Origin of the sequence: Achromobacter sp. Marseille-Q4962 (assembly GCF_943737005.1) — a bacterium.
Lineage (GTDB): Bacteria > Pseudomonadota > Gammaproteobacteria > Burkholderiales > Burkholderiaceae_B > Achromobacter.
The window spans coordinates 1-227,894 of record NZ_CALSFU010000004.1; the positions used below are offsets into that span (position 1 = coordinate 1).

Sequence of the window (227,894 nt, forward strand, 5' to 3'; positions counted from 1 at the left end):
GGCCCGCCCCGTCCGGCCCCGTCCAGCCCGCACCCGCGGCGCGCGCGCCCGAGCCCGCCCGCGCCGCCGACAAACCCGTCACTTCCTCCGGAACGCCAACGTGACCGACGCCTCCCAAGACGACGGCCAGCAAGAGAGCTTCATCTCGCATCTGGTCGAGCTGCGCTCCCGCCTGCTGCGCGCCGCCTCGGCGGTGCTGATCATATTCGTCGCGCTCTTCATCTATCCGGGCGCGTCCGCCATCTACGACGTGCTGGCGCAGCCCATGCTGGCTTCGCTGCCCCAAGGCACCCGCATGATCGCCACCGGCGTCATCACGCCGTTCATGGTGCCGGTCAAGGTCACCATGATGGCGGCGTTCATCATCGCGCTGCCCGTGGTGCTCTACCAGGCCTGGGCCTTCGTGGCGCCGGGCCTGTACAAGCACGAAAAACGCCTCGCGCTGCCGCTCATCGTCTCCAGCACGCTGCTCTTCCTGGCGGGCATGGCGTTCTGCTATTTCGTGGTGTTCCGCACGGTCTTCCACTTCATCGCGACCTTCGCGCCGCAATCCATCACGCCGGCGCCCGACATCGAGGCTTACCTCAGCTTCGTCATGACCATGTTCCTGGCCTTCGGCATCACCTTCGAGGTGCCGGTGGCCGTGGTGCTGCTGGTGAAAATGGGCGTGGTCGAGCTCTCCAAGCTCAAGAGCGCGCGCGGCTACGTGGTGGTGGGCGCGTTCATCATCGCCGCCGTGGTCACCCCGCCCGACGTGGTGAGCCAGTTCATGCTGGCCCTGCCGCTGTGCCTGCTCTACGAACTCGGGCTCGTCTGCGCCCGCATGGTCACCCCCAAGCCGGACCCGGAAGAAGCCGGCTCAGGCACGCTGACCGAACGCCGCTGAGGCCCCGGCGCCCCCAAAAACCAGACCCATTCCAACTTGTCGGCGGCAGGCTGCAAACCTACATTGCAGCCATGTCACTTGCCCAACGACTGCGCGCCCAGATGCGATGGCGCGGCATCAAGAGCCAGAGCCAGCTTGCGCGCATTTCGGGCGTGTCGCAGTCCTGCATCCACCACATCCTCACGCGCCAGGACGGCTACTGGCCCTCGCGCCGCACCCTGCTGCGCCTTGCCCGCGCCTTGGGCACCACGGCGCCCTGGCTCACCGACGGCGTGGCCGCCGCCCCCGCCGAGCCTCCGCCCGAACGGACCGGCGCCTCGGAGCCCGGCGGCTACTGCGCCGAGATCTGCGCGCTGGTGAGCCGGCAGCCCCACTCCGCGCAGCGCCAGATCCTCGCCGCGGTGCGGCTCATGACGCGGCCCTAGCGGGTTCCGGCGCAACGCGCCCTAGCGCGGCCGCACGGGCCGCGTGCCCGCCACCACCTCGATCTGCCGGCTGGCGCCGGCGCGCAGCACCTCCAGGGTGGCGCGCGCGCCTGGCTCCAGTTGCGCGATGCCGGCGAGCAGGCCCACCGTGTCGCGCACTTTTTCGCCGTTCAGCGTGCGCACGATGTCGCCCACGCGCAAGCCGGCGCGCGCGGCCGGCCCGTCGCGCAGCACGCCCGCGATGATGACGCCCGAGGCGTCGCGGCCCAGCCGGAACGCGCGCGCCAGCTCGGGCGTGATGTCCTGCGGCTCGATGCCCAGCCAGCCGCGGCGGACGCTGCCGGTCTTGACGATGTCGTCCATGACCTTGCGCGCGATCTCGATGGGCGTGGCGAAACCGATACCCATGGAGCCGCCCGATTCCGAATAGATGGCCGTGTTGATGCCCACCAGGTTGCCTTGCGCGTCCACGAGCGCGCCGCCGGAATTGCCCGGATTGATCGCCGCATCGGTCTGGATGAAGTTCTCGTAGGTGTTCAGGCCCAGCCCGTTGCGGCCCAGCGCCGAGACGATGCCCTGTGTGGTGGTCTGCCCCACCCCGAACGGGTTGCCGATGGCCAGCACCACGTCGCCCACGCGCAGGCCCCGGTCGGCCGCCAGCGTGGCGGTGGGCAGGTCGCGCAGCCTGGCCAGCTTGAGCACCGCGAGATCGGTGTCCGGGTCCGCCCCCACCACCTTGGCGTTGTCCTTGCGGCCGTCGGCCAGCGCCACCTCGATGGCGTCGGCCGCCTGCACTACGTGATAATTGGTCAGCACGAAGCCGTCCTGGCTCACCAGCACGCCGGAGCCCAGGCTGGTGGACGCCTCGCGCCGGCTGATGCCCGGCATCTGCCCGAAGAACTGGCGCAGCACCGGATCGTCGGGCAGCGGAATGAGCGGCACGTTGACGTGCTTGGTGGTGTATACGTTGACCACCGCGGGCGCGGCCCGCGCCACGGCCGCGGCATAGGACAGCGGCGCGCGGACCGCCGCCGCGGCCGCCGGGGCCGGCGCGCCGGCGGTGCCCGCCAGGCGCAGCAGGTCCGGGCGCAGGGTGGTGACGGCGAATAGAATACCCAGGCAGACCGTGACGGCCTGAGCGAAGATCAGCCAATATCGGCGCATGTTTTCGATAGGACTCGCAATGAACAAAGTGGACTCCCGCGTCCTGGCCGCCTGGCTGGACGATCTGCTGCAAGCCGCCCGCTTCAAGGACTACTGTCCCAACGGCATGCAAGTGGAAGGCCGATCCGAAATCGCCCACATTATCACCGGAGTGACCGCCAGCGAGGCGCTGCTGCGCACCGCCGTCGAGCGTGGCGCGGACGCGGTGCTCGTGCACCATGGCTGGATGTGGCGCAACGAAGACCGCCGGGTCATCGGCACCCGCCGCGCCCGCATGGCGCTGGCGCTCAAGAACGATCTCAATCTCTATGCCTACCACCTGCCGCTGGACGCGCACCCCATCCTGGGCAACAACGCGCAGCTCGCGCGCGTGCTGGGCCTGGAGCCGCTGCGCGGCCAGGATGGCGCCCCGGCCACCTGCGGCCCCGACAACCTGGTCTGGCTGGGAAGCCCGGGCGAGGCCGGCACCCTGGGCGCGCTGGCGCGCCGCGTGCGCGAGCGCCTGGGACGCGAACCGCTGGTGGTGGGCGACGAGGACATGCCCCTGGCCCGTGTGGCCTGGTGCACCGGCGGCGCCCAGGGCATGCTGGCCGACGCGGCCGACGCGGGCGCGCAAGCCTACATCACCGGCGAGGTGTCCGAATCCACCGTGCACCTGGCGCGCGAATCGGGCGTGGGCTTCATCGCGGCGGGCCACCACGCCACCGAACGCTACGGCGTGCAGGCGCTGGGCAATGCCGTGGCCGAGCACTTCGGGGTGCGCGTGGAATTCGTGGACATCGACAACCCCGCCTGAGCCGGCGGGGCGGGAACGGCCATGAAAAAAACGCCCCGAAGGGCGTTCTGGTTCATGGCTTCTTGAGCAGGTCGCGGATTTCGCGCAACAGCGCCACGTCTTCGGGCGGCGCGGCGGGAGCGGCCGCTTCCTCGGGCTTGGAGCGCGCCTTGTAGATCGCCTTCACCATCCAGAAAATCACGAACGCCAGCAGGATGAAGTTGATGATGATGGTGACGAAGTTGCCCCACGCGAACACGTTGGCGCCGGCCTTGGTGAGATCCGCGTAGGTCATGGGCCCGTTGTAGCCTTCGGGCATGGAAAGCACGAGGAACTTGTTGGAGAAGTCGACCGATCCGCCCAATATGAAGTTCACCAGCGGCATCACGATGTCTTTCACGAGCGAATCCACGATCTTGCCGAACGCCGCGCCGATGATGACGCCGACCGCCAGATCGATCGCATTTCCCTTGACCGCGAAATCGCGGAATTCCTTGATGAAACCACTTGCTTTGCTCATAAAACCACTCCCATCGTGATAGGCCCCTCAGGAGGCTGGCGCTATAATACGCGGTTGCTATGTTGTTACATTTTTCCGCTAAACCGATGCGGCAGCACTGATGCTACATGCAGAGCCGTCGCATCAACAAGGATAGGAAGATGAGTCAGGATACGCTGGTACACGATGATGACGGTGCGGTTGATCCAAATCTCCCGCCGGATCCTTCCCGACGTTTCTGGGTGACCACCGCCTGTGCCGTGGGCGGCGTAGCAGGTGTAGCAACGGCAGTGCCGTTCGTAAGCACGTTTTCTCCTTCGGACCGCGCCCGCGCCGCCGGCGCCCCGGTCGAAGTCGATATCTCCGACATTCCCGTCGGCGCCATGAAAACGGTGGAATGGCGGGGCAAGCCCGTCTGGATCATCCACCGCTCCCCGGAGCAGATCGCCGGCCTCAAGACGCAAGACCCCTACCTGGCCGATCCCGAATCCCAACGCCCCGGCTTCACTCCCAAATACGCCGAAAACGAAGGCCGGTCGCGCAAGCCCGACATCTTCGTCTGCGTGGGCATCTGTACCCACCTGGGCTGTTCGCCCACCCCGCACTTCGAAACCGGCGGCGCCAGCGGCATGGGCCCCAACTGGCAGGGCGGCTTCCTCTGTCCCTGCCACGGGTCCACGTTCGACCTGGCCGGCCGCGTCTACAAGAACAAGCCCGCTCCCGACAATCTCGAAGTTCCGCCGTACCAGTATCTGAGCGATACCCGCATCATCGTGGGCGTCGACGAAGAGAACAAGGCCTGACGCTCGCGTCGCGCTTGCTTTTTTCCCGAATTACGTAAGTACAACAAATACGCCACGTATTAGAGAGAAGGAGCCGTTACATGGCTGGCGAGAAAACCGTCGAGACAACAGGCCTGCTGGGCTGGCTGGACCGGCGCTTCCCGGTGACCTCCACCTGGAAAGCCCATCTGTCCGAATACTACGCGCCCAAGAATTTCAACTTCTGGTATTTCTTCGGCTCGCTGGCGCTGCTGGTGCTCGTGCTGCAGATCGTGACCGGCATCTTCCTGGTCATGCACTACAAGCCCGATGCCGAGCGCGCGTTCCAGTCGGTGGAATACATCATGCGCGAAGTGCCCTGGGGCTGGCTGGTGCGCTACATGCACTCCACCGGCGCGTCCATGTTCTTCGTGGTCGTGTACCTGCACATGCTGCGCGGGCTGCTCTACGGCTCGTACCGCAAGCCGCGCGAGCTGGTCTGGATCTTCGGCGTGGCCATCTTCCTCTGTCTGATGGCGGAAGCCTTCTTCGGCTACCTGCTGCCCTGGGGCCAGATGTCGTACTGGGGCGCGCAGGTCATCGTGAACCTGTTCTCGGCCATTCCGTTCATCGGGCCGGAGCTGTCCATCTGGATCCGCGGCGACTACGTCGTGTCCGACGCCACCCTCAACCGCTTCTTCGCCTTTCACGTCATCGCCATCCCGCTGGTGCTGGTGGGCCTGGTCGCGGCGCATATCGTGGCGCTGCATGAAGTCGGCTCCAACAACCCCGATGGCATCGAAATCAAGCAAGGCCCCAAGGACAAATACGGACGGCCGGTGGACGGCATCCCGTTCCATCCTTTCTACTCCGTGCACGACCTGATGGGCGTGGCCGGTTTCCTGCTGGTGTTCGCCTTCATCGTGTTCTTCGCGCCGGAGATGGGCGGGTACTTCCTGGAGTACAACAACTTCATCCCGGCCGACTCGCTCAAGACGCCGCCCCACATCGCGCCGGTGTGGTATTTCACCCCGTTCTACTCGATGCTGCGCGCCACCACCGACGAGTTCACGTGGGTGCTGGCGGGCGCCGCGGTGCTGGGCGCCATCGCGCTGCTGGTCAAGAGCCGGTTGAAAGGCTTCCTGCGCGTGGCCGTGCCCGGCATCCTCATCGTCGTGGCGGTGCTGCTGCGCGTGATCGACGCCAAGTTCTGGGGCGTGGTGGCCATGGGCGGCACCGTGGTCATCCTGTTCTTCCTGCCCTGGCTGGACCACTCGCCGGTCAAGTCCATCCGCTACCGTCCCACCTGGCACAAGTGGATCTACGGCATCTTCATGGTGAACTTCCTGGTGCTCGGCTACATCGGCACGCAGCCGCCGAGCCCGCCGCTGAACGTCACCTCGCAAGTCGGCACGCTGCTCTACCTGGCATTTTTCTTCCTGATGCCGGTCTGGAGCCGCCTGGGCACGTTCAAGCCCGTGCCCGACCGCGTCACGTTCCGCGCCCACTGAGCCCACCAGAGATAACGGACTACCCATGATCAAGAAGCTGATTGGCGCCGCGGCCCTGATGCTCGCGTGCGCCGCCACTTTCGCCGCCGAAGGCGGTTTCCCCCTCGAAAAGGCCCCCTACCGGGTCAACGACCTGGCCGCCCTGCAAAACGGGGCCAAGCTGTTCGTCAACTACTGTCTGAACTGCCACAGCGCCGGCTCGATGCGCTACAACAAGCTGCGCGACATCGGCCTGACCGACGAGCAGATCAAGCAGAACCTGCTCTTCACTGGCGAAAAGGTCGGCGACATGATGACCGTCGCCATGTCTTCCAAAGACGCCAAGCGCTGGTTCGGGACCACGCCGCCCGATCTCTCCGTGATCGCGCGGGCCAAATCCCAGAACGCCGGACCCTCGGGCGCCGACTACATCTATACTTACCTGCGCACGTTCTACCGCGACGCGTCCCGCCCCACCGGCTGGAACAACCTGGTCTTCCCCTCCGTGGGCATGCCGCACGCCCTCTGGGAACGCCAGGGCCCGCGCGAGCTCACCAAGGTGGCCATGCACGAGGTCGAGGGCAAGGATGGCGCTCCCGCTTCCTGGGAGCGCGTGACCACGGTGTACGATGCGCAGGGCTTCGCCACGGTCAAGACCGAACCCGTCGCCGGCTATCATGGTCATGCCACCGTCGAAACCCGATTTAAAGCCGCCAACCCGGCACAAACCGCAACATACGACAACGACGTCGCGGACCTGACCGCGTTCATGGCCTGGATGGCCGAACCCGTCCAGACCTTCCGCGTCCGGCTCGGCGTCGGCGTCATGTTGTTCCTGCTCTTGTTCTTCCTCGTCACGTGGCGCCTGAACGCCGCGTACTGGAAACACGTGCGCTAACCGCAAGCCCCGCCAGGCTCTGATCCGCCCCCGATTCTTTACCCGGGGAGGAATGGCGGACAGGGCTGTATGCCTGCCCCCGCCTGGCAATTGGGGCCAGCGCCTGCTAGATTAAGGCGCTGGCCTTTCGTTTTTCATACAAGGACTTACCGCCATGATGGTGCTCTACTCCGGAACCACGTGTCCGTTTTCGCAACGCTGCCGTTTCGTGTTGTTTGAAAAGGGCATGGATTTCGAGATCCGCGACATCGACCTGTACAACAAGCCCGAAGACATCTCGGTCATGAACCCGTACGGTCAGGTGCCGATTCTGGTCGAGCGCGACCTGGTTCTGTACGAGTCGAACATCATCAACGAGTACATCGACGAGCGCTTCCCGCATCCGCAGCTCATGCCCGCCGACCCGGTCATGCGCGCGCGCACCCGCCTGTTCCTCTACAACTTCGAGAAGGAACTCTTCGTCCACGTCTCCACGCTCGAAGACCGCAGCGCCAAGCCCGACGAGAAGAAGCTCGCCAACGCCCGCCAGAACATCCGCGACCGCCTGGCCCAGCTCGCCCCCATGCTGCTGAAAAACAAGTACATGCTGGGCGAGGAGTTCTCCATGCTGGACGTGGCCGTGGCCCCGCTGCTCTGGCGCCTGGACCACTATGGCATCGAACTGCCGAAGAACGCGGCGCCCCTGCAAAAATACGCCGAACGCATCTTCTCGCGCCCGGCCTACATCGAAGCGCTGACGCCTTCGGAAAAAGTGATGCGTCGCTAAGGTTTGCAGCGTCATGGGTGAAACCTCTACCAAGCCGTACCTGATCCGCGCCCTGCACGAGTGGTGCACCGACAACGGCTACACGCCATACATCACCGTGCAGGTCGACGAGCACACCGTCGTGCCGGCCGCGCACGTGCGCGATGGCCAGATCACGCTCAACGTCGGCGCGCTGGCCACCAACCGCCTGGTGCTGGGCAACGAATTCATCGAATTCCAGGCCCGCTTCAGCGGCGTGACCGAAAACGTGTACGTGCCCGTCGGCGCGGTCAGCGCCATCTACGCCCGCGAAACCGGCGCCGGAATGGGCTTTGAAGTCCAGCCCTACGAGCCGCCCGAAACCGGCTCGCCCTCCGCCCCGGACGCCTCCGCGGACGACAACCCCGACGACGATCCCACGCCCGGCGGCGACGGCGGCGGAGACGAACCCAAGCGCCCGCGCCTGACCATCGTCAAATAGCGGTAGCGCGCCCCGCCCCGCGCAACGCCGTCCTTCCGGGACGGCGTTGTCGCATGCGGAGGCGGATTCCCGTCGCCCGCCGGAAGGAAAGCGCCGCCGTTTTTCATTACAATGCAGTCCCTTGCGCGCACGCCCGCCGCGCAATGCCGGTGTAGCTCAGTTGGTAGAGCAGCTCACTTGTAATGAGAAGGTCGAGGGTTCGATTCCTTTCACCGGCACCAACTCCCGTTCTTGATTTCTCACTCATCGCGAGCAAGGACAGCACAGGTTTCCGTCCGGGCTCTGGTGAAATTATTCCATGTTGCAGTGGTTCCGCCGCAAGCTGTCCGCCTGGTCTCCCGAGCACAAACGCATGCTCGCCAGCTTTCCCAACCGGGCGGCGCTTGCCCGCCAGCCGGCCGTCGAACCGGGCTCGACCGGAACGATCGTGGCCTTTTTCACGCGGGACTCCATATACGAGACCGAGAAAAACCGGCTGCAGCGCTCGGCCGAGCTGCTGAATCTTCCCCTTGACGCCCAGGCCGTCGATACCACGGGCTCGTGGGTGCGCAACGCCGCCATGAAGCCGGGGGTGCTGGCCGGCATGCGGAACAAGCATCGCGGCCCGCTGCTGTACGTCGACGTGGACGCGGTGTTCCATCGCAATCCCTGGCCGGGACTGATGGCGCTGGAGTGCGATATCGCGGCCTATTACGAGCCGGAAGGGCATTTGCTGAGCGGCACGCTGTTCATCAACGACACGCCCGCCGCCGCCGAACTGCTGGAGACCTGGGCCCGCGCCTGCGCCGACAATCCCGACGAATGGGACCAGCTCGTGCTCGAGCGCATCATTGCCGAGGACGCGGTCCGCGACGCCCCGCGCTACAGGCTGGAAAAGCTGCCGGTGTCCTATTGCTGGATCTTCGACAAGACCAACAACGAGTCTTGCGATGCGGTGTTCATCGAACACCTCCAGGCCAGCCGCGAAGCCAGGCAGCGCAGGCGCAGGTTCGGCAGGCCCGGGCGCAGCGTGAGGCGCCGACGCGACCGGGTGCTGGCCATCGAGTCGATCCTGTTCGGCATGGGCAAGGCCCAATAGCGCCGCCCGGCGCCGGCCGCCCGTTTTGCATTCCCCCGATTTTTTGTGCATAATTCGGCCCCTCTACCTGTTCCCCGATAGCTCAGTCGGTAGAGCGACGGACTGTTAATCCGCAGGTCGCTGGTTCGAGCCCAGCTCGGGGAGCCAAGAAATCCTGAAAGGCCCGCGCTTCGGCGCGGGCCTTTCGCATTTCCGGGCGGCGCGGCTTTGCCGGTCCGGATCGGGGCGGCGCTGCACATCGGGCAGCGCGCATGGCGTAGGATTACGCGCATCCGGCCCTCTCCCGCCCGCTGCCATGCCCGACCCGAAATCCCTGCCGCCCCTCGCTTCGCTGCGCGCCTTCGAGGCGGCCGCGCGCCGGCTGAGTTTCAGCCTGGCGGCGCAGGAACTGTTCGTCACCCAGAGCGCGGTCAGCCACCAGATCCAGCGGCTGGAAGCGGCGCTAGGCACGGCGCTGTTCGAGCGGCGCACGCGGGAGATCGCGCTGACCCAGGCGGGCCGCGCGTACTACGCGCGGGTGAGCGCGGCCTTCGCGCTGCTGCGCGAAGGCACCGAGACAGTGCGCGCCGCCGCCTCGCCGCGCAAGGCGCTGCGCGTGGGGCTGCTGTCGTCTTTCGCGATGCGCTGGCTGGCGCCGCGCCTGCCTGACTTCGCGGCGCGCCATGGGGACATCGAACTGCAGCTGCGCCCGGACATCGCGCTGGCGGACGTGGCGGGCGGCGAAGTGGACGTGGCGGTCCGCTACGGACGCGGCGCATGGACGGGCGTGCGCTCGCGCCTCATCATGCGCGAACGGCTGTCGGTCGTCTGCGCGCCTGCCCTGCTTGCGGGCCGGCGGCTGCGCGAACCCGCGGCGCTGCGCCGCTATACGCTGCTGAAATCGCACAACCGCCACCCTTTCGAATGGGAGGCGTGGGCGCGCGCCATGAACTGCGATCTTTCCGGGGCGCGCAGCGTCAACCTGCACGACTACAACATCGTGGTGGAAGCCGCGCTGGCCGGCCAGGGCATGGCCATGGGCCGGCACCGGCTCCTCGCGCCGCAACTGGCCAGCGGGGCGCTGGTGGAGGCGCTGCCGGGCGCGGCGCTGGACGATCCCCGCATCGGCTGGTGGTTCGTTGCTCCGCCGGGGCCGCTGTCCGGCCCCGCGCAATGCCTGCTCGACTGGCTGCTGGAGGCGGCCCGCGCCGACGCTGGCCGCACCTGAACCGGCCGCACCTGAACCGGCCGCGCCTGGGCCGGCCGCCCTCCACGCATGAATCGAATTCATGCGTACATGCCCAGAATTGATTGGTCAGGAAACGGCGCGGCCGATAGCATGGGGCTTTCGCCTGCTTCAGAGAGAATCGCCATGACATCTTCGATTTCCGCCCGCGTGGCCGAGCTGGGCCTCGCCCTGGAACCAGCCGCCGGGCCCGCCGCCAACTACGTACCCTACGTCCAGCAAGGCGAGCTGCTGACGATCGCCGGCCAGATCTCCCGCAAAGGCGGCAAGGCCGCCTTCGTGGGCCGGGTCGGCGACACGCTGACCGAGCAGGAAGGGGTGGAAGCCGCCCGCCTGGCCGGCCTGAGCGTGCTGTCGCAGATCGCCGCCGCCGCCGGAGACCGGCTCGACCGCGTGGCGCGCATCGTCCGGCTGGGCGTTTTCGTGGCCTGCACGCCGGATTTCACGCGGCAGAGCAGCGTGGCCAACGGCGCTTCGGACCTGATGGTCGACGTGTTCGGCGACGCCGGCCGGCATGCGCGCGCCGCCGTGGGCGTGGCTTCGCTGCCGCAAGGCGTGGCGGTGGAAGTGGAAGCCGTGGTCGCTCTGCGGCCCTGAGCGCTCCGCGCAGATCCGGAGAAACCAATGGCCCGCCCGCTTGCCGATAGCGACATTACAGAACTGCGCGCCCGCACGCCCGGCGCGCAGGCCGCCACCGTGCATTTCAATCATGCCGGCGCGTCCCTGCCCTCCGCCGCCACGCTGCAGGCGATTGCCGACCACTTGCGGCGCGAAGCCGGCGGGCCCATGGAGGCCGGCGCGGCATGCGCGGCGACCGAAGAAGCGCGCGCGCTGGCCGCCCGCCTGCTGAATGCGCAACCCGGAGAAATCGCGCTGACCACGGGCAATTCGCCAGGCTGGAGCGCGGCGCTGGCCGCCCTGCCGCCGTGGCGGACCGGCGACCGCATTCTCGTCGGCCGCCACGAATGGGGCGGCAACCTGGCGGCGATGAAGCTGCGCGCCGCGCGCGAGGGCGCGGCGGTGGAAGCGATCCCGTCGGACGAAAGCGGCTGTGTCGATCCGCAGGCCCTCGAGGCCATGCTGGACGAACGCGTACGGCTCGTTGCGCTGACCTGGCTGCCGGCCAACGGCGGCCTCATCAATCCAGCCGCCGCCATCGGCGACGTGGCGCGCCGTCATGGCATTCCTTATTTCATCGACGCGGCCCAGGCCGTGGGCCAATTGCCCATCGACGTGCGCGCGCTCGGCTGCGACGTGCTGGCCGGCGCCGGGCGCAAGGCCCTGCGCGGTCCGCGCGGCACCGGGCTGCTGTATGTACGCCAGGACTTCCTGCCCTGCCTGACGCCGCCCTCGGTGGACACGCAGTCCGCGCCGCTGGGCGCGGACGATGCGCCCCGGCTGCGCGGCGACGCCGCCCGCCTGGAGTCGTCGGAAGCCGCCGTGGCATTGCATTGCGGGCTGGCAAACGCCCTGCGCGAGGCGCTGGACATCGGGCTGGACGCCATCCGCGCGCGCATCGACGCCAATGCGCAGGCGCTGCGCGCGGCGCTGGCCGGGATTCCGGGGCTCGAGCTCCTGGACCAGGGCCGCGAGCGCTCCGGCCTGGTCTCGTTCTCGCTGCGGGGGTGGGAGCCCGCGGCGCTGCGGCAGGCGCTGGCCGGGCAGGGTATCCACATCGGCAGCAACGGCGTGCCGTACACGCCGCTGGACATGCGGGCGCGCGGCCTGTCGCAGATCGCGCGCGCCTCGGTGAGCTATCTCACCACGTCCGTCGAAATGGACCGGCTGGCGCAGGCGCTGCGCGCGGCGGCGCGGCGCTGAATCAGGCCGCCGCCCGGCGGCGGAACGGCGACCAGCGCGTGAAGACCAGCACATTGCCTGCCATTACCAACGCCAGCCCCGCCAGCGCCGCGGGCGTCCACCGATAGCCCTCGGCGAACGCGGACACGCTCAGGGCCACCACGGGAAACAGCACCGTGCAATAGGCGGCGCGCGCCGGCCCCATCCGGCCCACCAGGGTGAGATAGGCGGTAAAGCCGACGATGGAGCCGAACACCGCCAGATAGAGCAGCGCCCCCACATAGGCCGGCGCGGGGTCGAAGCCGAAGGGCACGCCCGCGGCCAGGCAGCCCGCCAGCAGGATGGCCGAGCCGTACAGCATGCTGTAGGCGTTGCCCGTGAGCGGACGGATGCCGGCGCGCTGCTGCAGCGACGACAGCATGTTGCCCGTGGAGAAACAGAAGGTTCCCAGCAGCGCGAACCCCAGCCCCGGCAACGTCTCGCGGCTGGCCTGCTGGCCGGCCAGCTCGGGCCAGAACAGCAGCAGCAGGCCGCACAGGCCCAGCCCGCCCGCCACCATGACGCGCGGCGCGATACGGGTGCCGAACCACAGCCGCGCATTCACCGCGTTCCATAGCGTGGCGGCCGAAAACACCACCGACACCAGGCCGCTCGGAATCCATTGCGTGGCCGTGTAGAAGCACAGGAAATTCAGGCAGAACAGGCACAGCCCCTGCCCCGCGCAGAGCAGATGGCCGCGCCGGTCCAGCCGCTGCAGCTTGCGCAGGCAAAGCAGCCCCGCGTAGAGCAGCACGCCCGCAAGCGCGAAACGGTAGAAAATCGACACAGGAATGGCCACCACTCCGAGCTGGAGCTTGATGGCGATCCAGGTAGTGCCCCAGATGAGCACGGTCAGCAGATACAGCGCAAGATTCACGGCGGACTCGACGGAGAAAACCCGGAAAAACCGCCTCCGGGACGGCGTTGCGTGCAGAAGTTTGCGCCGCCGCGGTCCGGCGCGATTGCCGTTTCTTGCGGTTTTTTCGGCCGGGCCCATGCCACGCGCGCGCGGGCGCGGTAGCATGGATTCCTGATGAGCACCGTCACGACCCTGTCCGATTTTTCCGTCTTCCGCACGCTGTCGCGCTCGACGGCCAGCCTGCTGCGCGCCGCGCCGCTGGGCGAGGGCCTGGCCATCTCGCAATGGTCCCGCGACGGCCACGAGAACCTGGGCTACGACGAGCCCGGCCACCATACCCTGTCGCTGTACCTGCGCGGCGGCGAGCGGTCGTTCCGCATCGGGCGCGACGGGCTGCGCGGCGGCGCGGGCAAGTTCTGCGTGCTGCCCTCCGAGCACCAATCGCGCTGGAGCATGAACGGGCCCGTGCACTTCCTGCACCTGTACATCGCGCCGCAGCGGCTGGCGCGCGAAGCCGTCATGCGCCTGGACTGCGAGCCGCGCGTGCTGGAGCTGCGCGACCGCACCTACATCCACGACGACTCCCTGGCCGACGTGTGCCGCACCCTGCTGGGCACCGACTGGGACGATCCCTCCCAGCGCCTGGCCGCCAGCAGCGCGGCCGAAACCGTGCTGCACCACCTGCTCGTCCAGGGCGTGGCGCGCAAGGCGGCCCCGCCCGCGCGGGGCGGCCTGGCGCCCGCGGTGCGCCGCAGGCTGGTGGACTACGTCGACGCCCATCTCTCCGAGCCGCTCGCGCTGGATACGCTGGCGGCGGTGGCGGCGCTCTCCACCTATCACTTCGCCCGCATGTTCCACGCCTCTTTCGGCGAGCCGCCCCATGCCTGGGTGCGCGCGCGGCGGCTGGCGCGGGCCAAGGCGCTGCTGGCTTCGGGCGCGGGCGACCTGGCGCGCATCGCGCACGCCTGCGGCTTCGGCAATGCCAGTCATCTGGCCCGGGCCTTCCGCCAGGCCACGGGCGCCACTTGCGGACAATACCGGGCCGCCCACGGCCGCTGAGCCGCGCGCGCCAGCGTCTACAATGGCGCATTCCCCGCGCGGCGCCGCGCTTCGCGCCCCAGGGCCCCTCAACGCCGATGCGCCCCTTCCCGACGCGATGCCGCAAGACTCCATCACGCCGACGACCCCGGACTCCGCCGCCCGCCATCCGCCGGGCCGGCTGCAGGCGCACTGGATGGCCGAACTCGTCCGCCTGCGCGAAACGCATTGGGGGCCGCTCGAAGACGCCCAGGCCACGCGCCAGGCGCGCCTGGGAGCGGCCGACCTGCGCGGACGGATCCTACTGCGCGCACTGCTGCTGGCGCGGCGCGAGAACCTCGCCGCCCTGGTGCAGGGCTGGCGCCGCAGCGCCCTGGCCATCCTGGCCGCGCTGGGTCTGGCCGCCGTCCTCTCGGGCATCGGCATCGCGCTGGGCGCGCTGGGCAACGGGTCGCGGCCCGTCAACGCGCTGTGGGCGGCCGGCGCGCTGCTCGGCCTGCACGGCCTCACCTTTCTGCTCTGGATCGCCAGCTTCCTGCTGCGGCCGGCCGCGGCCACCGGCCTGGGCCGCTTCTGGCTGTGGGCGACCCGCAAGCTGGCGCGCGGCCCCGACCACGCACTGGTGCCGCAGGCCTTCCTGAATCTGCTGGCCCGCGCCGGCGCGCTGCGCTGGGTGCTGGGCGCGGTCAGCCACGGGCTGTGGCTGTGCGGCCTGACGGCGGCGCTGTGCACCCTGCTGGTCGTGCTCTCCACCGCCAGCTACCGTTTCATCTGGGCCACCACCCTGCTGTCGCCCGACAGCTTCGTCCGGATCACGCGGACTATCGGCTGGCTGCCCGCCCAGCTGGGCTTTCCCCTTCCGTCGGCCGAGGTCGTGCGCGCCAGCGACGGCCTGCAGGCGCTGCCGCCCGAAGCCCAGGTGCAATGGTCCATCTGGCTGATCGGCGCACTGGCGGTATACGGCATCGCGCCGCGCCTGCTGGCTTTCCTGGGCTGCGCCGTCGCCGCCGCGCGCGCCCTGCGCCGCCTGGAAATCGACCCCGCCCTGCCGGGCTTTTCCACGCTGCGCGACCGGCTGGACCCGGCCGTGCAGTCCACCGGCATCGACCGGCCGGCCGATCCGCTGCACGAACCCCGTCTGAGGCCGCTCGCGCGCGCGGACCTGGCGGGCGGGCCGGTGCTCGCCGGACTGGAGCTGCCGCCCGACCTGGACTGGCCGCCGGCCGCCCTGCCCGCCGGCGTAACGCTGGCCGGCCGCCTGGACACGCGCGAAGAGCGCAACGCGCTGCTGGACGCCCTGGCGGCCACTCCGCCGGCGCGCCTGCTGCTGGCCTGCGACGCCCGGCAGACTCCCGACCGCGGCGCCCTGGCCCTGGTCGCCGACCTGGCCGCGCACGCGGGCCAGACCGGCATATGGCTGCTGCCGGGAGACGATGCGGACGCCGGCGGGGACACCCGGGCGCCGCTATGGCGCGAGCGCCTGGCCGCGCTGGGCCTGGCGCCCGAAGCCGTCTTCGGCGCCGGCGCGCCCGCGCTGCGCTGGCTGGAGCGCGGCCATGGCTGAAGACCTGATCCGCATCGCGGTGGTGGGGCACACCAACACCGGCAAGACCTCGCTGCTGCGCACGCTCACGCGCGATACCCGCTTCGGCGAAGTCGCCGACAGCCCCGGCACCACGCGGCACGTGGAAGGCGCGCGCCTGCGCCTGGAAGGCCGCCCCGTGCTGGAGTGGTTCGATACGCCGGGCATGGAAGACAGCATCGCGCTGCTGGAATACCTGGAAAAACTGGACGCGCCCGGCGAGCGGCTGGACGGCCCCGCCCGCATCGCCCGCTTCCTGGACACGCCCGAAGCCCATGGCCGCTACGAACAGGAAGCGCGCGTGCTGCGCAAGATGCTCGAATGCGACGCGGGCCTGTACGTGGTGGACGCGCGCGATCCCGTGCTGGGCAAGCACCGCGACGAGCTCGCCATTCTCGCCGCCTGCGGCCGCCCCCTGCTGCCCGTGCTCAACTTCGTCAACGCGCCCTCGCATCGCGCCGCGCAGTGGCGGGACGCGCTGGGCCGCCTCGGGCTGCATGCCGTGGTGGAGTTCGATACCGTGGCGCCCCCGCTCGACGGCGAGCAGCAGCTCTATGCGCGGCTGGCCGTGCTGCTGGACCGGCACGCGGCCACGCTGGCGGCGCTGGCCGGCCATCTTGCGCGCCAGCGCCGCGAACGCCGCGATGCGGCTTACGAATTGCTGGCGGACATGCTCATCGACGTAGCGGCCCTGCGTCTTTCCAGCCCGAGCGACGAAGCGGCGCTCGCGCGCGCATCGCAGACGCTGCGCAACCAGGTGCGGCAGCGCGAACAGGGCTGCGTCGATGCCTTGCTGGCGCTCTACAACTTCCGCCCATCCGATTTTCATGCCGACACGCTGCCGCTTGCCGGCGAGCGCTGGAGCATGGACCTGTTCCATCCCCAGGCGCTCAAGGACATGGGCGTGCAGGTGGGCGTGGGCGCGGCCGCCGGCGCCATGGCCGGCGCGGCGGTCGACCTGCTGAGCGCGGGCCTGAGCCTGGGCACCGGCATGCTGATCGGCGCGGCTGCGGGCGGCCTGTGGCAGGGCGTGGAAAAACTGGGCAGGCGCGTGGCGGGCAAGCTGCGCGGCTGGCGCGAAATCAGCGTGGACGATCCGGTGCTGCGCCTGCTGGCGCTGCGCCAGCGCCATCTCATCGAAGCGCTGGAACGCCGCGGCCACGCGGCGCGCGAGCCGCTGGAACCGGCGCATCCCGACGACGACGCCTGGCGCGCCGGACCGCTGCCCGATGCACTCAAGGAGGCGCGCAGCCGGCCGGAATGGTCGGCGCTGGGCGGCCATTACGAAGACAGCGAGCGGCGCAAGCAGGTGGCCGCCGAGCTGGCGCGCGCGCTCGCGGCCGACGCGCCGCACGCCGCCTGAATCCGCGCACATGCGCATCGCGGGCCGCGTCCGCACCCGCTTCGGCCGGCATCTCCCCCCGTACTAACCCCAATCCAAACCAATTGACGCTTAAACGAATGGCTCTATAAGATTCGTTCTGCGCTGGCGGGCATTGCCCGCCATGCTCGTCAAAAGGGGTTGGGTCTATCGTGAAGTCGAAGTCCTGCGAAGCCGTTTTTTGTATCGCCGCGCGCATGCCGCGCCGTGCCCCTGTCCGCTTTTCGTCGTAAGCAGCAATGCCATGCCCCGGCTCCAAACAGGGGCCCGGGCCCTATCCACTTCTGTCGCGCGCATCCGCGCATCATGGAGCACAGGGCTATGCGTACTACCCGATTCTTCAAACAAGCGGCGCTGGCGGCAACGCTGGCCGCCTCGCTGGCATTCAGCGGCGCGGCGGCGGCCAAGACCTTTCACTGGTCCTATCAGGGCGATGCCACGTCCATGGACCCCATGGCCCTGAACGAAACCTTCACGCTGGGTTTCCAGGGCAACATCTACGAAACGCTCGCCGGCTACGACGGCAACCTCAAGCTGGTGCCGCTGCTGGCCGAAAGCTGGGAAAACCCCGAGCCCACGAAATGGGTCTTCAAGCTGCGCAAGGGCGTGAAGTTCCACGACGGCTCCCCCTTCACCGCGGACGACGTCATCTTCTCCTGGAAGCGCAGCCTCACGCCCGGCTCCGACATGAAGGGCTACGGCGCCAAGGCCTCGGACATCAAGAAGATCGACGACTACACCATCGAGGTCACCACCCCCACGCCCAACCCCATCCTGCCGCGCGAATGGGTGTTTCTCTACATCATGAGCAAATCGTGGTCCGAGAAGCACAACACCACCGAGGCCACCAACGTCAAGGGCGACAACCAGGGCAACTACGCCAACCTGCACGCCAACGGCACGGGCCCGTTCATGCTGGTGGAGCGCCAGCCCGACGTAAAGACGGTGCTCAAGCGCTTCGACGGCTACTGGGACAAGAACATCAAGACCAACATCGATGAGGTGATCTTCCAGCCCATCACGCAGGAAGCCACCCGCGTGGCCGCGCTGATCTCCGGCGAAATGGATGTGGTGCAGCCCGTGCCCGTGCAGGATTGGAAGCGGCTGGAAGACGCCAAGGGCGTCAAGCCCCTGACCGCGCCCGAGGCGCGCGCCATCTTCATCGGCATGGACCAGAGCCGCGACGAACTGCTGTTCTCGGACGTCAAGGGCAAGAATCCCTTCAAGGACCCCAAGGTGCGCGAGGCGGTGGTGCTGGCGGTGGACACCAAGGCCATCAACGAGAAGATCATGCGCGGCGCGGCCAAGCCGCTGGGCTCGCTGATCGCCACGTCCATCAACGGCTATGATCCGTCCTTCGGCGAGCCCTACAAGCCCGATCCCGCCCGCGCCAAGAAGCTTCTTGCCGAGGCCGGCTATCCGAAGGGCTTCTCCGTCACCATGGACTGCCCCAACGACCGCTACGTCAACGACGAGAAGGTCTGCCAGGCCGTGGCCGGCATGCTGGCCCGCGTGGGCATCAAGATCAACCTGCTCGCGCAGACCAAGTCCAAGTACTTCGGCAAGATCCTGCTGCAGGCGGGCAACCAGACCAGCATGTACATGCTGGGATGGACGCCGAGCTCCACCGACGCGCACAACTCGCTCCTGAACCTCGCCGCCTGCCGCGACGCCAAGACCGCGGCCGGGCAGTTCAACCTGGGCGGCTATTGCAACAAGAAGGTCGACGAGCTCACCGCCAAGATCGGCGTGGAAACCGACCAGGCCAAGCGCAACGAGATGATCAAGGAAGCCTTCGGCATCGTGCGCGCGGACTACGGCTACCTGCCGCTGCACCAGCAGCCCATGTCCTGGGGCGTGAAGGAAGGCATCCAGGTCATCCAGCGCGCCGACGACGTGCTCGACCTGCGCAACGTCGTCATGCCCTAGCGGCATGCCTCGCCCGGCGCGGGCCCGCCGCCCGCGCCGGTTTTCCGCCGGCCCCCGTCCGGCCTGGGAACGGCGCCCCCGACGCGGCGCCGGTCGCGCCTCCCGCGGGAGGCAAGAAAACTTGGGGCGTCCCGGTGTTTTCTTGAGAGGGCACCCGCATATGCTTTCCTTCATTGCCAACCGGCTGTTCCAGGCGCTGCTCGTCATGCTGACCGTGGCGCTCATTGCCTTTTCCATGTTCCGCTACGTGGGCGACCCCGTCGCGAGCATGGTGGGCCAGGACACCACGCCCGAGCAGCGCGAACAATTGCGCGAGCAGCTCGGCTTGAACGACCCGTTCGTGGTGCAGTACGCGCATTTCGTGGCGAACGCCGCGCGCGGCGATTTCGGCATTTCGTACCGCCATCGCCGTCCCGTGAGCGAGCTCATCGAAGAACGCCTGCCCGCCACGCTGGAGCTTTCCATCGTCTCGGCCGTGATGGCGCTGGCGCTGGGCATTCCCATGGGCATCTACACCGCGCTCAGGCGGCGCGGCGTGCTGTCCAAGGCCTTCATGGCGCTGTCGCTGGCCGGGATTTCGCTGCCGACCTTTCTCATCGGCATCCTGCTCATCCTCTTTTTCGGCGTGCAGCTGCGCTGGCTGCCCAGCTTCGGGCGCGGCGACGTGGTCAGCCTGGGCTGGTGGACCACCGGGCTGCTCACCAAGTCGGGGCTGCTCGCGCTCATCATGCCGGCCATCACGCTGGCGCTTTTCCAGATGACGCTCATCATGCGGCTGGTGCGCGCCGAAATGCTGGAAGTGCTGCGGGCGGATTTCATCAAGTTCGCGCGCGCGCGGGGCCTGCCCGAGCGGCTCATCAATTTCCGCCATGCGCTCAAGAACACCATGGTGCCGGTCATCACCATCACGGGGCTGCAGCTCGGCTCCATCATCGCCTTCGCCATCATCACCGAAACCGTATTCCAGTGGCCCGGCATGGGGCTGCTCTTCATCCAGGCGGTGAGCATGGTGGACATTCCCGTAATGGCGGCCTACCTGGTGCTCATCGCGTTCATGTTCGTGGTCATCAACCTGATCGTGGACCTCCTGTACTTCGCCGTCGATCCGCGGCTGCGCGTGCAGAGCAAATAGGCCGGACGGCAAAGGACTCCCCATGAACACCCGCATCGCCCCGTTTTTCGCGCGCGCCGCCGACAGCGACCTGTGGCACAGCTTCAAGCGCACGCCCGGCGCCGTCATCGCCGCCATCGTCACGCTGGCCATCGTCCTGGGCGCGGTGTTCGCGCCCGTGGTCGCGCCGCACAACCCCTTCGACCTGGCCTCCCTGAACATCATGGACGCCAATACGCCGCCCTCGTGGGAAGAAGGCGGCAGCCCGGACTTCCTGCTCGGCACCGACGACCAGGGACGCGACATTCTTTCCGCGGTGCTGTATGGCTCGCGCGTGTCGCTGCTGGTGGGCTTCGCGTCGGTGCTCTTCTCCATGGTGCTGGGAGTGTCGCTGGGCCTCGTCAGCGGCTATGCGGGCGGCCGCCTGGACAGCTTCATCATGCGCGTGGCGGACGTGCAGCTTTCGTTCCCGGCCATTCTCGTGGCCCTGCTGATCGACGGCGTGGCGCGCGGCATCCTGCCGCGCGACATGCATGACGAGCTGGCCCTCTACGTGCTCATTTTCGCCATCGGCATTTCCGGCTGGGTGCAGTACGCGCGCACGGTGCGCGGCTCCACGCTGGTGGAGCGCAACAAGGAATACGTGCAGGCGGCCCGGCTCATCGGCATCGGCCCCTTCACCATCCTGCGCCGCCACATTTTGCCCAACGTCATGGGGCCGGTGCTGGTCATCGCCACCATCCACCTGGCCGTCGCCATCATCACCGAGGCCACGCTGTCCTTCCTCGGCGTGGGCGTGCCGCCCACCGCGCCGTCGCTGGGCACGCTGATCCGCATCGGCAACAGCTATCTGTTCTCGGGTATGTGGTGGATCTCGATCTTTCCCGGCATCGCGCTGGTGGCGCTGGTGCTGTCGGTGAACCTGCTGGGCGACTGGCTGCGCGACGCGCTCAACCCCAAGCTGCGCTGAGGAAGCCATGGCCCTGCTCAACATAGACGACATCCGCATCGAGTTCCCCAGCCGGCGCGGCACGCTGGTGGCGGTGGACGGCGTGTCCCTGGCCCTGGAAAAAGGCGAGATCCTGGGTGTGGTGGGCGAGTCCGGCGCCGGCAAGTCCACCATCGGCAATGCCGTGATCGGGCTGCTGGAGTCTCCCGGCCGGCTGGCGGGCGGCCAGGTAAGGCTGGACGGCGAGCGCATCGACGCGCTGGACGACGCGCAGAAGCGCAAAGTGCGCGGACGCCGCATCGGCATGATCTTCCAGGATCCGCTCACCTCGCTCGATCCGCTGCAGACGGTGGAAAGCCAGCTCGTCGAGACCATGCAGGCGCACCTGCGCCTTTCCCCGGCCGAGGCCCGCAAGCGCGCCGTGCAATTGCTGACGCAGGTCGGCATCGACAACCCGGAGCTGCGCGTCAAGCAGTATCCGCACCAGTTCTCCGGCGGCATGCGCCAGCGGGTCGTGATCGCGCTGGCGCTGTGCTGCGAGCCCGAGGTCATCATCGCCGACGAGCCCACCACGGCGCTGGACGTCTCCATCCAGGCGCAGATCCTCGACCTGCTGCGCCGCCTGTGCCGCGAAGAACAGGTGGGCATGATCATCATCACGCACGACATGGGCGTGATCGCCGACGTGACCGACCGCGTCGCCGTGCTCTACCGCGGCAAGCTGGTGGAGCAGGGCCCCACCGCCAAGATCCTGGGCAACCCCGACCATCCCTACACCCGCAGCCTGATCTCGGCAGTGCCGCGCCCCGACATCAAGCTCAAGCGGTTTCCGCTGGTGACCTACATCGAGGACGCCCGCGAGCCCGCACGCACGCTGGACATCTCCACCCACTGGCTGGGCCGGCGGCGCGACTTCGGCGCCTCCAGCGGCGGGCCGCTGCTGCAGGTGCGCGACCTGAGCATGCGCTTCGTGCTCAAGAGCGCGTTCTTCAAGCGCAACGAGCGCGCGCTGGACGCGGTCAAGCGCGTCAGCTTCGACATCGGCGAGGGCGAGGTGTTCGGCCTGGTGGGCGAATCCGGTTCGGGCAAGTCCACCGTGGCCCGCCTGATCTCCGGCCTGTACACGCCGACCGGCGGCAGCGTGTCGTTCGGCGCAGCCGAGCTCACGGCGCTCAAGGGCGAGAAGCAGCTCAACCCCTTCCGCCGGCAGATCCAGATGATCTTCCAGGATCCGTTCTCGTCGCTGAATCCGCGCATGCGCGTGCTGGACATCGTGGCCGAACCGATCCGTTTCCACCGGCTGTGCGCCACCGACGCCGAGACGCGGCAGGTGGTCGCCGACCTGCTGGACGTCGTGGGCCTGGGCGGGCGCGCCGCCGAACGCTATCCGCACGAATTCTCGGGCGGGCAGCGCCAGCGCATCTGCATTGCGCGCGCGCTGGCCACGCGGCCGCGCTTCCTCATCTGCGACGAGCCCACCTCGGCGCTGGACGTCTCCATCCAGGCGCAGATCCTGAACCTGCTGAAAGACCTGCAGGAGCAACTCGGCCTGACCATGCTTTTCATCAGCCATGACCTGCCCGTGATACGGCAGATGTGCGACAGGGTGGGCGTGATGCGCCATGGCGAGCTGCTGGAGGTCGCCGCCACCGAAGACCTGTTCGAGCGGCCCCAGCACGCCTACAGCCGGCACCTGCTCGGCCTGATGCCGCGGCTGCAGGCCATGTCCCGCGAGGGACTGGAAGTGGAACACACTGAAAGGAGCGGAACATGAAGCGCGAGCAACGGATTCTCTTCGTGGGCGGCAAGGTATTCGACGGACTGGGCCGCACCCTGCCGGGCCATGGGGTGCTGGTGGACGGCGGGCGCATCGCGCGTGTGGCGCCGGCCGCGGAATTCTCCGGCTACGCAGGCCGCAAGGTCGACACGGCCGGCATGACGCTCATGCCCAGCCTGGGCGACTGCCACGTGCACCTGGTCTACACCGGCGCGGCCGACCCGCACGCGCAGATGAACAAGCAGGGCCCGGCGCAGATCACGCTCACCGCGCTGGAGAACGCGCAGGCGGCGCTGCGCGGCGGCATTACCGCGGTGCGCGACTGCGGCGGCAAGGACTACCTGGAATTCGGCGTGCGCGACGCCATCGCGCGCGGCGTCTTTCCCGGCCCCACCATCCGCGCCTCCGGCCGCATCATCTGCATGACGGGCGGCCACGGCAACCGCATCGGCCGTGTGGCCGACGGCTGCGACGACGTGGTGAAGGCCGTGCGCGAACAGGTGCACGCCGGCTGCGATCTGGTGAAGATCATGGCCACGGGCGGGGTCATGACGCCGGGCGTGAACCCCATGGACGCCCATTACAGCTTCGAGGAAATGAAGGCCGGCGTGCACGAAGCCAAGCGCTTTCGCAAGAGCACGGCCAGCCATGCGCAGGGCACCGAGGGTATCCTCAACGCGGTGCGCGCCGGCATCGATTCCATCGAGCACGGCATCTTCATGGACGACGCCTGTCTGCGCGAGATGCTGGAAAGCCAGACCTACCTGGTGCCCACCATCGCGGCGGTGCGCAACATCATCGCCAACGCCGACAACGGCATCCCGGCCTACGCGGTGGAAAAGGCGCGCGCGGTGGAACAGCGCCACCGCGAGTCCTTCCAGATGTACTACCGGGCGGGCGGCCGCATCGCGCTGGGCACCGACGCGGGCACGCCGTTCAACCTGCACGGCGAGAACGCCATGGAGCTGGCGTACATGGTGGAGTTCGGCATGACGCCGGTGGATGCCCTCATCGCGGGAACCTCGCGTGCGCACGACCTGATGGGACTGGACGGACACGGGTCGGTGGCCGAAGGCAACCACGCCGACCTGCTGCTGGTGCAGGGCGACCCCGCCGAAGACATCATGAAAGCGGCCGACAAGCGCTTTCACGTGGCGGTGCTGCGCGGCGGCGAACTGGCCGCCGGCGAGCTGCCGGCCTGAACGGGCCGGCCCGGCGTGGAGCGCCCTGGCATGGGGGCCGCCCCCGCCGCCTTCCTCAGCGGCCGCCGGCCGCGGCGCCGCTCAACGCCATCATGAGGAACTGCTCCACCGGCATTTTCTTGCCGTTGAAGTCCACCTGGCCGTCGGCGTAGCTGAGCGTGGATACGATGTTGTCGTTTTCGAGCTTGGCCACGCCCATGGCGCCGGCCATGGTGCCCAGCATCTCGGCCTGGCCCTTGGCGGTGCTGAGCGCGCGCTCGGCCGGCACGCCCTGCAGCTGGGCCTGCGTGGACAGCAGGTCGGCCATATTGGCCTTGGACAGCACCAGCTTCGCGTCCAGCTTGTGGATGACCTGCATCAGCACGTCCGGCAGCGGATCGTCCAGGTTCGGGGCCGCGCCGAGCTGGGTGTCCACGGCGAAGGTGGACGTGCCGTTGGCGGTGCGCAGTTCCAGCGGCGAAAGCGACAGCGTGGGGTTGCCGGCCAGCAGCTGCGCCAGCGCGGCCTTCATGGCGGCGCTTTCCTCGGGCGTGAAGTCCGGCGCTTCGTGGAGGTCGGCGCCCTGGGCCAGCGCGCGGCGCGAGGCCTGCTCATAGGTGCTGTTGAGCGACTTGAGCGCCTTGGGGTCGAGGTTCCTGGACGCCAGCGCCAGGCGCATGCCGGCCACGTCCTTGTCCTGCACGCGGATCATGCCGAAATCCACCGACACGTCGCCGGCCAGGCCCTTGTCGCTCTCGGCCATGTCGACGCCGATCACCGTGTCCTTGAAACGCATCGGCGGCTGGCCGGCGGACGACAGGGTCCAGTCCTGGAGCGTCAGCTTCTGCTTGCCCAGGAACAGGTCTTGCGCGCCGGGCGTGACGTCGCTGTCCAGCGTGAGGCCCTTCATGTCCATGGTGACCACGCCGCCGTCCTCGGGCGAAGGCGAGGCCATCGACAGGCTGTCGCTCTGCAGCTTGAGCACGGTGTGCTTGGTGGCCATGGTGTGGCTCACCTGGCCCTTCAGGCCGGAGAACGCCACCGAGTTCTGGTCTTTCGAGTACGACGCCGGGGCGATGGCGAAATCGCCCTCCACCTGGCGGCCGTAGCTCACGGTGTAGTTGCCCGCCACGGGCGCGTCGCCCTTGCTGGCGGCGAACCACGCCTTGACGAAGGGAGTTTCCTCGAGCTGGAAGCGGCTGGCCACCAAGACCGGCGCCAGATTGCCCGACTTCAGGCTGGAGAGCGGGAAGGGGCCGTGATCCAGGTGTTCGACGAACTGCAGCGCTTCTTCGCGGGCCGGCTTGCCGTCTCCGGCGGGCAGGGAGAACGTCACCTGGTAGCGTTCCGTGGAGGAAAACACGCCGCGCTCGAACGAAAGCAGCTCGATGACCGGCTGCACGCCCCACCCCTCGCTGGCCTTCTGCAGCTGGACGTTGCCGTCGGCGATAGCCTGTCGGACGAATTCCTCGGCCTTCTTGCCGGTGTACCAGGCCGTGCCGGTCCAGACCGCCCCGAGCACCACGATTACGCCCGCTATTGCCGCCTTTTTCATAACCCACCTATAGAACAGAAATGTTTCAGATCCCGGAGCGCGGGATTATAGGTAGCGATTCTCCGGGAAAACTCTGATTTCGTTGAGAGATACAGCAATCTGCTACATATTTATACGGTCCGTCGGATTTTTCTGAATGACGCCATCCCACATCAGCTACAATCCCGCCGTGTGCTTCGCCAATCTGCACACGTCCGCAGGCCTTTCGCCGCCTAGCCACGCCCGTACGGGCGCTTCCCTTTTCTCCTTGTTCGTATGCCTGGATTGGAGTCACTCAACTTGAGCGACGGGCTGCCGCTGGAGTTGTTTTGACTACGTCTATTTCTTTCGCCGACCTCGGGCTGGCTGATTCCCTGTTGCGCGCCATTGCCGAAACCGGCTACACCGCTCCCACCCCCATCCAGGCCCAGGCCATCCCGCTGGTGCTCAAGGGCGGCGACCTGCTTGCCGCCGCCCAGACCGGCACCGGCAAGACCGCGGGCTTCACCCTGCCCATCCTGCACCTGCTGCAGGCCCGCAAGCCGGCCGCCCGCAAGCCCGGGGCGCCGCGCTGCCTGATCCTCACCCCCACCCGCGAGCTCACCGCCCAGGTGGCCGAATCGGTGCAGACCTACGGCAAGCACACCCGCCTGAGCTCCATGGTGATGTTCGGCGGGGTCAACATCAATCCGCAGATCGCGGCGCTGAAAAAGCCGGTGGACATCCTGGTGGCCACGCCCGGCCGCCTGCTGGATCACTGCGGCCAGAAGACGGTGGACCTGTCGGCCGTGGAAATCCTGGTGCTGGACGAAGCCGACCGCATGCTCGACATGGGCTTCATCCGCGACATCCGCAAGATTCTGGCGCTGCTACCCAAGCAGCGCCAGAACCTGCTGTTTTCCGCCACTTTCTCCGACGAGATCCGTGCCCTGGCGCATGGCGTGCTCAACAACCCGGGCGAAGTCTCGGTGACGCCGCGCAACACCGCCACCGAACTGGTGACGCAGACCGTGCACCTGGTCGAACAACACCACAAGCGCGACCTCATCAGCCACATCATCCGCGAAAGCGGCTGGCACCAGGTGCTGGTGTTCACCCGCACCAAGCACGGCGCCAACCGCCTGGCCGAGAAGCTGGTCAAGGACGGCCTGACCGCCGCCGCCATCCACGGCAACAAGAGCCAGTCGGCGCGCACGCGCGCCCTGTCCGGCTTCAAAGACGGCTCGGTCACCGTGCTCGTGGCCACCGACATCGCCGCGCGCGGCCTGGACATCGACCAGCTGCCCCAGGTGGTGAACTTCGAACTGCCCAACGTGCCCGAAGACTATGTGCACCGCATCGGCCGCACCGGCCGCGCGGGCGCCACGGGCGCCGCGGTGTCGCTGGTCGACAGCAGCGAAATCAAGCTGCTGCGCGACATCGAGCGTCTCATCAAGAAGACCATCGAACGCAAGCCGGTCGAGGGCTGGACGCCGCCCGCCACCAGCGCCGCCGCGTTCGAGCGCCAGGAACGCGACGAAGACAACCGCCAACCGCGCGGCCACCGCAATGGCCGGAGCGGCGAACGCCGCGCCCGTCCGGCTGCGCCCCCGGCGCGCGCCGCGGCCGGCCCCAAGCCGGGCCTGGCCCGGCCGGCCGGCGAAGCCCGCCACGGCGTGCGCGAAGGCGAGCGCCCCGCCTCCGGCGAACGGCCGGCCCGCGCCGAGTCGCCGCGCCAGGCTCCCCGCCGCGCCGAAAGCGGCCAACGCCGGGGAGCCCCGCGCGCGGCATTGCTGAGCAAGTAGATTCCCCGTATCCCGAACGCGGAGTTCCACCATGCCTCTCTCCACCTGGTTGACCTTTTTCGTGGCCTCCTGGGCGATTTCGTTCTCGCCCGGCGCAGGCGCCATCTCGGCCATGTCCTCCGGCCTGAAATACGGTTTCGCGCGAGGCTACTGGAACACGGCGGGCCTCATCATGGGCATCCTGTTCCAGTTCCTGGTGGTGGCGGTGGGGCTGGGGGCCGTGCTGGCCACCTCGGAAATCGCCTTCAACGTGGTGAAGTACCTGGGCGTGGCCTACCTCATCTACCTGGGCGTGCGCCAGATCCGCACCGACGCCGCCCCGGTGGCGGTGGACGCGGGAGATCCCAGGCAGGCGTCCATCCGCGAGCTGGTGGTGCGCGGCTTTCTCATCAACACCATGAACCCCAAGGGCACGGTCTTCCTGCTGGCGGTGGTGCCGCAGTTCGTGGACACCTCATTGCCCCTGGTGCCGCAATACGCGGCCCTGGCGGGCACGCTGGCCTTCACCGACCTGGTGGCCATGGGCGTCTACACCCTGCTGGCCGCGCGCGTGCTGAGGCTGCTGCGCAGCGCCCGGCACATCCGCTGGATGAACCGCACCTTCGGCTCGCTGTTCATCCTGGCCGGCGTCTTCCTGGCCACCTTCCGCCGCCACGCCTGACCGGGCGCCGCCGCGCCGGGGCGCAAACCGGCGTCTGTAAAATCCTCGACCATGAATATTCCTCAAGAAGTAGCGCGGCGCCGGACGTTCGCCATCATTTCCCACCCCGACGCCGGCAAGACCACGCTGACCGAAAAGCTGCTGCTGTTCGCGGGCGCCATCCAGATCGCCGGCAGCGTGAAAGCCCGCAAGGCCTCGCGCCACGCCTCCTCCGACTGGATGGAAATCGAAAAGCAGCGCGGCATTTCCGTGGCCTCCTCGGTCATGCAGATGGAATATCGCGACTGCGTCATCAACCTGCTCGACACCCCGGGCCACCAGGACTTCTCGGAAGACACCTACCGCGTCCTGACGGCGGTGGACGCCGCCCTCATGGTGATCGACGCCGCCAACGGCGTGGAACCCCAGACCATCCGCCTGCTGCAGGTCTGCCGCGCGCGCAACACGCCCATCATCACGTTCATCAACAAGATGGACCGCGAAGTACGCGAGCCGCTCGACCTGCTGTCCGAGATCGAGGGCCACCTCGGCATGGACGCGGTGCCCTTCTCCTGGCCGGTGGGCATGGGCAAGGCCTTCGGCGGCGTGTTCGACATCCGCCGCGACCGCATGCGCGTGTTCCGCCCCGGGCAGGAGCGCCGCAGCGACAACGACGAATTCATCGAAGGGCTGGGCAATCCCGAGATCGGGCGGCGCTTCGGCGCGGCCTTCGACCAGGCCAGCAGCGAGATCGAGCTCATCAACGAAGCCGCCCCCGCCTTCGACCGCGAGCAATTCCTCGCCGGCAGGCAGACGCCGGTCTTCTTCGGCTCGGCCATCAACAACTTCGGCGTGCAGGAAGTCCTGGACGCGCTGGTCGAGCAGGCCCCGCCGCCCGGCCCGCGCACCGCCCTGCAGCGCGTGGTGCAGCCCGAAGAGCCGAAATTCACCGGCGTGGTGTTCAAGGTGCAGGCCAACATGGACCCCGCCCACCGCGACCGCGTGGCCTTCGTGCGCGTCAGCTCCGGCCGCTTCGAGCGCGGCATGCGGCTCAAGGTGGCGCGCACCAACAAGGAAATCCGGCCCAACAACGTGGTGTCGTTCCTGTCGCAGCGGCGCGAACTGCTCGACGAGGCCTATGCCGGCGACGTGATCGGCATTCCCAACCACGGCATCCTGCAACTGGGCGACGTGCTCACCGAAGGCGAGAACCTGCAATTCACGGGCCTGCCCTTCTTCGCGCCCGAACTCTTCCAGGCCGTGGAAGTCAAAGATCCGTTGCGCACCAAGCAACTGCGCACCGGCCTCACCCAGTTGGGCGAGGAAGGGGCCATCCAGGTGTTCCGCCCGGAAGCCGCCGGCGGCTCGCTGCTGCTGGGCGCGGTCGGCCAGCTCCAGTTCGAAGTGGTGGCGCACCGGCTGAAAACCGAGTACGGCGTGGACGCGCGCATGATGCCTTCGCGCTACACAATGGCACGTTGGATTACTTCCGATAACCCCAAGGCCCTGCGCAAGTTCATGGATGCCAATGCCGCCCATATCGCCTATGATGTGGTGGATGCGGCGGCGTTTTTGATCGGTTCCCCCGCGCAGTTGCGCGTAGCCGAGGAACTGTATCCCGAAGTGAAGTTCCACGCCATGCGCGAGCATGGCGGCAAGGTATTCGGAGACAAAGCGTAGACCCGTAGGGGTTCCGCACGGCAGAAGAGGGTAGCAATGTCTTGGCGTTTATTGTTCGCAACGCTCCTGGTCGCGCTCGGCGCGTCGGCCTGGGGCGGGATTCAACTGGGAGACTGGCTGGTGGCGCACGCGCCCGTGGCGGCTCCCGCTCCCGGCCAGGATGCGGCCGCCTCGCAACAACCGGTGCTCGACGCCAACGGCCGGCCCTACGTGGCCCAGCCTCCCCAGCCCCGCGTCGACGGCACGCTGGGCGTGCCCGACCGTCCGGCCGACCGCGAATGGACGATCAACACCGTCTCGCTGTTCGACACCGTGAGCGACCCTTCCGTGCAGATCTCGCGCGAGCGCATCACCATGGACCAGGCCCGCGAAATCGCCTCCAGCTCGCAGGTGCCGCTGCCCTCGGGCCCTTCCGACGTCTCCACGCTGGACCTCCAAGCCCCGGGCACCTCGGCCGCCGTCAACGGCGGCGCCATGCCGCCGCCGCAAACGCAGGCCGGCGGCTATGGCAACCAGGCCGTGCAAGCCGTGCCGCCCCCCAACTCCTCGCCCGCGCCCGGCGCGCCCGGCTGGCAGGACGCCCTGCGCCAGGAACTGGCCCGCTGCGCCAACCAGGGCTTCTTTGAACGCCCGAGCTGCTCCTGGAATGCCCGCAACAAGTACTGTGCCCCCAACCGGGCCTGGGGCACCATGCCGGAGTGTCCGGCGCGGCCGTAAGAAAACCGATCAACGCGTTGCCCAATCGCCCCACGGGGCGCTTTTTCTATATCGCAGACTCGTTGCCAAACGCTTTCTGTTCGCGCCGAGACCTTGGCCAGGCACAAAAAAACCCGCCGTCAGGCGGGTTGCGGCCGGCGCGCGGGGCGCGCTTATTCGGACGTGGACATCTGGCTTTGCAGGTAGTTCTGCAGGCCGACCTTGTCGATGAGGTCGATCTGGGTTTCCAGGTAGTCGATGTGCTCTTCGGTGTCGTCAAGGATGTCCTGGAACAGATCGCGCGAGACGTAATCTCGGACCGATTCACAGTACGCCATGGCTTCCTTCACCGTGGCTTGCGCGGCCTGTTCGAGCTTCAGGTCACAGGCAAGCAGTTCGGGCACGTCTTCGCCGATGAGCAGCTTGTGCAGATCCTGCAGGTTGGGCAGGCCATCCAGCATGAAGATGCGCTGGATGAGGCGGTCGGCGTGCTTCATTTCGCCGATGGATTCCTCGTATTCGTGCTTGCCCAGCTTGTCGAAGCCCCAGTGGTTCAGCATGCGCGCATGCAGAAAGTACTGGTTGATCGCCGTCAACTCGTTGGTCAGTTGTTTGTTGAGATACTGGATGACGGTTTTATCGCCTTTCATGATGAACTCCTTGCAGTCTGGCGCGACGCGAACCGCATCGCGGCAGGAGCGCACGATGCCGCGCGTACGCAACGAACGCAGACTAACATCAGCCGACGGCCGGCGACTAGCCTCGGCCTGCATTTCGTAAATGTCTTTGCAAGCGCAATAAGTAAGCGACAAACGAATGAGAATGAGTATGCGTGCGTGATGGCTTGCATGGGCGGCGCCGGCGCGTCGCGGCCTGCGCGGATGCCGCCTGCCCGAAACGCGGCTGCAAACGCGTTCGGCCGGGCCTCTTTTACGGGCGCCGGCGCGGCGAATTGGCGGAAATTCCGCGCGGATGCGCGCGTTGCATATCCACAACCCCGAAGATCACGGCGCGGCGCGGGTCGCGAGCCAGATGCCCATCGCGATCGGCACAATGCCCAGCATGTCGAGCAGCGACACGGGCTCGCCCAGCACGGCCCACCCGAACAGCAGGCCGAGCGGCGGCATCAGGAAGTGCAATGCGCTTGCTGACGTGGCGCTCACGCGGCCGAGGATCATGAACCACAGGTAGTACCCGCCCATGGATACCGCCACGATCATGTAGGCCATGCTCCAGAACAGGCTGGCGGTGAAGCGCGCGTCGCCCAGGCTTTCGGAGGCCAGCGCGAACGGCAGCAGCGCGGCCGCGCCCGCGAGCGACTGGATGCCGGTGGCGGTCCAAAGGCCGGCGGCGGGCTTCAGCCGTTTGTAGAGCAGGGTTCCCGCCACCAGCGCGACCAGCCCACCCGCGACGAGCAGGGTGCCATGCAGGTCTTCTTGCATGGCACCCAGGCGCGAGCGCAGCACCATGGCCACGCCGGCCAGGCCCAGGCAGAGTCCCGCCAGCTTGCGCCAGCCCAGCCGTTCGCCCAGCACGGGCCCGGCCAGCATGCCGATGAGCAGCGGGTTGGTGCTGATGAGCACGGCCGTGAAGGCCGACGAAACGCGGGTCATGCCCGACCAGCTCAGGCCCAGGTAGAGCGCGTTGTTGAGCACGCCGAGCAGGACGAGGGCGGCGGTTTCGCGCAGGGGCGGCGGCCGCCATTTGCCGTGCGCCGCGGCCAGCGCCAGCATGATGAGGCCGGCAACGAGAAAACGGATGGTCAGCAGCGTCAGCGGCGGACAGTCGCGCACCGCGATCTTCGCGGCGGCGAAGGCCGAGCTCCAGAGCACGCAGAAGGCGGCGATGGGAGCCCAGGCCACGGCGGCGGGGGCAGAAGACGGGACGGCCGGCCTCTGCAGGGTCGAGGCGAGTTTCATGGACGGATCCTTGATGCGGCAATGAATGGGCCCATTCTGCGGGCGCCGCCATCCATTGACAAACTCTTTATTCGGATCAAAAGTATTTGAAATTCCAATGGATAGACCGCCATGCTCGATCTCGACCTTCTGCACAGCTTTGTTTCGGTGGTGGATGCCGGCGGCTTTACGCGGGCCGGCGAGCGGGTGCACCGCAGCCAGTCCACGGTGAGCCAGCAGATCCGCAAGCTGGAAGAAGCGCTGGAATGCACGCTCTTCGTCCGCGAAGGCCGGCAAATCCGCCTGACCGAAGACGGCGAACGGCTGCTGGGCTATGCGCGCCGCATGCTGGCGCTGTCCACGGAAGCAAGCGAAGCCATCGGGGGACGCGAACGCGTGGAGGTGATCCGCCTGGGCATACCCGATGATTTCGCGCCCGAAACCCTGACCGCCATTGTTTCCGGCTACGCCCGCAGCCACCCCGGCGTGCGCTTGTCGGTGCGCTGCGACCTCAGCACCGCGCTCGCGCGCAGCCTGGAGCGCGGCGACCTGGACGTGGCGCTGCTCAAGCGCGAACCGGGCGCGGCGGTCGGCGGGCAGGCGCTGGCGTCATGGCCGGAGCGCCTGCACTGGATCGGCGCCAAAACGGGCCGCCCCGGGCCGGCCGACCCCGTGCCGCTGGTGGCGTTTCCGCAGGGCTGCGTGTACCGCAACCGCGCCATCCATGCCCTGGAACGGGCGGGGCGCCGGTGGCGCATCGCCTACGAAAGCCCCAACCTCATCGGCCTGCAGGCGGCGCTGGCGGGCGGGCTGGGCGTGGCCCTGCTGGAGCGCCGCTGCCTGCTGCCGGCGCACGAGGTGCTGGACGGCCTGCTGCCGCCGGTGCCGCCCACGGAACTCGCCCTGTGCCTGGCCCCGGGCGGGCGTGAACCGGCACGCCAGCTTGCCGCCTGCATCGGCGAGTTCTGCGACACCGAAATGAAGACGCGCGCCGATGGCCCGTTGGCAGGCGGCGCGGCAGAACATGTGGGAAAAGAAGCGCTGGAGGCCGGCTGACCCGGACCGGGAGACGGCCCGACCGATCGGCGGAACGCCGCAGGCGATGCGCCGCGCGTCACGGCCTGGCGTGAACGGGCCGGCAAGAAGAACGTCCGGCGGGACGGGACGACGCCAAACAGGAAGAGCGGCTCGGAGAATAAGAAGAACGCAAGAAGAACGGCGCGGAGAAACCGCGAAACCGAACGGCCTGCGGTGCGAAGCGGCGAGCTTCGGACAGCGGGCTCTCGAGAGCCGTACGCCGGATTTCAGCCTTAGGCGACGGCCACCAGCGGCACAGGAAAAGTGTTGGCCGCGGGTACGTCCGGATCCGCGACAGCGGCCGGCGTGTTGACCGGAACGGCAATGGAGCGCACGTCGCACACGCTGGAGCAGCGGCCGCCCGGCAGATATTCGGCGGCCGTGGCCGCGCAGCAGCCGCAGCACGTGGCTACGCCCAGCTCGAATTGCAGGTCGGAAAGCGTCGACGCGCCCGCGTCCACGCTGGCGCGGACTTGGCGTTCGGTGACGGCATTACATACGCAAATGTACATGAGAACAATTATCGAAAATAATTCTGGCGCTGACAAGACCCGCGCAACGCCGCAAATGCCGGAACAAGGTAACCGGACGCGACAATAAAAACGGGACGGGTTTCATTGTTCCAGGCATGCACCAGTGCCGCCGGAAGCCAGCGAAAATCCGTGAAATCGCCGCTCCCGGCGCAGCCGAAAAACGCCAGGCGTCTCCCGCAAGTTACGCAGGCTGCGCCAACCGCGGTATCGGCCTTACGGAGCAGGCGGCGAAGGCCCCGCCCCCGACACGCGCCATGCTCAATAGACGTCGCGGACGTAGCGCCGGTCTTTCACCAGCCGGGCCACGTACTCGTCCGCCTGCCCGGCGGACATCCCGCCGTGCTCCGCCACGATGGCGCGCAAGGCGGCATCGACGTCCCGGGCCATGCGGCCGGCGTCGCCGCAGACATAGAAATGCGCGCCTTCCTCCAGCCATGCCCAGAGCCGCGCGCCGCGTTGGCGCATGCGGTGCTGCACATAGACCTTGTCCGGCTGGTCGCGCGAGAACGCCAGGTCCAGCTCGCTAAGCAGGCCGTCGGCGCGCATGGCCAACAGCTCTTCCTGGTAGTAGAAGTCGGTATGCCGGTGCCGCTCGCCGAAGAACAGCCAGTTCCGGCCTTGCGCGCCCCGCGCCCGCCGTTCGTGCAAAAACCCCCGGAACGGCGCGACGCCCGTACCCGGGCCGACCATGATGATCGGGGTATCGCCGCCGGCGGGCAGGCGGAAATGGGCGGAACGCTGCACGAACACCGGCACGGGCGCCTCGTCCGCCCGGTCGGCGAGAAAGGTCGAGGCCACGCCTTTGCGCTCGCGCCGACCGTTGTGATAGCGCAACGCCGAGACGGTCAGATGGACTTCGCCGGCGTGCGCGGCCGGGCTGGAAGCGATCGAATATAGGCGCGGCTGCATGCGCTTGAGCATGGCCGCCAGCTCCTGGGCCGACAGCGGCACCGGGCATTCGTGCAGCACGTCGGCCAGTTGGCGTCCCCACAGCCAGCGCTTCAGGTCGGCCTTGCGGTCCTCGGCCAGGAGCGCCGCAAGCGTCCCGCCGCGGTCGCGCGACGCGATGAAGGCGAGGGTGTCGGCATGCGGCCGCGCGATGTCCAGGTGCCGCGCCAGGGCATCGGCCAGGCGCAGTTCGCCCAGTCCGCCCAGCGTCACCGGCGCGTCGGCATCGAGCCCGGTGAGCCGCAGCACCTCGCCGACCAGCTCGGGGCAATTGCTGGGCCAGACGCCCAGCGCGTCGCCGCACTCGTACTCAAGGCCCGCGGCCTGGGCGGACAGCGACACGAAACGCGTGTCCTTACCGGCGCCCGGCGGATTCAGGCGCCGGTTCTGCAGCAGCCGCGCGGGCGCGGGCCGGGCGCGCGTGGCGATGGCGCCGGCCGGCGCGGTGCCATCGGCCGGCACGGCGTACCGGGCGGCGTCGGCCTGCTTGATGAGCGCGGTCATGCGTTCCAGCCAGCGGTCCGCGTCGGGCTGGTACTCGACGTCGCAGTCGACGCGCTCGGCCAGGCGCACAGCGCCCAGTTCGGCCAGCCGGGCATCCAGCCTGCGCCCGTGGCCGCAGAACTGGTCGTAGCTGCGGTCGCCGAACGCCAGCACGGCGTAGCGCATGCCTTCCAGCCGGGCGGCTTCGTCCGCATTCAGCGCCGCCCAGAAGTCGCGGCCGTTGTCGGGCGGGTCGCCGTCGCCGAACGTGCTCGTCATGAACAGCGCGTATTGGGCCTGCGGCAGGTCGGCGGGCCGGCAGTCGGCCATGCCGGCGACCCGGATTTCGAAGCCGGACTGCATCAGTTGCGTGGCGTAGGCCTCCACCAGCGATTCGACATTGCCGGTCTGCGACGCCCACAGCAGCAGCACTTTGGGACGGGCCCGCAGCACGCGCGGTTCCGCCGCCGCGGGCCTGGGGGCCGCGCCCTCGCCCGCTTCGCGTGGGGCGCCGGCGCGGCTGTACAGGCCGGCGAGCAAGCCGTTCAGCCAGAGCCGCGCGGCGCCGGAAAACGGTGCGTCGCCGGGCAGGGCGGGCACGTGACCGCCCGGGTCGGGGGGATTCATGCGCAGGCCGCCAAAGAAACCGGACAGGTAGGCGCGCTCCGCGTCGGTTAACTGCGGTTCGGCAACCGCGCCGAACCGGCTGGCAAGAATGTCGAGTGGGGGCATGGCGGTTTGCTCGGCCGGCTTGCCGGCTGCGGAGGGTTCGGGCAGGCTGCCGCGGATTTGCGGCGCGCCGGCGACGCGGCGCAGCGCGACGGCGCAGAATTTGAGTTCGGGCTGCAGCGATACGGCGTCGACCGCATCGCTGGTGACGGCGTTGATGCAGAGCTCGTCGCCGAAGGCGTCGTTCCAGTGCATGGGCGCGAAGCAGCAGCCCGGCCGGACGCGGTCGGTAATGCTGGCCGGCAATACGGCGCGGCCACGGCGCGAGCGGATCTCGACGCCGTCGCCCGCCGCGATGCCCAGCGCGGCCGCATCCTCGGGATGGATCTCGACGAAAGGCGCGGGATTCAGCTTGTTCAGGGTCGGCACCTTGCCGGTCTTGGTCATGGTGTGCCACTGATGCTGCAGCCGTCCCGTGTTGAGCGCCATGGGATATTCCGACGTCGGCAGCTCGGCGGGCTCCGCATGCGGACGGGCGTGGAACACGGCCCGTCCGCTGGGCGTGGGGAATACCGGGCCCGTCCTGGCAGAGGTGGCCCCGGGCCGGCTGGCGGCGTCGCCGACGTAGCGGACCGGGCTGCGCGCGCCCGGCTGGGCGCCGGGCGGACAGGGCCACTGCATGGGCGCCTGTTCCAGCGCGCGATAGCTGGCGCCGCGCAGGTCATAGCCGGTCTGCGGATTCCAGAACCGCCTGATCTCCTCGAACACATCCTGCGCGCCGGCATAATCGAACGCGTCGCCGAAGCCCATTTCGCGCGCCACTTCCGCAATGATGCGCCAGTCGGGCATGGCTTCGCCGGGCGGTTCGACGGCCTGCCTTATGAGCGTGAGGTTGCGCTCGGAGTTGATCATTACGCCCTGTGCCTCGGCCCACAGCGCGCCCGGCAGCAGGATGTCGGCATGGCGGGCGGTTTCGGTGTCGAGAAAGGCGTCCTGCACGATCACCAGCTCGGCCGCGGCCAGCCCGGCCGCCGCCCGCGCGCGGTTGGGCAGCGTCGCCACGGGGTTGGTGCAGATGATCCAGCAGGCCTTGATTTCGCCGTCCGCCATGCGCGAGAACATGTCGATGGCGCCTTGCCCGCCCGAGGTCCGCAGGGCGCCTTCGGGCAGGCGCCAGACCGCCTCCACGAAGCGGCGGTCGGCCTCCGACAGCGCGCTGCGCTGGCCGGGCAGCCCGGGCCCCATGTAGCCCATCTCGCGCCCGCCCATGGCATTGGGCTGCCCCGTCAGCGAGAACGGCCCGCTGCCGGGCCGGCAGATGCTGCCCGTGGCCAAGTGCAGGTTGCACAGGGCATTGGTGTTCCACGTGCCGTGCGTGCTCTGGTTCAACCCCATGGTCCAGCAGCTCATCCAGTTCGGCGTCTCGCCGATCCAGCGCGCCGCCAGGCGGATGTCCGACTCGGACAGCCCCGTGATCTGCGCCACGCGCGGCGGCGCATAGTCCGCCAGGAAGGCGGGCATCTGCTCCCAGCCTTCGGTGTGGGCCGCGATGAACGCCTCGTCCAGCTTGCCGTTCTCGCCCAGCAGGTAGAGCAGGCCGTTGAGCAGCGCGAGATCCGTGCCGGGACGGATCTGCAGGAAAAGATGCGCTTTTTCCGCCGTGGCGGTGCGGCGCGGATCCACCACGATGAGCCGGGCGCCGGCCTTGATCCGGTCCAGCATGCGCAGGAACAGGATCGGATGGCAGTCCGCCATGTTCGCGCCCGACACGAAGAACAGGTCGGCCCGGTCGAAATCCTCGTACGAGCCGGGCGGACCGTCCGCCCCCAGGGACAGCTTGTAGCCGCTGCCGGCGCTGGCCATGCACAGCCGCGAGTTGGATTCGATGTGGGGCGTGCGGATGTAGCCTTTCGCGAGCTTGTTGGCGAGATACTGGGCCTCCAGCGACATCTGGCCGGACACGTAGAACGACACCGCCTCGGGCCCGTGCTCGTCCATCACGGCGCGCAGGCCGCGCGCGGTCCGCGCGATGGCCTCGGCCATGGGCAGGGGCACGGGATCGCGCCCGCGCGCCTGGCGCGCGCAGGCGCGGTCCAGCCGGCCCGGACCGCGCAGCGGCACGTGCGCGGACAGCCCCTTGGTGCACAGGCGGCCCGCGTTCACGGGGTGCTCCGCGTCGCCGGACACCTTGACGACCTTGCCATCCTCGACGTGCAGCACCATGCCGCAGCCCACGCCGCAGTATGGGCAGGCGGTCCTGACCTTGCCGTCCGTCATGGGCGCCCGCCCGCGGCCAGCGCGCGCTCGCGCAGCAGGGCCTCGCCGGCCTGGTGCTCGGCGCTGAAGCGCACGGCGATGGCGCACAGCGCCGATGCGGTCACGAACAGGCCCAGCAGGGTCACCGTCTGCTGCACGTCGCCCATGCCCTTCATGAGAAAGCCGGCCGCCACCGCGCCCACGTTGCCGCCCGCGCCGACGATGCCGGCCACGCCTCCCAGCGCCTTGCGGTCGACGAAGGGCACCAGCGCATAGGTCGCGCCGCAGGCCATGTGGGTGAACAGGCCGAAGACGACCATCGCCACGATGGCGACGGCAGCCGTGCCGGCGTGCGCGAACCACAGCAGGCCCAGTCCCTCGCCCAGGATCAGGACGAACAGCAGCGTGGACCGCACGCCGAGCCCCCGGCGGCTTGCCGCGCGATCCGACAGCCAGCCTCCCAGCGCGCGGGCAAAGAGCGCCAGCAGCCCGAAGACGCCGGCCGCCATGCCGGCTTCCCGCAGCGAGAGCTTGAAATGGTCGACGTAGTACAGCGCCGCGATGTTGTGAATGAACAGCTCCACGCCGAAGCACGCGCCGTAGGTGACGAACAGCATCCACACGCGGTAGTTGGAGCAGGCGGCGGCAAAGCTCGACCAGCCGCCCTTCTTGCCGCCCTCCACCTCGACGCCCCGCCGGCGCAGGTCCAGGAAATCGCCCTGGGGGCAGTCCTGGGTGTAGCGCCAGTACAGGACGGCCATGGCCAGCATCGCAATGGCCGGCACGACCAGCGCGGCGCGCCATGCGGACGATTCGCCCAGGCCCAGCGCCATGGCGGCCGCGAACAGCAGCGGCACCAGGGCCTGCGCCGCGCCGGCGCCCGCGTTGCCCCAGCCCGCGCTGGCAGCGTTGGCGGTGCCCACTACGTTGGGCGCGAACATGACCGAGGTGTGGTATTGCGTGATGACGAAGCTCGCTCCCACCGCGCCGATGCCCAGCCGGCACAGCAGCAGCGTGAGGTAGTCGTGCGAGAACGCCAGCGCCAGCACCGGAATCGCGCCCAGCGCCATCAGCCCCGCGTAGACGCGGCGCGGGCCGTAGCGGTCGCACAGGGGCCCGACGATCAGGCGTATGACGATGGTGGCCGCGACCGATGCGATGTTGATGTCGGCGACCTGCCCCGCGCTGAGCCCGAACTCGCGCGCGATGACCGGCATCAGCGGCGCGCAGGCGAACCAGGCGAAGAAACAGACGAAGAAGGCCATCCAGGTCAGGTGGAAGGCGCGCATCGGCGCGGAGCGCAGGCTGAAGAGATCGATGCGTATCGCTTTGGCGTTGTCGGACATTTTCTTTGCACCAAACAAAAATGGCGTCCCGCGACTCCCGCCGGATGACGGGATGCGTAGGACGCCATTGCCCAGGGAGCCCGTTGCCGGGCCGCTCAGAAATCGGTTGCTGCCGGCGGATCGCCATTGAGCCGCCGCTTCCTCCTCATGCAAAAGCCGTGCCAGCCCGCGGCGGCGCATGGGCGGGGGCGTTTTCTCCGGAGGATGGGCGCGCGGGCGGCCCGGCGGACCCGGCGCGCCCTGGTGCAGAGAGCACGGATATGGTGCGGCGCCGCACTGCCGCGGTGCCGCGATCCGGGCGGCTGCCCGGCGCGGTTCAGCGGACCAAAGCCTGGGCCTTGCGCACGGCGGCGGGCGCGATCCTCAGCGCCTCGCGGTACTTCGCCACGGTGCGGCGCGCGATGACGATGCCCTGGTCGGCCAGCTTCTGGGTGATCTGGCTGTCGGACAGCGGCTTGGCCCGGTTCTCCTCGGCCACCATCTGGCGGATGAAGGTCTGCACGGCGGTGGCGGAAGTGGCGTCGCCGCCGTCGGTGGCCACGCCCGTGCCGAAGAAGCGCTTGAGCTCCAGGGTGCCGAACGGAGTGAGCATGTACTTCTGTGTCGTGGCCCGCGAAATCGTGGATTCGTGCAGGCCGAGCTCGCCGGCAATGTCCTTGAGGATGAGCGGCCGCATGGCGGCGGGCCCCTGGCTGAAGAACGCGGCCTGGCGGTCGACGATGGCCTGCGCCACGCGCAGGATGGTGTCGAAGCGCTGCTCCACGTTGCGGATCATCCATTTGGCCTGCTGCAGCTGGGCCTGCAGCCCGGCGTGCGCGGAAGCCTTCTGGTTGCCCAGCAGCTGTGCGTACAGGCCGTTGATCTGCAGCCGCGGCACGGCCGCGCTGTTCAGCGTGGCCTGCCAGCCGCTGCGGGTCTTGCGCACGATGACGTCGGGCACGGCGTAATCGGCCGCGGGCACCGTCCAGGCGCGCCCGGGCCGCGGCTCCAGCCGCAGGATCAGCGCGTGGGCGGCGCGCGCGGTGGCTTCGTCGCAGCCGGCGGCCGCGCCCAGCCTGGACAGGTTGCCGGTGGCGAGCAGCGCCAGGTGGCCGGCGCAGATGCGGCGCGCGCAGGCCAGCACGGCGGGGTCGGCCGCTTCGGGCAGGCGCTCGGGATCGGGCTGGCGCAACTGCAGCAGCAGGCACTCGGCCATGTCGCGCGCGCCGATGCCGGGCGGGTCGAACGACTGCAGCAGCGACAGCGCGGCGCGCAGTTCGTCGAGATCGGTCCCCAGTTCGGCCGGCAGCCAGCCGAGGATTTCTTCCAGCGGCGAGCCGAGATAGCCGTTTTCGTCCAGCTCGTCGATGAGCAGGGCCGCCAGGGCCGCGTCCCGCTCGGAAGCCCGGGTCAGGCCCAGTTGCTCGAGCAGGTGCTCGCGCAGCGTGTCGGGCCGGGCCGTTTCGGGCGGGCCGGCGTCTTCGTCGGGGTAGACGCCGCCGGAACCCGGCATTTCATCCACCGGCGTTTCGCGCTCGGCGGCCGGCTCGTCGTCGGAGACGGAGGATTCGCGTTCCGAGGCGGCCTCGGCCTCGCGCCCGGGGTCTTCCTCCCGCTCCAGCAGGGGATTCTCGGCCAGCGCCTGGGAGATCTCGGCCTCCAGCTCGAGCGAGGACAACTGCAGCAACCGGATGGATTGCTGCAGCTGCGGGGTCAGCGTCAGGTGCTGGCCGGGTCGAAGTTCTAAAATCGGGCGGGTCATAGGTACAATATTTTGCATGATGAATCTGACTTCGCCCGCAAGCGTGCGCCAGGATTGCCGCCTGATCGGCCAGACACTCCTGAAACTGGCGCTTCCCCGTCTGATCGTGCGTGCGATCGTCATCGTCGCCGCCCTCATCGTCTGGTATCTGGCGGCCCGGGCCATCCTGGATTTCGGCCGCGGCATGAAATACGAATTCCTCCATACGCTGGGCGAGCCCACCATGGAAATGGTGCAGAAGATCAACCCCTATCTCTGGTGGGTGGCCACGGGCATCTGGACCCTCATCGTGTTCTTCTCCGTGCGCGCCTGGCTGGCCGCCAGCCTGGCCAACGGCCGCGCCACCCCGGTGCCGACCGACGTGCTGGCCGGCCTCGCGCCGCAGTTGGGCGAGGAATCGCTGGGCGTGCTGCGCTGGTCGTGGGGCGAGCGCGACGAACCGTTCACCGTGGGCGACCTGCGCCGCGCGCTCACCGAGCTGCGTCACGGCCGCGTCGGCAAGATCGCCATGGTGGCGGAACAGTCGCAGATTCTCGACGGCGCGTCCGATGCGCGCGGCCCGCGCGACGGCGGCCCCGCCGCCGCGCCGCGCCGCGAACCGCGCGCCGGCCGCTACATCGAGCCGCGCATCGGCCCGGCGGACTGACCTCCCGCCCCGCCCGCGTACGGCCGCCGTCCTGGCGGCCGTTTTCGTTTCAGTCACGCGCCAGCGTGGCGGCTCTATACTGGCGGGCCAGGCTCGCGCAACCGCGGGCGGCGCAGGATTCCAATAACCCCCACCGGCCCGAGACAGGCCGGCTGCGCGCCCGGCTCCTGGAGTCTCTTCATATGTTCCGCACCCCCATCCGGTATGCCGCCGGGCTGCTGCTGGCCTGCTCGGCCGCGCTTTCCTCCGCCCCGGCCAGCGCCGCCTGGCCCGACAAACCCATTACCTTCGTCGCGCCCTTCAGCGCGGGCGGCGCCAACGACCTGGTCGCGCGCATCATCGCCAAGGCGGTGGGCGGCGTCCTGAACCAGTCCGTCATCGTCGAGAACCGCCCCGGCGCGGGCGGCGTGGTGGGCGCCGCCCATGTGGCGCACAGCGCCCCCGACGGCTACACCTATCTGGTGGGCAGCAACGGCACCGTGACCAACAGCCTCATCCGCTCGGACCAGCCCTACAAAGACGAGGCGCTGACGCCCGTGGCGCTGCTGTCCATCACGCCCTCGGTGATCGTCGCCAACCCCGCCAACCCCGCCAAGGACCTGAAGGATTTCGTCGCCCGCGCCCAGAAGGCCAAAACCGACCGCATCACCTTCTCGACCGCCGGCAACGGCAGCACGCCGCACTTCGTGGCCGTGATGATGAAAGACGCCACCGGCCTGCCCGTGGAGCCCATCGCCTACAAAAGCGGCTCCGAAGGCGTGACCGCCGTGATCGGCAACCAGGTGGACGCCACCTCCGAAGCCAGCATCGTGACGCTGCCCCTCATCCAGAGCGGCAAGCTGAAAGCCCTGGCCACCACCTGGGACAAGCGCATGGCCAGCGCGCCCGACATCCCCACGACAGCCGAGGAAGGCTATCCGGGCATCCGCATCGGCCATTGGGCCGGCCTGTACGCCCCGTCCGGCACGCCGGCCGACGTCCTCGACAAAATGAACGAGGCGGTGCAGAAGGCCCTGCAAAGCCAGGAAGTGCTGGACGCGCTGAAGAAGAGCAGCATCGAGCCGGGCGGCGGCTCGCGCGCGAGTTTCCAGGCGTTCGCCGCAAATGAGCGCAAGCGCCTGGGAGAAGTCGTCAAGAAGGGCAATATGCACATGCAGTGAGCGCCGCGCCGCGCGGCGGGAGAGGGCCGTCGGGCCGGCCCTCTCCCGCCCTTTTCATTTGCATGTTTGCAGGAAATGTGTTTGACTTACGTCCTATGGCCGCCCAACGCACCTTCCCCGCGATTGCCTCCGGACGCTTCAGCGCCCCGGTCGCCGGCCTGCGCGCGGCTTTCTGCGCCGCCTCTTCCCTCGCGCTATCGCTATACCTACCGATCGGTTGCCGGGCCTAGCGCCCCGTGGTAGCTCGGCAGCCGCACGCTCGCCACACGCGTTTTCTCCCTTTTTTCCTGAATCCTGCCGGTCTTTGACCAGACCCAGGCAAAAAACATGGCCTGCGGCCGCCATCGGGCCGCCTGCCGCGCCGGGATTCAAAAGATACCGACCGAGGTGTAGTGATGATGCTTGCCAACCCCGCCACCAAATACGTTCCCTTCGCGCCGTTCGCCCGTGATTTCTCCGAGCGCACCTGGCCGAGCCGCCGCATCACCAAGGCGCCGATCTGGATGAGCACCGACCTGCGCGACGGCAACCAGGCCCTGATCGAGCCCATGAGCGTCGAGCGCAAGCTCCGCTTCTTCGAGCAGCTCGTGAAGATCGGCTTCAAGGAAATCGAGGTGGGCTTTCCCTCCGCCTCCCAGACCGATTACGACTTCGTCCGCAAGCTCGTCGACGAAAAGCGCATCCCCGACGACGTCACCATCATCGTGCTGACGCAGTCGCGCGAAGACCTGATCGCCCGCACGGTCGAATCCGCCGCCGGCGCCAAGCAGGCCATCGTCCACTTGTACAACGCCTGCGCCCCGGCGTTCCGCAAGATCGTGTTCAACATGAGCAAGGACGAAATCAAGAACATCGCCGTCACCGGCACGCGCCTGGTCAAGCAGCACATGGCCAAGCATCCCGAGACGCAATGGCGCTACCAGTACTCCCCGGAAGTGTTCAGCACCACCGAGCCGGAATTCGCGCTGGAGGTTTCCAACGCCGTGGCCGACGAATGGCAGCCCACGCCGGACTGCAAGATGGTGCTGAACCTGCCGGCCACCATCGAAGCCACCACGCCCAACCTCTACGCCGACCAGATCGAGTGGATGCACAAGAACCTGGCGCGCCGCGACAGCATCGTGCTGAGCGTGCATCCCCACAATGACCGCGGCACCGCCGTGGCGGCGGCCGAGTTCGCCGTGATGGCCGGCGCCGACCGCATCGAGGGCTGCCTGTTCGGCAGCGGCGAGCGCACCGGCAACGTGGACCTGGTCACGCTGGCGCTCAACCTCTACACGCAGGGCGTGCACCCGGGCCTGGACTTCTCCGACATCGACGAAGTGCGCCGCTGCGCCGAGTACTGCAACCAGTTGCCCGTGCACCCGCGCCACCCCTACGCCGGCGATCTGGTCTTCACGGCCTTCTCGGGTTCGCACCAGGACGCCATCAAGAAGGGTTTCGCGCAGCAGAAACCCGACGGCGTCTGGGAAGTGCCTTACCTGCCCATCGACCCCGCCGACCTGGGCCGCAGCTACGACGCCGTGATCCGCGTGAACAGCCAGTCGGGCAAGGGCGGGGTGTCGTACCTGCTCGAACAGGAACACGGCCTGGTGCTGCCGCGCCGCCTGCAGATCGAATTCAGCCGCGCCATCCAGCGCGTCACCGACGAAACCGGCCGCGAAGTCACGGCCGACGACGTGCACACGATCTTCAGCCGCGAATACCTCGAACAGAAGGCGCCCTGGAAACTCATCCGCCATCGCATCGACGGCAATCCGGCCGGCGGCGAAGGCCAGCTTTTCAGCATCGAGGCCGAGCTGGAATTCAACGGCGAGCGCCGCGTGGTGCGCGGCAAGGGCGACGGCGCCATTTCCGCCTTCGTGGCGGCGCTGGACGTGCCCGTGCGCATCATGGACTACCACGAGCACGCCATCGGCACCGGCACCGGCACGCGCGCCGCCTCCTACGTCGAACTGCGCGTGGGCGATTCGGGCACCGGCTTCGGCGTGGGCATCGACCGCGACATCGTCACCGCGTCGTTCCAGGCCGTGCTGAGCGCCGTCAACCGCCACCTGAATACGGGCGTGGACATCGGCGAAACGCAGGCCGCGGAAGCCGCCTGACGCCCGGGCGTCCCGCGCCGGCCCGCCGCCCGCGCGGCGGCCCCAAGAACAAGGCCCGCCTCGGCGGGCCTTTTCTTTGCTGCGCGGCGTTCAGCCGCGGGGCCACACGTGCGAGCCGCCGATATCGGGCCCGCCCGCCGCCTCCAGCAGCTTCTGGTGCGCCCAGGCGCCGATGGCGAGCAGGCGATGGTCGTCGTGGCGCCGGCCGACCATCTGCAGGCCCACGGGCAGCCCCTGCGGCCCCGTGGCGAAGGGCAGGTGCAGGCAGGGCAGGCCGAACAGCGTCCAGGCCCGGCAGAACTGCGGGTCGCCCGTGCCCAGGTCGGCGAAAGGCGCTTCGCCGCTGGCGCTGGGAGCGAGCAGCACGTCGTGGCTTTCGAACCAGTTGTCCACGCGGGCCCGCGCCTGCGCCGCCCGCTCCAGGTTGCGGATGTGTTCTTCCGCCGTGATGCGCGCACCGGCCTCCAGCATGGCCAGCAGCTTGGGACTGATCTGGCCGCCGTGGGCCAGGCGTTCGTAGGCCAGCGCCTGCGAGGCCTCGTAGGCCATGACGTCGGCGTGCAGCTGCACCAGCGCGGCATGCTCGGACGGCAGCGCCACCTCTTCGACGCGGGCGCCCATGCGCGACAGCGTGGCCGCGGCCTGCGCGTACGCCTCCTTGGTTTCGGACTGCGCGTGGCGCCATTGCAGGCTGCGGTACATGCCGATGCGGGGCTTGGCGTCGTAGGCCAGGTCGCGCATGCGCGCATCGCGCATCAGCACCGAGGCGAAGAGCGCCACGTCGGGCACCGAGCGCGCGAAGCCGCCGACCGTGTCCAGCGACTCGGCCAGCGGCTTGACCCCCGCGCGCGTGATGGCGCCGAACGTGGGCTTGAAGCCCACGATGCCGCAATAGGCGGCGGGCCGGATGATGGAGCCGGCGGTCTGCGTGCCCAGCGCGAAAGGCACCATGCTGTCGGCCACCGCCGCGGCCGACCCGCTGGAAGATCCGCCGGGCGTGTAGGCCTCGTTGCGCGGGTTGCGCGTGGGGCCCGGCACGTAGGACGCGAATTCCGTGGTGACGGTCTTGCCCAGCACAATGGCGCCTTCGGCGCGGCAGATGGCCACCGAGGCCGCATCGGCCGCGCTGCGGTGGCGCTCGTAGATGGGCGAACCGTAGCAGGTGGGCAGGTCGACGGTGTCGAACAGGTCCTTGACGCCGATGGGCAGGCCGTGCAGCAGGCCGCTCACCGCCCCGCGGTCCAGCTCCTGGGCCCGTTCCAGCGCCGCGTCTTTTTGCAGCGCCGTCCAGGCGTGGATGGTGCCCTCGCGCTGTTCGATGCGCGCGAAGCATGCGCGCACGAGCTGCTCCGCGGTCAGTTCGCGCCGCTGCAGCTTGTGCGCGGCTTCGAGCGCGCCAAGTCTGTTCAAGGCAATGGCCATTTAGTCCTATTCCTCTTTGCCGGAGCCGCGCGCCATGCGCGGCCAGTGCCACACGCTATCCGGTCCCCTCGACCGCAGGCCGCGCGGATTGGCTGCTCCGCGTCTTGCCCTGCCCCGCGCGCGCCGAGTCAATTGGGAAAAATACCGAATCATGCGATTTCCCCTGGAGAAACTGCGCGCCCAAGCCTTGTTTTGTTGCGTGCGCACCAGCATAGCGCAAACGCGCGCAACACAAAGTTCATATTTGCCCTATATGATGAAATCGTTTTCATCTAACGGGCTCATTCCGGGCATGGCTACGCGTACCTCGCCCCGTTTTTCCATTATCGAAGTGGCGCGCAAGGCCGGCGTATCGCCGGCCACGGTGTCGCGCGCGTTCAACCAGCCCGAAATCGTCCATCCCGACACCCTGGCCCACATCCGCAGCGTGGCCAAGCGCGCGGGTTTCCGCCCCAACCGCGTGGGCCGCAGCCTGCGCTCGGGCAGCACGCGCACCATAGGGCTGATCCTGCCCACGCTGTCCAACCCCGTATTCGCGGAATGCTTCGAAGGCGCCGAACGGCGCGCCCGGCAGTCGGGCTACAGCGTCATGCTGACGGCCACCGGCTACGACCCGGCGGTGGAATCCGCGGCCGCGCAGGGGCTGATGGATCACCAGGTGGACGGCCTGATCCTCACCGTGGCCGACGCGGCGCGCAGCGCCACGCTGGACGATCTGCGGCTGGCGGGCGTTCCCTATGTGCTGGTCTACAACGAGTCGACCTCCCATCCGTACTCCTCGGTCGACAATCGCGCAGCGGCCAGCGACATGGTGGCCCACCTGGCCGCGCTGGGGCACCGGCGCATCGCACTGGTCACGGGTCCGCTCACCGCTTCCGACCGCGCGCGGCGCCGCCTCATGGGCGCGCGCGCCTGCGCCAAGCGGCTGGGGCTGGAAACCGTGGAGCATATCGCCATGAAGTCCCACACGGGCAGCGACGCCGAGGCGCTCAAGCGGGCCCTGCGGGGCAAGCGCGCGCCCACGGCCCTGTTCTGCTCCAACGACCTGCTGGCCACCGCCGTAATTGCCGACCTGGTGGCCCTGGGCCTGTCGGTGCCCGCGGACATCTCGGTCTGCGGCTTCGACGGCATGCGGTTCGGCGCGCTGCTCACGCCGCCGCTGACCACGGTGGCCCAGCCCAGCGACGGCATCGGCGAGGCCGCCTGCGCCAACCTGCTGGCGCAGATCCAGGGCCAGAAACCGCAGTCCAGCCGGCTGCCCCACTGCATCGTCGTGGGCGGCACCGCCGCTCCCGCGCGCAAATAACCCTCCAACACGATACACAGCAGTTATCCACAGAAGCGCCATGCTCATCGCACAAATCACCGACCTGCACATGCGCTCGCCCGGAGACAAGGCCTACGGCGTCATCGACCCGGCCGCCTTCCTCGACCAGGCGGTGCGCACCCTCAATGCGCTCGCGCCGCGCCCCGACTGCGCGCTCATTACGGGCGACCTGGCCGACCTCGGCCGGCCCGAACAATACGCCGCGCTGCGCCAGGCGCTGCAAGCGCTGGAGATTCCCTATTTCCTGCTGCCTGGCAACCATGACGACCGGGAGGAACTGCGCGCCGCGTTTCCCGATCATGGCTACCTGCAGGGCACGGGCGCCTTCGTGCAGTACGCCGTGGACTGTTACCCGCTGCGCATGCTGGCGCTGGACACCGTGGTGCCCGGCAAGAGCCACGGCGAGCTCTGCCGCGAGCGGCTGCAATGGCTGGACGACCGCCTGGCCGAACAGCCCGGCCGGCCCACGCTGGTGCTGATGCACCATCCGCCCTTCCAGACGGGTATCGAGCACATGGACGACATCGGCCTGCTCGAAGGCGCGCGGGAGCTGGAGGCCATCGTATCGCGCTACCCCAACGTGGAACGCGTGCTGTGCGGCCATCTGCACCGCACGATCTTCCAGCGCTTCGGCGGCACCATCGCGTCCACGTGCCCGGGCACGGCGCACCAGCTCGCGCTGGAACTGGGTCCGCGCCCCGCGCTGCGCTACATCATGGAGCCGCCCGGCTATCAGCTGCACTGGTGGAGCGACGGCCGCCTCGTCACCCACCATGCTGTCATTGGGGATTACCCCGGCCCGTATCCTTTCGAATGACGCGGGGCTTTAGACTACGCGCTATTGGCCCTTTGCCACATATCCGTCATGTTTGCGCTGCACAATGAAAAGGTTTTCATCGCACGCAGGCCACGGATCTGATAACGAGATCTACGAGACAGCATGTCATCCATTGTTCTGGACAAGCTCACCAAGCAATACGCCGGCGCCGCCGCCATTCAGGATGTGAGTTTCACGGTGCCCGCCGGCAGCTTCACGGTGCTTCTCGGCCCTTCCGGCTGCGGAAAATCCACCACGCTGCGCATGATCGCCGGGCTCGACACGCCCACTTCGGGCACGATACGCATCGGCGACCGCGACGTGACCAACCTGCCTCCGGCGCAGCGGCGCATTTCCATGGTGTTCCAGTCGTACGCGCTGTTCCCGCACCTGTCGGTGCGCGAGAACATCCTGTTCGGCCTGAAAGTGCGCAAGGAGCCGGCGCGCGACTACGACCGCCGCCTGCAGCGCGTGGCGACGCTGCTGGGCCTGACGCACCTGCTGGACCGCAAGCCCGCGCAGCTTTCGGGCGGCCAGCAGCAGCGCGTGGCGCTGGGCCGGGCCGTGATTTCCGAGGCGCCGGTATGCCTGATGGACGAGCCGCTCTCCAACCTGGACGCCCAGCTTCGCCACGAGATGCGGCGCGAGATCCGCGCCCTGCAGCAGAGCCTGGGCATCACCATGGTGTATGTCACGCACGACCAGACCGAGGCCATGAGCATGGCCGACCAGGTCGTGCTCCTGCGCGGCGGGCGCATCGAACAGCTCGACACGCCCGACGGCCTGTATGCGCGTCCGGCCAGCGAATTCGCGGCGCGCTTCATCGGCACGCCGCCCATGAACCTCATCAGCCTCGCGCCCAAGGACGGCGCGATGGCGGTGGCCGGGGCGCCCGGCGCCGTGATCGACGGCGCGCCGGCGCAGGCGTCCAAGCTGGGCGTGCGGCCGGAGCACATCCGCATCGACGGTTCCGGCATCGCCGCCACGGTGGAGAGCGTGGAGTATTTCGGCGCGGATTCCATCGTGGTGTGCCGCGTGGGCGATTCGGCCGGCGTGGCCGTGCGCGTGGGCGGCCACCTGCGCGCCCAGCCGGGCGAGAACCTGCGGCTGGCATGGCCGGCCGGGCAGCAGCATTTCTTTGCCGCCGATTCGGCGGTCATCGACACCAACGGGCGCTGAAGACGCCTCATCCACAGGAAAGGAAACACGACATGCGACGCACCGTACTGAAGACCCTGGCCGCCAGCCTGGCCGCCGCCTGCCTGTCGCTGCCCGTCCAGGCGCAGAACAAGCCGGTCGAGGTGGAGTTCTACTACCCCGTTGCCGTGGGCGGCCCGATCACCAAGATCGTCGACGACATGGTGGCGGATTTCGAGAAAGAAAACCCCGGCATCAAGATCAAGCCCATCTATGCCGGCTCGTACCAGGACTCGATCGCCAAGGCGCTGACGGCGCTCAAGGGCGGCACGCCGCCGCAGCTCGCGGTGCTGTTGTCGACCGACATGTTCACGCTGATCGACGAGGACGCCATCGTTCCCATCGACAGCCTGGCCAAGAGCGAGGAAGACAAGAAATGGCTGGGCGGCTTCTACGACGCCTTCATGCAGAACAGCCGCACGGGCGGGCACACCTGGGGCGTGCCGTTCCAGCGCTCGACCATCGTCATGTACTACAACAAGGACCTGTTCAAGGCCGCCGGACTGGACCCCGAGCGCGCCCCCGCGACCTGGGACGAACTGGTGGAGTACGGCAAGAAGCTCACCAAGCGCGACGCCTCGGGCAACACCACGCAGTGGGGCATCGAGATCCCGTCGGGCGGCGCGTTCGCGTACTGGCTGTTCCAGGCGCTCACGACGCCCAACGGCGCGATCCTGATGAACGAGGAAGGCAACAAGACCTTCCTGGACAAGCCCGAAGTCATCGAAGCCGCCGAGTTCTGGCACGACCTCTCGGCCAAGCACAAGATCATGCCCCCGGGCACGATCGACTGGGGCACCACGCCCAAGGACTTCCTCGAGAAGAAAACCGCCATCATGTGGACCACCACGGGCAACCTGACCAACGTGCGCAAGAACGCCGATTTTCCGTTCGGCGTGGCGATGATGCCCAAGAAGAAGCGCGGCGGCAGCCCCACCGGCGGCGGCAATTTCTATATCTTCAAGAGCGGCACGGCCGAGCAGCAGCAGGCCGCGCTGAAGTTCGCCAAATGGGCCACCAGCCCGCAACGCGCGGCCGACTGGAGCATCGCCACCGGCTACGTGGCCGTGACGCCGGCCGCCTGGGAAACCGACAAGATGAAGAAATACGCACAGGAAGTGCCGGCCGCCACGGTGGCGCGCGACCAGCTCGACGTCAGCGTGGCCGAGTTCTCCACGCATGAGAACCAGCGCGTGACCAAAGTGCTGAACGACGCCCTGCAGGCCGCGCTGACCGGCTCCAAGACGCCCAAGCAGGCGCTGACCGACGCGCAGCGCGAGTCCGACCGCATCCTGCGTTCCTACAAGTAGACCCCAAGCACGATGAGCCGCTCTTTGAATGCGCTTTATGGCTGGCTGCTCCTGCTGCCGGCCATCGTGCTGCTCGCCGCGTTCACGCACTATCCGGCGCTGGCGACGCTGTGGCACAGCTTTTTCTCCACGCCCAAGGGCGCGCGCCCCGCGCGCTTCGTCGGGCTGGAGAACTACGCGGTCATGCGCGACGACCCCGTGTTCTGGCAGTCGCTGTGGAACAACCTCTGGTTCGCCCTGGGCACCATCCCGACCTCGATCGGCATTGCCCTCATCATGGCGCTCTGGGTCAACCGCAACCTGCGCGGGCGCGGTTTCCTGCGCATGGCCTACTTCACGCCCACCGTGCTGCCCATGGTGGCGGTGGCCAACATCTGGCTGTTCTTCTACACGCCGCAGTACGGCCTGATCGCGCAGGTGATGCAGATGTTCGGCATGCACGGCCAGAACTGGCTGGGCAGCCGCGACACGGCGCTGCCGGCGCTCATGGTGGTGACCATCTGGAAGGAATCGGGCTTCTTCATGATCTTCTACCTGGCCGCGCTGCAGACGGTGTCGCCGTCGCTGCGCGAAGCGGCCATGCTGGAAGGCGCCTCGCGCTGGCAGTACTTCCGGCGGGTGCTGTGGCCGCTGCTCATGCCGACTACGCTGTTCGTGCTCATCAACGCGCTCATCAACGCCTTCCGGCTGGTGGACCACGTGGTGGTCATGACGCGCGGCGGGCCCGACAACGCCAGCACGCTGTTGCTGTATTACATCTACCAGGTCGGCTTCAGTTTCTGGGACACCGCCTATGCGGCCACGCTGACCGTGGTGCTGCTGGTGGTGCTGGCGCTGACGGCGCTCGTCAAGTTCCGCTGGCTGGACCGCAGGACGCACTACCAATGAGAGACAAGCTCGATACCCTGGGCGCCTGGGCGCTGGGCCTGCTGTGGATACTGCCGCTGGCCTATGCGGTCTGGGCAGCCTTCCACCCGCCCGCGTACGCCACGCGCTTCGAACCGTTCGCCCCGCTCACGCTGGACAACTTCCGGCAGGCCTGGCACGCGGCGCCGTTCCCGCGCTATTTCCTCAACACCTTCTTCCTGGTGACGATGGTGCTGACGGCGCAGCTGGTGCTTTCCACGCTGGCGGGCTACGCCTTCGCGCGCTTCGAGTTCCGCGGCCGCGATTTCGTCTTCATGCTGGTGCTGCTGCAGCTGATGATCATGCCCGACGTGCTGCTGGTGGAAAACTACCGCTCCATGAGCCAACTGGGCATACGCGACACGGTGTTCGCCATCGGGCTGCCGTATTTCGCGTCGGCCTTCGGCATCTTCCTGCTGCGCCAGACCTTCAAGACCGTGCCGCGCGAGCTCGAGGAGGCCGCCCGCATGGAAGGCGCCAATGCGCTGCAGGTGCTGATGAAGGTGTACGTGCCGCTGGCCAAGCCCATTTACGTGGCGTATGGGCTGGTGTCGGTGAGTCACCACTGGAACAACTTCCTGTGGCCGCTCATCATCACCAACTCGGTGGAATCGCGCCCGCTGACCGTCGGCCTGCAGGTGTTCTCCTCGACCGACCAGGGCATAGACTGGTCGGTCATCACGGCGGCGACGCTGATGTCGGCCGCGCCGCTGCTGATCGCGTTCCTGCTGTTCCAGCGCCAGTTCGTGCAGTCGTTCATGCGCGCGGGCATCCGCTGACGGAGCCGCCTCGCGCCGGCATGCGCGGCGCGGGACCGGCCTGCCCGGCTCCTGCGCCGCCGTCTCCCTGCCCGCGGCCGGCCGTCAGTAGCCTACCGTCAGGCCGGGCAGGTCCACCGTGATGCGCGGGCGCTCCAGCGCCAGGGCCAGGTGCTCGGCGAATTCCCGGCTTTCTTTTTCGTCCGACAAAAGCGTGTCATAGCCCAGCGCGTCGGCCACGCCCAGCACCTTGTCGAGCAGCAGCACCTTGCCGCTGGGACGCAGCGGCTCGCAGCCCAGGGTTTCCCAGGCGCTGTCGAACCAGTCGCGCGCGTCGCTCTGGCGCTGGGGGGAGGGTTCCACGTAAGCGACCAGATCTACCGATCGCCGGGCGTCGAAAACAATGGTGATGTCGCTGCGCATGCGTTGGGCTCCTTGGAAGCGCGTCGAGGCGGAAAGCGTAGGCAAAAACGGCCGAACGGAATGTCCGTCCGGCGACATTGCGCTACCAGCCCCGCGAAACCTCCCAGGTGACCTCCACGCCCGCCTCCTGCGACTGGCGCATCATGTCGAGCAACGGAAAAGCGCGCTCTTTCAGGCCCACGACGCGCGCCATGGGCGGAACCGGCGCCTTGTCGTCGTCTTCCTCGTGCTCATCCTCGTGGGCATGCTGGTAGGCCTCGATCGCGCGCTCTATTCCGCGAATGGCCGGCCCCAGTTGCTCCACGGTGAAGACACCGCGCTCGGGGATCTTGTCTCCGAAGGACTTGCCTGCCGCCTGCAACAGGGCGACGGCATGGTCGGTGATCATGAGGACTTCCGCCACGACCTTGGAGTGAAAGGTAATCAGCATATTCGCGTCTCCTGCTGCAAAGGATGAGTATTTCAATACACTACCGCAACGCCCAGGGGATGCCAACCGGACCCGTTACGGGGGGGTTCCCGGCCGATTCAAGCTATGATTCGGGAGATTCCCGCGGCGGACGGCCCTGCGGCGGGCGCTCACGCGGCGGGCGGCCCGCCCGCGCCCCGGCGCCTTGTCCCGCGCTCCGCAGCCCCGCCGCTTCTTCAGAACTTCTCCAGACGCCCATGCTCCCCGAGCAACAGAAACAACTTATTTCCCTGATCCAGTCCGCCGTGGCCCAGGCCGTCCCCGACGCCCGGGCCGAGGTGCAGCTCGAGCGCCCCAAGGTCGCCGCCCACGGCGACGCCGCCACCAACGTGGCCATGCAGCTCGCCAAGCCTGCCCGCCGCAACCCGCGCGAGCTGGCCCAGTCCATCGTGGACGCCCTGATGGCCGACGCCCAGGCGCGCGCGCTGGTCGAAAGCGCCGAGGTCGCCGGCCCCGGATTCATCAACCTGCGCCTGACCGCGGCCGCCCGCCAGGCCGTGATCGCCGCCGTCGCCGGACAGGGCGAGGCTTTCGGCCGCGCGCCCCGCAACGGCGAGAAGATCCTGGTGGAATTCGTGTCGGCCAACCCCACCGGCCCGCTGCACGTGGGCCATGCCCGCCAGGCCGCCCTGGGCGACGCGATCTGCCGCCTGTACGACGCCAGCGGCTGGGACGTGACGCGCGAGTTCTACTACAACGACGCCGGCAACCAGATCAACAACCTGGCCATCAGCGTGCAGGCGCGCGCCCGGGGCCTGTCCACCGATTCCCCCGAATGGCCGGCCGACGGCTACAAGGGCGACTACATCGTCGACATCGCACGCGACTTCCAGGCCGGCAAGACCATCCAGGCCAGCGACGGCGAGCCCGTGACGGCCTCCGGCGACATCGACAACCTGGACGACATCCGCCGCTTCGCGGTGGCCTACCTGCGCCGCGAGCAGGATCTCGACCTCCAGGCGTTCGGGCTGGCTTTCGACAATTACTATCTGGAAAGCTCGCTCTACACTTCGGGCCGGGTGGAAGCCACGGTGCAGGCCCTGATCGCCGGCGGCCACACCTATGAAGAGGGCGGCGCGCTCTGGCTGCGCACCACCGAGCTGGGCACGGGCGACGACAAAGACCGCGTCATGCGCAAAAGCGAGGGCGGCTACACCTATTTCGTGCCGGACGTGGCCTACCACAAGGCCAAATGGGAACGCGGCTTCCACAAGGCCGTGAACATCCAGGGCAGCGACCACCACGGCACCGTGGCGCGCGTGCGCGCCGGCCTGCAGGCCCTGAACGAAGGCATACCCAAGGACTACCCGGCCTACGTGCTGCACAAAATGGTCAAGGTGATGCGCGGCGGCGAAGAGGTGAAGATCTCCAAGCGCGCCGGCAGCTACGTCACCATGCGCGACCTGATCGACTGGGTGGGCCGCGACGCGGTGCGCTACTTCCTGATCCAGCGCCGCGCCGACACCGAATTCGTGTTCGACGTGGACCTGGCCCTGTCCAAGAGCGACGAAAACCCCGTCTACTACATCCAGTACGCCCACGCCCGCATCTGCTCGGTGGTGAACAATGCCGGCGTGCCGGCGGCCGGCATCGCCGCCGCCGACCCCTCCCTGCTGACCGCGCCCACCGAATTCGCCCTCATGCAGCGCCTGGCGGAATTCCCCGGCATGGTGGCCCTGGCCGCCCAGGAGCTCTCGCCGCACCACGTCGCCTTCTGGCTGCGCGACTGCGCCTCGGATTTCCATGCCTGGTACAACGCCGAGCGCGTGCTGGTCGACGATCCGGCGCTGAAACTGGCGCGCCTGCGCCTGGCCGCCACCACGCGCCAGGTCCTGGCCAACGGGCTGCAGCTGCTGGGCGTGTCCGCGCCCGAGCGGATGTAACATCGGGACATGGCAACCAAGCAAAAAACCTCCCGGCGCTCCGGCGGCCGACGCTCCGGCGAGAGCGGCAGCACCCTGTACGGAGCGCTCGCCGGCCTGCTGCTCGGGCTCATCGTGGCGGCGGTGGTGGCGTTCTATGTCACCAAGGCCCCCGTTCCCTTCGTGGACCGCGCCAGCCGCCAGGATTCGGGCGGCAAGCTGCCCGACCCGCGCCAGGCGCCCGACCCCAACGCCGGACTGTACGGCCGCGACGGCGCGGCGGGCCCGCCGCCCAGCGGCCCCACGGCCACGGCGCCGGCCCCGCTGCCCGGAACCGGGCCTGCGGCCAACGGCGGCGACGCGCCGGCCGGCAAGACCGACGATCTCGGCGCCCTGATCGCCACGCTGCCCAGCGCTGGCGCGGCCGCCGGGGCGCCGGCCGCCAACGTGCCGCCCACGCCCATTTCCAAGGCGGCGCCGGCGCCCGCCGTCCCCGCCAAGCCCGCCGCCGCGGCCCCGGCGGCCACGGGCACGTATTACCTGCAGGCCGGCGCTTTCCGCGGCCAGGAAGAGGCGGAATCGCTCAAGGCCCGCATCATCCTGCTGGGGCTGCCGGTGGCCGTGCAGCGCGCCACCGTGGACGGCAAGCCGCTGAACCGCGTGCGCGTCGGCCCCTTCGCCCGCCTGGACGACATGAACCGGGCACGCGGCAGGCTGGGCGAAAACAAGATCGAAACCGCCGTGGTGCGCCAATGACGCAGTGCGCCGGCGGGCAGTGAACCAAACCGGCCCGTCCGTGGTCTGTAACGCTTTCATCCAGGAAACCCGCAACATGCTGTCGACCAAGCTTCTTCGCCTCCTTGCCGCCGCCGCCCTGACCGCCACGGCGTTCTTCAGCGCCGCCAGCCATGCGCAGGGCGCGCAACAATATGTCGCCATCAATCCGCCGCTGCCCTCCGACACCCCGGGCAAGATCGAGGTGCTGGAATTCTTCGCCTACACCTGCCCGCACTGCGCCGCGATGGAGCCGCTGGTCGAAGACTGGGAAAAGACGGCGCCCCAGGACGTGGTGCTCAAGCGCGTGCCCATCGCCTTCAATGCCGGCATGAAGCCGCTGCAGCAGCTCTACTACACGCTGCAGGCCCTGGAGCGCCCCGACCTGCACGCCAAGGTTTTCACCGCCATCCACGGCGAACACAAGCGCCTGTTCGACAAGAAGGCCATGGGCGAGTGGATCGCCACGCAGGGCGTGGATCGCGCCAAGTTCGATTCCGTGTTCGATTCGTTCAGCGTGCAGACCCAGGTCGAGCGCGCCAACCAGCTCGCCAACGCCTACCGCATCGAGGGCACGCCGTCGTTCGCCGTCGGCGGCAAGTTCATGACCTCGCCCGTGATGGCCGGCAACAGCTACGAAGGCGCCCTGAAGGAAGTGAACCGCCTCATCCCCATGGCCCGCCAGTAGCAAGGCCGACAGCAAGCGCCGGCCGCCGCCGCGAAAGCCCCGCAAGGGGCTTAATGAGATGGTCAGCCCGATCCCCACGAAGCGGTACGCTGAGTGGGGATTGTTCTTTCTGGGAGACCTCTCATGAACACCGTCACGCTGATTGGTATCGATCTGGGCAAGCATAGCTTCCATCTGCACGGGCAGGATGAGGGTCACCAGGCCAAGCTGATCTCGCCCCAGTTTGTGCGCCCCTTTGTGCAGGGCAACAAGAACGACTTCGCCGATGCGCAGGCGATCTGCGAAGCCGCCTCGCGTCCAAGCATGCGGTTCGTGAGCGTTCGCAACGAGGCCCAGCAGACCGTCTCGGCGCTGCACCGTGTACGGGAGTCGCTGGTACGCGAGCGCATGGGCGTGATCAACCAGCTTCACGCCTTTTTGCTGGAGTTCGGCATCAGCCTACCCCGTGGCCAGGCAATCATCCGGCGCCTGCCGGCGGTGCTGGCCGAGCATGAGCTGCCGCCCCGGTTGGTGGCACTGCTTGAACGGCTGCAAACCCATTTCAAGTATCTGGACGAGCAAATCGCCCAGATCGAGCGCGAGTTGTGCCAGCAACTGCGCGAGGATGAACGCAGCCAGCGGCTGCTGGAGATCCCCGGCATCGGGCCGATCACGGCGAGCGTGCTGATGACAGAACTAGGCGATGCGCAGCAATTCGGTTCGGCACGCCAGTTCGCCGCCTCGGCAGGCCTGGTGCCACGGCAGTACAGCACGGGCGGCAAGCCCACGCTGCTGGGCATTAGCAAACGCGGCGACAAAAACCTCAGGCGGCTGCTGGTGCAGGGTGCACGAGCGATCATGCAACGCGTCGAGCAGCGCACGGACCGGCTGGGCATCTGGGTGCGCGAGCTGCTGGCAAGGCGCCACTCGAACGTGGTGGCCTGTGCGCTGGCCAATAAATTGGCGAGGATAGCCTGGGCCATCCTCGCCAACGGAACGAACTACCGAAGTCAGCAGGCTGTAGCAGCAGCCTGAGCTTCATCACCGTTTTACGCTGTCACTTCCTGGTTTTGCGACGCGAGTACGTGAAGACATAAACGGCTCAACGGCCTGGCAAAAAACCTGGCAAAGAATCCAGCACCTAGATGCTGAGGGCTTTTTTGAGGTTTGCCGGGCGCGACTCTCATCATGGAGCGGGGGACCTGTCCCCAACCGACTCCGAATAGATTTGAGCAAGCCCAATTTACGCCAACACGAACTTGCTTGCAAAAATCGGGCTGACCATAGATTCTTTGGGCCGGCGCTACACTGCCTGCACAACAAGACCCGCCGTCTTCCGGCGGCGCACAGAGGGTGGAGACCATGAAGACACACATGCTGCGCAGCCGCGCGGCGCTGGGCCTGTGCCTGGCGCTGGCCGCATTTTCCGCGTCCGCCAACGACGCCGACGGCGTCAAGATCGGCGTGCTGACCGACATGGCGGGCGTCACGGCCGACGCCACGGGCAAGGGCTCGGTGGAGGCCGCCCGGCTCGCCATCGAGGAAATGGGCGGCTCGGCGCTGGGCAAGCCCATCACCCTGATCTCGGGCGACCACCAGCACCGCCCCGACATCGGCAGCGGCATGGCACGCAAATGGTACGACGCCGACGGGGTGGACGTGATCGTGGACGTGCCCAACTCCGCGGTCGCACTGGCCGTGCAGGGCGTGGCCCGCGAAAAGAAGAAGCTGCTGCTGGTATCCAGCGCGGGCACCACCGCGCTCTCGCAGGCCCAGTGCTCGCCCTACGGCATCCAGTGGACGTACACCACGTATGCGCTGTCCCGCGGCACCGCGACGGCCGTGGTCAACGAGGGCGGCAAGCGCTGGTTCATCCTCGCGTCCGACTACGCCTTCGGCAAGCAGCTCGCCGCCGATACGCAGGCGGTGGTGCAGGCGCACGGCGGCGAAGTGGCGGGCACGGTGTACCACCCGCTCAATGCCTCCGATTTCGCGTCCTTCCTATTGCAGGCGCAGGCTTCCAAGGCGCAGATCATCGCCATCGCGAACGCGGGCGGCGACACGATCTCGGCCATCAAGCAGGCAGCGGAGTTCGGCATCGCGGCCGGCGGCCAGAAGCTCGCCGCCATGCTGCTCCTGCTGACCGACGTGCACAGCCTGGGCCTGGCCGTCGCCCAGCACACCTACCTGACCGTGCCGTCGTACTGGGACATGAACGACGGCACGCGCGCCTTCACCCGCAAGTTCCAGCAGCGCGTGGGGCATCCGCCCACTTTCCTGCAGGCCGGGGTGTACGGCTCGGTGCGGCACTACCTGCGCGCCGTGCAGGCCGCCGGCACCACGGACGCCGACGCGGTCATGGCGAAAATGAAGTCCCTGCCCATCAACGACCCGTTCAGCCTGCATGCGCACATCCGCGCGGACGGCCTGGTGGTGCGCGACATGCTGCTCGCCCAGGTGAAGACGCCCGCGCAGTCCACGCAGCCTTGGGATTATTACCAGGTCGTGCGCACCATTCCCGGCGACGACCTCGCCTGGCCGCTGTCGCAGAGCGAATGCCCGCTGGTCAGGCAGGGAGGCAGGCCGTGAGCGGGTCTGCCCCGACGGACGAGCCCATCGCCCTGGCCGACGTAGGCAGCTTCTATGCGGGTGGCCGGGCGGTGCGCATCGAAGGCGAGCCCGTGCGCGAGATCGCCTTCACGCGCGCCGCCTCGCTGTCCTACGACCCCAACGGCCTGTACCGCTTCGAGCAGGCCTACGTGCAATATTTCGTTCCGGCCCGCCTGGCCCAGCCGCTGCCGCTGGTGCTGCTGCACGACGGCGGCATGACGGGCGCGATGTGGGAGCACACGCCGGACGGCCGCCCCGGCTGGCTGCGGCATTTCCTGCGCCAGGGCCATGCCGTGTACGTGGTGGACAACGTGGAGCGCGGCCGTGCCGGCTGGGCGCCGTTCACGCAGGTATGGCCGGACGCGCCCATCATGCGCACCGCCGAGGAAAGCTGGTCGCTGTTCCGCTTCGGCCGCGCCGAAGACTTCGCCAGCCGCCGCGCCTTCGACGGCCAGCGCTTTCCGGTGGCGGCGTTCGATGCCTTCCTGCCGCAGGCGGTGCCGCGCTGGCTGGGCAACAACGACGCGGCGCTGCGCGGGTTCTGCGCGGCGCTGGACCGCATCGGACCCTGCCTGGTGCTGGCGCACAGCCACGGCGGCGAAGTGGCGTTCCGCGCCCTGCACGAAAGGCCGGCGCTGGTGCGCGGCCTGATCGGCATCGAGCCCTCGGGCTTTTCCGAAGCCGTGCAGGCGGCCGCCGTAACGGACAAGCCCTTCCTGTTCGTGTACGGAGACTACCTGGACGCCACGCCGCTATGGACGCGCCTGGCCGCTTCCGGCGAAGCCTATGCCGCCGCCCTGGCGGCGCAAGGCGCGCGGGTCGAGATGTGGAAACTCGCCGACATGGGCATCGCCGGCAACTCGCACATGCTGATGATGGACGACAACAGCGAGGAACTGGCCGCCCGGGTGGGCGGATGGATCATGCGGGCGCGGGCCGCCTGAAGCCCGCGCCGCCGGTCAGCGCTGCGCTTCGTCCAGCGCGCGGCCCAGATCCTCGATGAGGTCGTCGGGCGACTCCAGGCCGATGTGCAGCCGCACCAGCGCATTGTCGCCCTCGCCCCAGTAGCGGTGCTTGGCCAGGTCCTTGGGCGAGACGAGCTGCACCAGGCTTTCGTAGCCGCCCCAGGAAAAGCCGATGCCGAACAGGGTGAGGCCGTCGACGAAGCGGCGCGCCTGCTCCGGGCTCAGCCGCAATTCCACCGACAGCATGCCGTTGGACCCCAGGCAGTCGCGCTGCCACAGCGCGTGGCCGGGATCCGCGGGCCAGGCCGGATGGAAGATGCGCACGGTTTCCGGCCGCGATTGCAGGAACTTGCAGACCTCGAGCGCATGACGCGCGTGCTGCGCCATGCGGATGGGCATGGTGCGCACGCCGCGCAGCGCCAGCCAGGCATCGTCGGCGCTGATGGCGTAACCCATGGCGTACTGCGTGCGGTTGAGTTTCCTGGCGATGGCCGCGTCGTTGGTGACCACCGCGCCCAGCATCAGGTCGGAATGCCCGCCCACGTATTTGGTGCCGGCAATGACGGACACCTGCGCGCCCAGCGACAGCGGCCGGTAGATGTAGCCCGAACCCCAGGTGTTGTCGGTGGCCAGCGCCAGCCCGTGGCTTTGCGCGAAAGCGGCCATGGCGCCCATGTCCAGCATCTCGAAGAGCAGCGAACCGGGCGATTCCACATAGAGCAGGCGCGTGTCGGGGCGCACCAGCGCCTCCAGGTCGTCGTCCGCGGAAAAGTAGCTGATCTCGATGTTCATGCGCTTGAGCACCGCGTCGTCGAGCTCGCGCATGGGGCCGTAGACGCAGTCGGAGATCAGCGCGTGGTCGCCGGCCGAGCACAGGGCCAGCATTACCATCGTCATGGCCGACAGGCCGGAGGGCGCCAGATAGCAGTGGGTGCCGCCCTCGAGCTGCTTGAACACGTCTTCGAGCGCGGCATGCGTGTCCATGCCCATGCGGCCGTAGGTGATGGCGCGCTCGCCGGCGGCCTTGCGGCGCTGCGCGGCCTCGAGCGAGGCCAGGTCGCGGAACCGCACGGTGCTCGCGCGCATGGAGGGCAGAGGCACGGGCGCGGCGCCGTTTTCGGGGTCGAACGGGGCCGTGCCCGCATGCTGAAGAACCGTATCGATATGCTTGTTGTGCATCGTCAGGAAGTGCTCTCGGGTGAATGTTCCGGCGCCGCGCACGCCCTGCCGCGCGGCATGCGCCGCCGCCAGGCGTCGGGAAATCGTCGGGAGACTATACCGCGCCCGGGCCCGCGCGCTCCAGGACATGTTCCCCCTGACCGGCGAACCATCTCACCGCTTCGTCCAGGCCCGCGCGGCGGGTGCGGTAGCGGTTGGCGGGATGCGCGGCGTCGGCATAGCCGAACGAAATGCCGCACACGACGCGGCGGTCCGCGCCGATGCCCAGCACCTCGCGCAGCGTTTCCGGGTACATGGCCAGCGAGGCCTGCGCCACGGTGGCCACGCCGTTGGCCTGGGCCGCCAGCATGAAGTTGGCGACGTAGCCGCCGCAGTCGATGGCGCCGTATTCGCCCAGCGCCTCGTCGCTGGTGACGATGGCCGTGTGCGGCGCGTCGAAGAGCGCGAAATTGCGCAGCTCCTGGCGCCGGTATGCCGCGCGGTCGCCGCGTGCCACGCCCACGGCGTCATAGAGCTGGAACCCGGATTCGCGCCGCCGCGCCAGGCTGGCGCCGCGGTACTCGCGCGGAAACGGGATGTCGGGCGTGAAGCCCGGCATCGCGGCGCGGCGCAGCAGCGCCTCGCGCAGCCGGCCGGTGCCCTCGCCCTCGGTGACGACGACCTGCCAGGGCTGGCAGTTGCACCACGACGCGGTGCGCTGCGCCAGCTCCAGAATGCGTTCGATGACCGCGCGCGGCACGGGCCGCGGCAGAAAGGCGCGGCAGCTGTGACGCTCGCGCAGCCAGGTTTCCAGCTGGGCGTCGGGGCGCGATTGAGAATCCTGCATGGTCCGTCTCTCCGGGTCGGCGGCGCAAGGCCGGGGAAATTTCACCGTATCATGCCATCTCGGCCCGGCATGCGCGGGCGGCGACATTCCATTCCAGGCGACATCCATGCTACCCATCGACACCCTCATCGCGTTTTTCGGCATCGCCGCGCTGCTGGCGCTCGCGCCGGGGCCGGACAATCTCTTCGTCCTGATGCAGTCGGCCGTGTGGGGCCGCAAGGCCGGCATGTTCGTGGTGCTCGGGCTGTGCACCGGGCTCTTGGGCCACACGGCCGCGGTGGCGCTGGGGCTGGCGGCCGTGTTCGCGGCCTCGCCAATGGCTTTCACGGCGCTCAAGCTGCTGGGCGCGGCCTACCTGGCCTATCTGGCCTGGCAGATCCTGCGCGCGCCGGTGCGGGCCGACGACGGCGAGCGGCCCGCGCCGCTGGCCACGGGCGCGCTGTACCGCCGCGGCATCATCATGAACCTCACCAATCCCAAGGTGCTGCTGTTTTTCTTCGCGTTCCTGCCGCAGTTCACCTCGCCCGCGCGCGGCGCCGTGGGCTGGCAGACCGTGCAGCTCGGCGCGGTGTTCATGCTGGCCACGCTGCTGGTGTTCGGCGCCATCGCGTTTTTCTCGGGCGCGTTCGGCGAACTGCTGCAGCGCTCGGTCACGGCCAAGCGCTGGCTCAACCGCGTGGCGGCCCTGGTATTCGTGGGCCTGGCGGTGCGCCTGGCCACGGCGGCGCGCTGAAGCGCCCCCGGCTGCGCGGCCTCAGGCCGCAGCGAAACGCATGATGCCGTCGTCGCCCAGGCGGCGCGTGAGCCTGCCCTCGAAATAAAGCGCATGCAGGTGCGCCAGCGCCTCGCCCATGGCGAAGGTGAGCTGGTGCAGGTCCAGCTTGCGCTTGAACAGCACCGGCACGATGTCCGACGTGGATTGCGGCTGCGCGCGACAGGCATCCAGCACGTCCTGCAGGCGGTCGCGGTGGTGCGCCTGCTGCTGCGCGATGCGTTCGTGCAGGCCCTTGAACGGACGCCCGTGCGAAGGCAGCACCAGCGTGTCGCCGGGCAGGTCGGCATAGCGCTCGAGCGAACGAAGATAGAGAGGCAGGGGATTGGCGTCGGGTTCGTAGTCGAACACGCTGACGTTGGTGGAAATGCGCGGCAGCACCATGTCGCCGGAAATCAGCACGCCCAGGTCGGGCGAATGGAACGACGCATGTTCGGGCGCATGGCCGTAGCCCACGATGACGCGCCAGGGCCGCCCGCCGATGCGCAGCTGGTCGCCGTGCATGATGCGGGCGTAGTGCCCGGGCATGGCGGGCACCAGGTTGGGATAGTAGTTGGCGCGCTCGCGGATCTGCGCCTGCGCGGCGGGGTCCACCAGCCCGTGGCGCGCGAAATGATCCACTGCCGACTGCCCGCCCGGGCCGCCGCCGTCCGTGCGCGACGACCAGAGCGACGCCACCATGAAATCGGTCATGGTCATCCAGAGCGGCGCGTTCCAGCGCTGGCACAGCCAGTGAGCCAGGCCCACGTGGTCGGGGTGCATGTGCGTGACGATGACGCGCAGCACCGGCAGGCCGCCGAGCTCGCGCTCGAACACCTGCTCCCACAGCGTTTTCACCTCGTCGCGCGAAATGCCGCAGTCGACGATGGTCCAGCCCTGGCGGCCGTCGATCTCGTCCCTGAGCAGCCAGAGGTTGATATGATCCAGCGCGAACGGAAGCGGCATGCGGATCCATTTGACGCCCTCCGCCACCTCGAGGGCGCGGCCGGGCCCGGGCTGGGTGTCCGCGAAAGGGTACTGAAGCTGGTGCTCGTTGGGATTCATGTCTCTCTCGTTTCACGCTTGACGATCGCGTCAAGTCATCATAATTTACGTTTACGTAAACTGCCACACGCCGCATGCCCCCGTCAACCTGGACCATCTCCGAGCTCGCGCGCGAATTCGGCGTCACGCCCCGCACGATCCGCTTCTACGAAGACCAGGGCATCGTGAGCCCGTCACGCGAGGGCCGCAACCGCATTTTCGGTCCGCGCGACCGCACGCGGCTCAAGCTCGCCCTGCGCGGCAAGCGGCTGGGGCTGCAGCTGTCGGAAATCCGCACGCTCATCGACATGTACGACGGGCCCGGAGATACCGAGGTGCAGCTGCGCCAGTACCTGGCCGTGCTGGAGCAGCACCGGCTCACCCTGGAACAGCAGCGCCGCGACATCGACGATACCCTGCGCGAGATCGCCGAGCAGGAGCGGCAATGCCGCGAACTGCTGGCAAGCAAGCCCTGACGGCATGGCGGCGCTCCAGACCCTGTTTCTTTTCGTCCTGACGGCGCTGGCCGAAATCGTCGGCTGCTACCTGCCGTACCTGTGGCTGCGCAAGGGATATTCCGCCTGGGTGCTGGCGCCGGCTGCGGCCAGCCTGGCGCTCTTCGCCTGGCTGCTGACGCTGCATCCCACGGCGTCGGGCCGCGTCTACGCCGCCTATGGCGGCGTCTACATCGGCATGGCGCTGATGTGGCTGTGGGCCGTGGACGGCGTGCGGCCCCTGGTCAGCGACTGGATCGGCGTGGCCCTGAGCCTGGCCGGCATGCTGGTGATCATGTCCGGATCCCGGGCCGGCTGAGGGCCCGGCCCGCTCAGGGCGCGAGGTAGCGCTGGGCCAGCCGCACCCAGTACGTGGCGCCGGGCGCGATGAGCGCGTCGTTGAAGTCGTAGCTGGCGTTGTGCAGCATGCAGGGGCCCAGCCCGTGGCCGGCCATGCGGTGCTCGCCATGGCCGTTGCCCAGGAAGATGTAGCAGCCGGGCCGGGCCTGCAGCAGGAATGCGAAATCTTCCGACGCCATGGCGGGCTCGATCACCCGCGCGCGGCCCTCGCCGGCCACTTCGCGCGCCACGTCCAGGCAGAACGCGGTTTCGGCCTCGGTATTGACCAGCGCCGGGTAGCGGCGCTCGAAGAACACCTCGGCCTCGCAGCCGTGGGCCGCGGCGATGCTGCCGGCGATCTCGCGCATGCGGCGCTCGATCAGGCCGACCACCTCGTCGCTGTAAGCGCGCACCGAGCCGCCCATCCAGGCGCTGTCGGGAATCACGTTGATCACGCTGCCGCCGGCCTGGACCTGGGTAATCGACAGCACGGCCGCGTCCAGCGGGCGCTTGCTGCGCGTGAGAATGGTCTGCAGCGACTGGCCGATGGCGAACAGCGCGGGCACGGGGTCGTTGCAATCCTGCGGCGCGGCGGCATGGCCGCCCTTGCCGCGCACGGTGATGCGAAAGCCGTTGGCCGCCGCCATCATGGGGCCGGCGCACACGCCGAAGGAGCCGGCGGGCAGGCCCGGCCAGTTGTGCATGCCGAACACGGCCTCGCAGGGAAAACGCTCGAACAGGCCATCCTGGATCATCGCGCGGCCGCCGGCCCCGCCTTCCTCGGCGGGCTGGAAGCACAGATACACCGTGCCGTCGAAACCGCCGTGCCGCTGCAGGTGGCGCGCCGCGGCCAGCAGCATGGCGGTGTGGCCGTCGTGGCCGCAACCGTGCATCTTGCCGTCGTGGCGCGAGCGGTGCTCGAACTGGTTCTCTTCCTGCATGGGCAGGGCGTCCATGTCGGCCCGCAGCATGATGGCGCGATCCGACGACCCGTGGCGGACGACGCCGACCACCCCGGTCTTGGCGATGCCGGTATGCGTCTCGATGCCCCAGCCGCGCAGCGCGTCGGCCACCACCTTGGCGGTGCGGTGCTCCTCGTAACAGAGTTCCGGATGGGCGTGCAGATCGCGCCTCAGCGCCATGATGTCTTCCAGGTCCGATAGTCCGGGCACGGCTTGCTCCCTTGCAGTGTTTCGTTGTCCAGCGGCCGGCAGGCATATTACCCATGCGGCGGCCCGGCGATCCCGCCCGCTGGCTAGGGAAAACCCGGATCAAATTTACGTTTACGTAAACGTAATATTTGCGGTGCATCATTGCGCGGCGCCCGCCGGACGGCGCATCATGGGCCCGCAGAGGCCATCGCAGCGCGCTTGCCTGCGGCCATACAGAGGTAAGTACCCACTATCACGGAGACAGCGATGAACCTTCCCGGCCTCAATTTCGACCTGGGCGAAGACCTGGACATGCTGCGCGAGGCGGTGCGCAATTTCGCCCTCGCCGAAATCGCCCCCCGGGCGGCCGAAGTCGACCGCAGCGACCAGTTCCCCATGGACCTCTGGCGCAAATTCGGCGAGCTGGGCGTGCTGGGCATGACGGCCAGCGAGGAATACGGCGGCACCGACATGGGCTACCTGGCGCACATGATCGTCATGGAAGAGATTTCCCGCGCCAGCGCCTCCATCGGCCTGTCCTACGGCGCGCACTCCAATCTCTGCGTGAACCAGATCCACCGCAACGGCACGCCCGCCCAGAAAGCCAGATACCTGCCCAAGCTGATCTCGGGCGAGCACGTGGGCGCGCTGGCCATGAGCGAGCCGGGCGCCGGCTCGGACGTGGTCAGCATGCGGCTGCGCGCCGAGAAGAAGGGCGACCGCTACGTGCTGAACGGCACCAAGATGTGGATCACCAACGGGCCGGATGCCGATACCCTGGTGGTCTATGCCAAGACCGATCCCGAGGCGCACCAGCGCGGCATCACGGCCTTCCTGGTGGAAAAGGGCTTCAAGGGATTCTCGGTGGCTCAGAAGCTGGACAAGCTCGGCATGCGCGGCAGCCACACCGGCGAACTGGTGTTCGAGGACTGCGAGGTGCCGGAAGAAAACGTCCTGGGCCAGGTCAACGGCGGCGTGAAGGTGCTGATGAGCGGGCTGGACTATGAGCGCGCCGTGCTGTCGGGCGGCCCGGTGGGCATCATGCAGGCCGTGATGGACGTGGTGGTGCCCTACATCCACGACCGCAAGCAGTTCGGCCAGCCCATCGGCGAATTCCAGCTCATCCAGGGCAAGGTGGCCGACCTTTACACCACGCTGCAGGCCAGCCGCGCCTTCTGCTACCAGGTGGGCAAGAACCTGGACCGCCTGGGCAGCGGGCACGTGCGCCAGGTGCGCAAGGACTGCGCCGCCCTCATTCTGTACACCGCCGAGAAAGCCACGTGGATGGCCGGCGAAGGCGTGCAGATCCTGGGCGGCAACGGCTACATCAACGAATATCCCGTGGGCCGCCTGTGGCGCGACGCCAAGCTGTACGAGATCGGCGCGGGCACCAGCGAGATCCGCCGCATGCTGATCGGCCGCGAGCTGTTCAACGAAACCGCCTGACGCCTTCGCCATGATCCGCACGTCCGACATCCAGCACATCGAGCAGGCGCCCGTGCCGGGCCCCTCGCCGCTGGAGGTCGCGCGCCTCATCCTGGCGGGCTTCGACCGCCACTACGCGCTGTTCCGCTACAGCGCGCAGCGCGCCAAGGCGCTCTTCGAATCGGGCGACTGGCACGGCATCCAGCATCTCTCGCGCGAGCGCATCGAGTACTACGACATGCGCGTGCGCGAGTGCGCGGGGCAGCTCGAAGGCTTTCTGCGCCGCGGTCCGGAAAGCCGCTCGGCCAACGGCTCCGACGCCCTGTCGCCGGCCCAGACCGCCTTCTGGCAGGACGTGAAGCAGGAATACGTGGGCCTGCTGGCCGAGCACCGCCAGCCGGAGTGCGCGGAAACGTTCTTCAATTCGGTGTCGTGCCGCATCCTGCACCGGGACTACTTCCACAACGATTTTCTCTTCGTGCGGCCGGCCGTGGCCACCGACTACCTGGACAGCCGCATCCCCTCGTACCGCGTGTACTACCCCGTGACGGAGGGCTTGCAGAAAAGCCTGGTCCGCATGGTGGCGGACTTCGGGCTGGCGCTGCCGTTCGAGGACCTGCCGCGCGACGCGCGGCTGCTCGCGCGCGCCGCCGTGCGCCAGTTGCGCGCGCAGCTTCCGCGCCACGTCGGGCGCCGCATCGCCAGCGACTGCCAGGTCCACGCGCTGGGCTCGCTGTTCTTCCGCAACAAGGGCGCCTATATCGTGGGGCGGCTCATCAACCAGGGTACGGTGTACCCCTTTGCCGTGGCCCTCACGCGCAATCCGGCCGGCCAGGTGCGCCTGGACGCCCTGCTGCTGGGCGCGGACGACCTGAGCACGCTGTTCAGCTTCACGCGCGCCTATTTCCTGGTGGACATGGAAACCCCCGCCGCGGTGGTGAATTTCCTGTCCAGCCTGCTGCCGCGCAAGCCCAAGGCCGAGCTCTACACCATGATCGGCCTGCAGAAACAGGGCAAGACGCTCTTCTACCGAGATTTCCTGCACCACCTGGCGCATTCGCGCGACGCCTTCGACGTCGCGCCGGGGATCAAGGGCATGGTGATGTGCGTGTTCACGCTGCCGTCCTATCCCTACGTGTTCAAGCTCATCAAGGACCGCATCGACAAAGACGGCATGGACCACGCCACGGTGCGCCGCAAGTACCAGATGGTGAAGCTGCACGACCGCGTGGGCCGCATGGCCGACACCTGGGAGTATTCCCAAGTGGCGCTGCCGCGCGCCCGCTTCGCGCCCGGACTGCTCGACGAGCTGCGGCGGCTGGTGCCCAGCCTGATCGAGGAGACGGCCGACACCGTGGTCCTGCGCCACGTCTACATCGAACGTCGGATGACGCCGCTCAACCTCTATCTGCGGCAGGCCCCGGACGCGCTGCTGGAGCCGGCCGTGCGCGAATACGGGGACGCCATCCGCCAGCTGGCGGCGGCCAACATCTTCCCCGGCGACATGCTGTACAAGAATTTCGGGGTCACGCGCCTGGGACGCGTCGTGTTTTATGACTACGACGAAATACAGCGCATGACCGAAATGAACTTCCGGCGCATTCCGCCCGCGCCCAACGAAGAAGCGGAGCTGGCCTCCGAACCCTGGTACGCCATCGGCCCGAACGATGTGTTTCCCGAGGAGTTCGGGCGCTTCCTGCTGGGCGACGCGCGGGTGCGCGACGCCTTCATGCGTCACCATGCCGATCTGCTGGAACCCGAATGGTGGCAAGCCTGCCGCGAGCGCGTGGCGCAAGGGCGGATCGAGGAATTTTTCCCTTACGATACAGACAGGCGCCTGCGCCCCGAGCCTCTCGCGGGCGCGGCTTCTTCTTAACCGGCGCTGTCCCGATCCTCACAGGAGCAAGAGTCATGTCAGATCCCATCGTTATCGTTTCCGTCGCCCGCACGCCCATGGGCGGCATGCTGGGCAGCCTTTCCGGCCTGGCCGCGCACGAGCTGGGCTCGGTGGCCATCAAGGCCGCGGTCGAGCGCGCGGGCATCAAGCCCGAGCAGGTCGAAGAAGTCATCATGGGCAACGTGCTGCAGGCCGGACAGGGCCAGGCGCCCGCCCGCCAGGCCGCGCTGGGCGCGGGACTGCCCCTGGGCGTGTCTTGCACCACCATCCACAAGGTGTGCGGCTCGGGCCTGAAAGCCGCCATGTTCGGCCACGACCTGCTGGCCGCGGGCAGCGCCAGCGTGGTGGTGGCCGGCGGCCAGGAAAGCATGAGCAACGCGCCGTACCTGCTGCTCAAGGGCCGCCAGGGCTACCGCTACGGCCACAGCACCGTGTACGACCACATGGCCCTCGACGGCCTGGAAGACGCCTACGACCGCGGCAAGGCCATGGGCGTGTTCGCCGAAGACTGCGCGAGCAAGTATGCCTTCACCCGCGAGCAGCAGGACGCCTTCTCGCTCGAATCGCTGCGCCGCGCCCGCGCCGCCACCGAAGACGGCAGCTTCAAATGGGAAATCGCCCCCGTCACCGTGGCCGGCCGCAAGGGCGACACCGTGGTCGACACCGACGAGGCCCCCGCCAAGGCCATGCCGGAGAAGATCCCCACCCTGAAGCCGGCGTTCAAGAAAGACGGCACGGTCACCGCCGCCAACTCGTCTTCCATTTCCGACGGCGCGGCCGCCATGGTGCTGATGCGCGCCTCCACCGCCGAGAAGCTCGGCGTCAAGCCGCTGGCCCGCATCGTGGCCCACAGCCAGCACTCGCAGGAACCGGCGTGGTTCACCACCGCTCCGGTGGGCGCGCTCAAGAACCTGTTCGCCAAGACCGGCTGGAAAGCCGGGGACGTGGACCTCTATGAAATCAACGAGGCCTTCGCCGTGGTGACCATGGCCGCCATGAAAGACTTCAACCTGCCGCACGAGAAGGTCAACATCCACGGCGGCGCCACCGCGCTGGGCCATCCCATCGGCGCTTCGGGCGCGCGCCTCATGGCCACCCTGGTCGGCGCGCTGCGCAAGACCGGCGGCAAGCGTGGCGTGGCCACGCTGTGCATCGGCGGCGGCGAAGCCGTGGCCATGGCCATCGAAATGCTGTAAGCCCCGCGGCGCGCGGCTGCAAGGAGACAGTCGCCGCGCGCCGTTTTCCCCTCCCACCGCAGCCCGGGCGCGCCGCGCCCGGACCGCTCCCATTATTCAAAAACAGCAGGACGGGTGGAACCCCATGCCCATCATCGATTCCCGCATCAATCCGCGGTCGCAGGATTTTTCCGATAACGCGCGCGCCATGCAGGCGCAACTCGACGATCTGAGCCGGCAACTGGCGCAGGCCGCGCAGGGCGGCAGCGAATCCGCGCGCGCCAAGCACGTGGCGCGAGGCAAGCTGCTGCCGCGCGAGCGCGTGGAGCGGCTGATCGATCCGGGCAGCCCGTTCCTGGAGCTGTCGCCCCTGGCCGCGCACGGCATGTACAACGACGAAGCGCCCGGAGCGGGCATCATCACCGGCATCGGCCGCATCGCCGGCACGGAATGCGTCATCGTGTGCAACGATGCCACGGTCAAGGGCGGCACCTACTACCCCATGACCGTCAAGAAGCACCTGCGTGCGCAGGAGATCGCGGCGCAGAACCGCCTGCCCTGCGTGTACCTGGTGGATTCGGGCGGCGCCAACCTGCCCCGCCAGGACGAGGTGTTTCCCGACCGCGACCATTTCGGCCGCATCTTCTACAACCAGGCGCAGATGTCGTCGCAAGGCATCGCGCAGATCGCGGTGGTCATGGGCTCCTGCACCGCCGGCGGCGCCTACGTGCCCGCGATGAGCGACGAGTCCATCATCGTGCGCAACCAGGGCACCATCTTCCTGGGCGGTCCGCCCCTGGTGAAAGCCGCCACGGGCGAGGAAGTCAGCGCCGAAGACCTGGGCGGCGGCGACGTGCACACCCGCCTGTCCGGCGTGGCCGACCACCTGGCCGCCAACGACATGCACGCGCTGCAACTGGCGCGCAACGCGGTGGCGCGGCTCAACCTCAAGAAGCCCCAGCCCCTCGCGCTCAAGCCGGCGCGCGAGCCGCGCTACGATCCGGCCGAACTCGACGGCATCATTCCCGCCGACACCCGCAAGCCCTACGACGTGCGCGAAGTCATCGCGCGCATCGTCGACGGCTCCGAGTTCGACGAATTCAAGGCGCGATTCGGGCCCACCCTGGTCACCGGATTCGCGCACATCCACGGCATGCCCGTGGGCATCGTGGCCAACAACGGCATTCTGTTCTCCGAGTCCGCGCAGAAAGGCGCGCACTTCATCGAACTGTGCGCCCAGCGCAAGATCCCGCTGGTGTTCCTGCAGAACATCACCGGGTTCATGGTGGGGCGCAAATACGAAAACGAAGGCATCGCGCGCCACGGCGCGAAGATGGTCACCGCCGTGGCCACCGCCGCCGTGCCCAAGTTCACCGTCCTCATCGGCGGCTCCTTCGGCGCGGGCAATTACGGCATGTGCGGCCGCGCCTATTCGCCGCGCATGCTGTTCATGTGGCCCAATGCCCGCATCTCGGTCATGGGCGGCGAACAGGCCGCCAGCGTGCTGGCCACCGTCAAGCGCGATGGCATCGAAGCCCGCGGCGGCCAGTGGCCGGCCGAAGAAGAGGAAGCGTTCAAGGCCCCCATCCGCGCGCAGTACGAGCGCGAAGGCCACCCCTACTACGCCACCGCCCGCCTCTGGGACGACGGCATCATCGCCCCCGCCGACACGCGCCGCGTGCTCGGCCTGGCGCTGTCGGCGGCGCTCAATGCTCCGATCGAGGACACGCGGTTCGGGGTATTCCGCATGTAGAGGAAGACCCACTCCCTGTGCGCTGCGCGCCCCCCTCAAGCGGGCGACGCCGGCGGACCGGCAAAGCCGGGTCCGCGGCGTCCCGGATGGACCGGCGCAAGAGGGGCGATGGGGCTGTTTGGAAGAGTGTTTGGAACGAGTTTCTGCCTGGATGACGCCATGTTCGATACCCTGCTGATTGCCAACCGCGGCGAAATCGCCTGCCGCGTCGCCGCTACCGCCCGCCGCCTCGGCATCCGCACCGTCGCCGTGTATTCCGACGCCGACGCCGACGCCCGGCACGTCGCCGCCTGCGACGAAGCCGTGCACATCGGCGGCGCCGAGCCGCGCGCGAGCTACCTGCGCGCCGACGCCATCCTGCAAGCCGCGCGCGACACCGGCGCGCAAGCCATCCACCCCGGCTACGGCTTCCTGTCGGAAAACGAGGCCTTCGCCCAGGCCGCCGCCGAAGCCGGCATCGTCTTCGTGGGCCCGCCGGCCTCGGCCATTGCCGCCATGGGCAGCAAATCGGCCGCCAAGGCCCTCATGGAAAAAGCCGGCGTGCCGCTGGTGCCCGGCTACCACGGCGACAACCAGGACCCGCAATTCCTCAAGTCGCAGGCCGACGCCATCGGCTACCCCGTACTCATCAAGGCCAGCGCGGGCGGCGGCGGCAAGGGCATGCGCGTGGTGGAAACCCCCGCCGCTTTCCTCGACGCGCTCGCCTCCTGCCAGCGCGAGGCCGCCTCCAGCTTCGGCGACGACCGCGTGCTCATCGAGCGCTACCTGCAGAAGCCGCGCCACATCGAAATCCAGGTGTTCGCGGACACGCACGGCAACTGCGTGTACCTGTTCGAGCGCGACTGCTCCGTACAGCGCCGCCACCAGAAGGTCATCGAGGAAGCGCCCGCCCCCGGCATGACCGAAGAACGCCGCCGCGCCATGGGCGAAGCCGCCGTGGCCGCCGCGCGCGCGGTCGGCTATGTGGGCGCGGGCACGGTGGAGTTCATCGCCGAGCCCGACGGCCGCTTCTACTTCATGGAAATGAACACGCGGCTGCAGGTGGAGCACCCGGTAACGGAAATGATCACCGGGCTGGACCTGGTGGAATGGCAGTTGCGCGTGGCCGCCGGCGAGCCCCTGCCGGCGCGCCAGCAGGATCTGCGCATCCATGGCCACGCCATCGAGGCCCGCCTCTACGCCGAGAACCCCGAAAAGGGTTTCCTGCCTTCCATCGGCACGCTGGCGCACCTGCGCCTGCCCCCGCACACCGCCTTCACCAACGGCGACATCCGGGTGGACGGCGGCGTGCGCGCGGGCGACACCATCACGCCGTACTACGACCCCATGATCGCCAAGCTCATCGTGTGGGGCGCGGACCGCGGCCAGGCCCGCGCCCGCATGGTGCAGGCGCTGGCCGACACGCAGGTCGTGGGCGTGCAGACCAACGTGGCCTTTCTTTCCCGCCTCATGCGCGACGAAGCCTTCGCCACGGCCGACCTGGACACCGGCCTCATCGAGCGGCGGCGCGCCACGCTGCTGCCCGAGCCCCGGCCGGCCGGCGCCCTGGAACTGGCGCTGGCCTCGGCCGCGGTGCTGGCCGCCGAAGGCCTGCCGCAGCCGCAGACGCGGCACGCCGGCGACCCCTGGGACGCGCGCGACGGCTGGCGCCTGGTCGGGCGCTACACGCGCCGCCTGCAATGGGTGGACAACGGCGCCAGCCGCGACGTGCAAATCGCCCGCGACGGCGCGCAATGGACGATCGACGCCGGCGACGGGCCGCGGGCCTTCCACTGGCAGGCGCACGACGGCGCGCTGCGCATCACGCTGGACGGACGCGAAGCCGGCGGCAACGTCGCGCTGCACGCCGGCCGCGCCTACGTCTTCGGCGCAGACGGCGCCCACACGCTCGAGCTCTACGACCCGCTGCAGCATTCCGAAGACGCCCAGGCCGACCACGGCGGCGGCCTGACCGCGCCCATGCCGGGCAAGATCATCTCCATCTCCGTCAAGGCGGGCGACGCCGTGGAGAAAGGCCAGCCGCTGCTGGTGATGGAAGCCATGAAGATGGAGCACACCATCTCCGCCCCCGCCGACGGCAAGGTCGCCGAGATCTTCTACGCCGTGGGCGACCAGGTGGCCGAAGGCGCGGAACTGGTGGCCATCGAATAGCGCCGCGCGGCGCACCGGCGGCCCAGGAAAAGGGCCGCCGACGCCGCTTTAGCTGGGCGTCAGCCCCCTCGCCTAGAATCCGGGTTCGCCCTCCGGCCCGCGCGACCATGCCCAGCCCCGATTCGACCAACCCGCTCGCCCGCCCCGCGTTCCTGCACTTCCTGACCGCCCGGGTGGGCGCGTCCCTGGCGTTCCAGATCGTGTCCGTGGCCGTGGGCTGGCAGGTCTATGCGCTGTCCGGCGAGGCGCTGGACCTCGGCCTGATCGGCCTGGCGCAGTTCCTGCCCATGGCGGCGCTCACCCTTATCGTCGGCCACGTGGCCGACCGCTACGACCGCCGCCGCATCGTTGCCCTCTGCATGGCCGTCGAAACCCTGGCCACCCTGCTGCTGGCGCTGGCGGCCTTCGAAGGCTTCGGCGGCAAGCCGCTGATCTACGCCACCCTCATCGCCATGAGCTCGGCCCGCGCGTTCGAATCGCCCACCCTGTCCACGCTGATTCCCGCCGTCGTGCCGCGCGCCTGGCTGCCGCGGGCCACGGCGCTGTCTTCCTCGGGCGGCCAGATCGCCCAGATCGCCGGCCCCGCTCTCGGCGGCCTGGGCTATGGCCTCGGGCCTGTGTGGGTGTACGGCCTGGCTTCGCTGCTGTACCTGGCGTCCTGCGTCTGCATCGCCTCGCTGCGCATCGAACGCGCCCCGCCGCGCAAGGAACCCACCACCGCGCGCACCCTGCTGGCCGGCATTACCTTCATCTTCCAGCGCCGGCTGCTGCTGGGCACGCTGTCGCTGGACCTCTTCGCCGTGCTGCTGGGCGGCGCCACCGCGCTGCTGCCCATCTTCGCCAAGGACATCCTGCACGCCGGCCCCTGGGCCCTGGGCGCGCTGCGCGCCGCGCCCGCCTGCGGCGCGGCCCTTATGTCCCTCACCCTGGCCCGGCTCAGCCTGGGCATGCAGGTCGGCCGCCTGCTGTTCGGCGCCCTCGCCGTCTTCGGCATGGCCACCATCGTCTTCGGCCTGTCGCGCTCCATTCCCCTGTCCGTCGCCGCGCTGGCCGTGCTGGGCGCGGCCGACGCCATCAGCGTGGTGGTGCGCTCCTCGCTGGTGCAGCTCAACACCCCGGACCACATGCTGGGCCGGGTAAGCGCCGTCAACACCCTGTTCATCGGCGCCTCGAACCAGCTGGGCGAATTCGAGTCCGGCCTCACCGCCGCGCTCTTCGGCGCCGTGCCCGCCGTGGTCATCGGCGGGCTGGGCACTCTTGCCGTGGCGGGGCTGTGGATGTGGTGGTTTCCGGAGCTGCGCAAGCTGCGCAGCCTGCAGGGGTAGACCCGCCGGGCGCGTCAGCGTTCCAGCCCCGCCTTCTTCGCCTGGCTGGCGATGGCGATCATGACGCCGATGCGGCGCAGCGGATCGGGCGGCAGCCAGTTGGGCTTCTCGAACGCCTCCAGGTCGTCCAGCATGGGACTGCGCCGGCCCGCGATCTGCTCGGCCAGCAGCTTGCCGTGGATCGTGCCCTTGATGACGCCCGCGCCGTTGCAACCCACGGCGGCATAGAGCCCGGGCCGGACGCGGCCGACGAAAGACGCGCCGTTGCCGGTGAGCGCCGTGGAACCGCTCCACACATACTCGAAATCGTGCGCGGCCAGTTCCGGATAGCGGCGCCGGAAGGAATCGCGCAGCAGCTGCGCCATGCGCTCCAGCGGCTGCTCGGCCTCGTAGGAATAGGCGCTGCGCACCATGAAGCGGCCGCCGCGGATGCGCCGCAGCGTGGTGCCCAGGCGGTTGGCGGGGATCACGCCCCACTGGTCGCGCTGCCCGAGCAGGGCCTGTTGCGCCGCGTCCAGCACCGGCGTGACGCCGGCATAGGTGTAGATGGTGACGAGTCGGCTGCGCAGAAAGCCCAGCTTGCGCGCGAATGCGTTATTGGCCAGGATCAGGTTGTCGGCGGTGAACTCGCCGCTGGCGCTGCGCACGGTGTAGGGGCCCGAGCCGCCGACGGCCAGCACCGGGTTGTTCTCCATCAGCCACACGTTCTGCGGCAGCGTGTCGGCCAGTCCGCGGATGAGGGCCGCGGGCTGCACGAACACATTGTTCATGGAGTGATAGCCGAATTGGTAATAGCGCGTGCCCAACCGCTCGTGCATGGCCTCGCGGTCGAGCTCCGTGTAAGCCACGCCCCACTCCCGGTACTGCGCCAGCGACGCGCGCAGGTTGCGGCAGCCCGGCTCGGTGGCGGCGGCATGGTACTTGCCCGCCACATCCCAGCCGCAATCGAACCCGCCCCGTTCGGCCAGCTCGGCCAGCCAGTCCAGCCCGGCCTGGTACATGGCGATCTGCTTGCGCGCGATCTGCAGCGGGCTGTGATGCCCGCCCATGCGGGTATTGTGCGGCAGGTTGATGAGAAAACCGGAGTTGCGGCCGGCGGAGCCCTCGCCCGCGGAGGCGGCGTCCAGCACCAGGATGGGCTCCCGCGGCTGCAGCTCCGCCAGCCTGCGCGCGGCCGCCAGGCCGGTGTAGCCGGCGCCGATCACCACGTGCCTGAAGCGCGTGTGCGGCGGCGGCGCGGTGCGCGGCGCGCGCGCGGGCAGCATGGCGTTCCAGCCGGAGCCGCTTTGATAGAGAGGATAAGTCCGCGATTGCCCTGGAGGGTGAGACATGATGATGGTTCAGTGTTGCGGTTGGCGAATCATTGGTCCGCGCGCGCCTGCAGGCTGCGCATGACTTCGTTCTGCACGATGCTCCAGATCTGCGACTTGAGCTCGATGTAGCGCGGCGAAAGCTGCACGTCGGCATTGCGCGGAAACGGCAGGTCGTTGGGAATGTCGCAAGCCACGCGGCCCGGCCGCGCGCTCATGATGACCATGCGGTTGGACAGCAGCAGCGCCTCGTCGATGGAGTGCGTGATGAAGACAATGGTCTTGCCCGCGCGCTCGTAGATGCGCGTCAGCTCTTCCTGCAGCACCTGCCGCGTCATGGCGTCCAGCGCCGCGAACGGCTCGTCGAGCAGGATGACGTCCGGATCGTTGGCCAGCACACGCGCAATGGACACGCGCTGGCGCATGCCGCCGGACAGCGCCTTGGGATAGGCGTCCTCGAAGCCCTTCAGGCCCACCATCTCGATGAACTTCTGCGCCGTCGCGCGCCGCTCGGCGGCAGAAACGCCCTTGAGCTTCAGCCCGAAGGCCACGTTCTCGGCCACCGTCAGCCAGGGAAACAGCGCGTATTGCTGAAACACCATGCCGCAATGCGGGTCCACGTCGCGCACCTCGCGGCCGTTGACCACGATGCGGCCCGCGCTGGGACGCTCGAATCCCGTGATCAGGTTCAGCAGCGTGGACTTGCCGCAGCCCGACGCGCCCAACACCACCAGGAACTCGCCGCGCTTCACTTGCAGGTCCACGCCCTGCAAGGCATGGAAAGACCCGAAGGACTTGGAAATGCCTTCGATGGAGATCATCGTGTCGTTTGCAGCCTTGCTGCCCGCACCGTTTACCGCGACCATGCCAGCACCCTGTTTTCAATGATTCGGAACACCACGTCGGTTATCAGCACCGTGATGCTGATCAGCGCCATGCCCAGCACCACCGTGTCGGTCTGGAAGAACTCCTTGCCGTTCATGATGAGAAAGCCCAGGCCCTCCTTGGCGGCCACGAGTTCCGCGGAGATCACGCAGGTCCACGACAGCCCCAGGATCACCTTGAAGCCGCTGAAGATCTGCGGCAGGCTGGCCGGCAGGATGACCATGCGCATCACCTGCGCGCCGCTCGCGCCCAGGTTGCGCGCCGCGCGGATCAGCAGCGGGTCGATGTTGCGCGTGGCCTCGATCACATACAGCAGCGCCGGCGCGAAGGTGCCCATGAACACGATGCTGTACTTCTGCGTCTCGGTAATGCCGAACCACAGCAGCGACAGCGGAATCCAGCTCATCGACGGCAGCGGACGCAGGAACGACAAAATGGGGTCGAAGGCCGCGCGGGCGCGCGGCGACGTCCCCAGGAAAATCCCCAGCGGAATCGCCAGCGCCGTGGCGGCGGCGAAACCCACCATGACCCGGCGCGCGGACGCCAGGATGTGATCCATCAACGAGCCCTGCTCCCACATGCCCGTCATGCGGGCGAACACGGAAGAGGGCGGAGGCAGAAACAGCGGATCCACCCATTGCAGGCGGCACGCGGCCTCCCAGAATAGCAGCAGCGCGATCACGGACACGCTGCTGATCAGCATCAGGTCCGGGCGGCGCTGGCGAGTCGGCGCATTCATCATTCAATCGATCCAGGCGTAAGCGGGGCGGACGCGCGGCGTCCGCCGCCGTGCCGGCAGGGCCGGCGGCATTTCGTAAACGGGGAAAGCGGAAAAACGCGGTGGAAGCGGCGGCTGCAGGCTACAGATAGGCCGGATCGACCCACTCGCGCACCGGCGGCGCCTTGTCGATCTGCCCGTAGCGCACCATCATCTCGGCCAACTTCTGCAGGCCGTCGATGTACTTGCCGCCCGGGTCCAACAGCGAACGCTGCTCCGCCGCGCCGTACCAGTCCGCGCCCTTCACCATCTCCAGCTGGTCCGCCGGCGCCAGCTTGGTCAGCGCCACCAGCGGCGTCACCGCGCTGTCGGGCTGCGAGCGCAACTGCTCGTTGGCGCGAAAATACGCCTTCAGAAAACCCTTGACCGCCTCGGGATGCTTGTCCAGGAACGCCCGGCGCGCCACCAGCACATCCGGCCCCGGCGTCACGCCGTACTCCTTGTAGAGCGAGAACTGCGTATCATCGGCCAGCACCCGCGCGCCCGGCATGCCGCGCACCGCGTTGAACTGCGGCGTCCATGCCGCCGCCGCGTCGATCTGGCCCGACTGGAACGCGGCCGGAATCTCCGGCGCCGGCACATTCAGCACCGTCACGTCCTTGTCCGCCTTCAGCCCCGACTGCTCCAGCAGGTTCAGCACCAGCAGGTGCGCGCTGGACGCGAAGGTCACGCCGACCTTCTTGCCCTTCAGGTCCTGCAGGCTGTTGGCTCCTTCGCGCACGATCAGCCCTTCCACGCGCCCGAAATTCTCCGGCACCCCGACGATGGCGAAATGCCGCGAACCGCGCGCCATCACCGCCAGCGCCGCCGGCGCGGCCGTGACCGCCATGTCGATATTGCCCGACAGCAGCGCGCTCACCCGCGCCGACGTCGTGCCGAACGATTCCCAGCCCACCTCCAGGCCCTCGCCCTTGAAATAGCCCGCCTGCATCGCCAGCCACGCCGGATAATGCCCCAGCCACGCCGACCCGCCGTAGCGCACCGATTGCGCGCCCGCGGCCCACACGCGGCCGGCCAGCGGCAGCGCCAGCGCGGCAGCGCCCAGCGCCGCGCCCTTGATGAAACCTCGTCTCGTCTCCCGCACGTCTCTCTCCTTTTTTGCCGTCTGGCCGCCCCGACAAGGACGCGGCTCCTGGGAATGGCTCTTCAACACAAGCGCATCTGCCGCCCCAGCCACGGCAGGTGCGCACTCATCTGCGGAAAAATCTCCATCGCCAGCGCCTGGCGGCTGAACTGCCAGAACATCTCCGCCATCTCCTGGAACTCGCCCTGCCGCGACACCTGGTGCAGCGTGCGCGCCAGGCCGGGCCCCGGCAGCGGCAGCACCGCCACCTGGTCCAGCCACGAGCGCCCCTGCAGCAGGCACAGCGGCGTCGTCAGCGCCCAGCCCAGATTCGCCGCGATCATCGCCATCACCACGTCGCTGGTATCGATCTCCAGGAACGGCGGCGCGGTCACGCTCGCGCGGCGCAGATGGCGCTCGATCATCGCCCCGAAATGCGACCGCCGGCTGAAGCGGATGAACGGCGCCGCCTGCGCCAGCTGGCGCAGATCCATGCGCGCGAACTCGTCCACGCGCGCCGTGGGCACCGCCAGCACGAACGGCTCCGTCAGGATTGCGCGGCGCTCCAGCCCGTCCACATCCTCCAGCGCGTCCGTGGTCACAATGATGTCCACCTGCCGGTTCAGCAGCGCCTGCGCCTGCCCGTACGCCAGCCCCGACCACACCAGCACCTGGCTCGCGCTCTGCGTCAGCCGCTTCACGATCGCCGGCCCCGTCGTCGCCGCGAACGAATCGATCATCCCGATCCGGATCGCCGGCCGGTTCATCAGGTCCGCCTCGCGCACCTGTGCGATCAGCCGGTCCACATCGTCCACGATCTGCCGCGACTGCCGCTGCAGCGTCACTCCCGCCGGCGTCAGCCGGTACGGCCGCCGCGAGCGGTCCAGCACCTTCATGCCCAGCGTGGCCTCGATCTGCGACATCGTCTGCGACACCGCCGACTGCGTAATCCCCAGCGCCTGCGCCGCCGCCGACAGGCTGTCGGCCGACGCCACCGCCGCGAAAATGCGCAGCATGCGGATATCCAGGTCCGAATCGTTCTTCAGCGCACCCATGCTGTCTCCTATGAGAAATGCTAAGAATGCCGGGATTTATCGTCAAAAAATCCTGGATGTTTAAGCAAATCTAATAGTGAGCATTAGCGCGGATGAAATCGGGCCGGGATTCCGCCCCTCGGGCGCCCCGATCGCCGCAGGACGCCCGTGATAGAGTCGAACGTCCCGCTCATCGCGTCTCCATCATGTCGACACGCATCGAAACCGGATCGCCCCGCCCGGAAAGCCCGCAGCCCGGCCCGGACGCCCCCGCCGCGCAGCCGGCACACCCCCCGGCCATCGACCCGGCGCGCACCGCCCTGCTGGTCATGCATTACCAGACCGACATCATGGCCCTGTTCCCGTCGGCGGCGCCCACCCTGCTCGCCAACACGCGCAAGCTGTGCGACGCCGCGCGGCGCAAAGGCGTCGGCGTTTACTTCGTCAAAATCCACTTCAGCCCCGGGTACCCCGAAGTCAGCCCGCTCAACCGCAACGGGCTGGGCATCAAGCGAATGGGGCTTTTCGTCCACGACCAGCTCTCCCCCGAACTCGGCCGGCGCCCCGGCGAACCCCTCATCCTCGCCCACCGCGCCAGCGTCTTCTTCGGCACCGGCCTGGAGCTGCGCCTCTCCGCCCAAGGCATCGACACCCTGCTCATGGCCGGCATCGCCTCCACCGGCGTCGTGCTGTCGTCGGTGGCGTATGCGAGCGACGCGGATTACCGGCTGTTCACGGTCAAGGATTGCTGCTATGACCCGGATCCGGTCGTGCATGAGCGTCTGTTCTCGACGGCGTTCGAGTCCCGGACGGTGGTGGTGTCGTTGGAGGAGGCGTTGGAGTTGCTTGGGTAAGAAGGCGCGGCGGAAATCGCGAGCAGACCGCATCCGGTGCGCAAGGGATAGCCGCATTGGATTGATGCCACTGCCAGCCAGACGGCAGACTCGCAGCGCACAATGCGTTGCCAGCTCAGTTTCATATGCGGATTGGCTGCCAGCCAGAACGGCTCAATGCCAAAAACGCCCATTATTCGGCTCTGCAACGTCCCCTTTCACCCCGCCACCTCCCGATACCAATCCAAAAAACTGCAAAGCGCCACATCCCCGCGGCCGTTCCGCGCTAGGATGAATGCGTGTCCTTTCAAGGAATACGATCATGGCTCCCATCTCGCAAAAACCGCTTGCCCTCAAGTCGGTTCGCCCCAATGTCATGGAGGTCGAGTACGGCGCATTTCGTGGTTATGTGGACGTTATCGACCACACTCAGCAAACGACCGTGTGCAGAACGCATTTCTGCCGCACGATCTGGCCATCGCGGGAGATGGCGGAACAGCAGGCGATGGAACTTGCCCGCGGGTTCCAGGACGCGCGCGGGTCCGGCGCGTCGAGGGCCGCGTTGCTGACGGCGGGGCTGAGCGACGCGGCGGCTGGCCGCAAGCCGCTGGAGTTCGTGCCGATCAGCCTGGTCAAGCGGCCCACGGCGCCGGTGGGCAAGCGGCATCTGCGTCTGGTTGCTTGAGCGTCCCGCCCGCCCAAGGCATTGCGGCGGAGACGCCGCACGCGGCGGGCTGAAGCGTTGCAGTGGCCGGCCATGGGCGACATGCGCCCGTGGCCGACGGCTAGCGCAGCGTGCCGACGCGGACCTGCCGCGCGCCGCAGGCCCGCACCAGCTCCGCATCGTGGCTGGCGAATAACACGACGCGGTCCTGCGCCCAGGTCTTGAACAGTCCGGCCAGCACGGCGCGGCTTTGCGCGTCGAATCCGTTGCTGGGTCCGTCCGCGACGACCACGGCCGGGCTGCCCAGGGCCGCGGCGGTCAGGTAGACCTTGCGGCGCGTGCCGGTGGACATCTGCTCGAAGCGCTTGTCCAGGTGCGGTTCCAGGCCCAGAGCGCGGGCCAGGTCCAGCACGGCGTCGTCCAGGGCGGCGTGCTTTTCCGCGGCGACCTGTTCCAACAGCCCGCGCCCGGTCTGGGAGGGGAAGGCGAGGCAATTGTCGGGCACGTAGGCCAGGCGGGCCTTGGCCTGCTGCGGCGCGTGGATGAGGGAATGTCCGTCGATCCAGACGTCTCCGCTGTCCGGGGCGAGCGCGCCCGCGATGATGGCGAGCAGGCTGGATTTGCCGGTGCTGTCTTCTTCGCACAGCGCCATGCATCCGGGCTGGAAGGTATGCGTCAGTCCCTGGAAGACGAGATGGTCGCCGTAGCGTTTGCCGAGATTGTCGATGCGTAGCATGCCGCGAGTGTACGCATGAACGCGATGGGCGGCCAGATGCCATTGCGCTTCCGGCGGGCCGCCTGAACCCCGCCGCCTCGCCGGCGCCCGACTTTCGCCAGGCAAAATTTTGCTGCGGCGCAACTTTACCCGCCTGGCGGGGCTTTCTATCTTGTTCCCGTGTTCGGCTTTCCAGGCAACCCCTCGCCATGTCGTTGCAGGACTCACCCGCCATTTCCGCTACGAAGAAGGCTTGCCGCGTACTGGCGAGCCTGTCGGACCGGCGCATCCACAGACTGACGGACATTGCGCAGCATGCCGGCCTGGACATATCGACGGCGCTGCGGATTCTGAAGGACATGGAGGTAGAGGGTTTCGTGGAGCGAGACCCGGTGAGCAAGCACTATATGCTCGGGCCGCAGGTGTATGCGATGCATCATGCCATGGTGAACGGCCTCGATCTGCGCGGGCTGGCCCGGCCGGCGCTGATACGGTTGGCGCGGCGCTTCGGGGATACGGTGATCCTGTCCGTGCCCATCGGCTGGGAGTCGGTGTGCGTGGATCTGTGCTTCGGCGACTATCCCATCCGTGCGAACTATCTGGAGGTGGGCAGCCGCCGCCCGCTGGGCGTGGGCGCGGGCAGCCTGGCGCTGCTTTCGGCGCTGGAAGAGGAAGAGGCCGAGGCGCTGCTGCCGCTGGTGCGCGAGCGGCTGGCGGCCCGCTATCCGCGTTTTCCGGCGGGCGCGCTGGACGCGGCGGCACGGCGCGCCCGGGCGCTGGGCCACGCCATGCTGCTGGACGTGGTGGTGGAGAAGATGGGCGGGCTGGGCGTGGCGGTGCGCGGGCCGAGCGGGCGCGCGATTGCCGCGCTGAGCGTGGCCGCGCTCAACGAGCGCATCGAGTCCCGCGAGCAGGAGCTGGCGCAGGCGCTGGCCGAAGAGGCGCGCGTCATCGAACATGCGTGGATGCCCCATGCCTGACCGCGCGCGCACCCACGCTTACCTCCTCGGCGCGGCGGCGACGCGCTTCGGCCGCCATGAAGGCCGGAGCGCGCTGGACCTGATGGCCGAAGCGGCCGAGGCCGCGCTGGAACGGACCGGGCTGGCGCGCGCCAGTATCGACGGAGTGCTGTGCGGCTACGCCACCACGTATCCCCACCTCATGCTCGCCACCCTGCTGAGCGAAAAGCTGGGGCTGGACCCGCACTATGCGCACGGCATGCAGATGGGCGGCGCGACGGGCGCGGGCATGGTGATGCTGGCGCGCGAACTGGTGCGCACCGGCACTTGCCGCCGCGTGCTGGCGGTGGCCGGAGAAAACCGGCTCACCGGGCAAGCGGTGGACGCTTCGATCCAGACGCTGGCCCAGGTGGGCGAGGCGGATGCCGAAGTGCCCAACGGCGCGTCAGTGCCGGCCTATTACGCGCTGCTGGCCTCGGCGTACCTGCACCGCACCGGCACGCGGCGGGAAGACCTGGCGGAGCTGGCGGTGCTGATGCGCCGCCATGCCGGCGGACATCCGCAGGCGCACCTGCGCGATCCCATTACGGTGGAACAGGTGCTGGCTTCCAAGCCCATCGCCACGCCGCTGCACTTGCTGGACTGCTGCCCCATCTCCGACGGTGCGGTGGCGCTGGTGGTGGGCGCGCAGGAGGGGCCGGTGCGCATCGCCGGGGCGGGCCAGGCGCACCGCCATCAGCATCTGTCCGCCCTGCGCGACGTGATGGACACGGGCGCGGCGCGCGCGGCCGGCCGGGCGCTGGCGCAGGCCGGTGTGGACACGGGGCAGATCGATTATCTGGCGATCTACGATTCCTTCACGATCACGCTTGCGATGCTGCTGGAAGAGCTGGGCTTTGCGCCGCGCGGCGCGGCGGCGGACCGCGTGCGGCGCGGGGATTTCGACGCCGCCGCGCCGCTGCCGCTGAATACGCATGGCGGGCTGTTGTCATTCGGGCACTCGGGCGCGGCGGGCGGGCTGGCGCACGTGGCGGAGGCCTGGGCCCAGCTCGCGGGACTGGCGGGCGAGCGCCAGATTGCGCCGCGCAAGCGCGCGCTGGTGCATGCGGATGGCGGCGTGCTGTCGGCGCATGTAAGCCTGGTGCTGCAGGCGGAGGACAAGGCATGAGCGCGGCGGGGAGGACAGCGCGATGAATGAGCGGCATCCCCTGGATTTGCGGCGCTGCGAGGATTGCGGCGCATGGTGGGCCTTGCGTCCGTATGCCTGCGCAGCCTGCGGCGGAACGAATCTGCAATGGGCCCGCGCGGGCGGCGAGGGCGAAGTGATTGCGCACAGCACGGTGCACCGCGCGCCCGATGCCGACTGGCGCGCCCGGGCGCCGTATGAACTGGTGCTGGTGCGGCTGCGCGAAGGCGCGGTGCTGATGGGCCATGCCGCGCCCGGCGTGGCCATCGGCCACGACGTGCAGGCCCGCGAGTTCACGCACGGCGGCCGCACCCTGCTTTGTTTCGAGGCGCGCCGGCCGCCCTGACGCGCCGCCGGCAAGCGCAGCCCCTTTTTCCTATCCCCCTATCCCATCGAAACGGCCCGGCGAGGACGGAGGAGACACTCATGCCTGCAATTTCCGCATGGCGCGCGGCGCTGGCCGCGTTCACGCTGGCGGCCGGCGCCGCTTCGGCGGGCCCGGCCTGGCCGGAGAAACCCCTTACCCTGGTGGTTCCCTATCCGCCCGGCGGGCCCACGGACATCGTGGCGCGTGTGGTGGCGCAGGGCCTGGGCGATGCGCTCGGCCAGACGGTAATCGTGGACAACCGTTCGGGCGCGGGCGGCAATATCGGCGCCGACATGGTGGCCAAGAGCGCGCCGGACGGCTACACGCTGCTGATGGCGACCACGGCGCACGCGATCAATATGTCGCTGTTCAGGAACCTGGGCTACGACACGCAACGGAGCTTCGCGCCGGTGTCACTGCTGACCAAGGGGCCGCTGGTCATCGTGACGCGGCCCGATCTCCCCGCCCACAGCGTGAGCGAACTCATCGCCCTGGCGAAGAAGCGCGCCGGGGAACTCACCTTCGCGTCGTCCGGCAACGGGCAGTCAACCCACCTTTCGGCGGAGCTGTTCAACGCCATGGCCGGCACGCGCATGGTGCACGTGCCCTATCGCGGCAGCGCGCCCGCGCTCACCGACGTCATGGGCGGGCAGGCCGACGTCATGTTCGACACCATGCTGTCTTCCATGCCGTATGTGAAGGCGGGCAAGCTGCAGGCGCTGGCGGTAACGGGCAAGCAGCGTTCGCCGGCCGCGCCGGACCTGCCCACGGTGGCCGAGTCCGGCCTGCGGAACTACGAAGCCACGGCATGGAACGGCCTGCTGGCGCCCGCGGGCACGCCGCCGGCGGTAGTGCAGCAACTGAACGCGGCCTTGCGCCAGGTGCTCACCCGCCCGGACGTGCAGCAGAAGTTCGCCGCGCAGGGCTTTGCCGCCGACTGGACGACGCCGGACGACGCGCGCCGCTTCGTGGCCGACGAGGTGCGGAAATGGGCCGAGGTGGTGCGCGCCTCCGGAGCCACCGTCAACTGAGGACGCGGGCCACCGGGGCCCGCCGGACACAAGAGGAGCATTCATGGTTTCCGACAACCGCAACGCGCAGGCGCTGGGCCGGCTGCTGGCACCGGCATCGATTGCCATCGTGGGCGCCTCCGACAACCCCGACAAGATCGGCGGGCGCCCCATCCACTACATGCGGCGCCATGGCTACGGCGGCAAGCTGTATCCCATCAATCCGCAGCGCGGCCAGGTGCAGGGCGAACGCGCCTGGCCGGACCTGGAGGCGCTGCCGGAAGCGCCCGATCTTGCCATCGTCGCGGTGGCGGGCGAGCAGGCCGTGCGGGCAGTGGACCGCTGCGCCGGGCTGGGCGTGCCGGCCGCCATCGTGATCTCGGCCGGGTTCTCGGAAACCGGCGAGGCCGGGCGCGCGCGGCAGGACACCATGACGGCCCGCGCCAGGGCCGCCGGCATGCGCATCGTGGGCCCCAATTCGCAGGGGCTGGCCAATTTCGGCAACGGCGCCATCGCCAGCTTTTCCACCATGTTCCTGGAAATCGAGCCCATGGACGGACCCGTCGCGGTCATCAGCCAGAGCGGCGGCATGAGCGCCATGGTGTACGGGCTGCTGCGCCAGCGCGGCGTGGGCGTGCGGCACGTGCATGCCACGGGCAACGAGGCGGACATCACCGTGGCCGAGCTGGCCTGCGCCGTGCTGGGCGACCCCGGGGTGCGCATCGTGCTGCTGTACCTGGAGTCGCTGCGCGACGCCGGCGCGCTGGCCGAGGCCGCGGCGCTGGCCCGCGCGCGCAATGTGCCGCTGATCGCGGTGAAGGCGGGCCGCTCCGAAGCGGGCGCGCGCGCGGCGGCCTCGCACACCGGCGCGCTGGCCAGCGAAGACCGCACCGTCGATGCCTTCTTCGAGCATCACGCCATTCTGCGGGCGCGCGACCCGCAGGAGCTGGTGCGCTATGCCGAGCTGGCGCTGCGCGGCCCGCTGCCGCGCGGCCCGCGCATGGTGGTGGTGAGCAATTCGGGCGCGAGCTGCGTGCTGGCCGCCGACGCCGCGGCCGAGCGCGGCCTGCAGATCGCGCCCCTGGGCAGGCATACGCAGGAGGAACTGGGCCGGCGCCTGCCCGGCTTCGCCACCACCGGCAACCCGGTGGACATCACGGCGGCGCTGCTCTCGAACAACGGTCTTTTCGGCGAGGTGCTGCCCGCCATCGCGGACGACCCGGCGGCCGATATGTTTCTCATCGACATTCCGGTGGCGGGGCGCGGCTATGACGTCGGACGCTTTGCCGAAGACACCGCGCGCTTTGCCGCCGCCGCGGGCAAGCCGGTGGCCGTGGTGGCGTGGCAGGACAACGTCGCCGCGGCCTTCCGGGCGCGCGGCGTGGCGGTGTACGGCGATGAGCGGCAAGCCGCCGACGCCATGGCGGCCCTGCGGCGGCTGGACACCCTGCTCGGCCGTGCCCCCGCCGCGTGGAAAACGTCGCCGGCGGCCGCGCCCGCCGGCGCGCACGCCGGTTTGCTCTCCGAAGCCGCCAGCCTGGCGCTGCTCGCCCGGCACGGCCTGGCGGTCGCAGACCATGCGGTGTGCGCCGATGCCGACGCGGCCGTCGCGGCCTGGCGGCGCATCGGCGCGCCGGTGGCGCTGAAGGCCTGCTCCACGCGCCTGCCGCACAAATCGGAACACGGGCTGGTCGCATTGGGCCTGGACGACGAAGGCGCGCTGCGCGAGGCCATGGCGCGCCAGGCGGAAACCCTGGCGCATCTGGGCGTGGACGACGCGGAATGGATCGTGGCGCGCATGCGGCGCGGCCTGCACGAGCTGGCGCTGGGCGTGCGCAACGACCCGGTATTCGGGCCGGTGGTCATGATCGGGGCGGGCGGCAGGTATGTGGAGGCGCTGGGCGACGTGGCGCTGCTGGTGCCGCCCTTTACCGCCGAAGCGGCGCTGGAAGCGCTGCGCGGCCTGCGCATCGGCCGGCTGCTGGCCGGCGTGCGCGGCGAACCTCCGGCCGACATGGCGGCCGTGGCGGAACAGGCCGTGCGCCTGGGCCGCTACGCGCTGTCGGCGGCCGGGCACGTGGCCTCGATCGACATCAACCCCCTGCTGGCGGGCGCGCGGGGCGAGGGCGCGGTGGCGCTGGACGCGCTGGTGGAGCTGTCCGACGCCGCGGATGCGGCGGCGCGCCGCGCCGCCTGAATGGCCGCGCCGGAAAGCAATCTCAAAGGAGCAACCTCATGTACCGGATCCTCATGCTGGGCGTAGCGCTGGCCCTGTCCGCCGCGGCGCAGGCCGCGCCTGCCTGGCCCGCGCGCCCCATCACGCTGGTGGTGCCCTTTCCGCCCGGCGGCACGACGGACCTGCTGGCCAGGCTGGTCGCGCGCGAAGCCGGCGCGCGGCTGGGCCAGACCGTGGTGGTGGAAAACCGGCCCGGCGCGGGCGGGGGCATCGGCGCGGCCGCGGTGGCGCGCGCCCGGCCCGACGGCTACACGCTGCTCATGGGAACCCTGGGCACGCAGGCCACGAACCCGCTCATCTACGCGCAGGTGCCATACGACGCGGCGCGGGATTTCGCGCCCGTGACGCTGGTGGCCAACTCGCCCAACGTGCTGCTGGTCAACCCCAAGCTGGGCATCGCTTCCGTGGCGCAGCTCATCGCGCAGGCGCGGCGCGCGCCGGGCTCGCTGAACTTCGCCTCCACCAGCCTGGGCGGCTCGCCGCACCTGTCGGGCGAACTGTTCAACCACCTGGCCAAGGTGGACATCCGCCACGTGCCATACAAGGGCTCCGCGCCCGCCATGACCGACCTGCTGGGCGGGCAGGTGCAGCTTATGTACGACAACCTGCCTTCGGCCATGGGCCAGATCAAGGCCGGCGCGGTCCAGCCGCTGGCCGTCACGACCGCGCGCCGCGTGCCCATGCTGCCGGACGTGCCCACGGTGGCCGAGGCGGGCCTGCCGGGGTACGAAGTGAATTCCTGGTTCGGCCTGCTCGCCCCGGCCGGCACGCCGCCCGCAATTATCGGCAAGGTGCGCGACGCGGTGGCCGCGGCGCTGGCCGAGCCCGGCACGCGCCGCCAGGTCGAGGAGCTGGGCGCCATCCCGGCCGCCGGCACGCCGGAAGAGTATGCCGCCACCATCCGCGCCGACACCGACAAGTGGCGCCAGGTCATCCGGGACGCCGGCATCCGGCCGCAATAAGGCCGCGGCGTGCGGGAATCGCAACAAGGAGACAGACATGAACCGCAAGACAGGCAGGCTGCGCATCGGATCCGGCGCCGGCTGGTGGGGCGACCGCATCGACCCGGCGCGCTGGAACGCCGAGCGCGGCGCGCTGGACTTCCTCTGCTTCGAAACCATGGCCGAGGCCACGGTTTCGGCGGCCCAGGTCCGCAAGCGCCGCGACCCGGGCTTCGCGGGCTACGACACCTGGCTGGACGACCGCATGCGCGCGGTGCTGCCGCACTGCAAGGCGCACGGCACGCGCATCGTGTCCAACCAGGGCTGGATCAATCCGCGCGGGACGGCGCGGCGCGTGGCCGAACTGTGCGCCGAGGCGGGCTGGCCCGAGGCCCGCGTCGCGGCCGTGACGGCCACCGACCTGAGCGCCGGCATCGCGGACAGCGGGCTAGACATCATGGAAACCGGCGCCCCGGTTTCCTCGTTGCGCGACACGCTGATCTCGGCCGAACCCTATGCCGGCGCCTCGGCCATCGTGCAGGCGCTGGACCAGGGCGCCGACATCGTCATCACCGGGCGCGTGGCGGACCCCTCGTTGTTCCTCGCGCCCATGATGCACCACTACGGCTGGCGCGAAGACGACTGGGCCCGGCTCGGCCAGGGCAGCGGCATCGGCCACCTGCTCGAATGCGGCGCGCAGGTCACCGGCGGCTATTTCGGCGACCCCGGCTACAAGGACGTGCCCGAGCCGTGGAATCTGGCTTTCCCGTATGCCGACGTGGACGCCGACGGCACGGCGGAAATCGGCAAGGTGGACGGCACCGGCGGTTGCATCGACCTGCGCACCGTGAAGGAGCAGATGTTCTACGAAGTGCACGACCCGGCGCGCTACATCACCCCGGACGTGGTGGTGGATTTCACCACCGCCCGCCTGGAGCAGGTGGGCGAAAACCGGGTGCGCGTCGGCGGCATCGCCGGCCGCCCCCGCACCTCCACGCTGAAGGTTTCCATCGGCTGCACCGAGGGCTATATCGGCGAGGACATGTTCTTTTTCGCCGGGCCGGGCTGCCTGGAAAAAGCCAGGCTGGCGGAAAAGATCCTGCGCGAGCGGCTACGCATGGCCGGCCTGCAGGCCGACGAACTGCGCATCGACTTCATCGGCGCCAACGCCGTGCTGGGCGCGGCATCGGCGCCGCTGCGGGAAGAGCCGGCCGAGATCGCGGTGCGCATCGCCGCCCGCTGCGCCAGCCGCGCCCAGGCCGAGAAGATCGGCCGGGAAGTGGACGGCATGGCGGTCTGCGGGCTGGCGTCCACCGGCAAGCGCGTTCCGCACCAGGACCGGGTGCGCGAAGTGATCGGCCTGTGGTCCGCCCTCGTGCCGCGCGAAAGCGTGGCGTGCCGTGTCGAATTCATCTAGGGAGCATACGATGCGAGTTGCATTGCGACGCGTGGCGCATACGCGCTGCGGCGACAAGGGCAATACCTCGAACATCGCGGTCATCGCCTACGAGCCCCGGTTCTATCCGTGCATCAAGCGTGCCGTCACGGTAGAGGCCATGCGGACGATCTACGGCGGCCAGGCTGTGCGCGGCCCCATCACGCGCTACGAGGTCGACGCCCTGGGCGTGCTGAACTTCGTGCTCGAAGGCGCGCTGGGCGGCGGCGTGTCGCGCAGCCTGGCCATCGATAATTACGGCAAGGCGCTGGCCAGCGCTGTGCTACGGTTGGAACTCGAGGTGCCCGACGACCTGGCGCCTCTGCTGCGAGGCCCCCACATCAAGCAGGGAGAGTAGCGGATGTTCGAAGACCTGAAATCCAAGACCGTCCTCGTCACCGGCGCGTACAGCGGGCTGGGCCGGCATTTCGCCTTGGTGCTCGCGGGCGCGGGCGCGCGCGTGGCCCTGTGCGGGCGGCGCAAGGCGCTCGGCGAGGAAGTGGCGGCGCAGATCCGCGCGTCGGGCGGCCAGGCCCGCGTGATCGGCATGGACGTGACGCAGCCCGCCGGCGTGCAGGCGGCCTTCGACCAGGCGGCCAAAGCGCTCGGGCCGGTCGGCATCGTCATCAACAATGCCGGCATCGCCCTGACGCAGCCGGCGCTGGACGTTTCCGAGGCGGACTGGACCGGCGTCATCGACGTCAACCTGAATGGCGCATGGCGCGTGGCCCAGGCGGCGGCGCGCCATTTCATCGCGCACGGCCGGCCCGGCTCCATCGTCAACATCGCGTCCATCCTGGGGCAGCGCGTGGCCTCGCACGTCGCGCCGTATGCCGCCGCCAAGGCGGGCCTGCTGCATCTCACCCGTGCGCTGGCGCTGGAATGGGCGCGTCACGGCATACGGGTCAACGCCATCGCGCCCGGCTACATCGCCACGGACCTGAACCGCGACTTCTTCGCCTCGCCGGCGGGCGAGGCGCTGATCAAGCGCGTGCCGCAGCGCCGGCTGGGCCAGCCGGGCGACCTGGACGGCCCGCTGCTGCTGCTGGCCTCGGACGCCTCCGCCTTCATGACCGGATCGGTCATCGACGTGGACGGCGGGCATCTGGCGAGTTCGCTTTGAATCCGCATGCGCGGCCGGCGCGGCGCCGGCCCGCGCCCAACAAGGAGACTCACGATGGATTTCTCTCTGTCCCCCGATCTCGAGGACTACCGACGGCGCGTGCGCGAATTCGTCGACCGCGAGCTGATTCCGCTCGAAGCCGACCGCGCCAACTATGACGCGCACGAAAACATCGCCGACGCGACGCTGGCCCGTGTCCGGGCGCGCGTGCGCGACGCCGGCCTGTGGGCGCTGCAGATGCCGCGCCGCCTCGGCGGCCAGGGACTGCCCATGGTGGGACTGGCCGCCTGCTACGAGGAGATGAACCGCTCCATCTTCGGCCCGGTGGCGTTCAACGCGGCCGCCCCCGACGACGGCAACATGCGCGTGCTGGCGCAGGTGGCCCGCCCGGACCAGCAGGAGCGCTGGCTGCGGCCCATTGTGGACGGCGAGGTGCGGTCCTCTTTCGCCATGACCGAACCCCACCCCGGCAGCGGCTCCGATCCCTCCATGATGCGCACCACCGCCACGCTCAAGAACGGCAAGTGGGTCGTCAACGGGCGCAAATGGTTCATCACCGGCGCCGGCGTGGCGCAGCATTTCATCCTCATCGCCCGCACCTCGGACGACGCGCGCAAGGGGCTGAGCGCCTTCCTTTTCGACGCCGCGCAGCCGGGCTGGCGCATCGAGCGCCGCATCCCCATCATGGGGCCGGAAGAACATGGCGGGCACTGCGAACTCGTCTTCGAGGGATTGGAGATTCCCGACCAGAACCGCCTCATGGAAGTGGGCGACGGGCTCAAGCTCACGCAGATCCGGCTGGGCCCGGCGCGCCTGACGCACTGCATGCGCTGGCTGGGGCTGGCGCGCCGCGCCATGGCCGTGGCGGTGGACTATGTGGGCCAGCGCAGCAGCTTTGGGCAGAAGCTGGCCGAGCGCGAGGGCGTGCAGTGGCTGCTGGGCGAAGCCGCGATGCAGATCGAGATCGGCCGGCTGCTGACCATGCGCGCGGCCGCGCGGCTGGACCAGGGCGACTACGCCCGCAAGGAAATCTCCATGGCGAAGATCGTGGTTTCCGAAACCCTGCAGAAGGTCGTGGACACCGCGCTGCAGCTCAACGGCGCACGCGGCTATTCCAAGGACACGCCGCTGGAGTGGATCTACCGCTACGCCCGGCAGGCGCGCCTGGTGGACGGCGCTTCCGAGGTGCACAAGATGGTGCTGGCGCGCCACCTGATGGACGAGGGCGACGCCTACTGGCGCTGGGACGACGCGGACGCGCCGCGCAAGGCGCTGGTCGTATGAACGCGCCCGCCACGAACGCCGCCCGCGCCGCCGCGCCGCAGTGGCTGCCCGCGCTCGCGGCCTATCTTTCCGCCCGCGGCCTGGCCGACCCGGCCACGCTGTCGCTGCGCCCCCTGTCCGGCGGGCAGTCCAACCCCACCTATCTGCTGGAGGACGCCACGGGCCGCCGCGTGCTGCGCAAGCAGCCGCCCGGCGAACTGCTGCCCTCGGCCCACGCCGTGGACCGCGAGTACCGCGTCATGTCCGCCCTGGCGGACACCGACGTGCCCGTGCCGCGCATGCTGCATTATTGCGAAGACCGCAACGTCGTCGGCACGCCCTTCTACCTCATGAGCTACGCCGAAGGGCGCGTCTTCATGGACCCCGCGCTGCCCGGGCTGGCGCCCGCCGAGCGCGCCGCCGTCTATGCCGAGGCCGGCCGCGTGCTGGCCGCGCTGCACGCCGTCGATCCAGCCGCCGTGGGACTGGCCGGCTACGGCCGCCCGGGGGATTACTTCGCGCGCCAGGTGGCGCGCTGGACGCGCCAGTACCGCGACACGGAAACCGCCCGCATCGCCGCCATGGACGCCCTCATCGACTGGCTGCCCCGCCATCTGCCGCGGGACGGCCAGACCCGGCTGGTGCACGGCGACTACCGCATCGACAACCTGGTGTTCCACCCCGCCGAGCCGCGCGCCATCGCGCTGCTGGACTGGGAACTGTCCACGCTGGGCGATCCGCTGGCGGACCTCGCCTACCACTGCATGTGCTGGCGCATTCCGCCCGCGCTCTGGCGCGGCATTGCCGGGCTGGACCTGCGGGCCCTGGGCATCCCCGATGAGAACGCATTCGTCGCGGCCTATTGCCGCGAGCGCGGCATGGCTCCGCCGCCGAATTGGGACTTCTACCTCGCCTACAGCTTTTTCCGCATCGCCGCCATTCTGCAGGGCGTATATGCCCGCGCGCTCGCGGGCAATGCGGCGGGCGCCGACGCGCAGGAAATGGGCGCACGCGTCGCGCCCCTGGCCGCGCTCGGCTGGGAGGCCGCCCAGCGCGAGCAGCGCCGTCAACCCGCGAGCCGGGAGAAACCGCAATGATTGCCGACGCCGACGAACTGCCGCGCAACGCGGCCAATCACGTGGCCCTGACGCCGCTGGGCTTTCTGCAATGGGCCGCCAGCGTGTTCCCCGATCGCATCGCCCTGGTGCATGGCCGGCATTACCGGCAGACCTGGGCCGCCACGCAGGACCGATGCCAGCGCATGGCCTCCGCCTTGCGGTCCTGGGACGTAGGGCGCGGCGACGTCGTCGCCGTGCTGGCGCCCAACATCCCTGCGCTGTACGAGGCGCACTTCGGCGTGCCCATGGCCGGCGCGGTACTCAATGCCCTCAACACGCGGCTGGACGCCGCCACGCTCGCATTCATTCTTTCGCACGGCGGCGCGTCCGTCCTGCTCTTCGACAGCGAATACGCCGACCTGGTGCGCGACGTGCTCGCGCGCCTGGACCGGCCGCCCCGCACCGTGCGTATCGAAGACGGCGAATTCGCGGGCGAGCACGGCGTCCTCGGCGATGCCGAATACGAAGCCTGGCTCGCCGCCCAACCCGCCGCCGCCGACTGGACCTGGCCCGAAGACGAATGGCAGAGCATCTGCCTGAACTACACCTCCGGCACCACCGGCAATCCCAAAGGCGTGCTGTATCACCATCGCGGCGCGTATCTCAACGCGGTCGGCAATGTGCTTTCCTGCGGCATGCCGCCGCATTCCGTCTACTTGTGGACGCTGCCGATGTTCCACTGCAACGGCTGGTGTTTCCCGTGGACGCTGGCCGCGCTCGCCGGCACCAGCGTATGCCTGCGCCGGGTGGAGCCCGCGGCCATCTTCGACGCCATCGCGCAGCATCGGGTCGGCTTCTTCTGCGCCGCGCCGGTAGTGCTCAATATGCTCGTCAACGCCCCCGCCGCCGCACGCAAGCGGGCCGGGCATCCCGTACAAGCCATGACGGGCGGCGCGGCGCCGCCCGCCGCCATCATCGAGGCCATGGACGGGCTGGGCATCGGCGTCACGCACCTGTACGGGCTCACCGAAACCTACGGCCCCTCCGTCAGTTGCGCCTGGCACGAAGAATGGGACACGCTGCCGCTGGCGCAGCGCGCCGCGCGCAAAGCCCGCATCGGCGTGCGCAAACTGAACGTGGAAGCCGTGCAAGTCGTGGACGACCGGCTCCAGCCCGTGCCCGCCGACGGCGCCACCCTGGGGGAAATCGTGCTGCGGGGCAACACGATCATGAAAGGCTATCTGCGCGACCCCGGCGCCACGGCCGGGGCCTTCGCCGGCGGCTGGTTCCATTCGGGCGACCTGGGCGTGGTCCACCCCGACGGCTACGTCGAAATCAAAGACCGCGCCAAGGACATCATCATCTCGGGCGGCGAGAACATCTCCACCGTCGAGATCGAAAGCGTGCTGTACCGGCACCCGGACGTGCTCGAAGCCGCGGTCGTGGCCAGGCCCGACGCGACCTGGGGCGAGACGCCGTGCGCCTTCGTTGCGCTGAAAGACGGCGCGCAGGCCAGCGCCGACGACATTCTCGCGCACTGCCGCCGGCACCTGGCGCGCTTCAAGATCCCGCGCACCGTCGTATTCGGCCCGCTGCCGAAGACGGCCACCGGCAAGATACAGAAATTCGTGCTGCGCGAGCAGGCTTCGGCGCTGCGGGACGAGCCCGGCAAACAATAAGGCCGCGCCCGGGCCTGCAGGGCCCGCGGCGCGGCCTCGATCGAACCAGGCGCGATCAGGCCTTGCGCACGGTTTCGATCAACCCGTCGAGCTGCGTCAACATCGTATCCATTTCCTGCGCCGTCACGTTCAGCGCCGGCATGAAGCGCAGCAGGTGGGGACGCGGGGCGTTGAGGAGCAGGCCGTTGGGGGCGAGGTTGCGGGCGGCCTCGACGATGGCGGGGCCGTCGTCGCGGTCCATGACCAGGGCGCGCAGCAGGCCCATGCCGCGCTCGCCCTTCATGCCGTACTTGGCCGAGAGGGCGTTGAGGCCATCGGAGAGCTGCCGGGCGCGGGCGTTGACGGCTTCCATGAAACCCGGGGCGACGAGGGCGTCGAACACGGCGACGCCGACGGCGGCCATGAGGGGGTTGCCGTTGTAGGTGCCGCCCTGGTCGCCGTGGGCGAAAACGCAGACTTCCTGGCGCGCGAGCAGCGCGGCCAGCGGCACGCCGCCGCCGATGCCCTTGGCCAGCGTCATGATGTCGGGCGTGACTTCGAACTGCTGGTAGGCGAACAGGGTGCCGGTGCGGCCCATGCCGGTCTGCACTTCGTCGACGATGAGCAGCAGCTTGTGCGCGTCGGCCAGCTTGCGCAGGCCCTGCATGAATTCGCGGGTGGCGGGAATGACGCCGCCCTCTCCCTGCACGGGCTCGAGCATGATGGCGACGGTCTGGTCGTCGATGAGGGCGCGCACCGAGTCGAGGTTGTTCAGCTCGGCCTTGGGGAAGCCTTCGACCTGCGGGGCGAACATCTTGTCCCAGCCCGGCTTGCCGGAAGCCGACATGGTGGCCAGGGTGCGGCCATGGAAGCCGTGGTCCATGGTGATGATCTTGTAGGCGCCCTGCTTGTGGACCTGGCCCCATTTGCGCGCGAGCTTGATGGCGCCTTCGTTGGCTTCGCCGCCGCTGTTGGCGAAGAACACGCGGTCGAAGCAGGAAGCCTGGGTGAGGCGCGTGGCCAGTTCGATGGACGGCAGGTTGTAGAACGCCGGCGAGGGGTTCATCAGCAGCTTGGACTGCTCCGCCAGCGCGCGCTGCATTTCGGGCGCGCAGTGGCCCAGGGTGTTCACCGCCCAGCCCTGGACGAAGTCCAGGTATCGCTTGCCCGCGTGGTCCTCCAGCCAGGAACCCTGGCCTCGCACGAACACGAGGTCCGGGCGGGAGGTGATCTCCATGAGGGCATTGACGTTGAACTGGCTGAATTCCATGGCGGTTCCTGCGTAAGAAAGAAACAGGGGGTTGAGGGGGAACGCAAAGAAGCAAATTTAGCACCCCGCGGGCAGTGCTATCGTGACGCATCCGTCCCTGGACGGCGGCCCGCGCCCCAAAAAGGCGCCGGGCGCCATCCGGACGCCCAGGCGCTACCCCCGCGCGCGGCTTTTTCCACGCTTTTTCGCTGAGACATCATGAAACGTTTTCTTCCCGGCCTGACGGCCGGAATCCTGCTGGCGGCGGCCAGCGCCGGGGCGCACGCCGGGTTTCCCGACCGCCCCATCCGCCTGATCGTGCCCTTCCCGCCCGGGCAGGCAACGGACATCTTCGCGCGCGCCCTGGCCGAGAAGCTGGGCGCGGCGGTCAAGCAGCCCGTGGTGGTGGAAAACCGCGCCGGCGCGGGCAGCAACATCGGTATGGAGCAGGCCGCCCGCGCGACGCCGGACGGCTATACCCTGGTGATCGCGGGCAGCGCGGCGGCCGTCAATCAGACGCTGTACAAGACCATCAATTACAGCCTGACCCGGGATTTCGCGCCGGTGTCGGGAGTGTTCTCGGTGCCGCTGATGTTCCTGGCCACGCCGGCGTCGGGCATCACCTCGCTCAAGCAGCTGGTGGACGAGGCCAAGGCGCATCCGGGCGAACTCGCCTACGCCAGCGCCGGCATCGGCGGCACGCAGCACCTGTCGGCGGAGATGTTCAAGGCGGCCGCCCAGCTCGACATCCGCCACATCCCGTACAAGGGCAGCGGCCCGGCCCAGGCGGATTTCCTGGGCCACCAGGTGCCGCTGATGGTGGACTCGGTGACGGCGGGCCTGCCGCACGTGCAGAGCAAGAAGGCCGTGGCGCTGGCCGTCACGACGGCCAAGCGCCTGCCGCAGCTGCCGGACGTGCCCACCGTGGCCGAAAGCGGCTATCCGGGCTTCGAAGCCATAGGCTGGGCCGCCGTGCTGGCGCCGCGCGGCACGCCCGCGCCGGTCACCGCGGCCCTGTCGCAACGGATCGGCGAGGTGCTGAACTCGCCCGAGATGCAGAAGTTCTTCCGCGACCGCGGCGCCGACCCCATGCCGATGACGCCCGAAGCCACGGGCAAGTTCATCGCCGGCGAAGTGCAGAAATGGGGACAGGCAGTGCGCCAATCGGGCGCCAGCGTCGACTGACCGGCCGCCCGTGCCGGCGCGCCCCCGTCGCGGTGCGGGGCGCGCGCCGGCACGGGGCATGACGCACCATTGCGGGGCGGCGGGCGCCGCGGCGCGCCCCGCCCACCCTGCGGCGGCACGATGGCATGGAACTTGCGTCGATCCATTTTGTATACCGATATGGTGTGCAAATTGCCCCGCCAGCCGCTTGCTGGCGGGCCGGATCGTTCCGCCTGGAGAGTTTCCATGAATCGCAGATCCCTGTTGCTGTCCCTTTGCGCCGCCGCCACGCTGCTGGCCGCCTCCCCCGGCCATGCCGACACGCTGGACGATATAAAGAAGGCCGGCGTCATCAGGATTGCCGTGCCGCAGGACTTCCCGCCCTTCGGCTCGGTCGGGGCCGACATGAAGCCGCTGGGCTACGACATCGACACGGCCCGCCTGATCGCCGGACAGATGGGGGTGAAGCTGGAGCTGGTGCCCGTCACCAGCGCGAACCGCGTCCCGTACCTGCAGACGCGCAAGGTGGACCTGGTGATTTCCAGCCTGGGCAAGAACCCCGAACGCGAGCGGGCCATCGACTTCTCCGACGCGTATGCGCCATTCTTCAATGGCGTGTTCGGTCCGGCGGACATCAAGGTGAGCGCGGCCGCCGACCTGGCGGGCAAGACCATCGGCGTCACGCGCGGCGCGGTGGAAGACATCGAGCTTTCCAAGATCGCGCCGGCCAGCGCCACCATCAAGCGCTATGAAGACAACAACGGCACCATTACCGCGTTCCTGTCGGGACAGGTGCCGCTGATCGCCACCGGCAACGTGGTGGCCGCCGCCATCCTGGCGCGCAACCCGCCCAAGAAGCCGGAAACCAAGTTTCTGATCAAGAATTCGCCCTGCTACATCGGGCTGAACAAGAACGAGCCCGGGCTGCGCGCCAAGGTGAACGAGATTCTTGCCGCGGCCAAGCGCGACGGCGCGCTGGCCGCGATCTCGCAGAAGTGGCTGGGCGCCGGCCTGCCCGCCGATCTGTAGGCGCGGACGGCCGCGTCATGGCTTACCAGTTCGACTTTTCTCCGATATGGGCCTATGCGCCCGTGCTGGCCAGGGGCGCGGCCGTCACGCTGGAGCTGATCGCCTTTGGCGCGGCGGCGGGGGCGGCCCTGGGCATCGGCTGCGCCTGGGCCCGCACGCAGGGGCCGCGCTGGCTGCGCCCGACCGTGGCGGCCTATGTGGAGCTGTTCCGCAACACGCCGTTCCTGATCCAGCTTTTCTTCATTTTCTTCGGCCTGCCGGCGCTGGGCGTGCAGCTCGGCGAGATGCAGGCGGCCTGCCTGGCCATGGCGCTCAACCTGGGCGCCTACAGCGCGGAAATTATCCGCGCGGGCATCGAGGCCACGCCGCGCGGCCAGTACGAGGCGGGCGCGAGCCTGGCGCTGTCACCCGGGCAGGTGTTCCGCCACATCGTGCTCAAGCCGGCGCTGATGCGGATCTGGCCCGCGCTGTCTTCGCAGATCGTGATCGTCATGCTGGGCTCGGCGGTGTGCTCGCAGATCGCCGCCGAGGACCTGACTTTCGCGGCCAACTTCATCCAGTCGCGCAGTTTCCGCGCCTTCGAGGTGTATTTCGCCGCCACGGGCATTTACCTGGCGCTGGCGGTGCTGCTGCGCATGGCGCTGCGCCTGGCGGGCCGGCGGCTTTTCGGCAGGCCGGCGCCATGATCGAGTTCTCGCTGTGGGACATCGTGCGCAATCTGCTGCTGGCGGCGCGCTGGACGGTGGCGCTGTCGCTGGTGGCGTTCGCCGGCGGCGCGGTCGCGGGGCTGCTGGTGCTGATGCTGCGCACCTCGCGCGCGCGGCCGCTGGCGCGGCTGGCATGGTGCTATATCGAACTGTTCCAGGGCACGCCGCTGCTCATGCAGTTGTTCCTGGCGTTTTTCGGGCTGTCGCTGGCGGGCGTGGAGGTGCCGCCGTGGCTTGCCGCCAGCGCGGCGCTCACGCTGTGGTCGGGCGCGTACCTGGCCGAGATCTGGCGCGGCTGCGTGGAGGCCGTGCCCAGGGGGCAATGGGAAGCCTCGGCCAGCCTGGCCCTGGGATACCTGCAGCAAATGCGCTACGTGGTGCTGCCGCAGGCGCTGCGCATCGCCGTGGCGCCGACGGTGGGCTTTGCGGTGCAGATCGTCAAGAGCACCGCGCTGGCCTCGATCATCGGCTTTACCGAGTTGTCCAAGGCCAGCACCATCGTCACCAACGCCACGTTCCGCCCGTTTACCGTCTATGCCTGCGCCGCGCTGATCTATTTCGCGCTGTGCTGGCCCCTCTCACGCCTCAGCCTGCGGCTGGAAAGGAAGTTGCATGCCCCTCATCGCTCTTGAAGACGTCCGCAAACGCTACGGCGACAACGAAGTGCTCAAGGGTGTGACCCTGCGCGTGGAGCGCGGCGAAGTCATCGCCATCATCGGCAAGAGCGGGTCGGGCAAGAGCACGCTGCTGCGCTGTATCAACGGCCTGGAGCAGATCGACGGCGGCGCCATCATGGTGGCCGACGCGCAGCTCGGCGACGACGAGCTGCGCCTGCGGGCGCTGCGGCTGAAAGTGGGCATGATCTTCCAGCAGTTCAACCTGTTCCCGCATCTCACGGTGGGGCGCAACGTGATGCTCTCGCCCATGGTGGCCAAGCGCATGCCGCAGGCCGAGGCCGAAGCCCTGGCGCGCGCCATGCTGGAGCGCGTGGGACTGGCGCACAAGTTCGACGCCTGGCCCGACCAGCTCTCGGGCGGCCAGCAGCAGCGCGTGGCCATCGCCCGCGCGCTGGCCATGCAGCCGCTGGCGCTGCTGTGCGACGAGATCACTTCCGCGCTTGACCCGGAGCTGGTCAACGAAGTGCTGGCCGTGGTGCGCGAACTCGCCGCCGACGGCATGACGCTGCTCATGGTCACGCATGAAATGCGCTTCGCGCGCGAGGTGTGCGACCGCGTCGTCTTCATGCACCTGGGCCGCGTGCACGAAATGGGGCCGCCCGGCGAGCTGTTCTCCGCGCCGCAAACGGAAGAGCTCCGGCAGTTCCTGGGCATCAGCGGCTGAAGCCGCGCGCGGCGATCTCCCACACGTCCGCCACCACGCCGTCCTTCACCACCACCAGGCCGTCGTGCAGGTTGAAGGTGGGGTCGACGTGCGACGGCACCAGCTTCAGCACGCTGCCCAGCGCGGGCGCGGCGGCGCCCGGTTCGACGCGCACGACGCTGTGCTCGTCGTTGACGGCCACGCACGTCAGGCCCGGCGCGCCGAACACGGCGGGCGGGCCGCATTCGGCGCTGGCGGACTTCAGCCCCGCGTCCAGGATCACGCGGTCCGGCGCCGGCGTGCTCATCACGGTGGCCAGCAGGAACAGGCTGTTCCGGAACGCCAGCGGCCCGCCCCACTCGTTGGCGCCGTAATCGACGTCCATGAAGGCATAGGAGCCGGCCTGCAATTCGGTGTAGACGCCGCTGGCCGCATCGAACTCCGCGCTGCCCGTGCCGCCGCCGGTGACGGTGTCGCAGGCGATGCCGCTTTCCCGCAGCAGTTGCTGGTACGAAGCCGCGGCGCGCGCGGCCTGGCGGCAGACGCTGGCGCGCTCGGCGCGGCTGCGCAGGTGCTGCACCGAGCCGTGGTAGGCCTGCAGCCCGGCGAAATCGACGCCCGGCAGCGCGCGCGCCTGGTGCGCCAGCGCCAGCACGGCCTGCTCGTCGGCCACGCCGCAGCGGCCCTGGCCCACGTCGACTTCCACCAGCACGTCGACTGCCACGCCCGCCTGCGCCATGGCCTGCGACAGCGCGGCCAGCGCGTCCGCGTTGTCCACGCAGACGCTCACGCGCGCGGCGCGCGCCAGCTGCGCCAGCAGCCTCAATTTGGATTCGCCCACCACTTCGTTGCTGATGTGGATGTCGGCGATGCCCGCCGCCACGAAAGGCAGCGCCTCGCTGACCTTCTGGCAGCAGATGCCGCGCGCGCCCAGCGCCAGTTGGCGGCGCGCGATCTCCGGGCATTTGTGCGCCTTGGCGTGCGGGCGCAGCGCCACCTGGTGGCGGTCGGCCCAGGCCTGCATGGCGCGCAGATTGGCCTCGAAAGCCGTCAGATCCAGCACCAGGCTGGGCGTATCGACGCGATCCAGCGCGTCGCCCGGCTGCGCGGGCGGCGGCAGGGCGATGCCGCGTATGACTTCCTGGGACATGAGGGACTCCATCGTGTGTCGCGCCCGAAACCATAACCAAAGTTGGGCTTCCCATAACCAAACCGCGGGTTTACCCCCAGGTAAACGATAAGCGCCGGGCCATTGGCTTCACGCAGGCCGCATGCAAGAATTTCGCTACAACAAAACGTTACTCCATCCCAATCCGGAGAAGCTCGCATGAAACTCAAGAACTGGATCACCACCCTGACGCTGGCCGCCGCCGCCATCGGCCTGTCCGGCGCGGCGCAGGCGCAGCAATTCTTCCGCATCGGCACCGGCGGCACGGCGGGCACGTACTATCCGGTGGGCGGCATCATCGCCAACGCCATTTCGCAGCCGGGCAAGCTCATCGCCACCGCGGTGGCGTCCAATGGCTCGGTCGCCAATATCAACGGCATCCTGGGCGGCTCGTTCGAGGCGGGCTTCACGCAATCCGACGTGGCCTACTGGGCCTATTCCGGCACGGGCATCTTCGACGGCAAGCCCAAGGCCCAGGACCTGCGCCTGATCGCCACGCTGTACCCCGAAAGCATCCACCTGGTGGCGCGCAAGGGCGCCGGCATCAAGAGCGTGGCCGACCTGAAGGGCAAGCGCGTCTCCATGGACGAACCCGGCTCGGGCACGCTGGTCGACGTGCGCATGATCCTCGGCGCCTACGGCATGACCGACAAGGACATCAAGGCCGAATACCTCAAGCCCAACCAGGCGGGCGACAAACTCAAGGACGGCGGCCTGGACGCCTTCTTCTTCGTGGGCGGCGCGCCCGCGGGCGCCATCGCCGAACTGGCCTCCAGCGGCGCCGGCATCGAACTCGTGCCGCTGGTCGGCCCCGAGATCGACAAGCTGCGCAAGGAACAGCAGTTCTTCACGCCCGACGTCATCGCGGCCAACACCTACCAGAACGTGGGCGAAACCAAGACCATCTCGGTCAACGCGCAGCTCGTGACCTCGGCCAAGCAGTCCGAGCAGACCGTCTACGACATCGTCAAGGCGCTCTACAGCGACAGCACCCGCAAGACGCTGGACAACGGCCACGCCAAGGGCAAGCTGATCACCAAGGAAAACGCCGTCAAGGGCGCCGGCATCCCGTTCCACCCGGGTGCCGAGAAGTTCTACAAGGAAGCGGGCCTGCTGAAGTAAGCCGGCTTCGAGCTCCTCGCGGAGCATGCGGCGCGCCGCCGGCGCGCCCCCATCTGACACAGGGCCGCCGAGCGCGGCCCTGTTCGCGGTATTACCCTGAGATTGACGGCTATGGAAATAGACCACGACAAGACCCAGCAGCTCGCGGAAAAGTACGACTCGGAAATCCGCTTCCGCCCGCTGGACAAGACCGCCACGATCATCGTTTCCGCGCTGCTGGTGGCGCTCTCCCTCTTCCACTACTACACCGCGGGCTTCGGCCTGCTGCGCGAGGCCACGCACCGCGGCGTGCACCTGGCTTTCGTGCTGAGCCTGATCTTCCTGGTGTTCGGCTTTTCCAAGGCCCACTACCAGCGCGAACCCAAATCCACCTGGTACGCGCCGGGCGGGGTGCCGCTGTACGACTGGATCATGGCCATCACGCTGGCCCTGTCCGTTCTGTACATCCCCTATATCTTCGACGACCTGGCCTTCCGCGTGGGCAATCCGCTGCCCATGGACGTGTTCATGGGCACGGTCCTGCTGGTGGGGCTGCTGGAAGCCACGCGCCGCGCCATGGGCTGGCCGCTGCCCATCATCGCGCTGGTGTTCATCGCCTACGCCATGCTCGGCCCGTACTTCCCGGGCCTGCTCAAACACGCGGGCAACACCTGGCCGCAGGTCGTGAACCACATGTATCTCACCAGCCAGGGCGTGTACGGCGTGGCGGTGGGCGTGGTGGCGACCTACGTGTTCCACTTCGTGCTGTTCGGCGTGCTGGCCACCCGCATCGGGCTGGGCCAGCTTTTCCTCGACGTGGCTTCCACCGTGGCGGGCCGCTACGCCGGCGGCCCGGCCAAGGTTTCGGTGTTCGGCTCGGCCATGTTCGGCATGCTGTCGGGCTCCTCGGTGGCCAACGCCGTGACGGTGGGCTCGCTCACCATTCCGGCCATGATCCGCATCGGCTATCCGCGGCATTTCGCGGCGGGCGTGGAAGCGGCCAGCAGCACCGGCGGCCAGATCACCCCGCCCATCATGGGCGCGGCCGCCTTCCTGATGATCGAGTTCCTGAACATTCCGTACCAGCAGATCGCCATCGCGGGCATTTTCCCGGCCTTCCTGTATTTCTTCGGCATGTTCATGCAGGTGCACTTCGAAGCCAAGCGCGAAGGGCTGCGCGGCCTCACGTCCGATGAAATGCCCAAGCTCGGGCAATCGTTCAAGAAGCGCTGGCCCACGCTGATACCGCTCGTGCTGCTGATCGGCGTGCTGGCCAGCGGCCGCACGCCTTACCTGGCGGCCTTCGCGGGCATCACGGGCTGCATCGTGGTGGGGCTGCTCAACCCGTTCCAGCGCCTGAAGCTGCGCGATCTCTACGAGGCGTTCGAAACGGGCGCCAAATATGCGCTGGCGGTGGGCGCGGCCGCGGGCACCGTGGGCATCGTGATCGGCGTGGTGACGCTGACGGGCGTGGGCTTCAAGATTTCGTACATCGTCATCTCCGCTTCGCAGGCCCTGGCCGGCCACGTCGCCACGATCATGCCGGACGCCATCGCCAACATCCAGACGCTCACGCTGGTCGCCGCGCTGCTCATGACCGGAATCGTGTGCGTGCTGATGGGCTGCGGCGTACCCACCACGGCCAACTATCTCATCATGGTGGCGGTGGCGGCGCCCACGCTGGTGCAACTGGGCGTGCAGCCGATCGCCGCCCATTTCTTCGTGTTCTATTTCGGCATCCTGGCCGACATCACGCCGCCGGTGGCGCTGGCGGCCTACGCGGCGGCCGGCATGGCGGGCAGCGATCCGTTCAAGACCAGCATTACGGCCTTCCGGCTCGGCATCACCAAGCTCATCGTGCCTTTCGTCTTCGTGTTCTCGCCCTCGCTGCTCATCTCGGTACAGGGATTCACGTGGTACGACTTCTTCGTGACGCTGGGGGGCTGCATGGTGGGCCTGGTACTGCTGTCGGCGGCATTCTCGCGCTACTTCCTGGCTCCCATGAAGCGCTGGGAGCGCTGGCTGTGCACCATCGGCGCGCTGCTGACCATCATGCCCGGCATCGCCAGCGGGCTGGTCGGGCTGGCCATCTGCATTCCGGTGTTCGTGCGCCAGATCGCGCAATTCAAGCTGGAGAGCCGCCCGGCCCGCGCGGCCTGACGGCGGAAGCGCCATCGGTGCGCAGGGGCGGGCCGCGAGGGTCCGCCCCTTTTTTCATGGCGATGCGGGCGACGGCGCAGCAAACCAGGCATTGTGACGGTTTTTTTCCCTCGAAAAACCGAAGATGGGCGCATGCAACACCAGGGCCTTCCGGCGGTTGCCCGGCCAAATAAATCGGCGTACAGTAAAATTCATGTTTGCTGGTTTGCCGATATGCGGGCCGACTGTGCAAACAGGCACAACACTGCGCCATATGTTCGATATCCTGGTTTATCTGTTCGAGAATTACTACACGCCGCAAGCCTGTCCGGCAGCGGACGTGCTGGCGAAGCGTCTCGCCGCGGCCGGCTTCGAGCACGAAGACATCGACGACGCCCTGGGCTGGCTTTACGGGCTGGCCGAAACCACGGAGCGCTGCGTCGATCTTGCCCAGGCTCCCGCCACGGGCACGCGCATCTACACCGACCTCGAATACCAGCAGCTCGGCACCGAATCCATCGGCTTCATCGCCTTCCTGGAATCGGCCGGCGTGCTGCCCGCGCCCCTGCGCGAAATCGTGATCGACCGCGGCCTCGCCTCGCCCGAAACCCCGGTGCCGCTCTCCAAGATCAAGATCATCGCTCTCATGGTTCTCTGGAGCCAGGAAGCCGAGATCGACAATCTGGTCCTGGAAGAGCTGCTGGACGACGAGGGCGCGCGGCGCCTGCACTGAACGCCGCAGGTTCCGCCCGGTTTTCCGTTTCGACCCGCGGCCGCGCCGCGGGCGTCTGTTCATACTTCACCCCGCTTGACTGACTACGTAGGCCGATTCGCTCCCAGCCCCAGCGGGCCGCTGCATGCGGGCTCGCTGGCGGCGGCGCTCGCAAGCTGGCTGGATGCGCGCGCGCAGCGCGGCCGCTGGCTGCTGCGCATCGAGGACGTGGACACTCCGCGCACCGTTCCCGGCGCGGCCGAGCGCATCATGATGCAACTGCGCGAGCTGGGCCTGCACTGGGACGGCGAGGTCGTGTGGCAATCGCGGCGCGGCGCCGCCTACCAGCAGGCTTTCGATGCGCTGGCGGCCCAGGGGCGGGTGTACGGCTGCGGCTGCACGCGCCGCGAGATCGCCGATTCCGCCCTGCGCGGCCCCGCCGCGCCGGGCGCCGACGGCGAGCGCCCCTATCCCGGCACGTGCCGGCACGGCCTGCCGCCGGGCCGGCAGGCGCGCGCGTGGCGAGTGCGCATGCCCGAAGGCGTGGAACGCTATACGGACCGCTGGCTGGGGCCGCAGGAACAGGACGTGGCGCAGGCCGTGGGCGATATCGCCATCCGGCGCGCGGACGGGCTCTGGGCCTACCAGCTCGCCGTGGTGGTCGATGACGCCGCGCAGGGCGTCACCGACGTGGTGCGCGGCGCCGACCTGCTGGGCTCCACCGCGCGCCAGCGCGTGCTGGGTCGGCTGCTGGGCCTGCCGCCGCTGCGCTATCTGCACGTGCCGCTGGTCATGGACCCCGTCAGCGGGCTGAAGCTGTCCAAGCAGAACGGCGCGCCGCCCATCGACACGGCCGCACCGCTGGCGGCGCTGGAAAGCGCATGGCGCGCCCTGGGCTTCGCGCCGCAAGAGGCGCACGACGTTCCGGACTTTCTGGCGCGGGCCACCGAGACCTGGGCGCGGCGTTTCCCCCTGCCCTGAACCCGCGGCCCGTCAAAGCGGCCGCAGGTCTTCACCCAGCATGCGCACCAGCAGCGCCTCGCCGTCGTGGCCGACGCGCAGCTCGCCATAGCGCGCGCGCTCGTAGCGCTGGGCCTGGCCTTCGGGGAAGAAATAGGCGTTGGTGACGATGCGCACGCCGTGGTTGCGCACGCGATAGCGCAAGGAGATCTCGTCGGCGCCGACCGGCAGCGCTTCGGACTGGATGCGCAGGGGCTGCGCCACGCCGCGCTCGTCCGGCGCGAGCACGACATAGCCGTCGGGCTCGTAATCCAGCGGCGAAGCGGTTTCCGGGCGCGGCGCGCTCATGCGCATGCGCGTGACCTCGCGGCTGGCGGCGAAATCGAGCGCCATGTAGTCGCCCTGCATGAGCGAACGCGGATCGACCGGCGCCAGCTCCAGAATCACCACCTTGCCCGAGGCCAGCAATCGCTCGCGCTGCCAGATGCCGCCGTTGGCGAACGCCAGCGCCAGGACCAGCCCGCCCAGGATGGCGGCCGTGCGCCAGCGCAGCGCGGCGCTTGCCCGCGGCAGCGGTATCGCCAGCTCGGGCGCGCGCGTGCGCATCAGCTGCGGCACCAGCCAGACCAGCGCGCGCATGACGAAAAGCAGCAGCGCGCCGCCGGCCAGCCACAGCGCCTTCTGCAGCAGCGGCACCTCGAGCTGGTAGTAATAGATGGCCAGGTAGGCCAGCAGGCTGGCCACGCCGAACATCAGTAGGGCGCGCAGGTTCAGGCCGAAGCCCAGCAACAGCCAGGCCAGCGCGAATCCCACCCCGGGGCTGGGCAGCCAGAACACGGACAGGATCAGCAGGCCCAGCGGCACGCCCCACACCAGCCCGGCCGTCAGCAGCCGCCGGCGCGGCCACAGCACGGCCAGCGCCGCCGACGCGGGCAGCACGGCGCCCAGGACGACCAGCAGGGTCGTGTGCGCGTCCAGACGCCACATGGCGGGCAGCTGGAGCGCCGAAACGCCCCCGGCCAGCCACACCATGCCCTGCACCGACAACAGGAAGGCCCAGGCCAGCGGCAGCAGCGCATGGCCGCGGCGCGGGCCGAGGCGGGGCCCCAGCGAGAAAAGCACCGCCGTGGCCCAGGCGCCCGCCACCGCGATGGGCAGCCAGACGAAGGTGGCGCGCATGGCGTCGAAGGTGAGCCAGGCGGTGATGAGGTCTTCGTCTTCCGCACCGGGCGACAGGCCCACCCAGATCAGCCCCGCCGAGGCGGCCGCGATCAGCAGCCCGCTCAGGAAACGCAGGATGACGTCCGGGCCCAATATATAGACCGCACCGCCCAGGCACAGCAGGAACAGGCAGGCATTGGAAAACGACGTGGAACTCGACAGGCCGAAAGCCACCAGCAGCTCGCCCGTGAAAGCCATGGCCGTGCCGCACTGGCGCCAGAAGGGCCCGGCCTTGCTGCGCAGCACCGCCACGCCCGCCGCGCACAGCACCAGGCCGGCCACCAGCGCGTCCTGCTCGGAATCGAGCAGATCGGAGAAGAACATGAACAACAGCAGCAGCAGCGTGGCGAGCCAGGCGCTCAGGCCGAGCAGCGCCTGTTCGTACCACGGCGCTTCGCGCGGCGCGGCGGCCGGCGCGACCTGGGCCACGGCCTGGCCGGGCGCGGGCGCCTCGACGGCATTGCCGGCCGAAGCCCCGGCCGGCTCGGCGTCGGCCACGGCTACGGCCGCGCGCGGCTGCGCGCCCAGGCCCCGCAGCCAGCGCGCCGCCCAGACCGCCTCGGCCATCAGCAGCGCCGCCAGCGGCAGCGTGGCCCAGATGCCCGGCTCCAGCCGCAGCAGCCATTCGCCCACCACGCGCAGCGACACGCAGATCACGCCCGCGGCCAGCATGGCCAGTATGACCAGATCGCGCCGCACCCGCTGGTAATAGAACCCCAGGCCCAGAGTGGCCGCCACCCATGCGATGCCCGAAACCGTGCCCAGCCCGCGGACGATGTAATCGCCGAAAACCAGGGCCAGCACCAGCACGCCGATGGCCAGCCCGGCCAGCACGCGCGGCCCGACCAGCGTGCTGGCGCGCCAATGGCGCGCGGCCAGCTCCCAGCCCAGCAGCAGCGCGAGATTGAGCGCCGCCATGACCAGGCTCGGCAGGCCCGGCCCCACGAAGATGAGCCACCACGTGAACATGCGCTCGCCCAGCCACAGCATGGCCGCGACGTTGAGCACCAGCGCCCAGAGCAGCCACACGGCCTCGCTGGCGGCCGCCAGCGCCCAGGGCAGCAGCAACAGCGCCCACCAGCCGAACAGTTCCCAGGTATCGGCGCCGGTCTGATATGTCTGGCCCAGCAGCGCCAGCAGCGCGCCCAGCAGCATGCCCGCCAGCGCGAGCAGGGCACCGGGCACGGCGCGGCGCGCGCCCCGCGCGGCGCGCAGCCGCAGGCCGGCCCACGCCGCCGCCAGCGCGCAGGCCGCCACCAGCCCCTGCGCCAGCGCAAAACGCATGGCCTTGCCCATGTCCTGCCAGTTGGCCGCCACCCAGCACACGGCGGCGCTGCCCAGCAGCAAAACGCCGAGCCAGAGCGTGCTGCGGGCCATGAATTGGCGCCATGCGTGCAGTTCGGATCCCGCTTGCCGTTCAGTGCCGACTTGCATGTCGTGAAACTCCGATCTTATTATCCGCGCTACTAAGGCGGGTCTGCCGCCACTGGATACTCATGAATAAAACGCTGATTATTGCCGAGAAGCCCTCGGTGGCCCTTGATATATCACGCGCCTTGGGAGGCTTCGCGCGGGAGGGCGACTATTTTGAAAGCGAACGTTACGTCCTCGCGTCCAGCATAGGCCATTTGCTGAGCCTGGTGGCGCCCAACGACCCGGTCAAGGGGAAATGGAGCTTCACGCACCTGCCCGTGATTCCTCCCCAATTCGAGCTGGGCCCCACGGACAAGAAATCGGCGGAGCGCCTGAAGCTGCTGGTGCGGCTGGCCAAGCGCAAGGACGTGGATTCCATCATCAACGCCTGTGACGCGGGGCGCGAGGGCGAGCTGATCTTCCGCTACATTATTCAGTATGCGGGCGTCAAAAAGCCCATCCAGCGCCTGTGGCTGCAATCCATGACCCAGGCCGCGATCCGCGAGGCGTTCGCCAATCTGCGCGACGACGCCCAGCTCAAGCCGCTGGAAGCCGCCGCCCGCTCGCGCGCCGAGGCCGACTGGCTGGTGGGCATCAACGGCACGCGCGCCATGACGGCCTTCAACAGCAAAGACGGCGGCTTCTTCAAGACGCCGGTGGGCCGCGTGCAGACGCCCACGCTGGCCATCGTGGCCGAGCGCGAGGAGCGCATCCGCAGCTTCGTGCCGCGCGACTACTGGGAAGTGCGCGCCAGCTTCGTGGCCGCCGCCGGCCTGTACGAAGGCCGCTGGATCGATCCCGACTTCAAGAGAGACGAGCGCGACCCCGAAAAGCGCGAATCGCGCCTGTGGTCGCTGGCGGCCGCGCAAAGCGTGGTGGCCGCCTGCCGCGACCAGCCCGGCCACGTCACCGAGGAATCCAAGCCTTCCACGCAGATCTCGCCGGCCCTGTACGACCTGACCTCGCTGCAGCGCGAGGCCAACGGCCGCTTCGGCTTCTCCGCCAAGACCACGCTGGCGCTGGCGCAGACCCTTTACGAGCGCCACAAGGCCCTGACGTATCCGCGTACCGATTCGCGCTACCTGCCCGAGGACTACCTCAACACCGTCAAGGAGACTATGCGCGCGCTGGCCTCGGGCGGCTCGAACGCGGTGGGCGAGCTGGCCCGCCATGCGGGCAAGGTGGTGAGCGAGAACTGGGTCAAGCCCAACCGCCGCATCTTCGACAACAAGAAGGTGTCGGACCACTTCGCCATCATTCCCACGCTGCAGATCCCGCACGACCTGAGCGAAGCCGAGGGCAAGCTGTACGACCTGGTGCTCAAGCGCTTCCTGGCGGTCTTCTTCCCCGCGGCCGAGTATCGCGTCACCACCCGCATCACCGAAGTGCAGGGCCACCGCTTCCGCACCGACGGCAAGGTGCTGGTGGCGCCGGGCTGGCTGGCCGTGTACGGCAAGGAAGCCCAGGGCGAGGACGCCAACCTGGTGCCCGTGGCGGATGGCGAGGTCGTGCGCACCGAGGAAGTGGAAGCCGTCGGCCTGACCACCAAGCCGCCGGCGCGCTACACCGAAGCCACGCTGCTGTCGGCCATGGAAGGCGCGGGCAAGCTGGTGGACGACGAGGAACTGCGCGAGGCCATGTCCGAGCGCGGGCTGGGCACGCCGGCCACGCGCGCGGCCATCATCGAAGGGCTGCTCAACGAAGGCTACCTGCGCCGCGAGGGGCGCGAACTGGTGCCCACCGCCAAGGCGCGCCAGCTCATGACGCTGCTGTCGGGCCTGGACGTGGCCGAACTCACCTCGCCCGAGCTCACGGGCGAATGGGAGCACAAGCTCAAGCAGATCGAGCAGGGCGGGCTGGACCGCGCGGCCTTCATGCGCGAAATCGCGCAGATGACGCAGGTCATCGTCAAGCGCGCCAAGGAATACGAGCGCGACACGGTGCCCGGCGACTACGCCACGCTGCAGACGCCCTGCCCCAAGTGCGGCGGGGTCGTGAAAGAGAACTACCGCCGCTACGCCTGCACGAACTGCGACTTCTCCATCGGCAAGCATCCGGGCGGCCGCACCTTCGAGCTGCCCGAGGTCGAAGAACTGCTGGCCAAGCGCGAGATCGGCCCGCTGCAGGGCTTCATCAGCAAAATGGGCCGGCCCTTCGCCGCCATCCTGCGCATCAGCGACGACTACAAGCTCGAGTTCGACTTCGGCCAGAACGACGAAGAAGACAACGAGGAAGTGGACTTCTCCGGCCACACGCCGGTGGGCGCCTGCCCCAAGTGCCACGCCCGCGTGTTCGAGCACGGCATGAGCTACGTCTGCGAGAAGTCGGTGGGCCCCAACAAGACCTGCGATTTCCGCTCGGGCAAGGTCATCCTGCAGCAAGAGATCTCGCGCGCGCAAATGGAGAAGCTGCTGGCCGAAGGCCGCACCGACCTGCTCGACGGCTTCGTCTCCAGCCGCACCAACCGCAAGTTCAAGGCGTTCCTGGTGCGCCAGCCCGACGGCAAGATCGGCTTCGAGTTCGAGCCGCGCGGCGAGAAGGCGGGCCGCGCGCCCGCCAAGAAGGCGGCGTCGAAAACCGCCGCCAAGACCGCAGCCAAGACGCCGGCCAAAACGGCCGCCAAGACTGCGGCCAAGAAGGCGGCGCCCGCGAAAAAAACCGCCGCCAAGAAAGCGCCCGCCAGGAAGGCCGCGAAAAAGGCGGCTTCGTAGCCCGCGGCGCGGACGCGTTTCCGCAAGCGTCCGCGCCGCGGGCAGACTGCCCCGACGCCCGGTCCGCCGGGCGTTTTTCGTTGGCGGCATGCGGCCGCTGCGTTATCGTTTACCGCAAACCGCCGCATCCCCAAACGACGACCGAGGACGACATGAGCTTGAGCCCTGATTTCTCCACCCGCCGCCGCGTGCTGGCCGCCGCCGGCGCATTGGCCGGCGCGAGCCTGCTGGGCGGCGGCCGCGCCGCCTGGGCGCAGCCCAAGCTCGGCCGCGCGGCCTACGGGCAGGGCAGCATCGACCCCTTCTTCGCGGCGGGCTACGTGGCGCTGAAAAAGGGCTACTTCGCCGAAGGCGGGCTGGACGTCGAATACCTGAACTCGCAAAGCGGGCCGCGCACCAACCAGCTGCTGGCGGCCGGGCAGATCGTATTCGGCGCCACCGCGGCCACCGCGGCGCCCGCGCTCACGCTGGCCGGCAAGCCGGCCGCGCTGGTCTTCGGCTTCGACCGCAAGCTCACCTACGCCAACATCATCGTGCGCCGCGAAGACTACGAAAGCGGCAAGATCAAGACGCTGAAAGACCTGGCGGGCAAGCGCGTGGGCGCCACCCAGCCGCAGTCCAGCACCTGGCTGATGGCGCTCTACCTCATGCAGAAGGCCGGCGTGGCCGACAAGGTCGACATCCGCCCCCTGGGCGACCTGGCCACCATGCTGGGCGCGCTCAAGACCGGCTCGGTATCGGCCACCATGGCCACCATGTCCATGATGGAACAGGCGCGCGAGGAAGGCTGGGGCGTGCCCATCTTCGACGCCACCACCGAAAGCTCCTGGCAGGAATTCATGGGCGGCGACGTGCCCGGCATCGCGGCGCTGACGCTGGCCGACACCATCCAGAAGCGCCCCGAAGTCGTGCAGGCATTCGTGGGCGGGCTCGTCAAGGCGCAGGATTTCATTTCCGCCAACAGCGCGGCGGCCGTCACCGACGCCATCTACGACGACTACCTCAATGCCTTTCCGCGCGCCGCCATCGAGAAAACGCTGGGCGTCTACAAGGAAACCGTGTTCCTCAAGGACAACCTCATCACCGAAGACGCCTACCAGCGCATGGCCGGCATCATGGGCGACGGCCGCCAGTTCTCCAACGAGGAACTCAAGAACGCGCCCTACGCGAAATGCGTGGACATGAGCTTCGTGCGGCGCGCGCGGGGCCTGTGATGATCTCGCTGGACCACGTGGGCAAGGCCTACCAGACGCGCCAGGCCACCACGCATGCGGTGGGCGACGTGAGCCTGGACATCGCGGCGGGCGAGTTCGTTTCCATCGTCGGCCCTTCGGGCTGCGGCAAGAGCACGCTGCTCAACATGATCGCCGGCTTCCTGCGGCCCACCGCCGGCCAGATCCGCGTGGACGGCCGGGTGGTGGACGGCCAGGTGCCGCCCGCGCTGGGCTACATCTTCCAGAAGGACACGCTGCTGCCGTGGTTCAGCGTCAGGAAGAACGTGGCGCTGGGCCTGAAGTTCCGGGGCGTGCCGGCCGACCGCATCGCGCACCGCGTGGCGGAGCTGCTGGAGCTGGGCCATCTTTCCGCTTTCGCCGACGCCTACCCGCACCAGCTTTCCGGCGGCATGCGCCGGCGCGTGGCGCTGCTGATGAGCCTGGCCGTGGAGCCGCGCATCCTGCTGCTGGACGAACCCTTCGGCGCGCTGGACACGCACACCAAGACCCACCTGCACCGCGAGCTGATCGACATCTGGCGCAAACTGGGGCAGACCATCGTCATGGTCACGCACGACCTGGACGAGGCCATCACCCTCTCGGACCGCGTGGTGGTGCTGTCCGGACCGCCCAGCCGCGTGCTGCTCGACGAGCGCATCGCCATCCCGCATCCGCGCGACGTCTTCACGCTGCGCGAAACCCCGCAGTTCACGGCCCACGTGCAAAGCCTCTGGAGCGTGCTCGGACAACAGTTCCGCGCCGCCGCCTGATTCCTCCATCCATGTCCGATTTCGCTTCCTCCGACTCCCTGCAGGACCGGCTGCGCCAGGACCGCCGCGCCGGCGCGGCCCGGCGGCTGCGCATCACGCTGTGGCAGGCGCTCATCCTGGCCCTCATCCTGGGCGCCTGGGAAATCCTCACCCGCATCCCGTGGTTCGTGCAGAACACGCTGTTCGACCCGTTCTTCATCAGCCAGCCGTCGCGCGTGGCCGTGCGGCTCTGGGAATGGCTGCAGCCCGGGCCCCGCTCGGTCTGGCCGCACCTGTGGCTGACGCTGCAGGCCACGCTGGCGGGCCTGGCGGTGGGCGTGGCCAGCGGCTTCCTGGTCGGCATGACGCTGTCGCGCAGCCGCTTCCTGGCCGACGTCTTCAACCCCTTCATCGTGGCCTTCAACTCCATGCCGCGCATCGCCTTCGTGCCGCTCATCACCATGTTCTTCGGATTGGGCCTGGCCTCGAAAGTGGTGACCTCGTGGTTCGTGGTGTTCTTTCTGGTGTTCTTCAATACCTACAAGGGCGGGCGCAGCGTGGAACGCGAGCTGGTGGACTTCTGCCGCACGCTGGGCGGTTCGCCGCGCCAGATTCTGTGGCGCGTGCGCGTGCCCACGGCCGCCGCATGGACTTTCGCCGCCCTGCCCAACGCCATCAGCTTCGCCCTCATCGGCGTGGTGCTGGCGGAGTTCGTGGGCTCCACCACGGGCATGGGCTATCTCATGATTACCGCGCTGGCCACGCTGAACGCCACCGACATGTTCGCCGCCGTGACGCTGCTGTCGGTGGTGGGCATCGCCCTGGTCTATTGCGTTACCTGGCTGGAACGGCGCCTGCTGCATTGGGCGCCGGAGTTCCGCGAATGAATGTGCCCCCCTCCCCCGAAGCGCCCTCCGCGCTGCTCCCTCAAGGGGGCGCCGCTGCGGACCGGCAGAGCCGGATCCGCGATGATGGCTGTGGGGTGTCCGATGGAACGAGGACTTATGATGCGTTGCGTATGATGCGCTGTGATGGAGAGTTGAGATGAGTGTGCTGCCTTATCTGCGCAATTTCGAGCTGGGCGGGCAGGTCGCGCTGGTGACGGGGTCGGCGCGCGGGCTCGGATTGTGCATTGCGCGGGCGCTGGCGGGCTGTGGCGCGCGCGTGCTGATCAATGGCCGCAATGCGCAGGCGGCCCACGCGGCGGCGGATGCGCTGAAGGGCGAGGGGCTGGACGCGCATGCGCTGGCCTTCGATGTCAGCGACGATGCGGCGATGGCCCGGGCCTTTGGCCGCATCGATGCCGAGCACGGGCGGCTGGACATCCTGGTCAACAACGTGGGCGCGCGCAATCGCAAGACGCTGGCGGACACGTCGCCCGCCGAAATCCGCGAACTGATCGACACGGACCTGGTGGCCGGGCTGCTGCTGTCCAAGTTCGCGGCCGAGCGCATGGTGCGCCAGGGCGGCGGACGGCTGATCGCGATCACATCCGTGGTCGGCGAACTGGCGCGCGCGGGCGACGCGGTGTATCCGGCCGCCAAGCAGGGCCTGACCGGCATGGTGCGCGCGCTGGCGGCCGAGTTCGGCGGCCGCGGCATTACCAGCAACGCCATCGCGCCGGGCACGTTCGCCACCGAAACCAATGCCGGCATGGTGGCCGACCCCGCGGTCGGCCCGCGCATCGCCGCGCGCAATCCCATGGGCCGCTGGGGCGAGCCGGAGGAAATCGCCGGCGCGGCCGTGTTCCTGGCCTCGCGCGCGGCGTCCTACGTCAACGGGCACGTGCTGGTGGTGGACGGCGGGCTGTCGATCCAGTTCTGAAAGAAAGGGCCCCCATGCCGCGCTGCGCGCGGGCTGCGCCGAGGGGGCCGGGTCAGGTCGTTTCGTCCTGATACCAGACGCCTTCGGCCAGCATCATGCGGTGATGGCCTTCGCCGGCCGGCATCATGGGAAAGCAGTTTTCCTGGGCGGCCACGGCCACATCCAGGAAGTAGGGGCCGTCGTGCGCCAGGCAGGCCGCCAGCGCGGCGTCCAGTTCGGCGGGATCTTCCACGCGCGCCGCTCCCCAGCCGAAGGCGCGCGCCAGCGCCACGAAATCCGGCAGCGACGCGTTGTAGCTGTGGCTGTAGCGCCCGCCATGGATCAGTTCCTGCCACTGGCGCACCATGCCCATGTAGCCGTTGTTGCACAGCACGACCTTGACCGGCGTGCGGTGCTGCATGGCGGTGGACAGCTCCTGGATGTTCATCAGCACCGAGGCGTCGCCGCTCACGCACACCACGGTCTTGTCCGGATGCGCCACCTGGGCGCCGATGGCGGCGGGCACGCCGTATCCCATGGTGCCCGCGCCGCCGGACGTGAGCCAGCGCCCCGGGCGGTCGAAGCGCAGGTATTGCGCGGCCCACATCTGGTGCTGGCCAACGTCGGTGGACACCACCGCATCGCGGCCGGCCAGCGCCGCATTCAGGCGCGACATCAGGTGCTGGGGCAGGATGGCGTCGGCGGCGGGCGCATAAGCCAGGCAGTCGCGGGCGCGCCAGGCCTCGATGCGCCGCCACCAGGGCGCCAGCCGCGCCGGGTCCGGCGCCGCATCGCCCAGCTCGGCGCGCAGCGCGCGCACCAGCGGCAGGCAATCGCCCACCAGGGCCACGTCCACCCGCACCACCTTGTTGATGGACGCCGGGTCGATATCGATGTGGATCTTGCGCGCATGGGGACAGAATTCGGAGAGCTTGCCCGTGATGCGGTCGTCGAAGCGCGCCCCGATGCACACCACCAGGTCGGCGTTGTGCATGGCCAGGTTGGCCTCCACCGTGCCATGCATGCCCAGCATGCCCACGAACTGCGGGCTGGATGCCGGGAACGCGCCCAGGCCCATGAGCGTGAGCGTGCAGGGCGCGCCGGTGTGGCGCACCAGCTCGCCGAAAGCCTCGCAAGCCTGCGCGCCGGCATTCACCAGGCCGCCGCCGCCGTAGAAGATGGGCCGGCGCGCCTGCGCGATGAGCGCCGCGGCGCGGCGCAGCGCGGACTGCGGCAGCTTGGGCGCCAGCTTGCCGGCCTGGCGGCGCGCGCGCAGGGCGGCGAGCCTGGCCCGGGCCGGCGCCGGCGCCTCGTGCGCGTCGGTGTCGCGCGGCACGTCGAGCTGCACGTCCTTGGGCATGTCCACCAGCACGGGGCCGGGCCGGCCCTGGCGCGTCAGCGTGAACGCCCGGCCCACCACCTCGGCCACGTCGTCCACGCTGCGCACCTGCGCATTCCATTTGGTAACGGACCGGGAAATGCCGATGGCGTCGCACTCCTGGAAAGCGTCGGTGCCGATGGCGCTGGTGGCGACCTGGCCGCTGATGCAGAGCACGGGAATCGAATCGCACATGGCGTCCAGCAGGCCGGAGGTGGTGTTGGCCATGCCCGGGCCGGAGGTCACGAACACCACGCCGGTGCGGCCGGTGCTGCGGGCATAGCCTTCGGCGGCATGCACCGCCGCCTGTTCATGGCGCACCAGCACGTGCCGCAGGCGCGGTTCCGCATACAGGGCATCATAGAGGGGCAGAACCGCGCCCCCCGGATAGCCGAACACCGTGTCCACGCCGTGCGCGATCAGGGTATCCAGCAGGATTTTCGCCCCGTTGCCGGCGGGACGGTCTGTGGCGGGAAGGGCGGCGAGGGCGGCGGAGTGGAGGCGGTCGTTCATGTTGTCTATCTTAGGCGCAGGTCCGCAGAATATTTATCTTCTTTTCCACACAATCCCGGGAAACGCAGTAAATTCATCTGCGTTCTAAAGGAATTTTGGAAAATGAACCTGGACAAGTTCGACCTGGCCATTCTGCGCGTGCTGCAGGAGAATGCGCGCGCCAGCCTCAACGACATCGGCGCGGCGGTAGGACTGTCGTCCACGCCGTGCTGGAACCGCATCAAGCGCATGGAAGGCGCGGGCGTGATCCGCGGGTACACGGTGGACATCGACCCGGCCAGCCTGGGTTTCATGGACACCGTCATCGTCCATGTCACGCTGGAAAGCCACAGCGAGGAAACGCTGTACGAGTTCGGCCGGGCGCTGGCGCAGATTCCGGAAGTGCTGGAAGCCTTCCTGGTGTCGGGCGATTACGACTATTACATACGCATTGCCGTGCGCGACACGCGCGACTACGAACGGCTGCTGCGCGAGCAGCTCTACCGCATACCCGGCATCCGGCACAGCAAGTCGTGCTTCGTGCTGCGCCGCCTGAAGGAAACCCGGCTGCCGCTCAACGGCTCGCCCGCTCAACGCAGCACGTAATCCCTGGGCCGCGCGGGCTCGGGCAGCGGCTGCACGCCCATGCCTTCCAGCAGGTCGATCTCGATGGTGCGGGCCAGCGCCGCCAGCGGCAGGTCGTTTTCCTCTTCGCCGAACGGGTCTTCGAGCTCGTCGCCCAGCGCGTCCAGGCCGAAGAAGGTGTAGGCGACGAAGGTAACGGCGATGGGCGTCAGGTATTCGAGGGTGCCCACCAGCCCGAAAGGCAGCAAGAGGCAGAACAGCCAGGCCGTGCGGTGCAGCAGCAGCGAATACGCATAGGGCGTGGGCGTGAGGCGGATACGCTCACAGGCCGCCTGCACGCCCGCGCAGGCGGCGACGCGCTGGGTGAGGCCCTGGTAGACGATCTCGCCGATTTCACCGCGCGCCAGGCAGCCGGCCAGTTCGCGGTTGATGGCCGTGAGGATGCCGTCGGGCACGTTGCGGTAATCGACGAGCGCGCGCGCCTCTTCGGGCGGCAGCCACGGGCCGGCCGCGGCCGCCATGTCGTGGTCGCGCAGCCGGGCGGCCAGCGCGTAGGCGAAGCCCACGCTGCGCCGCGCGATGCGCACCCGCGCCTCGTGGCCGGCGCCGAGCACGGCCGCGCTCTCGCGCGCCAGGTTGCGCGACTGGACGATCAGCTCGCCCCACAGCTTGCGGGCCTCCCACCAGCGGTCGTAGCAGACGTTGTTGCGGAAACCCATGAAGACCGACAGCGCCAGCCCGAAGAGCGAGAAGGGCACCGCCGACAGGTGCGCGGGCGAAAACCAGCCCTGGTGGTACATCCCGACCACGACGAAGGAAATCGCGGTAATGACGAGGATGCGGCCGAGGATGTGGGGAATGATGGAGCCGCGCAGGACGAAAAACAGGCCCAGCGTGGAGGGACGGGGACGGACGATCATGAAGAGACGGGCGAGAAGAATGCGCTGCTCACTATACGCCAGTCGCGAGCGGCAAAGCGCGCCAATATAATCGTTTTTTCCTCATCTCCCGGCCATTCATGAGCACCGCAGAAACTCCCGAGAAGCCCTGGCATGTCGTGCGCCGCTCCAAACTGCACGGCACCGGCGTGTTCGCCGCCCGCAAGATCCCGGCCGGCACCCGCATCCTGGAATACGGCGGCAAGCGCATCAGCGCCAGGGAGGCCGACCGGCGCCATCCCGCCAATCCGGACGACCCGTTCCATACGTTTTTCTTTTCGCTCAGCTCCGGCAAGGTGATCGACGGCGGCGACCACGGCAACGACGCGCGCTGGATCAACCATTCGTGCGCGCCCAACTGCGAGGCCCAGGAAGGCCGGCACGGCAAGCGCGTGTACATCGTGGCGCTGCGCGACATCCCCCGCGGCGAGGAGCTGGTCTACGACTATGGCCTGGTCATCGACGGCCGCATCACCCGCGCGCTCAAGCAAGGCTATCGCTGCCTGTGCGGCTCGCCCGGCTGTCGGGGCACCATGCTGGCCCTGCCCGAGAAGCAATCCGGCAAAAAGCGCGGCAAGAAAGACGGCAAGAAGCAAAAAGACGAAAAGGCCGCCGCTCCCGCCTGAGCCACAATGGCCGCGGCGCGGGCGCCGGGGGTTGCGGCGCCGCCGCAAAGCAGGCGTACAATGCCGTCTGCCGCATTCATGCGGCGCAGCAGTACGTCTTCAGGGCGGGGCGGAATTCCCCACCGGCGGTATGCCATGCAAATGGCGAGCCCGCGAGCGCCCGGCGTCCACGACGCCGGGGTCAGCAGACCTGGTGAGAAGCCAGGGCCGACGGTCACAGTCCGGATGAGAGAAGATGTGCCGGCACATCCCGCCAGCGGGCGCGCGCGCCTGGCCGGCGGTATTGCGTCCGGCTGTCTCAGGGCCTGTCCGCAGGCCCTCGGCCCTGAAACGTTTTTCGCCCACTTCATTTGCGAGAGCGTTTCAATGTCCCATACCCAGCATCTCCCGTTTTCCCCGCCAGCCGCGCCCGGCCTGTGGGCCCAGCCCTTCGCCGCGCGCCTGCAGCGCGCCTTGCATCACCTGCGCCTGGGCCGTCCCGTCATCCTCACGGACGACGCCGACCGCGAGAACGAGGCCGACCTCATCGTGGCCGCCGACCGGCTCACCGTGCCCGTCATGGCCCAGCTCATCCGCGACGGCAGCGGCATCGTCTGCCTGTGCCTGCCGGGCGAAACCCTGGACCGCCTCGGCCTGCCGCCGATGGTGGCGCACAACCGGAGCCGCCACGCCACGGCGTTCACCGTGTCCATCGAGGCCCGCGAAGGCGTGAGCACCGGCGTCTCGGCGGCAGACCGCGTCACCACCATCCGCGCCGCCATTTCCCCGGCCGCGCAAAGCGACGACATCGTCAGCCCGGGCCACGTGTTCCCGTTGCGGGCGCAGCCGGGCGGCGTGCTGGCCCGGCGCGGCCACACCGAAGGCTCGGTCGATCTGGCGGTGCTGGCCGGACTGCGCCCGGCCGGTGTACTGTGCGAACTCATGAACGCCGACGGCACCATGATGCGCGGCGCGGCGCTCGAGCGCTATGCCGCCCGCCACGGCCTGGTGGCGCTGGCCATCGCCGAGCTGGCCGACCACCTGCGCGCGCTGCGCGACGGCGGCGGCGCCCGGATCGAGGACGAAGTCGTGGAAATGACCGCCACCCTCTAGGACGTGACGGTAACGGGCAATGGCATAATCCCGCGATGCCCGCGCGGCCCTGGCGCCGTGCGGGCGCAGCAACACGAGCCTGGGCTCATATTCGAGATTCGCCTTTCCCGTTTTCCATGACTTCCATTCCGCAGCCCCGCAAATCGCCGCGCCAGCTTCGTTCCCAGCAAACCGTGGACACCATCCTGCGGGCCACCGCCCGCGTGCTCGTCGAGCGCGGCTACGCCGCCACCAACACCAACCTGATCGCCGAGACGGCGGGCGTGAGCGTCGGGTCGCTCTACCAGTACTTCCCCAACAAGAACGCGCTGATCGCCGCCCTGCACGAGCGCCACGACCAGCAGCGGCTGGACATCATCGACCGGGTCCTGGCGGGCAGCCCCGCCGCCACGCTGCGCGAGCGGGTGGCCGCGATCGCGGCCGCCATGCTGCAGGCCCATCTGCTGGAGCCGGCGCTGCACCGGGTGCTCGAACAGGAATTCCCCCTGTTCGAGCACCCCCTGGAACACAGCGCGGCGGCCCAGGATCTCCACCGGCGCATGCGCCACCTGTTCGAACTGCACCGCGACGAGATCGCGCGCGCCGACCGCGACCTCGCCACCTATGTGGCGCTGCGCATCATGGAATCGCTGGTGAACGCGGCGGCGCAGGAAACGCCCGCCTGTTTCGCGCCCGCGCGGCTGCAGGCCGCCGCCGTGGACGCGGTCATGGGCTATCTGGGCCAGCCCGAGACGGCCGCGCCCGCGCAGCCCGCGCGCAAGCGCCGCGCGCGCGGCTGAACGGCCCCCCGGCCGGCCTCAGCCCGCCTCGGCCATGCGGGCCAGGCAGTCGTCCGGGCCGCCCACCACGATGCGGGCGGAGCACGCCAGCATCAGGTTCAGGTTCAGCCCGAAATCCTCCACCGTGTAGCCCTGCGCGTCCACGTGGCGCGCCGGCGAACCGGCCGCCGGATCGCCGGCCGCCGGATCGCCGGCCGCCGGATCTACCGGAGCGGGGACGGCGCGCGTCTGCTCGATGAGCGTGCCCGCCTGCCGGGTATAGCCCCACACGGGCTTGCCCAGGGCGACGGCGTAGCCCACCTCGAACGCCGTGCCGGAGTCGGGCTCCGCTCCGCGGAACGGGTTGAGGTTGGCCATGACAAGGTCGGCGCGCTCGATGAGCGCCACATTGGCGCGGTAGATCCATCGGGCCAGCTCGGGGCCGGACAGGCCCGCGGGCGCGGTATTGTCCAGCGGATACAGGCCCTCGAAGCCATGGCGCGCCGCCAGCGCGCGCAGCCGCTCGCCGTGGGCCACGGCGTCGGCCCGGAACACGTCGAAACCCGCCAGGTAGACCGTGCGCATGGCTACTGCGGCTCGGCCACGGAAAAGCCCTCGCCGGTGGCGAAGAACGAACCGCCGGCCAGGTAATGGATGGAACGGCGACCGGCTTGCGGAAAGTGCCAGCGGTTGCCGGAGAAGGCGTCGGGGGCGGCCCAGGCGGCCACGACCTCGCCGATGAACAGGTCATAGACCTGCTGGTTGTGCGGCTCGGGCACCACCTTGCATTCGAGCCAGCCCAGGCAGCCCTCGATAAGCGGGGCGCCGATGCGGCTGGCGGCGAAGGTGGCGAAGCCGCAGGCCGCGAACTTGTCCGTCCCGCGCCCGGTTTCCGAGCCCGCCACGTAGGTGGCCCGCGCCTGGTCGCGGGTGGGTATGCACAGCGCGAATTCGCCCGAACGCTCGATGAGTTCGCGCGTGTAGGTGCTCTTGTCCACCACCACCAGCATCTTGGGCGGGCTGAAATCCAGCGGCATGGCCCAGGCGGCGGCCATGACGTTGCGCTCTTCGCCGTGCGCGGTGCTGACCAGCACCGTGGGACCGTGGTTGAGCAGCAGGTAAGCGCGCTCGAGCGCGACGGGCTGGGCGGAAGAGGCTGTCGTCATGTCGGTGTTTCCGCGTGCGAAGCGCCTTGGCGGGCGGGAGCGTGGCGCCCCCCGGCCGAGGCCCCTGTCAGAACATGGTGTTCTTGTTGGCGGGATTTTCGGGGATTTCCTGGCTTACGTCCCAGTGTTCGGCGATCTTGCCGTTTTCCACACGAAAGATGTCGACGATCGCCTGGCCGCGGTCTTCGGGCGAATCTTTCCACAGGTTGTGGATAACTACCAGGTCGCCCTCGGCGACGACCCGCTTGATCTCCACGCTGGCCTGCGGGTGCTGCTCGAAATAGCGCGGAAAGAAATCCACCAGCGGCTCGGTGCCGTCGCCCATATAGGGGTTGTGCTGCACGTAGCGCGGGCCCACGTAGCGGCGCACCGCTTCTTCGATGTCGCGGTCCTGGAACATCATGCGAAAAAACGCCAGCACGATGTCCTTGTTCGAGGACGGGGACGGCTCGTCCGCATGGGCAGGCAGGGCCGCCATGCCGCAGAGGGCCAGCAGCGCGCAGAAAGCCAGTGATTTCAGCTTCATAGACATACGGGGACTCGGAAGAAAGGGCCGCCGGGGACGCCGGACGGGGGCCTGCCAGTTTACAAACAAACCCGGCCTTCCGGCCCCGCGGGTCCCCGATGCCTGCCGATCCTAGTAGCCCACGGTGAATCGCGCCCGCGAATGGCGCGGCGTCTCGATCTCGTCGGCCAGCGCGATGGCGTAGTCTTCCATGGAGATCCAGCTCTTGCCGTGCTCGTCGACCAGCAGCTCGTCGCCGCCCAGGCGGAACTTGCCCGTGCGCTCGCCCGGCTCGAACAGCGCGGAGGGCGAGAGAAAGGTCCAGTCCAGCACGTCTTCCTTGCGCAGCGTATCCAGGAACACGACGCCGGCGCGCGCCTCGGGCTTATAGGCGTCGGGAAAGTCGGGCGTGTCGATGAGCATCCGGTCCGGCCCCACCAGCAGGCTGCCGGCCCCGCCCACCACCAGCAAACGCGGCACGCCCGCGTCCTTGACGGCGGCCAGCAGGGGCTTGGCATCGGTGGACACGAAGCGCGTCGCGCTGACGACCGCGTCGTGGCCCTTGAGCAGGGGCGTCAGCCCCTGGGGATCGGTGGCGTCGCCGAGCTGCACGGTCAGCCCGGGCTGCGGCGGCACCTCGCCGCGGTTGCGCGCGATGCCGGTCACGGCGTGGCCGCGCCGCAGCAGTTCGTCCGCCACGCGCGAGCCGACGCGCCCGGTAATGCCGATCAAAGCGATTTTCATGGTGTTGCTCCCAAAAGGAATGATCCTGGAATGACCGGGTCCGCGCCGCCCGGCGCGAACCGTTCCCCACCCATACTATTCGCCGGAAACCGATCGAAAAACCCCGGAAGCCTGATTAGTTTTTTGCATGAAATGCATCAATGCCGCGGTTCAGCCGGCGGCCCGCTGCGCCTGGTACACCTGCAGGTGCGCGTAGGCCACGCGCAGGTAGGTCGCGTCCACGCCCAGCGTGCCGGCCCGGCGCACCATGTCGCCCACGATGTGGTCGGCCTCCACCGGCAGGCCCTGGCCCAGGTCGCGGAACATGGAGGCCGTCATGGGCTGGCTGCGGTCGGTGAAGATGCGCAGCGCCGAAGCGTCGGCTTCCGGGCGCACGGCATGGCCGCTGGCCGCCGCCACCGACTGGCATTCCTGCAGCATCGCGCGCAGCACCGCCACGCCGTCCTGGGTGGAAGCGATCTGCCCCACCGTGCCGCGCATCAGGCAGGTGCCCGCCGCCAGCGTGGTGAGGAACACGTATTTTTCCCAGATGTCCTGGTAGATGTTCTCGCTGAGCCGGCTGGTGTATTCGCCGCCGGCCAGGGCCTGCTCCAGCGCCACGCAGCGCGGGCTGCGCGCCGGCCCGGCGCGCTCGCCGAATACGATGTTGGCGTGCTTGCCCAGGTGCAGCACCTCGCCGTCGGCGCCCAGTGTGGCGTTGATCTGGCAGAGCCCGCCCAGCACGCGGTGGGGCTCGAACTCGCGGTCCAGCACGTCGTACTGCAGCACGCCGTTCATGATGGGCAGCACCACGGTCTCCGGGCCCACGGCCGGGCGGATGGCCTCGATGGCGCTGGCGAGGTCGTAGGCCTTGCAGCTCAGCACCACGACGTCGTAGCTGCCCGACAGCGTATCGCGGGTGACGATGCCGGGGCGCAGCGTGGCGTCGCCCAGCGGGCTGCGGATGCGCAGTCCCTGCTCGCGCAGCCGGGCCGCGCGCGGCTCGCGCACCAGGAAGGTCACGTCCGCCCCGGCCTGGGCCGCGCGCCCGCCGAAATACCCGCCGGTGCCCCCGGCGCCCAAGAACAACAACCGCATTGCCTGTCTCCTTTCCACGGTCCGCCCCACACTGGCGGACCCGACACCGGCATTATGCGCCCGGCCGGCAGCCGCGCCGCGGCGGGCGTCCATGCCGTGAGCGCGGCGCACCAGGCTGGTGCCGACAATCTTCCTCAAGGTGCCTATAATCGCGCCCGGCCCTGGGGTTTGTGCGGCTGGCGGCCTCGAACCCCATGGCATGCAACTTGCTTCGCCAGGACGGGCGGCGCACACAGCCGTGCGCCGCCCGCCGCCTGTCTCCCCGACCGATTCCAGAACACGCTCCGCGACACGGCCCGCCTGTGGCGCCCGCGCGCGCCCGGATACGCGCGTCTGGACCCGGCCGGCATGGCCGCCCGGCACGCCCGTAACCCATTCAATCCGCGTAGGAGCCCGATCCATGCCTTTGTCCCTCCCCCCGTCCGCCGGCCTCGCGCGCCGCGGCCTGCTCAAGCTCGCGGCGGCGGCCGCCGCCCTCGTGCTCGGCGCAGCCGCGCACGCCCAGGCGCCGGAAAAGATCAAGGTGGCCGCCATCTACACCGTGCCGGTGGAACAGCAGTGGGTGTCGCGCATCCACAAGGCGCTGACCGCCGCCCGCGACCGCGGCGAGATCGAATACTCCTTCTCGGAGAACGTCACCAACGCCGACTACGAGCGCGTGATGCGCCAGTATGCCGAGCAAGGCAACAAGCTGGTCGTGGGCGAGGCGTTCGCGGTGGAGGCGGCCGCCCGCAAGGTGGCCAAGGACTATCCCGAGACCGCCTTCCTGATGGGCTCCTCGGGCAAGCCGCAGCAGCCCAATTTCTCGGTGTTCGACAACTATATCCAGGAGCCGGCCTACCTCACCGGCATGATCGCCGGCGGCATGAGCAAGACCGGCAAGATCGGCCTGGTGGGCGGCTATCCCATTCCCGAAGTCAACCGGCTGATGCAGGCGTTCATGGAAGGCGCCCGGGAAGTCAATCCCAATACCGAATTCACCGTGACCTTCATCGGCTCGTGGTTCGACCCGCCCAAGGCCAAGGAAGCCGCCTTCGCCATGATCGACAAGGGCGCCGACGTGCTGTATGCCGAGCGTTTCGGCGTATCCGACGCCGCCAAGGAACGCGGCAAGCTCGCCATCGGCAACGTGATCGACACCCAGCCCCAGTACCCCGAAACCGTGGTGGCCTCGGCCCTCTGGCACATGGAGCCCACCATCGCGGCGGCGCTCGGGCGGGTCAAGGCCGGCACGTTCAAGGCCGAGGACTATGGCCAGTATTCGCTGATGAAGCACAAGGGCTCGTCGCTGGCTCCGCTGGGCACCTTCGCGCAAAAAGTGCCCGCCGAGCTGATGGCGCGCGTGCAGGCCAGGGAAAAGGCCATCCTGGACGGCAGCTTCCAGGTCAAGGTCATCGACAAAGAACCGAAGTCCACCGCGCGATGAGCCAGCCGCCCCTCGCCCTGCGCCTGACGGGCATCACCAAGCGTTTCGGCAGCCTCACCGCCAACGACGGCATATCGCTCACGCTGGCCCAGGGCGAGGTGCTGGCGCTGCTGGGCGAGAACGGCGCGGGCAAGTCCACGCTGGTTTCCATTCTGTTCGGCCACTACCTGGCCGACGCCGGCGGCATCGAGGTATTCGGCGCGCCGCTGCCCCCCGGCCGCCCTGACGCCGCCCTGGCGGCCGGCATCGGCATGGTGCACCAGCATTTCACCCTTGCCGACAACCTCACGGTGCTGGACAACGTCATGGTCGGCACCGAACCGCTCTGGAAGCTGTCCTCCGGACGCGGCAAGGCCCGGCGCCGGCTGCTGGAGCTGGGCCGGCGCTTCGGCCTGGGCGTGGACCCCGACGCGCGCGTCGGCGCGCTGTCGGTCGGCGAGAAGCAGCGGGTCGAGATCCTCAAGGCGCTCTACCGCGGCGCGCGCATCCTCATCCTGGACGAGCCCACCGCGGTGCTGACGCCCCAGGAAGCGCAAGACCTCTTCGCCACCCTGCGCGGCTTCGTCGACGAAGGGCTGGCCGTCATCTTCATCTCGCATAAGCTGGAAGAAGTGATGGCGGTGTCGCGGCGCGTGGCCGTGCTGCGCCAGGGCCGCCTGGTGGCCGAGCGCGACACCGCGGCCACCCATCCGGCCGAGCTGGCCGAGCTCATGGTGGGCCGCAAAGTGGTGATGCCGCACGCCGAAACCGCCGCCGGCCGACAGGCCGCGCCGCCCGCGCCCGTCGTCGCGCTGTCGCAGGTCACGGTGCGCGACGGCCGCGACGGGGCGGTGCGCCTGGACGCGCTGGATCTCGCCGTGCACGAGCACGAGATCGTGGCCATCGCCGGCGTGGCGGGCAACGGCCAGCAGGCGCTGGTGTCGGTGCTGACCGGCCTGCGCCAGCCGTCCGCGGGCAGCATCCGCCTGGGCGCGGCGCAGGCGCCCGCGCCGCGCACGCCCGCCGGCTGGACCGCGGCCCGGGTGGGCCGCATTCCCGAGGACCGCCACGGCGAAGGCGTGATCGGCGACAGTCCCCTGTGGGAAAACGCCATCGTCGAAGACCTGCGCGACCGGCGCTTCGCGCGCTGGGGCCTGATCCGCGCGCGGGCCGGCCGCGCCCATGCGCAAGCCCTGGCCACCCGGTTCGACGTGCGCGCCGCCTCGCTGGACGTGCGCACGCGCAGCCTGTCCGGCGGCAACATGCAGAAGCTGATCCTGGGCCGCACGCTGGCGCGCGAACCGCGCTTCATCGTGGCCGACCAGCCCACCTGGGGCCTGGACATCGGCGCGGTGGCCTACGTGCGCGAGCAACTGCTCGCGGCGCGCCGGCGCGGCGCCGGCGTGTTGCTGATCTCGGAAGACCTGGAAGAAATCTTCGCCCTGGCCGACCGCATCGCCGTGCTGTGCGGCGGCAGGCTGGTGGCCGTGAAACCCGTGGCCGAATGGACGCCCGCCACCGTGGGCCTGGCCATGACGGGCACCGCCGCCTGAAGCGCGCGCGCCCCAAACACCTGGAACGACCCCGCATGAAATTCATCCTGGAACGCCGCGCCGAGCCCAGCCGCCTCGCGCTGGCGCTGGCCCCGGTGGCGGCCATTCTCTGCACCCTGGCCATCTGCACGCTGCTGGTGGCGTGGGCCGGCGCCCCCGTGGGCAAAACCTACGCCCTGCTCTTCGAAGGCGCGTTCGGTTCGCGCTTCGCGCTGTCGGAAACGCTGACGCGCGCCACGCCGCTGATGCTCACGGGCCTGGCCTGTGCGGTGGCGTTCCGCGCCCGCTTCTACAACATCGGCGCCGAAGGCCAGCTCTACCTGGGCGCGCTGGCGGCCGTGGCCGTGGGCGGCCTGCACGGCGGCACGGGCTTCGACCTGCCCGTGCCCGTGCTTTTTGCCGGCATGATGCTGGCCGCCGCGCTGGCGGGCGCGCTGCTGCTGCTGGTTCCCGCGCTGCTCAAGACCCGGCTGGGCGTGGACGAGGTGGTGACCACGCTGCTGGGCAACTTCATCGTGCTGCTCTTCGTTTCGATGATGCTGGACGGCCCCATGAAAGACCCCATGGCCATGGGCTGGCCGCAATCGGTGGCGCTCAACGGCGATCTGGAACTGGGCAAGCTGATCGCGCGCACGCGCGCCCACACCGGCCTGCTCTGGGCCGCCGGCCTGGCGGCGGGCCTGTGGCTGCTCAACCGCTACACCGTGTTCGGCTTCCAGATGCGGGCGGTGGGCGCCAATGCCCACGCCGCGCGCTTCCTGGGCCTGCCGGTCAACCGCGTCATGCTGGGCACCGCCGTGCTGTCGGGCGCGCTGGCCGGCCTGGCCGGCGCCATCGAGGTGGCCGGGCGCACCGGCTACGTCACGCTGGACATGTCGCCCGGCTATGGCTACACCGGCGTGGTGGTGGCCATGCTGGCGGGCCTGCATCCGCTGGGCGTGGTGCTCGCCAGCGTCTTCGTGGCCGGCATGCTGGTGGGCGCGGACAGCATGAGCCGCGCCATCGCGGTGCCCAATTACATCGCCGACGTCATTGTGGCGACGTCGCTGCTGGCCATGCTGGTGGCCACGCTGTTCGCGCAATACCGCCTGCGCCGCAACCCCGCCTGAGGAAACCGCAATGGAATGGATGGATCTGCTGAGTTCGGCGGCTTTCTGGATTGCCGTGCTGCGCCTGGCCACGCCCCTGATCCTGGGCACGCTGGGCGTGCTGCTGTGCGAGCGCGCCGGCGTGCTCAACCTGGGCATCGAGGGCATCATGGCCGCGGGCGCCTTCACCGGCTGGCTGGTGGTGTACCTGGGAGCGCCGCTGTACGCGGGCGTGCTGGCGGCCGCGCTGGCCGGCGCCGCATTCGGCCTGCTGCATGCGGTGCTGACGGTGCCCCTCGGCCTGTCGCAGCACGTCTCGGGCCTGGGCGTCACCATGCTGGCCACCAGCCTGAGCTACTTCGCCTACCGTGTCACCTTCCCCAGCGTGAACACCCCGCCCACCATCACGCCCTTCGCCGAAATGAAGTTCCTGGCCGGCATCCCGCTGGTCGGGCCCGTGCTGGCCGGGCAGACACCCATGACGCTGCTGGCGCTGGCCGCCGTGCCCGTCCTGGCCTGGGTGCTGAACCGCACGCCGGTCGGCCTGGCGATCCGCATGGTGGGCGAGAACCCCGCCGCCGCCGAAGGCCAGGGCCTGTCGGTCACGCGGTTGCGCATGGGCGCCATCGTGGCAGGCTCCGCCCTGATGGGCGTGGCGGGCAGCTTCCTGACGCTGGCGGCCTTCAACGCGTTCTTCTTCAACATGGTCAACGGCCGCGGCTGGGTCTGCGTGGCGCTGGTGGTCTTTGCCTCGTGGCGGCCCGGCAAGGCGCTCGCGGGCGCCCTGATCTTCGCCTTTTTCGACGCGCTCCAGCTCCGGCTGCAGCAGGGCGGCGCGGCGCTGCCGGGCCTGCCCGAATTGCCCTATCAGGTATACCTGATGCTGCCATACGTTCTGTCCATCCTGGCGCTGGTGGTCATGGCTCGCCGCGCCGCCTATCCCCAGGCGCTGATGAAGCCCTACCGCAAGGGCGAGCGGTAGGGAAGACGCCCCCCAAGCGCCGCGCGCTTTCCCCTCAAGGAAGCGTCGCTACGGACCGGCAGGGCCGGCTGCGTGCGACCCCGCGTGTGGGCGCCGTTTTCATGCAACCGGGGTGACACGCATTACCATGAACCACTGAAACCTTCCGCAAGGAACCCGCATGTTCGATCTGATCCTTAGACACTGCTCGCTGCCCGACGGCCGCCAGGACATCGATATCGGCATCGCCGGCGGCCGCATCGCGGCGCTGGAACCGGCGCTGAAGGCCGAGGCCGGCCAGACCATCGACGCGGCCGGCCAGCTCGTGTCGCCGCCCTTCGTGGACGCCCACTTCCACATGGACTCCACGCTGTCCTATGGCCTGCCGCGCGTGAACCAGTCGGGCACGCTGCTCGAAGGCATCGCGCTCTGGGGCGAACTGAAACCGCTGCTCACGCAGGAAGCGCTGGTGGAGCGCGCCCTGGCCTATTGCGACTGGGCAGTGGCGCGCGGCCTGCTCGCCATCCGTTCACACGTGGACGTGTGCGACCCGCGCCTGCTGGCCGTGGAGGCGCTGCTGCACGTGCGCGAGCGCGTCAAGCCCTACCTCGACCTGCAGCTGGTGGCTTTCCCGCAGGACGGCGTGCTGCGCGCGCCCGGCGCGCTCGACAACCTGAAGCGGGCGCTGGACATGGGTGTGGACGTGGTGGGCGGCATTCCGCATTTCGAGCGCACCATGCAGGACGGCGCCGAATCCGTGCGCATCCTGTGCGAGCTGGCCGCCGAGCGCGGCCTGCGCGTGGACATGCACTGCGACGAAAGCGACGATCCGCATTCGCGCCACATCGAGACGCTGGCCAGCCACGCGCACCGGCTGGGGCTGCAGGGCCGGGTGGCCGGCTCGCACCTCACGTCCATGCATTCCATGGACAACTATTACGTCTCCAAGCTCATCCCGCTGATGCGCGAGGCCGGCGTGGCGGCCATCGCCAACCCCCTCATCAACATCACGCTGCAGGGCCGCCACGACACCTATCCCAAACGGCGCGGCATGACGCGGGTGCCCGAGCTGATGGCCGCCGGCGTGCCCGTGGCCTTCGGCCACGACTGCGTCATGGACCCCTGGTACAGCCTGGGTTCGGGCGACATGCTGGAAGTCGCCCACATGGGGCTGCACGTGGCGCAGATGACGGGCCAGGACGCCATGCGGGCCTGTTTCCAGGCCGTGACGGCCGCGCCCGCCGCGATCCTGGGCCTGGAGGGCTACGGGCTGGAAGTCGGCAAGCGCGCCGACCTGGTGCTGCTGCAGGCGCGCGACCCCGTCGAGGCGCTGCGACTGCGCGCCACGCGGCTGATGGTGCTGCGCGGCGGGCAGGTGGTGGCGACCACGCCGCCCGCCACCGCCACCCTGAACCTGCCTGGCCGTCCCGCCGAGATCAGCTTTCAGCCCCCACGCCGATGAGCACCGGCCGCGCCGCCGCGGTCACGATGATTTCCACCAGCAGTTCCGGCGAGGCCAGCTTGGCCTCGCAGGTGGCGCGCGTGGGCATGAGGCGCGGCGGCAGCCATTCCGCCCACACCGCATTCATGCCCTCGAAATCGCGCTCGATGTCCTTGAGCCAGATTTGCGCCGACAGCAGGCGCGTCTTGTCGGTCTGCGCCTTTTCGAGATAGCGCTCGATCTTGGCCAGCACGTCGCGCGTCTGCTCGGCGATGCCGCCGGGCGCCGACGAGGTCACGCCGGCCACGTACACGGTATCGCCGTGTATGACCACGCGGCTGAGCCGCTCATTGCTTTCCTTGCGCGCGATGTCACTCATGGAGATGCTCCTTGGAAACGGGGCGCCCGTCAGGCGCCGGAAAAACGTTCGATGCGAAACGGCGCGATGGGCAGCTCCGTCTTGCCGGTGGTGATCAGGTCGGCCATGATGCGGCCCACGATGGGCCCCAGCTCGAAACCATGGGCGGAAAAGCCGAACGCGTGGAAAGCCGTCTCGTGGCGGCTGCTGCGGCCGATGACGGGAATCTCGTCCGGCATGGCGGCCTCGATGCCGGCCCAGCCCCGGTTGACCACGGCGTGGCGCATATGGGGAAAAAGGTCGCATACCGTGCGCGCGCCCTCTGCCAGCGAGCGGAAATCCAGTTCGGTCCATTCGGTGTCGCGGTCCACCCACGCGCGCCGGCCGCCGCCGATCAGCACCGTGCCATTGGCGCGCTGCTTGAACGACAGCGGCCTGCCCGTGCCCAGCACGACCGGATCCAGGAAGTGGTCCATGCGCAGCGTTACCAGCATCATGGGGCTGATGGGCTGCAGCGGCACCGGCTCGCCCCACTGCGCGGCGATACGGTCGGCCCACGCGCCCGCGCAGTTGAGAATGCGCGGCGCGGTATAGACACCCGCATCCGTCTCCACCCGCCATTGCCCTGCCTGCGGCAGCGCGCTGCCCACCCGCACGCCTTCCAGGAAGCGCGCGCCCAGGCTGGCCGCCTTGCGGCGGAACGCCAGCGTGGTCCGGTAGGGATCGGCCGCCGCGTCCTCGCGCGCAATCAGCCCGCCGCGCACCGTGGGCGCGATCGCGGGAATCAGCGCCCGCAGATCCTCCGGGCTTATCCACTGCTCGTGGGTATAACCGTGCGCCGTCATGATCTGCAGCCGCTCGCGCAGCGTCTGCGCGTCGGCCTCGTTCTCGGCCACCCGCACCTGCCCATGCTGCTCGAACCCGCAATCGTCGTCCACCAGCTCGCCGATGCGATACCAGAGCTCGCGCGACGCCAGGGCCAGCGGCACCTCCGCCAGGTGCCGCGACAGCGTGCGCACCCCGCCCGCATTCACGCCCGACGCATGCCGGCCCACGTAATTCTTTTCGATCACCAGCGCCCGCACCCCGGCCCGCGCAAGATGCAGCGCCGCCGAGCTCCCGTGCAGCCCTCCGCCGATGATGATGACCTCCGCCGCCCGACTCCCGTCCATACCGTCCTCATCGCATCCGTTTCCGCTGCACCGGCCTCACCCTGCGCCCAACCCTGTCCGCTCCTGGCACACCGCCCCCTTTCCTCGGCCCCCAAGCGGGGGCGCCGGGGATCCGGCTTTGCCGGTCCTCCCGTGCCGCCCCTTGAGGGGGCCCGCGTAAGCGGGCAGGGGCGGGCCTATTTATTCTGGTTGGGCCTATTTCTTCAGGCGCACCACCGCCTGCCGCGATTCGTCCGTCTGCGGCAGCGAGGCCAGCTCGCCCAACGTGAGCGGCTTGGTCGGGAAGCGCAGCCGGTAGTACCCGACTTCCGGCGTGGGCACGCCGCGTTCCTCGGCGATGATCTCCGACACCGTCAGCCCGCAGAAGCGGCCCTGGCATGGCCCCATGCCGCAGCGCAGGAAAGCCTTCATCTGGTTGGGTCCGCTGCACCCGAGCTTGACGGTTTCGCGCACCTGCGCCGCGGTCACTTCCTCGCAGCGGCAGACGATCGTGTCGCCCGTGGGGCGGCGGAACGCCGCCGGCGCCTTGTACAGCGCATCGAAGAACTCGCGCCCGCGCACGGCCTTCGCCAGGGCGGCGCGCGGACCGGCGGCCTCGCCGTCGCGGCGGGCCGCGTCGATGCGGCCCAGCAGGTGCGCGGCCTGCAAGGCGGCCAGCCTGCCCCGGTGCTCGGCGGCCAGCGCACCCGCGATGCCCGCGCCGTCGCCCGCCATGCCCACGCCCTGCACCGAGGTGCTGCCCCATTCGTCCACCGCGGGCTCCCAACAGTCCAGCGCCTCGTTCCAGCGGTGCTCCACGCCCACGGCGCGCGACAGGTTCACGTTCGGCACCACGCCCTGGTGCAGCATGAGCTGCTCGGCCTCGATGCTGCGCGTGTCGCCGCCCGCCGTATAGCGCACGCGCTCCAGCCGGCCTTCGCCCTGCGCTTCCAGCGCCGTGACGTTCTTCACGATGGGAATGGCGGCCCTGACCGCGCGCACGAGCTTCAGCCCCTTGGCCAGGTAGGGCGAGCGCAGAAAGCCCCATACCTTGGGCAGCGCCTCGGCCATGCGGCCCGCCGGCACGGTTTCCAGAATGGCGTCCACCTTCACGCCCGCATTCAGGTACTGCCAGGCCACCAGGTAGAGCAGCGGCCCGCAGCCTGCCAGCACCGTGCGGTCCGAAGGCACCACGCCTGCCGACTTGAGCAGGATCTGGGCGGCGCCGGCGGTAATCACGCCCGGCAGCGTCCAGCCCGGAATCGGAAACGGCCGCTCCTGGGCGCCCGTGGCCAGCAGCAGGCGGCGCGCCTGCGCCATGCGCGCCTCGCCGTCCACCGAATAGGCCACCTCGAAACCCGCGGCCGCGTCGCCGGCCGTTTTCTCGGCCACGGCCCAGACGGTGGCGCCGGGCTGGTAGCGCGCGCCGGACTGCAGAAAGGGCGGCACCAGCGAGGCGCCATGCCAGTAGTCTTCGCCGAGGATGCGGCGATCGGTGACGGGGGTGGTCGTGACGGCGCGGTAGATCTGGCCGCCCGGCGCGGGCTGCTCGTCGAGCAGCAGGGTATCCACGCCCAGCGCCGCCGCCGTCGCGGCAGCCGCCAGTCCCGCCGGGCCGGCGCCCACCACCAGCAAGTCGCAATGCGTTATTTCGTTCATGCCTGCACCTTGCGCGCGCCCGCCTGGCGCTCGATGTTCATGCCTTCCCGCACCAGCGTCATGCAACCCTGCTGATTGGCCTGGCCGTCGATCGTGACCAGGCAGTCGTAGCACACGCCCATCATGCAATAGGGCCCGCGCGGCACCTCGCGCACGGCCGTGTCGCGGCAGGCGGACACGCCCGCCGCGAACAGCGCGGCGGCCACGGTGTCGCCCTGGCGGCATTCCTGCGCCGCGCCGTTGATGATCACGCGCACGGGGGCGGCCTGCGCCTGGCGCCGCGCCTCCTCAAGCCTCTTGAACATGAAACCTCCGGGTCGAGAACGGCGCCATGTCGTCGGCCAGCCGGCCGGCGGCGATCATGGGCGCCAGATGGTGTGCATGCGCGGCCGCCAGCGTCACGCCGCTGTGACAGGTGGCGACGAAAGCGCCGGGGCATGCTTCGGATTGCTCATAGACGGGAAAGCCGTCCTGCGACATGACGCGCAACGCAGCCCAGCTGCGCACCACGCGCACCTCGCGCAGGGCCGGCAGGGTGCGCACCGCGCGGTCGGCCAGCGTGCCCAGGATGGGCAGGCCGACCTGGTTGTCGGCGTAGCCGGCCTCTTCCTGCGAATCGCCGATGAGCCAGGTGCCCTCGTCCGTCTGGCGCAAGGTGGACATGGGCGTCTCCAGCAGGCGGCGCGTGCGCTCCAGCACCACGATCTGGCCGCGCTGGGGCCGCACCGGCACCGCCAGCCCCACTTGTTCGCCCAGCGCCTTGTTGCCCAGGCCGGACGCGAGCACCACCTTGTGCGCGCGCACCGCGCCCTGGCCGGTGCCGATCTCGAACACGCCGTCGCGGCGCCGGATCGTCTGCGCGGGACGGCGCGGCAGGTAATCCACACCCGTCTGTGCAAAAGTCATGTGCAGCGCGCGCAGCAGCTTGAGCGGATTGGCGATGCCGTCCACCGGCGTCCAGGTGGCGCCCACCACGTCCGGCCCGATGCCCGGCACCAGGCTGGCCAGCTCGGCGCGGTCCAGCAGCTTCCACTCGTAGCGGCTCATGCCGGGCTGGGCGAGCAGGCCGGTCATGAACTTGACGCGCGCCTCGCGCTCTTCTTCGCTCAACAGCACGTGCAGGCCGCCGCGCTGCTCCAGGTGCACGTCCACGCCGGTGCGTTCCAGCAGCTCGGCCGCCAACTGCGGCCAGGCGCGGGCCGAGGCCATGGTCCACACGCCATAGCGCGGCAGGCCCATGCCCTTGCTCTGCACCCACACCAGCCCGAAATTTCCGCGCGAGGCGCGGTACGCCACATCGCCCTCGTCCAGCACGGCCACGCGCTCCAGCTCGCGCCGCAGCCCATAGGCGATGGCCGAGCCCACCAGGCCGCCGCCGATCACCGCGACATCGTAGATGCCGCGCTGCGACGGCGCGCGCGGCGCCAGTTTCTCTTCGTCCGTCATTGGGTTCCTTTTCCGACAAACAGCTTTTCCAGGCCCACCAGGCGGTCCAGGATGAATATGGCGATGATGGTCACGTAGATGAGCACGGCGGAAACCGCGGTGACCAGGGGATCGATCGTGTCCTCGATGTGCAGGAAGATGCGCACCGGCAGCGTGGTGGTGGACGGCGAGGCGATGAAAATCGACATCGTCAGCTCGTCGAAACTGGTAATGAAGGCAATGACCCAGCCGCTCACCACCCCGGGCAGCAGCAGCGGCAGCACCACGCGCCGGAAGGCCGTCCAGTTGGAGGCGCCCAGCGATTGCGCCGCGCGCTCCAGCGAAGGGTCGATGCCGGTGGCCGAGGCCAGCACCAGCCTCAGGGCGTACGGCATGATGAGGATCACGTGCGCGATGACCAGGCCCACGTACGTGCCCGCCAGGTCCACGGTGGTGAAGAACTTCAGGAAGGCCAGGCCCAGCACCACGTGCGGAATCATCAGCGGCGACAGGAAGAACGCCACCAGCGCCTCGCGGCCGCGAAAACGGTTGCGCGCGATGGCCAGCGCGCCCGGCACGGCCAGTACGATCGCCAGCGAGGCCGACAGCGCGCCCAGCCCCAGGCTGAACCAGAACGCGTCGATGAAGCGCGGGTTGTCGAGTATGGCGCGGAACCAGCGCAGCGACAGCCCGCCGCTGGGCAGCGAAATAAAGCCTTCCGAGGTGAACGCCACCGCGCACACCATCACGATGGGCGCCAGGATGAACAGAATGAAAAGGGTGTGGAACAGCAGCCCGAGGGGACCATTGCGAAAGCTCATGCCCGCGCTCCTAGTTGCCCGCGTTGAACACCGCGCCGTGGCGGCGCTCGATGAGCCGGTTGGCCGACAGCAGCACGATTACCGTGGCCAGCAGCAGCACCACCGCCAGCGCGGCGCCCAGCGGCCAGTTCAGGGTGTTGAGGAACTCGTCGTAGGCGGCCGTGGCCACGTTCTTGAGGCGGCGCCCGCCGATGATGGCCGGTGTGGCGAAGGCGCTGGCGGCCAACGCGAACACCATGATGGAGCCCGACAATATGCCCGGCATGACCTGGGGCACGATCACCCGCCGGATCACGGTGAACTGGCTTGCGCCCAGCGAAAGCGCCGCCGCCTCGGTCGAGGGATTGATCCGCTGCAGCGAAGCCCACACCGCGATCACCATGAAGGGCACCAGCACGTGCGTAAGCGCGATGCCCACGCCCAGGTTGCTGTACATCAGGTCCACCGGCGTATCGGTCAGCCCCAGCGCCATCAGCGCCTTGCTGATGAGGCCCGTGGAGCCGAAGAGCAGCGCCCAGCCCAGCGTGCGCACGACCACCGAAATCAGCAGCGGCCCCAGCACCACCATCAGGAACAGCCCCTTCCAGGGATTGGCCATGCGCGACAGCACATAGGCCTCCGCCGTTCCCAGCACCAGGCAGGCCAGCGTTACCGCCGCCGCAACGCCGAAGGTGCGCGCGTAGATTTCGTAGTAATAACCGTCGCTGAAGATATCCACATAGTTCTTCAGCGTGAAAGTGGCCTGCACGCCCCCGTAGAACTGGAAATCGAAGAAGCTGATGAGAAACACCAGCACCATGGGCACCACGAGAAAGGTGGCGTAGAGCGCCAGCGCGGGCGCGCTGAGCACCCAGGGATTGGCGCGCGCGCTCATGGCCGGACCTGCCCCGCGCCCACCGGGCACATATCCTCCGCGCGCCAGCGCAGGTGCACCGGCTGCCCTTCCTGCGGCACGGTGGCGCCGTCGTTCTGGCGTATGACCAGCACCTCGCCCACCGATGTCTCCACCTGGCACAGCCAGTGGTTGCCCTGGAACACGCGGGCCTTCATGCGGCCCGGCAACGCACAGGCGGCGGGTTCGGAGAACAGCACTTTCTCCGGCCGCACGATCACCGTGCCGGTGGGCACGGGACGGCCGCCCATGGGGATGTGCGCCTCGCCGACGCGCGCGCGCATCTCGCCCTCGTAGGATTCCGCGGTGGGCGTGAAAAGGTTGGCCTTGCCCAGGAATCCGCCAACGAACTGGCTGGCCGGGTCTTCGTAGGCCTGGAAGGGCTCGGCCACCTGCTCCACCCGCCCCTGGTTCATGACCACGACGCGGTCCGACAGCGCCAGCGCCTCGGACTGGTCATGGGTGACCAGGATGGTCGTGGTGCCAACGGTGCGCTGGATGCTGCGCAATTCGAGCTGCATTTCCTCGCGCAGCTTGGCGTCGAGATTGGACAGAGGCTCGTCCAGCAGCAGGACGCTGGGACGGATGACCAGCGCCCGCGCCAGCGCCACGCGCTGCTGCTGGCCGCCCGACATGCGCGCCGGATGGCGGTCGGCCAGGTGCGACAGGCCCACCAGCTTGAGCGCCTCGGCTACGCGCTGCTGGCGCTCGGCCTTGCCCACGCGCTGCATCTCCAGCCCGAACGCCACATTCTCGGCGGCGGTCATGTGCGGAAACAGCGCATAGTTCTGGAACACCATGCCCAGCCCCCGCTTGTTGGCAGGCACCTTGCTGACGTCCTTGCCGTCGAGCACGATGCTGCCGCCGCTGGGCTCGATGAACCCCGCGATCATCTGCAGCATGGTGGTCTTGCCGCAGCCGGACGGCCCGAGCAGCGATATGAATTCGCCCCGCTCCACCGACAGGCTGAGATCCTGCACGGCGGTCAGGTCGCCATAGCGCTTGCTCAGGCGGTTCAACACTAGATAACTCATGAAGGCTCCTGGTGGCGGCGCGCGCGCCGCCCTGTGCTCAGCGCTCGATTTCCCGCGTCCAGCGCCGGTTCCAGTCATCGCGGTTCTGGTTCACCGTGTCCCAGTCGATCACGATGAGATCCGACGCCCGCTGGCCGATGGGCAGCGGCACGCGCTCGTCGTCCTTGACGTTGGCCTTCTTGTTGACCGGGCCGTAGCCATAGGCCGTGGCCAGCTTTTCCTGGACCTCGGGCGTGACCAGATAATTCACGAAGGCCTGCGCCAGCGGATTGGTCTTCTGCTTGGCGACAGGGCATACCGACGAAAGCAGCGCATAGGCGCCTTCCTTCGGATACACGAAGCCCACGGGAAAGCCCGTATCGGCAAACGCCTTGGCGCGGCCGCTGCCCCAGACGGAAACGACGGCCTGCCCGCTGGAAAAGAGTTCGGTCATCTTGCCGGGCGAGGGCTCGTACACCAGCACGTTGGGGCCCACTTCGTCCTTGAAGGTCTTGAAGCCGGGATCGATGTTCTTCTCGCCGCCGCCGCCTTCGCGCGCGTATTCCACCAGCGCGTGCAGGCCATAGGTATTGTTCAGCGGCGGAATCACCAGGAGTTTCTTGTACTTGGGGTCTTTCAGGTCTTTCCAGGACGTGGGCGGCGCCCATTTCTTTTCGTCGAAGACCTTTTTGTTGTACATGATGCCGGTCGCCACCAGGCCGATGGCCACGGCCTTGTCGGCCTTGTAGCGCGCGGTGGGATAGATGTCGTCGGCCGGCAGGCCCTTGATGGGCTCGCAGAATCCCAGGGCGATGGCCTGGTACATGGGGCCGTCGTCGATGATGGCGACGTCGATCTGCTGATTGCTCTTCTGCGCCTGCAGGCGCGCCACGGTGTTGGTGGAATTGCCCGCCACGTAGTCCAGCTCGACTCCATGCTGCTTGCCGAAGGGCGGGAAGATGTCCTTGCGCATGATGTCTTCGAAAGAGCCGCCGTAGCCTGCGACCACCAGTTTCTGCTGCGCCTGCGCGCCGCCGCCGAATCCGGCGGCCAGCGCGGCGGCCGCGAGCACTGCGAGTACCTTGCCCATGAAAACCCCCATTTATTTCAGGAAGAGAACTGCAAGAACTGCCCGTTGCTGCGTGGGTCGGGTAGCGCGGCCGGGCGTGGGTGAAAAAAACGCCGGATCCGCATCCCCCGCAACCTCATGTCGGTCGTACAATTGTCCGTACATGAATGTCCGTACAAATGATGATCGCGGGGAGACGGCCTTGTCAATCGGTTAAGGTCCGTACAAACCCCAAGATTCCCATAAAGGAGCCACCCATGACCCGGACTTTCGAACGGGCCGACCCCCAGGCCGGCGCGCGGGAGGCGCGCGGCGCGGCGCGCTCGCACGGCGCGGACGCCGCCGGTCCGCGCTACAAGAGCATCTACCAGGCGCTCGCCCGCGACATCGGCTCGGGCCGCTACCCGGTGATGACGCTGCTGCCCACCGAGCACGAGCTCTGCGAGCAGTTCGACGCCAGCCGCCACACCATCCGCGAGGCCATCCGCATGCTGACCGTGGCCGGCATGGTTTCGCGCCGCCCGGGCGTGGGCACGCGCGTCGAGACCGCCAAGGCCAGCACCCGGTTCACGCAGCGCATCTCGCAGTTTCCCGACCTGCTGCAATACGCGCGCAACGCGGCGCTGCTGGTGCGCGAAGTGCGCAACATCAAGCTGTCGCGCCGCCTGGCCGAGACGCTGGGCGGCGAGCCCGGCCAGACCTGGCTGCACATCAACTCCATCAAGACGCTGGACGACCGCGACACCCCGGTGGCCTGCACCCTGATCTACGCCGACCCCGCGCATTCCGACTTGCGCGCCCACATCCAGCCCCGGCTGTCGCTGCTGCGGCTCATCGAGGAAAACTTCGGCGACCGCATCAGCGAGGTCAACCAGGAGTTCTCCGCCACGCCCATCGCCGCGCCGCTGGCGCGGCAACTGCACGTGGCGCCCAGGACGCCCGGTTTCGTCATCACGCGCCGCTACTACGGCGCCGGCGGCGTGCTGCTGCTGGCCACCATCACCACGTTTCCTCATGACAAGATGAAGTACTCCATGTCGCTCAACGTGAGCTGAACGCTCAGGCTCCGTAGCCATACAGCTCCCGCGCGGCGGCGGCGCTGATCTTGCCGTCGGCCAGATCCCGCTCCACCAGGGCGCGGGGCCGCTCCGGGGCCGGGCCGTATCCGCCTCCGCCGGGCGTCTCGATGCGCACGCTCTCGCCGGGCGCCAGCGCGATGTTCGCTGTCTTGGAAAACAGCACCTCCTCTTGCGGACCCCCATGGTTGCGGATCAGCCGCGCCCGCCGGCCGTCGCCGCCGCCGGCCACGCCGGAGGCCACGCCCACGGTGTGGCTGTCGGAACGGGCCGAGAACACGATGCCGGGGCCGGCCGCCCGGATCTGCTTGGCGATGGCGAGGCCGCCCCGCGTGCGCCCGGCGCCGCCCGAATCGGGAATCAGCGCATACTCGTCCATGATGAGCGGATACTCGTTTTCCAGCGCCTCCACCGGCAGGTTGGACGTGTTGGTCATGTGCACGTGCACCGCGTCCATGCCATCGGCGTCGTGGCGCGCGCCCGCCCCGCCGCCCAGCGTCTCCAGGTAGACGAACTGCCCCGGCCGCTCGCGCCAGCGGCCCGAGAACACGATGGCCGGGCAGCAGTCGTTGCTGGACGCCATGATCTTCTCCGGCGGCAGCAGGCCGCGGAACGCGCCGAAGATCGCGCCCGCCACCTTCTGCGCCGTGATCGAGCGCGCGCCCACCGCCGCGGGATGCTCGGGGTTGGTAATGGTGCCCACCGGCGCCGAAATGCGGATGGGGTCGAACAGGCCGGCATTGGGCGCCAGATCGGGGTCCAGCAACGCCTTGACGGCGTAATACACACTGGCGCGCAGCGCGTTGTAGGGCAGGTTCATGGCGCCGCGCGCCTGCCTGCCCGACCCCTCGAAATCGAAATGCAGCCCGTCGCCGGAAACGGTGAGCGTTACCTGGATCGGCACCGGGTCCCCGCCCATGCCATCGTCGTCCAGGTCGCTGCGGAAGGTGTAGCGGCCCTGTTTCAGCTCGCCGATGCGGTTGAGCAGGCGGCGCCGCGTGTACGCGATCACATCCTCCACCGAGCGCAGCACCGCCTCCAGGCCCATCTGGCGGATCAGGCCCTGCACCGCGGCCGCGCCGCGCCGGTTGGTGGCCATCTGCACGCGCAGATCCAGGATGCGCTCCTCTGGATCGCGCGTGTTGGCGCAGATCAGGCGCAGCATGTCTTCGTCCACTTCGCCCGCGCGCGCGATGCGGCACGCCGGAATGCGGATGCCTTCCTCGAAAATGGACTTCAGGCCGCCGGCGATGGAGCCCGGCACCGCGCCTCCCACGTCGGAGTGGTGAGCGATGTTCGCCGCGAAAAAACGCAGCCCGCCTTCCCAGAACACCGGCGTGACGATGTTGATGTCGGGCAGGTGGCTGCCGTCGGCCAGATAGGGATCGTTGCAGATGAAAACGTCCCCGTCGCGGATTTCGGCGGCCGGAAAGGCGCGCAGAATGGCGCCCATGGCGCCGTCCAGCGACCCCAGGTGCAGCGGGATCTGCGTACCTTGCGCCACCAGGCGACCCGCCGCGTCGAACAGCGCCACCGAGCAGTCCTTGCGCTCCTTGATGTTGGTGGAAAACGATGCGCGCACCAGCGTGTTGTTCATGTCCTCGGTAATGGACAGCAGGCGGTTGCAGAACACTTCCATGCCGATCGGGTCGGCCAGCGCCGCGCCGGCGGCGGGTTTGGACTCACGCATCGGAGCCTCCTTGCAATTCGATGATCAGGTTGCCGTAGTCGTCCACGGACGCGGCGTGGCCCGCGCCCACCACGGTGGTGGAGCTCATTTCTTCCAGCAGCGCCGGCCCGGCCAGCCGCGCGCCCGTGGGCACGCGGTCGCGGTCGTAGACGGGCGTGTCCAGCCAGCCGTGGGCGGCGCCGAAATAGACGCGCCGTTCGCCGATGCGCGCCGCTTCCAGCGTGCCGCCGATGCGGCGCGGCGCCAGCGGCGCCTTCACCACCTGGCCCACCGCCTGCATGCGGCAATTGATGATCTGCACCTTGCGGTCGTCCACCACATAGCCGTACTCGCGTTCGTGCGCCTCGGCGAAGCGGCGCGCGAACTCGGCCCAGCCGCCCGGCCCGGTGTCGTCCAGCGCGACCTGCACTTCGAAGTTCTGCCCCTCGTAGCGCGCGTCCACGGCGCTGTGGCATTCCCGCAGCGCCGGATCGACCCGCTCGTCCTCCAGCCACTGCTGCGCCTGCGCGCGCAACGCCTCGAAAATGGCCGACACCGCCGGCCAGGTCTGGGCGCTGGCCAGCGAGATCTCGCTGCGCACGAAATCGAACGAGATGTCGGACAGCAGAATGCCGCGGGCGCACATCGTGCCCGGCTCCTGCGGCACGATCACGGTGGGAATGCCGCATTCCTCGGCGACCTCCACCGCGTGCAGCGGCCCGGCGCCGCCGTAGGCGTACAGCGCGAACTGCGACAGGTCGTAGCCGCGCTCGGTGGACACCGCGCGTATCGCCCGGCTCATGTTGGCCGCGGCGATGCGCAGAATGCCTTCGGCCGCCGACTCCAGGTCCAGCCCCAGCGGCCGGGCCACGCGCTCCTCGATGACGCGCCGCGCGGCATCGGCGTGCACCGGCATGCGGCCCTTGAGCAGCGCCACCGGATTGAGCCGCTGCAAAGCGATCTCGGCATCGGTGATGGTGGGTTCTTCCCCTCCCCGCCCGTAGCCCACCGGCCCGGGCACCGCGCCCGCGCTGTGCGGCCCCACCTTCAGCGCGCCCGCGTCGTCGCGCCAGGCGATGCTGCCGCCGCCCGCGCCGATCACGTGGATGTCCACCATGGGCGTCTTCACCGGATAACCCGCCACCTGGCGGTGCGAGGTGAAAAGCGGGCGGCCCTCGCACACCAGCGAAACGTCGGTGCTGGTGCCGCCCACGTCGAAGGTCACGAGGTTGGGACGGCCGATGGCGCGGCCCACCGCCGCCGCCCCCACCACGCCGGCGGCCGGCCCGGACAGGCACGTGCGCACCGGGTACTGGCGCACCGTGGCAATGGACATCAGCCCGCCGTTGGAATGGATGGTGTGCGGTTCGTGCGCGATGTCCAGTTCGCGCACGCGCTGCAAAAAGCGTTCCAGATAGCGCGCCATCTTCGGCCCCACGGCGGCATTGAGCACCGTGGTGGACAGGCGCTCGTACTCGCGGAATTCGGGCAGCACGTCCGAGGAAAGGCTGATGTAGGCGTCCGGCATTTCCTCGGCCACGATGCGGGCGGCGCGGCGTTCGTGCTCCGGGTTGCGGTAGGCATGCAGAAAGCAGATGGTCACCGCCTCGATGCCGGCGGCCGCGAAACGGCGCGCCGCCTCGCGCACCTGCGCCTCGTCCAACGCGGTCTGCACCTCGCCCTGGGCATCGACGCGCTCGTCCACCTCCAGGCGGAACTCGCGCGGCACCGCCACCGGCGGCTTGCCGACGCTGTAGTCGTACAGGTGCGGCCGGGTCTGGCGGCCGATCTCCAGCACATCGCGAAAGCCCCGCGTGGTAATGAGGCCGACGCGCGCGCCCTTGCGCTCGATGATGAGATTGGTGGCTACCGTAGTGCCGTGGCCCACGTGCGACACGGCCGACGGCGGCACGCCGTGCTCGGCCAACATCTGGCCGATGCCCGCGGCGATGGCCTCCGAAGGGTCGTGCGGGGTGGACGGCACTTTGTGAAAGCGCACCGCGCCGGCCTCCTCGTCGATCATCGTGAAGTCGGTAAACGTGCCTCCGACGTCTATCCCTATGCGATACATGTGCTGTTTCCTCAGGAAAAGTGCCCCCGTCCCGCCGCGCGAGGCGGGTCTGCGCCCTGGGCCGGCGCGCGCGGGCGGGAGTTCAGTCCAGGTGGATGTTGGCTTTCTTGGCCACCTGGCACCATTTGGCGATTTCGTCCTTGACCATGGCCGAGAACGCCGGCCCCGCCACGTCGGACACCTGCGCCCCCTGCTGCTCCAGGTAAGTCTTCATGGGCGCGGCGTGCAGGGTCTGGACCAGGCCCTCGGTGAGCCTGGCGCGCAGCGCTTCGGGCATGTTGGCCGGCGCGAACATGCCGAACCACACCATGGCCTCGTAGCCCGGATAACCGGATTCGGCCACGGTGGGCACGTCGGGCAGCATGGGAGAACGCTGCGGCGAGGTGACGGCCAGCGCCCGGATCTTGCCGTCCTTGATGTAGGGGTACGAGGTCATCACCACGTCCATCATCATGTTGACCTGCCCGCCCACCAGGTCGATGAGCGCCGGGCCCGAGCCGCGGTACGGCACGTGCACCATGGACACGCCCGCCGTGCTCTTGAACAGCTCCGCGGCCAGGTGGTTGGACGTGCCCTGCCCGTTGGACGCGAACGAGTACTTCTCCGGCTCTTTCTTCAGCAGCGCCACGAATTCCTTCAGGTTCGCCGCCGGCACCGACCGGTTCACCGACATCACGTTGGGAATGGTGGCGATGACGGTCAGCGGGGTGAAGTCCTTCACCGGGTCGTAGGGCAGCCTGGAATAGATGCACGGCGCGCTGCCGTGGGTGCTGACCGACCCCATCAGCATGGTGTAGCCGTCGGCGGGCTGGCGCGCCACGTACTCGGTGCCCACGGTGCCGCCGGCGCCGGGCCGGTTTTCCACGATGACGTTGGCATGCAGGCGTTCGCCCAGCCCCTCGGCGAGCTTGCGCGCGACCAGGTCGGTGGAGCCGCCCGCCGCGAACGGCACGACGATGCGGATTACCTTGTCCGGCCACTCGGCATGGGCCAGCGGCGCGACCGCCAGCAGGACGGCGCACGACAATGCGCCACAGGTCTTGCGTATCACAGCTTTCATGGCTGCTTTTCCCCTTGTTGATAGAACTTCGTCATGGCGGGCCCTCGGGGGCCCGTCCCGGTTCACTGCAACAACGGGGTCATGCTAGGGCGGCGGATGCGCCGCCAGCAGTCCTGCTCGTTTATAGTGGTATAGACGTCATTTATGGATGCCGGCCGTGAAGAACCCGGACCTGAACCTGCTGCAGCACTTCGACGCCCTGATGACATGCCGCAACGTCTCGCGCGCGGCCGAGCACCTGGGCATTACGCAGCCCGCCATGAGCGCGGCCATGCATCGCCTGCGCCAACTGTTCGGCGACCCGCTGCTGGTGCGCGAGGGCGGCGCCTGGCAGCCCACGCCGCGCGCGCACGAGCTGCACCAGCACTTCCGGCCGCTGCTCGAGGGCTGGCGCCGCGCCACGCGCGCCCGCGACGCCTTCGACCCGGCCCACTCGGCGCACACGCTTTCGCTGTACGCCACCGACTACGTGCAATACACGCTGCTGCCGCGCCTCATCCCCCGGCTGGCGGTCGACGCGCCGCACTTCCAGCTGCGCATCGTGCCGGCGCGGCCCCAGCACGGCCTGAGCATGCTGGACACCAACCACGTGGACCTCATCGCGGGGTACTTTCCCGACCCCACGCCCGATTTGCGCACCCGGTTCCTGTACCAGGAGCCGGCCGTGTGCATCGTGCGCGAAGGACACCCCTGCCTGCGCAAGCGCTGGGACCTGGACGCCTACCTGCGTTACGGCCACCTGGACCTGGCCGCCCACACGCGGTACTTCAGCACCGCCATCGACCGCATTCTCATGGGGCAGAACCGCAGCCGCAGGATCGCGGCCACGCTGTCGAGCTACCTAGTCTGCCCTTTCATCGTGCAGGATTCGGACCTCATCGCCACCATGCCCGAAAGCATCGCCCGCGCCATGAAGGGCAGCGCGCGCATCGTGTCGCTCAAGGTGCCGATGACCCTGCCGCCCATCGCCGTCTCGCTGTACTGGCACGAACGCTACCAGGACGACCCGGCGCACGCCTGGCTGCGGCAGTATCTGGCAAGCGTGATCGGATAACGCCGCGCTCAGTAGCCGCGGGCCGGGTCGTAGACGTTCGGCAGCGGCTCGCCGCGCGCCTGCGCGGCGATGAGCCAGGCCGTATGGCGCGCGCGCTCGCGGCGGTCGGGAATGGCCGCGCAGTGCGGCGTCACGATGACGCCCGGATGCGACCATAGCGGCGAGTCCGGCGGCAGGGGCTCGGGCTCGAACACGTCCAGCACGGCCTGGCTCAGCCGGCCGCTGTCCAGCGCGCGCAGCAGGTCCTGCGGCACCAGGTGCGAGCCGCGTCCGGCATTGACGAGCATGGCGCCGCGCGGCAGCCGGTCGAAGACGGAAGCGCCCAGGATGCCGCGCGTGGCCTCGGTGGCCGGCAGCAGGCAGACCAGCAGGTCGGTACGCGCCAGGAACGCGTCCAGCCCTTGCGGACCGGCATAGCTCTGCATGCCGGGCAGCCGGCTCGCCCCGCGCGACCACCCATGAACCGGAAACCCCACGCGCGCCAGCAGTTGCGCACATGCCGCGCCCAGGTGCCCCAGGCCCATGACGCCGACGCGCACGTCGGCCGCCACGCGCATCGTGTCCACCGTTTCCCAATGGCGCCGGGCCTGGGCATCGATGGCGCGCTTCATGTCGCGCGTCAGCATGAGCGCCGCCATGAGCACGTATTCCGCCATCTCGGTGCGCGTGCGGTCGGTGACCATGCGCGCGATGGGGACGTGGCGCGGCCGCCGCGGATCGGCCAGGATGTGGTCCACTCCCGCGCCCGCGCTGATGATGAGCTTCAGGTTCGGAAACCGCGCCAGCGCGCCCGGCTCCGGCTCCCAGACCAGCGCGTAGTCGATGCCCGCCGGATCGTGGGGTTCGTGCCAGCCCACCACTTCCAGCTCCGGCGCCAGCGCGCGGAAATGCCGGCGCCAGTCCTCGATTGCGCCGGCGCCGCCGGACTTGATGATGAGCCGCATGTCTGTGCTTCCTGTCGACCGACCCGCCACATGCCCTCAGCGCGCCACGGTGCTGTTCCAGCGCGCGTTGAAGGCCGGCCGGTTGGCGTTTATCTGGTCCCAGTCCAGAATTTTGGCATTGGACATATGGCCCCGGAACCGCTTGAGCATGTCTTCGCTGCCGGCCGGCGCCCGCACGTTCTTGTTAGAGGGATAGTGCCCGCCCATTTCCAGCGCCCTGGCCTGCGCGGACGCCGAAAGCAGGTACAGCGCCAGCTTCTGCGACAGCTCGGGCTCGGTGTTGCCCGCCACCACGCATTCGCCCACCATGAGAATCGCCGAACCCTCCCTGGGCTGCGCGTACTCCACCGGCATGCCACGCCTTTTCAGCCGCGCGATGGCCGTGGGCGAGAGCGGGAAAATCGCCGCCTCGCCCGAAAGAATCATGTCGGCCAGCCCGGCCGAATCGGGAATGTACTCGCGCACGTTCGGGCCGACGGTGGACTGCCATTTGCGCAGGCCGGGCTCGACGTTCGCCTCGTCGCCGCCCTGGATGCGGTTGAACATCAGGAAGGCATGCAGCCCGAATGTGCTGCCCGAGGCCGACTGGAACACCACCTTGCCCTTGTACCGGGGGTCGGCCAGGTCCATCCAGGACGAAGGCGGCGCCCAGCCGTTTTCCGCGAACAGGCGGGTGTTGTAGCCCAGGCCCGTCATCCCGACGTCGATGCCGGCCGCCATGCGGTCTTTCATGACCGCCGTGGGGTACAGCTCCCTGAGCACGGGGTCGTCGTCCAGCGGCTGGCACAGCCCCATGGAAATGGCGCGCGCCATGATGCCGTCGTCCAGGAACATCACGTGCATCTTCGGCGCGTCGCGGCTGGCCTGGGCCCGGGCCAGCACCTCGATGGACGTGCCCGGCACCACCACGATCCTCACGCCGTGGGTCCGCTCGAAAGGCGGAAACACATACTGGGTGAAGGCGCGGGCCATTTCGCCGCCGTTCATGCCGACGTAGAGCGTTTTATGCTGCGCCAAGACCGCAGCCGGCAGCGCCAGCAGCGCTGCCGCGACCACCCACTTCCGCCTGCCGCGGCCCTTGGCGCCGCGCTGCCTGTGTTGCGTCATGGAGACTCCCGCGTCTGCTCACGGAACTGCCCGGGAACCGGGCCGGCGGCCGGCCCGGCCTATTCGGGATAGGTGCCGGGCAGCAGGATGCTGCGGTCGCCGGGCAGGATGCTGCGGCGGCCGCACAGCGCCATGGTCACGTCCATTTCCTTGTAAAGGATCTCCAGCACGCGGGTGACGCCGGCCTGCCCGTAGGCGCCCAGGCCGTACAGGAAAGCGCGGCCGATCATCACGCCGCGCGCGCCCAGCGCCACGGCCTTGAGCACGTCCTGCCCCGAGCGCACGCCGCCGTCCATCAGGACCTCGATCTTCGAGCCCACCGCGTCCGCAATGGCCGGCAGGGCCGCAATCGAGGACATCGCGCCGTCGAGCTGGCGGCCGCCGTGGTTGCTCACGATGAGCGCGTCGGCCCCGCTGTTGGCGGCGAGCTGCGCGTCTTCCACGTCGAGGATGCCCTTGAGAATGAGCTTGCCGCCCCAGCGCTGCTTGATCCAGGCCACGTCGTCCCAGCTCAGGCGCGGGTCGAACTGCTCCGCCGTCCAGGACGACAGCGAGGACAGGTCGCTCACGCCCTTGGCGTGCCCCACGATGTTGCCGAAGGTGCGGCGCTTGGTGCCCAGCATGCCCAGGCACCAGCGTGGCTTGGTGGCCAGGTTGATGAGGTTGCGCAGCGTGGGCTTGGGCGGGGTCGACAGGCCGTTCTTGATGTCCTTGTGCCGCTGGCCCAGGATCTGCAGGTCCAGCGTCAGCACCAGCGCCGAGCAGCCCGCCGCCTTGGCGCGGTCGATGAGGTCGCCGCAGAACTCGCGGTCGCGCATCACGTAGAGCTGGAACCAGAACGGCTTGCGGGTGGCCGCCGCCACGTCTTCCAGCGAGCAGATGCTCATCGTGGACAAGGTGAACGGCACGCCGAAATCAGCGGCCGCGCGCGCCGCCAGGATCTCGCCGTCCGCGTGCTGCATGCCGGTCAGCCCGGTGGGGGCCAGGGCCACGGGCATGACCACGTCCTCGCCCACCAGGGTGGTGGCGAGCGACCGGCCCTCCATGTTGACCGCCACGCGCTGGCGCAGCTTGATCTTCTGGAAATCGCTCTCGTTGGCGCGGTAGGTGCCCTCGGTCCAGGCGCCGGAGTCCGCATAGTCGTAGAACATGCGCGGCACGCGCTTGCGCGCGATGGCGCGCAGGTCTTCGATGCAGGTGATCGTAGAGAGATTAGCGGTCATGGGAGTGGTCTGTCTATTCTCGACGGCGCGCGCCGTCCTTTCTTGGGTTTGCCGCCGCCGCCATGCGGAAGCGGCGCCGCGGACCCCAGGATCCCGCGGCGCCGCCCAGTATACGCGCCGGGGCCGGCAAGCGTCGCCTGCCGGCCCCGTTCGCTCCCCCGAAGAGCCGGGCTCTATGGCCCCTTTCCGGTCGGCCTCATTTGGGCCAGACCTTGCTCACCGCCCGTATCGTTGCCCATGCCACCCAGCGGGGGCTGGTCAGGCGCGCGCGCGGCAGCCGCCGCATCACCTCCACCGCCAGCCCGCCGCGCCGGTGCCATTCCTTCTTGCGGGTCTGGCTGTCGGTCCAGCGGCCTTCCAGCCATGGGAACTCGCGCCGGCCCGGCTTGTACACCGGCGGGGTGTTGTAGATGAGGATGTACGCCAGCCGCGGAGTCGGCGAGGTGTTGGCGCCCGTGAAGTGCAGCGTGCGGGCGTCGTGCACCGTGCAGCCGCCCGGGTCCAGCGGCTCGGCCACGGCCTGCTCGCGCGGGAAGTCGGCCACGCACTCCAGCGGGTGCAGCGACTTGTCGCCGCCGGGCGAATCGTGGCGGAGCACTTCCCAGCGGTGCGAGCCCGGGATGAACTGCATGCACCCGTTTTCCTTGGTGGCCGGCTGCAGCGCCAGCCAGATGCTCAGCTCGTTGTAGACGAAGTCCGGCGAACGGAACGCCTCGTCCTGGTGCCAGGGAGTCTCCGGGCCGGTGAGCGCGGGCTTGAGCAGGGCGTGCTCGCCGTACAGCGCCGCGTCCTCGCCCAGGAGCTGCTTGGCGAGCTCCAGCGTGCGGGCGTGGTATTCGGTCTTGAGCAGACCCGGTGCATAATGGCGCGGATCATGCAGGCTCGGAAACTTGGCCGGCTTGGAAGGATCGTCGCGGCTGATGAAATCGTATTGCGCGCCTTCGTTGTAGCCCGTCTTGTTGGCGAACAGTTCGAGCAGCGTGCGGCGGATATACCCCACCTCGTCCTCGGGGCAAAGGTTCTTCAGCGCGAGGTATCCCTGCTCCCGGTAAAGGGCTGTCTCTTCTTCCGACAACACAGTGGTCTCTTCCATAATGGCCTCTCCAAGCTTTTGATGGCGGGTCGCTGTTGACATGTTCTGGCATGGACCGCACGGTTTTCGACATGGACCTAAACGTATCGCCTTGAAACCTCCCGGCCCATACAGCATCCGCCGTAGGCGAGACTGCCTAGCGCCCGGGCGCTAAGACCCCGCCTCATCCATAGGACACGCAACATGCAGGACCCGCACAACCCCGCTCATCTCGAAACCATCCACGCCACCATCAGCGGCGTCGTCCAGGGCGTAGGCTACCGGCACGCCACGGTGCGGCGCGCCCACATGCTGGGCGTGCGCGGATGGGTGCAGAACATGGAAGACGGCACCGTCGAGGCGCTGGTGCAGGGCACGCCCGACCAGGTCGACCACATGCTCGAATGGCTGCGCCGCGGCCCGCCGGGCGCCATCGTGACCGAGGTCGTCACGCGCCGCGAGTACACGGACAAGCGCTACAAGCGCTTCGAACAGCTCTGAAGACGCGCCTCGGCCGATTGTCCTAGGGCGTATGGCCGAGGCTCAGGCGTTGCGGAACCACCGCCCGCCGATCTGGTTCACCACCAGCCCGCAGAGCACCAGGGCCGCGCCCAGCCACTGCAGCGGCTCCAGGCGCTCGCCGAAGGCCATCCACGCGGCCCACAGGCCCACCACCGGCACCAGCAGCGAGAACGGCGCGATCTTCGCCGCCGGATGGCGCGTCAGCAAGCGCGTCCAGAGCGTATAGGCCAGCAGCGTCGCCAGCACCGCGAGGTACAGCACCGCCAGCGCTTCGCGCCAGCCGAAACCCAGCACCATGCCGGCCACGGGCCCCGGCCCGTCGAGCGCCAGGGCCAGCCCCAGGAAAGGCAGCACGGGCGCCAGGCTGCTCCAGGCGATGAAGGCGAAGGGATCATAGCCGGGCGCCTTGCGGCTGGCGTGGCGCACCACCAGGTTCGACAACGCCCACATGAACGCCGCGCCCAGCGTCAGCAGGAAGCCGGCCATCGGCATGCTGCCCGGTCCTGCCCCCCGGCCCGCGGCGATGACCGCCAGCCCGGCCGCCGCCACCGCGAGGCCGGCCCAGTGATGCCGCCGCGCGCGCTCGCCCAGCAGCGGCGCGGCCAACAGCAGCGTAAAAAACGCCTGCGTCTGGATCACCAGCGAAGCCATCCCGGCCGGCATGCCGAACTTGATGGCCGTGAACAGCAGGCCGAACTGGCCCAGGCCCTGCGTCAGCCCGTACAGGACGACCCACTGCCAGGGCACGCGCGGCCGGCGCACGAAGAGCACGAGGGGAAAGGCGGCCAGCAGGAACCGCAGCGCGCCCAGCATCATGGGCGACAGCCCCTGCAGCCCGAGCTTCATGACGACGAAGTTCAGCCCCCAGGTCACCACCACCGTCAAGGCACACAGATAGTCTTTGCGGGTAAGCGGATGGGCGGTCGTCGTCATGCGGCATTATCGCATCCGTCCCCGCCTCCGCGCGTCCGTGCCGCACAGCCCCGCCCCATGCCCGGCCGGCCCGGGAAAACACCCCTCGCGGCCCGCCGAAAAAAGGCTTTCCGGGCAATGCCGCTCCTGTATACTCGCCTAGATTGTTCAACAATTTTCCGGTTCTCCAGGCCATTGCAATCAAGGAGGCAGGCCATGTCGAATTACCCTGCGGCATACCAGGCAGGCAAAGGGTCGGTCCTGAACGTGGACCGCGATTTCTACCGCTCCCTCACCGCCGATCCGGCCCGGCGCCGGCTGGTCGAGTCCCACGTGGTTCCGATACGCAGCGGGTTCGCCTGTAAGGTGCCGGCCGGGCACGTCTTTCGCATCGTGACGCTCGAAGGCCCGCAGGTGGCGGACTTCAACATGTGGAACCTGCACAATCCGCGCGAACGCATGTGGGCCTCGCGCACCCGCCAGCTCCAGCGCGCGCACGTCAGCACCTACGACCGCCTCTGGTCCACCCTGCCCTACCTGCGCCCCATGGCCACCATCACCGACGACACGCTGGCCGGCTACGGCAAGGACGGCGACGGCGGCCGCGTGCACGACCTGCTGGGCACGCGCTGCGACCCCTACGTCAACAAGCTGTTGTCCGGCGAAGACTTCCACTTCCATTGCCATTCCAACCTGACCCGCGCAGTGGCGCCCTACGGCCTCACGGAATTCGACGTGCACGACGTGCTCAACGTGTTCCAGGTCACCGGCCTGAACGACGACGACAAATACTTCATGAAGGCCTGCCCGGCCCAGCCCGGCGACTACCTGGAGTTCTTCGCCGAGATCGACCTGCTGTGCGCGCTTTCCACCTGCCCGGGCGGCGATCTCTCCGTGCCCATGTGGGGGCCCGACGCGCGCGATCCCGTCGATGTCTGCCGCCCGCTGGGCGTGGAGGTCTATGCGCTGGACCCGGCCTTGCTGCAAGGCTGGACACCGCCGGAAGTTTCACCGTATAAGGGCGTCCACGGCCTGCATCCGGAACAGGTCGCCTGGAAATAAGAACCACGGGCGCCGCGGGCCGGCCGCCGCGCCCCCATCAGGAGCTCGCCCCCCCATGCCTGCCGAACGCGACAGCGGCCTTTCGATCGCCGAACGCATCAGCCACCGGCTGCGCGACGACATCATGGGCGGGAAGCTGCCGCCGGGCACGCAGCTCGTGGAAGTGGACCTCGCCGCCGGCTACGGCGCGTCGCGCAACACCATCCGCGAAGTGCTGCACCAGCTCGGCCGCGAAGGCCTGGCCACGTTCATCCGCCACAAGGGCGTGGTGGTGCGCCGCATGGAACGCAAAGACCTGCGCGATATCTACGCGGCGCGGCGCGCCCTGGAAATGCAGGCCGTCAGCGGCGACCAGCCCCTGAAACCGGCCCTGCTCGACAAGATGCTGGCCGCCATCGACGCGGCCGAGCGCGCCCTAGCCAGGAAGAACTGGCGCAGCGTCGGCACGCTCAGCCTGCAGGTCCACCAGCACATCGTGGCCCAGCTCGGCAGCCGCCTGCTGGACGAGTTCTTCCTCACGCTGTGCGCGCAGCTGCGCCTCGTATTCGCCTCCGAACCCGACGAAAGCCGCATCCAGACCGCCGACTGGATCGAACGCGAGCGCCATATCCATGGCCTGCTGGTGCAGGACCGGCGCGGCGACGCCGCCCAGGCGCTGTCCGATTACCTCGAACACTCGGAACGCACGCTTACCGAGGTGCTCACGCGGCTGAAGGCCCAGCAGGGGCAGGCGCGCTAGGGCGCGTCAGCCCTGGTCCTCGTCCGCCGGCTCCGCGTAGCTGCCGTCCTCGCGGTGCGTTTCGCGTCCGCTGAGCGGCGGATTGAAGACGCATACCAGCCGCAGATCGCCCCGCGTGGCGCGCAGGATGTGCTCGTCATGACGGTCCAGCGCATACAGCGTGCCCGGCACGATGCGATGGACCTGGCCGGTCGCCACGTCCAGCACTTCGCCTTCGCCCTCCATGCAGTAATTGGCCTCGAAATGGTGCTTGTAATGCAGGCGCAGCTCGGCGCCTTCGAACACGCGGGTTTCGTGTACCGAATAGCCGATGCCGTCGCGCTTGACGATCATGCGCCGGCTCTCCCAGCCGGGGCCGCGGGCATGGCGTTCGGTATCGGTAAGGTCTTGGGCGTGGACAACTAGCATGAAACGACATCCTCAAGGACTGGAAAATCAGGAAACCGCATCGCCCAGCGCCGCCTGCACCGCCAGCGCGCCATGCAGCAGCGCGCGGTCGCGCAGGCGGCGGCCCGTCACCAGCAGACCTGCGGGCAGGCGCGCGCCGCCGGCGCCGGGCAGCGAAATGCTGGGCAGGTCGAGCCGGTTGGCGAACTCGGTGAGGCTGAACGCGCGGGCGTTCTCGCGCAGATAGGCGGCGTCGTCGTCCAGGTCGGCGAGCCTGGGCGGCAGCATGGGCACCGTGGGCGTGAGCACCGCCTCGGCGTCGTCCAGCTCCCGGTCGAACTGCGCGCGCAGCTCCCGCAGGCGCAGCCGGGCCGCCGCGTACCGGTGCGCGGACGCCTGCGCCCCCAGCAAGATGCGCGGGCCCACGCGCGGGTCGTAGCCGGCCGCTCCGGCCGCCAGCCGCCCGGCGTGCAACGCATAGGCCTCGGCGGCGATCATGCCGCCGTCGCGGGCGATTTCCCCGGCCAGCCGCACGCTGGGCAGCGCAGCGCGGCGCACCTGCGCGCCCGCCTCGCGCAGCCGGCGCAGCCACTGCTCGAAAGCCTCGCCCACCGCCGCGTCCAGCAGCGCCTCCACGTGCCGCGGCACCACGTAGCGCCGGCCCCGCACGCCGCCATGCGCGGCGCGGTCCGCGGCCTCATGAGGCGCCAGCGCCAGGTCCGCCAGCAGGCACCCCTGCGCGTCTGGCGCGATGACGCCGGGCACGTCAAAGCTCGGCGCAAGCCGCATCATGCCACGGCCGTCATAGCGGCCCTGCGACGGCTTGAAACCCGCCACGCCGCAGAACGCCGCCGGAATGCGCGCCGACCCGCTCGTATCCGACACCAGCGCCAAATCGGCCATGGCGCCGGCCACGGCGACCGCGCCGCCGCTGCTGGAGCCGCCCGCCACGCGCCGGGCGCCGGGATCCAGCGGCGTGAGCGGCGTGCCGTACCAGGGATTCAGGCCCAGCGCGCCATAGGCGAACTCCGTCATGTTGGTTTGCGCCAGCAGCACCGCGCCGGCCGCCCGCAGCGCGGCCACGGCCCCGCCATCCTCGCGCGCGGGCGGCGCGTCGGCCAGCACCCGCGAGCCCGCGTGCGTGACCCAGCCGCGCACGTCGAAGCATGCCTTCACGCACAGCACGCGGCCCGCCAGCGGCCCTTGTGCGCCGGTCAGCGCGGCCAGGGCGTCGCGCAGCAGCGCCTCGGCCATGGCGTCCTTGTCGCGCCGCGCCAGCAGCGCGACGCCCGCCATGTCCGGGCAGGCCGCGATGCGGTCCAGGCAGCGGCGCACCGCGCCGGCGTGCGGCCCCGCGGCCTCAGGAAACGTGGACATGGCTGAAGAAGTCCCTGATGCGCGGATCGGCGCTGGCGCGCACCTCGGCCGGCGGCGCGTCCAGCAGCACGCGGCCGCCCTCCATGAACACGATGCGGTCCGAAACCTTGAAGGCGAAGCCCATCTCGTGCGTCACGATGAGCATGGTCATGCCCTCGCACGCCAGCCTTTCCACCACCTTGAGCACTTCGGCCACCAGCTCGGGATCGAGCGCCGAAGTGGGCTCGTCGAACAGCATGATGGAGGGCTGCATGGCCAGAGCGCGCGCAATCGCCACGCGCTGCTGCTGCCCGCCGGACAACTGGTGCGGGTACTTGTGCGCGTGGTCCAGCATGCCTACCTTGTCCAGCATCGACAGCGCCTCGTCCCGCAGCGCCCGGGCATCGCCCCGCCGGTGGTATTTCGGCGCCAGCATGACGTTCTCCAGCACCGTCATGTGGGGAAACAGGTTGAAGCTCTGGAACACCATGCCGATGTCCAGGATGCGCGCGCCCGGAGCCGCGGGCGCGCCCGTGCCGGCGGCGCCCAGGAAGGGCTGGCCGTGCAGCAGCACGCGGCCGCCATCCAGCGTTTCCAGCCCGTTGAGCGTGCGGATGAGCGAGGTCTTGCCCGATCCGGACGGGCCGATGATGCTGATGACCTCGCCGGCGCGTACGTTCAGGTCGATGCCCTTGAGCACCTCGTGCTCGCCATAGCGCTTGCGCGCGCCCTGCACCTGCAAGGCGGCGCGCGCCTGTGCCGCGCCGCGTCCGCCTTGCGCCGACGGCTGCGCCAGCCGCCGCCGCGCCGCCTCGTCCAGCGCCAGCGGCCTCGGCGCGCGACGCAGGATGTTCATGTGCCGTTCCAGCCAGCCCAGCAGCTTGTCGAACACCGTGACGATCAGCACGTAGTAGAACGCCACCGCCAGCATGGTTTCGAACACCATGAAGTTCTGCGTATACAGGCGCTGGCCCACCAGCAAGATCTCCGCCAGCGAGATCACCGACACCAGCGAAGTCAGCTTGGCGATGGTGATGAACTCGTTGCTGAGCGCGGGCAGCGCGATGCGCAGCGCCTGCGGCACCACGATCATGCGCTGGATGCCGGCGTAGCGGATGCCCAGCGCGCGCCCCGCCTCGACCTGCCCGCGCGGCACGCCCAGGATGCCGCCGCGGTGGATTTCCGCGATGAACGCGGTTTCGCTCACCACCAGCGCGGTCAGGCCGGCATAGAAGGGATCGGAAAGCAGCGCGCCCGAGGCCGGGAAAACCTGCGGCAGGTTGTACACGAACACGAGCAGCACCAGCAGCGGCAGGCTGCGGAAGAACCAGATGTACAGCCCGGCCAGCCGATTCAGCACGGGGTTTTTCGCCTGTTTGGCGAGCGCCAGCACGAACCCCGCCGCCACGCCCACGACCCAGGTCGCGGTGCTGAGCTTCACCACCACCAGGCAGGCTTTCCAGAAATCGGTATCCCAAAGCAGGCTTGCGGCATAGTTCCAGTCGAAATGCATGGGTGCTCGTTCCCGGCGAACGTCAGCGGGACTGGCCGCCAAGGGCTTCCTCGATTTCGGCCGCGCTGGGCGCTTCCAGGCCGTAGCGCGCCAGCAGGGCCTGGTACTCGCCGCTGGCGCGCGCGGCGTCGAGCGCCGCCTGGAGGCTGCCGCGCAGCGCTGCGGCATTCTTGTTCAGCCCCAGCCCGATGACGATGGGATAGAGCAGCGACGTGGACGTGATCCGGATCGCCCCCCGCGACTAGACCGCCATGCCGTGCGCCACGGCCGCGTCCTCGATCATGGCGTCGGCGGCCTGCGAGCGCAGCGCCATCAGGGCCTCGGGCGAGGTCGGAAACTCCAGCACCTTGATCTCGCCGCGCCCCGCGGGCTGACAAGATTCGCGAGACACCTTCTGCAGCTTGGGCGTCCAGGACGCGCCCTTGATGGAAGCCACACGCTTGCCGCACAAGTCTTGCGGAACCGCCGGGACGTAGGCGCTGGAGGCCGTCACCACCAGCGATGCGCCCGTCTTCAGGTACGGAATGAAATCCACCAGGCGCGAGCGCTCCGGCGTGACGTAGAGAGCGGAAGCCACGGCATCGAAGCGATGCGCGCGCATGCCCAGGATGAGATCCGGGAAGCGCGTATCGACGAACACCGGCTTGAGGGAGAGCTTCGCGGCCAGCAGCCGCGAGAAATCGGCATCGAAGCCCGCCGGCGCGCCGTTGTCCAGGTATGCGTAGGGCGGGTAGGTGAGATCCGAGCCCACGGTCAGGCTGTCCGGCCTGATGGTCGGCGCAGCCGGGGCGGCGCCTGCGGCTCCCATCGCGCAAGCCGCGGCGACCCCTATGGCGAAGCGGCGTAGCGCCGGGATGGTACTGAGCATGGCAACCCCCACACAATGTCCTGGAAACCGCGGTGCAACGGTATTTCTCCGGTTTCGGGAGATGTTTCCGCGCCAGGATTGTTGAACAATTTTCAGGAATTCTGCTGCATGGCGGCAAAGCGGGGATATGGGGACTTTCCCTAGCGCTCCGGCCCCGTCGCGCGCGGCGGCGCCCGCGCAGGCCAGGCCCGGCCTGGGTATGATCTCCTCGCGGGCGGCGCGCAACGCGGCCCCGGAGCCCTGAGGAATCAATGGACTGGAATCACTTCACAGGCATAGGCGCCCGCCTGAAGCACGCCTTGCAGGAACTCGGCGGCCGGATCTTCGACGGCCTGACGCTCGACCAGGTCATTCTTTCGGCGGCCATCCTGATCGCGGCGTTCGCGCTGCGCTGGATATTCACCCGGACCCGCATCCACCGCATCGGGCTCTGGCTCCTGCGCGCCCGCACGCCGGCCGCGCAGGCGCTGGTGAAAGACGTCGCGCCGGCCGTGCGGTTCGTGCCCTTCGTCGCGGCGGCCTTCGCCATCTCGGGCATTCTGTCGCTGACGCCGGCGGCGCGCGGCTTCGTGTTCGATTTCAACCGGGCGCTGGTCGTCTTCACGCTTTTCTGGGCGCTGCTGGGCGCCATCCCCAGCATCTTCGCGGGACTGGAGGCGCGCAGCACCAGCCTGGGCGACGGCATGACGGGATGGATCGTGCGGGTCGCCCGCATCGTGACTTTCCTGCTGGGCGCGGGCATCATCCTGGAAATCTGGAATATCCACGTCGGCCCGGTGCTCGCCGGCCTCGGGCTGGTCGGCGCGGCGGTGGCCCTGGGTGCGCAGGACCTTTTCAAGAACCTCATCGCCGGCGTCTTCATCATCGGCGAACAGCGCTTCGAAAGCGGCGACTGGATCCGCGTGGACGGCGTGGTCGAAGGCACGGTGGAAATCATCGGCCTGCGCGCCACCACCGTGCGCCGCTTCGATCTGGCGCCGGTCATGGTGCCCAACTCCAAGCTCGCCGACAATGCGCTCATCAACTTCTCCAAGATGACCTACCGGCGCATCTCGTGGACCATCGGCCTCGAATACCGCACCTCCGTGGACCAGCTCCGGCGGATCCGCGACGACATCGAGGCCTACATCAAGGGCAGCGACGCCTTTGTCAGCGCGCCCGCCGCCCCCACCTTCGTGCGCATCGACAGCTTCGGCGATTCGTCCATCGACCTCATGGTCTATTGCTTCACCCGCACCACGAACTGGGGCGAGTGGCTGCAGATCAAGGAAACCTTTGCCTACGCCATCAAGAACATCGTCGAGGGCGCGGGCTCGGGCTTCGCGTTTCCCAGCCGCTCGCTGTATGTCGAAACCATGCCGTCCGGCGCCGAGGTGTTTCCCCTGCAGGCGCGGGCGCCGCAAACGGAACAGGCCGGCGATGCCGGACCCGTGCCCCCGCCGCCGCGAGGGCTACGGCCAGCGCCGGATACTTGAGAATTCGCATGCCGTGCTCCTCGGTCCTGCGGGCCACGCCGTTCAGGCCCTCGTTGCGCGGCCGAGCCAACTGAAAAAGCGCCTCGGACCCCGACGCGCGCCGTCTCCGGCGATAAGCGAGTGATCATTCAGCTCTGTGCCGAAATAGCGGGCGTGAATGTCGACGATCACCTCTCGGGCGTCGTCCCGTTCCGCGAGATAGCGCCGCGCCAGCTCGTCCAGCGGAAAGCGGTCCGGCCCGCCGATTTCCATCGTGCCGTTCACGGGCGCGCCCACGGCCAGATCGGCCAGCGCCGCCGACACATCGTCGGCGGCGACCGGCTGGATCAGCGCCGGCGACAGGCGCACTCCGCCATCCTCCGCGCCCGACTCGACGATGCTGCCGATGAACTCGAAGAACTGCGTCGCGCGCAGGATGGCATAGGGAATCTTCGACGCCTTGATGAGGTTTTCCTGCGCGACCTTGGCGCGGAAGTGCTGGATGGCCGACCCGACGGGCGAGACGATCGAGGGCGCGAGGCTTGCCCGGCGCGCCGTGGAGCCCGGCCGCGGCAACGCCGTCGCCCTCACCCGCGCCGGCCACGCGCTGGCCCATCTGGCGGGCGACCTCCCGGGCGGCATCGCCCTGCTGGAAAAGCGCTGGTGCTCAACCCGATCTCGCGGCCGCATGGTTCCTCGGCGCCTTCCTGCGGCTGTGGCACGGCGACACCGAGGCCGCCATCGAGCATTTCGCGCGCGCCATGCGCTTCAGCCCCCTCGACCCCGAGCTGTACCGGATGCAGGCCGGCATGTCCGCCGCCCACCTCTTCCCGCGCGACTTCGACGCGGCCTCGTCCTGGGTAGAAAAAGCCTGCCGCGCCGCCGACGCGCGCCGCGCCATGGACGCCCTGCTCCGCCTCGACCCCGGCCTGCGCAAGGCCGGCTTGCCGGCACAGGCTGGCGCATCGCGCCAGGCGGCAAAAAGGCTGCCCGAAGGCAGCCTTCTCCCGTGCGGCGGAGAAGCGCGCGTACCGGGTATGGGAGGGTCCGCGGCCTACACGTCGATATTGCCCGCCGACAGCGCGTGCGTCTCGATGAAGTTGCGGCGCGGCTCGACGTCGTCGCCCATGAGCGTGGTGAAGACTTCGTCGGCCGCGATGGCGTCCTCGATCTGCACGCGCAGCAGGCGGCGCACCTTGGGATCCATGGTGGTTTCCCAGAGCTGCTCAGGGTTCATTTCGCCCAGGCCCTTGTAGCGCTGCTTGGAAATGCCGCGCTCGGCTTCGCTGCGCAGCCAGGCCATGGCTTCGCGGAAGTCGGCCACGGTCTGTTCCTTGCGCTTGTCGCCCTCGCCGCGCGCGACGATGGAGCCGGGCAACACCTTGCCCGAGAAGCTCTGGGCCGCCTTGGACAGCACGGCGTAGTCGGAGCCGCCGATGAAGTCCGCGTCGATGATGCTGACGCGCACGTTGCCGTGGTGCATGCGCCGCACCGAGAGGCGGTGCCTTTCGGTAACGGGGTCGAACTCGGGCACCACTTCCACGCCGTTGCCCGAGACCGGGTCGCGCATGGCGGCCTTCAGGCGTTCGGCGGATTCGGCCGTGGCCTGTTCGGAATCCAGGTTGATCTCCACGCCCTCGGCCATGGCCGACAGGGCCGCCACGTCGAACACGCGCGACAGGCGGCCGATGACGCCGTCGGCGGCCACGTACTGGCGCGCCAGCTCGGCCAGCTCCTCGCCGCGGATGATGTTGCCGCCCGAGATGATCTCGGCCTCCTTCAGCGAGAGCTGCAGCATGAACTGCGCTTCTTCCGCGTCGTCCTTCAGGTAGCGCTCCTCGCGGCCGACCTTCACCTTGTACAGCGGCGGCTGGGCGATATAGACGTAGCCGCGCTGCACCAGCTCGGGCATCTGGCGGTACAGCAGCGTGAGCAGCAGGGTGCGGATGTGCGCGCCGTCCACGTCCGCGTCGGTCATGATGATGAGGCGGTGATAGCGCAGCTTGTCGATGTTGAAGTCCGGGCCGATGCTGGTGCCCAGGGCCGTGATCAGCGTGGCGATCTGCTCGCTGGCGATGAGGCGGTCGAAGCGCGCCTTCTCCACGTTGAGCACCTTGCCGCGCAGCGGCAGCACGGCCTGGAACTTGCGGTCGCGGCCCTGCTTGGCCGAGCCGCCCGCCGAGTCGCCCTCCACGATGTACAGCTCGCACAGCGCGGGGTCTTTTTCCTGGCAATCGGCCAGCTTGCCGGGCAGGCCGGCGCCCTCCAGCACGCTCTTGCGGCGGGTCATTTCGCGCGCCTTGCGCGCCGCTTCGCGCGCGCGGGCGGCTTCGATAATCTTGCCGCACAGCGCCTTGGCGTCGTTCGGGTGCTCGAGCAGCCAGGTTTCCAGCGTGCGGGCCACGGCCTCTTCCACCGCGGGACGCACTTCGCTGGACACCAGCTTGTCCTTGGTCTGGCTGCTGAACTTGGGCTCGGGCACCTTCACCGACAGCACGCAGGCCAGGCCCTCGCGCATGTCGTCGCCGGACGTTTCGACCTTGGCCTTCTTGGCCAGCTCGTTGTCGACGATGTACTTGTTGATGATGCGCGTCATGGCCGCGCGCAGGCCCGTCAGGTGCGTGCCGCCGTCGCGCTGCGGAATGTTGTTGGTGAAACACAGCACGCTTTCGCTGTAGCTGTCGTTCCACTGCATGGCCACTTCCACGCCCACCGGCACGCCGCCGGCCGACGATTCGGTGGATACCGCGAACACGTTGGGGTGCAGCACGGTCTTGCTGCGGTTGATGTACTCCACGAAGCCCTTCACGCCGCCGGAGAAGGCGAAGTTCTCTTCCTTGCCCTGGCGCTGGTCGATCAGGCGGATCTTCACGCCATTGTTCAGGAACGACAGTTCCCGCAGGCGCTTGGACAATATCTCGTAGTGGTACTCGATATTGGTGAAGATGATGGGGTCGGCCAGGAAGCGCACCTCGGTGCCGCGCTTGTCGGTCGTGCCCGTGACCGTCAGGGGCGCCACGCGCTCGCCCTGGCGGAACTCCATCTGGTGCACCTTGCCGTCGCGGCGGATGGTCAGGCGCAGCCATTCCGACAGCGCGTTCACGCAGGACACGCCCACGCCGTGCAGGCCGCCGGACACCTTGTACGAGTTCTGGTCGAACTTGCCGCCCGCGTGCAGCTCCGTCATGACGATTTCGGCGGCGCTGCGGTGGAATTCGTCATCCTTGTGGATGTCGGTCGGAATGCCCCGGCCGTTGTCGCTCACCGAAATGGAGTTGTCGGTGTGGATGGTGACGACGATGTCGTCGCAGTAGCCGGCCAGCGCCTCGTCGATGGCGTTGTCCACCACCTCGAACACCATGTGGTGCAGACCCGTGCCGTCGGAGGTGTCGCCGATGTACATGCCGGGGCGCTTGCGTACTGCCTCCAGCCCCTTGAGCATCTTGATCGAATCGGCGCCGTAGCCGTTGTTCTCGGGAGTGGTGTTCTGCTGATCTGACATGTGGATATCGATAAGGCTTTAAAGAGCGGCCTGGCGGCCGGACCGCTCGCGGCCGGCAAAGGCCCGCGAGCGGCGCAAATCCGCGTTGCGGCGGATCAGATGCGCATGGGCATCACGACGTATTTGAATTCGTCGTCTTCGGGCAGGGTGATGAGCGCGGACGCGTTCGCATCGGGCATGACCGACCACTTCACGTTGTCCACCTTGACGTTGGCCAGCACGTCGAGCAGGTAGCCGACGTTGAAACCCACGTCCAGCGGCTCGTGGCCGTAGTCGATGTCGATCTCTTCCTGGGCCTCTTCCTGCTCGGCGTTGGAGGAGGAGATCTTCATCTGGTTCTGCGCCAGCTGCAGGCGCACGCCCTTGAACTTGTCGGTGGTCAGGATGGCGGCGCGCTGCAGGCTGCCCTGCAGGGCCTCGCGGCCCACCAGGAAATGGCGGGTGTACGTGGTGGGAATCACGCGCGTGAAATCGGGGAACTTGCCCTCGACCAGCTTGGACACGAGCTCCACGTCGCCGAAGCGGAAGCGGATCTGGCCCGGGGCCACGTCGATCGAAACCGGCTCGTCGGAGTCCTCCAGCAGGCGCTGCATCTCGAGCACCGTCTTGCGCGGCACGATGACTTCGTGGCGTTCGCTGATGCCGTCGGCCGCCGTGGAGCAATGCGCCAGGCGATGGCCGTCAGTGGCCACGGCGCGCACGCGGCCGGGTTCGAACACCAGCAGCATGCCGTTCAGGTAGTAGCGGATGTCCTGCTGGGCCATGGCGAAGTGCACCATGTTGAACAGGTGGCGCAGGGTGCGCTGCGGCATGGTCAGCGAGACGTCCCATTGCTCGGGCTGGGCCACGGTGGGAAACTCGCTGGCGGCCAGCGTCTGCAGCGCGAAGCGGCTCTTGGCCGACTGCACGGACAGCTTGTTGCTGGCCAGCGCCAGCTTCACGTCGCCGGTGTCGGGCAGCGCCTTCAGGATGTCGAGCAGCTTGCGCGCCGACACGGTGGTGGACTCGTTCTCCGCGCCCACGCCGAAATCTGCATGCGTGGTGATCTGCACCTCGAGGTCGGTTGCGATGAACGCGACCTTGTTGCCTTCCTTGCGCATCAGGATGTTCGCCAGGATGGGCAGGGTATGGCGTCTTTCGACGATGCCCGCCACAGTCGACAGCGGTTTCAGCAATGCATCGCGTGTGGTTTGTACGAGTTGCATGTTCATCCTTTTAGAGTTTGTTCCAACACGTGCAGGGTATGGTTCAGTTCCGCTTGCTTGGCGCGGGCATCGGAAATCTTGCGCACGGCGTGCAGCACCGTGGTGTGGTCCCGTCCGCCGAAGAGATCGCCGATTTCAGGCAGGCTTTTCTGGGTCAGCTCCTTCGCCAGGTACATGGCGACCTGGCGCGGCAATGCGATATTGGCGGGCCGGCGTTTCGAGTACATGTCGGCCACCTTGATCTTGTAGAAGTCGGCGACCGTCTTCTGGATGTTCTCTACCGTGATCTGGCCGTTGGACACGGACAGCAGGTCTTTCAGGGCCTCCTTGCAGACGTCCACCGTCAGCACGTCGCGGCCGTGGAAGCGCGCGTAGGCGAGCACCTTGCGCAGCGCGCCTTCCAGCTCGCGCACGTTGCTGCGCAGGTGCTTGGCGATGAAGAACGCCACCTCCTCGGGCATGGGCACGCCCTCGGATTCGGCCTTGCGCAACAGGATCGCCACCCGCATTTCGAGTTCGGGCGGCTCGATCGCCACGGTGAGCCCGGAATCGAAGCGCGAAATGAGCCGGCTGTCGATACCGGACAGCTCCTTGGGATAGGTGTCGCTGGTGATGATGATCTGCTTGCGCTGCGCCACCATCGCCTCGAAGGCGTAGAAGAACTCTTCCTGCGTGCGGTTCTTGCCCGAGAAGAACTGGATATCGTCGATGAGCAGCAGGTCGAGCGAGTGGTAATAGCGCTTGAAGTCGTCGAACGCCTTGCGCTGGTAGGCCTTCACCACGTCGGACACGTACTGGTCGGCGTGCACGTAGCGCACGCGCACGCCCGTGCCCGCCGCCACCATGGCGTTGCCGATGGCGTGGATGAGGTGGGTCTTGCCCAGGCCCACGCCGCCGTACAGGAACAGCGGGTTGTAGGACGTGCCGGGGTTTTCCGCCACCTGCAGGGCGGCCGCGCGCGCGAGCTGGTTGGCCTTGCCGGTAACGAAGTTCTCGAAGGTGAGATCGGTGTTCAGGCGCGAGCGCTCGTACACGATATTGGCCGCGTCGGCCGTCACCGCGGCGGCGGCCGACATGGCTGGGGCCGGGGCGGCAGGCTGCGGGGCGGGCGCCGGCGCAGCCGCGTGCGCGGAGGGTGCGGTTGCCGGCGGCGGCTCGGCCGGCGCGGCGGCCGGGCGCACGGGCGCCACCGGCATGCGCGGCGCGGCGCCGTGCGAGGGCAACTCGAACTGCACCTGCACCGGACGCTCGTACCACTCGGCGGCCAGGGCCTCGATCTGGTGGGAGAAGTTCTTGCGCACCCAGTCCAGCTTGAAGCGGTTGGGCGCGGCCACGCGCAGCACCGCCTGCGTTTCGTCATACGCAAGCGGGACCAGCGGTCTTATCCACGCGCTGATTTGTTGGGGGGGGAGTTCCTGCTCAAGACGACTGACGCAGGTCTGCCAGAATTCTTTCATGTCGCTCTTGTTCAAACCTCGATTCTACCTTGCCCGGGCAGGGGTTATCCACAGGGAGCGACATGGACGCCCCGGATCCAGGGGCATAACTGTTTGACAAGACAGGGAAAACTTGCTGAAATGGTGGGCTTTTCCGAATTCTGTCTGTCAGAAGGTTCACAGAAAGCCCGGATCCACTTTCGCCCGGCGCGGCGCGCGCCTGGTGCACATGCGCCAGGATGTCATGCCAAAATGCCTGCCGGCTGCCATGCCTGCAGCTCATTTGCCCGGGTGCATTTTCCACGGTTTCTGGCTGGGTGCCGCCCGCCAGGCCGGCTTGGCGAAAACGGTGGTTGCGAGGCTTTGCTGATATGGCCGCCCGGGATTTTCCCGGCAGAAAGCCCCGTCTGGATGTTTCGCGCCCTTGCCCCGTTTGCCGGGCGCGCCCGCTTCCAGATACCCGCTTTCGACGCGGCCTGGAACCCTCCGGGCAGGTCCTTCTGACTTTTGTTCTTTTTGTGGATCGTCCATGAAACGTACCTACCAGCCTTCCGTCACCCGCCGCAAGCGCACCCACGGCTTTCGCGTGCGCATGAAAACCCGCGCTGGCCGCGCCATCCTGAGCGCCCGCCGCGCCAAGGGCCGCAAGCGCCTGGCCGTCTGAGCCCGGCTTTCCGGTTTCCGGAAACCCGGCTTGCGCGCGGACCGGCAGGCTTGCCCGAGCACTCGCAATCCCGTCCAGGCGCCGCGCCGGCGCCCCGCGCACCGGCCGCAGCCGTCTTGCAGCCCATGTCGCGCCCCACGCTACCGCCGCAGGCGCGGCTGCATCGCCCCTCCGAGTTCGCTTCCGCGCTGAAAGGCCGGCGGCTGGCCCGAGGGGCTTTGTTCGTCGTAACCGCCGCGCCCCCGGCGCCGGCAGAGGGCGAAGCGCCCCACGCCCGGCTGGGCATGGTGATCGCCAAGCGCTATGCCGCCCGCGCCACCACGCGCAACGCCCTCAAGCGGGTCGTGCGCGAGGCGTTCCGCCACCAGCGGGCCCGCCTGCCGGCGCGGGATTACGTGGTGCGCCTGCATGGCAAAGTCGCCCCCGGCTCGCTCACCGCCCTGAAACAGGCGGCACGCGCCGAAGTGGACGCTCACTTTGAACGGATCGCGCGATGATCAGGGCTTTGCTCATCGCGCCGATCCGGTTCTACCGGTTCTTCCTCAGTCCCTGGGTCGGCCGGCAGTGCCGCTACACCCCGACCTGCTCGGCGTACGCGATCGAAGCCATCGAACGGCACGGCGCGCTGAAGGGGCTGTGGCTGGCCGTCCGGCGCATCGGACGCTGCCACCCCTGGTCGCCCGGCGGGCTGGACCCGGTTCCGCCCGCGCCGGGAACCAACGAGCCGCAGTGCTGTTCCCACCGCCACCGCACCCGGCATGAATGACGCTAAACTGGCGGGCTTTGCTGGCCCGTACTTACTTCAGTAGGCACCATGGATATCCGACGAACCGTCCTCTGGATGATCTTTTCCTTCTCGCTGTTGCTCCTCTGGAACAACTGGCAGATCCATAACGGCAAGCCGTCGCTGTTCGGCCCGACGCCGGCGGCCAGCACCAAAGCCGACACCGCCGCCGACCAGAACAACGGCGGCAGCGCCACGCCTTCGGTGCCCAGCGCGCCGGCTTCCGGCACGCCCTCCGCCCCGGCCTCGACGGTGCCCGGCGCCGCGACGGCAGCGTCCGCGCAGTCCGAGCAGGTGGTCGTCACGACCGACGTGCTGCGCCTGACCTTCGACACCCAGGGCGCCCAGCTGGTGCGCGCCGAGCTGCTGAAGTACCCGGCCACCGGCCATGCCGACCAGCCCACCGTGTTGCTGGACCGCTCCGGCGGCCTGACCTACGTGGCCCAGACGGGCGTGGTGGGCGCCCCCAACGGCCAGAGCTTCCCCACTCACATGACGCCCTTCCGCGTCGTGTCCACCGAGCGCGAACTCAAGGGCGACAGCCTGGCCGTGGCGTTCGAGGCCGAATCGGGTGGCGTCAAGGTCACCAAGACCTTCACCCTGCACCGCGGCCGCTACGATATCGACGTGCGCCACGACCTGGCCAACCTGGGCGCCGCCCCCGTCACTCCCGCGGTGTACCTGCAGCTCGAACGCGACGGCAACGATCCGGCCGATACCTCCAGCTTCTATCACACCTTCACCGGCGTGGCCGTCTATTCGGAACAGGACAAGTTCCAGAAGATGACCTTCGCCGATATCGAAAAGAACAAGGCGCACTACATCAAGCAGGCCGACAACGGCTGGATTGCCGTGGTGCAGCACTACTTCGCCACCGCCTGGGTGCCGCCGGAAGGCAAGCAGCGCAACAACGAAGTGCTGCAGGTGCAGAAGAACCTGTACGCAGCCCGCACGGTGGAGGCCGTGGGCGAGATCGCTCCCGGCGCCTCGGCCAGCGTCGACGCCCACCTCTGGGTCGGCCCGCAAGACCAGAAGGCCATGGCCGCGCTCGCGCCCGGCCTCGAACTGGTGGTGGACTACGGCTGGCTCACCATCATCGCCAAGCCGCTGTTCGCGCTCATGACCTGGCTGCATTCCCTGCTGGGCAACTGGGGCTGGACCATCGTGGCCCTCACGGTGCTCATCAAGGCGCTGTTCTATCCGCTGGCCTCGGCCAGCTACCGCTCCATGGCCCGCATGAAGCAGGTGGCTCCGCGCCTGCAGGCCCTGAAGGAAAAGTACGGCGACGACAAGCAGAAGCTCAACGCCGCCATGATGGAGATGTACCGCACCGAGAAGATCAATCCGCTGGGCGGCTGCCTGCCCATGCTGGTGCAGATTCCGGTGTTCATCTCGCTGTACTGGGTGCTGCTGGCCAGCGTCGAAATGCGCGGCGCGCCCTGGATCCTGTGGGTGCACGACCTGTCCGTGCGCGACCCGTACTTCATTCTGCCGGCCGTCATGATGGCCACCATGTTCCTGCAGATCAAGCTGAACCCCACGCCGCCCGATCCCGTGCAGGCCAAGGTCATGATGATCATGCCGCTGGTTTTCGGGGGAATGATGTTCTTCTTCCCGGCGGGCCTGGTGCTCTACTGGTGCGTGAACAACACGCTGTCCATTCTGCAGCAGTGGTCCATTACCCGGTCCATCCAGCGCAAGACGGAAGCCGCGGCCAACCGCTGACCCACTTTCCCGCAAGCAAGAAGCCGGCCCGGTGCCGGCTTTTTTGCGTCCTTTGCGCGGCGCCGTGGCGCGATATCAATAGTTAATATTTATCAAACCTAGGGAATCAATCAACTTCACAACGCAACATCGCACTTCTACTATGGGTCCGTGCTCTTTTCCGCGCCCGCCGCGCCGGACGCGCATATGCCGTCTCCAGCCCCCGGCGAGATCTCTACCGCAACCGAGAAGGAAATCGCGATGACCGACAAGAAACCCCTGACCACCGCTTCCGGCGCCCCCGTGGCCGACAACAACAACACGCTCACCGCCGGTCCGCGCGGGCCCGCCCTGCTCCAGGACTTCTGGCTGATCGAGAAGCTGGCCCACTTCGACCGTGAACGCATCCCGGAGCGGGTGGTCCACGCCAAGGGTTCCGGCGCCTACGGCACCTTCACCGTCACCAACGACATTACGCGCTACACCCGCGCCAGTATCTTTTCCAAGGTCGGCAAGCAGACCCCGCTCTTCCTGCGCTTTTCCACCGTGGCGGGCGAACGCGGCGCGGCCGACGCCGAGCGCGACGTGCGCGGCTTCGCCATCAAGTTCTACACCGACGAAGGCAACTGGGATCTGGTCGGCAACAACACCCCGGTGTTCTTCATCCGCGACCCGATGAAATTCCCCGACTTTATCCACACCCAGAAGCGCGATCCGCGCACCAACCTGCGCAGCGCCACCGCCGCCTGGGATTTCTGGTCGCTCAGCCCCGAATCGCTGCATCAGGTCACCATCCTGATGAGCGACCGCGGCATTCCGGCCAACCTGCGCCAGCAACACGGTTTCGGCTCGCACACGTTCAGCTTCGTCAACAAGGACAACGAGCGCTTCTATGTCAAATTCCACTTCAAGTCACAGCAAGGCATCGCCTGTCTGACTGACGAAGAAGCCGCCCAGGTGGTGGCGCACGACCGCGAGAGCTCGCAGCGCGACCTGTACGAGAACATCGAGCGCGGCAATTTCCCGCGCTGGACGCTGAAAGTGCAGATCATGCCCGAGGCGCAGGCGGCCACCTACCGCATCAATCCCTTCGACCTCACCAAGGTCTGGCCGCATGCCGACTACCCGCTCATCGAGGTGGGCGTGCTCGAGCTCAACCGGAATCCCGAGAACTATTTCGCCGAAGTGGAACAGGCCGCCTTCACGCCGGCGAACGTGGTGCCGGGCATCGGATTTTCGCCGGACAAGATGCTGCAGGGCCGCCTTTTCTCCTATGGCGACACGCACCGCTACCGCCTGGGCATCAACCACCACCAGATTCCGGTCAACGCCCCGCGGTGTCCGTTCCACAGCTATCACCGCGACGGCGCCGGCCGCGTGGACGGCAACGGCGGCGGCACGCTCAACTACGAACCCAACAGCTTCGGCGAATGGCGCGAAACGCCCTCGGCGGCCGAGCCGCCGCTGGCGCTGGACGGCCAGGCCGCCGACCGCTGGAACCACCGGGAAGACGACGACTACTATTCCCAGCCCGGCGCCCTCTTCCGCCTGATGACGCCCGAGCAGCAGGAGCGGCTGTTCGGCAACATCGGCCGCCACATGGCCGGCGTGCCCGAGGAGATCCAGCGCCGCCAGCTCGAACACTTCCGCAAAGCCGATCCGGCCTATGCGGAAGGCGTGGCCCGTGCCCTGGGCCTGAAGCCGTAGGCGGCCCGGTTCAAGGGCAGCCGGCGCGCTCCGAGAGCACGCGGTCGATCAAGCCCCATTCTTTCGCCTCTTGCGGCGTCATGAAGCGGTCGCGGTCGAGCGCGCGCTCCACCTCCTCGTAGGTGCGCCCGCAGTGTTCCGCGTACAGGCGTGTGATGCGCTGCTTGGTCTGCAGGATTTCCTCGGCGTGGATGAGGATGTCCGAAGCCTGCCCCTGCACGCCGCCCAGCGGCTGGTGCACGTGGAGGCTGGCGTTGGGCAGCGCCACGCGCTCGCCGGGCGCGCCCGCCATCAGCAGGAACGACCCCATGGACCGCGCCGTGCCCATGCACAAGGTGTGCACCGGCGGCTTGATGTACTGCATGGTGTCGTACATGGCCAAGCCGCTGGTGATGACCCCGCCCGGCGAATTGATGTACAGGTGAATGGGCTTGTCCGGATTCTCGGCCTCCAGGAACAGCAGTTGCGCGCACACGCTGGCGGCCACCACATCGTTGACTTCGCCGGTCAGGAAAATGATGCGCTCCCTCAGGAGGCGCGAATAGATATCGTAGGAACGATCCCCGCGGCTCGATTGCTCGACCACCATGGGTATGTACTGCAACAGGCCGCTCATGCCATGCCTCGTTCGGGAAAGAAGTCTGGAGCGCGCAAGCCCTAGGCGGCGCGCATGAATGCGTAGGCGCCGTCGTTGGCCGCTTCCGGCCGCCCTGCCCCTTCCGCGGCCCGCGCCTGGTGAATGATCGTCAGCGCCGTGCCGCCCGCCTCGTTGCCGCGGATGCGCAGCGTGACCTCGCTTTCCAGATGGGGCGGCAATTCGTCGCGCAGGCGGTAGCGCACCTCTTCGCCGGGCACCGCCGACACCGATTCGGCCTGAGCCAGGGCCTTCGAAGGCAGCCATTGCTCGCGGAACTCGGCAATGCTGATGGCGCGCCACACCTTTTCCGGCGGCGCATCCAGCTCGTATTCCTGCACCAGCTCGACGGACAGCCCGCCGCTTTCGATATCGATGTCGCTCATTGGTCCATTTCCTTGAGTAGCGTCCTGAGGGCATCCACGCGCGCCGGCCAGTAGCTGCGGTACCGGTCCAGCCAGCGGATCAGCAGCGCCATGCCCTGCGGATCCACTTCGTAGTTCACGAAGCGGCCCTGGCGTTCCTCGCGCACGAGCCCCGCCTCCCGCAGCACCGACAGGTGCTGCGACATGGCCGGCTGGCTGATCTGCATGCCCGCGCGCAGCGCCGTGGCATTCATGCTGCCCGCCGCGAGCTTGTCGAAGATGGCGCGGCGGGTAGGGTCGGCAAGCGCCTTGAATATTGCGTTTTCCGTCATGCCAATACATTAGTCAATACTTATGTATTTGGCAAGCGCGTTCTGCCGCCAGTCAGGATGCCGCCGCTTGCTCGCCGACGTGGATGCCCAGGCCGGACCGCCCCGGCGCCAGGTCCGCCCGCAAGGCCAGCGACGGAATCTCGTAGGCGCCGCCGTTCTGCCTGCGGAAAGGAATGGGAGCCGTCGTCCACATCGAATCCAGCCGCTGCCCCAGCTCGGCGCGGACTCGGGCAAAGCGCGCCCCGTCCATGCGGCCGGCGCGATAGACCGCGAAGGGCGGCAGCACCTGGAAGCCCGGATAGAACAGCGTGCCGTGCTGGATCGGAAACAGCAGGTCGCCGATGGGGCCGTTGATGCCGCGCGGCGCATAGTGCGATTCCCAGCCCCCGGCCGTCACCACCAGCATGGCGCGCTTGCCCGCAAGCGTGCCCTCCCCGTAGCGGTCGCCCCAGTGGGTGTCCGAATGCTCGCCCACGCCGTAGGCAAAGCCGCAAGCGTAGACGCGCTCGACCCAGCCCTTCATGATGGCCGGCATCGAGAACCACCACAGCGGAAACTGCAGGATCAGGGCGTCCGCCCAAAGCAGCTTCTCCTGCTCGCGCGCGATGTCCGCGCGCTGCATGCCGGTTTCGTAGGCGCGGCGCGCATCCTCCGACGGGTCAAAGCGCGCCGAAGCGCGCGGGGCCAGGCTGTCGCCCGCATCCAGCACGGCCTTCCAGCCCATGGCGTACAGGTCGGAAACCTCCACCTCATGCCCGTTGCCGCGCAGGCGGGACACGGCAAAGTCCCTCAGCGCGCCGTTGAGAGAACGCGGCTCGGGGTGGGCATAGACCAGCAGGACTTTCATGATGTGCTCCAGAGAAGATCGAGAGACACACGATAGGTTTTCCACAGGTATAGTTGAAATAGATATCCACAATGCTTGATATTGCCATGGACAATATATTGAGGCGGCTCGACCTCAATCTGCTGGTCACCCTGGACGCCCTTCTGGCCGAACACAACGTGACGCGCGCCGCGCAGAAACTGCATCTGGCGCAGCCCACCGTCAGCCTGCAGCTCGCGCGGCTGCGCGATGTGTTCTCCGACCCCCTGCTGCTGCCCGGGCCGCGCGGCATGCGCCCCACCGCACGCGCCGACGCGCTGCGCGAACCCCTCAGGCTGGCGCTCGAATCGCTCGCGCACGCCGTCTCGCCCGCCCGGGCATTCGACCCCGCCACCGCCCGCCACACCTGGCGCGCCGCCGCGTCCGACTACGCCGAGTCCACTATCCTGCTTCCCGCCCTCGAAGCCCTGCGCCGGGCCGCGCCGCATGCGCGGCTGGCCATCGTGGAGCTCGCGCCCGCCCGGCTCGCGCGCCAGGCGGAAGAGGGCATCGTCGACCTGGCGTTTCACATCCGTCAGAGCGCGCCGCCGGGCCTGCGCCAGAAACTGCTGTTCGAAGAGCGCTACGTGCTTGCCGGCCGCGCCGGCCATCCGCGCCTGAAACGCAGGCCGACCCGCGCGCAGTTCTGCAAGCTGGATCACGTTGTGGTGTCGCCCGAGGGCGGCGGCTTCCAGGGCCCCACGGACGCGGCGCTCGCCCGGCTGGACCTGCAGCGCCCGCGTCGCCCTGTCGGTGCCGCACTTTCTGTTTCTCGCGGCCGTGCTGGCGCACACCGATCTGGTCGCCATGGCGCCGGAACGGCTGGTGCGCGGCAATCCCGCGCTATGCGTGGTGGACGCGCCGGTGGAGGTGCCCGGCTTTCAAATGCTCATGCTCTGGCCCGAGCGCGTGCACCGGGATCCGGCGCACCAGTGGCTGCGCGATCACATCGCGCAAGCCTGCGCGTCCCGTAAAGGGGAAAAGGGCAGGCGCGGAACCGCGCCGGATGCCTAACGGTGCGCCGCGGCGGCTCCCGCGGGGGGCGAGGCGATGGCGGGCGTGGGCGAAGCCAGCGCCAGCATCGCCAGCAGCAGGGCCACGCCGACGGCGGCAGCGGCCTTGAGCAGGCGGTCATGCAGGGCTGGAGGCAAGCGCATGGTATGTCCCGGAGTTGGCGGCGAGGCTTCATTATGGGAACGGCAGCCGCCCGCGCCAACGAAGTTGTGGAAGTTAGATCAGAGCTTCACGTCATAAGGCCGCGCCCAGCCCGGCGCCCGGTTATCCGCCTGTGCGAAGCTTCTTTCAGGGTTGGCGCGCCCTAGCGCTGCATCCCCCAGCGCCGGACGGTCAGGCGTTCCAGCGTATTGAAGCCCAGCCCCTCCACCAGCAGGCCGATGATAACCACCGCGGCCAGGCCGGCGAAAACCCGGTCTGTGTACAGCTCGTTGCGGTTCTGGAAGATGTACCAGCCCAGCCCGCCCTGGCCGCTGGACGCGCCGAACACCAGCTCGGCGGCGATCAGCGTGCGCCAGGCGAATGCCCAGCCGATCTTCAGTCCGGCCAGGATGGCGGGCAGGGCGGCGGGCACCAGGATGTGGATAACGTAGCGCAGGCCCGTCAGCCCGTAATTGCGCCCCGCCATGCGCAGGGTGTCCGACACGCCCAGAAAGCCCGCATAGGTATTGAGCGCCAGGGGCCACAGCACCGAATGCACCAGCACGAAGGCCAGGCTGCCCTGGCCCAGGCCGAACCACAGCAGGGCCAGGGGCAGCAGGGCAATCGCGGGCAGCGGATTGAACATGGCGGTCAGCGTGGCCAGCAGGTCGCGCCCCAGGCGCGTGGACACGGCCAGCGTCGTGAGCGCGAAGGCCAGCGCCACGCCTGACAGATAGCCTTGCGCCAGCACGCGCAGCGACTGGCCGGCCCGCGCCGCGAGCTCGCCGCTGGCCAGCCCTTGCGCGAAGGCCCGCGCCGTCTGCCAGGCGCCCGGCAGCAGGAGATCGTTGTCCGCCACGCGGGCCGCGATTTCCCAGGCCAGCGCAAGCGCGAGCAGAATGAGCAGCCGGCGCAGGCCCGCGTGGCCCCACAGCCGTTCATGCCAGGGCAGGGGGGCCGGCGCGGCCAGCTCGGGCAGCTCCGGCAATTCATATTCGATGTCCGGACGTCCCGACGCCGGTTGAGCCAGTGACGACATGGACGCCTCCTCAGGCGGCGCGCCGCGCCAGGGGTGCGGCAGCCGGCTCGAACAACAGATCATGCACGCGCCGGACCGCGGACTGGAACGCGGCCGATCCCTGGCTGTGCATGCCGTAGGCATGGGCGTTGAGTTCCGCGCGCACGCGCCCGGGATGCGGCGACAAGAGCAGCACGCGGCTGCCCACCACCAGCGCTTCTTCGATCGAATGCGTGACGAACAGCAGCGTGAATTTCACTTCGTCCCAAAGCGCCAGCAGCTCTTCCTGCATGCGCCGGCGCGTCAGCGCGTCCAGGGCCGCGAACGGCTCGTCCATGAGCAGAATGCGCGGCTGCATGGCCAGCGCCCGCGCGATCGCCACGCGCTGCTTCATTCCGCCCGACAGCGTATGGGGATAAGCCTGTGCAAAAGCCGACAAGCCCACTTTTTCCAGATAGTGCGTGGCGCGTTCCCGGGCCTCGCGCCGGCCCAACCTGCGCGACGCCACCAGCGGAAACGCAACGTTCTCCAGCACGGTCTTCCATGGCGGCAGCTGGTCGAACTCCTGGAACACCACGATGCGGTCGGGCCCCGGGCCGCGCACCGCCTTGCCGTCCAGCTCGATGGCACCCAGCGCCGGCTTGATGAAGCCCGCGACGGCCTTGAGCAGCGTCGACTTTCCGCAGCCCGAAGGCCCCAGGAGTATGTAGCGTTCCGCGTCCAGCACGTCGAAACTCACCTCGTGCGTGGCGCGCACGCGCCGCTGCGGCGTCTTGTAATCGATCGACACCTTATCCACACGCAGCAGCGGCGCGGGATTTCCACCGTTATCCACAGCCCGGGCGTTCGCTTCGCGCATATCAGCTTCCTTGCGCCGTCAACGCATCATCGAAGAAATAGTCGCGCCAGCTCGACGGCGCATTGCGGATCGCGCCCACCTTGTGCATGAACTCGGCCAGCAGAAAAGTGTTCTGCGGCTCCAGCTTGAACTGCACGTCCGGATTGCGGATGACCTTGACCAGGAAATCCCGCTCGAGCTTGGCACCCGTCACCCGCAGATAGATATCGGCCGCCTGCTCGGGATGCGACGAGGCGAACTCGGCCGCTTCCTTGAGCGCCGACTGGAAAGCCCGGTATGTCTTGGGATTCTCGCTGCGGAACTTCTCGGTGGCGAAAAGCACCGTAGAGCTGCTGGGGCCGCCCAGCACGTCATAGGAACTCAGTACGATGTGCGCCTGGGGGTTGGCGGCCAGCTCCTGTTCCTGGAACGGCGGATTGCCGAAATGGCCCGTTATCTCGGTGCCGCCCGAAATAATGGCGGCCGCTGCGTCCGGATGCGGCAGCGCCACCGATATCCGGTCCAGCTTGTTGTAGTGCTCGTTGCCCCAGAGCCTGGCCGACGCCAACTGCAGTACGCGCGACTGCACCGACACGCCCACCGCCGGCACGGCGATGCGGTCCTTGTCGGTAAAGTCCGCGATCGTCTTGACCTTGGGATTGTTGCTCACCAGGTAGTACGGAAAATTGCCCAGCGAGGCCACGCCCTTCACGTTCTGCTTGCCGCGCGTGCGGTCCCAGATCGTCAGCAGCGGACCCACGCCCGCGCCCGCGATATCCACTGCGCCGGAGAGCAGCGCCTCGTTGACGGCGGCGCCTCCCGACAGCTTGGCCCACTCCACCGAGATATCCACACCCTCGGCCTTGCCGTGCTTCTCGATCAGCTTCTGGTCGCGCGCCACATTGAGCAGCAGATACACGATGCCGTACTGTTCGGCAATGCGGATGCGGCCTTCGGCCAGGGCAGGCGAGGGCGCCGCCAATGCCAGCGCCAGCAGGGCCAGCGCCGCGCGCACGGCGCGATTACGAAGGGAGAAATGAATACGCATGGGTTTCCTTGAAAGTCAGCGGATCGGCGCGGCGCAAAAAAACGCGCTCAGAAAGGCTTGTCGCCTTCGATGGTGGTGCGGTACAGCTTGCGGCGCAGATGATCCGGCGTGCCCGCCGCCAGGTGGATCAGCGAGCGGTTGTCCCAAAACACCAGGTCGTGCGGCTGCCAGCGGTGGCGGTAGATGTGCTCCGGCCGCACGCTGTGCGCGAACAGCGCCTCCAGGATCTGGCGGCTCTCGTCTTCCGGCAGGCCCTCTATGCGCGTCGTAAAGCCTTCGCTCACAAACAGGGCCCGTTTGCCGTTCTCCGGATGCGTACGCACCACCGGGTGCGACACCTCCTGCACCTGCGCCAACTGCCGTGCGCTCAGGTTCGGGCGCCAATTCCCCTGCTTCTGGAGCTGACCGTACTTCGCCAGATAGGAATGCACGGCCGTGCGGCCTTCGATCGCGCTGCGCAATGCGGGCGGCAGCGTGTCATAGGCCAGGTGCATGTTGGCGAACAGCGTATCGCCGCCTTCGGCCGGCAGCTCCTGCGCGTGCAGCAGCGAACCCAGGCTGGGCAGCGGCTTGTACGAGATGTCGGAATGCCAGTACTTTCCCGCGTCGCCCAGCCCGATGGGTTTTCCATCCTCGACGATGTTCGACACCACCAGGATCTCCGGATGGCCCGGCAGGTGAAACTGGTGCAGCACGTGGATCATCAGCCTGCCGAACCGGCGGCTGAAATCGATGTGCTGCTGCGGAGTAATGCGCTGGTCGCGAAAGACCAGCAGATGATGATCCAGGTGCGCCTTGCGCACCCGCGCGAAATCTTCCGGGCTCAGCTCGCGGCCCAGGTCCAGGCCTATGATCTCCGCGCCCAGCGGTCCAGGCAGGGCGCGGATCTCGAACGACTGCGCGGGCGCCGCGAGGGGTTCCTCGTCTCGGCGCAGTACATTGCTTTGGGGCATCGGTCGCTCCTTTTGCGCTCGCGGCATGCGCGTGCGAATGTCGGGAAAGAACCGATTATGAAAAGCGCCACCCCCAATCTCAAACGAAGTTATCGGCTTGTCGACCAAGCTTCGTGTCATATAAGAAAGAATAAGGCCGCGGCGCCTTGCCGCGGCCTTATTCGCCCTGCATATAAGCAAAGACTCGCAAACGGCGGTTTCCCGGATCAGACCGCCGGCAGGTAGGCTTCCACCAGCTTCACCCAGTAGGTCGCGCCCACCGGCAGCAGCGCGTCGTTGAAATCGTAGTTCGGATTGTGTAGCTGGCACGGTCCCATGCCGTGATAGGTTTCGAGCCGGTGATCGCCGTCGCCATTGCCCAGGAACAGATACGCCCCCGGCACCTTTTCGAGATAAAAGGAGAAGTCTTCCGCGCCCATGAAGGGCGGCATGTCGCGCAGCACGTGCTGCGCGCCGAACGTCTGCTCGGCCACCCTGGCCGCGAACTCGGTTTCTTTTTCCCAGTTCACCAGCGGCGGATACGCGCGCACGAAATCCAGCTCGCCCGTGCCGCCGTATACCTGCGGCAGCGTCGTGGCGATGCGGCGCATGTCGGCCTCGATCTTGTCCAGCGTTTCCACGGTATACGTGCGCACCGTGCCGCGCAGCACCGCCTCGCCCGGAATCACGTTGTACGCATCGCCTGCGTGGATCTGCGTGATGGACAGCACGGCCTGCTCCAGCGGATTCTTGCTGCGGGAAATCACCGTCTGCAACGCATGCACCATATCGGCCGCCACGATGATCGGATCCACCGACGCATGCGGCTGCGCCGCGTGCCCGCCCACGCCGCGGATCACGATGTCCCAGCGGTTGCTCGAGGCCATGGTCGGCCCCGCCCGAAAGCCGAACTGGTTCACCGGCATGCCCGGCATATTGTGGATGCCGAACACCGCATCGCACGGAAAGCGCTCGAACAGGCCGTCCTCCATCATGGCGCGCGCGCCCGCGTTGCCGCCTTCCTCGGCCGGCTGGAAGATGAACACCGCCGTGCCGTCGAAATTGCGATGCGTGGCCAGATACTGCGCCGCGCCCAGCAGCATGGTGGTGTGCCCGTCATGTCCACAGCCGTGCATGCGGCCGCTGACGGTGGACTTGTGCGCGAACCGGTTGTGCTCCGGCATCGGCAGCGCATCCATGTCCGCGCGCAAGCCTATCGTCTTCTTGCCGCTGCCCGCGCGCAGAACGCCCACCACCCCGGTTTTCCCCAGGCCCGTGTGGACTTCCAGCCCCCATTTGCGCAGCCGCTCGGCCACCAGCGCGGAAGTGCGGGTTTCGTTGAACGCCAGCTCGGGATGGGCATGGATGTCGCGGCGCAATTCGGTGAGCTCGCCGTGCGCGCGCTCGATTTCGGCAATAGTCTTCATGGCTGTGGATAAGTTGGGTGCGAGATGGTTCGTTTTAGCACGCGTGCCGGCGGCTGAACATCGTCCTGTTCAGCCGCCCCGGGCCAGTATCTTGTACAGATGCGAGCGCGCGATACCCAGTTTCTCGGCCGCCTTTTTCTTGTTGCCTCCCGTTTCCGCGACGGCGCGCAACACCGCGTGGTAGGCGAGCTCGTCGAGCCGGCCCGTCCGGACCGGCGCCGGTGGAATTTCCGCTTCTCCCGCGGCATTGCGCTCGAAGTCCTGCACGCGCAGTTCTTCCATGTCGCAGAACACCAGCGCTTCCTCCACGCGCTGGCGGAGCTGGCGGACGTTGCCGGGCCAATCGCGGTTGGCCAGGTAGCGGATGACGTCGCCGCTGATGCGCGGCACCGGCATGCCATTGCGGCGGCAGAAACCGTGCACGAAGTGCTGCAGGAGCTCGGGAATGTCCTCGCGCCGATGGCGCAGGGCAGGGATGCGCAGCACGACGCCGCTCAGGCGGTAATACAGATCCAGTCGGAATCGCTCGGCGTCGATCAGCCCTTGCATGTGGCGGTTGGTTGCGGTGATGAGGCGGAAGTTCACCTGCCGCGATTCGCCGCCGCCCAGCGGCTCGATGCGGCGGTCTTCCAGAACACGCAGCAGCTTGACCTGCATCTCCAGGGGAATATCGCCCACCTCGTCCAAAAACAGCGTGCCGCCGCCGGCCTGTTCGATGCGTCCGCGCTGGCCGCGCCGGTTGCCTCCCGTGAAGGCCCCGGCTTCGTATCCGAACAGCTCCGCCTCGATGAGCGTCGCCGGCAGCGCGGCCAGGTTCAGGCTCACCAGCGGCGCCCCGCCATCGCCGTGGGCCGTGCGGTGAATGGCCTGCGCCACGAGTTCCTTGCCGGTTCCGCTTTCGCCCAGGACCAGCACCGGCACGTCCAGGTGCGCCACCGTCTCTATCTCGCGCCGCAGGCGCTGCATGGGCGCGCTGCGCCCGATCAGCAGGCCCGCCGCGCCATGGTCTGGCGTGTCGCTTTCCTGCTCGGCGCGGCGTTGGATCACCGTGCGCTGCATGCGGAACACGGCCTCGGGCTCTTTGAACAGAACCTGGCCGATGGCCCCCACGACTTCGTCCCCGCGACGGATGGGCAGCCGGTTCACCACCCGCGTCACCCCCAGCATGTGCTGCAGTTGCGCGATCTCCGCCTTGCCGGACCGCGCCACCTCCGGCAGGCGCGAGTTCGGGATCACCTTCGCGGCGGGCTGCCCAATCGCCTCGCCGCGTTTCAGTCCCAGGAAGCGCTCGTGGACTTCGCTGATGTAGCACATGCGTCCCTGGACATCCGCCACGGTCACCGCTTGATAGGGGTTGCTGATCATGAAGCCGAATATCTCGGTGGCGAAAGGCACCGCCGCGATGAAATCGAATAGAGGGCCCGCGCGCTCCGCGCGGCGCAGCAGCACGGCGCAACCGTCGCCCTGCGGACAGCCCAGCGCCAGGAACCGGCCCTGCTGGCCCGCGTCCACCTCGAAAAGGCGTTCGGCGCCGTCCCTGCCGACCGCGTTCCGCGCAGCCCCGGCGCAGGCATCCCGCACGGCCGCCTGGTCCGCGGCGCCCCGGCTCCAGACCACGCGCCAATCGCCGTCGAACACGACGATGCTCAGCTCCGCCCGTGTACTCAATGAGGACAACAGTGTCTCCTTTCTGTCCACACCTGTCTTTATTGAGAACAGTCTAATGTCATACGCCGGGAACCTCCAAGGGAAAACCGGGTTGGCACGTTCATTGCTTCAGGAGTGTACGCAATAAATACACATCTAGGAGTCTGCCATGTCCTGGCAACCGGAAGTCGACGAACTGCAATACCGCAAGAAACTGGCTATGAAGATGGGCGGGCCGGACAAGGTCCAACGCCACAAGGACGCAGGCAAGCTGACCGTGCGCGAACGCGTGGAGGCGGTGGCCGATGCGGACAGCTTCAACGAAATAGGCGTGCTGGCGGGCAGCGGCCAGTACGACGCCTCGGGCAAGTTGCTGGACTTCACGCCGTCGAATCTCGTCATCGGCCATGCCCGGATCCAGGGCAGGCCCGTCGTGCTCATGGGAGACGACTTCACGGTGCGGGGCGGCGCCAACGATGGCGCGGTCGGCGAGAAGCTCATCTATGCGGAACGCATGGCCGCAGACCTGCGGCTTCCCATCATCCGCCTGGTGGACGGCACGGGCGGCGGCGGTTCGGTGCGCAATATCGAGACCAAGGGCCACACGCTCATCCCCACCATGAAAGTCTGGCGGCACGTGGTGGAAAACATGACGCGGGTGCCGGTGGTGTCCCTGGCGCTGGGCTCGGTGGCGGGCATGGGCGCGGCGCGCGTCGCGGCCAGCCACTACTCGGTCATGGTCAAGGACACGTCCCAGCTCTTCAACGCCGGCCCGCCCGTCGTGGCGCGCACGGGCCAGATCGTCTCCAAGAACGAGCTGGGCGGCAGCCAGATCCATACGCGCAATGGCGTGGTGGACGACGAGGCCGACAGCGAGGAGGAGGCCTTCGAGCGCGCGCGGCGCTTTCTCTCGTATCTGCCGTCCTCGGTTTTCGAACTGCCTCCGCGCGGGCCCGCGCCCGCCGAGGCGGCCAACCAGGAATGGCTGCTTTCGGCCATCCCGCGCGACTCCCGCTCGGTCTACAAGATCCGCCCCATCGTCGAAGCGCTGGCCGACCCCGGCAGCTTCATGGAGATGGGCCGCAAATGGGGCAAGGCCCTGGTTACGGGATTGGCCCGTATAGACGGATGGCCCGTCGCCGTGCTTGCCAGCGACCCTTATCACTATGGCGGCGGCTGGGACCGCGCGACGGCCGAGAAACTGACGCGCTTCGTCGATCTTGCGCAGGCGTTTCACCTGCCCGTGGTGAATCTGGTGGACATTGCCGGATTCCAGATCGGCGTGGACGCCGAAAAATCGGGCGTGATGCGCTACGGCGTGCGCGCGCTGGCCGCCGTGTACCAGGCCACGGTTCCCTGGTGCTCCATCATCATCCGGCGCGCCTATGGCGTGGCCGCCGCGGCCCACCAGCACATGGGCCGCCACAACTTCCGCTATGCCTGGCCATCGGCGAACTGGGGCTCTCTTCCCATCGAGGGCGGCCTGGAAGTGGCCTACAAGGCCGAAATCGAAGGCGCCGACGATCCCGAACGCAAGCGCGCCGAAATCGAGCAGCGCGTGCGCAGCCTGACTTCGCCGTTCCGCAGCGCGGAAGCGTTCGTAATCGAAGACATCATCGATCCCCGCCAGACCCGAAACAAACTGGTGGATTTCGTCAACCTGACCGCCCGCCTGCGCGAGCCCGGCCAGGTCAGCTTCGGCATCCGTCCTTGAAGGCCAGACGCCGCACACCACGACAACGGGCCGTTTCGCCCGGCATATGGAGACTTCACATGTTTTCTCGCAGACACTGCGTCAGGTCGCTGGGCCTCGCCCTGCTCGCTGCCATGACAGGCGTCTTGCCGCCTGCGGCCGGCGCGGCCGACGCCAAGTGGCCTTCCAAGCCCATCACCATCATCGTGCCGTTTCCCGCGGGCGGCATGACCGACGTGCTGGCCCGCCGCATGGCCAAAGACATGAGCGACGCGCTGCATCAATCGGTGGTCGTGGAAAACCGCGCCGGCGCGAGCGGCCAGATCGGCACGCAATTCGTCGCGCGCGCCGAGCCCGACGGCTACACCCTGCTGGTCTCGGCCACGCATCACGTCATCAACCCCGCCGTGCGCGCCAATCTTCCCTATGACGCGCGCAAGGACTTCACCCCCCTGGCCTTGCTGGCCACCACGCCGAACCTGCTCGTCGTCAACAACAACGTCCCCGTCAATGACGTGCAGGGTTTCGTTGCGTACGCCAAACAGCGTCCAGGCGGCGTAATGTTCGGCTCTTCCAGCATCGGCGGAGCCACCCATCTGTCCGGCGAACTGTTCAAGCTCGAAACCGGCGCGCCGATGACGCACGTGCCGTACAAGGGGGCCTCGCCCGCGCTTACCGACCTGCTGGGCGGCCAGATCCCCGCGCTGTTCCATGACGTGATGACCATGGCGCCCTATGTGCGCGACGGCCGGGTCAAGGCGCTGGGCGTTACCTCGTCCAGGCGCAGCGCGGCCTTGCCCCAGGTGCCCACTATCGCGGAGCAGGGCGTTCCGGGTTACGAGGCCATCACCTGGATCGGCTTCTACGGGCCGGCCGGCCTTGCTCCGGCCATCGCCGCACGGCTCAATGAGCTCGCCCGCGCCAGCATGAACAGCAGCCAGGCCAGGCCCTGGTTCGCGGAGAACGGCACGGAACCGGGAGACATGGATCTCGCCCGGTTCGCCGGGTTCGTCAACAGCGAGCTCGACAAGTGGAAGAACGTCGTCGCGCGAGCGGGAGTGAAAATTGAATAAGCCGTCCTGCGCCAGCGCCATGCTGGATCTGTTGAATCCGCGCCGGGTTGCCGTACTGGGCGCGTCCGAGAACCCGATCAAGGCGGGCGGGCGTCCGATCGCCTACATGCAAAGACATGGCTTTGCCGGAGAGGTCTACCCCATCAACCCCAATCGTGCCGAGGTCCAGGGGTTGCACAGCTACAAAACGCTGGCCGACCTTCCTCAATCACCCGACCTCGTCGTGATCAGCGTGGCCGGCAAGGATGTGGAAGCCGCCGTGGAGCAGTGCGTGAGCGTGGGCGCCAGGGGCGCGGTGATCTATTCTTCCGGCTTTGCCGAGCTGGGCCCGGAAGGAGAGCGCGCCCAGCAACGCCTGGTGGCGCGCGCCCGGCAAGCCGGGCTGCGGCTGTTCGGCCCCAATACGCAGGGCATCGCCAATTTCCGCTCCAACGCCATCCTGAGTTTTTCCACGATGATCAACGAGTGCCCGCCCCAGGACGGCGGCATCGCCATCGTGAGCCAGAGCGGCGCCGGCGCCGCCATCGTCTACGGCGGCCTGCGGCGCCAGGGCCTGGGCGTGCGCTACCTGGTCGCCACCGGGAACGAAGCCGATCTCGACACCGGTGAGACGGTGCTCGGCGTGCTCGAGGACCCGGACCTGCGGCTGGTGCTGATGTACGCGGAATCGCTGCGCGACCCCGGCACGCTTGTCCGGGCCGCGAGGCTGGCCGCGCAACGGGATGTCCCCATCCTGGCCGTCAAGGCCGGCCGCACGCAGGCTGGCCAGCAGACCGCCAGCTCGCATACGGGAGCGCTTGCCAGCGAGGATGCCCTGGCCGACGCATTCCTGCGGCAGAACAACATCGTCCGCCTGCGCGATTTTCAGGAGCTGATCGAATACGCGCCGCTTTTCGAGCGGCGCGCCCGGCCGCGCGGCAATCGCATCGTCGCCATCAGCAACTCGGGAGCGACCTGCGTGCTGGCGGCCGACGCCGCCGAGCAGAACGGCATGGCGCTGGGACGCTTCTCCCCGGCGGAAACCGAGACGCTGCGCGGGGTGCTTCCTCCGTTCGTCGCGCCACGCAACCCCATCGACATGACGACGGCGCTGCTGGGGCAGCCGGACATCTACGGACGCGCGCTGCAGGCCGTCGCGCAAAGCGGCGCCGCGGACAGCTTCTTCGTCGGGTTTCCCATCGGCGGCGAAGGCTACGACATGGCGTATTTCGCCCGGCAGACCTCGGACTTCGTGGCGCAGACCGGCCTGCCGGTCACGGTGTGCGCCGTGCAGGACTGGGTGGCGCGCGAGTTCCGCGAACGCGGCGTTCCGGTCTTCGAAAGCGAGTTCCGCGCCATACGCGGACTGGCCATGCTCAGGGCGTATACGCAGAACCGGACGCTGGCGTCCCAAAGCGCCGAACGCCTTCCCGCCGTTCCCGCATCGCCTCAGGGCCGCGCCCTCAACGAGCCGGACAGCCTTGCGCTGGTCGCCGAAGCGGGCCTGCCTGTCGCGCGCCGCCAGTGGTGCCGCCAGCGGGACGAGGTTGCGCGGGCCTTCGCCTCGCTGCCCGCGCCCCTGGCCGCAAAAGGCGTTTGCGCGGCCATCACCCACAAGTCGGATCATGGCCTGGTGCGGCTGGGCATTGCCGGCGTCGACCAGGCCCTTCGGGCATGGGACGATTATGCGGAAATCGTGCGCGGCCTGAAGGCGCCCTTCGACGGCCTGCTGCTGGCCGAGCAGTGCCGCGGCGACTTCGAACTGGCGGTCGGCGCGCATTGGGATCCGGTGTTCGGGCCCGTGGTCATGGTGGGGCAGGGCGGCGTACTCGTGGAGGCGCTGCGGGACACGCAATTCCTGGTCTGGCCGTTTGACGCCGCGCAGGCGCAGGCCGCCATCGAACGCCTGGACGTCGCGCGCGGATTCGTCGCCACCCGCAACCTGGCTGCCGTGGACACGCGCGAACTGGCGGCGTTGCTCGTGCGGCTTGGCGCGTGGTTCGCGGCAGGGCAGGGGAAGTACCTATCGGTGGACGCCAACCCCGTCATGGTGCGGCGAGGCGCTGCGCCGATGGTGGTCGATGCCGTCGTCATCCAGGGAGAAAACACATGAGCCGCGCCCATCCTGCTTCCTCCTCCCGGCCGTTGCGACGGGTGCTCATCGCCAATCGCGGCGCGGTGGCCGCGCGCGTGCTGCGGGCGCTGGAGACGCTGGGCCTGGAGTCCGTCGTCATTCACTCGCCCATCGATACCGGGCTGCCCTACGTGGCCCGCGCGACGCAGGCTTACGCGCTGCCCGACGACGCCCCCGCGGCCAGCTATTTGAACCAGGAGGCGATCCTGGACATCGCGCGGCGCAGCGGCGCCGATGCCGTCCATCCAGGCTACGGATTCCTGTCGGAGAACGCGGATTTCGCGCGCAAGGTGCAACAGGCGGGCCTGTGCTTCATCGGCCCGTCTCCGGACTGGATCGAGCGCCTGGGCGAAAAGACCGGCGCGCGACGCTACATGGGCGAGCGCGGCATCGCGCAAACGGCAAGCTCTCCGGTGCTTCCCGACGATGCCGGGCGGGTGGCTGCCGCCGCCGCCGCGATCGGCTATCCGGTGCTGATCAAACCGGCCGGCGGAGGCGGGGGAATCGGCATGGTGCCGGTGCATGGCGAAGCTGATCTGGCGCCGGCCTGGGCCAGCGCGCGCGCCATGGCCGCGCGCAGTTTCGGCGAGCCCGCCCTCTATCTGGAAAAACTGCTCGAACGGCCGCGCCATATCGAGTTCCAGTTCCTGGCCGACCGCTACGGAAGCGTGCGGGCGCTGCATGAACGCGATTGCAGCGTACAGCGCCGTCACCAGAAAGTCATCGAAGAAGCGCGCGCCCCCGGCCTGGATATCCGCGAGGTCGAGGCCATGTCCGCCCAGCTCGAAACACTGCTGGCCAAAGTGGGCTATGACGTTATCGGCACGGTGGAGATGCTCTACACGCCACAAGAAGGTTTCAGCTTCCTGGAGGTCAATACCCGCCTGCAGGTCGAGCATGCGGTAACCGAAGAGATCACCGGCGTGGACATCGTGTCCGCACAGATCCGGCTGGCGGCCGGCGAACCGCTGGATGCCGTGCTGGGCGCGCCTGCCCCCCCCGCGGGGCACGCGATCCAGGCACGCATTTACGCGGAAGATCCCAAGCGCTTCTTCCCATCCCCGGGCCGCCTGTCGGCGTTTTCATTGCCGGGCGGGGCAGGCATCCGCATCGAAACGGGTTATGCGGAAGGCTGCGACGTGCCTCGCCACTACGACCCTCTGGTCGCCAAGGTGATTGCGCACGGCGCGGACAGGCGGCAGGCCATCCAGCGTCTGGGCCAGGCGCTGTCGGCCTGCCGGATCGAGGGCATCAAGACCAATGTTCCTTTCCTGCTGCACGCGCTGGCGCACCCGGAGTACCTGGACGGGACATTGGATATCCGCATTACCGAACGCGTGCTGGCCGCTCCCGAAACCGTTCCTGCCTGAGTCAATTACGAGCAAAACATCATGAACACCATCAAATCCATCGTCTCCGGATCCGTCATCAAGATTCACGTCGGACCCGGCCAGAACGTCCAGCCGGGCGACGTCATCGTCACCGTCGAGTCCATGAAAATGGAAATTCCCGTAGAAGCCGAAGAGGCGGGCACCATCGGCGAAATACTGGTTTCCGAAGGGCAGCCCGTCAGCGAGGAAGACGATGTCGCAACCTATGCCTGAGTCCGATTCTCCGCCCCCGGATGCGCAGTACCGGCGCTTTCTCGCGGAAGGACGGTTTTGCCTGCAGCGCTGCACAGCCTCCGGAAATTTCGTGTTCTACCCGCGCGTCATCTCGCCCTGGAGCGGCCGCTCCACCTTGCAATGGCAGGATGTCAGCGGGCGCGGCGAAGTCTATTCCACAACCGTCGTAAGGCGCCGCCAGGAGAAGGGCGGAGACTACAACGTGGCGCTGATCCAGCTCGAAGAAGGCCCGCGCATGCTGAGCCGTGTGGAGGGCATCGCGCCGGAACGCGTGCGCATCGGCATGGCCGTGCGCGCGCGCATCGCCACCGTGGGCGGACGCCTCAATGTGGTCTTCGATCCGCAGGGGGAAATCCATGGCGCATGAATTGAGAGGCCGGGCCGCGATCATCGGCATTGGCACGACGCCGGGCTGGGAAAACCCGGGCATGAATTCGCTGGACCAGCTCGCCGTGGCAGTGTCGGCCGCGTGCGACGACGCCGGAATCGCCGTCAGCGACATCGACGGGCTTTTCGCCGCCACGCTCTCGGAATTCTTTCCCAAGCTTTCGGTCGCCGAATATCTGGGCTTGCGTCCGGCCTACATGGACGGCACCAACATAGGAGGTTCTTCTTTTGTCGGACATCTGCTGCCCGCGCTCATGGCGCTGGATGCCGGCCTGTGCAAGGTGGCCTGCATCTGCTATGGATCGGATCAGCGGTCACAAGGCGCCCGGCTCAAGTCGCTCTCCGAGCGCATGAACTGGGAAGCGGACTTCGAACCCCGCAGCCCGATCTCCGGCTATGCGTTGGCCACGGCTCGCCACATGCACGAATTCGGCACCACGCGCGAACAGCTCGCCGAAGTCGCCGTGGCGGCGCGGGCCTGGGCGCGGCTCAATCCCCAGGCTTACGTGCGCGACGCGCTGTACATCGAGGACGTGCTTGCGTCGCGCATGGTGTCCGATCCTCTTTCGTTGCTGGACTGCTGCCTGGTGACCGACGGCGGCGGCGCGCTCATTCTCGTGCGGGCCGATCGCGCGCGCGACAGCCGCAAGCCTGCCGTCTACGTGCTGGGCGCTGCCAGCGCCACCACCCACAGGCAGATCTCCAGCATGCCGGACCTGACCCGCACCGCCGCGGCGGCGTCCGGCGCGCGCGCTTTCTCCATGTCGGGCCTGCGTCCGGAAGATGTGGACCTGTTGCAGCTCTACGACGCCTTCACCATCAACCCCATCCTGTTTCTGGAAGATCTCGGCTTTTGCGCCAAGGGGGAAGGCGGACCCTTTGTTTCGGGAGGCCGCATCGCGCCCGGCGGAGCGCTGCCCGTCAACACGAACGGCGGCGGGCTGTCGTGCTGCCATCCCGGCATGTACGGCATCTTTGCGCTCATCGAAGCGGTAACGCAACTCCGGGGCGATGCCGGAGACCGGCAGGTCGCCGAACCCTCCATCGCGCTCGCGCACGGCAACGGCGGACAACTCTCCAGCCAGGTGACCGCTCTGCTGGGCACCGTCCAGACGCTATAGGAAGCTTCATGACTCATACGCATGCTCTCATCGATACGGAAGATGCCGCGCGTTATCTTGCCGAGGCGGAAATCCTGGCGTCCGCGCCGCCCGGGTTGCCGGCGCCCCGGCGGGATGTCCGCCGTGCCGGCGTGATCGGCGCGGGAACCATGGGCCGAGGCATTGCCATGGCCTTCGCCAACGCCGGTATTGCGGTGCAGCTTGTCGATCCCGATGCCGAGGCGCGCCAGCGCGCCGCCCAGGCCATGGACGACGCATATGCGGGCGCTGCGGCCAAAGCAAGAATGAGCCCGGAGCAGGCCCGGACCGCGCGCGGCCGCATTGCGCTCACGGATTCGCTATCGGCCCTGGCGGATGCCGACGCCGTGATCGAAGCCGTTTTCGAGGATCTGGCGCTCAAGCAACGGCTGTATGCCGAGGTTTGCGCCATCATCGACGCGGATTGCCTGCTGGCCACCAATACGTCTTTCCTGGATCTGAATGCCATCGGCAGCGCCGCCAGCCACGCGGAGCGAACCGTGGGCATGCATTTCTTCAGTCCGGCCAACATCATGCCGCTGGTGGAGGTGGTGCAAGGCCGCGACACGGCGCCGCAAACCCTGGCCGACGCGCTCGCCCTGGCCTTGAAACTGGGCAAGAAGCCGGTCGCCATGCGCGCCTGCGATGGATTCGTCGGCAACCGCATGCTCTCGCGGCGCACGATCGAGGCGGAAAGCCTGCTGCTGCACGGCGCTCTGCCTCATGAGGTCGATGGCGTCCTGACGCGGTTCGGCTTTCCAATGGGGCCGTTCGCCATGACCGACATGGCGGGCGTCGATGTGAACTGGCGCACCCGCAAGGCGCGCGGACTGCCGCTTGCCATCGCCGACGCGATCTGCGAAGCGGGACGCCTGGGCCAGAAGACCGGCAAAGGCTACTACCGCTACGCGCCAGGAAGCCGCGCGCCCATTCCCGATCCGCAAGTGCAGGCTCTCATCGAGGGCATCGCGCAGACCGCGGGCATCGAGCGGGAGTCTTTTTCCGATACCGAGATACGGGAACGGCTGCTGTACCCCATGATCAACGAAGGCGTGCGCATCCTCTCCGAAGGCGTCATCCGCCGCGCCAGCGACATCGATGTGGTATGGCGGTACGGGTACGGCTGGCCCGCGGCCAGCGTGGGGCCCATGCGCTACGCGGACGAGGCAGGGCTGGTCGCGGTCTGCGACGCACTGGATCGCATGGCGCGCAAGACAGGGCGAGAGTCGCTGGTGCCGCATCCCTTGCTGCGCGAACTGGCCGCAACAGGCCGCAGCCTGGCCGCGCAGCCGGTTCCGGAAAAAACGCCGATACCCTCCTGACGCCTCAAGCCCGTCCGCTCGCCGCTATGCCCCCATATCATTCAAATGACATGCACTCATATGCCCCGGCGCGATCTGCCTCAGCAGCGGCCGCTCCGCCTTGCAGCGCGGCATGGCATGCGGGCATCGCGGATGGAAGGCGCAGCCGGAGGGCGGATCCAGGGGCGAGGGCAGTTCGCCCTGGATGGGCTGATAGGCGCGGCGGCCCGTCGCGAGCGTGGGCAATTCCTTGAGCAGGGCCTGGGTATAGGGGTGGTTGGCGCGCAGGAATACGTCGTCCGTGGTCGCCAGCTCCACGATGCGGCCGAGGTACATGATGGCCACCCGGTCGGACACGTGGCTCACCACGCCCAGGTTGTGGCTGATGAACAGGTACGTCAGGTTCAGTTCTTCGCGCAGCCGGGCGAACAGGTTCAGCACCTGCGCCTGGATGGATACGTCCAATGCCGCCACGGCCTCGTCGCACACGATGACGGAGGGCTTGAGCGCCAGCGCCCGTGCGATGCCGATGCGCTGGCGCTGGCCGCCCGAGAACTGGTGCGGATAGCGCTGCGCGAAAGCGGGGTCCAGCCCCACCTGCCGCATCAGCGCGGCCACGTAATCGGCCTGCTCGCGCCGGGACACCAGCCTGTGCGCCACGGGCGCTTCGCCGACGATGTCGCGCACGCGCATGCGCGGATTGAGCGAGGCCTGGGGATCCTGGAAGATCATCTGCACGCCCAGTTCGTAGGCCCGCCGCTCGGGTCCGTGCATTTCCGCGACGGATACGCCGCGATAGCGCAGTTCGCCGGCCGTAGGCGGCAGAATGCCCGACACCACACGGCCCAGGGTGGACTTGCCGCAGCCGGACTCGCCCACGATGCCCAGCACTTCGCCGGGCCGGACTTCCAGGTCCACGCCGGCCACGGCATGCACCACCTGCGTGCGCAGCCCTGCCCCCAGCAGATTGGCGATGCGCGCCGCGAGGTCCAGCGGCTGCACGAAGCGCAGCTCGATGCCGGAAAGCGCCAGGATGGGCATGTCGGATGTGCGTTCGGCGCTCATGGATTCCGCGGTCCTCCGGCATGCCAGCAGCGCACCCATTGCCCGGGCCGCACCTGTTCGGGCTGCGGCTCGGCCAGACAGGCGTCGGTCGCCCGCGGACATCGCCCGCGGAATGCACAGCCCCGGGGTAGATTCAGCAGGGAAGGCGTCATGCCGGGTATCTGCATGAGCGGCCGGCCCCGCGATTCCGGGGTGGGAATAGAGGCGATGAGTCCATGCGTATAAGGGTGCATGGGATGCCCGATGACGTCCGCGGTACTGCCCGTCTCGACCACGCGGCCGGCATACATCACGGCCACGCGGTCGGCCAGGCCGGCCACCACCGCCAGGTCGTGGGTGATCCAGATGAGCGCGGTGCCCGTCTCGCGGCAGAGTTTCTGCACCTCGAACAGAATCTGGCCCTGGATGGTCACGTCCAGCGCCGTCGTCGGCTCGTCAGCGATGATCAGGCGCGGCGAATTCAGCAGAGCGATGGCGATCGCCACGCGCTGGCGCATGCCGCCCGAGAGCTGGTGCGGGTAGGCGCGCAGGCGTTCCTCGGGCGCCGGAATGCCCACCATGGAAAGCGTCTGCAACGCCCGCTGGCGCGCCTGTTCGCGCGAGACGCGGGCATGGGCGCGCACGGCCTCGATCATCTGCGTGTCCACGCGCAGCACCGGATTGAGCGTCATCATCGGATCCTGGAAGATCATCGCGATGTCGCGTCCGCGCAAGGCGCGCCATTGCTCGGCCGACGCATGGCGCAGATCCTCGCCGTTGAAGCGGATCTCGCCGTCCACCACGCGGCCCGGCTCGTCGAGCAGCCCGATCAGCGAAAACCCCGTGATGCTCTTGCCGGAGCCCGACTCGCCCACCAACCCCAGGATCTCGCCGGGCGCGAGCGTGAGATCCACGCCATCCACCGCCTTGACCACGCCCGCACGGGTGAAGAAATGCGTCCTCAGCCCGCGCACTTCGAGAATGGGCGCGGCGCCAGACGGGTTTTCCACGGCATGCGCGTTCATCTTCCTCCCCCTCAGTTCACATTGCGCGGATTGAGCACGTCGCGCAGGTGATCGCCCACCAGGTTGATGGCGATAATGGCCAGCGCCAGCGCGATGCCCGGGAAGAAGGAAATCCAGTACTGTCCGGAAAGCAGGTACTCGAAGCCGTTGTAGATCAGCATGCCCAGCGAGGGCTCCGTCACCGGCACCCCCACGCCCAGAAAGGAGAGGGTGGCTTCCAGCGCGATGGCATGCGCCAGGTCGATAGTGGCGATGACGATGAGCGGCGGCATGCAATTGGGCAGCACGTGCCTGAACAGCACCCGCCCCCAGGACAGGGACATGCAGCGCGCCGCCTCCACGTATTCCTTGCCCCGCTCCACCAGCGCGGCGCCGCGGGCCGCCCGCGCGAAATACGCCCATTGCACGACAATGAGCGCGATGATCACCTTGTCCACACCCTTGCCCAGGATGGCCAGCAGCATCAGCGCCACCAGGATGGCCGGAAAGGAAAGCTGGATATCCACAATGCGCATCAGCAGCGCGTCGATGCGGCCGCCGAAATAAGCCGCGATCAGACCCACCGTCGCGCCGATGCCGAAGGCGGCCAGCACCGACACGCTGGCCACCAGCAGGCTGGTGCGCATGCCGTAGAGAATCGCCGAGAACAGATCGCGCGCCAGGCCGTCGGTGCCCAGCCAGTAGCGCATGGCGCCGTCGCCGCTCTCGCTGCCCGGCGGCAGCTTGGAGTCCAGGATGTCCAGCGAGGCGAGGTCGTAGGGATTCTGCGGCGCGATCCAGGGCGCCAGCAGCGCGGCGCCCACGACGACGACCAGCATCGCCAGCCCCAGCACCGCAAGCTTGCTGGCGAAGAAATCGCCGGCAACGCGGCGCCACGGCGGAACCTCGGGCGCGGCCGGCGCTTCGGCGGCGGGAACGGCGGGTTGGTTCATCGTCGGCTATCCAGGCGAACGCGGGGATCCAGCACCGTGTAGATGATGTCCACCACGAGATTCAGCATGACCAGGAAAAACACGATCAGCAGCAGATACGCCACCACCACCGGACGGTCCAGCGTGATGATGGAATCGATGAGCAGCTTGCCCATGCCGGGCCAGCGGAACACCGTTTCCGTCACCACCGCGAAGGCCATCACCTGACCGAATTCCAGCCCGGCCACGGTCACCACCGGAATCAGGATGTTCTTCAGCAGGTGCACGCCCAGCACCCGGCCTTCGGACAGGCCCTTGGCGCGCGCGAACTTGATGTAATCCATGGGCAGCGACTCCCGCGTGGCGGCGCGCGTCACGCGGATGATGACCGCGCTCTTGGCGAACGCAAGCGTGGCCGCGGGCAGCGCCAGGCTCTTCCAGCCGTCCAGCGTCAGCACACTGAGCTGCAGTCCGCCGATGTCCACCGTATCGCCCCGGCCGCCGGCCGGCACCCAGCCCAGCATCACCGCGAAAATCATGATGACCATGAGGCCGACCCAGAAATTGGGCAGGGAAAACCCCAGCACCGAGCCGGTCATGATGAGACGCGACGCCGGCGCCTTGGGCTTGAGCCCTGCCCGTATGCCCAGCGGCACCCCGATCAGCACCGACAGCAGCATGGCCACCGTGGCCAGTTCCACCGTGGCCGGCATGCGCTCCAGGATGAGCCGCATGGCCGGCTCGCCCGTGAGGAAACTATTGCCGAAATCGCCGCGCACCGCCTGGCTCATGAAAATCAGGTACTGCCGCCAGAGCGGCAGGTCCAGGCCCAGCGAGGCGCGGATGGCGGCGCGCTGCGCTTCCGTGGCTTCCGGGCTGGCCAGCATCGACACCGGATCGCCCACCATGTAGATGCCGACGAAGACCAGCGCCGACATGACGAGCATGACGACGATGGTCTGCAGCAGCCTTCTTACGATCGTCGCAAGCACGAATAAACGTCCGTCCCGCCTATTTCTTCAGCGTGGCATTGGCCGCCAGCGTGACCTGGTCGGGACGGCCCTCGTAGCGGATGTCGTTCTTCATTGCCCAGACCGACAGCTCGAAGTGGATGGGCAGCATGGCGTAATCGTCCATCGCCATATTGCTGGCCGTGGCCAGCATCTGCGCGCGCTTGGCGTCGTCCATGGTGGCCGAGGCTTCGCGCACCAGATCGTCCATCTTCGGATTCGAATAGCGGCTGCGGTTGGTCGTGCCTTCTCCCGCGTCGGGGTTGCGCGTCATGAGCAGCGAACGCAGCGGATTCGACATTTCGCCGCTGGTCGCCGACCAGCCGGCCAGGTAGGCAGAGAACTGGTAGCTGTCGCGGTTCTTGAAAAAGACCGGAGGCGCCATCGCGTCCACCGTGGTCTTCACCCCGACCCGCGTCCACATGGAGGCGATCGCCTGCGCCACCTTGGAATCGTTCACGTAGCGTCCCGACGGCGCCCCCAGCGTAATCGAGAAGCCATTCGGATAGCCGGCCTCCTTGAGCAGCGCCTTGGCCTTTTCCACGTCGGGCTTGGGCGCCTTGGAATGTTCCTTGGACGTGCCGAACATGGGATAGGGCAGCAGATTGCCGGCCGGCAGCGCCACGCCGCCCATCACACGGTCCACCAGCGCCTGGCGGTTGATCGCCATCGACAGCGCCTCGCGCACGCGCTTGTCCTTCAGCGGGTTCTTTTCCGTACCCTGGATGCCCGGCGACGGCTCGGCATATTGGTCCAGCGCCACATACACCACGCGCACCGAAGGCGTTTCCTCCACGTGCAGCTTCTTGTCGGCCTTCAGCTTGGGCAGGTCGTCGGTGGGCGGATCCTCGATCAGGTCCACATCGCCCGCCAGCAGCGCCGCCACGCGCGCCGCCGCATTGGTAATGGGACGATAGATCACCTTGTCCCACACCGGCTTCTTGCCCCAGTAATTGTCATTGCGCGCCAGCACGAACTCCGCGCCGCGCTTCCACGACACGAACTTGTACGGCCCGGTGCCGACCAGGCCGTCGCCGCTGTTGAGCTCGGTGGTCGTCTTGCCTTCCGGCGCGGGCCCCGAGGCCGCCTTCTTCGACAGGATCGGAAGCTGCGCCAGGTTCACCAGCAGATTGGGCGCGAGCTGCTTGGTGGTAATGCGCACCGTCGTCGGGTCCACCGCCTCGGTCTTGGCCACGTCCGCGAGATACAGCGTGAAAGGCGAGGGGCTGTTGGGCACCTTCGGCACGCGGTCGTACGTGAACACCACGTCTTCCGCGGTAAACGGCGTGCCGTCGGAGAACTTCACATTGGGCCGCAGCTTGAACGTCCAGACCTTGCCGTCCACCGTCCAGGACTCCGCCAGCGCCGGCACGGGCTTGAGCTGGGAATCCGTGGCCACCAGCGTATCGAAAATCGTCTGGGAGATCTGCGTGTTCGGCGTGAGGGCGTGATACTGCGGATCCATCGAAGACGGCTCCGTCTTCAATCCGATCACCAGATCGCGGGCCGCGGCCGGACCCGCCGCGCCCCAGGCCATAGCCACTGCGGCTGCGCCACAGGCCACCACACGCGAAAACCGAGATGCCATTGTGATCTCCCTGGATGGTTTCGAATTGTGAAGCTGGGCCCACATTAACCACCAAACAAGGCACGGCGCAACCCGTTATATTCCCTTATTGTTATCACCCCTGATTCTGATCCGCCCCCTATGTCCGCCCAAGCCCCCATCGCCGCCATCGCCACTGCACCAGGCCGGGGAGGAATCGGCGTCGTGCGCGTCTCCGGGGCGGACCTCACCGGGCTGGTTCGGCGCCTCTTCCAGCGCGACCTCGCCCCGCGCCACGCCTACTACCTGCCGTTCAGGAACGACGCGGGAGAACTGCTGGACGAAGGCATCGCGCTCTATTTCCGCGCCCCGCATTCCTACACGGGCGAAGACGTGCTCGAACTCCAGGGCCACGGCGGCCCCGCCGTGTTGCGCCGCGTGCTTGAACACTGCCTGGCCGCCGGCCGCGACCTCGGCATCCGGCTCGCCGAGCCCGGCGAATTCACCCGCCGGGCATTCCTCAACGACCGCATGGACCTCGCCCAGGCCGAGGCCGTCGCCGACCTCATCGACGCCTCCTCCGCCGCCGCGGCCCGCGGCGCCGTGGCCTCGCTCTCCGGCGAATTCTCCCGCCGCGTCAATGCGCTTTCCGAGCGCATCATCCACCTGCGCATGCTGGTCGAGGCCACCCTGGACTTCCCCGAGGAAGAAATCGACTTCCTCGAAAAATACCAGGCCCGCCCCACGCTGGACGCGCTCGCCGCCGACCTCGGCCACCTCATCGCCCAGGCCCGCCAGGGCGTCATCCTGCGCGAGGGCCTGCACGTCGTCCTGGCCGGGCAGCCCAACGTCGGCAAATCCAGCCTGCTCAACGCGCTGGCCGGCGACGACATCGCCATCGTCACCCCCATCGCCGGCACCACCCGCGACAAGGTCGTCCAGGAAATCCACATCGACGGCGTGCCGCTGCACATCGTCGACACCGCCGGCCTGCGCGACACCGACGACACCGTCGAAAGCATCGGCATCGCCCGCACCTGGCAGGAAATCGAACGCGCCGACCTCATCCTGCACCTGCAGGACGCCACCCAGCCCGGCGGCGAGCTCGACGCCCAGATCACCGCCCGCCTGCCGGCTCACACCCCCGTGCTCAAGGTCTATAACAAGATCGACCTCTTATCCACATCATTATCCACACCCTTTTCCCCAGGGCCGGGCGAGCTCGGCATCTCCGCCAAGAGCGGCCAGGGCCTGGACGCCCTGCGCGCCGAACTCCTCAAAATCGCCGGCTGGAACCCCGGCGCCGAATCCCCCTGGCTCGCCCGCGAACGCCACCTCCTCGCCCTGCGCCAGGCCGCCGAGCACCTGGACATCGCCGCCGAACACGCCAGTCAGGACGACCGCGTGCTCGACCTCTTCGCCGAAGAGCTTCGGCTCGCCCATGAAAGCCTGTCGGCGATCACGGGGAAATTCACCAGCGATGATTTGCTGGGGGAGATTTTTTCGAGTTTCTGCATCGGGAAGTGAGGTGGGGTCCATGGACGTCCATTGATGTCTGCTGATACGCCTGTAATCCGCATAAATAAAGGGATTTTTGTCTACTGAGTGATTCGGTGATACAGTCAAAGCCACTCACTTTTATGTCCAAGTTTAGTTCCAAGTAGCGGGTTTATTGCTTTCTTCCCTCTACTTGGACATACGGAGGATGAGATGGCACTGACCGACAACGCACTCAAGGCGCTCAAGCCCAGAGACAAGACCTACACGGTCACCGACGATCGGGGGCTTCATGTGGAAGTCTTCCCGACCGGGGGCATCGTCTGGCGTTACCGCTACCGCCTGAATGGCAAGTACGAGAAGCTGACGCTGGGCAAATACCCCGCGCTGACTCTGAAGAATGCTCGCCTGAAACGGGATGAGGCGGCCCAGCAAGTAGCAATGGGCGAATCGCCAGCAAAGAAGAAACAGCAAGCCAAGGTGGCTGGTGCAGAAGACGCCACCGTGGCCAACTTCGCCGAACGCTTCTTCAAGGATATCCAGTCACGCGACCGCAAGGACGTGACCATGCCGCGCCGCTACCTAGAAAAGGACATCCTGCCCCACATCGGCAGCAAGCCGGTCCGGGACATTACCGCCGAGGACGTGCGCGGCGTCATCTGGCGCAAGAAAGAACAAGGCTTCGACGCCGCTGCTGGTCAGGTGCGTGGCCTGCTCAAGCGCATGTTCGACTACGCGCTGACCTGCGGGCTGGTACAGTCCAACCCGGTGATGGCCTTGCCGATGCGGCACGTCTACCGTTCAGTCGCTCGTGATCGGGCACTGACACCGGAAGAAATCAAGCTGTTCCTGCGCGCCATGCAGACCTCCAACATCCGCCGCCAGTTCAAGATCGCCTTCCAGTTGATCCTGATGACGCTGGTGCGCAAGTCCGAGCTGATGCTGGCGCAGTGGAAGGACGTGCATCTGGACGAAGGCGAATGGCACATCCCGGTTGAGAACTCCAAGACCGGCAAACCGCACATCGTCTACCTGTCCATCCAGGCGCAGACACTGTTCAAGGAACTCAAGCCGCTGGCCAGCAGCAGCGTCTGGGTGCTGCCAGGGCGTGGCACCCTGGCCAAGCCCTTCGCCAGCAACGCGCTGAACCAGGCACTGAAGGTGTCATTGCAGGGGCAGGAGATTCCCGCCTTCACCATCCATGACCTTCGGCGCACTGCTTCGACCTTGTTGCATGAGCAGGGCTGGCCTTCGGATGTGGTGGAAAAGGCGCTGAACCACACCATCGGCGGCGTGCGCGGCGTCTACAATCGGGCGGAGTACGCCGAGCAAAGGCGAGAGATGTTGCAGGCGTGGTCGGACTACATCGACGGGCTGGCGCCGTCGGGGAATTTGGTGATCGGTGCCGCTTCGGCTTAAGGGGGCCTTTTCCGGGTAGGGCCGTTGTCCCTTGGGCGCCATTCCCTTGCCTTCCCTTTGCGTTCTGATCCTTGCTGTCGGGGCAGTTATCAACCATTGGTTGACAACTGCCTTGGGAGCTCCGGTTAGCCATGCTTGCTGCGCAAGACTCTCATGGCCTGTTTTGCGCTCAGGAAATGGAGGTAATCAAACGATAGAATAGGGTATTTTCCATATTCAATGCCCTATTTAAAGGGTACAATTACCCCATTTACACAGCCTGGACTTGCCTTTCCATGCACTCGCTCACACCCGAGTACCTTGACGCGCTTCGCTTCGATGGCACCCAGGCCGCCACGTTGCGCACACTGGGCGAGTACCAGGGCAAGCAGCAGCTCTACGTAGCGCAGTCGCCCGAAGCCCTCAAAGGGCTACGCCAGATCGCGGTGGTGGAGTCCAACGAATCGTCCAACCGGCTGGAAGGCGTTGTCGTCGCACCCTCGCGGTTGAAGTCCCTGGTCATCCGCAACGCAACACCAAAGAACCGGTCGGAGCAGGAGATCGCCGGCTACCGTGATGCCCTGGCGCTGATCCACGAATCGGCCGCGCACATGCCCTTCAGCGAGGGCGTAGTGCTGCAACTGCACACCCTGCTGTACCGCTATATGCCGCAGGCGGGCGGGCGCTGGAAGGCTACCAATAACGACATCATCGAACGCCACCCTGACGGCACGTCGTGTCTGCGCTTCCCACCAGTGGCTGCGCACCTGACACCCATGGCCATGGCCGATCTGACTGGCCGCTACGCCACCGCCCTGGACCAGCACCTGGCCGACCCTCTGGTACTGGTGCCGCTGGCGATGCTCGACTTCCTGTGCATCCATCCCTTCCCTGACGGCAACGGCCGCATGTCCCGCTTGCTGACCTTGCTGCTGCTCTACCACTTCGACTATGCCGTGGGGCGCTATATCAGTCTCGAACGCATCTTCGAGGACACCAAGGAAGGTTATTACGAGACGCTGGAAGCCAGCTCTCAGGGCTGGCACCAAGGGCAGCATGACGTCAAACCCTGGCTCGACTACTTCTGGGGTGCCTTGCTACGGGCCTACCGTGAGTTCGAGGAGCGTGTCGGCACCATCGAGCGTGGCCGCGGCAGCAAAGGCGACCGGGTGAGGACGGAAGTTCTGGGGCGCACCCTGCCGTTTTCGATTTCCGAGATTGAAGAAGCCTGCCCGGGTGTGAGCCGGGACATGGTGCGGCTGGTGCTGCGAGCGATGAAATCAGAGGGGTTGATCGAATCGACCGGCAAGGGGCGGGGGGCGAAATGGAAGCGCATCACAGCAGGCACCTCCGGTAGTACAGCGGTTCTGGCGATTGGCCACAAGATGGATCAGTGAGGACTCTCCATGGATAACGTTTTCCAGTTCCGCGATCAGCTCATCGAACGATACGGCAGCTTTTCCCGCAGTTTTGTTCGCATCGCTGCGCCTGATATCCAGGCCGAGGTCGAGCATCAATATGCGCAAGGCCGCTACTGGCCTGAGCCGCTGGTACAGATCAACCCGAATTACCAACGCAAGGGCACGGTGCAGAACCTGGCGGCACAGGGGGTCTTGCATGCTGCCTGCGCAGAGATCTTCCAGGTCGGGAAGTCTGAAGGTTCGCCAGAACCCCTGCATCTTTACAAGCACCAGATGGAAGCCTTGGCCAAAGGCCAGGAACGCCAAAGCTATGTGGTCACGACCGGAACGGGGTCGGGGAAGTCCCTGTCCTTTTTCATCCCGATCATCGACCGCATTCTCAAGGCCAAGCAATCCGATGGCAAAGCACGTACCAGGGCCATTGTCATCTACCCGATGAATGCCCTGGCCAACAGTCAGCTGGAAGAACTCGACAAGTTTCTGCATGGCTATGCGCCAGAGCGTCGTCCCTTCACCGTCAAGCGCTACACCGGCCAGGAAAGCAAGGCGGAACGCAGCGCCATCGCGGATGACCCGCCCGATATCCTGCTCACCAACTTCATGATGCTGGAGTACATCCTGACCCGCTTCGACGAAGTGGATCGGCGTGTGGTGGAACACTGCGAGGGACTTGAGTTCCTGGTGCTGGATGAGTTGCATACCTATCGTGGCCGTCAAGGGGCGGACGTTGCCTTGCTGGTGCGGCGCCTGCGAGAGCGCTTGAAAGCCGAGCAACTGGTCTGCATCGGCACGTCGGCCACCATGTCCAGCACAGGTAGCCAAGCCGACCGCAACCGCGTGGTGGCCGATGTGGCCAGCAAACTTTTTGGCACCCAGATCAGCGAGCATGACGTCATCGGCGAGACCTTGGAGCGCGTCACCAACCCGCTCAAGGACGTCAACGCCATCCGCACAGAACTACTGGCGGCCGTTACGCGAAAGCAGGATATCTGGGCTGACTTCGATGCCTTTCGCAATGATCCGTTATCCATCTGGGTGGAATTGAACCTGGGTATCGAACTGCCTGCCGACGAGCCGCCAAGGCGCGCGAGACCCATGACGCTGGAAGAGGCAAGCCGCCGTCTCGCCGAAGACGCGGGCTGCCAGCCTGAAGCCGCTCGCACCGCCCTGCAGCGCTTTCTGGTGGCTGCCCATGATGTGCGCACGCCCCAGGGCAGGCCGCCTTTCGCGTTCAAGCTGCACCAGTTCATCAGTGGACCGGGCAAGGTGCTCACCACGTTGGAAGAGCGGGGTAAGCGCCATGTCACGCTCGATGCCCAGCGTTTCGCACCTGGGCGGCAACAAGAGAATGTGCTGCTTTACCCCACGCACTTCTGCCGCGATTGCGGCCAGGAGTACCTGCCTGTCTGGCACACGCAGCAACCGGTCAGCTTCAGCCCGCGTGAAATCGACGACATCGCGGCAGAAGACGACGCCAGCTATGGCTTTCTGTGCCCTTTGGTGCCCGGCCAGCAATACGGCGGCCTGCTCGAAGACCTGCCGGAAACCTGGATCGACCTCAGCCGTAGCGAGCCCAAAGTCAAGTCAGCCTACAAGAATGCCGTTCCCTATATGGTCACGGTCGATGCCAAAGGGCAATCGGGCTCGGGGACGGAGTTCTGGTTCATTCCGGGAAAGTTCCGCTTCTGCCTGAACTGCGGCACGACACACGAAGCCCACGGCAAGGATGCCAATCGCCTCTCCAGCCTGTCCGGCGAAGGCCGCTCCTCGGCCACGACCATGATTGCCCTGGCGGCCTTGCAGCAATTGTTCGCACTTTCCGAACCTGCGCCAGGGCAGCCTGACCCACGCAAGTTGCTTGGGTTTACCGACAACCGCCAGGATGCCGCCCTGCAGGCGGGGCATTTCAACGACTTCATTTTCCTGCTCACGCTGCGCGCCGGCTTGATCGGCGCACTACAGGGCAGCGGCGGCCAGCTCGATGAAGAACACTTGGCCGAAAGCGTATTCAAGGCCCTCGGCTTTCAAGGGGTCGATGAAGCCACCTTGGTGGAATATCTGCGCACCCCCAAACTCATGGGACTGGCCCGACAAGAAGCGCAACGCACATTGCGCTTCATCATCGCCTACCGGCTACTGCGTGATCTGCGGCGTGGCTGGCGCTTCAATAATCCGAATCTGGATCAACTCGGCCTGTTGCGGATTCGCTATCGAGACCTGGATGCCTTTTGCGCCGACGCCAGCATCTTTGCTGCAAACAGCACCTTGACCAAATTGACGGCAGTGCAACGGACAGTTCTGTTCGAATTACTGTTCGACACCTTGCGCCGCCATCTGTGCCTGGAAAGTCGTTACCTCGACCCGGTCGAGCAGGACAAGGCACGCACCAGCGCCCACACCTACCTGAATGAACGTTGGGCCTTCGCGCCCGACGAGAAACTCGATACCGGCCGCCATCTCATCCTCGGCAAGCGCCCGGAATACAAGGGCAAGCCGCGCACCGACCTGGTGACAGGTGGTCCACGTTCCCGACTGCTGCGGCAAATCAAGACAGACAAACTTTGGCGAGACAGCGCTTGCGCCAGCGAGGTCATTCAGTGGAAAGATGCTGAGTGGGTCGAGCTGATCGAATACATGCTCAAGGCAGCCGGCAACTATGGTTACGTGCAAAAACATGCCATTGATTCGCAGCTCGCAGGCTGGCGCCTGAACGCGGCTGCCCTGGACTGGTGCCTGATTGCCGATCAGCCGCAAACTGATAGCAATCGGATCAACCAGTATTTCCGCACCTTGTATCTCGGCATTGCCGACCTGCTGCGTCAGCCTTCGCATCCGCTGTTCGACTTCGAGGCCCAGGAACACACCGCCCAGGTGGATGCGCCACGCCGGCAACTGCTGGAGCAGCGTTTTCGCTACACCGAAAAAGACAGGCAGGACTGGGCGCAGAACCCGGCCCACGAAGCGCCGTTGGAACGTCTGCCGGTGATGTTCTGCTCCCCCACGATGGAGCTTGGCGTGGATATCTCCGCGCTCAACACCGTGTACCTGCGCAATGTGCCGCCGACCCCCGCCAACTACGCCCAGCGCAGCGGCCGTGCGGGTCGCTCGGGTCAGCAGGCGCTGGTCATCACCTATTGCGCGGCGCTCAGTCCGCATGACCAGTGGTTCTTCCACAATGCAGAGCAAATGGTGCATGGCGTCGTGCGCGCGCCAACCCTCGACCTGAGCAACCGCGATCTCATCGACAGCCATCTGCAAGCGGTCTGGCTGGCCAGCACCCAGGTGCCGCTGGACGACAGCATTGCGCCCATGCTGGATCTCGACCAACCTGGAAAACCACTGAAACAGCCCTTGCACGAAGCATTGCGGGCGCAGGCTGTCCAGCAGCGGGCCTTGGCCAGTGCCGACCGGGTCATCAACCAGCTTGAGGGCGAGCTTGAAGGCAGCGCCTGGTTCACGCCTGACTATGTGCGCCAGGTCATCGACAACGCGGCGCAAGCGTTCTCTGGGGCGCTGGAGCGCTGGCGCGTGCTGTTCGATGCCACCCGCCAACAGATGGATATGGCTGATCGCATCGTCAAGAGCCATACCGCCTCGCACACTGAACGCCAGAATGCCCAGCGCCGTTACGGCGACGCCGCGCGCCAGTACGCCGTGTTGCTCAAGTCCGGCAACGGCCAGAACAACGACTTCTACACCTATCGCTACTTGGCCAGCCAGGGCTTCCTGCCCGGCTACAACTTCCCGCGCCTGCCGCTGATGGCCTGGATTCCTGCCCGTGGAGGTCAGACGGTCAACGGCAAGGATGACGAAGGCAGCATGGTCAGCCGGCCGCGCTTCCTGGCCCTGTCCGAATTCGGCCCCCGCAGCCTCATTTATCACCAGGGCCGCATGTACCGCGTGGTGCGAGCCAAACTCAATGTAGGCAATACAGACCACATTTCCGGCAACAGCCAGTTGGCCACCATTGCCTCGTTGGTGTGCAGCCAGTGCGGCTACGGCCATCTCGGCGAGCCGGGCGGCGAACAGCCGCTGGTCAATCGCTGCGAGAACTGCGACGCCTTGCTCACCGAGCACGATTGGGTGCGCGAGCTCTACCGCATCGAAACCGTGGAGACCGTGGCCACCGAGCGCATCTCCATCAACGACGAGGAGCGCCAGCGTCAAGGCTTCGAGCTGCAAACCACTTACCGCTTCCTGCCCGGCCCCGATGGCCGTATCCAGCAGCAGAAGGCCACGATCCAACAAGGCGAGGACGTGCTGGGCGAGCTCACCTACGCGCCCGCTGCGCAAATCTGGCGCATCAACCGCGGCTGGCGCAGGCGCAAGGACAAGGAGCAACTGGGCTTCTACATCAACCCCATCACGGGCACCTGGAGCAAGCAGGATGCACCGGATGCGGAAGACGACCAGGGCGGCGACGATGCCTTGCTGGAAAAGGTGCCCAACCAACGCATCGTTCCCTTTGTGGAAGATCATCGCAATCTGCTGATCTTCGCTCCCGTACATGCCTTGCCTCTGGAGGCCATGGCCACTTTGCAGGCCGCGCTCAAGCGCGGTATCGAAATGACCTTCCAGATCGAGGAATCCGAACTGGTGGTCGAGCCACTGCCGAAGTCTGACGAGCGCCGCGCCTTGCTGTTCTACGAAGCGGCGGAAGGCGGTGCGGGTGTGCTCACACGCCTGGCAAACCATCGCGACGACCTTGCACTCGTCGCCAGCAATGCCCTGCAACTGATTCACCATCGCAAACCGCAGAGTGGCATTTGGACGCTGGACGATCTGCCGTCGCTGGAGCAGACCGATGAACTGGGCAATCATCAATGCGAGGCCGGCTGTTACCAATGCCTGCTCTCCTACTTCAACCAGCCGGATCACGAACACATCAACCGCCGCAATGCGGATGCGCTGAAACTGTTGGTCGCGCTGGCCAATGCTCAGGTGCAGCCCGTAACGAATAGCCCGGCCACCGTTGCCGCAACGACTTCAGAAGACGAGCTGCTCGACATCTGGCTGTCCGAACTCCGCCAGGCCGGGGCTAGACAACCTGATGCGGTCAATGTACCCGTCAACAATGGCGCGGCCATCGCCGCAGCCCAGTACAAGGCATCCCGTGCTCTGGTGTTTCTGTCCGCGGTGGATGAGCAGACCGCCAGCGTATTGCAGGACAAAGGCTGGCAGGTGCTCGATTTCTCGGACGCTTCACGCTGGCCACAACAATTCGCCGCGCACGCCGATGTGTTCGGTTCCAAGGAATAAAGGCGCATGACGATCCTCGAACACGACTTTCTACCCGGCAACCTGGTGCGCGCCCGAGGCCGCGAATGGGTGGTGCAGAGCGACTCCCGCCGCGACTGGTTGCGCCTGCGTCCATTGAGCGGCGCCGATGACGAAAGCATCGCCCTGATCCCCGAGTTGGAACTGCATCCCGTCGAACCTGCCACCTTCGACTGGCCCGATCCCGCACGCGCCGGCAACCACGCCGCCGCGCTGTTGCTACGCGATGCCTTGCGCCTCACCCTGCGCGCCGGCGCTGGGCCGTTCCGCTCCTTCGGCAACATCGCTGTCGAGCCGCGCGGCTACCAGCTTGTGCCGCTGCTGATGGCCTTGCGCCTGTCCACGGTGCGCCTGCTGATCGCCGATGACGTGGGCATCGGCAAGACCATCGAAGCCGGTCTGATCGCCCGCGAACTGATGGACCGTGGCGAAATCGCCCGCCTGGCCATCCTCTGCCCGCCACACCTGGTCGAACAATGGCAACGTGAGCTGGAGGCCCGTTTCAACCTGCATGCCATCGCGTTGACCTCGGCATCCGCATCGCGCATCGAACGCGACCTTCCGCATGGTGCGCGCCTGTTCGACCATCATCCCGTGGTGGTCGTCAGCCTGGACTACATCAAGAGCGAACGCCACCGCGAACAGTTTCTCGCCACCGCCCCCGAGTGCATCATCGTTGACGAGGCCCACACCTGCGCCAGCAGCGGCGCGGGCAAGCAATTGCGCTTCGAGTTGCTGCAACGCCTTGCCCGTGACGCGCAGCGACACCTGATTCTGCTGACCGCCACCCCTCACTCCGGTGACGAAACCGCCTTCTACAACTTGCTGTCGCTGCTCGATCCACGCTTTGCCGCCTTGCAAGGCCGCATGACAGCCTCCGACCCGCTGCGTCAGGAACTGGCGCGCCACTTCGTCCAGCGCCGTCGCAAGGACATCGTTGAATGGCAGGCCGAGACCCATGACGGACGAGGTTTTCCCCGCCGCATGAAAACCGAGCTGACCTACCAGCTCAGCGGCGAATGGGGCGCGTTCTTCGACGCCGTGCAGGATTACTGCCGCGAACTGGCTGAAACCATTGAGCAGCAAGAACAGCAAGGCGGCGCGCGCCTCATCTGGTACGCCACCCTGGCATTGTTGCGCTGCGTGGCATCGTCGCCCGCGGCCGCCGTCAAGGCCCTGACCACGAGGCTGGAAGGAACCCTGCCTGACGACGCCCTTCTCAGTGATGAACGCTTGCACGATGGCGAGGCCGATGATCTTTCCGGCAGTGATCTGGAGCCGCCCGCCCAGGTGCAGGATGCCGCGCCGCGCCTGCAAGCCCTGATCGCCGACGCGCAACGTCTTTCCGGCAAGGCCGGTGATCCCAAGCTGGCCGCGCTCATCCGGCATATTGACCTTCTTGTGAAGGATGGCTACCACCCGGTGGTGTTCTGCCGCTACATCGCCACCGCCCATTACGTGGCCGAACACATCAAGGCCGCTTTTCCGAAGGCCACCGTCGATGCCGTCACCGGCGAACTCACCCCCGAAGAACGCCGCGAGCGCGTGGACGACATGGAGGATGCCGAGCAACGCATCCTGGTCGCCACCGACTGCCTCTCCGAAGGCATCAACCTGCAACATCTGTTCACCGCTGTTGTTCACTACGATCTGGCCTGGAACCCCACTCGCCACGAACAGCGCGAAGGCCGCGTCGATCGTTTCGGTCAGCAAGCCGATGAAGTGCGCTGCACCATGCTCTACGGGCAGGACAACCCGGTGGATGGCTTCGTGCTCAACGTCATCCTGCGCAAAGGCGAGGCCATCCAGAAGGAACTCGGCGTGCTGGTGCCTCTGCCCGAGGACGAAGCCCGCATCAACCAGGCGCTGGTCAAAGCCGCGCTGATGAAACGCAGTGACAGCCGCGCCGCATCGCCCCAGGCGGCGTTCGACTTTGGCGAACCCGAACAGTTGCTGGCCCCGCTGCAAGCGCAATGGCAAGACGCCCTGGAAAAGGCCAAGGCCAACCGCACCGTCTTTGCCCAGCGCCGCATCAAGCCCGACGAAGTGCTGCCCGAATGGCACAAGCAGCAGCAGGCCCTGGGCACCCAGACTGACGTGCAGCGCTTCCTGCAAAGCGCCAGCGTGCGCTTGGGGTCGCCACTGGAAATCGGCCGCAAGCAAACCGCCCGTTTCCTGCCGCAACACCTGCCCGAAGCCCTGCGCCAACGCTTGGCCGACGAAGGCATAGACAGACCCCAGGTGATCGACTTCAGCGAACTGCACCGCAGCCATCCGCTGGTCGGCTTGCTGGCCCAACACCTGCTGGAAGACGCACTCGGCGGCGAACGTCCACTGGCCGCCCGTTGCGCCGCCACGCTGACCAATGACGTGGAAGTCGTCACCACCCTCTACCTGCTGCGCCTGCGCCACCAGCTCAGCTACGTGCGCCGCCGCGAGCCGTTCCAGATGATGGCCGAGGAAACCGTGGCCCTGGCCGTGCAAGGCCGCAACACGCCGCAATGGCTGGCCGATGACAGTGCCAGCCGTCTGCTCGAATGCACCCCCAGCGGCAACTTGCCGCCCGAGGCCGTGCAGCGTGAAGTGCGCGCCGCGCTGGATTATCTGGCTGCTCATCCACAGCAGTTGCAGGCACTGGCCGAGCAACGCGCCGCAGCGCTGCTGGCCGACCATCAGCGCGTGCGCGAAGCCGCCCGGGACATTGGCCAGTACAGCGTCAGCCCCTGCCTGCCCGTGGATGTGATGGGTGTGTACGTATTGCTGCCGGACGCTCTCTGATGATGCACGAGCCGCCCATGACAGAGACCGAAACCACCGAGCTCAAAAAGTCTCTGGCCGAACTGAAACAGGGGCTGGTTTCGCTGACCGCCATGCTCAACAAGCACGGCCAGGGCGAACTGTGGTTCGGCATTGCGCCAAACGGTAAAGCCGTGGGGCTGGAGATCAACGAAAAAACCCTGCGTGATGTCTCCCAGGCCATTGCCGCGCATATCGAACCCGCTATCTATCCACAAATCACCCAGCAGCTCATTGAGGGTAAGCATTGCCTGCAAATCAAGGCCGAGGGCTGGCAGCAGCCTTATCTGGCCTATGGCCGTGCCTACATGCGGGTGGCCGATGAAGATAAAAAACTCAGTGCCAGCGAACTGAAAAACCTCATCCTGCAAAGCAACCAGGATGCGCTGCGCTGGGAAAACGAACCCAGCGGCCTGGCGCTGGAACAATTGAACCCCGAAAAAATCAGCCGCTTCCTTGCACGCGCCGGCCTGCCGCCAGACAGCGTCGCCAACGCCCTGGAAAAGCTCGACCTGTTGCGCCAGGGTGCGCCCATCAACGCCGCCAAACTGTTTTTTGCCCACCAGCCCATCCAGTTGCGCTGCGCGGTATTTGCCACCACCACCAGCTCCACCATCATCGACCGTCATGATTTCGACGGCGATATCCTCGAACTGATCGAAGAAGCCGAAAAATACGCCCTCAAAAACATCCACATCGGCATGCGGCTGGAAGGCTTGCGCCGCGTGGACGTGCCAGAAATCCCCCTCAAGGCCATCCGCGAAGCGCTGGTCAACGCCTTTTGCCACCGCGACTGGCGCGACCCCGACTTTGTGCAGGTTGCCGTGTTCAAGGATCGCCTGGAAATCCGCAGCCCCGGCAGCCTCTACGGCAACCTGACCTTTGACGAGATACGCCAGGGCAACGTCTCCCGCCGCCGCAACCCGAAAATCGCAGAGCTGCTGCGCCGCATTCATCTGGTGGAAGCCTGGGGCCGAGGGGTGCCGTTGATTCTGGAAAACGCCCCGGATGCCAGCTTCATCGAAATCGGCGGGCTGTTCATTACCCGCTTCAAGCGGCCATCGGCGCTGGAGGTTGGTGCAGAAACCAGTACAGAAACCGTTGATACTAGTAGAGAAACCAGTACAGAAACTCTGAAAACTAGCAGAGAAAACGCCAAGACTGGTAGAGAAACCAGTACAGAAACTGCCCCTTCCGATGCACTGGCAGGGCTTTCAACAGCGCAAAAAATCCTGCACCACCTGCAATTGACACCGGCCAGCACCGCCAAAGACCTTGCCCAAAAAATCGGCATCACGGAAAAGGGCGTTCGCTATCACCTGGAGCAACTGAAGAAACAGGGCAGGCTGCGCCACGTTGGCCCGACCAAGGCTGGCCATTGGGAAATTCTGGGGGAGACCAAATCATGAAACGCATCCGCAAAACCCAGGCCACGCTCAACCTGCCCACCCTCAAGCTCGAAGGTGGCCTGTTCCTGCCCGACCAACTGGAAAAAGCCGCTCAGGGCCGCGCCAGTGCCCAGAGCGAGGCCGACTACGGCACCCCCAAAGGCGTCAAGCTCAAGGACGAATACAGCCGCGCTTTCCAGATCGCCTGCGCCCAATGGCAGCACTTTGCCGCGCAGATGGAACGCGCCGACGTCGATGCCGCGCAGCTCACCACCGCTTTCGTCCACGAACTGTTGCGCGACGCCTTTGGCTACACCACCTTGCAAGCCACGGCAGCACAGCCAGTGGGCGAACTGAGCTACCCGGTCAGCCTGATGGCAGGCAGCTTGCCTGTCCTGGTGGCACCACACACCCTGGGCCTGGACGAGGCCGACGCACGATTTGCCGTGCAGGGCGGCGGCAACCGCAGGAAAGCCCCGTTCCAGGCCATGCAGGAACTGCTCAACGCCAGCGAACCGCTGCAATGGGGCATCGTCAGCAACGGCAAGCAACTGCGCCTGCTGCGCGACGCGGCCAGCCTTACCCGCCCCAGCTTTCTCGAAGTCGATCTGGCCGACCTTCTGGGTGGCCAGCGTTATGCCGAATTCGCCAACGTTTGGCGTCTACTGCATGCCAGTCGCGCATTCCGCCTCGGCCAGGGCGCTATGGCGTGCATCTGGGAACAATGGCGCAGCGAAGGCCAGCAGGAAGGCACCCGCGTACGCGATGGCCTGCGCGATGGCGTCGAGCAGGCGCTGCTGACCTTCGGTCAGGGCTTCCTGCAACACCCCGACAACCACGCCCTGCGCACCGCCCTGCATGACGGCACACTCAGCAAGGACGCCTTTTTCCAACAACTGCTGCGCCTGGTCTACCGGCTCATCTTCGTCTTCACCGTGGAAGAGCGCGGCCTGCTGCATCCGCAGGACGATAGCGCCGAAGCACAAACCGCCCGCCGCGCCTATGCCGAAGGCTATGCCCTGGCCCGCCTGCGCGAGCTGTGCCTCAAACGCCGTGCCCGCACCCGGCACGACGACCAGTGGCAGGCCATCCGCATCGTCTTCCGTGGCCTGGCACAAGGCGAGCCGCGTCTGGCCTTGCCCGCCCTGGGCGGCCTGTTCGCTCCCGCGCAATGCCCAGATCTGGATGCCGCCAGCCTGGACAACGCCCACCTGCTGGCCGCCCTGCAGCACCTGCGCTGGGCCAAGCCGACCGGCGCGCAAAGCCTGGTGCCGGTGGACTACCGCAACATGGGCCCGGAAGAGCTGGGCAGTGTCTACGAAAGCCTGCTGGAACTGGTGCCCGCCATCGACCTGCCCGCCCGCACCTTCGGCTTCGTCGGCCGCACCGAGGAAGGCAGCACCGCCGGCAACGCCCGCAAGCTCACCGGCAGCTACTACACCCCCGACAGCCTGGTGCAGGAGCTGATCAGGAGCGCGCTCGACCCCGTCATCGAACAGCGTCTGGCAGCCAACCCGGCCAACCCCACCGAGGCGCTACTGGCCATCCGCGTCATCGACCCGGCCTGTGGCAGTGGCCACTTCCTGCTCGCCGCCGCTCGCCGGCTGGCGGAAAAACTGGCCCAGTTGCGCAGCCTGGAAGGTGGCCAGGAAGGCGCCATCCAGCCGCAGGACTACCGCCATGCCCTGCGCGAAGTGGTGGCCCGCTGCATCTACGGGGTGGACCGCAACCCCATGGCCATCGAACTGGCGCGCATGGCGCTGTGGCTGGAAGGCTACGAGGAAGGCCGCCCGCTGGGCTTTCTCGACCACCACCTGCAAGTGGGCGACGCCCTGCTGGGTCTGACCGACCTGAACGTGCTCGAGCAAGGTATCGCCAAGGATGCCTTCAAGCCCTTGAGCGGCGACGACAAGGACGCCTGCAAGGTACTGGCCAAGGCCAACGCCGCCGGTCTCAAGCAGATTGCCAGGGACCTGCAAGGCAAGCAGATGCTGCTGAGCGTGGACAACTGCAGCGGCCTCGATGCCCTGCGCGCCATCGAAACCCTGCCCGCCGACACCCCGGAGCAGGTGGCCGCCAAGGAACAGGCCTGGCGCCGCTTTCTGGAAGACTCCGCCCACAGCCCGCTCGCCCACGCCGCCGATGCGCTGGTGGGCGCCTACCTGCTGCCCAAGACGGAGGACACGGCAGAAACCGTGCCCACCAGCATCACCCTGCATGCGCTGCTGACCGACCCGCAACGCGCCCAGACCGAGCACGCCGCGCCCATCGCCGCCGCACGCGCGGCCTGCGAACAGGCGCGCGTGTTCCACTGGCCGCTGGCCTTCCCGCAGGTGTTTGCGCAGGGCGGCTTCGACTGTGTGCTGGGCAATCCGCCGTGGGAGGTGTCGCAGATGGGCGAGGAGGAATTCTTCGCCACGCGAGCACAGCACATTGCAGAACTGGCGGGCGATGCGCGCAAACAAGCCATTGCTGCACTGCCTGAAACCGATCCGCGTTTGTGGGATGAGTTTGTCAAAGAAAGCCAACGGATTGCGGCCGCCAACAACTTCTATCGGGAATCGGGACGCTTTCCGCTGACGGCTGTTGGCAAGCTCAACACCTATCCCTTGTTTGCCGAAACCATCCTGCAAATCCATGCCGACAGTGGCCGCGCCGGCTTCGTCGTGCCCACCGGCATCGCCACCGACGACAGCACCAAAGCCTACTTCGGGCACATCACCCAGAACCGGCGGCTGGTCAGCCTGTACGACATCGAGAACCGCGAAAAGCTGTTCCCCGCCGTCGATAGCCGCATGAAGTTCTGCCTGCTCACCCTGGGCGCAGCGGACCAGGCCGAATTCGTCTGCTTCGCCACCCAGGTCAGCCAACTGGCCGACCCGCGCCGTCGCTTCACCCTCACGCCCGACGAATTCCGTCTCATCAACCCCAACACGCTCACCTGCCCGGTGTTCCGCAGCGAGCGCGACGCGGAACTGACCAAGAAGCTCTACCGCGCCGCCCCGGTGCTGATGCGCGATGCCGTGATCGCAGGCGAGGGCAAGCAGGCCAAGGTGGTGGAACCCGCGCAAAACCCGTGGGGCATTACGTTCTCGCAAGGTCTATTCAACATGACCAGCGCAAGCCACCTGTTCAAGGACGAGCCAGCTGCCGATCGCCTGCCGCTGTACGAGGCCAAACTGATCCACCAGTTCGACCACCGCTGGGCCACCTACACACCGGACGGCAACAGCCGTGATGTCACGCCGGCGGAAAAGGCCGACCCGGCTTTCACCGTCACCCCGCGCTACTGGGTGCAAGCCCGCGAAGTCTGGCTGCGCGTCGCCCGCCTGCCCGAAGGCTTGATGAAGGCCCTCAAGGACGGCAACCCCCAGGCCACCGTGCTGTGTGTCACCCAGTTGCTGTTCGGGCGCTACCTGGCCGAACAACGCCAGACCCATCCCGGCCTGCGCCTTTACCCGGCCTGGCAAGGTTTCGTCAAACAGCATCCGTATGCGCAACAGGTCTCGCCGTGGTCCTTGGGGCTATGTGGCAATAACCCCACCGTGCTGCAACCACTCAATGACGACTACTTGCCCGGTGCGCCCGAACCGGAAGTGGTGCGCTACACAGAAGGGGCACGCAACGCCACCGGCTGGATTGCCATTGATCCGCAGATTGAAGAAGCCATGCTGAGATTGGCTGCTGATTACTGCCATCTACCCGCACCGGATGAGCCATTGGCAGACGAGCAGGCCGTGCTCGCCCTCGCCGAACGCTGGTTGCAGGCCGCCTGCCCACAGTGGCTGATGGGTTGGCGAGATATCACCAATGCGACCAATGAGCGGACGGTGATTGCGTCGGCGGTGCCGTTGGTGGGGGTGGGCCATACCATGCCGTTGTTCACCACGACCGCAAATGCTCAATTGGCGGCCTGCCTGCTGGGCAATCTGTGCTCACTGGTGCTTGATTACTGCGCTCGCGTGAAGGTGGGCGGTACACACCTGACGTATGGCTACTTGAAGCAGTTTCCTATCCTGCCACCCGAACACTACACCGAGGCTGACCTCGACTTCATCGTCCCGCGTGTGCTGGAGCTGACCTACACAGCCTGGGATCTGCAACCCTGGGCCGAGGAGTTGATAGGTGGATGGAAAACGGAAAATGGCGATTGGAAGCTTGGTACTCCCGACGCCATCCGTCGCTCGCCGCTGGTCCCATTCCCCTGTGATCCAGACCGTCGCGCCTATCTCCGTGGTCAATTAGATCAGTACTACGCCAAACTCTACGGCCTCACCGAGGAGGAACTACGCTATATCCTCGATCCCACCGACGTCATGGGCGAAGACTACCCCAGTGAAACCTTCCGCGTTCTCAAGGAAAAAGAAATTCGTGAGTATGGCGAATACCGCACGCGACGGCTGGTGCTGGAGGCTTGGGAGCGCTTGGAACAAGCACCCCCGGCCATCATTCCGCAAGCCCAACCTGCTCGCCCGAGCACGCCATTCCGTACCTATGCAGCGGGCTACACACCCGCTACCGAAGCTGAAGACTGGCTCGCGGGTTTAGTCTGCGACATTCTCCTTCAGACAGGTACTTGCGATGATGTTCGCCTGCGCCAGATTCTGCTGACAGACTTGCCGGAGCATATTCCGCACAGGGAGCTTCTGAGTGAGTGGCTGAAGCCGATCAAGAACGAGCGGTGGTCACATATCTGTGCCTGGCTGCGCAGCCTGTTGGGGGTGCCGACCACAGAACCTCTGTCTATCCGTGATGCGAAAGGTCTGGCACAGGTGCTGGGCGACAGTCGTACGGCATCGCTTGCCAGCGCCTTGATTGAGGCAAGGAAACAACAGGAGTTGGCTTTGGAGCAGGCATTGGCCGCACCAGAAACGCCCATGCAAACGGAAGGTCTGCAAAAAAGGGGATAAGGGATGAACGCTGTCGGTATGCCAGAACCATTTTCTACAAAGCCTCGCCTATGGGTAGAGACGTTGTGGCTGCTGGAGTCACTGACAGCGGATGAACCCTTGCGCGAAATACCGCTGCACCGCGGCCTCAACCTGATCGTATCGCCACCAGGAAAAGGCAGCTCTGGGCATGGCGTGGGAAAAACCGCTTTTTGCCAATTGCTGCGGTTCGCACTGGATGACCCCCTCTGGTCCGAGGGGTCAGCCTTGCGCGATGAACTGCTGCAAAGCGAGGATTTGAAGGAGGGGGCTGTTGCCGCCCGTGTGCATATTGGCGGGGAAGTATGGACAGTCTTGAAGCCGTGGCGACACCAGAAGATGTACCGCGCTTCCCGTCATGCGGATTGGCGGCAGCTGGCCGCAGGTAACGCTGAGAACGAATACCACGCTTACCAGAATGCACTGCGACAGCATTTTGTCGAAACCTTGCCGGTTCAGGAGTTGCCTGGCTCCGGGCAGCCTATTGAATGGCACCACATTCTGGCCTGGTGCTCCCGTGACCAGAACGCCCGATACCAGCATTACTTCCAATGGCGTGCGGAAGGTGTCCGGTTCAGTTTGCCGGCGAAGTCGCCATTGGCTCTCATACAGATCGTATTAGGTATGCTGCACGACGCCACGACGCTGCGTGATCTGGATAGCGCAGCAAAAGCGGTAGAAACCCATAAGGCGAGACTGGAGCAACTGCGAGAGGAACCTACGCGTTTGCTGAACCATGTGCGCCGGCAATTGGCCAACCGCCTTGAAGCGCCAATCAATACACCCTTCCGGCAGGAAGGATTGATCGAGCATCCCAACTTGATTGGTATCGCCAGGCAACGCCACGAAGCCTATCAGCAGGAACTGCGATCAATCGAGGAAGAGCGAAAGGCACTTGTACACGAACGCCAGTCCTTGCTGGAAAAGCGTGCCCCGCTGAAAGGCAATCTAGACGTCATTGCCAATGAAATAGCCCAGGTAGAAGCGTTGATTGCTGGCGATATCGAGCGGTTAGAGGCGTTGCAAAACGAAGCAGCATCACTGCAAAAGAATCTCTCCAAGCATTGCGACGCAGGAAATCGCCTGCTCAAGGAGTGTCACTATGTTACTCAGCGCATCGAACTGGTTCAGATTGACCGAAAGCAGCGCACCTTGAGTTATCAGCAAAACAAAGAATCCCTTGAGCGCAGTCTGGTTGCGCTGCGCCGCCGCCGGAATGGGCTGATTGACGAGATGGCACCGCTGGATAAAGCACTTGCCGCTATTGATGGAAGAAGTGCTGATATGGACCAGAGGTACGCCCAAGCAATGGTGGCTGATCAGCTGCTCACGGAGGCTATCGAGAGCTACGAATATTATGAAAGCCTTGCCTCTGGAAAGTCACAATCAACCGAAATGGATGCGTTACAACGCAAGCTGGATGAACATCGGCGTCGTTGCAATCAGTTGAAGCTACAGCTCGAACAACAGCGCCAGATGGTAGCGGGGCGCCGCCAGGCAATCAGCGACGCCATGATGGCTGTTGCCAGATCACTGCCTTCCTTCACGTGGGGCGTTTTCAACGATCAAGAAGAACACCGCAATCACCCCTTTCGAATGGGGCCGAGACACTCGACCACCTACAAAGTTCTGGAGATTCTCGCAGGTGATGTGGCCTGCTTGCTCGATAGCACTCAGGAGCAAAGCTTCCATCCCGGGTTTCTATTGCACGATTCTCCCCGCGAAGCGGAGATGAGCGAAGACATACTCTGGGCCCTGCTCGAACATGTCGCAAAAAAAGGTGGAGACTCGTTGCAATACATCGTTACCACTTCAACTGAACCACCTGAATCACTCCAGATTTATGAGCGGCACAGGCTCTCAACAGAGAGCGTGGACGGACTTCTTTTCCGTAAGCGCTTGGGTGCCGAACAGGCAACGATGGCATGAACCCACTGCAACGCACCCTCATCGAAAAAGCCGGCCACGACAATGGCTTCGAGCACGTGCTATCTCCGGCAGGCGATGCGGTGACACTGGCTTCGGCCCGTCATCGCAGCCAGGCGGTAGTGACGGCATCGGCCGATGGCTTCGGCTTGCGCCTTCAACCGGCTACGCCCGCGCTGCTGCCGGAACTGTTGCGTAGTTTCCAACCGCGGGCCGGAGCTGATGACGTGTTTTGTGTGCCGACCCTGCCCGATTTGGCGGCTCTCCTGCGTCGCACGGCCAGTTTGTCGCAGGCCTTGCCGAATCAGGCCGTGCGCGACTACCACACGGCCGTCGCGCAGGCTGTGGAGGCACTGCCTGTCGAGAACCGGGGCACGGAAGTCGAACGCCTGGTGCGCCAGCGCGTGGGGCAGGCGCGTTACCGCGATGCCTTGCTGACCTACTGGGGGGGTGCCTGCGCGGTGACCGGCGTCACCGTGACCGAGGCACTGCGCGCTAGCCATGCCAAACCCTGGGCCGAATGCGCCGACGACGCCGAGCGGCTGGATGCCTTCAACGGCTTTCTGCTGGTGGCCAATCTCGATGCGCTGTTCGACCGCTTTCTGATCAGCTTCGACGATACCGGACATTTGCTGACCAGCGCCCGCCTGTCCCAAAGCGATCTGCCTGGGCTTGGCATTCATTCGGGAATGACGTTGCGCTGGCTGACCAGGGAGCACCGGCATTATTTACAGTGGCACCGCGAGCGCTTCCTGCTCGGTGCCTGATCGAAGGAAAAACATGGCCAAGGCCGAAGCAAGCGTCGAAGAGCTGGTATCAATGATCGAGCGGGGCGAACTGCGCTTGCCAGAGATGCAGCGCCAGTATGTGTGGCGCTCCACGCGAGTGCGCGATCTGCTGGATTCGCTGTACCGCGGCTACCCATCGGGCGCAATCCTGCTTTGGGAAACGGATGAAGCTGTGCCGCTGCAGGATTTCGCGGTCAGCCAGAGCACGAATCCTTACCAGAGCACGCGGCTTCTGCTGGATGGTCAGCAGCGTCTGACATCGCTCTCTGCCGTCATTCGCGGCGAGCCAGTATCGGTACGCGGCCGTCGTCGGCCGATCGACTTGCTGTTCAACTTGGAACATCCCGACCAGTTGGCGGTCGTGACCGAAGTGGAAGAGAACGGCGACGACGAGGACGATGTTGACGACGATAGCGAACTGATTGGCGATGAGACGGACTCGACCGAGGACGAACTGCTCAAGCGCTTCAACAAGATGACTTTCGTGGTGGCCACGAGGAAGCTGGAGCAGTTGCCGCATTGGGTGAAAGTGTCGGAAGTGTTCAAGACCGACAACGATGCGCCGTTCCTCAAACGTGCGGGCATCAGTGGTTTTGACGATCCTCGTTATGAGAAGTACAGCCAGCGCCTGGCCCGGCTACGTGGCATCCGCAAGTACGTTTATCGGATGGATGTACTGGAACGGACGCTTTCCTACGATGAGGTCACGGAAATCTTCGTCCGGGTCAATTCACTGGGAGCCAAGCTGCGCAGTTCCGACTTGGCTCTGGCGCAGATCACCGCCAAGTGGCGGCACTCGCTGCAGACGTTCCAGGATTTTCAGAAGGCCTGTGCCAAGACGGGCTTTGACCTCGATCTCGGTTTGCACCTGAAGAACCTGATGGCGTTTGCCACCGGTCAATCGCGTTTCCAGATCGTGGGTAGCCTGAGTGTGGAGAAGCTGCAGAAGGCGTGGAAAGAAGCCTGCGAGGGCATGGAATTCGCGCTCAACTTCCTGCGTAGCAATCTGGGCATCGATAGCCCGGCGCTGCTGTCGTCGCCCTTCCTGCTGGTGGTGCTGGCGTATTTCGGACACAACCGCAACTATGCGCTGAGCAACAATGAGGCCCGCCAACTGCGCTATTGGGCGCTGATGGCCAATGCCAAAGGCCGCTTCTCCCGAGGCTCCAGCGAAACCATTCTGGATCAGGATTTGGCAAGTATTCGTCAGGGCGGAGCGGTGAGCGAGCTGATTGACCGGCTGCGCCTGCAGTTCGGCCGCCTGGACATTACCGCGGAGGAGCTAGAAGGCCGCAACCAGCGCAGCGCGCTGTTCAAGACCATGTTCCTGGCTTTCCGCGCTGCCGGTGCGAAAGATTGGCGCAGCCATCTGGCCATTGCTCTGGATCATTCGGGCGCCCAGCATCGCTTGCAGTTCCATCACATCTTTCCCAAAGCCGTATTGAAGACCAGCTTCACTGCCCGCGAGGCGGATGACATCGCCAATCTGGCCTTCATCGGCGGCAAGACGAATCGCGCGATCAGCGACAAGGCCCCGGCGGTTTACCTGCCCCCGCTGGTGGACCAGCTTGGCGAGCCAGCGTTCGCAGCACAGTGCATCCCGGTCGAGGCATCGCTGCTGGAAGTGGAAAGCTACAAGGCTTTCTTGCTTGAGCGACGCAAGAGGATTGCAACGGCGCTGAATACGTTTGTTGGGCCTGCAGATTGAGCCGGTGGACGGCTGTGTATATAGGCCAGGGGGCTCATACTGCCTGACCTAGCTACCGAGGTAGATGGCAGTGATTTGAACGCGCTCGTGTCCCACCTCACGGCTGATGGTTTGGCGAGCACGGCTGTCTTCCATACGTTGTGTTGGGCTTAATGCCCTGACTGAAGGCCCACCCGCCGCCGGTGCCTTCCATCCCGTCAGCACCTCATACCGCATCTGCGCGTACCGATGCCGCAGTCCGTGCATGTTGCTCAACCCTGCCGCCTTGCATTGCCCGTCGTAGACGTGCCGCTGCTGGATGTAGGTCTTGTTCGCAGGGATCAGCGAGCCCAACCCTGTCAGCCGGTGTGCTTCGTCCAGCACCGTCCGCTGCTCCGGTGTCGTGATCGGTACCGTCCGGTCGCGCCCGCCCTTGGCCCATGAGCCTTTGATGGCGATGTGATCGCCACGGTCGGCATAGCGGGGCTGGAACTTGATGGATTCCTCTCGCCGCAGACCGAAGGCCGCTTGCAGACGCAGGCTCATGCGAACGTGTGGATCGGTGATCCTGTCCAGTCCGTCGCCCAGTTCCTTGGCCTTGCTTTCGCCGGTCACATAGCGCCGCTCGGGAATGCCCAGCTTGGTGTTGTCCGCTGGCAGGATGCCTGCCTTGCCGACCTTCTCGGCCCACCAGCGCAGGTGAGCCATGCGGTTCTTCAGTGTGCCGGCCGACAGGCCTTCGGCTTGCCAGCGCTGCAACAGGGCTTCGACGTGCTTGCCCTTGAGCGAGGTCGCCCGCATCTGGCGGAAGCCTGCTTCGCGCAGTTGGCGTGCGGCCAGGCTCAGTGAGCGCTGCCGGTCGGCCTGGGTGGCGTGGCTGCCGTCGCGGTTGCGCTGGCAAAGCTGGCGCAGGGTGTAGGTCAGGTCGTCCATTGCGATGTTGTTTCGTCGGTTGTCGGGGCTGAGAAGCGAACGGTCAGTGTTTTTGCCAACTCGCCAAGGCGAGATCCCCGAAGGGCAAGGGCCAGGTGCTCAGTTCACCTGTGGCCTCGAATGAGGCGTCCGCCTTGCTTCCTGTGGGAAGGCCGGGCGGAAGAGTTGCAAGGGACGACAACGCGATGTGCTGGGATAGGTACCTCCTGTGGAGTGGTGGAAACGAGCTGACAGACCGCGCGAGGTCGGGCGACCCGCGACGAGTGGCTGGAGCGCCGGATGTGTATTGCGACGATGGCGGGACGAACCACGCCGAGGATGAGGAAGGCTCTGCCCATCGGTAGGGCGGCACACAGAGCGAGCCGGGGTGTGCCAGGGATGGTTCCGTCCGGCGAGCCGGGTCGGCGCTTGCAGGAACCTGCGCCAGGGTTCCGGTGTTCATACCCACCGGCAGGTTGTTGCTGGGCCAGTGTCCCGGGGCATCGTCATGTGCGCCGCCATCAATGCGATGCCGCGCCAACCCGCATTGTTGCTGCAGTTCGCCGGGCCGTCACTGCGGCGGGCAGTGACGGCCCTATCTGTCTCATGCCGAGCCCAGGGACCCCAGCCGTGCAGCAGCAGGCGTGTTTCCCAGGGCTGTTGGCAGCATTTCGCTGCCAGCCATGCACCCGATGATCTGCCCGATGGGCAGCGATGGCGTCTTCAGCATGCGCCGGATCTGATCCAGATGCCGTTGCGCCACCTCGCGCGACGCAGGTTTTGCAGCTTGGTTGCTGGACGATGGAGAAGGGGCAGGCGGCGAGCCATGCTGGCTGTTGCTGACGGCCTGCACGGGTGTCTGCTGCGGGGCGGATTTGCGCGCCGCCCAGAGCTTGAAGACGCCTTCCACGGCCTTCTTGATCAACCCGTAGAGGTAGGCGATGGCGTTGTGCACACCACCTGATTCGCAGCGCACGTCCCACTCGGCCAGTACCGCCAGGCGTTGCTCCGGAGGCAAGCCCCTGAGACGCGCGGTGAGAACCCGTTGCTGATCCTGTGGCAGTTGCCGGAAGCGGGCCGGCACATACGGCCCAGATCCCTGCACTTCGGGTGGTGAGCGGTACGTACGTACTTCTTTTAATACTTCTTTTTCTACAGTACGTACTGTTGCTGCAGATGCCGGAACGGGTTTCGGAATGCCGCTGCTGGCTTCGGGAACGAGGGCATCGCGCGCAGTTGAGCCACCAGGATTGCCCGGATCATGGTCATCGTCATGCTGCTGCAGGCGCCTGATCCGCTCTTGCATCGTTGCAGGCAGCTTTTCCAACCTGTCCGGATGGCGCATGGCCTCATCGAGAATGGACTGCGCCAACTGGCGAATCGTCGCACTGGCATGGCCGAGCGCCCGTTCCAGCAGGGGCAGGTAATCCTCGTCCTCCAGGCAGGCCTCGTCGAACGCGAGGGGCTGATTCCGTACCGCGTAGCGGCTGGCCATCGAGAAGCCGGTCATCGGATTGCGGCGGTATTCGACCAGCGCAATCCACGTGGACAGCCGCAGGCACAGCACAGCCTTGGACACGGTTTCAAGGGCCGCCCGCTTGCAGCCCGGTGCGCTGGGCAGGTATTTGCGTAGCGCGTCGTAGCTGAGGACCACGGTGCCGTCGCTGCTGGCCAGCGCACGGAAAGTCAGCCAGGCGTTGCGCTCCAGCGGCGTCAGCCGCTCATCGAGCAACAGAGCTTTCGGGGTGATGATGTCTGAAGTTTGGTGTGGCATGGTGAGGCTCCTGTCGGTATCGGCCAACTGGCCAAAGGAGCCGCCATCTCACCCCGACATCACCGCTGCCGCAGCCATCAATCCGAACTGCGCGCCTCCCGTTTTTTCGGGCTGAAGCAGGGTGCAACATCCTTGGTGCTCCGGATCAGGAGGTGGGAAAATGAGCACGCTGCAGCGCATTGGACGTTGCTGAACGTCGATGGCCGGGTTCGCTGCCTCAGATCAGGTTGTCCGCTGACACGTTGCACCGGGAACAAGCAGAGCGAGGAGCGTCCAAGACAGGCCATTCGCCGCTACAAAGGGACACGCTTGGTATTTGGGTCCAAGAATAGGTCCAAGCGCGTTGCGGGACCGCCATGAGTACTTTGAAAATCAACGACATGCGGCGAAAACGCCACTTCTGCATCGGGAAGTGATGCCCAACCCATGCCCGCCCGCATCCGCCCCGCCGCCGACGTTCCCGCCATCGAGGGGCTCGTGGCCGAAGCCTATGGCCCCTGCGTCGCCAGCCTCGGCGTGGAACCGGGGCCCCTGCACGACGACTATGCAGCGCGGGTGAAAGCCGGGCAGGCTCATGTGCTGGAAATGGAACCGGGCACGATCTCCGGACTGCGTTTGATACACAGACGCGCAGAATAAAAAGCGATTATTTACTCATACCAAGCGTTTGCTCGCAATTTATCAGCCCTGCGGCTCCGCGCGTAGAACCGGCTTTTCGGCTTACCACGCCCCCCGCGAGAACTGCCGCGCGCCGAACTTTTCCCGCGCGCGGCGGTTGCTGGCCAGGGATTTCTCATATACCGATGCGGGGCGGATCTGGCGCGCGATGACGTAGCCGGTGATGCAGGCCAGCATCAGCGGCAGCATGACTTCGTAGCTCAGCGTCATTTCGAAGATCATGAGTATGGACATGAGAGGCGCATAGGTGGTGGCGGCGAGCAGCGCCCCCATGCCAACCACGGCGTAGCTGGACACGGCCGACAGGTCGCCGGTGGGAAGCAGGGCGTGCAGGCCCATGGCGTACAACGCGCCCAGCGCCGCGCCTACGAACAGGGTGGGGGTGAACACGCCGCCGACCGCGCCGGAGCCGGCGCTGGCGCCGGTGGCGATGATTTTCAGCACCAGGATGGCGGCCACGGCCTGCCAGGCCCAGTCGGTGTGCAGCATGCTGTTGACCACGCTGTAGCCATTGCCCCAGACCTCGGGGTTGTAGACCGAGATGGCTCCCACGATCAGGCCGCCCAGCGCCATGCGCGCCCACAACGGAAAGGGCAATCTGTGGAAGAGGGCGCGGGCGAAGTCCAGGAACCGCAGGAATTGCGGGGCGACCAGGCCGGCGATGAGGCCCAGGCCCAGGTAGTTCACCACTTCCCAGCCCGAGACGAAATCGAAGGGCGGCATGTGGAAGACGGCGTCGTAGTGCAGGATCTGGCGTGTGACGATGTTGGCGACCACGGAAGAAACGATCAACGGGACCAAGGTCACGGACGAGATCGCGCCATAGACGATTTCCGAGATGAAGATCGCGCCGGCGATGGGCGCGTTGTAGGCGGAGGTGATGCCGGCGGTGGCGCCGCAGGCGACCAGCAGGCGCAGGTGGCGGGGCGGCAGGATGAGGAACCTGCCGCAGAGCGAGGAAAACATGGCGGCCAGCTGCACCATGGGGCCTTCGCGGCCGATGGATGCGCCCGACCCGATCGAGAAGAGCGAGGAGAGGCTGCGCGCCACGGTCTGCCGGAACCCGATGACGCCGCGGCCCACGGAAATGGCTTCCATATAGTCGGCCGCGCCGCGCCGCGGCAGCCACCGGGCGGCGGATTGCAGGATCAGGCCCGCGATCACGCCCCCGATGGCGGGCAGCAGCAGGCGCTCCCAGGGCCCGAAGTTGCGGGCCAGCTGCACCATGCCATGCGCCTCTCCGCTGCCGCCCAGCAGGATCTGCCCCCAGGCCAGCATTTCGCGGAATACCACGGTGGCCAGGGCGCCCAACAAGCCCATCACGGCGGCGGCGCACAGCGTGACCGGCAGGTTGTCGGCCAGGAGGCGGGTGCGCAGCCACAGCACCCAGAGCGGTTTTCGGATTCGGATTTGTGTAGGCATGGCCGGAATTCTAAGGCCAGACCCTGCCGCGCATGCGCCGGTTTTCACCCGGGCGGCAACCCCCGCCGCCCGCGCCGGCAAGCCGCAACATGGCGCCGGAAAGCGGCTAAACCCATGGCGCGCCCTGTGGATAACTACTAGGGCGGCCAGTTGTGCACAGCTTGTGGAGGCAAGTTGAACAAGCAGGCATTTTGACCCGGGTCCAAAATCTTGTTCAACTTCGGCCTTTTCCCCACACAGAGTTCTTGCACAGCGAATTTCGGCCGCAAGCTTATGAAAAAAAACGGGTTTTCAGGGTTAAGGTAGTTATCCACAGCCCTTATTAATCATTAGTCTTTATATACAGAGAAATAAAGGGAAAAGACAAACATGCTCTCCCATCCCAGCCATCCATACCCCGGGGAACCCCGCCCATGCGTATCCTGCTGATCGAAGACGAAGCCGAACTTGCCCGCTGGCTTTCGCGCAGCCTGGCCCGGCACGCGGGCTTCGTTGTGGAATGGGCAGATGACGGGCTGCTGGCCGAAAGAAGATTGGCCATGGAAGAATTCGATGCCGTCATCCTGGATCTGGGACTGCCCGGCATGGATGGCCATTCTTTGCTGGCGAAGATTCGCGCGCGGGACGACCGTACGCCGGTGCTGGTCCTGACCGCGCGCGATTCGCTGGCCGAACGGATCGGAACCCTTCATGAAGGCGCGGACGACTTCCTGCCCAAACCTTTTGTCCTGGAAGAATTGGAGGCGCGGCTGATCGCCCTTATCCGGCGCAGCCGCGGCAGGGAGCACCCGCGGCTCACCCTGGGCAACCTCGTTTTCGATACGGCCGGGCAAAAATTCACGGTGCGCGGCGTGCCCTTGCAGTTGTCGCCACGCGAGCATTCGGTACTGCGCGTGCTCATCCAGAAGAGCGGCGAACCCATCAATAAACAGCAGATTCTCGACCGCATCGTGACGGACGACGCCGACATCAACCTGGAGGCCATCGAAGTGGCAGTCCACCGTCTGCGCAAGAAGCTGGCCGATACCGGGGTACAAATCGTGACGATGCGAGGCATGGGTTACAGCCTGGAGAACGCTGTTGAAAACCCGTAGTCCGGAAAAAAAGCGCGCGCGCACCCTCAAGACCCAGCTTCTGTGGTGGCTGATTCCCACCCTGGTGCTGCTCATGGCCGCGGCGCTCTGGCTGTCGAACCAGCAACTGCGCAACCAGGTCGACATGGCCTACGACCGCTCACTTGCCGGAGCGCTGCGCGCCATCGACCACAACATATCCACAGCCAGCGGCGGCCTGGCCATGGAGCAGCCCTACCTGATGCTGGAATTTTTCGAGCTCACGGCCAACGGCAACGTGTATTACCGGGTAGCGACCGAGGACGGGCTGGCCGAGATCGGCAGCCCGGGCCTGCCGCTGCCCAGCCGCCCGCTGGTGTCGGGCGAACCCCAGTTCTTCGATTCCACTTACCTGGGCACGCCGGTGCGGGTGGCGGCGTTGGCGCGGCCGATGGATCCGCCGCTCTACGCCAATAAAGGGGGCCGGGTAATAGTGCAGGTGGCGGAGGGGCTGGAAACCCGGGACGCGTTCATCAACCGGGCGTTGTGGCGCTCGGTGGAGCGCGACGTAGCCATGATCGTCATCAGCGTGCTCGCGGTGATTTTGGGCGTCTTCATGGCCTTGCGCCCCCTGGAGCGGCTGCGCGAGGAGGTGGAAGGGCGCTCCTCGGACGATTTAAGCCCTGTCAGCGCGTTTGACATGCCGGGTGAGGTCCTGCCCCTCATCTCGGCCATCAATCGCCACATGGACCGTTTTGCGGCCCAGGCGAGGGTCCAGCGGCAGTTCCTGGACGACGCCTCGCACCAATTGCGCACGCCTTTATCGGTTTTGCGGACCCAGACCGCCTACGCCCTGCGCGAAACCGACCCCCAGGAGGTCCGTACGGCCCTCCTGGCGATGCAGGAGGGCCTGGACAGGGCCGTGCGCACCACCAACCAGATGCTGGCCCTGGCGCGCGCCAAGGACGCTTCCATGACCGAAGGCGGCTTTACCCCCGAACCGGTGGACCTGTCCGAGCTGGCGGACGCGGTGATCCGTACCCATTTGCCATCCATCCGGGCCAGGCAGG

Annotated in this window: 194 protein-coding genes, 2 tRNA genes, 3 pseudogenes and 1 riboswitch (1 of these 200 running past the window's edge); of the genes and pseudogenes, 121 read left to right on the plus strand and 78 right to left on the minus strand. The window is 67.7% G+C overall.

The genetic code is table 11. The features are described 5' to 3' along the window. The first annotated feature begins 100 nt into the window (after positions 1–100). Together tatC and NGJ44_RS04145 are read left to right on the plus strand one after the other, a co-directional pair. Entirely contained in the window at positions 101–886 is a 786-nt protein-coding gene (gene tatC / locus NGJ44_RS04140) for a twin-arginine translocase subunit TatC (RefSeq protein ID WP_251863181.1), read from the plus strand. Positions 887–957: 71 nt separating this feature from the next. Then, positions 958–1,311, plus strand: coding sequence for a helix-turn-helix domain-containing protein (locus tag NGJ44_RS04145; RefSeq protein WP_251863182.1), 354 nt, complete (start codon positions 958–960; stop codon positions 1,309–1,311). Between the two features lie 21 nt (positions 1,312–1,332). On the opposite strand, the gene NGJ44_RS04150 is transcribed toward NGJ44_RS04145, so the two are convergent. Then, on the minus strand, positions 1,333–2,475 hold the full coding sequence (locus NGJ44_RS04150; RefSeq protein ID WP_251863183.1) for a S1C family serine protease: 1,143 nt from the start codon (positions 2,473–2,475) through the stop codon (positions 1,333–1,335). A 19-nt stretch (positions 2,476–2,494) separates the two neighbouring features. Between NGJ44_RS04150 and NGJ44_RS04155 the strand changes: the two genes are divergently transcribed. Next, positions 2,495–3,271, plus strand: coding sequence for a Nif3-like dinuclear metal center hexameric protein (locus NGJ44_RS04155; protein ID WP_251863184.1), 777 nt, complete (start codon positions 2,495–2,497; stop codon positions 3,269–3,271). Between the two features lie 52 nt (positions 3,272–3,323). On the opposite strand, the gene mscL is transcribed toward NGJ44_RS04155, so the two are convergent. Then, positions 3,324–3,770, minus strand: a complete 447-nt coding sequence (mscL, locus tag NGJ44_RS04160) for a large conductance mechanosensitive channel protein MscL (protein WP_053246027.1) — start codon at positions 3,768–3,770, stop codon at positions 3,324–3,326. A gap of 140 nt (positions 3,771–3,910) precedes the next feature. On the opposite strand from mscL, the gene petA reads away from it, so the two are divergent. From petA to NGJ44_RS04215, 11 genes are all read left to right on the plus strand, one after another. After that, positions 3,911–4,552 carry a ubiquinol-cytochrome c reductase iron-sulfur subunit gene (petA, locus tag NGJ44_RS04165; protein ID WP_053246028.1) on the plus strand — a complete coding sequence of 214 codons (642 nt, stop codon included), beginning with the start codon at positions 3,911–3,913 and terminating at the stop codon, positions 4,550–4,552. Between the two features lie 80 nt (positions 4,553–4,632). After that, on the plus strand, positions 4,633–6,021 hold the full coding sequence (locus NGJ44_RS04170) for a cytochrome b (protein WP_053246029.1): 1,389 nt from the start codon (positions 4,633–4,635) through the stop codon (positions 6,019–6,021). 25 nt (positions 6,022–6,046) lie between these two features. Continuing rightward, the gene (locus tag NGJ44_RS04175) at positions 6,047–6,898 is read left to right on the plus strand and encodes a cytochrome c1 (protein ID WP_053246030.1); all 852 of its coding nucleotides are present in this window, start codon (positions 6,047–6,049) and stop codon (positions 6,896–6,898) included. A gap of 154 nt (positions 6,899–7,052) precedes the next feature. Beyond that, positions 7,053–7,664 carry a glutathione S-transferase N-terminal domain-containing protein gene (locus NGJ44_RS04180; RefSeq protein ID WP_006388039.1) on the plus strand — a complete coding sequence of 204 codons (612 nt, stop codon included), beginning with the start codon at positions 7,053–7,055 and terminating at the stop codon, positions 7,662–7,664. A 13-nt stretch (positions 7,665–7,677) separates the two neighbouring features. Further along, a complete protein-coding gene (locus tag NGJ44_RS04185; RefSeq protein WP_053246031.1) occupies positions 7,678–8,124 on the plus strand; it encodes a ClpXP protease specificity-enhancing factor in 447 nt (148 codons plus the stop codon). Positions 8,125–8,269: 145 nt separating this feature from the next. Further along, positions 8,270–8,345, plus strand: a tRNA-Thr gene (locus NGJ44_RS04190). Between the two features lie 77 nt (positions 8,346–8,422). Next, positions 8,423–9,202, plus strand: a complete 780-nt coding sequence (locus tag NGJ44_RS04195) for a putative nucleotide-diphospho-sugar transferase (RefSeq protein ID WP_251863185.1) — start codon at positions 8,423–8,425, stop codon at positions 9,200–9,202. Positions 9,203–9,273: 71 nt separating this feature from the next. Beyond that, positions 9,274–9,349: transfer RNA gene (locus NGJ44_RS04200), tRNA-Asn, on the plus strand. A 148-nt stretch (positions 9,350–9,497) separates the two neighbouring features. After that, a complete protein-coding gene (locus tag NGJ44_RS04205; protein ID WP_053246032.1) occupies positions 9,498–10,409 on the plus strand; it encodes a LysR substrate-binding domain-containing protein in 912 nt (303 codons plus the stop codon). A 144-nt stretch (positions 10,410–10,553) separates the two neighbouring features. After that, positions 10,554–11,024: a RidA family protein gene (locus NGJ44_RS04210; protein ID WP_251863186.1), complete on the plus strand. Its 471-nt coding sequence runs from the start codon at positions 10,554–10,556 to the stop codon at positions 11,022–11,024. Between the two features lie 27 nt (positions 11,025–11,051). Beyond that, on the plus strand, positions 11,052–12,248 hold the full coding sequence (locus tag NGJ44_RS04215) for an aminotransferase class V-fold PLP-dependent enzyme (protein ID WP_251863187.1): 1,197 nt from the start codon (positions 11,052–11,054) through the stop codon (positions 12,246–12,248). Position 12,249: 1 nt separating this feature from the next. Here the strand turns inward: NGJ44_RS04215 and NGJ44_RS04220 are convergent, their stop codons facing one another. Beyond that, the gene (locus tag NGJ44_RS04220) at positions 12,250–13,143 is read right to left on the minus strand and encodes a DMT family transporter (RefSeq protein ID WP_251863188.1); all 894 of its coding nucleotides are present in this window, start codon (positions 13,141–13,143) and stop codon (positions 12,250–12,252) included. 156 nt (positions 13,144–13,299) lie between these two features. Between NGJ44_RS04220 and NGJ44_RS04225 the strand changes: the two genes are divergently transcribed. The 8 genes from NGJ44_RS04225 (at position 13,300) to NGJ44_RS04260 (ending at position 24,094) form a co-directional block, all read left to right on the plus strand. Next, positions 13,300–14,184, plus strand: coding sequence for a helix-turn-helix domain-containing protein (locus NGJ44_RS04225; protein ID WP_251863189.1), 885 nt, complete (start codon positions 13,300–13,302; stop codon positions 14,182–14,184). A gap of 97 nt (positions 14,185–14,281) precedes the next feature. Continuing rightward, positions 14,282–15,727, plus strand: a complete 1,446-nt coding sequence (locus tag NGJ44_RS04230) for a DUF2868 domain-containing protein (protein ID WP_502802104.1) — start codon at positions 14,282–14,284, stop codon at positions 15,725–15,727. Continuing rightward, on the plus strand, positions 15,720–17,108 hold the full coding sequence (locus NGJ44_RS04235; RefSeq protein ID WP_251863190.1) for a GTPase/DUF3482 domain-containing protein: 1,389 nt from the start codon (positions 15,720–15,722) through the stop codon (positions 17,106–17,108). The genes NGJ44_RS04230 and NGJ44_RS04235 overlap by 8 nt, the downstream gene beginning before the upstream one ends. A 339-nt stretch (positions 17,109–17,447) precedes the next feature. Further along, complete coding sequence (locus NGJ44_RS04240) at positions 17,448–19,055, plus strand: ABC transporter substrate-binding protein (RefSeq protein ID WP_053244794.1); 1,608 nt, start codon at positions 17,448–17,450, stop codon at positions 19,053–19,055. 160 nt (positions 19,056–19,215) lie between these two features. After that, on the plus strand, positions 19,216–20,187 hold the full coding sequence (locus tag NGJ44_RS04245) for an ABC transporter permease (RefSeq protein WP_053244793.1): 972 nt from the start codon (positions 19,216–19,218) through the stop codon (positions 20,185–20,187). Between the two features lie 22 nt (positions 20,188–20,209). After that, the gene (locus NGJ44_RS04250; protein ID WP_251863191.1) at positions 20,210–21,136 is read left to right on the plus strand and encodes an ABC transporter permease; all 927 of its coding nucleotides are present in this window, start codon (positions 20,210–20,212) and stop codon (positions 21,134–21,136) included. A gap of 7 nt (positions 21,137–21,143) precedes the next feature. Beyond that, positions 21,144–22,889 carry an ABC transporter ATP-binding protein gene (locus NGJ44_RS04255; protein ID WP_053244792.1) on the plus strand — a complete coding sequence of 582 codons (1,746 nt, stop codon included), beginning with the start codon at positions 21,144–21,146 and terminating at the stop codon, positions 22,887–22,889. Further along, positions 22,886–24,094: a metal-dependent hydrolase family protein gene (locus NGJ44_RS04260; protein WP_251863192.1), complete on the plus strand. Its 1,209-nt coding sequence runs from the start codon at positions 22,886–22,888 to the stop codon at positions 24,092–24,094. Before NGJ44_RS04255 ends, NGJ44_RS04260 begins: the two co-directional genes overlap by 4 nt. Before the next feature lie 55 nt (positions 24,095–24,149). Here the strand turns inward: NGJ44_RS04260 and NGJ44_RS04265 are convergent, their stop codons facing one another. Then, positions 24,150–25,628 carry a YdgA family protein gene (locus NGJ44_RS04265; protein ID WP_053244790.1) on the minus strand — a complete coding sequence of 493 codons (1,479 nt, stop codon included), beginning with the start codon at positions 25,626–25,628 and terminating at the stop codon, positions 24,150–24,152. A 308-nt stretch (positions 25,629–25,936) separates the two neighbouring features. Here NGJ44_RS04265 and NGJ44_RS04270 point away from each other — a divergent pair, with 308 nt between their 5' ends. The 4 genes from NGJ44_RS04270 to NGJ44_RS04285 are packed head-to-tail and all read left to right on the plus strand — an operon-like array spanning position 25,937 to position 30,428. Next, a complete protein-coding gene (locus NGJ44_RS04270; protein WP_251863193.1) occupies positions 25,937–27,391 on the plus strand; it encodes a DEAD/DEAH box helicase in 1,455 nt (484 codons plus the stop codon). A gap of 31 nt (positions 27,392–27,422) precedes the next feature. Continuing rightward, entirely contained in the window at positions 27,423–28,052 is a 630-nt protein-coding gene (locus NGJ44_RS04275) for a LysE family translocator (protein WP_053245787.1), read from the plus strand. A 51-nt stretch (positions 28,053–28,103) separates the two neighbouring features. Continuing rightward, entirely contained in the window at positions 28,104–29,711 is a 1,608-nt protein-coding gene (locus NGJ44_RS04280) for a peptide chain release factor 3 (protein ID WP_053245788.1), read from the plus strand. Between the two features lie 36 nt (positions 29,712–29,747). Continuing rightward, positions 29,748–30,428, plus strand: coding sequence for a hypothetical protein (locus NGJ44_RS04285; protein WP_251863194.1), 681 nt, complete (start codon positions 29,748–29,750; stop codon positions 30,426–30,428). Positions 30,429–30,580: 152 nt separating this feature from the next. Here NGJ44_RS04285 and bfr read toward each other — a convergent pair whose 3' ends face one another. Next, positions 30,581–31,057, minus strand: coding sequence for a bacterioferritin (gene bfr / locus NGJ44_RS04290; protein ID WP_053245793.1), 477 nt, complete (start codon positions 31,055–31,057; stop codon positions 30,581–30,583). A gap of 354 nt (positions 31,058–31,411) precedes the next feature. Then, positions 31,412–32,326: a DMT family transporter gene (locus tag NGJ44_RS04295; protein WP_251863195.1), complete on the minus strand. Its 915-nt coding sequence runs from the start codon at positions 32,324–32,326 to the stop codon at positions 31,412–31,414. Between the two features lie 111 nt (positions 32,327–32,437). On the opposite strand from NGJ44_RS04295, the gene NGJ44_RS04300 reads away from it, so the two are divergent. Then, positions 32,438–33,361 (plus strand): LysR substrate-binding domain-containing protein, encoded by a 924-nt coding sequence (locus NGJ44_RS04300; protein WP_251863196.1) that lies wholly within the window; start codon positions 32,438–32,440, stop codon positions 33,359–33,361. Positions 33,362–33,615: 254 nt separating this feature from the next. On the opposite strand, the gene NGJ44_RS04305 is transcribed toward NGJ44_RS04300, so the two are convergent. From NGJ44_RS04305 to rpoN, 4 genes are all read right to left on the minus strand, one after another. Next, positions 33,616–33,894 carry a (2Fe-2S)-binding protein gene (locus NGJ44_RS04305; RefSeq protein WP_053245789.1) on the minus strand — a complete coding sequence of 93 codons (279 nt, stop codon included), beginning with the start codon at positions 33,892–33,894 and terminating at the stop codon, positions 33,616–33,618. A 279-nt stretch (positions 33,895–34,173) separates the two neighbouring features. Continuing rightward, positions 34,174–38,292, minus strand: coding sequence for a bifunctional nitrate reductase/sulfite reductase flavoprotein subunit alpha (locus NGJ44_RS04310; RefSeq protein WP_251863197.1), 4,119 nt, complete (start codon positions 38,290–38,292; stop codon positions 34,174–34,176). Beyond that, positions 38,289–39,617: an MFS transporter gene (locus NGJ44_RS04315; RefSeq protein ID WP_251863198.1), complete on the minus strand. Its 1,329-nt coding sequence runs from the start codon at positions 39,615–39,617 to the stop codon at positions 38,289–38,291. Before NGJ44_RS04315 ends, NGJ44_RS04310 begins: the two co-directional genes overlap by 4 nt. A 316-nt stretch (positions 39,618–39,933) precedes the next feature. After that, on the minus strand, positions 39,934–41,358 hold the full coding sequence (gene rpoN / locus NGJ44_RS04320; RefSeq protein WP_502802105.1) for an RNA polymerase factor sigma-54: 1,425 nt from the start codon (positions 41,356–41,358) through the stop codon (positions 39,934–39,936). Between the two features lie 16 nt (positions 41,359–41,374). On the opposite strand from rpoN, the gene NGJ44_RS04325 reads away from it, so the two are divergent. From NGJ44_RS04325 to leuA, 3 genes are all read left to right on the plus strand, one after another. Continuing rightward, complete coding sequence (locus NGJ44_RS04325; RefSeq protein WP_251863200.1) at positions 41,375–42,004, plus strand: hypothetical protein; 630 nt, start codon at positions 41,375–41,377, stop codon at positions 42,002–42,004. Between the two features lie 182 nt (positions 42,005–42,186). Beyond that, positions 42,187–43,164 carry a tripartite tricarboxylate transporter substrate binding protein gene (locus NGJ44_RS04330; protein ID WP_251863201.1) on the plus strand — a complete coding sequence of 326 codons (978 nt, stop codon included), beginning with the start codon at positions 42,187–42,189 and terminating at the stop codon, positions 43,162–43,164. Between the two features lie 395 nt (positions 43,165–43,559). Then, the gene (leuA, locus tag NGJ44_RS04335) at positions 43,560–45,269 is read left to right on the plus strand and encodes a 2-isopropylmalate synthase (protein WP_053244259.1); all 1,710 of its coding nucleotides are present in this window, start codon (positions 43,560–43,562) and stop codon (positions 45,267–45,269) included. A gap of 90 nt (positions 45,270–45,359) precedes the next feature. On the opposite strand, the gene NGJ44_RS04340 is transcribed toward leuA, so the two are convergent. Further along, complete coding sequence (locus NGJ44_RS04340) at positions 45,360–46,691, minus strand: amidase (protein ID WP_251863202.1); 1,332 nt, start codon at positions 46,689–46,691, stop codon at positions 45,360–45,362. Positions 46,692–46,983: 292 nt separating this feature from the next. Between NGJ44_RS04340 and NGJ44_RS04345 the strand changes: the two genes are divergently transcribed. The 6 genes from NGJ44_RS04345 (at position 46,984) to NGJ44_RS04370 (ending at position 53,027) form a co-directional block, all read left to right on the plus strand. After that, positions 46,984–47,997, plus strand: a complete 1,014-nt coding sequence (locus tag NGJ44_RS04345) for a substrate-binding domain-containing protein (RefSeq protein ID WP_251863203.1) — start codon at positions 46,984–46,986, stop codon at positions 47,995–47,997. Between the two features lie 40 nt (positions 47,998–48,037). Next, entirely contained in the window at positions 48,038–48,835 is a 798-nt protein-coding gene (locus NGJ44_RS04350) for a phosphodiesterase (RefSeq protein ID WP_251863204.1), read from the plus strand. Positions 48,836–48,958: 123 nt separating this feature from the next. Beyond that, positions 48,959–50,014: an ABC transporter ATP-binding protein gene (locus NGJ44_RS04355; protein WP_251863205.1), complete on the plus strand. Its 1,056-nt coding sequence runs from the start codon at positions 48,959–48,961 to the stop codon at positions 50,012–50,014. A gap of 32 nt (positions 50,015–50,046) precedes the next feature. Continuing rightward, positions 50,047–51,342 (plus strand): ABC transporter substrate-binding protein, encoded by a 1,296-nt coding sequence (locus tag NGJ44_RS04360; RefSeq protein ID WP_251863206.1) that lies wholly within the window; start codon positions 50,047–50,049, stop codon positions 51,340–51,342. A gap of 12 nt (positions 51,343–51,354) precedes the next feature. Next, complete coding sequence (locus tag NGJ44_RS04365) at positions 51,355–52,230, plus strand: carbohydrate ABC transporter permease (RefSeq protein ID WP_053244256.1); 876 nt, start codon at positions 51,355–51,357, stop codon at positions 52,228–52,230. Further along, positions 52,227–53,027 (plus strand): carbohydrate ABC transporter permease, encoded by an 801-nt coding sequence (locus NGJ44_RS04370; protein ID WP_251863207.1) that lies wholly within the window; start codon positions 52,227–52,229, stop codon positions 53,025–53,027. Before NGJ44_RS04365 ends, NGJ44_RS04370 begins: the two co-directional genes overlap by 4 nt. 84 nt (positions 53,028–53,111) lie before the next feature. Here NGJ44_RS04370 and NGJ44_RS04375 read toward each other — a convergent pair whose 3' ends face one another. Both NGJ44_RS04375 and NGJ44_RS04380 read right to left on the minus strand, forming a co-directional pair. After that, on the minus strand, positions 53,112–53,429 hold the full coding sequence (locus tag NGJ44_RS04375) for a hypothetical protein (protein WP_053244254.1): 318 nt from the start codon (positions 53,427–53,429) through the stop codon (positions 53,112–53,114). Between the two features lie 82 nt (positions 53,430–53,511). Further along, entirely contained in the window at positions 53,512–53,859 is a 348-nt protein-coding gene (locus tag NGJ44_RS04380; protein ID WP_053244253.1) for a DUF1840 domain-containing protein, read from the minus strand. Between the two features lie 236 nt (positions 53,860–54,095). On the opposite strand from NGJ44_RS04380, the gene argS reads away from it, so the two are divergent. The 6 genes from argS to NGJ44_RS04410 all read left to right on the plus strand — a co-directional run bounded on the left by argS (position 54,096) and on the right by NGJ44_RS04410 (position 60,755). Continuing rightward, entirely contained in the window at positions 54,096–55,781 is a 1,686-nt protein-coding gene (argS, locus tag NGJ44_RS04385; RefSeq protein WP_251863208.1) for an arginine--tRNA ligase, read from the plus strand. A 9-nt stretch (positions 55,782–55,790) separates the two neighbouring features. Next, positions 55,791–56,516, plus strand: coding sequence for an SPOR domain-containing protein (locus NGJ44_RS04390; RefSeq protein ID WP_251863209.1), 726 nt, complete (start codon positions 55,791–55,793; stop codon positions 56,514–56,516). A 76-nt stretch (positions 56,517–56,592) separates the two neighbouring features. Then, complete coding sequence (locus tag NGJ44_RS04395; protein ID WP_251863210.1) at positions 56,593–57,222, plus strand: thiol:disulfide interchange protein DsbA/DsbL; 630 nt, start codon at positions 56,593–56,595, stop codon at positions 57,220–57,222. 123 nt (positions 57,223–57,345) lie between these two features. Next, positions 57,346–58,236, plus strand: a complete 891-nt coding sequence (locus tag NGJ44_RS04400; protein ID WP_251863211.1) for an IS110 family RNA-guided transposase — start codon at positions 57,346–57,348, stop codon at positions 58,234–58,236. Between the two features lie 327 nt (positions 58,237–58,563). Continuing rightward, entirely contained in the window at positions 58,564–59,790 is a 1,227-nt protein-coding gene (locus NGJ44_RS04405; protein WP_053245334.1) for an ABC transporter substrate-binding protein, read from the plus strand. Continuing rightward, positions 59,757–60,755 (plus strand): alpha/beta hydrolase, encoded by a 999-nt coding sequence (locus tag NGJ44_RS04410; RefSeq protein ID WP_251863212.1) that lies wholly within the window; start codon positions 59,757–59,759, stop codon positions 60,753–60,755. The genes NGJ44_RS04405 and NGJ44_RS04410 overlap by 34 nt, the downstream gene beginning before the upstream one ends. 15 nt (positions 60,756–60,770) lie before the next feature. Here NGJ44_RS04410 and metC read toward each other — a convergent pair whose 3' ends face one another. Next, entirely contained in the window at positions 60,771–61,955 is a 1,185-nt protein-coding gene (gene metC / locus NGJ44_RS04415; RefSeq protein WP_053245336.1) for a cystathionine beta-lyase, read from the minus strand. A gap of 94 nt (positions 61,956–62,049) precedes the next feature. Continuing rightward, the gene (locus NGJ44_RS04420; RefSeq protein WP_053245337.1) at positions 62,050–62,781 is read right to left on the minus strand and encodes a nitroreductase; all 732 of its coding nucleotides are present in this window, start codon (positions 62,779–62,781) and stop codon (positions 62,050–62,052) included. Between the two features lie 106 nt (positions 62,782–62,887). Between NGJ44_RS04420 and NGJ44_RS04425 the strand changes: the two genes are divergently transcribed. Next, positions 62,888–63,514 carry a LysE family translocator gene (locus tag NGJ44_RS04425; protein ID WP_053245338.1) on the plus strand — a complete coding sequence of 209 codons (627 nt, stop codon included), beginning with the start codon at positions 62,888–62,890 and terminating at the stop codon, positions 63,512–63,514. A 21-nt stretch (positions 63,515–63,535) separates the two neighbouring features. Here the strand turns inward: NGJ44_RS04425 and NGJ44_RS04430 are convergent, their stop codons facing one another. Next, positions 63,536–64,597 (minus strand): MBL fold metallo-hydrolase, encoded by a 1,062-nt coding sequence (locus NGJ44_RS04430; protein ID WP_251863213.1) that lies wholly within the window; start codon positions 64,595–64,597, stop codon positions 63,536–63,538. A 74-nt stretch (positions 64,598–64,671) separates the two neighbouring features. On the opposite strand from NGJ44_RS04430, the gene NGJ44_RS04435 reads away from it, so the two are divergent. Continuing rightward, positions 64,672–65,052 carry a MerR family transcriptional regulator gene (locus tag NGJ44_RS04435; protein ID WP_053245340.1) on the plus strand — a complete coding sequence of 127 codons (381 nt, stop codon included), beginning with the start codon at positions 64,672–64,674 and terminating at the stop codon, positions 65,050–65,052. A gap of 4 nt (positions 65,053–65,056) precedes the next feature. After that, positions 65,057–65,389, plus strand: coding sequence for a YnfA family protein (locus tag NGJ44_RS04440; RefSeq protein WP_251863214.1), 333 nt, complete (start codon positions 65,057–65,059; stop codon positions 65,387–65,389). Positions 65,390–65,402: 13 nt separating this feature from the next. Here NGJ44_RS04440 and NGJ44_RS04445 read toward each other — a convergent pair whose 3' ends face one another. Next, positions 65,403–66,551, minus strand: coding sequence for a M20 aminoacylase family protein (locus NGJ44_RS04445; protein ID WP_502802106.1), 1,149 nt, complete (start codon positions 66,549–66,551; stop codon positions 65,403–65,405). Between the two features lie 276 nt (positions 66,552–66,827). On the opposite strand from NGJ44_RS04445, the gene NGJ44_RS04450 reads away from it, so the two are divergent. The 6 genes from NGJ44_RS04450 (at position 66,828) to NGJ44_RS04475 (ending at position 76,286) form a co-directional block, all read left to right on the plus strand. After that, on the plus strand, positions 66,828–68,006 hold the full coding sequence (locus tag NGJ44_RS04450) for an isovaleryl-CoA dehydrogenase (RefSeq protein WP_251863216.1): 1,179 nt from the start codon (positions 66,828–66,830) through the stop codon (positions 68,004–68,006). A 10-nt stretch (positions 68,007–68,016) separates the two neighbouring features. After that, positions 68,017–69,861, plus strand: a complete 1,845-nt coding sequence (gene aceK, locus NGJ44_RS04455; protein ID WP_251863217.1) for a bifunctional isocitrate dehydrogenase kinase/phosphatase — start codon at positions 68,017–68,019, stop codon at positions 69,859–69,861. Between the two features lie 35 nt (positions 69,862–69,896). Then, a complete protein-coding gene (locus NGJ44_RS04460) occupies positions 69,897–71,078 on the plus strand; it encodes an acetyl-CoA C-acetyltransferase (RefSeq protein WP_053243786.1) in 1,182 nt (393 codons plus the stop codon). Between the two features lie 124 nt (positions 71,079–71,202). Continuing rightward, positions 71,203–72,810: a carboxyl transferase domain-containing protein gene (locus tag NGJ44_RS04465; RefSeq protein ID WP_053243787.1), complete on the plus strand. Its 1,608-nt coding sequence runs from the start codon at positions 71,203–71,205 to the stop codon at positions 72,808–72,810. Positions 72,811–72,969: 159 nt separating this feature from the next. Beyond that, positions 72,970–74,961 (plus strand): acetyl/propionyl/methylcrotonyl-CoA carboxylase subunit alpha, encoded by a 1,992-nt coding sequence (locus tag NGJ44_RS04470; RefSeq protein ID WP_251863218.1) that lies wholly within the window; start codon positions 72,970–72,972, stop codon positions 74,959–74,961. 107 nt (positions 74,962–75,068) lie between these two features. Then, positions 75,069–76,286, plus strand: a complete 1,218-nt coding sequence (locus NGJ44_RS04475) for an MFS transporter (RefSeq protein ID WP_053243789.1) — start codon at positions 75,069–75,071, stop codon at positions 76,284–76,286. 14 nt (positions 76,287–76,300) lie between these two features. On the opposite strand, the gene NGJ44_RS04480 is transcribed toward NGJ44_RS04475, so the two are convergent. The 5 genes from NGJ44_RS04480 to NGJ44_RS04500 all read right to left on the minus strand — a co-directional run bounded on the left by NGJ44_RS04480 (position 76,301) and on the right by NGJ44_RS04500 (position 81,377). After that, the gene (locus tag NGJ44_RS04480; RefSeq protein ID WP_251863219.1) at positions 76,301–77,617 is read right to left on the minus strand and encodes an NAD(P)/FAD-dependent oxidoreductase; all 1,317 of its coding nucleotides are present in this window, start codon (positions 77,615–77,617) and stop codon (positions 76,301–76,303) included. Between the two features lie 29 nt (positions 77,618–77,646). Beyond that, positions 77,647–78,417 carry an ABC transporter ATP-binding protein gene (locus NGJ44_RS04485; RefSeq protein WP_053243791.1) on the minus strand — a complete coding sequence of 257 codons (771 nt, stop codon included), beginning with the start codon at positions 78,415–78,417 and terminating at the stop codon, positions 77,647–77,649. 32 nt (positions 78,418–78,449) lie between these two features. Beyond that, positions 78,450–79,220 (minus strand): ABC transporter permease, encoded by a 771-nt coding sequence (locus NGJ44_RS04490; RefSeq protein ID WP_053243801.1) that lies wholly within the window; start codon positions 79,218–79,220, stop codon positions 78,450–78,452. A 121-nt stretch (positions 79,221–79,341) separates the two neighbouring features. Next, positions 79,342–80,343: an ABC transporter substrate-binding protein gene (locus NGJ44_RS04495; RefSeq protein WP_251863220.1), complete on the minus strand. Its 1,002-nt coding sequence runs from the start codon at positions 80,341–80,343 to the stop codon at positions 79,342–79,344. A 62-nt stretch (positions 80,344–80,405) separates the two neighbouring features. Further along, positions 80,406–81,377, minus strand: a complete 972-nt coding sequence (locus NGJ44_RS04500) for a LysR family transcriptional regulator (protein WP_251863221.1) — start codon at positions 81,375–81,377, stop codon at positions 80,406–80,408. 185 nt (positions 81,378–81,562) lie between these two features. Here NGJ44_RS04500 and NGJ44_RS04505 point away from each other — a divergent pair, with 185 nt between their 5' ends. Next, positions 81,563–82,210 carry a cysteine hydrolase family protein gene (locus NGJ44_RS04505; RefSeq protein WP_082308195.1) on the plus strand — a complete coding sequence of 216 codons (648 nt, stop codon included), beginning with the start codon at positions 81,563–81,565 and terminating at the stop codon, positions 82,208–82,210. Between the two features lie 301 nt (positions 82,211–82,511). Then, positions 82,512–82,874 carry a hypothetical protein gene (locus NGJ44_RS04510; RefSeq protein WP_053243794.1) on the plus strand — a complete coding sequence of 121 codons (363 nt, stop codon included), beginning with the start codon at positions 82,512–82,514 and terminating at the stop codon, positions 82,872–82,874. A gap of 100 nt (positions 82,875–82,974) precedes the next feature. On the opposite strand, the gene NGJ44_RS04515 is transcribed toward NGJ44_RS04510, so the two are convergent. After that, complete coding sequence (locus NGJ44_RS04515; RefSeq protein ID WP_053243795.1) at positions 82,975–83,589, minus strand: ABC transporter ATP-binding protein; 615 nt, start codon at positions 83,587–83,589, stop codon at positions 82,975–82,977. 188 nt (positions 83,590–83,777) lie between these two features. Here NGJ44_RS04515 and NGJ44_RS04520 point away from each other — a divergent pair, with 188 nt between their 5' ends. From NGJ44_RS04520 to NGJ44_RS04575, 12 genes are all read left to right on the plus strand, one after another. Beyond that, the gene (locus NGJ44_RS04520) at positions 83,778–84,548 is read left to right on the plus strand and encodes an IclR family transcriptional regulator (protein ID WP_251863222.1); all 771 of its coding nucleotides are present in this window, start codon (positions 83,778–83,780) and stop codon (positions 84,546–84,548) included. Then, entirely contained in the window at positions 84,541–85,695 is a 1,155-nt protein-coding gene (locus NGJ44_RS04525; RefSeq protein ID WP_251863223.1) for a thiolase family protein, read from the plus strand. Before NGJ44_RS04520 ends, NGJ44_RS04525 begins: the two co-directional genes overlap by 8 nt. 22 nt (positions 85,696–85,717) lie before the next feature. After that, on the plus strand, positions 85,718–86,059 hold the full coding sequence (locus NGJ44_RS04530) for a Zn-ribbon domain-containing OB-fold protein (RefSeq protein ID WP_251863224.1): 342 nt from the start codon (positions 85,718–85,720) through the stop codon (positions 86,057–86,059). 80 nt (positions 86,060–86,139) lie between these two features. Continuing rightward, positions 86,140–87,111: a tripartite tricarboxylate transporter substrate binding protein gene (locus tag NGJ44_RS04535; protein WP_251863225.1), complete on the plus strand. Its 972-nt coding sequence runs from the start codon at positions 86,140–86,142 to the stop codon at positions 87,109–87,111. Positions 87,112–87,154: 43 nt separating this feature from the next. Next, positions 87,155–89,287, plus strand: a complete 2,133-nt coding sequence (locus tag NGJ44_RS04540; RefSeq protein ID WP_251863226.1) for an acetate--CoA ligase family protein — start codon at positions 87,155–87,157, stop codon at positions 89,285–89,287. Between the two features lie 38 nt (positions 89,288–89,325). After that, positions 89,326–90,288, plus strand: coding sequence for a Bug family tripartite tricarboxylate transporter substrate binding protein (locus NGJ44_RS04545; RefSeq protein WP_251863227.1), 963 nt, complete (start codon positions 89,326–89,328; stop codon positions 90,286–90,288). 37 nt (positions 90,289–90,325) lie between these two features. Further along, positions 90,326–91,684 carry an acyclic terpene utilization AtuA family protein gene (locus NGJ44_RS04550; RefSeq protein WP_251863228.1) on the plus strand — a complete coding sequence of 453 codons (1,359 nt, stop codon included), beginning with the start codon at positions 90,326–90,328 and terminating at the stop codon, positions 91,682–91,684. Between the two features lie 10 nt (positions 91,685–91,694). Further along, positions 91,695–92,060, plus strand: coding sequence for an AtuA-related protein (locus tag NGJ44_RS04555; RefSeq protein ID WP_053245974.1), 366 nt, complete (start codon positions 91,695–91,697; stop codon positions 92,058–92,060). A 3-nt stretch (positions 92,061–92,063) separates the two neighbouring features. Beyond that, positions 92,064–92,825: an SDR family NAD(P)-dependent oxidoreductase gene (locus NGJ44_RS04560; RefSeq protein WP_251863229.1), complete on the plus strand. Its 762-nt coding sequence runs from the start codon at positions 92,064–92,066 to the stop codon at positions 92,823–92,825. Between the two features lie 54 nt (positions 92,826–92,879). Next, positions 92,880–94,109 (plus strand): acyl-CoA dehydrogenase family protein, encoded by a 1,230-nt coding sequence (locus tag NGJ44_RS04565; RefSeq protein WP_053245972.1) that lies wholly within the window; start codon positions 92,880–92,882, stop codon positions 94,107–94,109. Further along, on the plus strand, positions 94,106–95,185 hold the full coding sequence (locus tag NGJ44_RS04570) for a phosphotransferase (protein ID WP_251863230.1): 1,080 nt from the start codon (positions 94,106–94,108) through the stop codon (positions 95,183–95,185). The genes NGJ44_RS04565 and NGJ44_RS04570 overlap by 4 nt, the downstream gene beginning before the upstream one ends. After that, positions 95,182–96,825, plus strand: a complete 1,644-nt coding sequence (locus tag NGJ44_RS04575; RefSeq protein WP_251863231.1) for an AMP-binding protein — start codon at positions 95,182–95,184, stop codon at positions 96,823–96,825. The genes NGJ44_RS04570 and NGJ44_RS04575 overlap by 4 nt, the downstream gene beginning before the upstream one ends. Before the next feature lie 55 nt (positions 96,826–96,880). On the opposite strand, the gene NGJ44_RS04580 is transcribed toward NGJ44_RS04575, so the two are convergent. Continuing rightward, on the minus strand, positions 96,881–98,074 hold the full coding sequence (locus NGJ44_RS04580) for an acetylornithine transaminase (RefSeq protein WP_053245970.1): 1,194 nt from the start codon (positions 98,072–98,074) through the stop codon (positions 96,881–96,883). A 198-nt stretch (positions 98,075–98,272) separates the two neighbouring features. Here NGJ44_RS04580 and NGJ44_RS04585 point away from each other — a divergent pair, with 198 nt between their 5' ends. The 5 genes from NGJ44_RS04585 to NGJ44_RS04605 all read left to right on the plus strand — a co-directional run bounded on the left by NGJ44_RS04585 (position 98,273) and on the right by NGJ44_RS04605 (position 102,294). After that, positions 98,273–99,238, plus strand: coding sequence for a Bug family tripartite tricarboxylate transporter substrate binding protein (locus tag NGJ44_RS04585; protein WP_251863232.1), 966 nt, complete (start codon positions 98,273–98,275; stop codon positions 99,236–99,238). A 225-nt stretch (positions 99,239–99,463) separates the two neighbouring features. Continuing rightward, positions 99,464–100,246: a transporter substrate-binding domain-containing protein gene (locus NGJ44_RS04590; protein ID WP_053245977.1), complete on the plus strand. Its 783-nt coding sequence runs from the start codon at positions 99,464–99,466 to the stop codon at positions 100,244–100,246. A 17-nt stretch (positions 100,247–100,263) separates the two neighbouring features. Further along, the gene (locus NGJ44_RS04595) at positions 100,264–100,932 is read left to right on the plus strand and encodes an amino acid ABC transporter permease (RefSeq protein ID WP_251863233.1); all 669 of its coding nucleotides are present in this window, start codon (positions 100,264–100,266) and stop codon (positions 100,930–100,932) included. After that, entirely contained in the window at positions 100,929–101,585 is a 657-nt protein-coding gene (locus NGJ44_RS04600; RefSeq protein WP_053245380.1) for an amino acid ABC transporter permease, read from the plus strand. The genes NGJ44_RS04595 and NGJ44_RS04600 overlap by 4 nt, the downstream gene beginning before the upstream one ends. Beyond that, on the plus strand, positions 101,566–102,294 hold the full coding sequence (locus NGJ44_RS04605) for an amino acid ABC transporter ATP-binding protein (protein ID WP_251863234.1): 729 nt from the start codon (positions 101,566–101,568) through the stop codon (positions 102,292–102,294). Before NGJ44_RS04600 ends, NGJ44_RS04605 begins: the two co-directional genes overlap by 20 nt. Here the strand turns inward: NGJ44_RS04605 and NGJ44_RS04610 are convergent. After that, positions 102,284–103,423, minus strand: a complete 1,140-nt coding sequence (locus NGJ44_RS04610) for a DSD1 family PLP-dependent enzyme (protein WP_251863235.1) — start codon at positions 103,421–103,423, stop codon at positions 102,284–102,286. The genes NGJ44_RS04605 and NGJ44_RS04610 overlap by 11 nt on opposite strands. 177 nt (positions 103,424–103,600) lie before the next feature. On the opposite strand from NGJ44_RS04610, the gene NGJ44_RS04615 reads away from it, so the two are divergent. The 4 genes from NGJ44_RS04615 (at position 103,601) to gluQRS (ending at position 108,374) form a co-directional block, all read left to right on the plus strand. After that, positions 103,601–104,563, plus strand: a complete 963-nt coding sequence (locus tag NGJ44_RS04615; RefSeq protein WP_053245383.1) for a TAXI family TRAP transporter solute-binding subunit — start codon at positions 103,601–103,603, stop codon at positions 104,561–104,563. A gap of 111 nt (positions 104,564–104,674) precedes the next feature. Beyond that, complete coding sequence (locus NGJ44_RS04620; protein WP_251863236.1) at positions 104,675–106,702, plus strand: TRAP transporter permease; 2,028 nt, start codon at positions 104,675–104,677, stop codon at positions 106,700–106,702. A gap of 253 nt (positions 106,703–106,955) precedes the next feature. Continuing rightward, the gene (locus tag NGJ44_RS04625) at positions 106,956–107,414 is read left to right on the plus strand and encodes a Smg family protein (RefSeq protein ID WP_053245385.1); all 459 of its coding nucleotides are present in this window, start codon (positions 106,956–106,958) and stop codon (positions 107,412–107,414) included. A gap of 75 nt (positions 107,415–107,489) precedes the next feature. Further along, entirely contained in the window at positions 107,490–108,374 is an 885-nt protein-coding gene (gluQRS, locus tag NGJ44_RS04630; RefSeq protein ID WP_251863237.1) for a tRNA glutamyl-Q(34) synthetase GluQRS, read from the plus strand. 12 nt (positions 108,375–108,386) lie between these two features. On the opposite strand, the gene NGJ44_RS04635 is transcribed toward gluQRS, so the two are convergent. Next, positions 108,387–111,008, minus strand: coding sequence for a GDYXXLXY domain-containing protein (locus tag NGJ44_RS04635; RefSeq protein WP_251863238.1), 2,622 nt, complete (start codon positions 111,006–111,008; stop codon positions 108,387–108,389). Between the two features lie 62 nt (positions 111,009–111,070). Between NGJ44_RS04635 and NGJ44_RS04640 the strand changes: the two genes are divergently transcribed. The 5 genes from NGJ44_RS04640 to NGJ44_RS04660 all read left to right on the plus strand — a co-directional run bounded on the left by NGJ44_RS04640 (position 111,071) and on the right by NGJ44_RS04660 (position 117,485). Next, entirely contained in the window at positions 111,071–113,698 is a 2,628-nt protein-coding gene (locus tag NGJ44_RS04640; RefSeq protein ID WP_251863239.1) for a DNA topoisomerase III, read from the plus strand. Between the two features lie 152 nt (positions 113,699–113,850). Then, the gene (locus tag NGJ44_RS04645) at positions 113,851–114,912 is read left to right on the plus strand and encodes an ABC transporter substrate-binding protein (protein WP_251863240.1); all 1,062 of its coding nucleotides are present in this window, start codon (positions 113,851–113,853) and stop codon (positions 114,910–114,912) included. After that, on the plus strand, positions 114,912–115,682 hold the full coding sequence (locus tag NGJ44_RS04650; protein WP_053246707.1) for an ABC transporter ATP-binding protein: 771 nt from the start codon (positions 114,912–114,914) through the stop codon (positions 115,680–115,682). Before NGJ44_RS04645 ends, NGJ44_RS04650 begins: the two co-directional genes overlap by 1 nt. Before the next feature lie 11 nt (positions 115,683–115,693). Next, positions 115,694–116,548 carry an ABC transporter permease gene (locus tag NGJ44_RS04655; RefSeq protein WP_251863241.1) on the plus strand — a complete coding sequence of 285 codons (855 nt, stop codon included), beginning with the start codon at positions 115,694–115,696 and terminating at the stop codon, positions 116,546–116,548. Between the two features lie 157 nt (positions 116,549–116,705). Further along, the gene (locus NGJ44_RS04660) at positions 116,706–117,485 is read left to right on the plus strand and encodes an SDR family oxidoreductase (RefSeq protein ID WP_053246705.1); all 780 of its coding nucleotides are present in this window, start codon (positions 116,706–116,708) and stop codon (positions 117,483–117,485) included. Positions 117,486–117,537: 52 nt separating this feature from the next. Here NGJ44_RS04660 and ilvB read toward each other — a convergent pair whose 3' ends face one another. Next, on the minus strand, positions 117,538–119,364 hold the full coding sequence (gene ilvB / locus NGJ44_RS04665; RefSeq protein WP_251863299.1) for a biosynthetic-type acetolactate synthase large subunit: 1,827 nt from the start codon (positions 119,362–119,364) through the stop codon (positions 117,538–117,540). Positions 119,365–119,457: 93 nt separating this feature from the next. Here ilvB and NGJ44_RS04670 point away from each other — a divergent pair, with 93 nt between their 5' ends. Beyond that, positions 119,458–119,940: an Lrp/AsnC family transcriptional regulator gene (locus NGJ44_RS04670; RefSeq protein ID WP_251863242.1), complete on the plus strand. Its 483-nt coding sequence runs from the start codon at positions 119,458–119,460 to the stop codon at positions 119,938–119,940. Here NGJ44_RS04670 and NGJ44_RS04675 read toward each other — a convergent pair. After that, a complete protein-coding gene (locus tag NGJ44_RS04675; protein ID WP_251863243.1) occupies positions 119,925–120,839 on the minus strand; it encodes a bestrophin family protein in 915 nt (304 codons plus the stop codon). The two genes, NGJ44_RS04670 and NGJ44_RS04675, sit on opposite strands and share 16 nt — an antisense overlap. Before the next feature lie 98 nt (positions 120,840–120,937). Here NGJ44_RS04675 and NGJ44_RS04680 point away from each other — a divergent pair, with 98 nt between their 5' ends. The 3 genes from NGJ44_RS04680 (at position 120,938) to NGJ44_RS04690 (ending at position 123,354) form a co-directional block, all read left to right on the plus strand. Then, positions 120,938–121,483 (plus strand): SET domain-containing protein, encoded by a 546-nt coding sequence (locus NGJ44_RS04680; protein ID WP_251863244.1) that lies wholly within the window; start codon positions 120,938–120,940, stop codon positions 121,481–121,483. A gap of 91 nt (positions 121,484–121,574) precedes the next feature. Beyond that, positions 121,575–121,724, plus strand: a riboswitch (FMN riboswitch). 125 nt (positions 121,725–121,849) lie between these two features. Further along, positions 121,850–122,575, plus strand: a complete 726-nt coding sequence (gene ribB, locus NGJ44_RS04685) for a 3,4-dihydroxy-2-butanone-4-phosphate synthase (RefSeq protein ID WP_251863245.1) — start codon at positions 121,850–121,852, stop codon at positions 122,573–122,575. A gap of 116 nt (positions 122,576–122,691) precedes the next feature. Next, positions 122,692–123,354, plus strand: a complete 663-nt coding sequence (locus NGJ44_RS04690; RefSeq protein ID WP_251863246.1) for a TetR/AcrR family transcriptional regulator — start codon at positions 122,692–122,694, stop codon at positions 123,352–123,354. Positions 123,355–123,372: 18 nt separating this feature from the next. Here NGJ44_RS04690 and NGJ44_RS04695 read toward each other — a convergent pair whose 3' ends face one another. From NGJ44_RS04695 to panE, 5 genes are all read right to left on the minus strand, one after another. Then, positions 123,373–123,918: a nucleoside 2-deoxyribosyltransferase gene (locus tag NGJ44_RS04695; RefSeq protein ID WP_251863247.1), complete on the minus strand. Its 546-nt coding sequence runs from the start codon at positions 123,916–123,918 to the stop codon at positions 123,373–123,375. A 2-nt stretch (positions 123,919–123,920) separates the two neighbouring features. Continuing rightward, positions 123,921–124,499: a flavin reductase family protein gene (locus NGJ44_RS04700; RefSeq protein ID WP_053246802.1), complete on the minus strand. Its 579-nt coding sequence runs from the start codon at positions 124,497–124,499 to the stop codon at positions 123,921–123,923. 67 nt (positions 124,500–124,566) lie between these two features. Next, positions 124,567–125,031 carry a nuclear transport factor 2 family protein gene (locus NGJ44_RS04705; protein ID WP_251863248.1) on the minus strand — a complete coding sequence of 155 codons (465 nt, stop codon included), beginning with the start codon at positions 125,029–125,031 and terminating at the stop codon, positions 124,567–124,569. A 105-nt stretch (positions 125,032–125,136) separates the two neighbouring features. Then, complete coding sequence (locus NGJ44_RS04710; protein WP_053246801.1) at positions 125,137–125,748, minus strand: NAD(P)-dependent oxidoreductase; 612 nt, start codon at positions 125,746–125,748, stop codon at positions 125,137–125,139. A gap of 150 nt (positions 125,749–125,898) precedes the next feature. Then, positions 125,899–126,825, minus strand: coding sequence for a 2-dehydropantoate 2-reductase (panE, locus tag NGJ44_RS04715; RefSeq protein ID WP_053246800.1), 927 nt, complete (start codon positions 126,823–126,825; stop codon positions 125,899–125,901). Positions 126,826–127,225: 400 nt separating this feature from the next. Here panE and NGJ44_RS04720 point away from each other — a divergent pair, with 400 nt between their 5' ends. The 5 genes from NGJ44_RS04720 to NGJ44_RS04740 all read left to right on the plus strand — a co-directional run bounded on the left by NGJ44_RS04720 (position 127,226) and on the right by NGJ44_RS04740 (position 133,294). Then, a complete protein-coding gene (locus NGJ44_RS04720; RefSeq protein WP_251863249.1) occupies positions 127,226–128,251 on the plus strand; it encodes a BMP family protein in 1,026 nt (341 codons plus the stop codon). Continuing rightward, positions 128,248–129,783, plus strand: a complete 1,536-nt coding sequence (locus NGJ44_RS04725; RefSeq protein WP_251863250.1) for an ABC transporter ATP-binding protein — start codon at positions 128,248–128,250, stop codon at positions 129,781–129,783. Before NGJ44_RS04720 ends, NGJ44_RS04725 begins: the two co-directional genes overlap by 4 nt. Positions 129,784–129,818: 35 nt before the next feature. Next, positions 129,819–130,892, plus strand: a complete 1,074-nt coding sequence (locus NGJ44_RS04730) for an ABC transporter permease (protein ID WP_053244863.1) — start codon at positions 129,819–129,821, stop codon at positions 130,890–130,892. 10 nt (positions 130,893–130,902) lie between these two features. After that, positions 130,903–131,853: an ABC transporter permease gene (locus tag NGJ44_RS04735; protein WP_251863251.1), complete on the plus strand. Its 951-nt coding sequence runs from the start codon at positions 130,903–130,905 to the stop codon at positions 131,851–131,853. 160 nt (positions 131,854–132,013) lie between these two features. Then, positions 132,014–133,294 (plus strand): amidohydrolase family protein, encoded by a 1,281-nt coding sequence (locus tag NGJ44_RS04740; RefSeq protein WP_251863252.1) that lies wholly within the window; start codon positions 132,014–132,016, stop codon positions 133,292–133,294. Here the strand turns inward: NGJ44_RS04740 and NGJ44_RS04745 are convergent. The 9 genes from NGJ44_RS04745 to NGJ44_RS04785 all read right to left on the minus strand — a co-directional run bounded on the left by NGJ44_RS04745 (position 133,269) and on the right by NGJ44_RS04785 (position 141,682). Further along, complete coding sequence (locus NGJ44_RS04745) at positions 133,269–133,652, minus strand: RidA family protein (RefSeq protein WP_053245182.1); 384 nt, start codon at positions 133,650–133,652, stop codon at positions 133,269–133,271. The genes NGJ44_RS04740 and NGJ44_RS04745 overlap by 26 nt on opposite strands. A gap of 29 nt (positions 133,653–133,681) precedes the next feature. After that, on the minus strand, positions 133,682–134,803 hold the full coding sequence (locus NGJ44_RS04750; RefSeq protein ID WP_251863253.1) for an NAD(P)/FAD-dependent oxidoreductase: 1,122 nt from the start codon (positions 134,801–134,803) through the stop codon (positions 133,682–133,684). 195 nt (positions 134,804–134,998) lie between these two features. After that, positions 134,999–136,441: an FAD/NAD(P)-dependent oxidoreductase gene (locus NGJ44_RS04755; protein ID WP_251863254.1), complete on the minus strand. Its 1,443-nt coding sequence runs from the start codon at positions 136,439–136,441 to the stop codon at positions 134,999–135,001. Beyond that, positions 136,438–136,746, minus strand: a complete 309-nt coding sequence (locus NGJ44_RS04760; protein WP_053244797.1) for a (2Fe-2S)-binding protein — start codon at positions 136,744–136,746, stop codon at positions 136,438–136,440. The genes NGJ44_RS04755 and NGJ44_RS04760 overlap by 4 nt, the downstream gene beginning before the upstream one ends. Further along, on the minus strand, positions 136,730–137,887 hold the full coding sequence (locus tag NGJ44_RS04765) for an NAD(P)/FAD-dependent oxidoreductase (protein WP_251863255.1): 1,158 nt from the start codon (positions 137,885–137,887) through the stop codon (positions 136,730–136,732). The genes NGJ44_RS04760 and NGJ44_RS04765 overlap by 17 nt, the downstream gene beginning before the upstream one ends. Then, positions 137,884–138,687: an ABC transporter permease gene (locus NGJ44_RS04770; RefSeq protein ID WP_053244799.1), complete on the minus strand. Its 804-nt coding sequence runs from the start codon at positions 138,685–138,687 to the stop codon at positions 137,884–137,886. The genes NGJ44_RS04765 and NGJ44_RS04770 overlap by 4 nt, the downstream gene beginning before the upstream one ends. A 10-nt stretch (positions 138,688–138,697) precedes the next feature. Beyond that, positions 138,698–139,561 carry an ABC transporter permease gene (locus NGJ44_RS04775; RefSeq protein WP_251863256.1) on the minus strand — a complete coding sequence of 288 codons (864 nt, stop codon included), beginning with the start codon at positions 139,559–139,561 and terminating at the stop codon, positions 138,698–138,700. Beyond that, positions 139,558–140,613, minus strand: coding sequence for an ABC transporter ATP-binding protein (locus NGJ44_RS04780; protein ID WP_251863257.1), 1,056 nt, complete (start codon positions 140,611–140,613; stop codon positions 139,558–139,560). The genes NGJ44_RS04775 and NGJ44_RS04780 overlap by 4 nt, the downstream gene beginning before the upstream one ends. A gap of 37 nt (positions 140,614–140,650) precedes the next feature. After that, entirely contained in the window at positions 140,651–141,682 is a 1,032-nt protein-coding gene (locus tag NGJ44_RS04785; protein ID WP_082308319.1) for an ABC transporter substrate-binding protein, read from the minus strand. Positions 141,683–141,918: 236 nt separating this feature from the next. On the opposite strand from NGJ44_RS04785, the gene NGJ44_RS04790 reads away from it, so the two are divergent. Next, the gene (locus NGJ44_RS04790) at positions 141,919–142,716 is read left to right on the plus strand and encodes a GntR family transcriptional regulator (protein ID WP_251863258.1); all 798 of its coding nucleotides are present in this window, start codon (positions 141,919–141,921) and stop codon (positions 142,714–142,716) included. Positions 142,717–142,720: 4 nt separating this feature from the next. Here NGJ44_RS04790 and NGJ44_RS04795 read toward each other — a convergent pair whose 3' ends face one another. From NGJ44_RS04795 to NGJ44_RS04805, 3 genes are all read right to left on the minus strand, one after another. Beyond that, positions 142,721–144,427 carry a hydantoinase B/oxoprolinase family protein gene (locus NGJ44_RS04795; protein ID WP_251863259.1) on the minus strand — a complete coding sequence of 569 codons (1,707 nt, stop codon included), beginning with the start codon at positions 144,425–144,427 and terminating at the stop codon, positions 142,721–142,723. Next, a complete protein-coding gene (locus tag NGJ44_RS04800; RefSeq protein ID WP_251863260.1) occupies positions 144,420–146,477 on the minus strand; it encodes a hydantoinase/oxoprolinase family protein in 2,058 nt (685 codons plus the stop codon). The genes NGJ44_RS04795 and NGJ44_RS04800 overlap by 8 nt, the downstream gene beginning before the upstream one ends. Positions 146,478–146,559: 82 nt before the next feature. Next, positions 146,560–147,537 carry a Bug family tripartite tricarboxylate transporter substrate binding protein gene (locus NGJ44_RS04805; protein WP_053244804.1) on the minus strand — a complete coding sequence of 326 codons (978 nt, stop codon included), beginning with the start codon at positions 147,535–147,537 and terminating at the stop codon, positions 146,560–146,562. Between the two features lie 148 nt (positions 147,538–147,685). Between NGJ44_RS04805 and NGJ44_RS04810 the strand changes: the two genes are divergently transcribed. Then, a complete protein-coding gene (locus tag NGJ44_RS04810) occupies positions 147,686–148,591 on the plus strand; it encodes a LysR family transcriptional regulator (RefSeq protein WP_251863261.1) in 906 nt (301 codons plus the stop codon). A gap of 8 nt (positions 148,592–148,599) precedes the next feature. Here NGJ44_RS04810 and NGJ44_RS04815 read toward each other — a convergent pair whose 3' ends face one another. The 4 genes from NGJ44_RS04815 to NGJ44_RS04830 form a co-directional block, all read right to left on the minus strand. Continuing rightward, complete coding sequence (locus NGJ44_RS04815) at positions 148,600–149,535, minus strand: 2-hydroxyacid dehydrogenase (protein WP_251863262.1); 936 nt, start codon at positions 149,533–149,535, stop codon at positions 148,600–148,602. 36 nt (positions 149,536–149,571) lie between these two features. Continuing rightward, on the minus strand, positions 149,572–150,642 hold the full coding sequence (locus tag NGJ44_RS04820; RefSeq protein ID WP_251863263.1) for an ABC transporter substrate-binding protein: 1,071 nt from the start codon (positions 150,640–150,642) through the stop codon (positions 149,572–149,574). Positions 150,643–150,701: 59 nt separating this feature from the next. After that, a complete protein-coding gene (locus NGJ44_RS04825) occupies positions 150,702–151,865 on the minus strand; it encodes an alpha-hydroxy acid oxidase (RefSeq protein WP_251863264.1) in 1,164 nt (387 codons plus the stop codon). A gap of 196 nt (positions 151,866–152,061) precedes the next feature. Further along, entirely contained in the window at positions 152,062–152,958 is an 897-nt protein-coding gene (locus NGJ44_RS04830; RefSeq protein ID WP_251863265.1) for a phytanoyl-CoA dioxygenase family protein, read from the minus strand. 183 nt (positions 152,959–153,141) lie between these two features. Here NGJ44_RS04830 and NGJ44_RS04835 point away from each other — a divergent pair, with 183 nt between their 5' ends. Continuing rightward, positions 153,142–153,438 (plus strand): acylphosphatase, encoded by a 297-nt coding sequence (locus tag NGJ44_RS04835; RefSeq protein ID WP_251863266.1) that lies wholly within the window; start codon positions 153,142–153,144, stop codon positions 153,436–153,438. Between the two features lie 42 nt (positions 153,439–153,480). Here the strand turns inward: NGJ44_RS04835 and NGJ44_RS04840 are convergent, their stop codons facing one another. Continuing rightward, positions 153,481–154,392, minus strand: a complete 912-nt coding sequence (locus NGJ44_RS04840) for an EamA family transporter (RefSeq protein WP_251863267.1) — start codon at positions 154,390–154,392, stop codon at positions 153,481–153,483. Positions 154,393–154,587: 195 nt separating this feature from the next. Here NGJ44_RS04840 and NGJ44_RS04845 point away from each other — a divergent pair, with 195 nt between their 5' ends. Then, a complete protein-coding gene (locus NGJ44_RS04845; RefSeq protein WP_251863268.1) occupies positions 154,588–155,433 on the plus strand; it encodes an urea carboxylase-associated family protein in 846 nt (281 codons plus the stop codon). A 55-nt stretch (positions 155,434–155,488) separates the two neighbouring features. Further along, positions 155,489–156,172 carry a GntR family transcriptional regulator gene (locus NGJ44_RS04850; protein WP_053244812.1) on the plus strand — a complete coding sequence of 228 codons (684 nt, stop codon included), beginning with the start codon at positions 155,489–155,491 and terminating at the stop codon, positions 156,170–156,172. Positions 156,173–156,178: 6 nt separating this feature from the next. Here NGJ44_RS04850 and NGJ44_RS04855 read toward each other — a convergent pair whose 3' ends face one another. From NGJ44_RS04855 to NGJ44_RS04870, 4 genes and pseudogenes are all read right to left on the minus strand, one after another. Beyond that, positions 156,179–156,580 (minus strand): ectoine synthase, encoded by a 402-nt coding sequence (locus tag NGJ44_RS04855; protein WP_053244811.1) that lies wholly within the window; start codon positions 156,578–156,580, stop codon positions 156,179–156,181. Positions 156,581–156,607: 27 nt separating this feature from the next. Further along, a complete protein-coding gene (locus tag NGJ44_RS04860) occupies positions 156,608–157,936 on the minus strand; it encodes an amidase family protein (RefSeq protein WP_251863269.1) in 1,329 nt (442 codons plus the stop codon). Beyond that, positions 157,920–159,428 (minus strand): amino acid ABC transporter permease/ATP-binding protein, encoded by a 1,509-nt coding sequence (locus NGJ44_RS04865; protein WP_251863270.1) that lies wholly within the window; start codon positions 159,426–159,428, stop codon positions 157,920–157,922. Before NGJ44_RS04865 ends, NGJ44_RS04860 begins: the two co-directional genes overlap by 17 nt. A gap of 22 nt (positions 159,429–159,450) precedes the next feature. Beyond that, positions 159,451–160,296: pseudogene (locus tag NGJ44_RS04870) on the minus strand (ABC transporter substrate-binding protein). Positions 160,297–160,547: 251 nt separating this feature from the next. Between NGJ44_RS04870 and NGJ44_RS04875 the strand changes: the two are divergent. Beyond that, entirely contained in the window at positions 160,548–161,771 is a 1,224-nt protein-coding gene (locus NGJ44_RS04875) for a mechanosensitive ion channel family protein (RefSeq protein WP_251863271.1), read from the plus strand. A gap of 42 nt (positions 161,772–161,813) precedes the next feature. On the opposite strand, the pseudogene NGJ44_RS04880 reads toward NGJ44_RS04875, so the two are convergent. The 5 genes and pseudogenes from NGJ44_RS04880 to NGJ44_RS04900 all read right to left on the minus strand — a co-directional run. Then, a pseudogene (locus tag NGJ44_RS04880) lies at positions 161,814–162,248 on the minus strand (SDR family oxidoreductase); the annotation flags it as partial. A 556-nt stretch (positions 162,249–162,804) separates the two neighbouring features. Next, on the minus strand, positions 162,805–165,252 hold the full coding sequence (gene gyrB, locus NGJ44_RS04885) for a DNA topoisomerase (ATP-hydrolyzing) subunit B (protein WP_053243860.1): 2,448 nt from the start codon (positions 165,250–165,252) through the stop codon (positions 162,805–162,807). Positions 165,253–165,347: 95 nt separating this feature from the next. Beyond that, positions 165,348–166,457 (minus strand): DNA polymerase III subunit beta, encoded by a 1,110-nt coding sequence (dnaN, locus tag NGJ44_RS04890; protein WP_053243875.1) that lies wholly within the window; start codon positions 166,455–166,457, stop codon positions 165,348–165,350. A 2-nt stretch (positions 166,458–166,459) separates the two neighbouring features. Beyond that, complete coding sequence (dnaA, locus tag NGJ44_RS04895; protein WP_251863272.1) at positions 166,460–167,914, minus strand: chromosomal replication initiator protein DnaA; 1,455 nt, start codon at positions 167,912–167,914, stop codon at positions 166,460–166,462. A gap of 258 nt (positions 167,915–168,172) precedes the next feature. Next, positions 168,173–168,424, minus strand: a complete 252-nt coding sequence (locus tag NGJ44_RS04900; RefSeq protein ID WP_152968156.1) for a hypothetical protein — start codon at positions 168,422–168,424, stop codon at positions 168,173–168,175. Here NGJ44_RS04900 and rpmH point away from each other — a divergent pair. The 5 genes from rpmH (at position 168,423) to NGJ44_RS04925 (ending at position 172,752) form a co-directional block, all read left to right on the plus strand. Further along, the gene (gene rpmH / locus NGJ44_RS04905) at positions 168,423–168,557 is read left to right on the plus strand and encodes a 50S ribosomal protein L34 (protein ID WP_006228069.1); all 135 of its coding nucleotides are present in this window, start codon (positions 168,423–168,425) and stop codon (positions 168,555–168,557) included. The two genes, NGJ44_RS04900 and rpmH, sit on opposite strands and share 2 nt — an antisense overlap. Positions 168,558–168,682: 125 nt before the next feature. Further along, a complete protein-coding gene (locus NGJ44_RS04910; RefSeq protein ID WP_251863273.1) occupies positions 168,683–169,054 on the plus strand; it encodes a ribonuclease P protein component in 372 nt (123 codons plus the stop codon). Further along, positions 169,051–169,323: a membrane protein insertion efficiency factor YidD gene (gene yidD / locus NGJ44_RS04915; RefSeq protein WP_053246303.1), complete on the plus strand. Its 273-nt coding sequence runs from the start codon at positions 169,051–169,053 to the stop codon at positions 169,321–169,323. The genes NGJ44_RS04910 and yidD overlap by 4 nt, the downstream gene beginning before the upstream one ends. A 48-nt stretch (positions 169,324–169,371) precedes the next feature. Next, positions 169,372–171,066 (plus strand): membrane protein insertase YidC, encoded by a 1,695-nt coding sequence (gene yidC, locus NGJ44_RS04920; protein WP_053246304.1) that lies wholly within the window; start codon positions 169,372–169,374, stop codon positions 171,064–171,066. A 240-nt stretch (positions 171,067–171,306) separates the two neighbouring features. After that, positions 171,307–172,752 carry a catalase gene (locus NGJ44_RS04925; RefSeq protein ID WP_251863274.1) on the plus strand — a complete coding sequence of 482 codons (1,446 nt, stop codon included), beginning with the start codon at positions 171,307–171,309 and terminating at the stop codon, positions 172,750–172,752. Between the two features lie 10 nt (positions 172,753–172,762). Here the strand turns inward: NGJ44_RS04925 and NGJ44_RS04930 are convergent, their stop codons facing one another. The 4 genes from NGJ44_RS04930 to NGJ44_RS04945 are packed head-to-tail and all read right to left on the minus strand — an operon-like array spanning position 172,763 to position 174,930. Next, positions 172,763–173,368 (minus strand): ATP-dependent Clp protease proteolytic subunit, encoded by a 606-nt coding sequence (locus NGJ44_RS04930; protein ID WP_053244620.1) that lies wholly within the window; start codon positions 173,366–173,368, stop codon positions 172,763–172,765. A 41-nt stretch (positions 173,369–173,409) separates the two neighbouring features. After that, positions 173,410–173,772, minus strand: coding sequence for an SRPBCC family protein (locus NGJ44_RS04935; RefSeq protein WP_053244621.1), 363 nt, complete (start codon positions 173,770–173,772; stop codon positions 173,410–173,412). Further along, positions 173,769–174,083, minus strand: a complete 315-nt coding sequence (locus NGJ44_RS04940; protein WP_053244622.1) for an ArsR/SmtB family transcription factor — start codon at positions 174,081–174,083, stop codon at positions 173,769–173,771. Before NGJ44_RS04940 ends, NGJ44_RS04935 begins: the two co-directional genes overlap by 4 nt. 52 nt (positions 174,084–174,135) lie before the next feature. Continuing rightward, positions 174,136–174,930: an NAD(P)H-dependent oxidoreductase gene (locus NGJ44_RS04945; protein WP_053244623.1), complete on the minus strand. Its 795-nt coding sequence runs from the start codon at positions 174,928–174,930 to the stop codon at positions 174,136–174,138. Between the two features lie 86 nt (positions 174,931–175,016). On the opposite strand from NGJ44_RS04945, the pseudogene NGJ44_RS04950 reads away from it, so the two are divergent. Next, positions 175,017–175,962: pseudogene (locus NGJ44_RS04950) on the plus strand (LysR family transcriptional regulator). On the opposite strand, the gene NGJ44_RS04955 reads toward NGJ44_RS04950, so the two are convergent. From NGJ44_RS04955 to NGJ44_RS04985, 7 genes are all read right to left on the minus strand, one after another. Continuing rightward, entirely contained in the window at positions 175,959–176,105 is a 147-nt protein-coding gene (locus NGJ44_RS04955; RefSeq protein ID WP_200907997.1) for a hypothetical protein, read from the minus strand. The pseudogene NGJ44_RS04950 and the gene NGJ44_RS04955 overlap by 4 nt on opposite strands. A gap of 161 nt (positions 176,106–176,266) precedes the next feature. After that, a complete protein-coding gene (locus NGJ44_RS04960) occupies positions 176,267–177,142 on the minus strand; it encodes an ABC transporter permease (protein WP_251863275.1) in 876 nt (291 codons plus the stop codon). Positions 177,143–177,152: 10 nt separating this feature from the next. Continuing rightward, complete coding sequence (locus NGJ44_RS04965) at positions 177,153–177,980, minus strand: ABC transporter ATP-binding protein (RefSeq protein ID WP_053244389.1); 828 nt, start codon at positions 177,978–177,980, stop codon at positions 177,153–177,155. 1 nt (position 177,981) lies between these two features. Beyond that, on the minus strand, positions 177,982–179,007 hold the full coding sequence (locus NGJ44_RS04970; RefSeq protein WP_053244390.1) for an ABC transporter substrate-binding protein: 1,026 nt from the start codon (positions 179,005–179,007) through the stop codon (positions 177,982–177,984). Between the two features lie 47 nt (positions 179,008–179,054). After that, the gene (locus NGJ44_RS04975; RefSeq protein ID WP_251863276.1) at positions 179,055–179,960 is read right to left on the minus strand and encodes a TauD/TfdA dioxygenase family protein; all 906 of its coding nucleotides are present in this window, start codon (positions 179,958–179,960) and stop codon (positions 179,055–179,057) included. Between the two features lie 206 nt (positions 179,961–180,166). Then, positions 180,167–181,366: a M20 aminoacylase family protein gene (locus NGJ44_RS04980; protein WP_251863277.1), complete on the minus strand. Its 1,200-nt coding sequence runs from the start codon at positions 181,364–181,366 to the stop codon at positions 180,167–180,169. Between the two features lie 69 nt (positions 181,367–181,435). Beyond that, on the minus strand, positions 181,436–183,043 hold the full coding sequence (locus tag NGJ44_RS04985) for a sigma-54 interaction domain-containing protein (RefSeq protein WP_251863278.1): 1,608 nt from the start codon (positions 183,041–183,043) through the stop codon (positions 181,436–181,438). Between the two features lie 139 nt (positions 183,044–183,182). Between NGJ44_RS04985 and NGJ44_RS04990 the strand changes: the two genes are divergently transcribed. From NGJ44_RS04990 to NGJ44_RS05025, 8 genes are all read left to right on the plus strand, one after another. Then, a complete protein-coding gene (locus NGJ44_RS04990) occupies positions 183,183–184,727 on the plus strand; it encodes an acyl-CoA carboxylase subunit beta (RefSeq protein WP_251863279.1) in 1,545 nt (514 codons plus the stop codon). Positions 184,728–184,786: 59 nt separating this feature from the next. Then, complete coding sequence (locus tag NGJ44_RS04995) at positions 184,787–185,779, plus strand: Bug family tripartite tricarboxylate transporter substrate binding protein (protein ID WP_251863280.1); 993 nt, start codon at positions 184,787–184,789, stop codon at positions 185,777–185,779. A 19-nt stretch (positions 185,780–185,798) separates the two neighbouring features. Next, positions 185,799–187,871 (plus strand): acetate--CoA ligase family protein, encoded by a 2,073-nt coding sequence (locus NGJ44_RS05000; RefSeq protein WP_251863300.1) that lies wholly within the window; start codon positions 185,799–185,801, stop codon positions 187,869–187,871. Further along, positions 187,868–189,262, plus strand: a complete 1,395-nt coding sequence (locus tag NGJ44_RS05005; protein WP_251863281.1) for an acetyl-CoA carboxylase biotin carboxylase subunit — start codon at positions 187,868–187,870, stop codon at positions 189,260–189,262. The genes NGJ44_RS05000 and NGJ44_RS05005 overlap by 4 nt, the downstream gene beginning before the upstream one ends. 21 nt (positions 189,263–189,283) lie before the next feature. After that, the gene (locus NGJ44_RS05010; RefSeq protein ID WP_251863282.1) at positions 189,284–189,496 is read left to right on the plus strand and encodes an acyl-CoA carboxylase biotin carboxyl carrier protein subunit; all 213 of its coding nucleotides are present in this window, start codon (positions 189,284–189,286) and stop codon (positions 189,494–189,496) included. A 91-nt stretch (positions 189,497–189,587) separates the two neighbouring features. Continuing rightward, on the plus strand, positions 189,588–189,884 hold the full coding sequence (locus tag NGJ44_RS05015; protein WP_353506945.1) for a Zn-ribbon domain-containing OB-fold protein: 297 nt from the start codon (positions 189,588–189,590) through the stop codon (positions 189,882–189,884). Beyond that, positions 189,874–191,025, plus strand: coding sequence for an acetyl-CoA acetyltransferase (locus tag NGJ44_RS05020; RefSeq protein ID WP_251863284.1), 1,152 nt, complete (start codon positions 189,874–189,876; stop codon positions 191,023–191,025). The genes NGJ44_RS05015 and NGJ44_RS05020 overlap by 11 nt, the downstream gene beginning before the upstream one ends. An 8-nt stretch (positions 191,026–191,033) precedes the next feature. Beyond that, entirely contained in the window at positions 191,034–192,365 is a 1,332-nt protein-coding gene (locus NGJ44_RS05025; protein ID WP_251863285.1) for a 3-hydroxyacyl-CoA dehydrogenase, read from the plus strand. Positions 192,366–192,389: 24 nt separating this feature from the next. Here the strand turns inward: NGJ44_RS05025 and NGJ44_RS05030 are convergent, their stop codons facing one another. Genes NGJ44_RS05030 through NGJ44_RS05050 form a run of 5 tightly spaced genes read right to left on the minus strand, consistent with a single transcriptional unit; the run spans position 192,390 to position 197,922 of the window. Then, positions 192,390–193,409: an ABC transporter ATP-binding protein gene (locus NGJ44_RS05030; RefSeq protein WP_251863286.1), complete on the minus strand. Its 1,020-nt coding sequence runs from the start codon at positions 193,407–193,409 to the stop codon at positions 192,390–192,392. Further along, entirely contained in the window at positions 193,406–194,413 is a 1,008-nt protein-coding gene (locus NGJ44_RS05035; RefSeq protein WP_053244396.1) for an ABC transporter ATP-binding protein, read from the minus strand. The genes NGJ44_RS05030 and NGJ44_RS05035 overlap by 4 nt, the downstream gene beginning before the upstream one ends. 11 nt (positions 194,414–194,424) lie before the next feature. Continuing rightward, entirely contained in the window at positions 194,425–195,345 is a 921-nt protein-coding gene (locus NGJ44_RS05040; protein ID WP_353506946.1) for an ABC transporter permease, read from the minus strand. After that, positions 195,342–196,316, minus strand: a complete 975-nt coding sequence (locus NGJ44_RS05045; RefSeq protein WP_251863287.1) for an ABC transporter permease — start codon at positions 196,314–196,316, stop codon at positions 195,342–195,344. Before NGJ44_RS05045 ends, NGJ44_RS05040 begins: the two co-directional genes overlap by 4 nt. Before the next feature lie 19 nt (positions 196,317–196,335). Then, complete coding sequence (locus NGJ44_RS05050) at positions 196,336–197,922, minus strand: ABC transporter substrate-binding protein (RefSeq protein ID WP_251863288.1); 1,587 nt, start codon at positions 197,920–197,922, stop codon at positions 196,336–196,338. Between the two features lie 120 nt (positions 197,923–198,042). Between NGJ44_RS05050 and mnmE the strand changes: the two genes are divergently transcribed. The 10 genes from mnmE (at position 198,043) to NGJ44_RS05100 (ending at position 221,007) form a co-directional block, all read left to right on the plus strand. After that, positions 198,043–199,407, plus strand: coding sequence for a tRNA uridine-5-carboxymethylaminomethyl(34) synthesis GTPase MnmE (mnmE, locus tag NGJ44_RS05055; protein WP_053244400.1), 1,365 nt, complete (start codon positions 198,043–198,045; stop codon positions 199,405–199,407). 183 nt (positions 199,408–199,590) lie between these two features. Continuing rightward, positions 199,591–200,796: a tyrosine-type recombinase/integrase gene (locus NGJ44_RS05060; RefSeq protein WP_074856715.1), complete on the plus strand. Its 1,206-nt coding sequence runs from the start codon at positions 199,591–199,593 to the stop codon at positions 200,794–200,796. A 275-nt stretch (positions 200,797–201,071) separates the two neighbouring features. Next, positions 201,072–202,172 (plus strand): Fic family protein, encoded by a 1,101-nt coding sequence (locus NGJ44_RS05065; protein ID WP_074856712.1) that lies wholly within the window; start codon positions 201,072–201,074, stop codon positions 202,170–202,172. Between the two features lie 9 nt (positions 202,173–202,181). Further along, the gene (locus NGJ44_RS05070) at positions 202,182–207,455 is read left to right on the plus strand and encodes a DEAD/DEAH box helicase family protein (protein ID WP_074856709.1); all 5,274 of its coding nucleotides are present in this window, start codon (positions 202,182–202,184) and stop codon (positions 207,453–207,455) included. A gap of 6 nt (positions 207,456–207,461) precedes the next feature. After that, positions 207,462–210,251 (plus strand): DUF8741 domain-containing protein, encoded by a 2,790-nt coding sequence (locus NGJ44_RS05075; RefSeq protein ID WP_223084748.1) that lies wholly within the window; start codon positions 207,462–207,464, stop codon positions 210,249–210,251. Positions 210,252–210,268: 17 nt separating this feature from the next. Then, on the plus strand, positions 210,269–211,678 hold the full coding sequence (locus NGJ44_RS05080; RefSeq protein ID WP_196494984.1) for an ATP-binding protein: 1,410 nt from the start codon (positions 210,269–210,271) through the stop codon (positions 211,676–211,678). Then, positions 211,675–216,567 (plus strand): Eco57I restriction-modification methylase domain-containing protein, encoded by a 4,893-nt coding sequence (locus tag NGJ44_RS05085; protein ID WP_223084750.1) that lies wholly within the window; start codon positions 211,675–211,677, stop codon positions 216,565–216,567. The genes NGJ44_RS05080 and NGJ44_RS05085 overlap by 4 nt, the downstream gene beginning before the upstream one ends. Before the next feature lie 3 nt (positions 216,568–216,570). After that, positions 216,571–218,514 (plus strand): coiled-coil domain-containing protein, encoded by a 1,944-nt coding sequence (locus NGJ44_RS05090; RefSeq protein ID WP_074856700.1) that lies wholly within the window; start codon positions 216,571–216,573, stop codon positions 218,512–218,514. Further along, positions 218,511–219,278, plus strand: coding sequence for an HNH endonuclease (locus NGJ44_RS05095; RefSeq protein ID WP_155712844.1), 768 nt, complete (start codon positions 218,511–218,513; stop codon positions 219,276–219,278). Before NGJ44_RS05090 ends, NGJ44_RS05095 begins: the two co-directional genes overlap by 4 nt. A gap of 13 nt (positions 219,279–219,291) precedes the next feature. Further along, positions 219,292–221,007: a DUF262 domain-containing protein gene (locus NGJ44_RS05100; RefSeq protein WP_074856697.1), complete on the plus strand. Its 1,716-nt coding sequence runs from the start codon at positions 219,292–219,294 to the stop codon at positions 221,005–221,007. A gap of 48 nt (positions 221,008–221,055) precedes the next feature. Here NGJ44_RS05100 and NGJ44_RS05105 read toward each other — a convergent pair whose 3' ends face one another. Further along, positions 221,056–221,919, minus strand: coding sequence for a phage integrase N-terminal domain-containing protein (locus tag NGJ44_RS05105; protein WP_074856694.1), 864 nt, complete (start codon positions 221,917–221,919; stop codon positions 221,056–221,058). 583 nt (positions 221,920–222,502) lie between these two features. Further along, on the minus strand, positions 222,503–223,672 hold the full coding sequence (locus NGJ44_RS05110; protein ID WP_074856691.1) for an STY4528 family pathogenicity island replication protein: 1,170 nt from the start codon (positions 223,670–223,672) through the stop codon (positions 222,503–222,505). A 426-nt stretch (positions 223,673–224,098) separates the two neighbouring features. On the opposite strand from NGJ44_RS05110, the gene NGJ44_RS05115 reads away from it, so the two are divergent. Next, positions 224,099–224,311, plus strand: a complete 213-nt coding sequence (locus NGJ44_RS05115; protein WP_251863289.1) for a hypothetical protein — start codon at positions 224,099–224,101, stop codon at positions 224,309–224,311. A gap of 81 nt (positions 224,312–224,392) precedes the next feature. Here the strand turns inward: NGJ44_RS05115 and NGJ44_RS05120 are convergent, their stop codons facing one another. Then, a complete protein-coding gene (locus NGJ44_RS05120; RefSeq protein WP_053244402.1) occupies positions 224,393–225,772 on the minus strand; it encodes a ClcB-like voltage-gated chloride channel protein in 1,380 nt (459 codons plus the stop codon). A 413-nt stretch (positions 225,773–226,185) separates the two neighbouring features. Here NGJ44_RS05120 and NGJ44_RS05125 point away from each other — a divergent pair, with 413 nt between their 5' ends. Both NGJ44_RS05125 and NGJ44_RS05130 read left to right on the plus strand, forming a co-directional pair. Further along, entirely contained in the window at positions 226,186–226,866 is a 681-nt protein-coding gene (locus NGJ44_RS05125; protein ID WP_251863290.1) for a response regulator, read from the plus strand. After that, a protein-coding gene (locus tag NGJ44_RS05130; RefSeq protein ID WP_251863291.1) for a sensor histidine kinase crosses the window boundary here: on the plus strand, positions 226,853–227,894 show its 5' portion. 422 nt of this gene lie beyond the right edge of the window; the window shows 1,042 of its 1,464 coding nt (coding positions 1–1,042); its start codon is at positions 226,853–226,855; its stop codon lies off the right edge, out of view. The genes NGJ44_RS05125 and NGJ44_RS05130 overlap by 14 nt, the downstream gene beginning before the upstream one ends.

Bases quoted from the DNA above. Each gene is read 5' to 3' on its own strand.
- NGJ44_RS04145 (WP_251863182.1), top strand. From the start codon at position 958: ATGTCACTTGCCCAACGACTGCGCGCCCAGATGCGATGGCGCGGCATC.
- NGJ44_RS04150 (WP_251863183.1), bottom strand. From the start codon at position 2,475: ATGCGCCGATATTGGCTGATCTTCGCTCAGGCCGTCACGGTCTGCCTG.
- NGJ44_RS04155 (WP_251863184.1), top strand. From the start codon at position 2,495: ATGAACAAAGTGGACTCCCGCGTCCTGGCCGCCTGGCTGGACGATCTG.
- mscL (WP_053246027.1), bottom strand. From the start codon at position 3,770: ATGAGCAAAGCAAGTGGTTTCATCAAGGAATTCCGCGATTTCGCGGTC.
- petA (WP_053246028.1), top strand. From the start codon at position 3,911: ATGAGTCAGGATACGCTGGTACACGATGATGACGGTGCGGTTGATCCA.
- NGJ44_RS04170 (WP_053246029.1), top strand. From the start codon at position 4,633: ATGGCTGGCGAGAAAACCGTCGAGACAACAGGCCTGCTGGGCTGGCTG.
- NGJ44_RS04175 (WP_053246030.1), top strand. From the start codon at position 6,047: ATGATCAAGAAGCTGATTGGCGCCGCGGCCCTGATGCTCGCGTGCGCC.
- NGJ44_RS04180 (WP_006388039.1), top strand. From the start codon at position 7,053: ATGATGGTGCTCTACTCCGGAACCACGTGTCCGTTTTCGCAACGCTGC.
- NGJ44_RS04185 (WP_053246031.1), top strand. From the start codon at position 7,678: ATGGGTGAAACCTCTACCAAGCCGTACCTGATCCGCGCCCTGCACGAG.
- NGJ44_RS04195 (WP_251863185.1), top strand. From the start codon at position 8,423: ATGTTGCAGTGGTTCCGCCGCAAGCTGTCCGCCTGGTCTCCCGAGCAC.
- NGJ44_RS04205 (WP_053246032.1), top strand. From the start codon at position 9,498: ATGCCCGACCCGAAATCCCTGCCGCCCCTCGCTTCGCTGCGCGCCTTC.
- NGJ44_RS04210 (WP_251863186.1), top strand. From the start codon at position 10,554: ATGACATCTTCGATTTCCGCCCGCGTGGCCGAGCTGGGCCTCGCCCTG.
- NGJ44_RS04215 (WP_251863187.1), top strand. From the start codon at position 11,052: ATGGCCCGCCCGCTTGCCGATAGCGACATTACAGAACTGCGCGCCCGC.
- NGJ44_RS04225 (WP_251863189.1), top strand. From the start codon at position 13,300: ATGAGCACCGTCACGACCCTGTCCGATTTTTCCGTCTTCCGCACGCTG.
- NGJ44_RS04230 (WP_502802104.1), top strand. From the start codon at position 14,282: ATGCCGCAAGACTCCATCACGCCGACGACCCCGGACTCCGCCGCCCGC.
- NGJ44_RS04235 (WP_251863190.1), top strand. From the start codon at position 15,720: ATGGCTGAAGACCTGATCCGCATCGCGGTGGTGGGGCACACCAACACC.
- NGJ44_RS04240 (WP_053244794.1), top strand. From the start codon at position 17,448: ATGCGTACTACCCGATTCTTCAAACAAGCGGCGCTGGCGGCAACGCTG.
- NGJ44_RS04245 (WP_053244793.1), top strand. From the start codon at position 19,216: ATGCTTTCCTTCATTGCCAACCGGCTGTTCCAGGCGCTGCTCGTCATG.
- NGJ44_RS04250 (WP_251863191.1), top strand. From the start codon at position 20,210: ATGAACACCCGCATCGCCCCGTTTTTCGCGCGCGCCGCCGACAGCGAC.
- NGJ44_RS04255 (WP_053244792.1), top strand. From the start codon at position 21,144: ATGGCCCTGCTCAACATAGACGACATCCGCATCGAGTTCCCCAGCCGG.
- NGJ44_RS04260 (WP_251863192.1), top strand. From the start codon at position 22,886: ATGAAGCGCGAGCAACGGATTCTCTTCGTGGGCGGCAAGGTATTCGAC.
- NGJ44_RS04265 (WP_053244790.1), bottom strand. From the start codon at position 25,628: ATGAAAAAGGCGGCAATAGCGGGCGTAATCGTGGTGCTCGGGGCGGTC.
- NGJ44_RS04275 (WP_053245787.1), top strand. From the start codon at position 27,423: ATGCCTCTCTCCACCTGGTTGACCTTTTTCGTGGCCTCCTGGGCGATT.
- NGJ44_RS04280 (WP_053245788.1), top strand. From the start codon at position 28,104: ATGAATATTCCTCAAGAAGTAGCGCGGCGCCGGACGTTCGCCATCATT.
- NGJ44_RS04285 (WP_251863194.1), top strand. From the start codon at position 29,748: ATGTCTTGGCGTTTATTGTTCGCAACGCTCCTGGTCGCGCTCGGCGCG.
- bfr (WP_053245793.1), bottom strand. From the start codon at position 31,057: ATGAAAGGCGATAAAACCGTCATCCAGTATCTCAACAAACAACTGACC.
- NGJ44_RS04295 (WP_251863195.1), bottom strand. From the start codon at position 32,326: ATGAAACTCGCCTCGACCCTGCAGAGGCCGGCCGTCCCGTCTTCTGCC.
- NGJ44_RS04300 (WP_251863196.1), top strand. From the start codon at position 32,438: ATGCTCGATCTCGACCTTCTGCACAGCTTTGTTTCGGTGGTGGATGCC.
- NGJ44_RS04305 (WP_053245789.1), bottom strand. From the start codon at position 33,894: ATGTACATTTGCGTATGTAATGCCGTCACCGAACGCCAAGTCCGCGCC.
- NGJ44_RS04310 (WP_251863197.1), bottom strand. From the start codon at position 38,292: ATGACGGACGGCAAGGTCAGGACCGCCTGCCCATACTGCGGCGTGGGC.
- NGJ44_RS04315 (WP_251863198.1), bottom strand. From the start codon at position 39,617: ATGTCCGACAACGCCAAAGCGATACGCATCGATCTCTTCAGCCTGCGC.
- rpoN (WP_502802105.1), bottom strand. From the start codon at position 41,358: ATGACCCGCCCGATTTTAGAACTTCGACCCGGCCAGCACCTGACGCTG.
- NGJ44_RS04325 (WP_251863200.1), top strand. From the start codon at position 41,375: ATGATGAATCTGACTTCGCCCGCAAGCGTGCGCCAGGATTGCCGCCTG.
- NGJ44_RS04330 (WP_251863201.1), top strand. From the start codon at position 42,187: ATGTTCCGCACCCCCATCCGGTATGCCGCCGGGCTGCTGCTGGCCTGC.
- leuA (WP_053244259.1), top strand. From the start codon at position 43,560: ATGATGCTTGCCAACCCCGCCACCAAATACGTTCCCTTCGCGCCGTTC.
- NGJ44_RS04340 (WP_251863202.1), bottom strand. From the start codon at position 46,691: ATGGCCATTGCCTTGAACAGACTTGGCGCGCTCGAAGCCGCGCACAAG.
- NGJ44_RS04345 (WP_251863203.1), top strand. From the start codon at position 46,984: ATGGCTACGCGTACCTCGCCCCGTTTTTCCATTATCGAAGTGGCGCGC.
- NGJ44_RS04350 (WP_251863204.1), top strand. From the start codon at position 48,038: ATGCTCATCGCACAAATCACCGACCTGCACATGCGCTCGCCCGGAGAC.
- NGJ44_RS04355 (WP_251863205.1), top strand. From the start codon at position 48,959: ATGTCATCCATTGTTCTGGACAAGCTCACCAAGCAATACGCCGGCGCC.
- NGJ44_RS04360 (WP_251863206.1), top strand. From the start codon at position 50,047: ATGCGACGCACCGTACTGAAGACCCTGGCCGCCAGCCTGGCCGCCGCC.
- NGJ44_RS04365 (WP_053244256.1), top strand. From the start codon at position 51,355: ATGAGCCGCTCTTTGAATGCGCTTTATGGCTGGCTGCTCCTGCTGCCG.
- NGJ44_RS04370 (WP_251863207.1), top strand. From the start codon at position 52,227: ATGAGAGACAAGCTCGATACCCTGGGCGCCTGGGCGCTGGGCCTGCTG.
- NGJ44_RS04375 (WP_053244254.1), bottom strand. From the start codon at position 53,429: ATGCGCAGCGACATCACCATTGTTTTCGACGCCCGGCGATCGGTAGAT.
- NGJ44_RS04380 (WP_053244253.1), bottom strand. From the start codon at position 53,859: ATGCTGATTACCTTTCACTCCAAGGTCGTGGCGGAAGTCCTCATGATC.
- argS (WP_251863208.1), top strand. From the start codon at position 54,096: ATGCTCCCCGAGCAACAGAAACAACTTATTTCCCTGATCCAGTCCGCC.
- NGJ44_RS04390 (WP_251863209.1), top strand. From the start codon at position 55,791: ATGGCAACCAAGCAAAAAACCTCCCGGCGCTCCGGCGGCCGACGCTCC.
- NGJ44_RS04395 (WP_251863210.1), top strand. From the start codon at position 56,593: ATGCTGTCGACCAAGCTTCTTCGCCTCCTTGCCGCCGCCGCCCTGACC.
- NGJ44_RS04400 (WP_251863211.1), top strand. From the start codon at position 57,346: ATGAACACCGTCACGCTGATTGGTATCGATCTGGGCAAGCATAGCTTC.
- NGJ44_RS04405 (WP_053245334.1), top strand. From the start codon at position 58,564: ATGAAGACACACATGCTGCGCAGCCGCGCGGCGCTGGGCCTGTGCCTG.
- NGJ44_RS04410 (WP_251863212.1), top strand. From the start codon at position 59,757: ATGCCCGCTGGTCAGGCAGGGAGGCAGGCCGTGAGCGGGTCTGCCCCG.
- metC (WP_053245336.1), bottom strand. From the start codon at position 61,955: ATGCACAACAAGCATATCGATACGGTTCTTCAGCATGCGGGCACGGCC.
- NGJ44_RS04420 (WP_053245337.1), bottom strand. From the start codon at position 62,781: ATGCAGGATTCTCAATCGCGCCCCGACGCCCAGCTGGAAACCTGGCTG.
- NGJ44_RS04425 (WP_053245338.1), top strand. From the start codon at position 62,888: ATGCTACCCATCGACACCCTCATCGCGTTTTTCGGCATCGCCGCGCTG.
- NGJ44_RS04430 (WP_251863213.1), bottom strand. From the start codon at position 64,597: ATGAATCCCAACGAGCACCAGCTTCAGTACCCTTTCGCGGACACCCAG.
- NGJ44_RS04435 (WP_053245340.1), top strand. From the start codon at position 64,672: ATGCCCCCGTCAACCTGGACCATCTCCGAGCTCGCGCGCGAATTCGGC.
- NGJ44_RS04440 (WP_251863214.1), top strand. From the start codon at position 65,057: ATGGCGGCGCTCCAGACCCTGTTTCTTTTCGTCCTGACGGCGCTGGCC.
- NGJ44_RS04445 (WP_502802106.1), bottom strand. From the start codon at position 66,551: ATGGCGCTGAGGCGCGATCTGCACGCCCATCCGGAACTCTGTTACGAG.
- NGJ44_RS04450 (WP_251863216.1), top strand. From the start codon at position 66,828: ATGAACCTTCCCGGCCTCAATTTCGACCTGGGCGAAGACCTGGACATG.
- aceK (WP_251863217.1), top strand. From the start codon at position 68,017: ATGATCCGCACGTCCGACATCCAGCACATCGAGCAGGCGCCCGTGCCG.
- NGJ44_RS04460 (WP_053243786.1), top strand. From the start codon at position 69,897: ATGTCAGATCCCATCGTTATCGTTTCCGTCGCCCGCACGCCCATGGGC.
- NGJ44_RS04465 (WP_053243787.1), top strand. From the start codon at position 71,203: ATGCCCATCATCGATTCCCGCATCAATCCGCGGTCGCAGGATTTTTCC.
- NGJ44_RS04470 (WP_251863218.1), top strand. From the start codon at position 72,970: ATGTTCGATACCCTGCTGATTGCCAACCGCGGCGAAATCGCCTGCCGC.
- NGJ44_RS04475 (WP_053243789.1), top strand. From the start codon at position 75,069: ATGCCCAGCCCCGATTCGACCAACCCGCTCGCCCGCCCCGCGTTCCTG.
- NGJ44_RS04480 (WP_251863219.1), bottom strand. From the start codon at position 77,617: ATGTCTCACCCTCCAGGGCAATCGCGGACTTATCCTCTCTATCAAAGC.
- NGJ44_RS04485 (WP_053243791.1), bottom strand. From the start codon at position 78,417: ATGATCTCCATCGAAGGCATTTCCAAGTCCTTCGGGTCTTTCCATGCC.
- NGJ44_RS04490 (WP_053243801.1), bottom strand. From the start codon at position 79,220: ATGAATGCGCCGACTCGCCAGCGCCGCCCGGACCTGATGCTGATCAGC.
- NGJ44_RS04500 (WP_251863221.1), bottom strand. From the start codon at position 81,377: ATGGGTGCGCTGAAGAACGATTCGGACCTGGATATCCGCATGCTGCGC.
- NGJ44_RS04505 (WP_082308195.1), top strand. From the start codon at position 81,563: ATGTCGACACGCATCGAAACCGGATCGCCCCGCCCGGAAAGCCCGCAG.
- NGJ44_RS04510 (WP_053243794.1), top strand. From the start codon at position 82,512: ATGGCTCCCATCTCGCAAAAACCGCTTGCCCTCAAGTCGGTTCGCCCC.
- NGJ44_RS04515 (WP_053243795.1), bottom strand. From the start codon at position 83,589: ATGCTACGCATCGACAATCTCGGCAAACGCTACGGCGACCATCTCGTC.
- NGJ44_RS04520 (WP_251863222.1), top strand. From the start codon at position 83,778: ATGTCGTTGCAGGACTCACCCGCCATTTCCGCTACGAAGAAGGCTTGC.
- NGJ44_RS04525 (WP_251863223.1), top strand. From the start codon at position 84,541: ATGCCTGACCGCGCGCGCACCCACGCTTACCTCCTCGGCGCGGCGGCG.
- NGJ44_RS04530 (WP_251863224.1), top strand. From the start codon at position 85,718: ATGAATGAGCGGCATCCCCTGGATTTGCGGCGCTGCGAGGATTGCGGC.
- NGJ44_RS04535 (WP_251863225.1), top strand. From the start codon at position 86,140: ATGCCTGCAATTTCCGCATGGCGCGCGGCGCTGGCCGCGTTCACGCTG.
- NGJ44_RS04540 (WP_251863226.1), top strand. From the start codon at position 87,155: ATGGTTTCCGACAACCGCAACGCGCAGGCGCTGGGCCGGCTGCTGGCA.
- NGJ44_RS04545 (WP_251863227.1), top strand. From the start codon at position 89,326: ATGTACCGGATCCTCATGCTGGGCGTAGCGCTGGCCCTGTCCGCCGCG.
- NGJ44_RS04550 (WP_251863228.1), top strand. From the start codon at position 90,326: ATGAACCGCAAGACAGGCAGGCTGCGCATCGGATCCGGCGCCGGCTGG.
- NGJ44_RS04555 (WP_053245974.1), top strand. From the start codon at position 91,695: ATGCGAGTTGCATTGCGACGCGTGGCGCATACGCGCTGCGGCGACAAG.
- NGJ44_RS04560 (WP_251863229.1), top strand. From the start codon at position 92,064: ATGTTCGAAGACCTGAAATCCAAGACCGTCCTCGTCACCGGCGCGTAC.
- NGJ44_RS04565 (WP_053245972.1), top strand. From the start codon at position 92,880: ATGGATTTCTCTCTGTCCCCCGATCTCGAGGACTACCGACGGCGCGTG.
- NGJ44_RS04570 (WP_251863230.1), top strand. From the start codon at position 94,106: ATGAACGCGCCCGCCACGAACGCCGCCCGCGCCGCCGCGCCGCAGTGG.
- NGJ44_RS04575 (WP_251863231.1), top strand. From the start codon at position 95,182: ATGATTGCCGACGCCGACGAACTGCCGCGCAACGCGGCCAATCACGTG.
- NGJ44_RS04580 (WP_053245970.1), bottom strand. From the start codon at position 98,074: ATGGAATTCAGCCAGTTCAACGTCAATGCCCTCATGGAGATCACCTCC.
- NGJ44_RS04585 (WP_251863232.1), top strand. From the start codon at position 98,273: ATGAAACGTTTTCTTCCCGGCCTGACGGCCGGAATCCTGCTGGCGGCG.
- NGJ44_RS04590 (WP_053245977.1), top strand. From the start codon at position 99,464: ATGAATCGCAGATCCCTGTTGCTGTCCCTTTGCGCCGCCGCCACGCTG.
- NGJ44_RS04595 (WP_251863233.1), top strand. From the start codon at position 100,264: ATGGCTTACCAGTTCGACTTTTCTCCGATATGGGCCTATGCGCCCGTG.
- NGJ44_RS04600 (WP_053245380.1), top strand. From the start codon at position 100,929: ATGATCGAGTTCTCGCTGTGGGACATCGTGCGCAATCTGCTGCTGGCG.
- NGJ44_RS04605 (WP_251863234.1), top strand. From the start codon at position 101,566: ATGCCCCTCATCGCTCTTGAAGACGTCCGCAAACGCTACGGCGACAAC.
- NGJ44_RS04610 (WP_251863235.1), bottom strand. From the start codon at position 103,423: ATGTCCCAGGAAGTCATACGCGGCATCGCCCTGCCGCCGCCCGCGCAG.
- NGJ44_RS04615 (WP_053245383.1), top strand. From the start codon at position 103,601: ATGAAACTCAAGAACTGGATCACCACCCTGACGCTGGCCGCCGCCGCC.
- NGJ44_RS04620 (WP_251863236.1), top strand. From the start codon at position 104,675: ATGGAAATAGACCACGACAAGACCCAGCAGCTCGCGGAAAAGTACGAC.
- NGJ44_RS04625 (WP_053245385.1), top strand. From the start codon at position 106,956: ATGTTCGATATCCTGGTTTATCTGTTCGAGAATTACTACACGCCGCAA.
- NGJ44_RS04635 (WP_251863238.1), bottom strand. From the start codon at position 111,008: ATGCAAGTCGGCACTGAACGGCAAGCGGGATCCGAACTGCACGCATGG.
- NGJ44_RS04640 (WP_251863239.1), top strand. From the start codon at position 111,071: ATGAATAAAACGCTGATTATTGCCGAGAAGCCCTCGGTGGCCCTTGAT.
- NGJ44_RS04645 (WP_251863240.1), top strand. From the start codon at position 113,851: ATGAGCTTGAGCCCTGATTTCTCCACCCGCCGCCGCGTGCTGGCCGCC.
- NGJ44_RS04650 (WP_053246707.1), top strand. From the start codon at position 114,912: ATGATCTCGCTGGACCACGTGGGCAAGGCCTACCAGACGCGCCAGGCC.
- NGJ44_RS04655 (WP_251863241.1), top strand. From the start codon at position 115,694: ATGTCCGATTTCGCTTCCTCCGACTCCCTGCAGGACCGGCTGCGCCAG.
- NGJ44_RS04660 (WP_053246705.1), top strand. From the start codon at position 116,706: ATGAGTGTGCTGCCTTATCTGCGCAATTTCGAGCTGGGCGGGCAGGTC.
- NGJ44_RS04670 (WP_251863242.1), top strand. From the start codon at position 119,458: ATGAACCTGGACAAGTTCGACCTGGCCATTCTGCGCGTGCTGCAGGAG.
- NGJ44_RS04675 (WP_251863243.1), bottom strand. From the start codon at position 120,839: ATGATCGTCCGTCCCCGTCCCTCCACGCTGGGCCTGTTTTTCGTCCTG.
- NGJ44_RS04680 (WP_251863244.1), top strand. From the start codon at position 120,938: ATGAGCACCGCAGAAACTCCCGAGAAGCCCTGGCATGTCGTGCGCCGC.
- ribB (WP_251863245.1), top strand. From the start codon at position 121,850: ATGTCCCATACCCAGCATCTCCCGTTTTCCCCGCCAGCCGCGCCCGGC.
- NGJ44_RS04690 (WP_251863246.1), top strand. From the start codon at position 122,692: ATGACTTCCATTCCGCAGCCCCGCAAATCGCCGCGCCAGCTTCGTTCC.
- NGJ44_RS04695 (WP_251863247.1), bottom strand. From the start codon at position 123,918: ATGCGCACGGTCTACCTGGCGGGTTTCGACGTGTTCCGGGCCGACGCC.
- NGJ44_RS04700 (WP_053246802.1), bottom strand. From the start codon at position 124,499: ATGACGACAGCCTCTTCCGCCCAGCCCGTCGCGCTCGAGCGCGCTTAC.
- NGJ44_RS04705 (WP_251863248.1), bottom strand. From the start codon at position 125,031: ATGTCTATGAAGCTGAAATCACTGGCTTTCTGCGCGCTGCTGGCCCTC.
- NGJ44_RS04710 (WP_053246801.1), bottom strand. From the start codon at position 125,748: ATGAAAATCGCTTTGATCGGCATTACCGGGCGCGTCGGCTCGCGCGTG.
- panE (WP_053246800.1), bottom strand. From the start codon at position 126,825: ATGCGGTTGTTGTTCTTGGGCGCCGGGGGCACCGGCGGGTATTTCGGC.
- NGJ44_RS04720 (WP_251863249.1), top strand. From the start codon at position 127,226: ATGCCTTTGTCCCTCCCCCCGTCCGCCGGCCTCGCGCGCCGCGGCCTG.
- NGJ44_RS04725 (WP_251863250.1), top strand. From the start codon at position 128,248: ATGAGCCAGCCGCCCCTCGCCCTGCGCCTGACGGGCATCACCAAGCGT.
- NGJ44_RS04730 (WP_053244863.1), top strand. From the start codon at position 129,819: ATGAAATTCATCCTGGAACGCCGCGCCGAGCCCAGCCGCCTCGCGCTG.
- NGJ44_RS04735 (WP_251863251.1), top strand. From the start codon at position 130,903: ATGGAATGGATGGATCTGCTGAGTTCGGCGGCTTTCTGGATTGCCGTG.
- NGJ44_RS04740 (WP_251863252.1), top strand. From the start codon at position 132,014: ATGTTCGATCTGATCCTTAGACACTGCTCGCTGCCCGACGGCCGCCAG.
- NGJ44_RS04745 (WP_053245182.1), bottom strand. From the start codon at position 133,652: ATGAGTGACATCGCGCGCAAGGAAAGCAATGAGCGGCTCAGCCGCGTG.
- NGJ44_RS04750 (WP_251863253.1), bottom strand. From the start codon at position 134,803: ATGGACGGGAGTCGGGCGGCGGAGGTCATCATCATCGGCGGAGGGCTG.
- NGJ44_RS04755 (WP_251863254.1), bottom strand. From the start codon at position 136,441: ATGAACGAAATAACGCATTGCGACTTGCTGGTGGTGGGCGCCGGCCCG.
- NGJ44_RS04760 (WP_053244797.1), bottom strand. From the start codon at position 136,746: ATGTTCAAGAGGCTTGAGGAGGCGCGGCGCCAGGCGCAGGCCGCCCCC.
- NGJ44_RS04765 (WP_251863255.1), bottom strand. From the start codon at position 137,887: ATGACGGACGAAGAGAAACTGGCGCCGCGCGCGCCGTCGCAGCGCGGC.
- NGJ44_RS04770 (WP_053244799.1), bottom strand. From the start codon at position 138,687: ATGAGCTTTCGCAATGGTCCCCTCGGGCTGCTGTTCCACACCCTTTTC.
- NGJ44_RS04775 (WP_251863256.1), bottom strand. From the start codon at position 139,561: ATGAGCGCGCGCGCCAATCCCTGGGTGCTCAGCGCGCCCGCGCTGGCG.
- NGJ44_RS04780 (WP_251863257.1), bottom strand. From the start codon at position 140,613: ATGAGTTATCTAGTGTTGAACCGCCTGAGCAAGCGCTATGGCGACCTG.
- NGJ44_RS04785 (WP_082308319.1), bottom strand. From the start codon at position 141,682: ATGGGCAAGGTACTCGCAGTGCTCGCGGCCGCCGCGCTGGCCGCCGGA.
- NGJ44_RS04790 (WP_251863258.1), top strand. From the start codon at position 141,919: ATGACCCGGACTTTCGAACGGGCCGACCCCCAGGCCGGCGCGCGGGAG.
- NGJ44_RS04795 (WP_251863259.1), bottom strand. From the start codon at position 144,427: ATGCGTGAGTCCAAACCCGCCGCCGGCGCGGCGCTGGCCGACCCGATC.
- NGJ44_RS04800 (WP_251863260.1), bottom strand. From the start codon at position 146,477: ATGTATCGCATAGGGATAGACGTCGGAGGCACGTTTACCGACTTCACG.
- NGJ44_RS04805 (WP_053244804.1), bottom strand. From the start codon at position 147,537: ATGAAAGCTGTGATACGCAAGACCTGTGGCGCATTGTCGTGCGCCGTC.
- NGJ44_RS04810 (WP_251863261.1), top strand. From the start codon at position 147,686: ATGCCGGCCGTGAAGAACCCGGACCTGAACCTGCTGCAGCACTTCGAC.
- NGJ44_RS04815 (WP_251863262.1), bottom strand. From the start codon at position 149,535: ATGCGGCTCATCATCAAGTCCGGCGGCGCCGGCGCAATCGAGGACTGG.
- NGJ44_RS04820 (WP_251863263.1), bottom strand. From the start codon at position 150,642: ATGACGCAACACAGGCAGCGCGGCGCCAAGGGCCGCGGCAGGCGGAAG.
- NGJ44_RS04825 (WP_251863264.1), bottom strand. From the start codon at position 151,865: ATGACCGCTAATCTCTCTACGATCACCTGCATCGAAGACCTGCGCGCC.
- NGJ44_RS04830 (WP_251863265.1), bottom strand. From the start codon at position 152,958: ATGGAAGAGACCACTGTGTTGTCGGAAGAAGAGACAGCCCTTTACCGG.
- NGJ44_RS04835 (WP_251863266.1), top strand. From the start codon at position 153,142: ATGCAGGACCCGCACAACCCCGCTCATCTCGAAACCATCCACGCCACC.
- NGJ44_RS04840 (WP_251863267.1), bottom strand. From the start codon at position 154,392: ATGACGACGACCGCCCATCCGCTTACCCGCAAAGACTATCTGTGTGCC.
- NGJ44_RS04845 (WP_251863268.1), top strand. From the start codon at position 154,588: ATGTCGAATTACCCTGCGGCATACCAGGCAGGCAAAGGGTCGGTCCTG.
- NGJ44_RS04850 (WP_053244812.1), top strand. From the start codon at position 155,489: ATGCCTGCCGAACGCGACAGCGGCCTTTCGATCGCCGAACGCATCAGC.
- NGJ44_RS04855 (WP_053244811.1), bottom strand. From the start codon at position 156,580: ATGCTAGTTGTCCACGCCCAAGACCTTACCGATACCGAACGCCATGCC.
- NGJ44_RS04860 (WP_251863269.1), bottom strand. From the start codon at position 157,936: ATGTCCACGTTTCCTGAGGCCGCGGGGCCGCACGCCGGCGCGGTGCGC.
- NGJ44_RS04865 (WP_251863270.1), bottom strand. From the start codon at position 159,428: ATGCATTTCGACTGGAACTATGCCGCAAGCCTGCTTTGGGATACCGAT.
- NGJ44_RS04875 (WP_251863271.1), top strand. From the start codon at position 160,548: ATGGACTGGAATCACTTCACAGGCATAGGCGCCCGCCTGAAGCACGCC.
- gyrB (WP_053243860.1), bottom strand. From the start codon at position 165,252: ATGTCAGATCAGCAGAACACCACTCCCGAGAACAACGGCTACGGCGCC.
- dnaN (WP_053243875.1), bottom strand. From the start codon at position 166,457: ATGCAACTCGTACAAACCACACGCGATGCATTGCTGAAACCGCTGTCG.
- dnaA (WP_251863272.1), bottom strand. From the start codon at position 167,914: ATGAAAGAATTCTGGCAGACCTGCGTCAGTCGTCTTGAGCAGGAACTC.
- rpmH (WP_006228069.1), top strand. From the start codon at position 168,423: ATGAAACGTACCTACCAGCCTTCCGTCACCCGCCGCAAGCGCACCCAC.
- NGJ44_RS04900 (WP_152968156.1), bottom strand. From the start codon at position 168,424: ATGGACGATCCACAAAAAGAACAAAAGTCAGAAGGACCTGCCCGGAGG.
- NGJ44_RS04910 (WP_251863273.1), top strand. From the start codon at position 168,683: ATGTCGCGCCCCACGCTACCGCCGCAGGCGCGGCTGCATCGCCCCTCC.
- yidD (WP_053246303.1), top strand. From the start codon at position 169,051: ATGATCAGGGCTTTGCTCATCGCGCCGATCCGGTTCTACCGGTTCTTC.
- yidC (WP_053246304.1), top strand. From the start codon at position 169,372: ATGGATATCCGACGAACCGTCCTCTGGATGATCTTTTCCTTCTCGCTG.
- NGJ44_RS04925 (WP_251863274.1), top strand. From the start codon at position 171,307: ATGACCGACAAGAAACCCCTGACCACCGCTTCCGGCGCCCCCGTGGCC.
- NGJ44_RS04930 (WP_053244620.1), bottom strand. From the start codon at position 173,368: ATGAGCGGCCTGTTGCAGTACATACCCATGGTGGTCGAGCAATCGAGC.
- NGJ44_RS04935 (WP_053244621.1), bottom strand. From the start codon at position 173,772: ATGAGCGACATCGATATCGAAAGCGGCGGGCTGTCCGTCGAGCTGGTG.
- NGJ44_RS04940 (WP_053244622.1), bottom strand. From the start codon at position 174,083: ATGACGGAAAACGCAATATTCAAGGCGCTTGCCGACCCTACCCGCCGC.
- NGJ44_RS04945 (WP_053244623.1), bottom strand. From the start codon at position 174,930: ATGAAAGTCCTGCTGGTCTATGCCCACCCCGAGCCGCGTTCTCTCAAC.
- NGJ44_RS04955 (WP_200907997.1), bottom strand. From the start codon at position 176,105: ATGCGCTTGCCTCCAGCCCTGCATGACCGCCTGCTCAAGGCCGCTGCC.
- NGJ44_RS04960 (WP_251863275.1), bottom strand. From the start codon at position 177,142: ATGTCGTCACTGGCTCAACCGGCGTCGGGACGTCCGGACATCGAATAT.
- NGJ44_RS04965 (WP_053244389.1), bottom strand. From the start codon at position 177,980: ATGCGCGAAGCGAACGCCCGGGCTGTGGATAACGGTGGAAATCCCGCG.
- NGJ44_RS04970 (WP_053244390.1), bottom strand. From the start codon at position 179,007: ATGCGTATTCATTTCTCCCTTCGTAATCGCGCCGTGCGCGCGGCGCTG.
- NGJ44_RS04975 (WP_251863276.1), bottom strand. From the start codon at position 179,960: ATGCCCCAAAGCAATGTACTGCGCCGAGACGAGGAACCCCTCGCGGCG.
- NGJ44_RS04980 (WP_251863277.1), bottom strand. From the start codon at position 181,366: ATGAAGACTATTGCCGAAATCGAGCGCGCGCACGGCGAGCTCACCGAA.
- NGJ44_RS04990 (WP_251863279.1), top strand. From the start codon at position 183,183: ATGTCCTGGCAACCGGAAGTCGACGAACTGCAATACCGCAAGAAACTG.
- NGJ44_RS04995 (WP_251863280.1), top strand. From the start codon at position 184,787: ATGTTTTCTCGCAGACACTGCGTCAGGTCGCTGGGCCTCGCCCTGCTC.
- NGJ44_RS05000 (WP_251863300.1), top strand. From the start codon at position 185,799: ATGCTGGATCTGTTGAATCCGCGCCGGGTTGCCGTACTGGGCGCGTCC.
- NGJ44_RS05005 (WP_251863281.1), top strand. From the start codon at position 187,868: ATGAGCCGCGCCCATCCTGCTTCCTCCTCCCGGCCGTTGCGACGGGTG.
- NGJ44_RS05010 (WP_251863282.1), top strand. From the start codon at position 189,284: ATGAACACCATCAAATCCATCGTCTCCGGATCCGTCATCAAGATTCAC.
- NGJ44_RS05020 (WP_251863284.1), top strand. From the start codon at position 189,874: ATGGCGCATGAATTGAGAGGCCGGGCCGCGATCATCGGCATTGGCACG.
- NGJ44_RS05025 (WP_251863285.1), top strand. From the start codon at position 191,034: ATGACTCATACGCATGCTCTCATCGATACGGAAGATGCCGCGCGTTAT.
- NGJ44_RS05030 (WP_251863286.1), bottom strand. From the start codon at position 193,409: ATGAGCGCCGAACGCACATCCGACATGCCCATCCTGGCGCTTTCCGGC.
- NGJ44_RS05035 (WP_053244396.1), bottom strand. From the start codon at position 194,413: ATGAACGCGCATGCCGTGGAAAACCCGTCTGGCGCCGCGCCCATTCTC.
- NGJ44_RS05040 (WP_353506946.1), bottom strand. From the start codon at position 195,345: ATGAACCAACCCGCCGTTCCCGCCGCCGAAGCGCCGGCCGCGCCCGAG.
- NGJ44_RS05050 (WP_251863288.1), bottom strand. From the start codon at position 197,922: ATGGCATCTCGGTTTTCGCGTGTGGTGGCCTGTGGCGCAGCCGCAGTG.
- mnmE (WP_053244400.1), top strand. From the start codon at position 198,043: ATGTCCGCCCAAGCCCCCATCGCCGCCATCGCCACTGCACCAGGCCGG.
- NGJ44_RS05060 (WP_074856715.1), top strand. From the start codon at position 199,591: ATGGCACTGACCGACAACGCACTCAAGGCGCTCAAGCCCAGAGACAAG.
- NGJ44_RS05065 (WP_074856712.1), top strand. From the start codon at position 201,072: ATGCACTCGCTCACACCCGAGTACCTTGACGCGCTTCGCTTCGATGGC.
- NGJ44_RS05070 (WP_074856709.1), top strand. From the start codon at position 202,182: ATGGATAACGTTTTCCAGTTCCGCGATCAGCTCATCGAACGATACGGC.
- NGJ44_RS05075 (WP_223084748.1), top strand. From the start codon at position 207,462: ATGACGATCCTCGAACACGACTTTCTACCCGGCAACCTGGTGCGCGCC.
- NGJ44_RS05080 (WP_196494984.1), top strand. From the start codon at position 210,269: ATGACAGAGACCGAAACCACCGAGCTCAAAAAGTCTCTGGCCGAACTG.
- NGJ44_RS05085 (WP_223084750.1), top strand. From the start codon at position 211,675: ATGAAACGCATCCGCAAAACCCAGGCCACGCTCAACCTGCCCACCCTC.
- NGJ44_RS05090 (WP_074856700.1), top strand. From the start codon at position 216,571: ATGAACGCTGTCGGTATGCCAGAACCATTTTCTACAAAGCCTCGCCTA.
- NGJ44_RS05095 (WP_155712844.1), top strand. From the start codon at position 218,511: ATGAACCCACTGCAACGCACCCTCATCGAAAAAGCCGGCCACGACAAT.
- NGJ44_RS05100 (WP_074856697.1), top strand. From the start codon at position 219,292: ATGGCCAAGGCCGAAGCAAGCGTCGAAGAGCTGGTATCAATGATCGAG.
- NGJ44_RS05105 (WP_074856694.1), bottom strand. From the start codon at position 221,919: ATGGACGACCTGACCTACACCCTGCGCCAGCTTTGCCAGCGCAACCGC.
- NGJ44_RS05110 (WP_074856691.1), bottom strand. From the start codon at position 223,672: ATGCCACACCAAACTTCAGACATCATCACCCCGAAAGCTCTGTTGCTC.
- NGJ44_RS05115 (WP_251863289.1), top strand. From the start codon at position 224,099: ATGCCCGCCCGCATCCGCCCCGCCGCCGACGTTCCCGCCATCGAGGGG.
- NGJ44_RS05120 (WP_053244402.1), bottom strand. From the start codon at position 225,772: ATGCCTACACAAATCCGAATCCGAAAACCGCTCTGGGTGCTGTGGCTG.
- NGJ44_RS05125 (WP_251863290.1), top strand. From the start codon at position 226,186: ATGCGTATCCTGCTGATCGAAGACGAAGCCGAACTTGCCCGCTGGCTT.